Source organism: Paenibacillus sp. B01 (genome assembly GCF_009649995.1).
GTDB lineage: Bacteria > Bacillota > Bacilli > Paenibacillales > Paenibacillaceae > Paenibacillus_O > Paenibacillus_O pasadenensis.
The window spans coordinates 344580-574773 of the sequence record NZ_CP045802.1 but is presented as its reverse complement, the minus strand read 5'-3'; the positions used below and the strand labels follow the sequence as shown (position 1 = coordinate 574773).

Here is a 230194-nt window from a genome sequence, read left to right as displayed (position 1 = left end):
TCGCCGTACAAGGCAAGCATCCAGCGGCTGGCCGACAAGCTGCTGATCGACGGCACGTCAGAGACGAAGTTCTCGCCCAAGACGCGCCTGACGCTCGCCCAGTTCGACGACCTGATCAGCCGCGCATTCGGCTTGCCTCCTGTGGACGGCGACACGTTCACCGGGTCCGTCTCAGCGAACGGCGCCGGAGCGGCGTTCTCGCCGCTGAACGCGGACGCCCGGGCGATCGCCTCCGGCTCCGGCCTGCTCGGCGGCGGAGCCGCGTCCGCCGGTTCCAGCCTCGGCGGGTTGGCCGGCAAGTGGTACACGAGCGTGCCGATCATCAGCCGCGAGGCGGCCGCCGGCGTAATCGATCAGCTTCTGGCCGCCGCGAAGCTGATCTGACCGCCGGCGCTCGGAGCGCCTGCGCCTGCGCGGCAACGTCTTATCACCTGGAATGAATAAAGGAAGCGCCCTGCCGGTCGGCAGGGCGCTTTTCCGCGTCTTGGAGGATACGCGCGCAGCGGATGAATCCAGGTCCGTTTCTTCCCCTCGTTTCTAGGCCGCCGCTTCCCGCCTGCAACATTTATCGTTAAGTTGGGAATATTTTCGCTTGAGCCATCGTTCTGCATCGCCTACTATAGATAAGTTGCCCTATTATAAGTAAAGAAACGGAGAGATGACTTCAAGTGGAGCAACCGCACCCGACCCCCTCAGCCAAACCCGGCCTCCGCCGAGGCCTTAAAACGCGGCATATGACGATGATCTCGCTCGGCGGCTCGATCGGCACCGGGCTGTTCCTCGCCAGCGGCGGCGCGATCCATAGCGCCGGACCCGGCGGAGCGCTGCTCGCCTACGGCCTCATCGGCCTCATGGTGTACTTCCTCATGACGAGCCTGGGCGAAATGGCGACGCATATGCCGGTGTCCGGCACGTTCAGCACCTATGCGAGCCGCTTCGTCGAGCCGAGCTTCGGCTTCGCCATCGGCTGGAACTACTGGTACAACTGGGCGATCACGCTCGCCGCAGAGCTGGCCGCAGCGACGCTCATCCTGAAATACTGGCTGCCCGGCAGCAGCTCGCTGCTCTGGTCCGCGCTGTTCCTCGCCCTGCTCGTCGGCCTGAACCTGCTGTCGGTGCGAGCCTACGGCGAGTCCGAGTTTTGGTTCGCGATGATCAAGATCGTCACCGTCATCGTCTTCATCGCCGTCGGCCTGCTCATGGTCGTCGGCATCTGGCGCGGCGACGGCATGGGCGACACCGGCATGGGCGGCACCGGCTTCGCCAACCTGACCGACAACCCGTTCCCGATGGGCATGCTGGCCGTGCTCGGCGTCTTCATGGCCGCGGGCTTCTCGTTCCAGGGAACCGAGCTCGTCGGCGTCGCCGCCGGCGAGAGCGAGGACCCGAAGCGCAGCGTGCCGCGCGCGATCCGCACGATCTTCTGGCGCATCCTGCTGTTCTACATGCTGGCGATCCTCGTCATCGGCCTGCTCATTCCCTACACGACGGAGGAGCTGGCGAGCAGCGACATCTCGCAGAGCCCGTTCACGATCGTCTTCGAAAAAGCCGGCCTCAGCATCGCGGCGTCCGTCATGAACGCCGTCATCCTGACCTCGGTGCTCTCCGCCGGCAACTCCGGCCTCTACGCCAGCACGCGCATGCTTTATACGCTCGCCAAAGAAGGCAAGGCTCCGCGCTGGCTCGCCGGCGTGAACGGACGCGGCGTGCCGGTGCCGGCGCTGCTCGTGACGGGCGCGTTCGGCCTGCTCGCCTTCCTCGCCTCGTTCTTCGGGGACGGCGTCGTCTACGTCTGGCTGCTGAACGCCTCCGGCATGACCGGCTTCATCGTGTGGATGGGCATCGCGATCAGCCACTACCGGTTCCGCCGCGCCTGGTCGGCTCAGGGCCGCTCGCTGGACGAGCTGACCTACCGCGCAAAGTGGTTCCCGCTCGGTCCGCTGCTGGCGATGGGGCTGTGCGCCGTCGTCATCGGCGGCCAGTTCGTCGGCGGCCTCTCGGACGGCCGGGTCGACTGGGCGTACATCGTCGCCTCCTACTTCGGCCTGCCGCTGTTCCTCGCCATCTGGCTCGGCCACAAGTGGAAGCATCGCACGAAGCTGCGCCCGCTGCAGGAGTGCCGGCTGGACCCGGAGGAGTAGCCGCTTTCGCCGGCGCTGCTTGCTAGCATGCGGCGTCGGCGGTCGAGGAGCGTGCGCCCGGACTGGCTCGCCACTGCCTTTCCCGTGCTGCCTCAACCGACAGACTCGCCTCAAGAGGCAAAAAGCGTCCCATCCGCTTCGCAAGCGGATGGGACGCTTTCTATAGGCTTCTTCAGCGTTCTCGCGCTGTCCCGGTCGGATGCCAGTCCCGTTCCAAGGAAGGGTTTGCTCCGCTCAACAGCTGGATTCTTCTCGCCAGCGCTGCCGGGTTGCCTGCAACCCGACTTTTTCGGCTTGCAGCCCTCGAACCGCACTCATGTTCGCCTGCAACCCGACTTTTTCGGCTTGCAGCCCTCGAACCGCGATCACGTTCGCCTGCAACCCGACTTTTTCGGCTTGCAGCCCTCAAACCGCGATCACGTTCGCCTGCAACCCGACTTTTTCGGCTTGCAGCCTCGCAGAATGCTCCAGCCCTCGCCCCCGCCTCAGCGGTTGTCGATCTTCTCCGGGTACAGGTCCAGGTTCATCATGCGGTACTCCGCCATCTGCTCGTACTTCGTGCCCGGGCGGCCCCAGTTGCAGTACGGGTCGATGGAGATGCCGCCGCGCGGCGTGAACTTGCCCCACACCTCGATGAACTTCGGCTGCATGAGCGCGATCAGGTCGTTCATGATGATGTTCATGCAGTCCTCGTGGAAGTCCCCGTGGTTGCGGAAGCTGAACAGATACAGCTTAAGCGACTTGCTCTCGACCATCAGCTCGTCCGGGATGTAGGCGATGGTGATCGTCGCGAAGTCCGGCTGGCCCGTCATCGGGCACAGGCTCGTGAATTCCGGGCAGTTGAACTTGACGCGGTAATCGCGCCCCGGATGCTTGTTGACGAAGCTCTCCAGCACCTGCGGCGCGTACGTCATCGGATACTGCGTCCCCTGGTTGCCGAGCAGCGTGACGCCGCTCAGCTCCTCTTTGCTTCTTCCTTGCTCGATCTCGCTCATTCGTTCCTTCTCCTTTGTCGTCGAAAATAATCCTGCGCCCCGCGCCGCGAGAAGGCCCATCTCGGGCATTCCCTCCCGCTCGCCGCCACCCTCGGCACAGCCGTTCTGCCGCATTGTGGAAGCCGGGCCTTTGCCCCTATAATGAAGGGAACTATGTCCGCAAGGAGCGCGTCCCATGAAAATCCGATTCGCCGCCGCCGCGGCTCTTGCCGTCATCGTGCTGTGCGTCGTCGTCTTCACGATGCCGCCGGCCGAATCCTACCAGGACCCCGATACATTCTGGCATATCGAGGTCGGAGGCCAGGTGCTGGACACCGGCCAAGTCCCGCACACCGCCATCCATACGTTCTGGGGCGACGACAAGCTGCCCTACGTCCCGCATGAGATCGGCTTCCAGGTCGTCATCGCCTGGCTGTACCGCGCCTTCGGCTGGGCCGGCACCTACCTGCTGACCGCCTCCTGCCTGCTGCTGCTGGCGCTCGGCCTCTACCGCATGATGCTCGTCTCGCGGCGCGAGCTCGGCCTGGACTCGCGCGGCCGCGAGGCGATTTTGACGTTGCTGCTGCTGCCGGTGCTGTGGGGCATCTACGACATCTATTTCACGACGAGGCCGCAGATGATCTCGGCGTTCCTCATCGTCTGGTTCTTCGTGTTCCTGCGCGAGTTCCAGCTGCGGCCGGCCGCCCGCTACATGGTGCTGCTGCCGCTGCTGTCGCTGCTGATCGCGAACTTCCACTCCGGCGTCTGGCCCGTCATCGTCGTGTTCCTGGGGATGGCGCTGCTGGAGGCGCTCGTGACGCGCCGGCTGCTCCGCCGCCGCGTCGGCTGGCGCTGGCTCGTCGTCGCTCTGTCCGTGCTCGGTGTCGGCTTCCTAAATCCCGGCGGAGCGAAGAGCATCCTGTTCATCCTCACCGTCACGCAGGACAACTTCAACCTGCTCATCAACGAGTGGAAGGCGATCCAGTTCAACAGCATGGGCAACCTGACCGCGACGCTCATGCTGCTGTCGTTCGTCGCGCTGCTGCCATTCAGCGTGAAAAGACGGTTTTTCCGCTTCGAGTTCATGCTCGGCATCTTTTTCCTCGGCGTGTCGAACTACAAGTACCACCTGTTCCTGTGGCTGTTCGTCCTGTACTTCGCCGCCGTCGTCATCGAGGACGTGCCGGGACTGCGCCGCTTCCGCCTGCGCGTCGGGATCGCTCCGCTGGCCGCCGGGCTCGCCGTCGGGCTGGCGGTGAACGCCGTGTACAACTTCCAGCATGTGCCGTTGCCCAATTCGTTCAAGTACCCGGTCAAGGAGATGGACTACATCCTCTCCGACTTCGAAGGCCCGGGACGGCCGAAGGTCATGACGCTGTACGGCTCGTCCGGCTATGTCATGTTCCGCGGCGGCGACGTGCTCTCGGACGGGCGGCAGGATCCGTTCATCACGGACGATACCAAGACCGTGTTCGGCTGGACCGCGTTCGAGCAGTCGATGCACGGCTTCCCCGTCTACGTGACCGATCTGGCCAAGGCCAACGATCCCGACTACATCATCGTCACCCGCAAGAACGGCTCCAGCGTGTTCTACCGCACCTGGGTCAAGGACTATGGCTCGCCCGTCAAGTCGGGCGACTTCGGCTACGTGTTCCGAGTGTCGGACAAAGAGGAGCCTTCCGCTTAGCGGGAGGCTTTTTGCCGCGCCGCGGGCGGCAGCGCGCCGGGTTCCCTCGTTCCCTCGATTCAAGGCACTCTCGACTCCCTCGGCGTGCCGATTCGCCTCGTCCTCGCGATTCAAGGCACTCTCGACTCCCTCGTTGCGCCGATTCGCCTGGTTCCCGCGATTCAAGGCACTCTCGACTCCCTCGTCGTGCCGATTCGCCTCGTTCCCTCCGTTCAAGGCACTCTCAACTCCCTCAGCGCGTCGGTTCGCCTCGTCCTCTCGATTCAAGGTACTCTCGACTCCCTCAGCGCGCCGATTCGCCTGGTTCCCTCGATTCAAGGCACTCTCGACTCCCTCGGCGTGCCGATTCGCCTCGTTCCCTCGATTCAAGGCACTCTCGACTCCCTCGCCTTGCCGATTCGCCTCGTTCCCGCGATTCAAGGCACTCTCGACTCCCTCAGCGCGCCGATTCGCCTCGTCCTCGCGATTCAAGGCACTCTCGACTCCCTCAGCGCGCCGGAGCCGTCTCACACGCCGCGCTTGTTGCCCCACAGCCAGGCGTGGAGCTGAGGCAGCACGCGTACGTGCCGCCAGTCCGGGTCGGCCATGACGGCATCGACCAGACGCTCGTAGCGCGCCGCCAGATGCTCGCGCAGCGCGGCCGGGTCCGGCTCGTCGAGCCGGTCGTTGCCCGCCTGGAGGAACATCGACACCGCCGGAAAGCGGCGATGGACCTCCTTGGCGTAGGCAAGGTCGCTTCCTTGGCGGCTCGCTCCATCCGCCTGGACTGCCAGCCTTGCTCCGCCTGTCTCGCTCGCTGCGCTTGTCCCGGCTGCCGATCCCGCCTCGCTCGCCGGCTCCTCCATGACGACGACCTTCAGGCTCGGCGACCGGCCCGCCGCTGCGAGCCGCTCCACGATCTCGCCCAGCCGCGCCCAGTCGGTCGCCATGCCCGAGCTTGGCGGCTTCGGCGACAGCGTCAGCTCGTCGACGTCCAGGAACCAGTCCTGCCAGCGGCTGCCCTGCGTCTCGAGCGCGACGATCGTGCCGCCGCTCCGCAGCAGCGCGATCAGCCCGCCGAGCTGCGGCAGCAGCGCCGGGTTGCCGCCCGAGAGCGTGACATGCCCCGGCCATTCGCCGCCGGACAGCGCCTTCAGCTCCTCGAGCACGTCCTCCGGCTCCAGCCAGCGGATGTCGTCCTTGGCGCTGCCGTCCCAGGCGAACGCCGAGTCGCACCAGGAGCAGCTGTAGTCGCAGCCGGCGGTGCGGACGAAGCAGGTTTTGACGCCGATCACCATGCCCTCGCCCTGCACCGTCGGGCCGAACGTCTCCAGCACGGGGATGCGGGTGCGCCGCTCAGCCATGAGCGGCCTCCGGGCGATAGATCACATAGCTCGACGGCGTCTCCCGCAGGAACACCTGCAGGCAGCGCGCGCCGTTGCCGCGGCGGTCGAGCTCCTCCTGCACGAGCTGCCAGACGGTGCGGGCGACGACCTCCGTCGTCGGGAACCGCTCCGGGTCCAGCGCCGAATCGGCAATCGCCGCACTGCCTTGCCAAGCCTCACCCGCCGCCTTGCCGTGCCGGACCGCGCCAGACGCGGCTCCTTGCTCAGCCGTCGCTTCCACAGCTGCAGCCCGCTCGGCCCAAGCGCCTCGCGCCGCCGCCTTGCCTTGCCCCATCGCCGCCTCCGCCTTGCCGTGCCGCATCGCTTCCGCCGCCTGGCTGCCTTGCATCACCGCTTCCGCCGCCTCGCCTCCATTCGGCAGCCGCGCCGGACCGCCGAACAGCTCGTCCTCGTTGAGCAGCCGATGGTCGAACCGGTCCTGCACCAGCTTCTTGATCTCCGAGAAGTTCACGAGGAAGCCGCACTCGTCCAGCCGGTCGCCGCCGACGGTGACGTTGCAATAGTAGGTGTGCCCGTGCACGCGGCTGCAGCGGCCCGCCGCCTCGGCCGGAATGTAATGCGCCGCCGCGAAATGAAACTCCTTGTTCAGCTCGTAGCGGAACGGATGCGCGGGCGCCGGATAGATCGCATGCATCATCCTCGCGCCGCCTCCTTCGCTCCGCGCCGAGCCATGTACTTGTCCAGTCCCGCGCGCCGCAGCTTGCAGGCCGGGCATTCTCCGCAGCCGTCGGCCGGGATGCCGTTGTAGCAGGTGAGCGTACGCTCCCGTACGAACTCGAACGCGCCGAGCCGGTCGGCCAGCTCCCAGGTCTGCTCCTTGTCGAGCCACATGAGCGGCGTCTCGATGACGAACGTCTCGTCCATCGCCAGGTTCAGCGAGACGTTCAGCGACTGGATGAACACGTTGCGGCAGTCGGGATACCCGCTGAAATCCGTCTCGCAGACGCCGGTGACGATCGTCTTGGCGCCGACGCCTTGCGCAAGCACCGCCGCGAACGACAGGAACAGCAGGTTGCGGCCCGGCACGAACGTATTCGGCAACCCGCCCTCCTCCGCGGCTTCCGCCACGGCGACGTCGCTGCGCGTCAGCGAGCTCGGCGCGAGCTGCCCGAGCAGGCTCATGTCCAGCACATGGTGCCGGACGCCAAGCTCCGCGGCGATGGACGCCGCGCACTCCAGCTCCAGCGCATGGCGCTGCCCGTAGCGAAACGTCACCGCCTCCACTTCCTCATACCTTTGCAGCGCCCAAAACAGGCAGGTCGTGCTGTCCTGGCCTCCGCTGAACACGACGACCGCCTTGCCTTTCCGCTTATCGAGGGAGCCTCCCTCAAGCCTGTCCACCATCATTAACCTTCTCCTCTCCTGACCGACCGAACCGGCAGAGAGAGCCAAGCGATTCTCCAATTCCTTCTTCCGCGCGCGGACAAAGAAAACGGCGGGCAGCCCGCCCCTCGCCTCGCGAGGAACGGCTGTCCGCCGAACGCAAAACACACGGATCCCCGGCGGAATCGTGTGCTTGTAGTTTTTTATAGAGGGAGTTCGCGAACCTCTCCCGGCACTTCCGGCCCCATAGGGCCGCGCCGGACTTTACTCTTCGGTTGTCCCCACCAGCATAGCACAGCGCGCGGCCGCTGGCTACCGTCCTGCCCGCACGGGAGCGGGAGCGCCCCGACCCACGCTCCGCTGCCCGTCCGCTTCTCCTCCCGACCCGCCTTCGCTCCCCGTCCGCCGCTCCCTCACGCTTCGCTCCCCCTCTCTCCGCTCCCTCTCCTCGTCCACTTCGCTTCTCATCCGTCTCTCCACGCCCGCCTCCATATCCGCCCCACGCCCCGCCCCACGCTCCGCGTCCCTCCCGCTTCTCCCCGCCCGCAAAGCCCCTGCCGCGTACCGCCCTCGCGCCCGCCCCGCTCCACGCCCGTCCTCCCGGTATGCTATAATGAGCGGCATTCGAGCATAGCGCGGAAGCCCGCGCGAAAGGAGGACCCGCCGATGAAGGCGATGAAGGCGCGCAGCTTCTACCGAACGTACGTCAAGAACAACCTGTTCTCGAAGCTGCTCGCGACGCTCTCGGCCATCTCAGTGCTGACGATCGTGACGCTGGCCTACCTGCTGTACGCCTTCATGGCGGAGTCCGTGCGCAGCGACATCCTCGCCAACCAGCGCCGCGCGATGGAAGCGGTGTCCGCCCGCCTGCAGGCGAGCAGCGACAGCGTGCAGCGCATCGTCGCGGACATTTACCAGGACCAGGCGCTCAGCCAAAACGTCACCTATCTGCTGTCCCATCCGTTCGCCGACTACTTCCGCTACCGCATCGACCGCTATGCGGACGAGCCGCGCGCCGGCTATGGCAACGCCATCACGTACTTCGAGCGCCGGCTCGCGGCCGACAGCTCGATCCGCCAGCTCATGCTGTACAGCTCCGTCGAGCAGTACCTGTATGCGTGGAAAGCCGGCGGAAGCCCGCAGCTGCGCGAGCTGAACTCCGCGCTATCGTTCATCCCCGACGCGATGGCGCTCGAGCTGCCGACGATCTCCGCGCCCAATCCGTGGGTCGCGCGCGAGCTCGGCCTCGACGCCGACCGGCTCTACGCGGTGCGGGCGGCCGTCAACAATCCCGGCACCTTGCAAAAAACCGGCCAGCTGCTCGTCCACTTCAGCTCGGACAGCCTCGTCTCCGCCCTCCGTCCCTATCTCGACGAGCTCAAGGGCTACGTGCTCGTGCTGACGCCGCAAGGCCAGGTGCTGTTCGACTCGTCCGGCCGCTATTACGGCTCCATCTACCCGTACGCCTCGCGCATCAGCACGCTCGACTCCGCGGCGGCGCTCGACCGGCCGTCGCAGGTGGCGGTGCTGAGCGACAGCCTGGCCGGCTACTCGGTCGTCGGCGTCGTGCCGGACGCGCAGCTGGAGGCGGCGTCCGCCGGCCTCCGGCGGACGGTGATGCTGCTGAGCGGGATCGGCATCCTGCTCGCCGTCGTGCTGCCGGGCATCGCCGTGGCGAGCGTGGCGCGCCGCACGGGCAGCCTCGTGCGCCTCATGCGGCGCGTCGAGTCCGGCGACTTCGCCGGCCGCATCCAGGACGAGCGCGGCGACGAGCTCGGGCAGATCGGCCAGGGCTTCAATCGCATGCTCGACCAGCTGAACCGCCAGATCGAGCAGGAGTACAAGGCCGAGCTGCGGCAGCGCAGCACCGAGCTGTCCGCGATCCAGGCGCGCATCAACCCTCATTTCCTGTCCAATACGCTCGAGGTCATCCGCATGCGGGCGGTGTCGCGCGGTGCGGACGACGTCGCGGAGATGATCTACAGCCTGTCCGTGCTGTTCCGCAGCATGGTCGGCAGCCGCAGCCTCGTGCCGCTGCGCGAGGAGCTGGAGCTCGGCCGGCGCTACCTGGAGCTGTTCCGCATCCGCTACAAGGACCGGTTCGCCTACTCCATCCGCATGGACGACAGCCTGACCGGACGCCCCGTCGTGAAGCTCTCGCTGCAGCCCGTCATGGAAAATTACATCGTGCACGGCCTCGACACCGAGCGGGACGACAACCACTTCGACATCTCCGCCGCGCGGGGAGAAGGCGCGCGCATCGTCGTCACGCTGCGCGACAACGGCCGCGGCATGGCGCCGGAGGCGCTGGAAGCGCTGCGCCAGCGGCTGCAGCGGCCTCCGCAAGGCCAGGACGAGGGCGGCAGCTTCGGCCTGCAGAGCATCCGCGACCGGCTGCGGCTCGTCTACGGCCCGAACGCCGCCGGACTCGACATCGACAGCGCGCCTGGGGCCGGCACGACGGTGACGCTCTGGTTCCCGGACGGCAGCGACAGCGGGTCCGGCGAGCCCGGGGGAGCCGAGGAACGCTAGGCCCTCCCTCTCCGGGACGTCGGCCGCCGCTTTTGCCGCCCCTCCCTTCGGAAGCCGGCCCCAGCCCTGGCCTTTCCGCCCCGCCTCGCGTTCCCAACTTGTTTCGAAGGAGGAATTTCCTATGTACCGAGTGCTGCTCGTCGACGACGAGCCGTTCATCGTCGAAGGCTTGCAGGACGCGCTCGACTGGTCGTCGTTCGAGCTCGAGGTGGCGGGCACGGCAGGCAGCGGACGCGCCGCGCTGGAGCTGCTGAGGAGCCGTCCCGTCGACCTGCTCGTGACGGACATCACGATGCCCGGCATGAGCGGGCTGGAGCTGATCCGCGAGGCGCGCCGGCTGCTGCCGGAGCTGAAGGTCATCATTCTGAGCGGCTACAACGAGTTCGACTACCTCAAGGAAGGCATGTCGCTCGGCATCGAGAACTACCTGCTCAAGCCGGTCAACTTCCAGGAGCTGCGCTCGACGCTCTCCGCCGCCGTCGCCAAGCTCAGCGCCGCGCCGCCCGGGACGGCCGCCCTCTCCCCCGAGGAAAAGGGCATCCTGCGCGACCGCATCCTGTTCCGCTGGATGCGCGGCGACATCGACCCGGTCGAGCTCGGCCAGCGCGCCGAGCTGCTCGGCCTGCGCCTCGGCCGGCCGTGGCTGTGCGCCGCGGCGGCCCGCCACTCGGCGAGCGGCGGCGCGCAGGCCCGCCGGCTCGTCGACGAGGCGCTCGGCGAGCGGGACGCGCCGCTGCGCTTCTCCGACCTCGACGGCGACGAGGTGCTGCTGTTCCTCGCGGACAGCGCCGTTGCAGCGCGGCGGCAGGCGCGCGAGGCGCTGGAGCGGCTCGCGGCGGCCGACGCGGCGCGTAGTCGCGGCGATGCGGACGCAGACTCCGCGGCGCCAGGCGAAGCGGCCATTTCCGCGCCGGTCCGCTTTTCGCTCGGCACCGCCGAGCGGATCGGCGAGCTCGAGCAGCGCAGCTACGCCTTCGCCAAAAAAGCGCAGGACTACCATCTGCTGCACAGCGGCAGCCCGATCCTCGACGCGGCCGAGCTGCCGCCGTCGCCGGGAGCGTCCGACCAGCCGCTCGAGATCGGCGGAGACGACTACTCGCGCTGGCTGCTCGCCCGCGATACGGAGGCTCTTTTCGCCCGCATCGACGCCGACTTCCTGGCGCTGCAGCAGCGCGAGGGCGCGACGCCCGAGCTGCTCCAGAGCGCGGCAATCGAGCTCGTCGTCGCCTTCCGGCTCGAGCTGCGCGACATGAAGGGCGGCGAGCAGTCGCAGGAGGTGCTGTTCCAGTTCAAGAAGACGCTCGACCGGATCAGCCGCGCCTCGGCGCTGGCCGAGCTGACCGATGCGGTCAAGGCCTCCGCGCATTTCACGATGAAGCTGCTGCAGCGGAGCGACCGCGTCCCGATCGTCAGCCAGGTCGTCCAGCATGTGGCGGAGCGCTATGCCGAGCCGCTGTCGCTCAAGACGCTCGGCGCCATCTACCATATCCATCCCGCGTACCTCGGCCAGCTGTTCGCCAAGGAGACCGGAGCCGGCTTCACCGACTACCTCAACCGCTACCGTATCGAGCGGGCCAAGGAGCGGCTCAAGGCGACGGACGACAAGGTCGCCGACATCTCGCAGGAGGTCGGCTATGTCGAGACCGGCTACTTCTACAAGCAGTTCAAAAAATACGTGGGCATCTCGCCCAACGAATACCGGGAGCTGCGCTGAACCGAATCGGCGCGGCTCTTTCTTTAGTTTGGACAGCGGATTCATAATTTGTCGCCTATTTGAAAATGCTTTCATCCAGTAAGGTTGATTCAGACAGGCGAGCCTGGACGCATGGGCTCGGGCACCATCATCATCATGCTTGCTTCGAGGGAGGAGTCATCATGAAAAAGAGATCCACACGCAAGGCGGGCGCGCTCGCGCTCGTGCTGACGGCCGCGCTGGCGGTCACCGCCTGCGGCAGCAACAACGCTTCCGGCGGCGAAGGCGACGCCGAGAAGCCGGTCAACCTGATCTGGTACACGATCGGCGCTCCGCAAAAGGACACCGACAAGGTGATGGCCGAGGTGAACAAGTACACCGCCGAAAAGATCGGCGCGACCGTCACGATGAAGCAGATCGACTTCGGCGACTACAACCAGAAGATGGGCGTCATGGCCGCCTCCGGCGAGCCGATGGACATTCTCTTCACCGCTTCCTGGGCGTTCGATTATGTGCAGAACGCGCGCAAGGGCGCGTTCATGGAGATTGACGACCTGCTGCAGACGCACGGCAAGGGCATCGTCGAGACGCTCGACCCGGCCTTCCTCGAAGGCTCCAAGGTCGACGGCCACAACTATGGCGTGCCGGCCAACAAAGAGCTGCCGGCGCAATCCGTCTGGCGCTTCAACAAGCAGCAGTTCGACCAGCTCGGCATGGACTACAAGCAGGCGACGACGCTGGAGAGCCTGGAGCCGTTCCTCAAGGCGGGCAAGGAAAAGCTGCCGGGCGTGCTCGGCCTGAAGATCGACACCAACTTCACGCCGACCGTGCCGTACGACTACCTCATCCAGAACCTGCCGATCGCCGTCGCGCTGAACGGCGACAGCAGCAAGATCGTCAACGTCCTCGAGACGCCGGAGATGAAGCAGGCGCTCGAGACGATGCACAAGTACTACAAAGCCGGCTACATCTCGCCGGAAGCGGCGACGATCACCTCGACCTCCGATCTGGACAAGACCGGCAAGTGGCTCATCGACCGCGCCGACACCCAGCCGCTCGCCGACAATACGTGGAGCGCGAGCCTCGGCTACCCGATCGTCTCCACGCCGGCCAGCGAGTCGATCGTCTACAACTGGTCAGTCATGGGCTCACTGCAGGCGATCTCGGCCAACTCCGAGTATCCGGAGAAGGCGATGGAGTTCCTGAACCTGCTCAACACCGACGCCAAGCTGCGCAACCTGATCGACTCCGGCATCGAGGGCACGCACTACAAGCTGACCGGCGACAACCGCATGGAGAACCTGCCGGAGTCCAAAAACTACGACATGCCGACGTTCTCGCTCGGCAACGTCATGCTCACCTACCTCAACCCGGGCGACCCGGACGACAAGTGGGAGCAGTTCAAGCAGTTCAACGAGCAGGGCCGTCCTTCCCCGGCGCTCGGCTTCAACTTCGACACCTCCAAGGTATCGACCGAGCTGGCGAGCCTGCAGAACGTCAAGGCCGAGGTATGGGCGCCGCTCATGACCGGCACCGTCGATCCGGCCGCCTATCTGCCGCGCGCCATCGAAAAGATGAAGGCCGCCGGCCTCGACAAGATCATCGCCGAGGCGCAAGCCCAGTACGACGCCTGGAAGGCCACGCAAAAGTAAACAAATGTTTCGGTCAGGCGGGCGAAGGCGACTTCGCCCCCTTTTTGTGCTGACGGCCGTACATCATCCAATCTCATCCAAGGGGGCATGCCATCATGAACGGACTGGCGGGCTTCTTCCGCAGCCTGAACCGCAACAAGGCGATCCTGCTCATGGTCCTGCCGGGCGCGCTGTGGTTCCTCATCTTCTCCTACATCCCGATGGCGGGCGCCGTCATCGCCTTCAAGGAATACCGCGTCAGCCGCCATGGCTTCATCGACAGCGTCATCAGCAGCGCGTGGGTCGGGCTCGACAACTTCAAGTTCCTGTTCAGCACGAACGACGCCTGGATCATCACGCGCAACACGCTGCTGTACAACGTCGTCTTCATCGTCATCGGCCTCGTCGCGGCGGTCGCCATGGCGATCGTGCTATCGGAGATCGCGAGCAAGCGCATGTCCAAGCTGTACCAGACGGGCATGTTCATGCCGTACTTCCTGTCCTGGGTCATCGTCGGCTACTTCGCATTCAGCTTCCTCAGCCTCGACAAGGGGCTGCTCAACCAGGCGCTTCGCGGCATCGGCCTCGATCCGGTCAACTGGTACTCCGATCCGACGTACTGGCCGTTCATCCTCGTGTTCATCAGCCTGTGGAAGGCGATCGGCTACAACAGCGTCGTCTACCTCGCCTCGATCCTCGGCATCGACCGCTCGCTGTACGAGGCGGCGATGATCGACGGCGCGAACAAGTGGCAGCAGATCAAGAACATTACGATCCCGATGCTGACGCCGCTCATGACGATCCTGACGCTGCTCGCGATCGGCAAGATCTTCTACGCCGACTTCGGCCTGTTCTACCAGGTGCCTCGCGACTCCGGCGCGCTCTACTCGGTGACGAACGTCATCGACACCTATGTGTACCGCGGCCTCAAGACGACCGGCGAGTTCGGCATGGTGACGGCGGCGGGGCTGTACCAGTCGCTGGTCGGCTTCATCCTGGTCATTACGTCCAACTGGATCGTCGGCCGGGTGAACAAGGACAACACGCTGTTCTAAAGGCGAACCTATCCGCTGACGCGCAGGGAGCCCGCTGCGACGGAACATTCCGCTGACGCGCAGGGAGCCCGCTCCGCCGGAGCATTCCGCTGACGTGCAGGGAGTCCGCTACGCCGGACCTTTTCGCTGACGCGCAGGGAGCCCGCTACGCCGGAGCATTCCGCTGACGCTCAGGGAGCCCGCTGCGACGGACGAATCTCCTTCCGATTCCTCTGGAGCCCAGATTCCTTTGAATTCCCTCCCCGAAAGGGTGGGAATCCGGCCTCCAAGGGAACCGCTCCCGCTTCTCCAGGAGAATTCGCCGCCTCCGCTCCCCTGCTGCCGCAATTCGGCCGGCTCCGCCGGAGATTCCGCTGACGCGCAGGGAGTCCGCTACGCCGGACGAATCTCCTTCCGATTCCTCTGGAGCCCAGATTCCTCTGAATTCCCTCCCCGAAAGGGTGGGAATCCGGCCTCCAAGGGAACCGCTCCCGCTTCTCCAGGAGAATTCGCCGCCTCCGCTCCCCTGCTGCCGCAATCCAGCCGGCTCCGCCTGGCGGGCCTTCGACAGCCGATTATTCCGGCTGTTCCGGCGCTTGAGGCGCGAGGCCGCTCGCGCGGCGTCAAGCGCGGCTAGCGCCTGCCGCCTCCCAGATTGCGGGAGGCGCACCACCGCCCCCAAAACCAGGGGGCGGGACGGACGGAAGACCGGCGGACGATGGAGCGGAGGGAGACGGGCCTTTCGGAGAAGCGGCAGCGGTCCCCTTGGAAGGCGGATGCCCACCCCTTCGGGGGTCGGGCGATCCAGGCATCCGCGTTCCAGCGGGATCGGAGGAAGGCTTGTCTCACGCAGCGGCATTCGGCAGCCGGTCGAGCAGTCCGTTTCTCGCAGCGGCATTCCCGAAGGCCAAGAGCATCCGCTACCGTCTCCCGTCCTTCCCGCCTTTTCCCCCAAGAAAGGAGCCCTACCATGTCCAAACCGTCTGCCGCGCTGCCGCCCAAGGCGGCCCGCGACTTCCATAAGCTGAGTCCGGCGTGGAACGCGGCGTTCCACGCCGTCGCCGGCCTGTTCGCGCTGCTGTGCGTGTTCCCGTTCGTCTTCATAATCATCATCTCGTTCACGAACGAGCAGGCGCTGGCCGCGGACGGCTACCGGCTGATTCCCGCCGAGTGGAGCCTCGAAGCGTACCGCTACGTGCTCCAGAACGGCGACGCCCTGCTCCGCTCCTACGGCGTCACGATCTTCGTGACCGTCGTCGGCACGGCGCTCGGCCTGCTCGTCGTCACGCTGTACGCCTACGGCATCTCGCGCAAGAGCTTCCAGTACCGCAAGTTCTTCAACTTCTTCGCCTTCTTCACGATGCTTTTCAACGGCGGCCTCGTGCCGACGTACATCGTCGTGACGCAGATGCTCGGCCTGAAGGACAACGTCTGGGCGCTCATCCTTCCGCTCATGGTGAACGCGTTCTACGTGCTCATCATGCGCACGTTCTTCATGACGATGGTGCCCGACGCCATCATCGAATCCGGCAAGATCGACGGCGCCTCCGAGCTGCAGATCTTCTACAAGCTCGTCCTGCCGCTCGCGCTGCCGGGCCTGGCCACGATCGCGCTGTTCAGCACGCTCGGCTACTGGAACGACTGGTTCAACGCCCTGCTCTACATCGAAAATCCGAATCTCGTGCCGCTCCAGTCCATGCTGATGCGCATCGAGACGAACATGCAGTTCCTGCTGTCGCAGGCGTCGAGCAACGCCTCGCTCGCCCAAGGCCTGCAGAACATGCCGCAGGATACGGCCCGCATGGCGATGGTCGTGCTGGCCACCGGCCCGATCGTGCTCGCCTACCCGTTCTTCCAGCGCTACTTCGTGCAGGGGTTGACGATCGGCGCGGTAAAAGAGTAGGTTATCGCTAACTCAACCGGGGTTCGCCGCCTAACATGCCTAACGAACCGCTGAAGGAAGGGAAGGAGGCTGCCTCCCTCCCTTCCTCCGCAGCTCCCGACGCCTCGGGCGCGGGCGCAGGCAGCCGCGCGGGCGAACCCCCACTATAGCTCAAGGAGATGGACCGATCATGGAGCAATTCCGACTTCCCGCCATTCCGATGCCGGAGCTGAAGCTGCCGGCGGCCGTGCGCCAGGCGCTGGACGACGCCGAGGCCAAGCTCGCGGGCCGGCCGAAGCTGCAGCGGCTTTTCCGCAACTGCTTCCCCAACACGCTGGAGACGACGACCAAGCTGATGCCCGACGGCACGACGTTCGTCATCACCGGCGACATCCCGGCCATGTGGCTGCGCGATTCCGTCGAGCAGGTCATCCACTACGTGCCGCTCGCCAAGGACGACGCCGGCCTGCAGCGCATCCTCGAAGGGCTGATCCGCCGCCACATGGCGATGATCCTCATCGACCCTTACGCCAACGCGTTCAACGAATCGGCCAACGACTGGCACTGGAACACGACCGACGAGACCGATATGGGGCCGTGGGTGTGGGAGCGCAAGTTCGAGCTCGACTCGATCTGCTTCTCGTTCCGCCTCGCCTACGCCTACTGGCAGGAGACGAAGCATACCGCCATCTTCGACACGGACTTCAAGCGCGCGATGCGCGCGGCGATCGACCTGTGGAAAAGGGAGCAGCGGCACTTCGAGCAGTCGCCGTACCGCTTCGTGCGCGACAACGGCATCCCGGAGGACTCCCTCCGGAACAAAGGGCTCGGCATGCCGGTCAACTACACCGGCATGATCTGGTCCGGCTTCCGCCCGAGCGACGACGCCTGCGACTTCCACTACAACATTCCGGCCAATATGTTCGCCGTCGTGACGATGCGCCAGATGCAGGAGATCGCCGAGTGGGTGTTCCGCGACATGGCGCTCGTCAAGGAGCTCGCCGACCTCGCCGCCGAGGTGGAGCACGGCATCCGGCTGTACGGCATCTTCCGCCACCCGCAGTTCGGCCCGATCTACGCCTACGAGACGGACGGCTACGGCAACCATTGTCTGATGGACGACGCCGGCACGCCGGGCCTCATGTCGATCCCGTACTTCGGCTATGCGGCCGCAGACGATCCGATCTACCTGAACACGCGCCGCTTCGCGCTGAGCTCGGAGAATCCGTACTACTTCGAAGGCAAGCAGGCCAAAGGCATCGGCAGCCCGCACACGCCGGACGGCTACATCTGGCATATGGCGCTCTCGATGCAAGGCTTGACCGCGATCTCCGACGAAGAGAAGCTCGCGATGATCGACCTGCTCGAGGCGACCGACGCCGACACCGGCTACATGCACGAGGGCTTCCATTCCGACGACCCGTCCGTATTCACGCGCAAATGGTTCGCCTGGTCGAACAGCCTGTTCGCCCAGCTCGTCTGGCGAGCGATGCAGGACGGCCTGATCGGCCGCGGCTGACCGTCGCCAACAGCGTCAAGCCGCAAGCGGCCGCGGCTATGGCCGGCGGCTGCGCTTCTTTCGCGCGCTGCCGCCCTCGGCCCGCCCTGGCGCCGATCCATCCGCACGGCCGTCTCGCGCCCGGACCTGTCGTCCGATCGCAGGGCGGCCGTCGCCATCTTCGATAGATCTTCCGCATGCCGGACAGGTATGCTGGAACCATCCTGCACCGAAAGGACCGATCGCCATGACCAAGCGCACCGCGCACATCCTCTCTCATACCCATTGGGACCGCGAATGGTACCTCCCGTACGAGAAGCACCACGTCCGCCTCGTTCAGCTGATGGACTCGCTGCTGGACACGCTGGAGACCGATCCCGGCTACCGAAGCTTCTTCCTCGACGGCCAGACGATCATCCTCGACGACTACCTCGAGGTCCGGCCGGAGAACCGCTCCCGCCTCGAAAAGCTCATCCGCGAGGGCCGCATCGGCATCGGGCCGTGGTACATCCTGCAGGACGCCTTCCTGACGAGCGGGGAGGCCAACGTCCGCAACCTGCAGATCGGCCATGAGGAAGCGGGCCGCTGGGGTCCCGTATCCAAGATCGGCTACTTCCCGGATACGTTCGGCCTGTTCGGCCAGACGCCGCAGCTGATGCGGCAGGCGGGCATCGACAACGCGCTGTTCGGCCGCGGCGTCAAGCCGACCGGCTTCAACAACGAGGTCGGCGAGTCGAGCGCCTATGAGAGCTCCTTCTCCGAGCTCGTCTGGGAAGGACCGGACGGCTCGCGCGTGCTCGGCATCCTGTTCGCCAACTGGTACTCCAACGGCAACGAGGTGCCGACCGACGAGGAGCAGGCCCGCGCCTACTGGGAGCGCAAGCTGGCGGACGCCGGGCGCTACGCCTCGACGCCGCATCTGCTGTTCATGAACGGCTGCGACCATCAGCCGATCCAGACCGACCTGGCCGAGGCGATCCGCGTCGCCGGCGCCGTGGAGCCGGACGTGGAATTCGTCCATTCCAACTTCCCGGACTATCTCGACGCCGTACGCGCGGCAGCGGACGGGTCCGCGCTGTCGGTCGTGCGCGGCGAGCTGCGCAGCCAGCTCACCGACGGCTGGGGCACGCTCGTCAACACTGCCTCCTCGCGCGTCTACCTGAAGCAGCTGAACGCCGCCGGGCAGTCCGTGCTGGAGCGCTCGGCCGAGCCGCTCGCCGCCTACGCCCGCCTCGTCGGCAAGGACTACCCGCAGCATCTGCTTGCCTACGCCTGGAAGCTGCTGCTTCAAAACCATCCGCATGACAGCATCTGCGGCTGCAGCGTCGACGAGGTGCACCGCGAGATGGTCACCCGCTTCGACAAGAGCCGCCATGTCGCCGAGACGATCGTGGCCGATTCGGCGGCGTTCGTCGCCGAGGCGGTGGACACGTCGGTCTTCGGCAGCTATGGCGCGGATGCGCTGCCGTTCGTCGTCTTCAACCCTTCGGGCTGGATGCGCAGCGGCACCGTATCGGTCGAGCTGGACGCGGCGCGGATCTACTTCCGCGACGGCGTCGGCTTCGGCGAGATGAACCGCCGCATGAAGGAGCTCGACCTGAGCGGACGCGCGCTCGTCGGCGCGGATGGCCGGACGCTGGCCTGCAAGGTCGAGGACCTCGGCCTGCAGTTCGGCTACGACCTGCCGGACGACGCGTTCCGCCAGCCGTACCAGTGCCGCCGCGTGCGCCTGACGTTCCAGGCGGACGCCGTGCCGGCGCTCGGCCACGCCACCTACGCCTGGGTCCGCTCGGACGTGCGGCCGGAGACGGCCCCCGACATCGCGGCCGATGCCCGCACGCTCGACAACGGCGTGCTCCGCGTCGAGGTGGCGGAGGACGGCTCGTTCGCGCTGACCGATCGGCGCACGGGACAGACGTTCCCCGGCCTCGGCATCTACGAGGACAGCGGCGACATCGGCAACGAGTACATGTTCATGGCGCCGAAGGGCGTGGAGCCGCTGACGACGCGCGGCGTGCCGGCGGCGGTGTCGGTCGTGGAGAACGGCCCCGGCCGCGCCTCGCTCGAGATCGTGCACGAATGGGCCGTGCCGGCGTCGGCCGACGAGACGCTGGACCGCGAGCAGCGCGAGATCGTGTACTATCCGCAGCGCCAGGCCGGGCGCTCGGCCAAGCTCGTCCCGCTGCGCCTGCGCACGGTGCTGTCGCTGGAGCAAGGCAGCGGCCGGATCGACATCGTCAGCTCGTTCGACAACCAGGCCCGCGACCATCGCGTCCGGCTGCTGTTCCCGACCGGCCTGCAGGCCGATACGCACACCGCCGACTCGATCTTCGAAGCGGCCGTGCGTTCGACCGAGCCCGCTCCGGAATGGGAGAATCCGAGCAACGCCCAGCACCAGCAGGCTTTCGCCGATGTGAGCGGCCAAGCCGCGAACGGCTCGGCCGCCGGCCTGACGGTCGCCAACGTCGGCCTATGCGAGTACGAGGTGCTGCGGGACGGCCGCAATACGATCGCCGTCACGCTGCTGCGCTCGACCGGCGAGCTCGGCGACTGGGGCTACTTCCCGACGCCGGAGGCCCAGTGCATCGGGCCGCATGAAGCACGCCTGGCGCTCGTGCCGCATGGCGGCGACGGCGCGGCGAGCGGCGCGTTCGCCGAAGCGTACCAGCTGCAGACGCCTTGGACCGCGGTGCAGACCGGCGTCCATGTCGGCAAGCTCGCGGCCGTCGGCTCGCCGCTGGCGTGGGAGGGCGAGTCGATCGCCTTCTCCGCCTTCAAGGCCAGCCCCGTCACCGGCGACCTCGTCGTGCGCCTGTACAACCTGAAGCGCGAGCCCGCCTCGCTGCGGCTGCTGGCCCCGGCCGGCGCTTCGAGCGCCTACAAATCCGGCGTGCTCGAGCAGGAGACGGCGGATGCGCTCGAGCTGCGGGACGGCCGCCTCGAGCTCGCCGTCGGGCCGGCCGAGATCGTGACGATCGGCCTGCGCTGAGGCGGCGGCGCGGCTGGATCGGCACGCACGCGCTTGCACAAGGGAACTTGTTCCCTTGCTTCGCTTTCGCAGCCGCGCTGCCAGTCCGAAGCGGCGCTCTCCAGCCCGCAGCTAAAATAACGCTCGCAGCAAAAAAGACGGTGCTTATCCTCTAGGGGATAGGCACCGTCTTTGCGGTTGCGAGGCTCAGGCCGGCGGCCTCACGCCTCCGCGGCCGCTGCGCCCTGCGCCGGCAGCTCGGGCGATCCGGCGCGGGAAGCCCACTTGAAGCTGCGCCAGCGCAGCCAGCAGACGAAGCCGCGCAAGTATTCGTCAGCGATCATGCAGATGTAGATGGCGGTCAGGCCATAGCCGAGATGGATGCTGAAGAAATAGGACACGAGCACCGCCACGCCCCACATGCTGATCGTCGAGACATACATCGTGAAGCGCGTGTCGCCGACGGCGTTCAGCGAATCGGCGATCGTCATGTTGAGCATCTTGCCCGGCTGCAGCAGCAGGTTCAGGCCGAGCAGGCCGGCGCAGATCGCCAGGATATCCGGGTCGGAGGTGAACAGGCCGAGCGCCTGGCTGCCGAACAGGAAGATGATGAACGAGTTGGCGATGACGACGAGCTGGCCGATCCACAGTCCTTTGTACGCGTCCTTGTACGCCTCCCGGGTGTTGCCCGCGCCGAACAGATGCGCCACGCGGATCTGCGTCGCCAGCGCGATCGAGAAGCCGATCAGGAAGCAGAACGACTCCAGCGTGTTCATATAGGTGCGCGCCGCCAGCTGGGCCGCGCCGAGCGTGCCGATGAACGTGAAGATGACGAGCTGCGAGAGCACCCAGTTGCCGGAGTAGACGCCGAGCGGCCAGCCGATGCGCAGGATCTCCCGGAACAGGCTGCGGCTCCACAGCTTGATGTCGCCCCACCAGATGCGGCGCTCGAACGCGAACAGGAACATGTAGACGAGCAGCGCCGAAGCGAGCAGGCGGCTGACGACGGTGCTGATCGCGACGCCCGCCAGGCCCCACTCGGGCAGGCCGAACGCGCCGTAGATGAAGCCGTAGTTGAGGAAGATATGCACGACGTTCATGCCGATCGCCGTATACATCGGTCCGCGCGTGTTGCCGGTGTTGCGGATCGCCGCGCTGAGCGTGCTCATGATCGCCGCCAGGATCATGCTGCCGCCGACGATCGAGATGTAGGTGCGCGCCAGCGGCAGCAGCTCCTCGGGCATCTGCAGCAGGCTCGCGATCGGGCCCGGCAGCGCGATGAGCAGCACGCTGATCGCCGCCCCGATGAGCACCGTCGTCTTGAGCGCGATGATGCTTATCGAGCGGGCGTCCTCCTCCTTGCGCGCGCCGAGCTTCTGCGCGATGAGGATGCCGGCGCCGCTGGCGATGACCGTGAACAACACCGTCAGCGCGTTGAACAGCTGATGCGAGAAGCCGACGACCGCGACCGCGTCGTCGGAGATCTCGCTGACCATGAACGTATCCGCCGCTCCGAGCAGGAACTGCAGGAACAGCTCAATGAAGATGGGCCAGGAAAGCGCCCATAGCGAGTAGTTGCGGTTTTTCATGAATGAAACCTCCATCCTGGATTGCTGGCATACAAGAAGCGTAGCTCCGACATGAAAGCCCTTTCGTCGACCTTGCCGCCTAACAACCTAATATTCCTAGGAATGGAGCGGGATTGAGCCTTGTGCCGAGCTTGTTGGTCCATCCGTATTATAAGTGCTATACTGGCTTTGAGGTATCACGGATGCAACCTGAACTTTCAAAAAAGAAACTTGATGCGAGGGCTGAAAATGGACCGCTTGCGGGCCCGTTCCGCCGGAGAGGAGCCGATGATGAAGCTGCTGCAATTCGCCTTGCCCCCGCTGCCCTACTACATCGCGAGCGGGCATGAGGACCACCCTCCCGGCATGGTCCATGTCGACCGCTGCAACATCGGGCTGTTCGACCTGCTCGCCGTCGAGGAAGGCGAGCTGCTCGTCACCGAGGGCGATCGGAGCTATGAGGTCGGTCCCGGACAGGCGCTCATCCTGCGGCCCGACGCGCATCATTACGGCACGGCGCCGACGCGCCTGCGCACACGCTGCTACTGGCTGCACTTCAAGCATGACGGCTACTGGACCGCCACCGACGAGCGGCTGCCGCTCTACCGCGATCCGCGGGGAGAATGGATCGGCCGCGACGTCTTCGCCGGGGAGGAGCCCGACAACGCCCATGATGCCGAGTGGAAAATGAACGCGCCGCTGTTCTCCGTGCAGATGCCGCAGTACGCCGACCTGGTCGAGCCCGCGCGCATGTTCGAGCTGCTCGGGCAGCTCACGGCGATGACGAGCAGCGGCCAGGTCGGCGGCGCGCTCTGGCGCCAGCAGATCCTGTTCCAGGAGCTGCTGCAGCAGCTGTCGGCCGGTCTCGACGCGCGCTCGACGTCGCCTTCGGCGGCGTGCGCCGCGCAGGCCGCGGCCTATTTGCGCCAGCATTACCGCGAGGACATCAGCGCCCGCGCGATGAGCGAGAGCCTGAACTTCCACTCCGTCTACATCGCCCGCTGCATGCAAAAGGAATTCGGCTGCTCGCCGAAGGAATACCTGCTGCGCTACCGCATCGACCAGTCCAAGCTGCTGCTGCTGCGCACCGACTATCCCGTCTCGCGCATCGCCGGCGACGTCGGGTTCAACCAGGCGGCGTACTTCGCCTCCTGCTTCGCCAAGTACGAGGGGCTGTCGCCGCGCAGCTACCGGCAGCGCTTCTCGCATGCTTGAAGCCCGGAAGGCGGCTGGCGCGCGGAGCGAGATCTGGCCGCTCCATCGAGCGGAGGGCGGAACCGGCTGGCTACGCTCCACCGAGCGGAGGGCGAAAACCGGCTGGCTCCGTTCCACCGAGCGGAGGGCGAAATCCGGCTGGCTCCGTTCCACCGAGCGGAGGACAAAACCGGCACCCGCTTCGCGGAGCGGGAACTCGTTCCGATCTCCCTGGAGCCCAGATTCCTTTGATCGTATTCTTCCGAAACGGAAGGAATCCGGCCTCCAAGGGAACCGCTGCCGCTTCTCCACGAGCCCCCGTCCGATTCGCTCTTTGGATTCGATCAAACGGAGCCGCTCGGTTCCCTCGCCCGTCATCGCCTGGTCCCTGACCGCTGACCCCCTGCCTGCTCCTCTTCGCGGAACGGGGAGCTGGTGCTCGGAACCTGCTGCCGCTCGCGGAGCGGGAACACATTCCGTTCTCCCGAATTCACCGACCCATCCAGCTCCAACCCGAAACAATCGGGTTACAACTTGCCGCGAGCTCGTCTTTCGAGCTGCAACCCGAAACAATCGGGTTACAGCTTGCCGTGAGCTCGTCTTTCGAGCTCCAACCCGAAACAATCGGGTTACAGCTTACCGCGTGCTCGTCTTTCGAGCTCCAACCCGAAACAATCGGGTTACAGCTTACCGTGAGCTCGTCTTTCGAGCTCCAACCCGAAATAATCGGGTTACAGCTTACCGCGAGCTCGTCTTTCGAGCTCCAACCCGAGCTGCCGAGTTACTCGGGTTTTCCGCGTAACTCCGGCATGAGAGCCACCGTTCGAGCACAGTTACTCGGTTTTTCCGCGTAACTCCGGCATGAGAGCCACCGTTCGAGCACAGTTACTCGGGTTTTCCGCGTAACTCCGGCGTGAGAGCCACCGTTCGAGCACAGTTACTCGGGTTTTCCGCGTAACTCCGCCGTGGAGGCACACGTTCGAGCACAGTTACTCGGGTTTTCCGCGTAACTCCGGCGTGAGAGCCCCCGTTCGAGCGCAGTTACTCGGGTTTTCCGCGTAACTCCGCCGTGAGAGCCACCGTTCGAGCACAGTTACTCGGGTTTTCCGCGTAACTCCGCCGTGAGAGCCACCGTTCGAGCACAGTTACTCGGGTTTTCCGCGTATCTCCGGCGTGAGAGCCACCGTTCGAGCACAGTTACTCGGGTTTTCCGCGTAACTCGGCCATGAGAGCCACCGTTCGAGCACAGTTACTCGGTTTTTCCGCGTAACTCCGGCATGAGAGCCACCGTTCGAGCACAGTTACTCGGTTTTTCCGCGTAACTCGGCCATGAGAGCCACCGTTCGAGCGCAGTTACTCGGTTTTTCCGCGTAGCTCCGCCGTGGAGGCACACGTTCGAGCACAGTTACTCGGGTTTTCCGCGTAACTCCGGCGTGGAGGCTAGCGTTCGAGCCGAGCCGCTCTCCCCCGCTGCGTAATCACTGCCCCAAAAAAGAAGGGCGGCCCCGGCACGCGCCGGAACTGCCCCTCCTTGCCTAGCCTTGCCTTGCCTGCATTGCTTGCCTGCATTGCTTGCCTGCATTGCTTGCCTGCCCTGCTTGCCTGCATTGCTTGCCTGCCCTGCTTGCCTGCCCTGCTTGCCTGCCCTGCTTGCCTGCTTCCTTCCTAGCCTTCCCCTTGCTTCGCCCTACTTCGGATTCACGCGCACCTGCGAGCCTTTGCCGCTCGACTGGACGCCTGTTTCCTTGACGCCGGCCTCCTTGAGATCGGCCAGCAGCCGCTCCAGGACGGCTTTGGCGGCCGCCGCCTCCTTGGCGCCGCTCGCCTTGACGACGAGCTGCACCGGCTTGCCCGAGCGCAGATGCTTGTCCGCCTGGCGCAGCTTCGTCTCGTAGTCATGCTCCTCGATGTGGGCGGTGAAGCGCAGCTCCTTCGCCTTGTCCGCTCCGCCCTTCGCTGCTGCGCCGCCCTTGCCGCCAGCACCCGGCTTGCCGCCGGCTCCCGTTGGTGCGGCCGAACGCCGCGCCGCAGCCGCCTCCTGCTGGGCGGCCGCCTTGCCCTTGCCCTTCGGCATCAGCCGGCACGGAGGCGGGCTGCTCATGAGCGACGTGCAGACGAGATCCGCTCCCGCCGCCCGCGCCAGCTCCAGCGCCTCCGCCCGCTCCACGACCCCGAGCCGCTCTCCGCCGAGGCCGGTCAGCTCTACCTCGAACGCCTTGATCTGCTCATTGATGAGCACTGCCATCTGCTCGCACGACCTTTCCCTATGTAGTCCCGTGCCCTTAGCATACCTGCGATCGCGGTCCGGTTCAAACGATCACCAGCCTGCGCCCTGAGGAACATCCGCAAAGCTTCGCCAAGCGTACGCGCCGAACCCCCGCGCCCCCATCCACAGCCTCGCACCTACAGCCCCACGCCGCCGCCCCCCCAGCCTCGCACCTACAGCCCCACCCACAGCCTCCCACCTACAGCCTCCCACCTACACCCCCCACCTACTGCCTCCCTCCCACAACCTCCCTCCCACAACCTCCCTCCCGCAGCAAAAAAGCCGCCCCCGGCCCGATTCGCGGACCTGGAGCAGCTCCTTTCAAGCGCGGCCTAGCCTTGACCGCCCCTTACTTCCATTCGGCGACGCGGTCGACCGGCAGCCGGGTCGTGAGGCGGGCGTCCTTGGCGGCCTTGCCGATCGAGATGAGCATGGACGGCACGTAGCGGTCCGCCTCGAGGCCGAACGTCTCGGCTGCGCGCGACTTGTCGTAGCCGCCGATCGGGTTCGTATCGTAGCCGCGAGCGCGCGCCGCGAGCATGATCTGCATGCTGACGAGGCCGGTATCGAGCAGGATCATGTCGCGGAAAGCCTCCTTCGGCACGCTGCCGAACAAGGCGCCGTAATTGGCCAGCATCTGGTCCATGACCTCCTGCGTCATGTAGCCCTTGGCGACGGAGCTCGCCATGATGTCGCCGGCATAGTCGAACGCCTGCATGTCGCCGAACACGGCGATGACCGCCGCCGACGTGATGACCTGCGTGCGGTTGCGCGGAGCGATCTCCGCCAGCGCCGCCTTCGCCTCCTCGCTCTCGACGACGACAAAGCGCCACGGCTGCAGGTTGACGGAGGACGGAGCCAGCGTCGCCTCCTCCAGCAGCTCCGTCATTTCCTCGCGGCTGATCTTGACGGTCGGATCGTACTCGCGCACCGAGCGGCGCCCGGCGACGATCTCGCGGTAATCATTGGTACGGACAACGGCAGCTGCATTCGTCATTTCGGTTTCTCTCCTTGTGCAGGCTCTTGCGGCCTGCTTTTTATAGGTTCCTATCCTGCTTGCGTCCAAAACGCGCCGTCCCGCCTCGCGGCCCGGACGGTTCCGGCTCCATCAATCTCCGATCAGCCTCGCGCCCGCCTCGCGCCGGACCGTCGCAGCCGCAGCGCCGCCGGCAGCGCCGCCGGCAGCGGAGGCTCCTCCAGCGAGCGGCCGAGCGCCGCGAGCAGCCGCAGCAGCTCCTTGCGCTCCGACTCCTCCAGCCCCGCCTGCAGCCGCTCCATGAAGCGCTCCTTCTGACGGTTGCACGACTCGATCCAGCTCCGGCCCTCGTCGGTCAGCCGCACCTTGGTCACGCGGTTGTCGTCCTGGCAGCGGGTGCGGACGAGCTTGCCCTCCGCCTCCAGCTGCTGCATATGGCGCGTCACGGCCGCGGGGTCGATCGAGACCGCCTTCTGCAGCTCGGACTGGCTGATCTCCTCCGCGCCCCGCAGCTGGCACAGCAGCTCCAGCCGGTTCGGGCTCACCCCGACATCCGTCTCGAACCGGCAAGCCAGCTGCTTGTTCAGATGGATCAGCACATACAGCAGATCCTCGGTGCGGCAGCTCATGATGCCTCATCCTTTCTTCCGCATCCTCCGGATGCCGCTTTTCCTTGATCCATCAATATTTGATGGGTCAATGTTATCATAGGCATCGCTCCTCGCGCAAGCCCCTCCCGCCAATCGGCGTTTGCCACCGGCAGCGCGATCCATTATGCTGAAAGGAACGACGAACAGGCATTCCCCCGCGGGAGCGCCTTTTGCAACAGGAGAGACATGCCCCATGAGCGCCAATTTGCCTTTGCCTTTCAAAAAACCGTTCGGAGCGGCCGGCCGCGGCTTGCCCGCAGCCGCGCTCGCCTCTGGAGAGAACAGCCGCCGCCTCGTGCCGGACGACGATGCCGACAGCGGCTTTTTCCGCGCGCTCGAGAGCCGCGGCCTGTTCCTGAACGGCCCTCAGATCGAGGCCGTCCGCCACGGCGCCGGACCGCTGCTGACGCTCGCCGGAGCCGGCTCCGGCAAGACGAGCGTGCTCGCCGCCCGCACCGGCTATCTGATCGCGGAGCGCGGAGCCGATCCGCGTTCGATTTTGCTCGTCACCTTTTCCGTCAAGGCCGCCCAGGAAATGAAGGACCGGATCTCCGCCCTGCCCGGCATCGCGCCGGCGGCCGCCAAAGCGGTGACCGCCCGCACGTTCCACTCGTTCTTCCTGCAGCTGCTTCGCAGCCAAGGCTATCGCCAGGAAATTCTCGGCGGCGGCCCGCTTGCCGTCATCGTGCTCAAGGGCATGCTGCGCGAGCTCGGCATCGCCGACCGGCTGGAGCCGGAGACGGCGCTCGCCGCGCTGTCCGAGGCCAAGCTGAGCCTGCGCCCGCTCGGCGAGCTGCCGGAAGCGAGCCAGGCGGAGCGCGACCTCAAGCGGCTGCTGCTGCGCTTCGAGGAGTGGAAGGAGCGCGAGGGCCGCATGGACTTCGACGACATCCTGCTCTGGTCGCATCGGCTGCTGACCGAGCGTCCCGCCCTGCTGCGCACGCTGCAGGAGCGCTTCCGCCTCATCATGATCGACGAGTTCCAGGATACGAGCCGGCTGCAGTACGAGCTGATCCGCCTGCTCGCGGGCAAGCGCGCCAACCTGATGGCCGTCGGCGACGACGACCAGACGATCTATGGGTTCAGCGGCGCCCGGAGCGAGTATATCCTCGGGTTCCGGGACGCCTTTCCCGGCGCCCGCGTCGTCACGCTCGACACCAACTACCGCTCTTCCGCGAGCATCGTCGGCCTCGGCAACGACATCATCCGGCACAACAAGGCCCGCTACGCCAAGACGCTCAAGGCGGTGCGGACGAGCCGCCAGGTGCCGCTCTACATCCGGCCGTTCACGACCGACCAGGAAGCGGCGGCCGTCGCCGCCCATATCCGCGAGCGGGTCGACGAGGGCGCGCGCGGCTGGGGCGACTTCGCCATCCTGTATCGCACCGCCAGCAACAGCCGGGCGATGTTCGAGCAGCTCGTGCTGTCGGACATCCCGTTCCATCTGCAGGACAGCGGCGAGCTGTTCTACGACCAGTCGGCGGTGCGGCCGCTCGTGGACTACTTGCGCCTGTCGATCAAGCGGCGCGACTTCGCGGCGATGGAGGGCGTGCTGCCCTCGATGTACGTGGGCCGCGCCAAAGGCATGGCCCATATCCGCGCCAAGGACGATCCCCGTCCCAAAAAAGGCCCGCTCATCCATCTGCTCACGCTGGACGGGCTCAAGGACTTCCAGCGCGACTCGATCCAGGCCCGGATCACGTTCATCAAGGGGCTGAAGGCGCTGAAGCCGGCGGACGCCATCCGCCGCATGCGCAAGGACTTCTACGACGCCTGGCTCGACGCCGAGGCCGCAGGCGCGGGCGGCGCCGACACCGTCTACAAGGAAACGCTGCGCGAGGCGCTCGACGAGCTGGAGGCATCCGCCGGCCGCTTCGCCGACGTGCCGTCGTTCCTCGCGTTCGTGAAGCGGATCGGCGAGCGCCACGCCGAGATGCGCGCGCTGCCGCCGGAGGCGGCCCGCGATGCCGTCAAGCTCATGACCATCCACAAAAGCAAGGGGCTGGAGTTCCCGGCCGTCGTCCTCATCGGCGCCTCCGAGGGCATCCTGCCCCACAGCCTCGCGCTCGAGGCGGACAAGCTGTCCGACTACGGCAACGGAGCGGCTGCGACGGGCGATACCGCCTCGCTGCGGGAGGCCGCGCTGGAGGAGGAGCGCCGCCTCGCCTACGTCGCCGTCACCCGCGCGCGCGACGAGCTGCTCGTAAGCTCGCCGAGCCTGTGGCGCGGGCGCAAGACGGACGTGTCGCGCTTCCTGCTCGACGCGTTCCGCACGGCCGCTCCTGCGGCTGCGGCGGCTGGCGGAGCCGCGCACGCGGCTGCAGGCCGGGGCGTTGGCGTTTCGGCCGCGGCCGAGGCCAGTCCGGCCGCTCGCCGCGCTAACCTTGGCGCAGCGACGAGCGCTGCCGCTGCTGCAGCGGCTGCCGCCGCGGGCCGAGCCAAGGCCGATCGGCCTCAAGCGTGGCCGAAAGCCTAGTGCTTTCCCAATCTGTTTCCATCATCGGCGGGTTCGTACAACTCCATGATCGAACAGAAGCAGGCGGCTCCCTATCCACGCGCCCGTCTGCCCTGTCGAGGCGAATAGCGCGCTGACCCGAATAATGGCTGCAAAATATTCGTCGGCGAGGCATCTGTCGACGCCGAAGCAGCCGCCGGCCCAAAGTCCCGCCCTTCTCGGGCGGGGCTTTTTACTATTGCGCTGCTATTTCCCTCCGTCTGCGGAGCGGCAAGCGCGAGTGTACGAGCTCTAACGAAACTGGAAGACGCTATTGTGCTTTAAACGAGCGATCTAAAATTGTAACGATACTGAGGAACGTTATTGACGCGTTGCGAGGCAGACTGGATGCTTTTTTGACTCCATAGCGCTTCTCCGTATCGTTAGCTTTCGGAAAACGCGGATATAGGCAAAATAGCGTTTCTCCGTATCGTTAGGTTGGCTACGACTCGGACCGGAAGCCGTCACAAGCTGCTCCCGCGACGTCCACCACTCCAGTACGCCTTGCCCTCCCGCGACGCCCGCCCATCCAGTACGCCGTGCCCTCCTTACGACGCTCGCTCCCTCCAGTACGCTGCTCTTTACGACGCTCGCCCATCTAGTACGCCACTCTTTGCGACGCCTTCCGCTCCAGCCGTCCGCACTTCTCCCGCGACGTCCGCCCCTCCAGCTCCTCCGCGCGGCAATCTCCTCCGATGGCACCGTTCCAGTACATTTTCCTTCTTCACCACGGCGTTCCGCCAACGGCCTTTCCCTGCGACATCGCCGGCTCACCCAGCGGCGCCTGTCATCCGGCATCCGCTCCGCTGGCCGACACGCAAAAACCGGCCTGTCCCTGGGACAGGCCGGCTTCCGCTTCCGATGGAACGGGGAGCGGAATCGTTATTTCTTCTTCTTTTTGTTTACCGAGCCGAATGCGGCTTTGGCATCCGCCGTCAGGTCCTGCGCGAACTCCGTATCTTGGTTAGCCGCGAAGCTGTTCAGCTTCGTCGATTGGACGTCTGCCTTGCTTGCCTTGTTTTTACCCATGAGAATCGGCACCTCTTTCGTGGATAATGGGCTTGCCCCGATAGCTTGCGCACGACGGCAGCTTTTCATGCGGTTCCTGCCGCGCACAACTTCCGCCCGAGCCGATCCCGGTCCCGGGTCCAGGTCGGATTCCATTCGGGGGGCCGTGTCGGCGCTCCCGAGCCTGGAGGTACAATAAGGACATCAAGCCGCACAGCCGGGCAGCCGGCGGTGCCGCATATAGAGGAGACTGACACCGCCATGAAAACCTTGTATCGCTCCCGTACCGACCGCAAAATCGCGGGGCTGTGCGGAGGAATCGGCCGCACGTACGGCTTCGATCCCGGACTCGTCCGGATCGGCTTCATCGCCGTCGGCGTCTTCAGCTGCGGCACGGCCTTGCTGCTCTACGCCGCAGCCAGCGTCGTCCTGCCCAAGGAGCCGGAATGGAACGGCCCGCCCCCGCGGGAGCCTTTCTACAGCTGATCGCCTCACCGCAGCTGTTCACCTGACTGCAACTGCTCGCCCGACTGCAGCTGACCACCGACTGCAGCTGATCGCCTCACCGCAGCTGATTCATTCCCTCACCCCCAAAAGGAGCGTGTATCCATGAGCGTATTCGACCGTATTTTGAACCTGACCAAAGCGACCGCCAACGAAATGCTGAACAAAATGGAAAACCCGACGCTGATGATGAACCAATATATCCGCAACATGGAAGAAGAGATCGACGGCATGAAGAGCGAGCTGCACCGCCAGCAAGCGGCAAGCCGCTCGTACGGCTCCCGCCTGGAGGAAGTGACGCAGCTCGCCCAGCACAACCAGGCCAAGGCCGAGGAGGCGCTGCGCGAAGGCCGCGAGGCGGAAGCCCGCGCCGCGCTCGAAGCCAAGCTCCGCTACTCCGATCAGGAGCAGGAATACCGCCGCTTGCACGAGCAGGCGAAGCATGCCTCCGTCGAGCTGGAGATCCGGCTGGACTCCGCCAAGGAAGAGCTGCAGCGCCTCATCCAAAAGCGCAACGAACTGAGCGAGCGCATCCAAAAAGCCGAAGCGGCCGCCGAGCGCACCGCTCCGAGCTTCAGCCACGGCTTCGAGCCGGGACGCGCCTCGCGCGGCTTTGAGCGCATCGAGGAAAAAGTACTCCAATGGGAAGCCCAGCTCGGCCTGAGCCGGGACTACAAAGGCCCGTCCGCTTCCTCTTCGAGCTATGCCGGAGGCTACGAGGCCGCTCCATCCGCCGCGCCGGACAACGGCCGCTCCGCCGCCATCGACGAGCAGCTCGCCGACCTGCGCCGCAAGATGAAGGGCGAGTAATCCTCCGCTCAAAAAGGCTATCCTGAAACCCAGGATGGCCTTTTTCCTGTCGAGCCCATTTCAGGGAAAGAGAAACAATTGCCCGCCCTGCCGCGTACAACATGGAAAAGGAGGTCTGCCTCATGACGCGCATCACCCTCGTCTTCCTCTCCGCCGGGCTCGGCTTGGCGGCCGTCGCCGGCGCGGTCGGCCTCGTGGCCGGCCAAGACTCCCTCGTCCGAATCTCGGCTTGGAGCGGCGGCATTCCGCTGCTGCTCGCGATGCTGTTCTCCGGGGCATTCATCCAGGCGGATTCCCGGCGCATCGGCACCTACACGGACGACGGCGAATCGCTGCGCCGCCGCAACGATTGGTCGGCCCGCTGCCTGCTGCTGGCGGTTCCGAGCCTGCTGCTGTGCGCTGGCGCTTATTTCCTTTAATTCGAAAGGAGCTCCTGCCGATGACGATGCGTCGGTTCCTGGCCAGTCTCGTCTTTTTGTCCACGAATATCTTCCTGGCCGCCTATGCGCTGGACATCAAGCAGTTGCCCGGTCCCGCCTGGGTCAACGACGCGGCGGACGTCGCCTACGTGCTTGGACAGGCGCTCGTCCTGCTGCTCGCGGAGGTGCGCCGGCCGCCGGCCGAAAAAGCGCTGCGCCTCTACTCGCTGGTCTCGCTCGTAATGCTGGTCGTCTTCGCATCGGTCAAGCTGGCTTGAGGCTGCCGCAGCACCCCGGCAAGTATTGACAGCTTTTTGAATCGGTGATAGGCTCAACTCGTTGCGAGTGATAGTGATTCTCATTATTGATCGCAATAAATTATCATCAATCACCGGGGGTAACAAAATGAAAAGGCTTTTGTCTGGCACGACAGCCCTGCTTGCCGTGCTCCTGCTTACGGCAGCTTGCGGTTCGACAACGACGGAAAACACCGGCTCTGCCGCTACGAGCTCTCCCGCTCCGAGCTCTGCCGAGACGGCAGGTCCGATCGTCATCAAGCATGGAAAAGGCGAGACCAAGCTGGATAAGCCGGCTGAAAAGGTCGTCGCCCTGGAGTGGATCTATTCCGAGGAATTGATCGCGCTCGGCATTCAGCCCGTAGGCAACGCGGACAACAAGGAATACAAGCTCTATGTCACGGACGAAGCCGCGTTGGCGGACAGCGTCACGGACGTCGGCTTGCGCTGGGAGCCCAATCTGGAGACGATCGCCTCCTTGAAGCCGGACCTCATCATCTCCAACACGGACAACAACGACGCGATCTACGACCAGCTCCAGGCCATCGCTCCTACGATCGAGTTCGATCCATATCCGAACGAAGGAGATGCCTACACGGGCATGGTCAACGACTTCAAGACGATCGCCCAAGCCGTGGGCAAATCGAAAGAAGCGGAGCAAGTGCTTGCCGATCTCGACGCGCACTATGCGGAGGCCAAGCAGAAGCTGGCGGACGCGGGCAAGGACAACTTCCACTATGTCATCACCCAAGCGTTCACCAGCCAGAACGCAGCCGCGCTGCGCATGTTCACCGATACCTCGACGGTCGTCCAAACGCTCGACCGCATCGGCTTGATCAACGACTGGAAGTCGGAAGAATTCGAGAAATACGGCTTTACGGACGCGACCTTCGAATCCTTGCCGGCCGTGAGCGGCTCCAACTTCATCTATATCGTCCAGGACAATGACAATGTCTTCGGCGAATCGGCGAAAGACAACAAGGTGTGGAACAGCCTGGACTTCGTGAAAGAGAACCGGACCTACGGCATCGGCGGAGATACATGGACGTTCGGGGGCCCGCTTTCTTCCAAAGCATTGGTCGACCGTGTCGTCGACGCGATCACAAAATGAGAACAAGCATCCTATTCGGGGGCGGCGCTGCTGCCCTCTTCCTTTTGCTGATTGCCAGCCTATGCTTCGGAGAAGCGCAGATTACGGTCCATGTCGTCGCGGACGCCCTTCTCCATCGCCAGGATGCGCTTGAGCATCATATCATCTGGGACATGCGCCTGCCGCGCGCGATATTGGGCGTCCTGTCCGGAGCAGGGCTGGCCGTGGCCGGAGCGCTGCTGCAGACCGCGACCAAAAATCCGCTCGCTTCCACCGATACGCTCGGCATCAATGCGGGCGCTTATTTCATGGTGGTCGCCGGAACGGTCTACTTCCCGACCTTGCTTCACCAGTCTCCGTTCCTCTTCGCCGCCGCCGGCGGCGGCCTGGCCGCGCTATGCGCCTACGTGCTCGGAGGGGGGCGGGCCGCGACGCCGATCCGGCTGGCCCTGTCCGGCATGATCGTCGCGATGGTCATCGGCTCGTTTACGAGCGCGCTGCATATTTTCCATGCCACCGAAACCCAGTCGCTCTTCCTGTGGGGCTCGGGCTCGCTCGCCCAGCTCGATTGGCACGGCGTCGCCTACGCTTGGCCGGGAGTCGTCGCAGTCGTGCTGATCGCCTTTTTCATGAGCAGGCAATTCGATGTCCTGAACCTGGATCCGTCCACCGCCCGATCGCTCGGGCAAAAGGTGGAGCTCGCCCGCTTCGCGGGGTTGACGCTGGCCGTGCTTGCCGCTTCCGTCGTCGTCAGCGTCGCCGGACCGATCGGCTTCGTCGGCCTCGTCGCGCCGCATCTCGTCCGCCTGAGCGGACTGAGCAAGCATAGCGGCCTTTTGCCGGCAGCCGCCCTGTGGGGAGCCGTGCTGCTCACCGGAGCCGACGTCCTGGCGCGGATCGTGCGCAGCAGCATGGGGGAGATGCCCGTCGGCGCGATGATGGCCATCATCGGAGCCCCTTGGCTGATCTGGCTCATCCTGCGCAAGATGAACGGCGCCTTGGGCTCGCCGCCCTCGTCGCCGATGTCGATCGGCTCCGGCCGCGTGCCGATCCGGTTTCCGCTGCTCGCCGCCATCATGCTCGCGGCCGTCGTCTCCTTCATCCTCGTCAGCATGACGATGGGCGGCACGCGCATCCCGCTCGGCCAGCTCTTCGCGAGCCTGATCGGCTCGGAGCAGGCCGGCTCCTATTCCGTCCTCTTGAACCTGAGGCTGCCGCGCACCCTTGTCGCCGCAGGCGCAGGCATCGCGCTGAGCGTGAGCGGCGTGCTGATCCAAGCCTCCGTCCGCAATCCGCTGGCCGACTCCTCGATTCTCGGCGTGACCTCGGGAGCCGGCTTCGGAGCCTTGCTGGTGCTCATCGCCTGGCCCGAGTCTCCGATCTTCCTGCTCCCGATCGCGGCTGTCGGCGGGGCCGCCGCGGCTGCGGCGATCATCTTCCTGTTCGCATGGCGAAAATCGCTCAGCCCCGCGGTCCTCATCCTGCTCGGCATCGCGGTTTCCGCTGTCGGCTCTGCTGGCATTCAAGCGCTGATCGTGCTCGGTCCCCTATGGGGAAGCACCGGCTACATCTGGCTGACGGGCTCGACATACGGACGCACATGGACTCAAGTCGGCGTGATCGCCCTCTTCCTGGCCGTCCTGCTGCCTGTGGCCGTGCGGCTGAGCCGCAAATTCGACGTGCTGGCGTTCTCCGACGACAGCGCCGCCGGACTGGGCCTGCCGGTGCGCAAAACCCGATTGGCCGCGATGACGACAGGCGTCCTGCTCGCCGCAGGGGCCGTCGCCGTCGCCGGAACGGTCGGCTTCCTCGGACTGATCGTCCCGCACATGGTCCGCAGCCTGATCGGCCACAACACGCGCCGCTCGATCCTTTTGTCCAGCCTGATCGGAGCTCTCCTCATGGTGATGGCCGATGCCGTCGGCCGTACGATCCTCGCTCCGGTCGAGATTCCGTCCGGACTGTTCATCACCTTGATCGGGGCGCCCTATTTCCTGTTCTTGATGTTCCGGTCGCAGACGAGAAAGATCTGAGCATGCCGAAGCCCCCCTGCCGCTGCGCGCGGCCGGAGGGCTTCTTCGAGTCCAATTACGGAACCGGGCTGCCTGCGATCTCCGCAGCTGCGCGCCCGAGTCCGGCCGGCTTATCGTCCCGCATGCTCCAGCACGAACTGCAGCTTGTCCCGACGATGGGCGCCGTTCACCTCATGGCCGAGAAACGGGTAGTCGCGGATTTCCTTAGGCGCATGGATGCGGTTGTACGCCGCGTAGACCGTCTCCGGAGGACAGATCGGGTCCTTCCAGCCGACGCTTGCGAGCACCGGCGCCGAGATGCGGCAAGCGAGATTCATGTTGTCGAAGCAAGCCAGATGCTCCAGCAGCCGCGACAGCTCCTCCGGCTTGCGGCTCGCCAGCTGCCCGGCCTCGGACAGCGAGCCGGCCGAGCTGAAGATCGCCTGGTCGACATGGCATAGGTTCGGGATGTCGGCGAGCACGGCCGCCAGACCGATGCCGGCGGGCGCCTCCAGGCCGCATAGCGCGGCCACCGCCAGCGCGAGGCCGCCTCCTTGGCTGCCGCCGCAAGGCACAAGCCGGCGCGCGTCGGCCTCCGGCTGCGAGGCCGCCGCCTGCAGCGCCTTGAGGCTGTCGACAAAAAGCGCCATGTAATACGTCCGGTCCGGCCCCTCCAGCAGATTTTGCGTCATCCATCCTTTGGCCATGCCATGCAGCGAGGGCAGCAGGCTGCCCGTCTCGCCCCCTTGGCCTCTCGCATCGACGGCCAGCACCGCATAGCCGGCCAGCAGCCAGCCCGCATGGTCCTCGGGGTAGCCGGCGCCTGCCGTGTAGCCGGGGTAGATGACGATGCACGGAACTTGCCGGCCCTCCCGGGCCGCTTGCGCGGGCACCATATACAGTCCGCTTACCGGCGTCTCGTCATAGCCCTCATACGTGATCCGATACACATCCGCATAGGGAAACAGCTCCTCGTCCACGCGCTTGCGCGTCTCGCGCAGCGGCTTGCTCCAAGCCTGCTTGAGGCGCGGCTGCCAGAACGCCTCGCTCTTCTCCTTCTCCATCGTCAGCGGCGGCATATACAGCTGCAGCTCCATCTTGCGCCGCTGTAGATGGTTCAGCTCGGTGTTGCCGGGTATGCTCGCATAAGAATTCATCATCCCGCCTCCTCGCCCACTCGGGCTTCCTACTGTGCAAAGGGTACCTGCTTCGCCCGCCCGCCGTCAACGCCTCGTTTCCTATTACCCATTCCGCTCTCGCTCCCCAGGAACATTTGTTCCGTCTTTTTTTGGATTGCTGCCACCCTGTTGTCACAGCTGCCGGTTAAGCTGGATTCAGATCGCAGCCCGGCAAGCTTGGACTAGGCATTCCCGCCTTTCCGCTTGACGGGGAACCCAAGGAGGAACCCTTTATGATGGCAGATGACCTATATCGCTACGAGCTGGAGCTGAAGCGGCATCACCGGCAGTCGGGCCAAGCGGCAGGAGGGCCGAGGCTTCCGGGACAGGCCGCGCCTCCGAATCCGCTCGTCCGCCCCGGCGGCGTTCGGCTCGGCACCATGAGCCACGGCGCCGGCCGCGCGCTCCTGTCCTGGCTCCGCAGCTGACCGGACGCAGGGCGCCGTCGGCAAAAAAAGCCTCCGCCCTCCCGGCAAGCGGGATGGCGGAGGCTGGATCGATCAGGCATAATGGCAGGCGGCCCAGTGGGACGGGTTCGGTCCGACTTGGCGCAGCTCCGGCACTTCGGCCGCGCAGCGCTCGGTCGCCGCCGGGCAGCGGGTGCGGAACGGGCAGCCGCTCGGCGGGCTGATCGGGCTCGGCAGATCGCCGCGCAGCACGATGCGCTCCTTGTTCGCCTCGATCTCCGGATCCGGGATCGGGATCGACGAGAGCAGCGCCTGCGTGTACGGGTGGCGCGGATCGGCGTACAGATCCTCGCTGTCGGCGATCTCGACGAGCTTGCCGAGGTACATGACGGCGATGCGGTCGCTGATGTGCTTGACCATCGCCAGGTCATGCGCGATGAACAGGTACGTCAGGCCTTCGGCGCGCTGCAGGTTCTGCAGCAGGTTGACGACCTGCGCCTGGATCGACACGTCGAGCGCGGAGATCGGCTCGTCGGCGACGATGAATTTCGGATCGACCGCGAGCGCGCGGGCGATGCCGATGCGCTGGCGCTGGCCGCCGGAGAATTCATGCGGGTAGCGCGTCAGATGCGAAGGGTTCAGGCCGACCTTATCGAGCAGGCGCTCGACGGCGACCTTGCGCTCCTTGGGACTGGACACGAGCTTGTGGATGTCCAGCGGCTCGGCGATGATGTTCTCGACCGTCCAGCGCGGGTTCAGCGAAGCGTACGGATCCTGGAATACCATCTGCATCTCGCGACGGAAAGCCTTGAGCTTGGAGCCTTTGAGATCGTAGATGTTGGAGCCGTTGTAGCGCACTTGGCCGGAAGTCGGCTCGTACAGGCGCATGATCGTGCGGCCGGCCGTCGACTTGCCGCAGCCGGACTCGCCGACCATGCCGAGCGTCTCGCCCTTGCGGATGGACAGGCTCAGGCCGTTGACCGCCTTGAGCGTCTTGCCCTTGCCGACTTCAAAAAACTTGCTGAGGTTGTCCACCTCGAGCATCGCGTTCGGTTGGCTTGCCATCGGTTCTCCTCCTTACTCCGGCTTGGCGTGGAGCCAGCACTTGGATTCGTGGGTGTCGCTGTGCGTGAACATATACGGATCCTGCTCGAGGCAGACCTCCATCGCGTACGGACAGCGGGCGGCGAACGCGCAGCCTTGCGGAGGATTCGCCATGTCGGGAGGCGTTCCATCGATCGGGATGAGCGGCTCGTCCTTGCGCTGGTCCAGACGCGGCAGCGACTTGAGCAAGCCTTGGGTGTACGGATGCTGCGGCGACTTGAAGATCTCGAACTTGTTGCCGCGCTCCACGACTTGGCCCGCATACATTACGATCACTTTATCACACATGTCGGCGACGATGCCAAGGTCATGCGTGATAAGGATGATCGACGTGCCGAGCTTCTCCTGCATGTCCTTCATGACCTGCAGGATCTGCGCCTGGATCGTCACGTCGAGCGCGGTCGTCGGCTCGTCGGCGATCAGCAGCGTCGGGTCGCAGCTGAGCGCGATCGCGATCATCGCGCGCTGGCGCATGCCGCCCGAAAACTCGAACGGGTACTGCTTCACGCGGGCTTCCGGGTTCGGAATGCCGACGAGGCGGAGCATGTCGACCGCCTTTTTGGAGGCGGCGTCCTTGCTCATGTTCTGGTGGCGCGTCAGCACCTCGACGATCTGGGAGCCGATCGTCATCGTCGGATTGAGCGACGTCATCGGGTCCTGGAAGATCATTCCGATATCGCGTCCACGCACGGATTCCATCTGCTTCTCCGTCTTCTTGAGCAGGTCGCTCCCCTCAAAGACGATCTGTCCGCCCTTGTACGTGCCAGGCGGCGTCGGAATGAGGCGCATCATCGACTGGGCCGTGACGCTCTTGCCCGAGCCGGATTCGCCGACGATCGCAAGCGCCTCGCCCTTGGCCATCTCGAAGGATACGCCGCGCACGGCTTGGACTTCGCCGCCGCGCACGCGGAACGAGACGCGCAGATCATCGACTTTAAGAATCGGTTCCATGGTGCTTCACCTTCCTCATCTATCGGTTGCTTGGCGCAGGGGCCGCGCTAGGCCCGCTGCGAGAAGTCATATGAAATGCTGCCGCCCTGCCTTCACCGGCAGCCGGCGGCGGCAGAACGTTCATGGTCGGATCGGACGTTTTATTCCACCCGGGTCTTCGGATCGAACGCATCCCGAAGTCCATCGCCGAAAATATTGAACGCGAGCATGGCGAGGCAGAGCATGCCTGCCGGGAACAGCAGCGTCCACGGGTAGATCGTCCAGCTCGTAAGCGAGTCGTTGATCATGACGCCCCATGATGCGGCCGGGGATTGCACGCCGAGGCCGAGGAAGCTGAGAAACGCCTCCGCGAAGATGGCGCTCGGTACGGTCAGCGTCATCGTGACGATGATCGGGCCCATCGTGTTCGGGATGAGATGCTTGAACAGAATGCGGAAGCCGCCGGAGCCCATGGCTCTGGCTGCCAGGACATACTCCTGGTTTTTGAGCTGCATGATCTGGCCGCGCACGATCCAGGCCATGTTGATCCAGCCCGTCGCGGTGAGCGCGATGATGAGCGTCCACATGCCTTGGCCGAGCACGACGCCGAGCAGGATGACGACGAGCAGGTAAGGAATGGAGTAGAGAATTTCGCTGATCTTGTTGAGCACCTCGTCGACCTTGCCGCCGAAGTAGCCCATGATGCCGCCGATGATGATGCCGAGGATGACGTCGGCGATGGCGGCGACGATGCCGACCGTCAGCGAGATCTGAGCGCCTTTCCAAGCGCGGGCGAACAGGTCGCGGCCGAGCTCGTCCGTACCGAAGTAATGCGTGCCGCCTGGCGCGAGGAACGTGTCCAGCAGCTGCTGCGAGCGGAAGTCATGCGGCGTGAACAGCGGGTAGATGACCGCCATGATGATCATCAGCAGCAGCACGACACCCGAAGCCATGGCGAACTTGTTGGCCGTCAGCTTCATCATGGCCAGCTTCCAGGTCGTGTAGCTCGGCGCCATTTGCTGCTGCGCGAAATCGCGCTTTTTCAGCGGCACGAACTTCTTCGGATCGGGAAGAGGCCGTTTCGTTTCTTTGATCTGGTCCATTGTTGATCAGCCTCCCTTGCTGCTCTTCTTCATCCGCGGATCCACCATCGCGTAGCCGATGTCGGCGAGGAAGCGGGCGAACATCAGGATGACCGCATAGAACAGGGTAATGCCCATGATGAGCGGATAGTCGCGGTTCGTGACGCTGTTCGTGAAGAACTGGCCGAGTCCCGGCACGTTGTAGATCTTCTCGACGACGACGCCGCCGGTGATGATGTTGGCGCTCATCGGCCCGAGATAGGTGACGACAGGCAGGATCGCGTTGCGCAGGCCATGGCGGAGCGTGATGCGCAGCGGCGACATGCCTTTGGCCTTGGCGGTGCGGATGTAGTCGGCCGTCAGCACCTCCAGCATGGAGGAGCGGGTCAGCCGCGCGATGAACGCGATCGGCAGCGCCGACAGCGCGAACGTCGGCAGCACGTAGCCGAGCGGCGAGTTGAGGCCGGACACCGGCAGCCATCTCCACTCTGCGCCGATATAGTACTGCGTGACGGAAGCGACGACGAAGTTCGGGATCGAGATGCCCAGGATGGAGATTACGACGGCGAACTTGTCGATGAGCTTGCGGTTGTACATCGCGGAGATCATGCCGAGCGCGACGCCGACGATGACCGAGACGATGATCGCGAAGATGCCCAGCTTGGCCGAGTAGAGGAACGACTGGGAGATGATCTGCGTGACGGTTTGGCCCGGCGTTTTATAGGAAATGCCGAGATCGCCCTGCACGATGTTGCCCAGGTAGACGAGATATTGCTGCCAGAGCGGCTTGTCGAGGCCGTAAAAGGCTTTGAGAGCTTCTTGCGCAGCCTTCGGAGTCTTTTCATCCAGGAAAGGGTTGCCCGGCACCGCCTGCATGAGGAAGAAGGTCAGGGTTGCAAGGACAAACAGAGACAGGAGAATGTTCAGAAATCTCCGGCCGATGAAACGAATCATTCCAGCACCTCTTTTCATTACCTTGCCCAACCGCAAAGAAAGAAGGGACGTCCGGAGACGGTCCGGCGCCGGAAAGCGCCGGACGACGGCTCCTGCCGCGGTCCCTTCTTCTCTCTGTCAGTTGCTCAGGCGGTATGCTTATTTGGAGATGTAAGCGTAGTTGTAGTTGATGTTGCCGTTGTACGTCATGAAGGCATCCTTCACATAAGCCTTGACGAGGGAAGAGCTGGTGTCATAGTAAACCGGCATGACAGCCATGTCGTCGATCAGGATTTTTTCCGCTTGAGCGAGCAGCTTCACGCGCTCAGCCTTGTCGGCGGAAGCGTAAGCGTCCTTGATCAGCTTGTCGTAATCGGCGTTTTTGTAGCCGATGTCGTTGTTGCCGCTGCCCGTGATGTAGAGGTCGAGGAACGTCATCGGATCGTTGTAGTCCGCGCCCCAGCCTGCACGAGCGATGTCGTACTTCAGGTTGGTGCGGTTGTCGAGGAAGACTTTCCATTCCTGGACTTCGGTCTTCACTTCGATGCCGAGGTTCTGCTTCCACATTTCCGTGATTGCGGTCGCGATCTTGGCGTGCTTGTCCGACGTGTTGTAGATGAGCGTCGTCGCCGGGAAGGAGTCCATGCCCTCTTCCTTGAGGCCTTCGGCCAGCAGCGTCTTGGCTTCATCGACGTTTTCGGAGAAGTACGTCTCTTGCGTCTCTTCGCGGAAGCTCTTCTCGGCGCCGGTGATGCTAGGCGGCACGAATCCGAATGCCGGCTTCTGGCCTTCGAGCACGACGCGGTCGATCAGCAGCTGGCGGTCGATGGACATCGACAGAGCCTTGCGGACCTTGGCGTTGTTGAACGGCTTTTTGCTTTGGTTGAAGATGTAGTAGTACGAGCTCGCGGCGTCGGTGATCTTCAGCTGCGGATCGTTCTCCTTGCGAAGCTTGTCGATCTGCGGGCCCGGAATCGTGCCCGTCGGCTTGCCGGCCCAGTCGAGCTGGTCCGTGTTGAAGTTGTTCAGCTCGGTGTTGGAGTCCGCCATCATGGCGAAGTCGACCTTGTCGAGCTTCACGTCGGCTTGGCCGTAGTAGTTCTCGTTGCGCTCGATCACGACTTTGGCGTTGTGCTCCCATTGGGTCAGCTTGAACGGACCGTTGCTGGAGAAGGTAGCGGCTTCGTTCGCCCAGTTGGGATCTTTTTCGACGGTGACTTTGTCGACCGGGTAGTACGTGTAGAAGTTGACGAGGCTCAGGAAGTACGTCGTCGGGTTGACGAGCTTCACTTCGAGCGTCGTGTCGTCGAGAGCCTTGACGCCTACGCCGGCTGCATCGCCCTTGCCGGTGTTGTAGGCTTCAGCGCCTTCGATGTAGTACAGCTGGTAAGCGTAAGGAGCCGGCTTGGCCGCGTTCGGGTCGAGCGTGCGCTTCCAGGAGAATTCGAAGTCATGCGCGGTGACCGGGTTGCCGGAAGACCATTTGGAGTCCGAGCGGATCTTGAACGTGTACGTCTTGCCGTCCTCGGATACTTCCCAGCTCTCGGCCATGCCTGGAACGGTCTCGCCGTTCTTGTCGTTCTTGGTCAGGCCTTCGAAGATGCCGTCGGCTACCGTGCCGGACACGTTGTCCTGCATCAGGGCCGGGTCGAGCGTCGGAGGCTCGGACGTGAGGTTCATGCGGAACACTTGGTCGCCGGAAGGAGCTGCCGCTTCTCCGCCTGCATTGTTCGCAGCCGCATTCTCGTTGCCCGTATTGGCTGCGCCGGTGTTGCCTGCATTGCCATTATTGCTGTCGCCGCATGCAGCAAGTACGCCGCCCGCGATCATAAGTGCCGCCAGTGTCAATCCTGTCTTTTTGTACACTAACCTTACACGCCCCTCACATTAATGGTTGAATAGCATATATTGAATTATACTATTCTACTTGATGAAGCACAACTTGCATTATTTTCTTTTGCCAAATAAATTTATCACTATGCACTCATCGTGTAAATCATTTAAATTTACTGATAATTATGCAGTTTTATTGACTAATACGTTGTCGCTTTATTCAATTAACGCAAATGTTTGATAAAGTAAAACATCTGCATAATATAAGCTTTTTTTGCTTCCATTCCCTTCCTTGTCCGCTTGCGGCCTCTTGGAGGCCAGAAACCGACATGAATATCCATTCATATTTATTCATAATATTTCACGCCATTCCTGGCTCCGCAACGGCCGGGGCATCCGCATCCGCTCGGCTCCGGATTCGCTTCTCCGTTTCCGAGGCTCCTTGACGGGATCGTCCGCCTGTGTATTTTTACCTGCTCTCCTTGGTTTTATGTATCTGTCCCAAGGCCCTCCCCGACGCCGCATCCGCCCTACGCCAAAATCGTTTTCTGCGAGAACGGACCTAAGCCTCCTGTCCTGTCGAGACGGGAGGCCGGCCATAGATTCCATTCTGATGTCAGGTATTCGAAATGCCTGGAGCCGTGTTCTTCTTCTCTTGCCGATATTCTGTCGGCGTCATCTGGAATCGCTTGCGGAACACCTGCGTGAAATGCCGCATGTCCTGATAGCCGATCCGCTCCGCGATCTCTCCGAGCTTCAGATCGGACTCCCGCAGCAGCTGGCGCGCTTCCTCCAGGCGCAAGCCGATCAGGTAGTCCTTGAAGCCCTGGCCCGTCTTCTGCTTGAACAGCTGGCTGAAATAGACCGGATTGAGATAAACGACGGCCGCGATCCGCTCCAGCGACAGCGACTCCTCCCGATAGTGGGCGGCGATATATTGAAGGGCGACCTCGATCGCCTTGTTGTCGCTGCCGCCCTTGATGCGCAGCGGCGCCTGGCCCGGCTCGTCCGCGGCCGTCATCGTCCGGTACAGCTTCCGCACGGCGTCCGGAACTTCCCGGATCTCGCCGATCCGGCCGCTGGAGGCGATCTGGAACGGAATCCGCAGGTAGCGGCCGAGGTAGCCGCGCAGGCTGGCCAGCAGGCCGGACAGCGCCTCCTCCGCTTCCACGGCGGCGACGCCGATGAGCGTATGCCGGTCATAGCTGACGACGAATCCGTCGCCGCTGCGCTCCAGCAGCTCGCTGAACACGTTGTCCACGACAAAATGCTCCAGCCCCGCGTCGCGCAGTCCCGGCTCGAGGCGCACCATGACGAGATGGAACGAAGGATAGCAGTCCATCAGGGAAGGCACGTCCAGCTGCCCGACATCCTGGCCCGAGGCGAGCCGCTGGAACATCGCCTCGCGCAAGTATTTGCGGCTGCTGCGCAGCAGCTCTCCCTCCTTGAGGGCGCTGCTCTCCGCCGCGAGCTCGGCCGCCAGCTCCCCGACGAGCTCCAGCAGCCGCTTCTTGCCGATCGGCTTCAGCAGATAGTCCTTCGCGCCGAGCTGCACCGCTTTTTGCGCGTAGGCGAATTCCGAATGAGCCGAGATGACGACCCATTTGATGGCGGGATAACTGCGCCGCGACAGGCGCATGAACTCCAAACCGTCCATGCCGGGCATGAGGATGTCGGTCAGCACGATGTCGATGGGATGCTCCGACAGCACGCGCGCCGCCTCGTCGGCCGAGGCGGCCAGATGGATGCCGCAGTCCGGCAAGGACTGCTCCAGCGTCCGGCGGATGCCGGTGCGGATGATGCTTTCGTCGTCTGCGATCAGGATGTTCATGACTGCTGCGTCTCCTCTCCCTTTTGCGAGTCGGCTGCCGGCGCAGGCTCCGCCTGCGCTTGCGTCCGTCCGGCCAGCGGCGGGATCGGCAGCGTCAGCCGGATGACGGTGCCGCCGTCCGGCTCGCGGTCCGCCTGCAGGCCGTAGCCGGCGCCGAACGTGTGGCGCAGCCGGCGATGCACGTTGGCGAGCCCGATCCCGCCCTGCCTGCGCTCGGCTCCCTGCTGGATCTTGACCTGCGGCGCAGCCTCGAACGAGGCGCGCAGCCGCGCGAGCGTCTCCTCCGGCATGCCGACGCCGTTGTCGCGCACCGTCAGCAGCAGCCGGCCTTCCCGCGCCTCGGCCGTCAGCTCCAGCCGGCCGTCGCCGGACAACGGCTCGAGGCCGTGCTTGACGGCGTTCTCGATGACCGGCTGCAGGATCATTTTAGGCATCGGCACGTCCAGCCATTCCTCCGGAATGTCGATGCCGACCGACACCCGGCCCTCCAGCCGGATCGTGATGATCGTCAAATAGTCGCGGATCTGCTCCAGCTCCTCCCTCAGCGTCACCGGCGCGCCCTGCTCCCAGTGGCTGCTGTAGCGGAACATCCGCGAGAGCGCGAGCACGACCTCTCCGAGATCGTCCTCCTCCCGCTCGTCCAGCATCCAATAGATCATGTCGAGCGTGTTGTACAGGAAATGCGGATTGACCTGGGACTGCAGCGCGAGCAGCTCGGCGTTCTTCTCGCCGGCCGCGCTCTGGCGCACCCGGTCGACGAGCCGTCCGATCTGCCGCACCATGCGGTTGAACGAGGACGCCATCGCGTCCATCTCGCGGTAGCTGCCCGATTCGATGACGCCCTGGAAGTTGCCGAGCTCGACGCGCTTCATCTCGCGGATGAGGCGGCGCATCGGCGAGGAGATCATGTTGGACAGCACCGAGGCGGCGACGATTGACAGCAGCACGAGCACGACGCCGACGATGATGAGGTAGCGCTGCATCTCGACGAGCTCCACCTTGAGGTCGCGCGCCGGCGTCACCGTGATCGCCGTCCACTCCGCGAACGGCAGGCGCGAGGAGACGACGAGCTTGCCGTCCTTCTCCGTGACGAGCGATTCCCCGGCCGTCTCCGGACGCGGCCCCTCGGCGATCGCCGGCAGCTGCCGCGCTCCGCCGGTCGAGCTCACGAGCCGGCCGCCCTCGTCGATCAGATACACCTCGCTGCTCGGACTCAGCTTGAGGTTGGCGAGCGCCGCGACGATGGGGGCTGGACTCGACTCGTACAGCACGACGCCGATCGGGCGATGCTCGTCGAGGTCGAACAGCTGCCGTCCGAAGGCAAGCACCGGACGATGCTCGTTCTGGTCCACGATCGACGACGGATAGATGCCGAGCCAGACGATCTTGCCGCCTTCCTCGACGATCGAGCGGTACCAGTCCGCCGAGCGGTAGCCGGGCACCATCTCATTGATGTAATTGCCGTAATTGTACACCGGCCCGCGGTCGGTGATGATATGGATGCCGATCATATCGTCGCGGGAGAAGTAGTTGGTGCCGATGATGTTCGTGATCGCCCGCTCGTTCGCGAACCGCTCGCGCGGCTCGGTCGGGCTCGCCTGCAGCAGCCGCACGAGGTCGAAGTTGTTGGAGATCGACTTGGACAGGCTGTCGAAGCCTTTGTCCAGCAGGTCGAACAGGCCGATCGTCTGCGACACGTTGCGCTGGGACAGGTCGGTGATCTTGCGCTGCAGCTGCTCGGTCGTGCGGTTGTAGAACAGCAGGCTGACGACGATGACGATCCCGGTCATGCAGCAGAGCAGCACGAGAAAGAGCCGTTGCTGGAGCGTCTGGCTGCGCGGCCACATGAGCGTCCCCCCTTTGGACGGCAGAATGACGGCAAAGCCCCGCGCTCCCGCGCGAAAAAAATTCGCGCGGGAGGCGGGGTTCGCTTTTGAAGCGGATGAACCGAATGAAGCGGTTGACGATGAAGGCTCCGGACCGCTCCGGCAGAACCGGCCCTGCCCGGCTCTGCCGAGAGCGTCAGCCCTTGACGGCGCCGGCCACCATGCCCTTGGTGATGCGCTCGGACAGGATGAAGTAGATCAGGATGACCGGAATCGCGCCCATCACGAGGAACGCGCCGATGTTGCCGTAATTGGTCGTGTACTGGCTGACGAAGCTGTTGACGCCGAACGGCAGCGTCTTGAGCCGCTCCGAGGAGATGAACGTCGCCGCCAGGATGTACTCGTTCCAGATGTTGATGAACGTCAGGATGCAGACGGTCATGATCGGCGGCACCGAGATCGGCAGGATGATGCTGCGGAAGATCCGGTACACGCTCGCGCCGTCCATGAACGCCGACTCCTCGATCTCATGCGGGATGCCTTTCATGAAGCCGCTCAGGATGAACACCGCGACCGGCGTCTGGAACGCGATGTACGGCAGGATGAGCGACCAATGCGTGTTGAGGATGCCGATGTTCTTGAACATGACCATCAGCGGCAGCAGCGTCGCCTGCATCGGGATCATGAGGCCGAGCATGAAGACGAGCAGCGCGGCCGGCGCCAGCTTCCAGCGGAAGCGGGAGATCGCATAGGCGACCATCGACGCCAGCACGATGACGACGACCATCGTGATGACGGTGACGAAGATGCTGTTGAACAGATAGCGCAGATAGTTGCCCTGCTCGTACGCCTCCGTATAGTTCGCGAAGCGCGGAGACGCCGGGAGCGCGAAGAAGCTCCCGCCTAGGATTTCCTCATTGGTCTTGAAGGAATACAGGATGAGCCAGAGCAGCGGGTACACCTGCGTGACGACAAGGATGCCGAGGAGAAGATACACGACTCCTTTTTTGATGGATGCCATAGACCGTATCTCCCCCTTAGCCGACCTTTTTCTCGATGCGGTTGAAGACGCCGTTGATGACGAAGGTGAACGCCAGGCAGATGAACACCAGCGTCATGGCCAAGGCGCTGCCGTACCCGTACTTGAAGGTCAGGAACGTGTTGTTGTACATGAGCGTCGAGATGACGTCCGTCGCGTGAGCCGGTCCGCCGCCGGTCATGACCATGATGAGGTCGAACGCCTGCAGGGAGCCGATGAACGCCAGCACGATGGAAATCTTGAACACCGGCACGATGAGCGGCAGCGTGATGTAGCGGTCCGCCTTGAAGCCGTCCGCGCCGTCGATCTTGGCCGCCTCGTAGATGTCGGACGGGATGTTCTGGACGCCGGTGAACTGGATGATGAGGTGATAGCCGAAATACTGCCAGAGCGAGACGAAGTACAGGCAGTACATCGCGAACTGCGGCGAGCTCAGCCAGGCGCGCATATGCTCCTGCATGCCGAGCGCGTTCAGGATGCCGTTGATCATGCCGCCCATGTCGAGCGGGTTGTAGATCGTCTTCCACAGCTGGCCGATGATGACGACCGACAGGATGACCGGCATGAAGTAGATCGACACGAGCCGGTTGCCGCGCTTGACGTAGCGGTTGATCAGGATCGCGAACAGCAGGCAGATCGGAATTTCCGCCATGGAGAACACCGCGTACATCAGCGTGCGGCGCACCGCCGGCCAGAAATGCGGGTCATGGAACAGGATGTCGACGTAGTTGTCGAGGCCGACGAACGTCTTGTTGACGCCGATGCCGTCCCACTCGACCAGGCTCGTATAGCCCGAGATGACGATCGGGACGAATACCATCATCATATACAGCAGCAGACAAGGAAGCACGAAGATTCCGATCGTCCACCAACGCACTTTGAGCACATTCATGGTTTTATCTCTACTCCTCTCCCGCAGCGGACGAGAGCCGTCCGCTGTGCCGAAAAGGCAAGGACAGCCCCCTTTCGGGGAAACCGTCCTTGCCGCCCGGCCTTTCTTCCGGCCAGGGGGCCGGCTAGCTGCCTATCGCAGGCTTACTTGTTGGCCGCGAACGCGTCCTGATGCTCTTTCGCCACTTGCTTGGAATCGACCTTCTGCACGAAAAGGTTCTGGATGCTGCTCAGATGAGCCTGGGCTACGGCCGGGTTCATCGTGTTGTCGAAGGCGAGGTCGCCGCCGCTGACGCTCTTGAACAGATCGAGGATGCCGACCGCCAGATCGGAGTAGCCCGCTGCCGCGAAGTCGCCTTCGACGACTTGGCCGAGGCCGACTGCGTCCTTCAGCTCGAATTTCTTTTTCGGGAAGTTCGTCATGAAGTAGTTCAGGAAGTCCTTCGTTTCTTGCGGATGCTTGCTGTTCGCGCTGATCGCGAAGCCGGAGCCCGGCGCCAGCATGAACTGGTTGACGTCGCCCTTGCCGTTCACCGTCGGGAAGGAGAACGCGCCGACCTTGCCCGCTACGCTGGAAGCGTCGATGTTGCCTGTTTCCCACGAGCCGATGATAAACATGGCCGCTTTGCCCGTCTTGAAAATGTTGCCGCCTGCGTTGGCGTCGATGCTCGTCGCGCCCTCTGGGAACGCGCCGGCCTGCACCAGCTCCTGGAACGCGTCGACCGCTTCCGTGAATGCCGGATCGTTGAAGTCCTTCTTGCCGTCCATGACGTCCTGCAGGAAGCCCGGGCCGCCGTTCGTGCGGAGCAGGATGTTCATGAACAGGAACGAGCCGGTCCATGTATCCTTCTCGCCGATCGCGATCGGCGTGATGCCTTTCGCCTTGAGCGCCTTGACGTCCTCGAGCATCTCGTCGAACGTCTTCGGCACGTCGGTGATGCCCGCTTGGGCGAACAGGTCCTTGTTATAGTAGACGACCTCGATGTTGTTGCCGTCCGGCAGGGCGTATACGTTGCCGTCGAAGCTGTAGTAGTCGAGCAGCCCTTTTTGGAACGTATCCTTCAGGCCGTTCTGGTCGAGCATGTCGTTGAGCGGCGCAAGCACGCCCGCGTCGACGAACGGCTTCATCTGGGCGGCCGGATTCACGATCGTGATGTCCGGCACTTCCTTGGAGGCCGCTTGCGTCTTCAGCTTCAGCTTCTGCTGGTCGGTATTGAGCGAGTCGAGCTCGATCTTGATGTTCGGGTTGGCCGCCTCGTAGTCGGCGACGAGCTCCTTCATGATCTTGTTCGTCACGGAGGTTTCATCCGGGTAGATGTTCTGGAACGTGATCGTCACTTTTTTGCCGCTGTCGCCGCCGGAGGCTCCCGTATTGGCTGCCGCCTCGTTGGACGCGCCGCCCGTATTGGCCGCCGGCTCGTTGCCGCTGCCGCATGCCGCGAGGCCGACCGCCAGCGCGCCTGCCGTCAGCAGCAGCGCGGATTTCTTCAGAGCTTTCTTTTCGGACCTTCTCATCTGTTTTTCCACCTTTCAAGTCCCCCTTGGCAAGTTATATCTGGATTATGCGCTCGTGAAGCGGTTGCAACAAGGCAGGAACTTCAGGGGTGAGGTTTGATTTTTTCAGGTGTTGGTTCGGCAGCCCCTCCGTCTCGAGACGGAGGGGCCGCCGGGCTTTCGTCCGATTTTCGCGCCGCTATCTTGCCATGATGAATAGCGCATGGTATGTTGGTTCCAGCGAACGGTATTCCTCATCGACAGCTATTACACATTAATCAATACCGTGCATAAGATAGGAGCCATGCGGATGAACGTGCAATTCAAAAAAGGCGTGCTCGACCTGTGCGTCCTCTCCCTGACCGCTTGGGAGGACCGCTACGGCTACGAGCTGGCGGTGGCCATGTCGTCCAAGTTCGAGGTCGCGGTCGGCAGCGTCTATCCGCTGCTCAACCGGCTGACGCAGGAAGGGTACTTCACGACCTACCTGCGCGAATCGCCGGAAGGACCTCCCCGCAAGTACTACAAGTTGACGCCGCTCGGGCATCAGCATCTGATGGAGCTCGTGCGCGAGTGGCGGACCTTCTCGCATGCCGTCGACGAATTGATCAAGGAAGGTGTGGAACGATGACGAGGGAGCATTACTTGAACGAGCTGTGGCAGCAGCTCGCCCCCGTTCCCGAGGCGAAGCGGCGGGAATGGATGTATGACTACGAGGAGCATTTTCGGATCGCGGCGGAGCAGGGGCAGCCGGAGGAGCAGACAGCGGCGGAGCTCGGCGATCCGCGGGCGGTCGCGCGCGAGCTGCTGCTCGGCTACCGCGTCGAGGCAGCCAGCCAAGGAGGCGGAGGCGTGCGGCTCGTCTCGAGGGCGGTGTTCGCCGCGGTCGGGCTCGGCTTTTTCAATCTCGTGTTCGTGCTCGGTCCGTACCTCGCCCTGCTCGGGCTGCTGCTCGCGCTGTGGGCGGTCGCCGGCTCGTTCGTCATCGCCGCCTTCGCGGTCCTGCTGGAAGGATGGACCGGCGACGCGATCGCGATGCCGCTCGCTGTCTTCGGCGCGATGATCGCCGGCGGACTCGGGCTGCTGCTCGGAGCCGCGGCCTATAAGCTGACCGGAGGCATCATGCGGCTGACGCTGAAGTATTTGCTGGCCAACACGAAGATGATGAAAAGGAGCGTGGCGAGATGAACCGCAGCATGAGGAACGTCGTCCTGCTCGGCCTGATCCTGCTGCTCGGCGGCTTGATCGGCGCCGGCGTGACGTTTGGCCAAGGCGACCGGGAGTCGCTCCTCCAGTTCGGCACGGAAGAAGTGAGGCTGAGCGAGGAGGTGCCGGCGGACGGCATCTCGCGCCTTCGGGCGGAGGCCGGCAGCATGGACATCGAGCTGGCGGCAGGCGCGAGCGACGACAAGATCGTCGCGACGATCACCGGCCGCGCGAGCAAGAAGTCGCTTGACAAGATCAAGCTGGAGCTTGATCCGCAAGGCGACGAGCTGACGGTCAAGGGCAAGGAAGGCGGCGTCTTCACGTTCGGCTTCAACATCGTGAACGTGACGATGCGCATCGAGGTCCCGGCGCGGAAGTTCGAAGCGCTGCAAGCGGAGCTCGGCAGCGGCGATATCGACGCCCAAGGGGTCGAGGCCGGGGAACTGACGTTCAAGACCGGCTCCGGCGACATCGAGCTGAGCGGCGTCAAAGGCGGCGTCATCAGCCTGCGGTCCGGCTCGGGCAGCATCGACGGCGAAGGCGTCGTCGCGGAGGAGCTGGCGGCCAAGGCGAGCAGCGGCAACATCTCGCTCGAAGACGTGCTGGCCGCCCTCCAGCTCGATGCGGGCAGCGGCAACATCCGGGCCGAGATGGACCGGCTGGAGCTGCCGGTCACCGCGAGCAGCGGCAGCGGCAACATTACGCTGGCGACGAGAGTCGCCCCGGCCTCCGCGACGGTCCAGTACTCGGTCGGCTCCGGCCGCTTCCGCAGCGACTGGAACGAGGACGAGGACGGCGAGCGCAAATCGCGCGAGCTGGTCTTCGGCGACGGCCAGGTGCAGGTGAAGCTGAGCACCGGCTCGGGCAACATCTCGCTGCGGGAGGAATGACGCCTTCCGGCCGGCCGGCCGGAAGGGCTCCGGCTCGGAGCGGATTGAAGCGCATCGCGAAAAACGAGAAAAAACCGGCTCTTTCCGCCGGTTTTTTCTCGTTTTCACGCCGCTTCGCGTGCTCGGCTACTTCTTCTCGATGGCCGCCTGATAGATGTCGATGTACTGCTTCAGGTTCAGGCCGTCGAAGCCTTTGACATACGCGTCCCAATCCGTGTCCAGATCCTTGTTGCCGATGACGAACTGGGCGAGGTTGGTCATGACGTACTCCTTGATTCCCGTCGTCAGCTGGGCCGCCGTCTCCGTATCCTCCGGCCGCAGGTACGCGCCGGACGGATAGAATTCCGCGGGAGCGTACGGCTCGTACAGCTTGGTCGCTTGGGCGAGCCGCGTCTCGTAGCCCTTCGAGCTGAGCGGGTTCTGGCTGGAGGCGAACGCGTCGCGGAACTCCTTGGACATATCCTTCGGTCCGAGCAGCGACCAGCTGTCGTTGCGGATCTCGTTCTCGTCGGCGGGCGGCAGGTTGTCGAAGCTGTACTTGGCCGGCTTGCCCCAGATGTTGAGCTCGCCCTCCTTCGCCTTGTTCCAGCCGATGCCCTCCTGGACGCCGTATTCGCTCAGCAGCGCGCCTTCCTCGCTGAACGCGTAGTCCACGAGCTGAATCGCCGCGATCTGCTGCCGCTCGGACGCCTTGTTCGTCAGCGCGAAGGCGAAGTCGGTGATGCCCTGCTGCACGCCGGTCAGCTGCACGCCTCCCGGTCCCTTGAGCGGCGGCACGGCGACCCAATGCTGATGGCGCGTGATGCCGTCGTCCCACACATTGACGAGATAGCTGAGCAGCGCCGTCGTCATCGAGCCGACGATCTCATCTCCCTCGCGATTGCCGAGCTGGCTGATCGCCTGGTCGTTCTGCGTGAACGCGGCCGGATCGATGAGCCCTTCCTTGTACAGCTTGCGCATATAGGCGAGGCCCTCCCTCCACTCCGGCTTGTCGGCCGCGAAGCCGACCTGGCCGTCCTGGAGCGTCAGGTACTTGTCGTTGTCGTTATAGATGAAGGCATTCATCAAATAAGCGTCGAAATTGCCGTTCCAGACGTTTTTGTTCGGAGCCCCCGTAAGCGGGATCTCGTCGGCCTTGCCGTTGCCGTTCGGATCCTTCGTCTTGAAGGCCCGGAGCACCTCGTACAGCTCGTCGGTCGTCGTCGGCACCTGCAGCCCGAGCTTGTCGAGCCAGTCCTTGTTCATCCAGTACTTCTCGGAATAAGTGCAGTGGTAGCACTCGTTGAAGCGCGGGATGCCGTAAATGTTGCCGTCGGGAGCCGTCATCGACTCCTTCAAGTACGGCTTCTTCTCCATGAGCGCCTTCAGGTTGGGCGCGTACTGGTCGATCAAGCCGTTGAGCGGAATCAGCACCCCCTGCTTGCTGTACGTCAGCAGGTCGGTGTTGGAGAACTTGCCCTCGAGGAACACCTCCGGGTAGTCGCCGCTGGCCAGCAGCAGCTGCCGCCGGTCCTTGAGCGCGTCCTGCGGAGCGAGATCCCACTTGATCTTGACGCCGAACTTCTCCTCCACCCGCTTCGTATACTCGTTCTCTTCCAGCGGAGCCTTGCCCTGGACGGCAAAAAACGTCATCTCGACCGGCTTTCCGTCCTCCGCCGCTCCCGCTGCCTCGCCCCCGGCCGCTCCGTTCTCGCTGCCGCTCGAGCAAGCTCCCAGCAGCAGGCCCGTCGCCGCCAGCAGCACGGCCAGCCGCTTCCCCTCGCGCTTCCATCCCATACGCTCAGCCCCCTTCGATATGGTCCAATCCAATCATGCGCAGCCTTGCTCCGGCCCGTCCGGCTTTTCGCGGACGAGCCGGCCGTGCTGTCTCCCGCGCCTCCTCCCAGGGAAGAGGCGCGCAGACGGAAAGCCTCACCTCCTTGAAGCCGCGCGCCGGTCAACCCTTCAGCGAGCCGACCATGACGCCCTTGGCGAAATGCTTCTGCACGAACGGATACAGAACCAGCACCGGCACGCTGGCGACGACGATGAGCGCATACTTCAGCGCCTGCTCAAAGCCCTGGTCGCGCATCCCCTTGGTCGTATTGGCCAGCATTTCCGGATCCGACGCGTTCAGGATGAGCAGGTTGCGCAGCACGTACTGCAGCGGGAACAGATGCTCCGACCGCAGGTAGATGAGCGCGTCGAAATAGGCGTTCCAGTGGCCGACCGCATACATGAGCGTGAGCACGGCGAGGATCGGCTTGGACAGCGGCAGCACGACGCTCCACAGGTAGCGGATATCGCGGCAGCCGTCGATCTCGGCGGCTTCCTGCAGCTCGGCCGGAATCGACGTCTGGAAGAAGGTGCGGGCGACGATGACCTGGAATACCGAGAACACGCGCGGCAGCCACATCGCCCAGCGGGTATCGAGCAGATGCAGCTCCTTCACGAGCAGATAGGTGGGAATGAGGCCGCCGCTGAAAAACATCGTCGTCATCATCAGCACCATGAAGAAGCCTCTTCCGGCCAGGCGCCGCTGCGACAGCGGAAAGGCCATGAGCACCGTGAACGCCACGTTCAGGAACGTACCGACGACGGTGTAGACGATGCTGTTCCAGTAGCCGAGCATGAGCTGCGAGCTCTGAAAGATCGAGGCATAGGCCCGCAGCGAAAAATCGACCGGCAGCAGCCACACCTGTCCGGAGACGACCGCTCGCGGAGAGCTGAAGGACGAGCTTACGATGTAGAGCAGCGGATAGGCGACGGCGACGGCGACAAGAGCGAGCGCCGCGTAGATGGCGGCGACGAGCATGCGGTCGCCGATCGGCTCCTTGATGCGCCGGGAGCGGAGCATGGGCATCCTCCCTTCTTTTACCACAGGCTGTTCTGCGACACCCTGCGGGAGATCGTGTTGACCGCGACGAGCAGGATGAGGTTGATGACGGAATTGAACAGGCCGACGGCGGACGAGAAGCTGAAGTTCGCCCCGAGCAGGCCGACCTTGTACACATAGGTCGCGATGACTTCGGAGGTGGCGACGTTGAGCGGGTTCTGCATGAGGTAGATCTTCTCGAAGCCGACGCCCATGATGTTGCCGAGGCTCAGGATGAGCAGGATGACGGTGATCGGCACGAGCGCGGGCAGGTCGATGTGGAGCATCTTGCGCAGCCTCGACGCGCCGTCCATCCTCGCCGCCTCGTACAGCGACGGATCGACGCCGGCCAGCGCCGCCATATAGATGATCGAGGCGTAGCCCATCTCCTGCCAGACGCCGGACCAGACGTAGATGGACTTGAAGAAGCCCGGCTCGCCCATGAAGTTGGGCGCGGTCCAGCCGAACAGGCCGTACAGCCGGTCGGCGATGCCCACATGCGGCGAGAGCATCAGGATGAGGATCGAGACCATGACGACGGTGGAGATGAAATGCGGCGCGTAGGTGACGAGCTGCACCGATCGCTTGAACAGTCCGGTCCGCACCTCGTTCAGCGCCAGCGCCAGCAGGATCGGCACCGGGAAGCCCGCTGCGAGCGAGTACAGGCTGATGAGCAGCGTGTTCTGGATGAGGATCGGAAAGTTCGGCGAGCGGAACAGCGCCTCGAAATGCTTGAGGCCGACCCATGGGCTCCCGAGGATGCCCTGGACGATGTTGAAATCCTTGAAGGCGATCAGGACGCCGAACATCGGAACGTACTTGAAGACGATCAGATACAGGACAGGCAGCAGCAGCAGCACGTACAGCTCCCAGCTGCGCTTGACCCTTGTCCATGCATGAGCCATAGGCATCTCCTTTCGCAACCGCTTGGATGGGACCGGCTCGGCCCGGGCGGCCGGCGTCGCTGATTCGATGGTAGCCCGCCCGCCTCCGCAGCCGCAATGCGTAAGATTCGTTGACTTCACGATTTTCTCCGCGCCGTTTCAGGCCGAAACGGCCGCCATTCCGATCCGGCCGCAGCCGTCTCTGTGACGTCCGCGTCATATTATCTGACCCGATCGGCGAGCGGAATAGAAAAAAGCCTTGCCTGCGCCAAATGGCGTAGGCAAGGCCGGAAGGCCGGAAGGCTGCGGATCACCCGGCGCTCGGTCGCGGCGCCCGCTTGCGGAAATCGCTCGGCGACATGCCGGTATGGTTCTTGAACGCGCGGTTGAAGGAATTGTAGTTGTAATACCCGATGTGCCGGCTGATCTCCTGCAGCGACAGCGACGGCTCGCCGAGCATGCGCTTCGCCTGCTCCATCCGAAGCCCCATCAGGAAGTCGATGAAGTTTTCGCCGAACTGCTCCTTGAACAGCTTGCTGATCGTCTTGGGATGGATGGAGAAGCGATCGCCGAAATAGTCCAGCGACAGCTCCGGGCTGCCGAAGTTCTCCTCCATGTAGGCCCGGATCTGAGCGATCTCGCTGCGGGCCGACTGCGAGTCGCGCAGCTCGCTCATCCGCGCGTCCATCCGCTCCAGCGCGCCGAGGCAGCCTGCCTCCAGCTCGTCCAGCGCCTCCCACTCCCGGTCGAGGGCGAGCAGCTCCGCCTCCGCCTCCTTCCACGCCGTCCAGTACTCCTTGGCCAGCTCCAGGAACATCCGATCCATCTGCTGGTACAGCACCTGCTGCAGGCTCTCGATCTCCTGACGCGAGAAGCAGGACTGGCGGATCTGCGCGTACAGGCTGCGCAGCCGCTCCCTCCAGCCGGGGTCGCCCGTGCGGAACGCCTGGGCGAGCTGCTGGATCGTGCCGAAATGATCATGCAGCGGACTGCCCCCGCTGCCGAGACGATCCGGCGTGATGACCTCGCCCGTGCCGAGCGCGGCCTTGTAGGCCAGCAGGCTGGCGGCGATGTCCGCCGAGCGGCGGATCTCCTCGAGCGGTCCGGCCGGACCGTGCAGCGCCATCGTGGCGCCGAACGCCAGGTTGTCGCGGATCCAGTCCGACGCCTCGGCGGCCAGCCGCCTCGCCTCGTCCAGCCCCGCTTCCGGCGGCAGCCAGACGATCGCGCTCATGCGCCGGTCTCCCGTCCATTCCGCCCAAGCCGCTCCGCCGCCGCCCTGCACCGTCTCCGTCACGACGCTTGCGAGCACGAACTTGAGCATCGCCTGGTCGTGGGCGGTGTAGGCTCGGCAAAAAGCGGCATGTCGGTCGATCTCCAGCGTCCACGCAAACGCCGTCCGCCCGCGGGGCTCGAAGCCAAGACGCTCCAGATCAGACTCCCACTCGGCCTGGGAGATCGGAGCGCCGCCCGCCAGCGCCTCCAGAAAGCGATGCCGCTTGCGCAGCAGCCGGTTCTCCGTGTCCTGCTGCTTGGAGCGCTTCATCTCCTCCATGAGCTGCTCCAGCGACAGGCGGATGAAGCCGAGCTCGTTGCGGTCGGCTCCCGGGCCGTCCTGCGGCACGAGCGAGCTGGAGCGGATCAGCGAGACGAGCTGGCTGATCGGCCGGTAATTGCGGCGGGTGACATGCACGACCCAGGCGATGCCGAGCAGGACGGCGCCCAGCGCCAGCACGAGCCAGACGCTGTACAGGTCGAGCGTCAGCTTCAGCCCTTTGCCCGTCGGGCCGCTGGAAACCGTCCAGCCTGTGTACGGCGAGACATACTGGGCCAGCACGAGCTCGCCGCCGTCCAGCCTCGGCCCGATCGCAGGCTGGCCGCTGCGGTCGGACATGGCGATGAACGTCTGGCCGGGGTCGTACATGGAAGCCAGCTCCTGCCCCAGCTTGGACAGGCTGACGTTTACGACGACGTAGCCCGTCTTGACGCTGGAAAAGCCCGGGTAAGCCCGCACGATCGTCATCACCTCCGCCGGCTTGGACATGGCATACGGCTGGAACGAGCGCTTGTCGCTCCATTGGCCGATCGGCCGCTCCCCGTCGAGATAGGATCGGAGGAAGGCGGCGTCGCGGAACGGCTCGGTCTTGAGCGAGCCGTCGCCGAAGACAAAGCCGTCGCGGGGGCGGTACAAATAAATGGAGTCGATGGCGGGATTGCCGAACGCCCATGAGTCCATCAGCCGGTCCGCCTGCAGGTTGACGAAGACGTCCTCCGCCTCCGCCCGGTAGAAGTCCTTGAGCACGGCGGAGCCGAGGATGTCCTGCAGGATGCGGTAGTCGATGGCGCGCAACGAGTTGTCGGCATGGCGGATCGCCTGCTGCACGAGGAAGTCGTTCGCCTTGGCCGCTTCCTTGCGGCTCTGCTCGTTCAGAGCTTGGAAAAAGACGACGAACAGGATCGACACGACGATGAAAAAAGCGGGAAGGTACGAGAGCAGAAGCTTGCGGAACCAGCTGCTTTTCATGAAGATCCTCCCTTCAGCCATGGTAGACGAAGCCCGAAGCGGCCCTACGGCGCGGCGCTTGCGCGATTAGCGGCCGTTATTCAGACGCGAAGGCGCAGCATAGGCGCGATCGGAGCGGGACGGTCCGCGGCGGGTTCGGTTGCGGGCGCGCGGATGCGGTGGCGGACTCGGGTGCGACGGATTCGGTTGCGGGGGGCGCCGAGACGGCGGTGGCTTCGGCTGCGGCCGCTCCGGTTGCGGGGGTCGCCGAGGCGGCGGCGGACTCAAGTGCGGCGGATTCGGTTGCGGAGGGCGCCGATGCGGCAATGACTTCGGCTGCGGCCGCTCCGGTTGCGGGGGTCGCCGAGGCGGCGGCGGACTCGGCTGCGACGGCTTCGGTTTTGGGGGGGCGCCAATGCGACGTCGGCTTTGGTTGCGTCGGCTTCGGTTGCGGCAGAACGAGGCCGGCCGGGGCTCTCTAGGCTCCGCTTTGCTTTTTTCTCCATGCTAACCTATCCTCCTCTCTCAGGCTACCATACGCAGGAAGACGAGCTTTGCCAATTCTCAACATTCGCCGACTTCACGATTTTCCCCGCCGCTGATCCGGCCTCCGCCGCAGCCCTCTTTTTCGCCGGTGATGCGGCATGCTCCCCCGCTTCGCCCCCTCTCCCTTGCGCCGCGCCGCCTCCCACGCGCTCACGCCGTTTTCCGTCCTGACGCGCGGCTTCCTTGAATCCGGCAGCCCGCAGGAGTATTGTTAGAGGAAGCAGCCGAACCTGCCCCGGCCTCGCCGCGCCTATGCGGCCCGAGGACCGGCAGGCGGCACATCCGAGGAAAGAGGTCCATTCCGAATGAAAAAACGTATCCTGCCCGACCCGCCCGCCTATGTCCTGATCGTCGCCGCCGTCGAAGCGGAGCGGGATGCCGTCGTGCGGGGCCTGATGAAGGCTTGCCCCGAAGAAAGCTGCGGCGAGGCGGAGGGCCCCCTGCGCCGGGTCGGGCGCTACATCGTCGTCGCCGGCGGCGTCGGCCCGGCCGCTGCGGCAGCCAGCACGGCGCTGGCGATCGCCGGCGGGCCGCCGCTGCGCTATGTCGTCAGCGCCGGCATCGGCGGCGGCTTCCCCGGAGCCGCGCCGATCGGCTCCGTCGTCGTCGCGACCGAGATCGTATGCGCCGATCTCGGAGCGGAGACCGCGCAGGGCTTCGCCAGCGTGGACGAGCTCGGCTTCGGCTCGTGGCGCGTGAAGACGGACCGCGAAGTCGCCGAGGCGCTGGCCGAGGCGCTGCGGCAGGCCGGCATGGCCGCGACAGCGGCGCCGGTGCTGACGCTGTCCACGGTGACGGGCAGCGGAGAGACGGCCGCCGAGCTGCTGCGCCGGGTGCCCGGCGCGGCGGCGGAGGCGATGGAAGGCTACGGCGCGGCGCTCGCCGCCTCGATGCACGGCATCGAGGCGATGGAGGTCCGCGCCATCTCGAACGCGGTCGGTCCGCGCGACCGCGACGCCTGGCGCATCGGCGACGCGCTGGCGGCGCTGGAGCGGACGGCCGCGATTTTGCCGGAGGTGCTGAACATCCGATGAAGATGAAAATCGCTTATTCTCCTTGTCCCAACGATACCTTCGTGTTCCATGCCTGGGCGCACGGCCTGATCGCGGGCGCGCCCGAGCTCGACGTGACGTACGCCGACATCGACGTCACCAACGGCTGGGCCGCTCGCGGCGAAGGACCCGAGGTCATGAAGATCTCGTATGCCGCTCTCCCCTACGTGCTGGACCGCTACGCCCTCATCCCATGCGGCGGCGCGCTCGGCCGCGGCTGCGGCCCGCTCGTGCTGACGGCCGGCGGCGGCCGGATCGCTGCGGAGCGGGCGGAAGTTGGCGGCGCGGCGGAGCCGACCGCAGGAACGGATCGGCGAGAAGCCGGAGATGCTGCGGCGAGCTCGCAAGGCGGCAGCGGCGCAGCGGCACGCCCGTCGGCCGACGCGTCAGCCGGAGCGGCTCGCTCCCATGTCGGCGCTGCTGCGCCGGGCATGGACCCGTCCTGGCTGAGCGGCCGGACGGTCGCCGTGCCGAGCGACCGCTCCACGGCGTACCTGCTGTTCCGGCTGTGGACGGCGCAGCAGATCACCGGCGAGCCGCCGCGCATCGTCGTCCTGCCTTTTCACGAAATCATGCCCGCCGTCCGGGACGGCCGCGTCGATGCGGGCCTCGTCATCCACGAGGCGCGCTTCACCTATCCCGACTACGGCCTGACGCTCATGGCCGACATGGGCGTCTGGTGGGAGGCCGACACCGGCCTGCCGATCCCGCTCGGCGCGATCATCGCCCGCCGCGGCATGGACGTCGAGTCGCTGGCCCGTTGGACGCGCGCCTCGGTCGAATACGCTTGGGCGCATCCGGACGAATCGGCGGGCTATGTACGCGAGCACGCCCAAGAGATGTCGCCGGACGTCGCGCGTTCCCACATCGCGCTTTACGTCAACGAGTTCACCCGGTCGCTCGGCGAGGACGGGCTGGCCGCCGTCGAGTCGCTGCTCGGCCGCGCCGCCCGCGAGGGCCTTGTCCCCGACTTCGACCCGGCGCTGCTGCGGAGCTAAGCGCTGCGCGAATGTCCCGGTGCGGAGCCTTTGCGGGGATGGCGCCGCGGTCCTCCTGGCCATAAGAGCAATCAGCCTCGAACAGCTGCGATCCGCCCTGATTCGCAGCTTGGATCGGGGCTTTTTTGCAGCTATTCGAGCGATAAACCATGCCGGCCTCTTCGTCGCGCTTCGTCCCGATCGCGTGCATCGCACCTTCGCTCCAGCGGAAGGCGCTCCGTTTTGCAAGCGGCTTCTCCGGTCGATACATGACGGCTGCTGACGACGAATCAGATCGTTAGCAGCCCTAAATGGGACAGCTTCAAAATCTAACGACGCGCGAGGAGCTTAGCCATGCCAAAACGCCGGAAAAACATGCGGAAAGAGGCGAATTGCTAGTCTAAGCGTCTGAGGAGTCGTTCGATTTTTGGAGACGCGAAAAAAGGGCGGCTAAGCGTCTGAGGAGTCGTTGGCATCGAATGGGAAGCGCATGGTTCTCCAGGCGAGCGCCGTTCTCAACTCTCTATTCAGCCTCCCTCACGGCTTGACATGACGAGGCGGCTCAACTAAACTCAATATATGAACAAATGCTCATATATTATCAAGGGATAAGGAGGCTCATGATGAGTCATGAACCGGATCTAAGGCGCAGAGTTGGAAAGGACACGCCTCCATTCGAAAGCACGCGCAGCCTTGGGCAGGCAGAGCCAGGGCAAACCCACAACCATGACCACCTCAGCCGCTCCCACGACGGACACAGCCACGCCCGCTCTGCCCATAGCCGCTCCCACGACGGACACAGCCATTCCCACTCAGGCCATAGCCACTCCGGCAACGGACACAGCCACTCCCACGCGGGCCATAGCCACTCCCACAATCACGGCCACTCCCACGCCGGGCACGGTCATTTCCACGGAGGCGGGAGCGGCAACAAGCGCGGACTGCTCATCGCCCTCCTCATTACGACCGGCATCATGGTGCTGGAGTTCGTCGGCGGCCTGGCGACGGGCAGCCTGGCGCTGCTGTCCGACAGCGGCCATATGCTCAGCGACGCCGGCGCGCTGCTGCTGAGCCTCGTCGCCGTCGGCTTCGCCGCCCGCCCTTCCTCGCCGAAGCGCACGTTCGGCTTCCGCCGGTTCGAGATTCTGGCCGCCTTGTTCAACGGCGCGACGCTGATCGCCATCGCGATCTTCATTGTCGTCGAGGCTTGGGGCCGATTCTGGGAGCCGCCGACGGTCGCCAGCCGCTCGATGCTGCTAATCGCCGCGGTCGGGCTGCTCGCCAATCTCGCCAGCGCCTGGTTCCTGATGCGCCAGGGCGACGTGAAGGGCAACGTCAACCTGAAGAGCGCCTATCTGCATGTGCTCGGCGACGCTCTCGGCTCGGTCGGCGCGATCGCGGCCGGGGCGCTGATGTGGGCGTTCGGCTGGTACTGGGCCGATCCGGCGATCTCCGTGCTCGTGTCGCTGCTGATCGTAAAAAGCGCCTGGGGCATGCTCCGAAGCACCGTCCATATCCTCATGGAAGGCGCTCCCGAGACGGTGGACACGCAGCGGGTGCAGCTCGAGCTGGAGTCGCTGCCCGGCGTCATCGACGTGCATGATCTCCATATCTGGACGATCACCTCCGGCTTCGACGCCATGACCTGCCATCTGCTCGTCGAGGACGACGCCGACAGCCGCCGCGTCCTGCAGCAGGCGATCGCCCTCCTGCGGGACGGGCACGGCATCCGCCACTGCACGATCCAGATCGAGGATTCCAGCGTCCGGCACGAAGAGCTCGGCTGCTGATCGCTCCGGCATTCGCCCCGAGTCCAGCCGCGAGGCCCATTGCCTTGCCGTTCCGCGTCAAAAGCCCACCCAAACGGGTTTCCCCGCCGGATGGGCTTTTGGACTTTTCTTTCCTCAAACGCGGATGAACTGAATGACGCCTATCGTAAATAGAAGTAGAACCAGCACGGCCGCGCCGATGCCGATGCCGATTAAAAACTTACCCCCGAGCCCGGTGTCCCTGCGCCCGACCGGCCCATATCCCCGCTCCGACGTCGCCAGCTCCCGCTCCTCCAACTCCTCGACCCGCCGCTTCAAGTCCTGCACTTCCCGCTCCAGATCCATAGATGCATCCCTCCTCGCCCTACCCTATCACAGTTCATCCGGATTTTGGAAGATCACAGAAACCTTTCCATTCCCTTTACGTCTAAAGGAAAGGAAAATAAGAGCCCCGCTCCTCAGGCTCCACTACAGCGCCAAGGAGAGAGAATTCATGCTGCATCACATCGAACTATATGTCTCCGATCTGCAAAAGTCCGCTTCCTTTTGGGGCTGGTTCCTCGGCGAGCTCGGGTACGAGCCCTTTCAGGAATGGCCGGAGGGCCGCAGCTGGAAGCACGGCTCGACCTACCTCGTGTTCGTGCAAGCGAAAGAGAAATACTTGGACGTGCCGTACCACCGTGCCCGGGTCGGACTGAACCATCTCGCTTTCCACGCCGCCTCGCGCGAGCAGGTGGACCGGCTGACCGACGAAGTCCGCGCCAGAGGAATGAACCTGCTCTATGAAGACCGCCATCCCCATGCGGGCGGGGCGGGGACGTACATCCTCTTTTTCGAGGATCCGGACCGGATCAAGGTCGAGCTCGTCGCGCCGGCCGAGGAGCAGAGACTGCCCGAATGACCGATCAAAGGAGATGAGCTTATGAAGCCTGTCCGCCATGCTCATGCAAAAGCCCCCCTCGGAACGAGGCGCGCCGGCCGCAGCGCGCTCGGAATGCTGCTCGCCGTGCTCCTGCTGTCCGGCTCGGCTACGACGCCCGCAGCGGCTGCCGAGCCGGCAGGGTCCCAAGCGCCCGCAGCGGCCGTCAAGCCGACTGCTTCTCCCACGCCAGCGACCTCCTTTAAGGAGCTGGCCGCGTCCTGCGGTCCGAGCACGCTGAAGTCGGTGCTAATCGGCGGGGCAAGCGGCGTCGACGACCAGTTGTACGGAGCCCGCAAGGAGGATGCCGCGCGGATCAAGAAGGTTTGCGGGATGGTGCAAGCCTTTGCGAAGAAAGGCAAGCCCGTCAAGGCTTTCGATTCTACGCCTTACAGCTTCTTCTATGGACTCAGCCTGACCTTCTCCAATAAGGGCGATGCCTCCATCTTCGGCTCGACCGGCGGCCTGTACCTGGAATCCGGCTCCACCTTCCTGCAGCTTGACGACATCAGCGTGTCGAAAGACTACAGCTCGCTGTTCGTCAGGAATGAGGAAATCGCCGAGATTCCCGCGACCGCTCGCTTCGGAGAGAAGATTCGGCTGAAAGGACATGATCCGCTCCTTTTCTCCCCGGAGCTCTTTGTGTATTGGACGCCAAATGCCGAAACCTATTCCTCCTCCTCGGATTCATCCGGTTATCCCTATGACCACTCCCTGCTGATCGGCACAGGCACGCAGCAATTCGGCTACTACGACTTCTCCATCACGCTGCCCGCCTATGGCAAAGCAAAGGATGGAACGATGAAATTCCTTGAATCAAAAGGTTCTCTCAGCCTATACGTCGCCTATGGAGGCAATGGCAGCCGAACGTTAGGGGAGATGTCGCTGCTCCCCGCCGCCGAGCCGTTCCTGTCCGTGGACGGCAAGCCCGCGCTGGACGCGGCGCTGCGGCCCATCCTGCGGGAAGGGCGCGCCCTGCTGCCGCTGCGCTCCATCGCCAAGCTCGCCGGCAAGTCCGTCGTCTGGGACAAGGCGTCGTGGAGCGCGCTCATCCGCTCCGAGCCGCCCGCTCCGCGCAAGGGCGCCTACTCCTTCCCGCAGCTGTGGATCGACGGCAAGCTCGCCGCTCCGGAGCTGCAGCCGATTCTGCGCGACGGGCTGACCTACGTGCCGATCCGCGCGCTGACCGCGGCGTTCGGCATCTCCGTCTCCTGGAATGCGGCCAGCCGCAGCGTCGATATCGAGCTGCCCTGAGCTATGGTATAATGGCCGGAGCCAAGCCCGATCCGGGCCATCCCCCTTTGCAAAGGAGCGCCGCCGCCATGGCCTATATCCGACCTCTCCATACCGATGCCGACTTCCAGGAAGCGCTCGACGAGCGCATCCCGGTCCGCGTCTTCCGCGACGACCATATGGTCGAGTCCGGCAGCTGCATCGTGCGCTTCGACGAGCGCACCGTCGTGCTGCAGTCGGGCGTCGCCGATCTCGCCTACCACGCGCGGGCGCAATGCGAGTTTTTCGAGCTGCGCAAAAAAAGCTGAACCTGCTCGGCTCACGCGCGCGGCGGAACTCCCGCATGCGCGGTCCAGATTTAAATCAAGCAAAAAAAGCCTGCCGCTTCGGCAGGCTTTTTTGCACTATTTAAACCATATACTCCAAGCCTACATCTGAAGCTGCTTGAGGTTGTAGAATTCGCCCTTGCGCGCGATCAGCTCGTCGAACGTGCCGACCTCGGCGATGCGTCCGCGCTTCATGACGACGATGCGGTCCGCATGGCGGATCGTCGAAAGGCGATGGGCGACGATGAACGTCGTGCGCCCCTGGATGAGCTGCTGCATCGCCTGCTGCACATGATGCTCGGAGGCGTTGTCGAGCGCGGACGTCGCCTCGTCGAGCAGGATGACGCTCGGATCGCGCACGAGCGCGCGGGCGATCGCGATCCGCTGGCGCTGGCCGCCGGACAGCTTGCCGCCATGCTCGCCGACCATCGTGTCGATGCCCTTCGGCAGGCGCGAGACCATCTCGGTCAGATGCGCCCGCTCCACCGCCTCCATCACCTGCTCCTCCGTGATGCCCTGCAGGCCGTAGGTGATGTTGTCGCGGATCGAGCCGGAAAACAGGATGTTCGTCTGCGGCACAACGGCCAGATGGCGGCGGTACTCGGACAGATCAAGCGCGGACAGCGGCACGCCGTCGACGAGCACCCGTCCGGAGGTCGGGTTCAAGAACCCGATGACGAGGTTGAGGATCGTCGACTTGCCCGCGCCGGACTCCCCGACGAACGCGATGCACTCGCCCGCGCGCACGTCGAGCGATACTTCCTCGAGCACATGCTGGTCGCCGTCCGGGAACTTCAGCTGCACGTCCTCGAAGCGGTACTCCCCGCTCAGCCGGGTCAGCTTGAGCTTGCCGGCGTTGTCCTCGATGTCGGTCGAGCGCAGGATCTCCGTGATCGAGGAGATCGACTCCGTGCCCTTGGCGATCATCGGGTAGACGTTGATGAGCGCCGTGATCGAGCCGAGGATCATGCCGAAGTAGCCCTGGTACATGACGATGTTGCCGACCGGGATGCTGCCCGTATAGGCGAGATAGGCGGTGAACAGCAGGCAGACGACCTGCACGATCTGGAACGTCACCCAGCCGGAGGCGCCGAAGTACGCCTCGACGAGGTCCATCCGGTACCCCTTGCCCTGCAGGCGCCGCAGCGTCGTGTCGATGCGGTCGATCTCGACCTGCTCGAGCCCGTGCGCCTTGGTGACGGGGATCATCTCCACCATCTCGGAGACGTGGCTGCTCATCGTCTCGATCTCCTTGCGGAACTCGCGATTGCTCTGCCGGATGCGCCGCTTGAACATCTGCATGACGCCGATCGCCGCCGGCACCGTCAGCACGTAGAAGAGCGAGACGAGCCAGTTGGAGTAGAGCGTCAGCCCGAAGGCGATGACGACGTTGAAGATGGCCGGGATGAACGCCAGCATGAGCTGCTTGCTCATGCCCTCGACGGCCTCGACGTCGCGCAGCACCTTGGACTGCAGCCGGCCGGCGGCGAGCTCGCGATGCGAGTTGATCGACAGCTGCTGCAGCTTGCGCACCATCGCGCCGCGCAGGCCCGCCTCGACCGAGCGGATCGCGCGGCTGAGGAAGCTGACGTAGGCGGCGTGGGTCGGGATGTTCTGCAGGACGACGGCGATCAGCACGGCGAAGTTGATCCACAGCTCCCGCAGGCTGTGCTGGTCCGGCTGCGCGACGATGTTGATCATGTTGGCCGTCACGATCGGCAGCACGTAGACGGGCAGGCTTTTGACGAGGAAAAAGACGATCGAGATCGTCAGGTTGAGGAAGTTCCCCTTGTACAGCGACATCAGATACTGGAATGCCGTCCGGTTCTCCGTCGTCGCCGCCTGCTGGAAGGCGCTCTCGAAGGAAGCGCTGGAAATCGGGGCCGGCGCGGTCCGGTTCATCATGTTGGATCATCCTCTTCCGTTAGGCTAACACCCGTTCGACAGGTCAAAGGAAGAATAAGAGATGGCCGGGCTCGGTGTCAATGGCCTGCATGCGGATGAGAGGGGACGAAGAAAGGAGGTCGAATTAGAAATGGAATAGTACTGGAAGGGGACGACATCGCCCCCGCAGCCGAACGATCTCGACCGAAAAAGGGACCTCTCCGCGCCTGATGGGCGGGGAAGGTCCCTTTCTCAAGTTGATCTTAATCAAAATCAAGGGTCACCGTAAGCGTGCTCTTGTCAAAGCCGACAATTCCGCCAAATGCTTCGGCGATGAATCGCACATTGACATACATCAAGTCATCATCGTCTGACAATGACGGACCTTGAATGAGCTTGATTTCCTTGCCGTTGATCGTCCCGGTCATTTTGCCGGCGGTCAAAGTAACGGTTGTCGTTTCGTTCTTGGCGGTCACCGTTTTGGTCTTGTTGTCGAATTCAGCATTCAGGTCCAGAGCTTCAAAAAAGGAACGAAACGGAACCATCGCCGACCCGCTTGGCGGGATCACGGCCTTCAGCTCGGCAACCTTGCCGTTGATGACAATCGCAGGGCGATGAATTCCGTCGTTATTCGATGGAGCTTTAGCAGCCCCTGCCAACCCGGCCCCAAAAACAGACAGTCCGACGATCAATGCCAGAAAGAGTACTTGGATTCGACGAGACAATTTTCTCAGCCCTTTCAAGATAAGGATCATATTCTCAAATGAGTAGACGCGATTTCCTCGAAAAGGTTGCTTTGTCAATCACAAGCAATTTCCACTGTATTGTTCGCATCCCGAGTAACGTCGCATGATCCACCAGAGGTGCGGAGAAGTTAGCCGATGTCCTTCCATCGACAGCCTTGATAGCCGATTCAGAAGGAGTATTTGCAATTTATTTTACAGATCCATTTATCAATCGGCTCGACTTATCCCGGCAGGAAAGCGTCAGCTCTTGATCGCGCCCGCGGCGATGTCGGAGATGAACTGCTTGCTGACGAACAGGAACAGGACGATGAGCGGGATGACGGCCAGCAGCGTGCCGGCGATCACCATCGAGTAGTCGGACAGATAGATGCCGTTCAGCGAGGCGAGCGCCACCTGCAGCGTGTACTTGCTCTCGTCGGTGAGGATGATGAGCGGCCACAGGTAGTCGTTCCACGCTCCGATGAACGTGAAGGCGCCGAGGAACGACAGCGCCGGCCGCAGGATCGGCAGCGCCACGTTCCAATAGAGGCGGAAGAAGCCGCAGCCGTCGATGCGGCCCGCGTCCAGCAGCTCGCTCGGCACCGACTCCTGGGCGTACTGCCGGATCCAGAAGATGCCGAATGCGTTGGCCATGCCGGGGATGATGAGCGCCTTGAACGAGCCGACCCAGCCGAGCTTGGCCATGATGACGAACGACGGCACGAGCGACAGCTGGGCCGGGGCCATCATCGTGGCGAGCAGCAGCACGAACAGGATTTTTTTGCCGGGAAACTCGAACTTCGCGAACGTGAACCCCGCCAGCGAGTCGAAGAACAGCACGAGCGCCGCGCAGGCCGTCGCGACGAACAGCGTGTTCCAAAACGCGCCGAAGAAGTCGATGTTCTCGAACACGCGGGAGACGTTGTCCCCGAGCTTCGTGCCGAACCACAGCTTCGGCGGGAAGCTGTAGATGTCCGCTGTCGTGCGGGTCGCCATGACGAGCAGCCAGTAGAACGGGAACACGGAGAGCAGCAGTCCGGCCGTCAGGCCGACATGCAGCAGGATCGATCGGGCTTTCATCTCACTTCACCCCCTGGTCATGGGACGGCCGGCCTTGGACGAACAGCCAGTTGACGATGGAGAAGAGGGCGATCAGGATGAACATCCCCCACCCGACAGCCGCGCCGTAGCCGAAATAGTTGTGCACGAAGGCTTCCCGGTACAGATAAAGGACGATCGTAAGGCCGCCGCCCCCGGCGCCGCCGTCGTTGCCGACGAGCACCTGGGGCTCGGTGAACACCTGCATCCCGCCGATGGTCGAGGTGATGAGCGTGAACAGGATGATCGGCCGCAGGTTCGGAACGGTGATGCGGAAAAACGCCTGCACGCCCGAAGCCCCGTCGATCTTGGCCGCTTCGTAGAGCACGGTCGGGATGCTCTGCAGCCCGGCCAGGTAGATGATCGCGTTGTAGCCCGCCCAGCGCCAGATGACCATGACGGAGATCGCGAGCTGGATGCCCCAGGTGCGGTTCAGCCACTCGATGGAATTCAGGCCGAGCAGGTTCAGCGTGTAGTTCAGCAAGCCGTAGTTGTTGGAAAAGATCGTGCCGAAGACGATCGCCACCGCGACGAGCGAGGTGACGTTGGGCAGGAAGTAGCCGACGCGGTACAGCGTCCGCATCCGCACGAACGAGGAGTGGAGCAGAAAGGCGACGACGAGCGCGAGGAACAGCATCGGGATCGTCGAGTAGATCCAGATCAGCAGCGTGTTGCCGACGGCTCTCCAGAATTCCGGATCGGTCAGCATGAAGCGGTAGTTGTTCAAGCCGTTGTAGCTCATCCGTCCGATTCCGTCCCATTTCTGGAAGGAGAGGTACATGGAGAAGGCGATCGGGAACAAGCCGAATACCGCGAACAGAATGTAGAACGGCGATATGGCCAGGTATTCCTTGCGATGCTTCCAGATGCGGGCGGCCAGGCCGCCCTCGGTCCGTCTGGACGAGGGGACGCGGGCGGGCTCCGGGTTCAGCATAGGTTTTCCCATCGGATGACCTCCTGTCAGCCATTGGTCTGTGGATGCGGCGGCCGGCGGACCGCGCCCGTCAGCGCAGCAGCTCCTTGCGGATCCGGCTCAGCGCGTCGCGCCACGCCTTGTCGGGGTCCTTGCCCTGCAGGGCGACCGAGTTCAGCTCGCGCAGGGCGATGCCGTTCACATTGGTGAATTTGTCTCCAAAATAAGCGGGCTTGACGCCCCGAGCGGATTCCGCGAAGATTTGCCCAGTCGCCTGATCGCCGAAAAACGGCTCCTTCTCCTGCAGGATGGGATCGTCCAGCGCTTTCGCCGCGGACGGGAACAGGTTGATGTTCTTGTACGTCCGGATCTGGTTGTCGGGGCTCTGCAGGTAGCGGATGACGTCGAACGCTTCCTTCGGATAGCGACTCGACTTCATGATGGCGAGGAACGATCCGCCGTTGTTGCCGTCTCCCCCAGGCGCCCGGGCGACGCGCCATTTGCCGGCCGTATCCGGTGCGCCCTGCTCCAGGATCTCCTTCATCCAGACGGCGCCGACAAAGGAGGCGATGCTGCCGTTGTTCATGGCGGCGTTCCACTCGCTCGTGAAGGCGTCCGCGTTGCCGGCCAGCTTCATCCGCGCGGCCTGGACGGCGAGATCCCACGCCTTTTTCACCGACGATTCCGGCTTGTCGCCGATGAACTCGCCGTCCGTGGAGAAGTAGATGCGGTCCGACTGGGCGTTGAACTGCGTGTAGATGTTCTTGACATTGTCGAGCAGCTTGACCTTGCCGCCAAAATGGTCCTGGAGCTGCCGGCCCGCCTGGAGGTAGCTCTCCCAGGTGCCGAGCTCCCGCTGGACGTCGGCCGGCTCGGACGGCAGGCCGGCCTCGGCGAACAGATCCGCCCGGTAGAACAGCGCGGTCGGGCCGGTATCGATCGGCAGCGCGATCATCGTCCCTTCCGCGGTGACGCCGAAGTTCCATTTCCAGTCGAGAAAGTCCGGCTCGATCTCCTTGGCGCCGAGCTCATACAGATCGTAGAAGCGGTCCGAGCTGACGAACAGCTCGGAGACCCAGTCGTTGAAGGCGACGATGTCCGGTCCGTCCGTGCCGGCGGCGAGCGTCGTCTTCAGCTTCGACTTGAAGTCGCCTCCGATCTTCTGGGCGTTGATCTTGATGCCGGGAAACTTCTGTTCGACCGATTGGATGAGTCCGTCGTCGAGGCTGCGGTTCCAGTACCAGAGCGTAAGCGTCTTCGTATTCTCGGCTGGAGCCGGGCCGCCGCAGCCGGCGGCGACCAGGGCGAGCGACAGCAACGGCAAGCCGATCCTTCGGAATTTGACCACTCCGCCATTCCTCCTGACATGCTGGACTTCGCCCGGACCAGGGACAGGCCTCTGCCGGTCCCGGAGCCGGGCGCCTGATTGATGTATCCGCTTTCAGTTTATTCCGCTTTTCACCTGAACTTGCTCGTCCGGCATGAATTTAGGCCCTCGGACCGAGGTCGGCGAAGAGCCGAAAAAGCCCGGCGAGGTCGTCTCGCCGAGCTTTTTGCTGCGATATTCCTTTAACCGGCGGCACGGTTGGCCGCATTCGAAAACCGCTAGCGCCGCTTCTTCTTGCGCAGGTCCTCCATCAGCTTTTTGCCAGTCGGCGTCTGGGCCAGTCCGCCGCCGGCGGTCTCGCGATGCTTCTCCGGCATCGCCGCGCCGACCTCGAGCATGACCTGCACGACCTCGTCGCTCGGGATGACGCTGCGCACGCCGGCCAGCGCCATGTCGGCCGCGGCGAGCGCGGTGACCGCGCCGAAGCCGTTGCGCACGATGCACGGGATCTCCACGAGCCCGCCGACCGGATCGCAGATGAGGCCGAGCGTGTTCTTGAGCGCGAGTCCGACGGCATGCACCGCCTGCTCCGGCGTGCCGCCGCGCAGCTCGGCGAGCGCGCCCGCCGCCATGCCGATGGCCGAGCCGACCTCGGCCTGGCAGCCTCCCTCCGCGCCGGAGACGAAGGAGTTGTTGGCGATGACGTAGCCGATCGCGCCCGCGGCGAACAGCGCCTCGGTCATGATGTCGTCGTCCCAGCCGAACCGCTCCTGCGAGCTGACGAACACGCCGGGGATGATGCCGCAGGAGCCCGCCGTCGGCGTCGCCACGATGCGGCCCATCGAGGCGTTCACCTCGGAGACGGCGAGCGCGTACGCCATCGCCCGTCCGGCGTCGCCGCCGAGGCTCGGCTCGGAGCTCTCGTTGTAGGCGGCGACCCGCTGAGCGTCGAGGCCGGTCAGTCCGCTGCGCGACGTCGTGTCGCGGGTCAGGCCGTTATGCACGGCGTCTTTCATGATGCCGTAGTATTCCTTCATCGTCGCGAATTCCGCCGCTTCCTCGCGTCCCGACTCCTTGGCCTGCTGCTGCAGCATGAGGCGTCCGATCGACAGGCCGCTCTCGCGGCAGCGCTCACTGAGCTCCTTCAGCGTCCGAAAGTTCATCCGCCATCTCCTCCTCTTCTCCGTTCAGATCGACGTAATCGGTGCCGAGCACATGCGGCAGCCGCCGCACCCGCTCCAGCAGCGTCACCGCCGCCTCGCCGTCCAGCTCGACGACCGCCAGCGCCTCGCCCTGCCGTTCCATCCGGCTCAGCGACAAGCCGGCGATGTTGAGCCCCGCCTCCTCCAAGGCGGCGGTCAGCCCGGCGATGACGCCCGGCTGGTCGCGATGGCGCACGAGCAGCGCCGGGCAGGAGCAGCCGAACTTGACGGCGAAGCCGTTCACCTCGACGATCTCCACGTTGCCGCCGCCGATCGAGGTGCCGAGCAGCGACAGCTTGCGCCCGTCCGCCGCCTGCAGGTCGAGCCGCACGGTGTTGGGATGGGGGAACAGCCCCTTGCCCTCGCGGAAGGTCAGGTCCATGCCCGCCTCCTCGGCGAGCTCGACCGCATCCGGCAGGCGCGGATCGTCGGTGCGCATGCCGAGCAGCCCGCCGGCGACGGCCGTGTCCGTGCCGTGGCCTTGGTAGGTCGCGGCGAACGAGCCGAAGAAGGAGACGCGAGCCGTCTCCGGCATCGCGCCGAGCAGCCTGCGGGCGGCCAGCCCGATGCGCGCCGCTCCGGCGGTATGCGAGCTGGACGGGCCGACCATGGACGGCCCGATGATCGAGAAGACATCCTTGAAGCGCATGCGCTTCCTCCTTTTTAGTGGCTGAAATGAAAAGGAACAGGGCGGCGGAATGCGTCGAAACAAAGGCTCGTGCGAGCCCTTTGCTTCCCCGTATTCCACCGCTCTGTCCCTTGTACCTGAGAGTTGCCCCCGACAGCGCCGCGATGCCGGCGCCATGAAGTTTCCCCTTGGGTGATTCCGACGCGCCGCCCTGCGGCCGGACCGGGCTTGGATGCCCGCTCGGCCGTCCGCAAGGCGGCGCGGAATGCTCTCCAGAGCTGCGTCCGGCAAAGGTCCTTTTGCCTGAGAGATTCCCCTGCGTGCAGGTTGCTCCTTCGGCGCTGCCTCGATCATGCAGGCAATCTCTCCCGCTGCCATCATCCGCTGTGCCTTCTCATTATATGCAGGAGGACAGCCGGCTTCAACCCGGGCGGGCAAGTTCGGCCTCAACCGCTCGGCAGCCCAGGCGATGGAACTAGGAGGGCAAGTTCGGCTTTAGCCGTTCGCCCCCCTACTCTCCGACGCCTCTGGGGCTTATGCTGGTTGCAGAAGGAGGAGATGCGCATGACGTTGAAAGGAAGGGCGGCTCTCGTCACCGGCGTCAGCCGGGAGGCGGGCATCGGCACAGCGATCTGCCGCGCGCTGGCGGAGGGCGGCGCCGATCTGTTCTATACGCATTGGCGCGCTTACGACGCGGAGGAGGGCTGCGGCCTGCAGGAAGGCTGGCCGGACCGGCTGCAGCAGGAGCTGGAGGGCATCGGCGTGCGGGCCGGGCAGATGGAGGCCGACTTCATGGACCCGGACGTGCCCTTGCAGGTGCTGGACGAAGCCGAGCGCGCGCTCGGACGGCTGCCCTCGATCATCATCCACAACGCGTGCTACTGCGCGCCGACCAGCTACCGGACGCTGACGCAGGAGTCGCTGGATCGGCATTATATCGTCAACAATCGGGCTCCGGCCCTGCTTAGCATGGAGTTCGCGCGCCGCTTCGAGCAGGCGCATCAGGCCGGCGGGGCGGGACGCATCCTGTTCCTGCTGTCCAAAGGGCCGGACGCCGACAACCTCGCCTACCTCGCGACCAAGCAGCTGCTGGCGGGCCTGATCGAGCCGCTGGCCGCCGGACTCGCTCCGCTCGGCATCACGGTCAACGGCCTCGATCCGGGCCCGACCGACTCCGGCTGGATGTCGGACGAGCTCAAGCGGCAGCTGCTGCCGCTGTTCCCGATGGGCCGCATCGGACAGCCGGAGGACGCGGCCCGCGCGCTCGCCTTCCTGGCGAGCGACGAGGCCCAGTGGATCACCGGCCAGTCGATCCGCTCGGAGGGCGGGTTCCTCGGGCGCTAGCGAAGGGGCGCTGGGGGACCGCCAGCCAAGGCACTCTGGACCCCCTGTTGTGCTGGTGCGCCGGGGTTCTGCGGGCCAAGGCACTCTCGACTCCCTGGTTGATTCAATGCGCCGGGGTTCCGCCAACCAAGGCACTCTCGACTCCCTCGTTGAGTCAATGCGCCGGAGTTCCGCCATCCAAGGCACTCTCGACTCCCTGGTTGTGTCGACGCGCCGGGGCTCTGCCGACCAAGGGACTCTAGACTCCCTCGTTGAGACAATGCGCCGGGGGGGGTACCATCCAAGGCACTTTCGACTCCCTGGTTGAGTCAATGCGCCGGGGTTCCGCCATCCAAGGCACTTTCGACTCCCTGGTTGTGTCGACGCGCCGGGGTCCCGCCATCCAAGTCACTCTCGACTCCCTGGTTGAGTCGACGCGCCGGAGTTCCGCCATCCCAGGCATTCTCGACTCCCTGGTTGTGTCGACGCGCCGGAGTTCCGCCAACCGAGGTACTCTCGACTCCCTGGTTGTGTCGACGCGCCGGGGGACCGCCAGCCAAGGTACTTTCGACTCCCTGGTTGAGTCAATGCGCCGGAGTTCCGCCAACCGAGGCACTCTCGACTCCCTCGTTGAGTCGATGCGCCGGGATTCTGCCAGCCAAGGCACTCTCGACTCCCTGGTTGAGTCAATGCGCCGGGATTCTGCGGACCAAGGCACTTTCGACTCCCTGGTTGAGTCGATGCGCCGGAGTTCCGCCATCCAAGGCACTCTCGACTCCCTGGTTGAGTCAATGCGCCGGAGTTCCGCCAACCGAGGCACTTTCGACTCCCTCGTTGAGTCGATGCGCCGGGATTCTGCCAGCCAAGGCACTCTCGACTCCCTGGTTGTGCTGGTGCGCCGGAGTTCAGCCAACCAAGGCACTCTCGACTCCCTGGTTGTGCTGGTGCGCCGGGATTCTGCCAGCCAAGGCACTCTCGACTCCCTGGTTGAGTCAATGCGCCGGGATTCTGCGGACCAAGGCACTTTCGACTCCCTGGTTGAGTCGATGCGCCGGAGTTCCGCCATCCAAGGCACTCTCGACTCCCTGGTTGAGTCAATGCGCCGGGATTCTGCAGACCAAGGCACTTTCGACTCCCTGGTTGTGTCGATGCGCCGGAGTTCCGCCAACCGAGGCACTCTCGACTCCCTGGTTGTGCTAGTGCACCGGAGTTCCGCCAGTCAAGGCATTCTCGACTCCCTGGTGCTGCCACTCCGGACGAACCGACGACGCATCACGTTGCTGTCGACCTCCGAGAAACGGTTGGCGAACCAACTTGCATTCCCCTCGAGAGCGCGATGCGAAAAAGACCGTCCGCCGACCGCGATGCCGCCGCGCGCAGCAAAAAGCCTTCCCGCCTCGATCAGAGGCTCGGGAAGGCTTTTATGCTTGGGCCGTGCTTAACCGGCCAAGCCCCAGATGGCGCAGCCGGCCAGACCGGCGGGATAGCCGGCTGCGGAAGCTCCGTTCCAGGAGGCACCGACGCCGCTCCAGGCGGCAAGCGCCTGCGGGGCGACCGCATCGGAAACGGCGTTCCAGCCGGCTTGCGCCTGCGGCGCGCCATCGCCCGCGCCGCGGCCCTCCGCCGGCACGGCGGCTGCGCCGGCCGCGGCACGCGCCTGCACGCGCCCCGCCAGCGCGGCGGCGGCTACGGCCGGCTCCAGCGCTTCCTGCTCGGCGAGCGCCGCGATCGCGGCGGCGTCGCCCGTGCGCAGCGCCGCCGCCAGGCCGCGCACGCGCGCGAGCAGCGACTCGTCCGCCGGCTCGCGCAGCCCGCCGGCGGCCAGGTCGCGGCGGACCGCGCCGAGCGCGCGGCGGGCGCGGTGCATCGCCGCCTTCACGGCGCCCTCGGTCATGCCGAGGCGGAGCGCCGTCTCGGCGATGCTGCTGCCGTGCATTTCACGCAGCAGCCACACCGCCAGCTGCAGCGGCGTCAGCCGCCGGCCCAGAGAGTGGAGCATCGTCTCCAGCTCCCACCCGCCGGCGGCCTCGCCGCTTGCTTCCCGGTTCGGCTCGGCTGCGGCAAGCTCCGGCAAGGAGCGTTGGTGCAGCGCCTTTTTCCTCTGCTGGTCGGTCCACAGATTGCGCGCGATGCGCAGCAGCAGCGCCTCGCGGTTGGCATGCGCCTCCCAGCCGGGGTAGGCCAGCGCGCGGCACCAGGCGGACTGCTCCAGGTCCTCGGCGTCCCAGCGCGAACCGGCCAGGGCGAGGCAGTAGCGGCGAAGGGCGCTGCGCTCCTCCTCGGCGGCCATGCGAATTGCGTCCATGCGGGCAGCTCCTTTCCAGCGTGCGGATCTCGGTATTCGGTAAACGAACGGCCGCCTCGAAAGGATACGCGAACCGGCAAAATTTATTTCTCCCGCAGCCCCGTATCCTCGGGTGGCGCCGGTTCGTTTACCGGGGGCAAAAAGCAAACCATCGGCCGACCGCCCCTGAAGCGGCCCGGCTTACGAGGAGGAATCCCGATGAACCACGTGCCGTACGTCGTCGAGCAGACCGCCAAGGGCGAGCGCTCCTACGACATCTATTCCCGCCTGCTCAAGGAACGCATCATCCTGGTCGGCTCGGCCATCGACGACGCCGTCGCCAACTCGGTCATCGCCCAGCTGCTGTTCCTGGCGGCGGACGATGCGGAGAAGGATATCACCATGTACATCAACAGCCCCGGCGGCTCGACGACAGCCGGGCTGGCGATCTACGACGCGATGCAGCTCGTGAAGCCGGATGTCCAGACGATCTGCACCGGCGCGGCGTACTCGTTCGGCGCGATCCTGCTGCTCGCGGGAGCAAAAGGCAAGCGCAGCGCCCTGCCCCACAGCGAGGTCATGATCCACCAGCCGCACGGCGGCGCGCAAGGGCAGGCGAGCGACATCGCGATCTCCGCCCGCCGCATCCTGAAGACGCGCGAGACGCTCAACCGCATCGCGGCGGACCGGACCGGCCAGCCGCTCGAGCGGATCGAGCGGGATATGGACCGCGACTATTTCATGTCGGCGGAGGAGGCGCTGGAGTACGGGATCATCGACCGCATCCAGATCTAGCGGCAACGCGCTTGTTCCAAGCTCGACCATCGACCGCATCCAAATCTAGCGGCAGCGCGCTTGTTCCAAGCTCGATCATAGACCGCATACAGATTTAGCGGCAGCGCGCCTTTTCACCCATTCTATTCCCTGATAGGGTAAGATGGAAGCAAGACCTATTCCGCTCAAGCGAGGTGAACCGTTCATGCTGGATAAGCTCATTGGAAAAAAGGTTCTGATCCACTTCATCGACGGCACGCTGGCCGAAAACGGCGTCCTCGAGCAAGCCGACGACAAATTCGTGAAGTACGTCACCGACTACCAGGAGCTGTACATCCCTATCACGTCCATCCGCACGATCAACCTGCCTCTGAAGGAGAGGGAAAAGCCGAAGGTCGGCTTCGCCTGACCTCGACGATTGCCGTTCCGCTCCGCCGCCTCGGCTGTCGCCGGGGCTTTTTCTATGCCTCCGCGCCCCTTGCCCGCCTCCATCTCCGGATGAACCTTCATTGCCTCGCAGCTATGAAAAATAGCCCTGATGCTGCATCAAGCAAGCCTCAGGGCCTCTCTCGACCCGCCAGCCGCCCCAGCAGCAGGTTCGCCCCCGCATACAGCAGCCCCGCCAGCCCGAACATCCACCACGACGTCCACGGGCTGAGGCCGTAGCCCTCCCGGAAGTCCAGCGGGTAATCCCGGTACTGCAGCTGCCCCGCCCATAGGAACAGCCCGGTGAACAAAGCCGTCTGCAGCAGCGGGTGGCGCAGCCAGCGGTTTGCCGCGAGCGTAATCGGCAGCATCACGACGGCATAAAGCGCGACCGCGAGGAGCAGCGTCAACGCGATGAAGATGCCGCCGATATTCATCAATCCGTAATACTCCGTCGTCGCGATCTTATACCCCTCGATCCGCTCCACGCCGAGCACCGCCCCCATGAACAGCGCGATGAAAATGAAATTCAGCAGCAGCAAATAAGTCACGATGGCGCTGCCGTTTTTTCGACCGTTTTGGGAGCCGCCGCCGGCTAGTTGTCCGGACCTTCCCGAAACCGCCGCTCGCTCCCTTGTCGTCGACCTGTTCTCATCCATCATCGCCCGCCCCCTTCCCTGCGGAATCCCGGCGCAAGCGCCAACCAAGCCCTCGCCAACGCCAAAGCCAGCGCTCCGCCGCTGAACAGCAGCACGCCCCACAAGCCTGCCTGAGCAAGCGGCGAGTCGTGGTCCCATGGCGTATTGTCCGCATGGGTCAGTCCATACTGCAGCAGCGCGAGGCTGCATCCCGCGAGCAGCAGCGAGCCGCCAAGCGCGGCGCTGACGATGCGCTTCGCCCTCTTGTCCGCCCCGCCGGCCGGTCCGATCCGACCTTTGTGCCCACCCTGGCGCCCGCCCCGATCTTGGCCGCTGCCGGATCCGGCATGGCCGCCCGGCCCTTCGCCCCGCTTCTGCCGTCCCTTATCCGAACCGCCACCTCGCCTCATCCGGTCCCGCTCCTCTCCATAGCTCGCTGTTATCCGGTTAGACGCCTCTCCCTGCAAGAAAGTTCCAGGTGCTGCCCTTGCCATCTGTCGCCCCGGTTGCTATAATGTCGGGAATCAGTTGCCTAGGGTTCCGCGGCGCAGCGCGCCGGACTGGTCCGAGAGGGAACGGCACGGCCGCATGGCCGCGCAGACACGGAGGGATAAAAGCCCGGGAGATGACCGCTTTCGCAGCGGCAGTCTTCCGGGCTTTGTTGCGGGCATCTCCTGCGCGGGATGGGGCATACTGGAAACGGCGGCCGCACGGAGCGCGTCCAGCGAGCCGCAGCAAGTGCGGCATCAGAAAGGGGACTTCATCATGAATCGTTACTGGCTTCAAATCGTCGGCGCTTGCGTGTTCGAGGTAGGCTGGGTCATCGGCCTCAAGCATGCCGACACGGCGCTCGAATGGGCGCTGACCGCCGTCTGCATCCTGATCAGCTTCTACGTGCTGCTGAACGCGGCGCGCCACTTGCCCGTCGGCACCGTCTATGCGGTATTCGTCGGACTCGGCACGGCCGGCACCGTCCTGGCCGACATGATCCTGTTCGGCGACCCGGTCAAGCCGATCAAGCTCGCGCTAATCGGCGTGCTGCTGATCGGAGTCGTCGGCCTCAAGCTGCTCGGCCACGAGCCGGCGGCGGACAAGTCCGGAAAGGAGGCGGTCTGACATGGCCTGGGTGTATCTGATCGGCGCCGGGCTGTGCGAGGTGTTCGGCGTGACGATGATGAACCAGCTCAACGAACGCCGCAGCTTCGCGAACTTCGCCCTGCTGGCCGCCGGCTTCATCCTCAGCTTCCTGCTGCTCAGCCTGGCGATGCGCGATCTGCCGATGGGCACCGCGTATGCGGTGTGGACCGGCATCGGAGCGGCGGGCGGCGCGGTCGTCGGCATGCTGTTCTTCGGCGAGTCGCGCAGCGTCCTGCGCATCCTCTGCATCACGCTCGTGCTCGGCGCGGCCGTCGGCCTGAAGGCGCTCGGCTGAGCAGGATGAGCGAGGGAGCAGGATGAGCGAGAGAGCAGGATGAGCGAGAGAGCAGGATGAGCGAGGGAGCAGGATGAGCGAGGGAGCAGGGCCAGATGCAGCATGAAGGACAATTCAGGCAAGCGGCGGCATCCCTTTCGGCGAATCAGGATCGCTGGACGTTTCAACTGGAGGAGCCTTTGACGGACAGCACCTATCGCTTCGAGCGGACGACCGAACGCGCCCGGACGGTCGACGAAATCGTCGCCCACTGGGCCGCCTTCTGGTCGAGCTTGCCGTAGCCGAAGGTCCCGGGATGCGAGAAGACGATTACCATCGACATGTACGAGATCGACTTCGCCGAGGAGATCGATTTCGAGGAGCTTCGAGCGTTCAACCAGCGCCTGGAGCATTACGGCGAGCTCGGGTATCATTTTCAGCTGTTTTTCTGAGGTTAAAAAAAGCGTCCCGCCCCATTCAACAAAAATGGGCGGGACGCTTCTTTAATTGGAACCGGCCGGGCTTCGGCTCATCCAAGGCACTTTTCTGCCCTGGATCCATCGCTCCGGCCGGCCGCCGGCTCATCCAAGGCACTTTTGTGCCTTGGATCCATCGCTCCGGCCGGACTCCGGCTCATCCAAGGCACTTTTGTGCCTTGGATCCATCGCTCCGGCCGGACTCCCGCCCATCCAAGGCACTTTTCTGCCTTGGATCCATCGTTCCAGCCGGGCTCCGGCTCATCCAAGGCACTTTTCTGCCTTGGATCCATCGTTCCGGCCGGGCTCCGGCCCATCCAAGGCACTTTTCTGCCTTGGATCCGTCGCTCCGGCCGGGCTCCGGCCCATCCAAGGCACTTTTCTGCCTTGGATCCATCGCTACGGCCGGACGCCGGCTCATCCAAGGCACTTTTCTGCCTTGGATCCATCGCTCCGGCCGGGCTCCCGCTCATCCAAGGCACTTTTCTGCCTTGGATCCATCGCTCCGGCCGGGCTCCCGCTCATCCAAGGCACTTTTCTGCCTTGGATCCATCGCTCCGGCCGGGCTCCGGCCCATCCAAGGCCCTTTTCTGCCTTGGATCCATCGTTCCGGCCGGCCGCCGGCCCATCCAAGGCACTTTTCTGCCTTGGATCCATCGTTCCGGCCGGCCGCCGGCTCATCCAAGGCCCTTTTCTGCCTTGGATGAGCCGCGCCTTTTCCACCGGATGCCGCTCGCCCCCTCGCCCTACTCCCGGGCCGCCGGCTGCCGCTCCGCGCCCGTCTCCTGATAGAAGCGGTTCAGATCCGCCTCGCGCACCTCGAGCTTGAGGCGCGTGCCGGCCTCTTCGTACTCCGTCTCCTGCACATGGGCATGCTCGTTGAAAAACGACACCCACGCGCCCTGGTGGAAAGGCACGACGACCTCGGCGGCGATGTAGTCGCGGAAGATCTGCTTGCGGATCTGCGCGACGAGCTCGTCGACGCCCTCGCGCCTGGAGGCGGACAGATACACCCGGTCCTGCTCTACGCGCGGGTAGCTTCTGCCGGCGAGGTCGGATTTATTGAACGCATACAGCATCGGGATGCCGTCCGCGCCGAGCTCCTTGAGCGTCTGCTCGGTGACCTCGATCTGCTGCTTGAACTCCGGGTTGGAGGCGTCGACGACATGCACGAGCAGGTCGGCCTCGGCGACCTCCTCCAGCGTCGAGCGGAACGCCTTGATGAGATGATGGGGCAGCCCGCTGACGAAGCCGACCGTGTCGGTCAGCAGGAACGACTTGCGGTCCGGCAGCTCGATGCTGCGCACCGACGTCTCCAGCGTGGCGAACAGCATGTCTTTGGCGAGCACGTTCTTGCCGGAATCGGGGTGGAACGTATCGACGAGCGCGTTCAGCAGCGTCGACTTGCCGGCGTTGGTGTAGCCGACGAGCGCGAGCACGGGGATCTCGTTCTTCTTGCGGCGCTTGCGCTGCACCTGGCGCTGGTGGACGAGCTTCTCGAGCTCCGTCTCCAGCAGGTGGATGCGCTCCTCGATCCGCCGACGGTCGAGCTCCAGCTTGGTCTCGCCCGCGCCGCGGTTGCGCAGTCCGGCTCCGCCTCCGCCGCCTTGGCGGCCGAGCGACTCGCGCAAGCCGACGAGGCGCGGCAGCATGTAGTTCAGGCGGGCTACCTCGACCTGCAGCTGCGCCTCCTTCGTCTGCGCCCGCTCGGCGAAGATGTCGAGGATGACGATCGTGCGGTCGATGACCTTCGTCTTGACGGCGGCCTCGAGGTTGCGGATCTGCGAAGGCGACAGCTCGTCGTTGCAGATGACGGTCGGGGAATCGTACGCCTCCATGAGCGCCGCCAGCTCCTCGAGCTTGCCGGAGCCGAGGTAGTGCGTGCTGTGGATGCGCTCCGCCTTTTGCGTCAGCTCGGCCACGACCTCGATGTTGCAGGCTTCGGCCAGCCCTTGCAGCTCCTGCATGGAGTAGGCGAACTGGTGGTTGTTCTGTTCGTGCACGCCGACGAGAATCGCGCGCTCGCGGGGGTGTTGGTTGGAATGTGTTGTCATATGGGAAATCATCCTCTCTTGGGGCAGGTATGAAAAAACACGGACCTAGCGGCCCGTGTTCGCAGTTATGCAGGATGGATCGGCTTCGTCCCTGTCCGCCTCGCCGCATGGCAGCGGCGCCCGGAGGGACGCGGCGCGGCAGCATGCCGCCGCGCCGCTCTCCGGCCGGACAGAAAGGCTCCTCCGCGGACGGAAGAGGCGGCCTCGCCGACATCTCCGCCTAAGGGGCCGAAGCCTCCGGGAGACGGGAGATGCGAAAGAGGCGCGTCAAAGCGATGAACGTGGATTCATCCACGATTCGAGATCCCTGCACAAAGGCAGAACATGGGCGTTATTCCATTAGCGACGCACCGTGCGGATCCGAATCGAATGAATCACACGCAACCCTCCGTTCGATCGCGAGCCGCCCGGCTGGAGCCTGACGGCCCGCGGACGGCTTTCGCGTTTGATTGCTACGAGTGTAGCATAGCCGCTTTCCGTCCCGCAAGCGCTCCACATCACTATAGGAGAACTTTACCACTCTAGTCTGGTCGCCAAGCGGAGGCGTTATCCGTTCATCGACTCTCGCTCCTTCAAGCGCGATGGATAAGAAAAACCCACCTCTACATGAGGTGGGTTTAAGTATTAGTGGGAGATTAACGCCGCAGCCATCTCAATCTTGGTAAGAGGATCTATGCCAGAGTCGGACTTGCTTTGCTTTGACACTTTGCGGATGTTGGCTGCGGAGCGGGCGGGGGAAATGTTTTTCTCCACGCACTTAGCAATGGCCTCAGCGTGCTCGTAAGGCGGGTCATAGCTACCAATACGATGGATAGGAGTCCGGTAACGGATGACCAATTCTTCACCCTGCTCTTCGGAAAAGCCGAAGTGATGGTGCAATTCCCTGGCAATTGCCGTTTCATACGGAGTCAGCTTTTCGCTCTTCATGGTTCCACGCTCCTTCCTCGCTATAAACATAATACCCGGTGAGTGCCAGCCGCGAATCCCACACGTCGGAGCAAAATGCAATCTGCGTTCCTAATCTAGGGAGACTGAGCTTTTGATTTTGTCGGGAATGAATAATCCTGTCGTAGAACCAGTCGAACCCGTACTGGTATTGTATCTCTTGTTGAACAATAGCGCCAGTGTCGTTGTCGGCCATAGGCCCGATTACAACAGCGGGGTGTTTTTTACAAGGGTCTCCGGATTGGCTAGAAGCTAACCGGTGTTGATAAATAAAATACGCCCACGAGCGCGAGACACCACTGAAAATAGTCGTCTCGTTCTCCACGCCACCATCATCATCTATGTAGGGTTGAGGGAGAAAATCAACCTCCAGAACGCAGGGTCGGACAAACTCACCCACACGCGCTCGTTTCTCCGCCGCTTTGTGCGCCCATTCACGTGCTTGGTCAATGTCGGGCGTTGCGTAAAAGCCCGGTCCGAAATCTCGTCCCGGCCTCCAGTATTCGGAGTTGATCAGCTGACGGGAAAACCCAGCTAAGCTGTCATCTGTCGTTCCGTGGTAGAGCTTTTCAATCACGAGCTGCAAATAGGATCCTCCTAAGATCAGTCTATGCTCCCTATGTTATCATGTCGGTTGACTTAGAGGGAGTATCTTCCACTTGAACAGGAAAAGCCTCCCTGCCGACATTTACAAAAATATGACGGACATGCCCCTCACATCCCTCTATCCGAACTCCCTCCTCTCGCCTTATAGTAGTCTCAGCCGGAATGGAAGAAGATTCCGCGCCCATCGAAAGGGGACGAGTTATGAAACCAGCTTTGTCATGGAAGAAACGCCTGCTCGGCGCGGCCGTCGCCGCAGCCCTCCTGCTCCCTGCCCCGCTGGCGCAGCCCGGAGGCTACCGCGCCTATGCGGAGGGGCCGTCGGACCCTGCGCCGTCCATCGCCGCCAAGGTCGTGAACGGCAACGCCGGCAAGAAGATCCTTTTCGACAACACCCATGCCCAGACGGCCGGCGCCGCGGACTGGGTCATCGACGGCGGCTTCTCGGACTTCGGCAACGCGCTTGCGTCCGCCGGGTTCTACGTCAAGGAGCTGCGCAAGACGACTCCGATCACCCTCTCCGACCTGACGCCGTACAACGTGTTCATCACGGCCGAGCCGAACGTGCCGTACAAGGCGACGGAGCAGGCGGCGATGGCGCAGTACGTGCAGAACGGCGGCAGCATCTTCTTCATCGGCGACCATTACAACGCGGACCGCAACAAGAACCGCTGGGACGGCAGCGAGGCGATCAACGGCTACCGCCGCGGCGCCTGGACGAACCCGGCCAAAGGCATGAGCGCCGAAGAAGCCGCCTCCCCCGCCATGCAGGGCGTCGTCAGCTCGGACTGGCTCGCGACGAACTTCGGCGTGCGCTTCCGCTACAACGCGCTCGGCGACGTGAACGCGACGCAGATCGTCGCGCCGAGCCAGGCGTTCGGCATTACGCAGGGCGTGTCGTCCGTGGCGATGCATGCCGGCTCGACGCTCGCGATCATCGATCCGGCCAAAGCCAAGGGCATCGTCTACCTGCCGCAGACATCCGCCAAGTGGGGCAGCGCCGTCGATCAGGGCGTCTATGCCGGAGGCGGCGTCGCCGAGGGGCCGTATGTCGCGGTCGCGAAGAAAGGCGCAGGCAAAGCGGCGTTCATCGGCGACTCCTCCCCTGTCGAGGACGCCTCGCCGAAGTACAAGCGCGAGGACACCGGAGCGAGCAAGACGACGTACGACGGCTTCAAGGAAGTCGACGACGACACGCTGCTCGTCAACCTCGTGAACTGGCTGGCCGTGCCGGAAAGCTACACGAGCCTGTCGCAGGTGAGCGGCCTGACGCTCGACAGCCCGACGCCGCTGCTCGCCTTTGAGGATCCGGCCTCCTCGACCGAGCCGCAGGCCGAGCCGTGGGCCGCGCCTGCGGCCGGCTACAAGTGGTACGATTCCTCCACGTTCAAAACGGGCTCCTACGGCTACGGCGCCGCGTCTCCGACGCCGACGCCTACCGTGACGCCGACCCCTACGCCGACCGCTTCGCCGACGGCAACGCCGACTCCGACGCCGGGCGTGCTCAGCTACAGCTTCGTGACGCCGGCGACGCTGCCGAGCAACGGCACGTCGTTCCAGATCACGGTCAAGGCAACCGGCTTGACGCCGAACGGCACGACAAGCGGGTACAACGTCGGCATCTACCTCACCTCCGGCGGCACGCAGATCGCCCAGGTGCAAAACGCCGACGGCAGCTGGCCGACCGCATACGGCTACAGCTCTTCGTTCAGCCTGACGGCCGACAGCAGCGGCAACGCCTCCAAGCAGCTCACCGTCCGCATCAAGTCGGGCTCGAGCGGAGCCGCCAGCCTGCGCCTGCGGCAGAACAGCACGAACCTGACGACGGTGTCCGTCACGCTCGGCAGCTAGGCGCTTGAAGGAGCGGCCAGGCCAGCGCTCCGGCGCAAGGGCTTGGCGCGAGCTCCAGATCGGATCCGGAGCGTCGGCTTGCATCCCGTCAAATCGCATAGCAGCGAGTAGACCGCCTAACCTTTTACGAGGTTCGGGGCGGTCTGCTTTTTTTTCGAGCGGCTCCGGCGGCTGGCGGCCGGGCCTCTCAGTGCCATTTTTACCACTGATGAGAGCCGTGCCCCACGCTCCTTCCACCCCGCATCGTTGAAAGTGTATCTCTTTTTGTTGACCCGCTGAATGGGTGCGCTTTCACCTGTTCCCTACAATAGGAGAGACAACGGTACAAGGGGGAATCATCATCGTGCATACCAAGCTGCTGCGCCGACTCGGCGCCGCCATGCTGGCGCTCGTCATCGGGCTCGCCGGACTCGGCCTGCCGGCAGGAGGAGCGGTCGCCGACGCGGCCGCTTCGTCCGACCCGGACGGCTTCATCAAGGGCGTAGACATCTCCACGCTGCAGGCGCTCGAGGACAAGGGCGTCGCCTTCTACGACGACGGGACCGAGCGCGACCTGCTCGCGATCCTCAAGGAGCATGGCGTCAACTACGTGCGCCTGCGCCTGTGGAACGATCCCGTCCAGGCGGACGGCTACAACGACAAGGCCCATCTCATCGAGATGGCCAAGCGGGTGAAGGCCGCCGGCATGGGGCTGCTCGTCGACTTCCATTACAGCGACTTCTGGGCCGATCCCGGCCAGCAGGTCAAGCCCGCCGCCTGGGCTTCGCTCGGCTTCGACGAGCTGAAGGCGGCGCTCTACGGCTACACCCGCGAGGTGATGGACGAGCTGCTCGCCGAGGGCGCATACCCGGACATGGTGCAGATCGGCAACGAGATCAACTCCGGCATGCTGCTGCCGGACGGCTCGACGAGCCGCTTCGCGCAGCTGGCCCAGCTGCTGTCCGAGGGCGTGCGCGCGGTGCGCGAGACGACGCCCGCCGGGCACGAGACCAAGATCATGCTGCATCTGGCCGAAGGCGGCAGCAACGCGAAGTTCCGGACGTTTTTCGACCAGGCGCGGCAGCAGGGCATCGATTATGACGTGATCGGACTGTCCTACTATCCGTACTGGCACGGCACGTTTCAAGAGCTCAAGAGCAACATGGACAACCTGGCGGCCCGCTACGGCAAAGAAGTCGTCGTCGCGGAGACGGCCTACCCGTACACGCTCGAGGACGCGGACGGACACGGCAACATCGCCGGCGAGGCGCAGACGAAGCTGACCGGCTTCGAGGCGAGCGTGGCGAGCCAGAAGCTCGTCACCGAGCTCATTCTGAACACCGTCGCTCATGTGCAGGGCGGCAAGGGGCTCGGCGTCTTTTACTGGGAGCCTGCCTGGCTGGCGGGCGTCGGCTGGAAGGCCGGCGAAGGCAACGCGTGGGAGAACCAGGCGATGTTCGACTTCGACGGCAATGCGCTGGAGTCGCTGGATGCGTTCCGGTTCGTGCCGGGCGATCTGGACGACATCAAGCCGCTGCTCGTCTACCCCTCCCTGGACGTGACCGCGAGCGCCGGCTCCGCGCCGGAGCTGCCGGCCGAGGCCGAGGTGCTGCTCAGCGAGGGCAGCATCGAGAAGCGGGCGGTCGTCTGGGATGAGCCGGCCGATCCGGAGCAGTGGAAAGTGCCGGGGACGTACGCGCTGCAAGGCTCCGTGCAAGGCGTGGACGCCGCGATGCGGGCCGCCGTGACCGTCAAGGTCGTGGACAATCCGAACCTCGTCCGCAACCCGGGCTTCGAGCAGGACGGCCTGGCCGGCTGGACGCTGAGCGGCACGGAAGGCGCGGCCAAGCTGTCCAAGGAAGCGGGCAACGCGCATAGCGGCGGGCATTCGGTCAACTATTATTACGGAACGGAGTACGGCTACCGCATCAGCCAGACGGTGACGGGGCTGGAAAACGGCACGTACCGCCTCAGCGCCTGGGCGTCGGGCGGCGGCGGCGAGACGAAGCTGCGGCTGTTCGCCGAAGGGTACGGCGGCGATCCGCTCGGCGCGGATGCCGTGAATGCGGGCTGGAACGTCTGGAAGCCGTACGCCGTCGAGGAGATCGAGGTGACGAACGGACAGGTGACGATCGGCTTCGACGTCGAGGCTCCGGGCGGCACATGGGGGTATTTGGACGATTTCGAGCTGGTGAAGGCGCCGGAGAAAAATCCCGTGCAGAACCCCGGCTTCGAAAGCGGCGACCTGACCGGCTGGACGCTCGGCGGCACCGCCGGCGCGGGCAAGGTCGAGAACAATGCGGCCAATGCCCATGCGGGCACGCATGCGTTCAACTATTGGTATGAGGATCCGTACCGCTTCACGCTGACGCAGATCGTGAGCCAGCTGCCGAAAGGCGTCTATGAGCTCACGGCCGCCGCATCGGGCGGCGGCGGCGAGACGAAGCTGCAGCTGTACGCCGAGACGGGCATCGGCTCGCGCTGGAACGCGGACATCGTCAACACCGGCTGGAATGTATGGAAGGAATACAAGGTCAGCGGCATCGAAGTGGCCAACGGCCAGGTGACGATCGGCTTCGACGTCGAAGCGCCCGGCGCGGCATGGGGCTACTTCGACGACATCCGGCTGACGCGGACCGGCGACCTGCCGGGCACCGGCGAGCCTCCGGCGACGGGCGAGCCTCCGGCGACCGGCGAGCCTCCGGCGACGGGTGAGCCTCCGGCAACCGGCCAACCTCCGGCAACGGGTGGGCCTCCGGCAACCGGCGAGCCTCCGGCGACGGGTGAGCCTCCGGCGACGGGCCAGCCTCCGGCGACCGGCGAGCCTCCGGCGACGGGCCAGCCTCCGGCGACACCGACACCGACGCCGACGCCGGAGCGGACTCCGGCTCCAACCGCTACGCCGGCGCCAAGCGCGGCAGCCTCGCCGACGCCGAGCGCCGGCAGCGGCATCGTCGCCGTGCAGGCCGGCCAGCTGTCCGGCGATGCCGGAGCCGCCGCCGTCCTCAAGCTGGACGGAGCGGCGACCGTCCGCCTCGGCGCCGAGCTGAAGCCGCGGCTGGCGGACGGCCTCCGCCTCGAGCTGCCCGGCCTGAGCGCCGAGCTGTCCGGCGACGAGCTGCGCCAGCTGTGGCAGCAGGCCGGCGATGCGCCGCTGTCGATCCGCCTGAGCGCGGCGGACGGCGTAGGAGAGCAGCTGGCTCCGCTGCAGCAGCCGGGCAGCCGCGCGTATGCCGCCGCAGGCGGCAGCGTGGAGCTCGCCATCGGCTCGATCGCCGCGGACGGCCGGGAGCTGCCGCTTGAAGCGGCTTCGATCCGGCTGAAGCTGAGCGCGGCAGCCGGCTTCGATCCGGAGCGCTCCGGCATCTTCCGCCTGGACGCGAACGGCGCGCCGGCCTACCAGCTCGGCTCCCGGCTCGCAGGCGGCGATTGGACCGCCGACGTCCGCTCCGCCGGACGCTACGCCGTGCTGGAGCTGAGCGTCGCGTATGCCGACGTGCCGGCCGGCCACTGGGCGCAGGTGGGCATCGCCAGCCTGTCGGCCAAAGGCATCGTGCAAGGCGCAGGCGCGGCAGGCTTCCTGCCCGCCAAGTCCGTCAGCCGCGCGGAGCTGGCGGCCATGCTCGTCCGGGCGCTCGGCCTGAGCGCCTCCGGCAGCGCCGCGGCAGGCTTCGCCGACGTCTCGGCGGACGCCTGGTATGCCGGAGCGGTCTCGGCCGCTCTGGACGCGGGCATCCTTCGCGGCCAGGCGGACGGCATCGCCGCTCCGCAAGCTTTGCTGAGCCGCGAGCAGATGGCGGCGATGCTCGTGCGCGCCGCCGCCGCAGCGGGCAAGCCGCTCGAGGCTGCCGCCGGCGACCGGCCGGCTGCCGCCGACGCGGCAGCGATCGGTGCCTGGGCGGCGCCGTCCGTCGCGGCCGCCTACGAGGCCGGCCTGCTGCAAGGCGACGCGAACGGCGCGTTCCGGCCGCAGGCGGAGCTCACCCGCGCGGAAGCCGCCGCTGCGGTGCAGCGCCTGCTGAAGCTGCTGCAGGCGTAGGTTCATTCGCCCGCAGCGGTCCGTTCTGACGCAAGCACTCTCATTAAAGAGGCTAACGACGAATCCGCTCATTAGACGGCCGAATTCAGCCCTCGCCGAGCTTTAATGACTCGTGAGAAGCTTAGCGTCGGGAAAACAGCGTCCAACGAGTAGAATTGCCGCCATGCGAACGTTTAAGCGTCTGAAGAGTCGTTAACGCAGAGGAAAGCGGAAAAACAGGCGTCTAAGCGTCTGACCCGTCGTTAGAACATAAACCCGCATTGAAGCAAAGCGGCTCCGAAAGGCTGCTGCCTATATCCTCAAGCCCGTCACCGGCCTTGGCCGCTGGCGGGCTTTTTTATCGCGCTGCACGGGGCGGGCAGACGCTTGAGCTGCCGGGCCAGCCTTTTCAAATACAGCGCCTGAAGCAGGAAAACCAAGCCATACAGGCCCGGCAGCAGGATGATCTCGAACGGATAGCCGCCCAGGCGGGCGATGTAGACGACCACAAGCGCAAGGCCCAGCCCCGAACCGATCAGCGAAACCCAGAAGCGGCGAAGCCTGCGGGCGAGATCGCCTCCGTACAGCGTCAGCGCCGCCGCCGTGATCAGCACGCAGAGATTGTAAAAAAGCTGGCGGTTGATCGGGAAAAGGAGCCTCTTCGAAGAGGCATAGCTGATCGTCCACTCCTCCAGGGGCAGGCGGTCGAGCTTCACCCGGCAGACGCCGTCCTCGCAGCGCAGCGGCACGTTGCTATGCAGCCTCCAGCCCCAGCTATCCGGCAGCCGGGCCTCCAGCTCGACTTCAGGCTGCCCTTTCCAATAGGCGGCCGGCGAAAGATAGTACCGATTCGCCCCGACCGCAGTCGCCACCGAGATCGTCTCCATCCCGCCCTGGTCGCGGTAGCGGATGGACAGGCGCTTCGTTTCGCCGGGAGCGAACGTCAGCGAGTAGCGCGAGCCCGCAAGCGTGAGCAGCTCGGAGGGAGGCGGGAAGGCGCGTCCGTCGATCGGGTCGATAATCGTCTCATCGTTGCGCCGGCTGTTCATCATCCCCTTCAGCGAAGCCGGATCGACCGCCTGCGCGGGCAAAAGGCCGCCGTCCGCCTCGCGAACGTCCACGCTCTGCTGCCCCGGTCGGACGAACAGCATTTCGACGCTCTGCCTCGCTTCGCTCTCGTTCTGGAGCTCGTACTCGACGGACACCTCGGCTTCTTCGTGCGCCTCGATGCCGGCCGGCAGCTCGAGCACGACCTTCTCGCGCACGAGCCGGATCGTCTCGGAGGGTTCGAATGTCAGCGGTCCGAAGCCTGGGGCAGCTTCCCGGACCGGCCCTCCGTTGGCGGCGGCAGGCTCAGGCGCAAGCGCGGCGCTTGCCGCGAGCAGCAGGATCAGCGCAAGCGGCGCCCGCCGCAAGGCCGCGAGAATGCGCCAAGCCTTCGACAAGCCTCCCGATGCGCCGCCATCCGCAAAGCCGCGCAAGCCTCTCCCCACGCCTCGGCGCGGAGCCTCCTCCGCAAGCCCGCGCGCCGCGCCGACCTGCGCCCGAGACGGCAAGCCTTGCGCCGCGTCCGCCCCTTTTGCCGCAATCGCCATCCGCGCCCTTTGCTGCATCCACCGTCCGCCCCTTTTGCTGCATCTGCCATGCCCCTTTTGCCGCATCCGGCCGTCCTCCTGTCCCTTACTCCTCATCCCGGCGCTCCCGCTTCGGCAGCCGCTTCTCCAAAAAGACGAGCGTCAGCCGTTCGTCGACGAGCCTTTCCTTGAAGGGCTCGTAGCCGAGCTTGCGGTAGAACGCCAGATTTTTCATGCTGCGATGGCCCATGAACAGCTCTGCGCGCGCCGCATCCGGCCAAAGCCGCTCCGCCTCCAGCAGCAGCCGCTTGCCGAGGCCTCGGTTCTGGGCGGACGGATGCACGATCAGCTTGCCGATGCGCACGCTGTCCCCGTCGCGCTTGGCGCGGACGGAGCCCACGATGTCGCCGCCTTCCACGACGATCAGCACGACGCCCTCCCGATGATCCTGCTCCAGCTCCTCCAGCGTCTGCGTCAGCGGGGGGATCGCCATGCCGTCATACAGCTCGGCCTCGCTCAGATAAGCGAGCCTCTGCAGCGAAAGGATGGCCGGCAGGTCCTCCCGTTTCGCTCGTTCGATCATCCGTTCTCCTCCTCCTGGATCGATTGCGGCCATCCCGGCCGGCGGATGGTCCGGATGCCGCTTCCATCTCTTCCAGTATATCGAGGATTTCCCGCTTGCCTAGAGCGCTTTGCGCTGGAATCTCCCGCTGCGAGGAGTGCGGCGCCCATGCCGATCGCACGTCAAAAAGCCGGCCCCCGAGGGCAATGCCATCAAGTCAAGCTGATCTTGATGGCATTGCCCCTGAGGGACCGGCTTGGCGACAAGCTTGAAGCCGCTCGCAGACGCCTGCGAGCGGCTCCTGCATCGGCGCTGCCCTGGCGGCGGCGAGGCCGGCTCGCCTCAGCGGCAGGCGAGGCCGCCGCTGGCGCTCAGCGCCAGCCGCCGCCGGGCGCCTGCTGCGGCGCATACGCCGCTGGCGAGCCGTAGCTCCGCTGCGCGTACGCCGCGGACGCTCCGTAGCCCTGCGGCGCGTAGGCCGCCCAGCCCTGCTGCGGCTGCCCGTAGCCGGCGTAGTAGGCCGCCTGCGGCGCATACGCCCGGGCGGCGGCCGCCTGATGAGCCGCGTAGCCGGCCGCATACGGCTGGCCGGCCTGCGCGTAGGGCTGGCCGTACGGCGGCTGCGCCTGGAAAGGCGACTGGCCGTACACATAGGCCGGCTGGCCCGACACGCCGGTGCCGGCCCAGGAAGGCGCGGTCCGGTAGGCGGAGATCGCGCCGACCGTCGGCGCGTCCTCCAGCTCCTCCGCTCCCTGCGGCCCTCGAGCTCCTTGAGCTCGCGTCTCCCTCGCCCCCTGCGGGCCTTGAGCTCCTTGAGCTCGCGTCTCCCCCGCTCCCTGCGGCCCTCGAGCTCCTTGAGCCCGCGCCTCCGCAGCCTGCCCTTCCTCCCCGCTCTCGCGCGCCTGCTTGCAGCTGTCGAGCGGACCGATCGCGACGGTCTGCTTGATCGGCGCGATCGCTTCCTTCCATTTCGCCTCGTCGAGGCAGTACGTCTGGGCGATCGCCTTGGCCGGCGTCAGCCGCAGGATGTCGGAGCCGAGGATGACCTGCGGCGTCGGCGCGTCGAAGATCGCCAGAATATGCGTGTCGTCCGAAGTCGCCTCCTCGAAGTGCCACCAGCCCTGCGGCACGATGACGACCTCCTGCGGCACGATCGGGATGGAGATGAGCTTGTTCGTGAACGGATTGATCATGCTGACGGTCGCGCTGCCCGAGATCAGATAGACGAGCTCCGAGGCGTTCTGATGATAGTGCGGCTCGACATAATGCCCCCGGCTCAGGAAGATGTCCAGCAGCGAGGCCGAGCCGAGCGTCGGCAGCTGCTTGTAGCCGAGGATGTTGATGTAGTTGCTCGCGTTCGTCTTGAACGCCGTGCTCTTCTTCATGTCGAACGAGAACTTGAGATCGGGATCCGTATAGTCCATGTACGAGACGGTCATGTTCCCCATCCTTCCCCCTGCGTGATGCCTACTGAAAAGGATATGAAGCTCGGAGTCCGTCCCATTCCCGCCACCCGTCCATTCGGCTGCAGCCGGACCGGCTTTGCTCTGCCTAAGGCAGCAGCTCGCGCACGGCGACGTCGTCGATGCGGATCGCATGCGGAGCGTCCGGCGTCGCGGCCGCGCCGTCGACGACGTTGCCGAGCAGGAACTTGAGCTCTACCGTGCCGTCTGCCGCGGGCGTGACGACGACGCGGTGCACGCGCGCGCTGTCTCCCGTCAGGCGGACCGCCGACTTGCCGACGCCGGCCGCGCCCGTCCATTCAAGCTCGATCGGACGGTCGGCGTCGCTCCATGCGCGGAACGTCAGCTCGTAGCTGACCCCGCCTTTGAGCTTGAGGCCGCCTTGGATGAGCTGGCTCGACCAGCTCACCGGCACGTTCCACTGCGGATGGATGCCCCCGTGGTAGAAAATGTCGATCTTCGCCGCCCCGTCCTCCACGGCGAAGGCGGAATCTCCGCCTTCGCCTTTCCAGTACGTCCAGCCGGCCTCGCCGCTTGCGAACGAGCCGTTCGCGAGCAGATTGCCGTCCGCCTCCATGACCGGCTGCCGGACGGAGGCGTCGGCATAGCCTTCCGCCTGCACCGTCACCGTCGCCGTGCCGGCCGAAAGCCCGGCTGCCGGCAGCAGCCGCAGCACGCCCGGCTCCAGGACGTAGGCGTCCGGCGCCAGCGTCCTTCCGTCCGCCGCCACCGAGCGGACCGCCGCCCGCCAGTCGGCATCGTCGGCGAACGTCAGCTGCAGCTCCGAGCCGGCATAGTTGCCGTCCAGGTCCTCGTTCAGCCGCACCGGCCGCTTGAACGGAGCGTCGGCGACCTCCAGCACGACGTTGCCGATCCAGACCTGATGGCTTCCCGCCGGCGTGCCGGGCAGCCTGCCGAGCAGGAACTTGAGCGCGAGCGTCTCGTCGGCGGTCGGCCGGAACGTGTAGGCGAAGCGCTGCCAGTCGCCGGTCAGCGCCTTCTCTCCGGAGTCGAAGCGCCGCGCGTAGGAGGCGTTCTCCAGCGTCGCCTGCAGCGGCCGCGCCTCGCTCGCCTTGGCGTCGAACTCCAGCTTGTAGGCGAAGCCTTTCTTGAGGCTCAGGCTGCCTTGGTTCAGCATGACGTTCCAGCTCTCGCTCCCGGCATTCGAGATGTCGATGCGTGCCGCGCCGCCATCCGCCGCGAAGGTCGCTCCGGCTCCTTGGACGAACGGCTCCCACGAAGCCAGGCCGCCGCTGAAATCGCCGTTCTGCAGCGGGAACAGATCCACGCCGGAGTAGTCGACGTTGCGGTCCGACAGGCGGAGCAGGCGAACCTCGTCCAGTACGATTTCGCCCGCGGCGCCTCCGAACAGGAAGGACAGTCGTCCCAGCGGATCGCTTTCGCCCGCCGGCATCGTGAAGGCGAGCTTATGCTCGGCCATCGCCGTCCCGGCCGCCATCTCCTGCGAGGCGTACGTCCGGCTGCCGCCCTGGCTGCCGAGCTGCACGCCGACCGTCCGCCCCGCCGTGGAAGCCCGGGCGCGGAACGTCAGCTCATAGTCGTCGCTTTGCAGCAGCTGCAAGCCGTCCTGGCGCAGCGCCGCGTCCTGCGGCGCGCCTGCCGCTGCGGTCGTCAGCCGGACCTCGCGGGCGGACGGATCGACCGATGCGGACGCGCCGGCGGTCGGCGCCGCATCCAGCGTCCAGTAGGTCAGCCGGTCCATCTTGCCCAGCTCGAAGCTGCCGTTGTAGATATGGTTGCCGTTCTCGAGCGGCTCCTTGGCCGCCAGCGGGTCGCGCAGCTGCTCGACCTCCTCCAGGCGGACATTGCCGATCCAGACGTCGCCGGCCGCGAGGCCGACGTTGAACTCGAGCCGCGCCGTGGAGTCGGTCGCGTTGCCCATCGCGAAGCGGTATTCGAACGGCTTGACCTCCGTGCCGAGCTGCGGCGCGAACTGGTCCGTGTAAGCGGCCCAGCCGTTGTCGGCGTCGCCGCCCAGCTTGACGGCGATCGCGCGCGGAGCCGAGGCTTTGGCGTCGAAGGCCAGCCTGTAGTTGCGGCCCTTGACGAGCGTCGCGTGCTGGATCAGCTGCAGCGAATAGTTCTGCTGGCCGCCGTCCGTCGCCGTGATGCGGGCCATCGGCGTGCCGCCGACCGTCTCGATCTTGGCCGTGCCGGCCCCGCCGAATTCGCCGGTGTGCAGGAAGTTCCAGTAAAGCGGATCGAGCGTCGCCCCCGGAGCCGCGACGTCGGTCAGGCCGCGCGCGAATTCCCGGTCATGGATCCAGCTTCCGTCCACCGGCTGCTTGGCGTCTGCCGGGATCGGCTCCTTGACCCCGCTCGGCTCCTGCGGCGTACGGTAATCGCGGCCCGTCAGCTCGTACGCGCGGACGTAGTCGACCTCGACGCGGCCCGGAAGGTCGGAGTCCTGGGGCGTCCGGCCGCCGTCGTAGTTGCCGCCGACCGCCAGGTTGACGATGAGGTGGAACGGCTGGTCGAACGGCGCCGGGAACGCGTACTTGTCCGGCTGCCCGACGCCTTGGCTGCTCCACTCGTTCTGCGTCTGGTACAGCTTGCCGTCTACGTACCAGCGGATCTCGCCGGGCTCCCACTCCACGCCGTACGTGTGGAATCCAGTGATGTCCTCGCCTTCGGGGAAATGGTACTCCTTGCCGGTGTAGCGGTTGTCCGGCCAGGTCTTGCCGTGGTGGAGCGTGCCGCCCACCTCGCCGAGCAGCCGGCCGCGCGCCTCCATGATGTCGATCTCGCCGGAGGACGCCCAGACGCCGTAGACGCTGTCCTGCGGCATCATCCAGAAGGCCGGCCACAGTCCCTCCCCGGCCGGCAGCTTCATGCGCGCCTCGAACTTGCCGTACGTCTGGCTGAACGTCGGCGACGTCCACATCCGGCCGGACGTGTACGGCTTGCCGCCGACGCTCTCCTTGCGCGCCTCGATGACGAGCTTGCCGTCCTCGACCTTGATGTTCTCCTTGCGATAGAACTGCTGCTCGTTGTTGCCCCAGCCGTCGACGCCGTACTCCGCGCCGTTGCCGAGCTGGTAGCCCCACTTGCTGAGGTCGACGCCGTTCGTATCCGGCTGCGCCGCATTGCCGTCGAACTCATCCGACCAGGTCAGCGTCCAGTCGCTTTCCGTCGGCGTCGAAGTCGGAGCCGGCGTCGGGGATGCGGTCGAGGTGGACGTCGGCGTCGGCGTTGGGGTCGGCGTCGGAGACGCAGACGACGTCGGCGTTGGGGATGCGGTCGGTGCCTGCGTCGGCCAAACGATCGGCGGCGCGGCGCTTGGCGTTGGCGAAAGGCTCGGCGAAGGGCTCGCGGCCTTGCCGCCGCTCACGGCGCCGGAAGCGACCGTACGGCTCTCGCCCGCCGGCAGCGGCTCGCCGTTCAGCGTCACGCCGGTTCCCGCAGCCGTGACGCGCCCTGCGCTGCCCCGGATCGACAGCTCGGAGCCCGCTCCGCCTTGCCCGACCTCCATCTCGCCGACCTCGGCCTGCGGCCCGATCTCGATCGTGGCGCGGCTTTGCGCCTGCAGCCGGCCGACCTCGCTGGAGCCCTCGAGCACGACCCGCACCGGTCCGGACGGCTTGTCCACGACGACTTCGCCCGCCGTGCTGTCCTCGAGATGGATGCTGCTGGCGCCGCCGCCTTGCACGAGGATGCGGCCCTTGACGCGGACGCCCTTCAGCGTCACCTCGCCTTCGCCGATGCCCGGCGCCAGGTACAGGTCGCCCGCCACCGCCGTGCCCTGCACGACGACGCCGCCCGTCTTGACGACGAGATTGCCGGCCTCCGCCTTGGCATGCGTGCCCGGCGCGGCGACGATGTCGCCCGACAATCGGTCCAGCAAAGCGATTGCCTCCTCCCTCGTCACCGGCGCGCCCGGCTTCAGGCTGCCGTCGCCGTAGCCCGACAGGTAGCCGCCGGCGAGCAGCGCCTCCAGCGCCGGCCGGGCGTAAGCCGCAGCCTTGGCTCCATCGGAGAACGCGCCGAGCTTGTTCGCCGTCGGGCCCGCATCCGCCAGTCGGAACAGCTTGGCGGCCAGCACGGCGGCCTCCTGCCGCGTGACGGCAGACGAAGGACGGAAGCTGCCGTCCGGATAGCCGCTGGCCAGGCCCGCGGCGCGCAGCGCCTCGATCGCTCCCGCGTGCCAGGCGCCCGGCTTCACGTCGGCGAAGGCCGCCGACGCCCGTTCAGGCGTCGGCAGGCCGAACAGGCGGACCATCAGCTGCGCCAGCTCGGCGCGCGTCACGGCCGCCTGCGGACGCGCCGCGCCGTCCGGATCGCCCGCCGCCAGTCCGAGCTGCGCCCATTTCGCCATGACCGCATCCGACCATCGGCCGGCCGCTGCTGGGGCTGACGAGGCTGACGGAGCAGCTCCGGCTGTCGATTCGGCCGCCGGTACAGATCCGGTCGCTGCCAGTGCCGCCGCTGGGGCCATCGAGGCCGCGTTCGCGCCTTGCGCTTCTCGTGCTGCAGCTCCATTCGCAGCTGCCGCCCCGATCGTCTGCGCAGCCTGGCCGCTGCTTGGCGCAGCTTGTCCTCCGCCGGCCGGCGCTCCATAGGCCGGCATCGCTCCTGCAGCCACGAGCAGCGCGCACAGCGCTGCAGCGGCCGCTTTCCCTTTTCTCATTCCAATGCCCCCTTCTGATGTTAACGCTTTCATAATGAGATGCTACTTACTATAGAGGAATCCAATGTTGGATTATATCCCCATATTTCAGGTAAGGTGACGGGAGTTCAGATCGCCGCCGACTTTATTCCTGCGCTGTTGAAACGTCCCTCCGAATGTACTCCTTGCTGCCGAACGTCCGTCTTGCCATCTCTTTTCTCACACCCGCCTCGCCTCGTCGCTCCAGCCTCGTTCATCTCGTCCAATCGTCCACCTCGCCCGCCCCACTGATCTCGTTCATCTGTCCACCTTGCCCGCTCCGTCCATCCCGTCCATCCCGTTCATTCGTCCATTCGCCCGCCTCGTCCAACTCGTTCATTCGTCATTCGCACGCTCCGTCCATCTCGTCCATCTCGTTCAATTCGTTCATTCGTCCACCTGCCCCTCGCTCAACTCGTTCCTTCGTCCATTTCACCGGTCTCGCCCACCAAGCTTTTGGTTCCATTCGTCGCTCGTCTCGTTCCTCATGCCATCCCTCCAGCCGCCTGCTGCCTCGTCCGCCTCGCCTGCTCGTCAGCCGTGCCGCTAACGATACGGAGAAGCGCTATTTTGCCCAAAACGAACAGCTGGAAATTCTAACGATACTGAGGCGCGCTATTCGACTAAAATCGGCCAAAATCATCGTTCTGGACTCGAATAGCGCTCGCCAGTATCGTTAGCTGACAAAAAGGCTCGAAAATCAGCAAATAGCGTCTCTGAGTATCATTAGCATTCGCAGGCAGCCCTGGATGCGGCACATCCGAGGCTAGACTCACTGCGCTGCGAAAGAAAAACCTCGGCTTGGCAACCAACAAACAGACGCCCCCCTGCAAGAGGCCGCCCATCATCTGAGCAGGTGCCCCCAGCGGCGCTACCGTTCAGGCGATTGCGGCGGCGCCACCGGCCAGGCGCCCGCAGCGCGACGTCTCCAGCCCCCAGCGACGCCTTCGGCCAGGCGCCCGAAGCGGTGCGACGGCTCAAACCCCTAGCGACGCCTCCGGACAGGCGCCTGCGGCGGCGCGACCGGCTCCGGCCCTCAGCGACGCCTCCGGACAGGCGGCCGCAGCGGCGCGACCGGCTCCGCGGGCGGCGATCGCCACCTCCGCGAACGACAAAAAGACGGCTCCCCTTGCGGGAAGCCGCCCCTCTACGCGCGCATGCATTACGGTCCGTCGACCGTCATTCCGCCGATCCAGCGTTCCGTCGATTCGTCATTCCGCCGATCCAACGATCCGCCGGTCCGTCATTCCGCCGATCCATCATTCCGACGTTCCATCGTTCCGTCGATTCGTCATTCCGACGTTCCATCGTTCCGACGATTCGTCATTCCGACGTTCCATCGTTCCGACGATCCGACGATCCACCGGTCCGTCATTCCGCCGCCCGCCGATCCGTCAGCCCTGCAGCTCGACCGTCCAGCCGAACGGGTCTTCCTTCTCGCCGCGCTGCAGGCCGGTGAGCTCGTCGTACAGCCGCTGCGACAGGTCGCCGGTGCGGCCCTCGTTCACCTTCATCGCCTCGCCCTGCCAGTACAGCTCGCCGATCGGCGAGATGACCGCCGCCGTGCCCGTGCCGAACGCCTCGACGAGCGTGCCGGCCCGATGCGCGTCGGCGACCTCCTGCATGGACAGCTGGCGCTCCTCGACCTCGTAGCCCCAGTGGCGGAGCATCGTGATGACCGAGTCGCGCGTGATGCCGTGCAGGATGCTGCCGTTCAGCGCGGGCGTAACGACCTTGTCGCCGAGCACGAAGAACACGTTCATGCTGCCGACCTCTTCGATGTACTTGCGGTGCACGCCGTCCAGCCACAGCACCTGCGAGTAGCCCTTGGCCGTCGCTTCCTCCTGCGCCTGCAGGCCGGCCGCATAGTTGCCCGCCGTCTTGGCCTCGCCGACGCCGCCCGGCACCGCGCGCACGTAGCCGGACTCGACGTAGATGGAGACCGGATTGACGCCCTCGGAGTAATACGCGCCGACCGGGGACAGGATGATCATGAACTTGTACTGGTGGGAAGGAGCCACGCCCAGCGTCGCCTGCGTCGCGATGACGAACGGACGGACGTACAGCGACGTGCCTTCCTCGGACGGCACCCAGTCGCGCTCGACGACGAGCAGCTGGCGCAGCGCCTCGAGGAACAGCTCCTCGTCGATCGTCGGGATGCTCATGCGCGCGTTGGACAGGTTCATGCGCTTGATGTTGCTCCGCGGACGGAACAGCAGCACGCGGCCGTCCTCGGTCAGGTACGCCTTGAGCCCCTCGAAGATCGTCTGGCCGTAGTGGAACACCTTGGCGGCCGGATCCAGCGTGATCGGCTGGTAGGGCACGATGCGGCCGTCATGCCAGCCCTGCCCCTTGTCGTAATCCAGGATGAACATATGATCCGTGAAGCGGGTGCCGAATACGGAGCCTTGAAGCGACTCCTTGGCCTTCGGCTCCTTGGTGCGCTCGATCTTGAACTCGTAAGCCATCTGCGATCCTTCCTTCCGTCGTCCGCCTCGTGCGGCGTCCGAGCATTCTTCTACTAGTCATCCTACCACTTGATCCCCTATAGTGAAAGGATCGGTTTCATTCAGTTCTCCATACCTTCCGGGTATGGCATTCCGGACGATCGCCCGCAGCCGCCAGGCTTTTCCATTGTTGCCGAAAGGAGTCTTCCGTATGGATATGCGCCAGCTGAATTACTTCGTGACGATTGCCCGCGAAGGCCAGATTACGCGCGCGGCGCGCGCGCTGCACATGGAGCAGCCGCCGCTCAGCCGCCAGCTGCGGCAGATGGAGGAGGAGCTCGGCGTCGTGCTGTTCGACCGCACGGGACGCAGCCTGCGGCTGACCGCCGCCGGCAAGCTGCTGCTCGAGCGCGCGGAGCGGCTCATGCGCGAGTTTTCCGACACGCTGCAGGAGGTGCGGGAGCAGGGCGAGGGCATCCGCGGCGTGCTGTCCGTCGGGGCGGTCGTCTCGTGCATCTCGCTGCTGCCGGATCCGATCCGCAAGTTCCACCGCCAGTATCCCGACGTGACGTTCAAGGTGCATGAAGGGGATCATTTCTCGCTCGGCCAGGAGCTGGACGCGGGCGAGATCGAGCTGATCGTGACGCGCCTGCCGTTCGAGTTCGACTCGGAGCCGTCGGCCTACAAGATCGCTCCGCTGCCTTCGGACCCTTTCGCCGCCATCCTGCCTGCGGGCTGGGCGCCCGAGAGAGGGGGGCCGATCTCGCTCGGCGAGCTGGCGGAGCATCCTTTCCTCACGCTCAAGACCGAGCGCACGACCGCCATGCACGAGAAGCTGCTCCAGCAGTTCCGGCTGGCCGGCTGCGAGCCGCATATCCTGTGCGAATGCTCCAGCGTCGCCGTCATCCTCGCGCTCGTCTCCGAAGGCATCGGGGCGACCGTGCTGCCGCGCTCCGTGCTGGCCTCGTTCCAGATGTCCGGCATCGAGCTGCGCGAGCTCGGCGGCGAGCGCTTCCACTCCGAGGTCGGCATCGTCTGGCGCAAGGACCGGTACCTGTCCAAGAGCGCGGAGCGGTTCATCGCGACGCTGCTTCAGACTTGACCGGAACAGCTGGCCTGGATGATTGTGCAGGTGAAAAAGCCAAAGGCACCCTCGAGGAGGGTGCCTTTGGCTTGTCTGCTATTGTCCGCGATCCGGAACCGCGGCCTAGGCCGCTTGCGGCGCGCTCAGCCGCACCAGCAGCGCGGCGGCTTGCGCCCGCGTCACCGGAGCCGTCGGAGCGAAGCGGTCGCCGCCGATGCCGCCCATGAGGCCGGCCTGCTGCAGGGCGGCCACGGACGGGCGCGCCCACGCCGGGATGCTCGCCAGGTCGGCGTAGTCCGGCCGAGCGCCGGCGGCCGGGCTCAGGCCGGCCGCCTTGGCGGCCAGCACGGCCAGCTCCGCGCGCGTGACCGCGCGGTCCGGACGGAAGCTGCCGTCCTCGTAGCCGCCGATCAGGCCGGCTTCGGCTGCGCCGGCGATGGAGCCGCGCGCCCAGGCCGGAATCTGCGCGGCGTCCTTGAACGCCGCTTGTCCGCCGGCCGACGGAAGCTGCAGCGCCCGCGCCAGCAGCACCGCCAGCTCCGCGCGGCTGACCGAGGCGTCCGGACGGAAGCTGCCGTCCTCATAGCCTTGGGCGATGCCGAGCTGGATCGCCTGCCGGATGCTTGCGGACGCCCAGTGCGTCGCCGGCACGTCCTTGATCGGCGCCGGGGCCGGCGTGGCCGACGGCAGCGCCGATGGCGCCGGGGTCGGGCTGCTCGTCGGCGCCGGGGTCGGACTTGCCGTCGGGCTTGCGCTCGGCAATGGCGTCGGCGTTGGCGTCGGCGTGACGACCGGAGTCGGCGCCGGGGTTCCGCTCGGCGACGTCGTCGGGCTTGCGCTTGGCGTCGCCGTCGGGCTTGCGCTCGGCGATGTCGTCGGACTTGCGCTCGGCGTCGGGCTCGTGCTTGACGTCGGCGTTGGCGATGTCGTCGGGCTTGCGCTCGGCGTCGGGCTCGTGCTCGACGTCGGCGTTGGCGTCGGAGTCGCGCTCGCCGTCGGCGTCGGCGTCGCCGTCTCCGCGTTCGTCTTCACGAACGCCGCGGCAGAGTTGCCGCGTCCCGCCGTGGCGCGGACGGCAAGCTCGTACTTGCCTTTCGGATCGGCTCCTTCGAGCACGTAAGCGTAGGCCGTCTTTCCATCGACATGCGGCACTGTGACCGTCCAGTTCGCGCCCAGCGCGTCGGTGCGCTCATAGAGGCGGTAGGCGGTCGGAGCGGCGCCGGCCGGAGCCGTCCATTCCACCTGCAGCTTGCCGGCCGCGTTCACCGACCAGCGGGCGTCCCGCACCGCCGCCGGAGCGGCGTCCGTGCGCTTGATGCGGTAGGCGTCGTAAGCATCGGTCGTGCCCGCCTCCGTCGTCGTGTACGCCTGGAAGCCGATCGAATCGTCGCTCACCTGCACGCCGGTGAACATCTCCTTGCCCGGCTGCTCGTACTTGGCCGCGTAAGGGAACTCCATGCCGGTCTTGACGTTGTAGCGCTTGTCGCCGGCCGCGTTGGTGATGAGGTACAGCGTGCCCTTCGGATCGACGACCTGTCCGTCCGCATCCGGCAGCTTGTCCTTCTGCGCCTCGCCCCCGAGCATCTGGAAGCTGCGCGTATACGTATGGTCGTGGCCGCCGAGCACGAGGTCGACGCCCATCTCGTCGAACACCTTGGTCAGCTCCGAGCGGAAGCTCACGACGTCGCTGTCCGACACATGGCTCGCGACGGAGTACATCGACTTGTGCAGCAGCACGACCTTCCACTTCTTGTCCGTGCGGGCCGCCTCGGCGCGCAGCCATTCCACCTGGTTGCGGTAGATCTGCTGGTACTCCGCGCTGCTCGCGGCAAGCGAATATTCCGTGTTGATGACCATGAAGTGCGCCGGGCCGTAGTCGAACGAGTACACCGAGCCGTCCGGCTTGGCGCCCGTCTGCGACAGGTTCGGCAGGTTGAAGTGCTGCGTGAAGTTGCCGTAGCTCTTGGACTCGTGGTTGCCGACGAGCGGCACGAGCGGCCGGCTCATGAGCAGCTCCTTGGGCTTGTCGAAGAACCAGGACCACTGCTCCTCGAGGTCGCCGTTGTCCACCAGGTCGCCCGTATTGGCGACGAACGCCGACTGCGGGAACCGGTCCAGCCCTTCCTGAAGCGTATGCGCCCAGGTGACGAAGTCCGCGTCGGTCGTGCCTTGCGAATCCGTCGTATACAGGAACGTGAACGCCTCCGGCTGCGCCGCCTCCGTCCGGAACGAGCCGGTGCCGCTCCAATGGCCGTCTTCCCCGTCGCCGACGCGGAACACATAGTCCGTGCCCGGCTTCAGGCCGACCGCCTTCGCCTTGTGGCTCTGGTAGACCGTCTTCTTGCCGGCGGCTTTGTCCGCCTTGGTCTGGTACGTCTCGACGCGCTCCGCGGAGCCTTCGAACGTCAGCGCCTTGTCCGCCGGGAAGCCGCCTCCCGCCGGAGCGCCGCTCTTCTCGGCGACCTGCAGCTTCGTGCCCGGGTAGTCCTCATAGGTATACCAGGCGACGCCCAGCTCGGTGCGCGGATCTCCATGGAACGTCAGCGCCACCGACTGCGGCAGCGGCGACTGCGGCGGATCGACCGGCGTCTGCCCCGCCGTCTTGTACGCCAGCAGTTCCATGTCGAAGTACAGGTCGGAGCTGCTTTTGCTCTGCTGATGCACCTCGACGGCGATCTCGTTGGCGCCTTCCTTGACGACGCCGGCCAGCTTGTCCGTCAGGTCGACGTCGTAGAACGACAGCGGCGCCGATTTGCCTTCGACCGACAGGGTCGAGTAGCTGATCGGGCCTTCCGGCATGTTGTAGCGGGCGATTTCCGTCCCGTTGACATACAGCACCATGCCGTCGTCGACGCCGAAGCTGCCGACGAAGCGCTTGTAGTCGGCAGCGCCGCTCAGCTGCACCGTCTTGCGGAAATATGTCGTCAGGTACTTGTTGCTGCTGCTGCCCCCGTAGCCGATCGTCGTGGCGATGCCGCCGAACCTCGACGTCGCCGTCTCCGCCCGTACCGGGTAGCCGAGCGGAGCCGTCCCCGCGTCCCATGACGAGTCGTCGTAGACCGCCCTCCAGACGCTGCCCTGATCGGCCGGCGTCACCAGCACCTTCCAGTTGCCGCCCCCTTCGACCAGCTTGAGCGGCGTCTCCTCCGCGGCTTGCGCCGGCTGTGCCCCCGGCCATGCGATGCCGGCCGCCAGCGCGGCGCTCAGCATGATGCCGAGCCCTTTCCGTACCCACTGTCTCATGCGCTTCCTCCTGCCTGTCCGTTGTGGTTGCATCGCCCATTAGCGTACGGGACTTCATTCAGCGGAGGATCAGCGTTTCATGATGCTTTAGTAAAGAAATAAAAAAACGGCCCCCCGTCCTCCGGCCTTAGGGCATGTTGGAAGCACGCCCTAAGCCAGGGTCAGGATGAACCGTTCCAGCTCGTTGGCCATGCCGTACAGGCTGGCCCTCGTCTCGAACTCCTCGCGCGTCTCGGGCAGCGGAAGCTCCTTGTGGTAGTCGCGGATCGAGCGCAGCCGCTCGTGGTAGTCGCGGCCGCCGGGAATCGTGTTCCAGTGGTCGGCCAGATCGTCCAGGAACTCGCCGATGCGGCGGCCCTGCTCCAGCCTCGCGTCGACCTGGGAGACGAGCGGCATCATCGTCTTGAGGATGTCGGCCTGGCGCCTTCGCGTCTCGTAGTAGGTGTAGAACAGGCTGCGCCGGCCGCTGAAGTCGTTCTCCGTCGCCTGCACGCCGAGCGCCCGCGCCTGCTCCAGCAGCTTGTCGAGCTCCAGCAGCTCGCGGCCGTCCCACAGGCTGCTGCCGTCCTTGAGATAGATCGCCAGCTCGCGCAGGATGCGCTCGATGTTGTCCTCGATGCGCCGCCGCAGGGTCATCACCTGACGCTCGATGCCCGGCATGTACAGGTTGACGACGAGCGACAGGCCGAGGCCGATCGCGATCAGCGCCAGCTCGTTGCCGATGAACGAGAGCGTCAGGTCGCCGTGGATGTACACATGCATCATGATGACCGAGCTGCTGGCGATGCCGCCGGTGCAGCGCAGCCCGACGCACAGCGGGATCAGCACCAGGTAGATGGGCACGAACAGCAGCGCGTAGTAGCCGGCCAGCTCGAAGGCCAGCCCCGAGACCGCGATGCCGACGAGGCAGGCGAGCAGCCGCTCCCAGATCGCGTTGAACGACTGGCGCCTCGTCTTCTGGATGCAGAGCAGCGTGAGGATGCCGGCGGAGGCGAAGTTGAGCAGTCCGAGCTGCTGGGCGGTCAGCACCGACAGGCTGACGCCGACGGCGGTTTTGAGCGTACGGAATCCGATCCTCATGATTCGCTCCTTGTCTCGTCAAAAATGTCACCCCGATTATAGCATCCGCGAAGTTCCGTGACGAACCGGCGTCTTTCTTCAAAAAATCTGCCCCTGATTCTCGGAATATTCTCCCTTATCTGAAATCTATTTCAGTGGTCCAATAGAGTAGAAGATTCCGCAAGGAAATTCCGAAAGGGGATGGATTGATGAAACGCAAAAGTCTTGCCCTTACCCTGATCCTCATGCTGCTGGTGGCGATCGTGCCGGCAACGGTGTTCGGCGCCGCGGCCTGGACGCCCGGCACCGCCTACAAGGCGGGCGACGTCGTGACGTACGCCGGCAAGGACTACCGCTGCGTGCAGTCCCATACGGCGCTGACCGGCTGGGAGCCGCCGAACGTGCCCGCGCTGTGGACGCCGACGGGCGGCACGACGCCGACTCCGACGCCTTCCGCCACGCCGACGGCCACTCCGACTCCGACCGCCACGCCGACGCCCAAGCCGACCGTGACGCCGACGCCTACCGCGACGGTGACGCCGACTCCGACCAAGACGCCGGTTCCCACCGCTACTCCGACGCCTACGGTCGCGCCGACCGCCACGCCGATTCCTTCGGCCACGCCTTCGACCGGCAAGGTCGTCGTCGGCTACTGGCATAACTTCGACAACGGCTCCGGCGTCATCCCGCTGCGCGACGTGTCGCCGAACTTCAACGTCATCAACGTCAGCTTCGCCGAGACGCTGAGCGACCATGCGACGCTCACGTTCGTGCCGTTCCAGACGACCCCGGCCCAGTTCAAGGCCGACGTCGCCTACCTGCAAAGCCAGGGACGCCGCGTGCACATCTCCATCGGCGGCGCCAACGCCACCGTCGAGCTGAACACGGCGGCAGCCAAGGCCAGCTTCGTCAGCTCGCTGAAGAACATCATCAATACGTACGGCTTCGACGGCATCGACATCGACCTCGAAGGAAGCTCGCTGTCGCTGAACGGCGGCGACACCGACTTCAAGAACCCGACGACGCCCAAGGTCGTCAACCTGATCAGCGCCATCAAGGAGATCATGGCGACGTACGGCTCCGGCTTCGATCTGACGATGGCGCCGGAAACGGCGTACGTGCAGGGCGGCCAGATCGCCTACGGCGGCCCGTGGGGCGCCTACCTACCGGTCATCCACGCCGTGCGCGACCAGCTCGACTACATCCACGTCCAGCATTACAACAGCGGCTCCATGCAAGGACTCGACGGCAAGTCCTACGCCCAGGGCACGGCCGACTTCCAGGTCGCGATGGCCGAGGTGCTGCTCAAAGGCTTCCCGATCGCCGGCAACGCCAGCAACCTGTTCCCGGCGCTGCGCGCCGACCAGGTCGCGATCGGCCTGCCGTCGTCTCCGGCCGCGGCGGGCGGCGGCTACACGCAGCCGGCCGACATCGTCAAGGCGCTGAACTACCTCACCAAGGGCCAATCGTTCGGCGGCCAGTACACGCTGCAGACTCCGGGCGGCTACTCCGGCTTCCGCGGCGTCATGACCTGGTCGATCAACTGGGACAAAACGACGAGCTACGTCTGGTCCAACGCAATGAAGGGCTACTTCGGCTAAAGCGGTTGTTCCCGCCGCTGCGCGAAGCCGCATGTCCATTGCCCGGCCTCTTCCGAGAGGCCGGGCTTTCGCATGATTGCAGCGTCGCCCGGCCATGCCTGGCATAGCCCGACTTGGCTGGCATGGCCCGTCTTGGCTGGCCTTCCCGTTCTTGCGCCGGATGCCGGCCACGCATAAAAAACGGCTCAAGCCGTTCTCTGCCGGTTGCGCTGCGGTCGGGCGAGGTAAAATAAGAGAAAAGGGGGCTTGCACGATGAAGGAAAACAAATACGACGATCCGGAGTTTTTTGACCGCTACAGCCGGATGCCCCGTTCGCAGGGCGGGCTGGACGCCGCCGGCGAATGGCCGGCGCTACGCGCCATGCTGCCGCCGCTTGACGGCAAGCGCGTGCTCGATCTCGGCTGCGGCTACGGCTGGCATGCCCGCTACGCGCGGGAGCAAGGGGCGGCGTCCGTGCTCGCCATCGACCTGTCGGAAAAGATGCTGGAACGCGCCCGCGAGCTGACCGACGATCCCGCGATCGACTTTCGGCGCGGCGCGATCGAAGACATCGCTTTCCTTCCGGGGGAATTCGACGTCGTGCTGAGCTCGCTCGCGTTCCACTATGTCGGCGACTTCGCCGCGGCTGCGGTCAAGGTGCATGACGCGCTCGCGGACGGGGGCAGCTTCGTCTTCTCGGTCGAGCATCCGATCTTCACCGCCCTACCTGCGCAGGACTGGCAGTACGGGACGAACGGCGAGAAGCTGCACTGGCCCGTCGACCGCTATCACGACCAGGGCCTGCGCTCCGCCCGCTTCCTCGGCAGCGACGTCATCAAGTATCATCGCACCGTCTCCACGTATCTGAACGCGCTGCTCGCCGCCGGCTTCTCGATCCGCCAGCTGTCGGAGCTCGCTCCGACGGCGGAGATGCTCGAGCGCAATCCCGCCTGGGCGGAGGAGGTCCGTCGGCCGATGTTCTTCCTGATCGCGGCCGACAAGACCGGCAGACAGTAGCTGGAGCCGTCGGGGGCTGGGGCGGTCGGTTGCTAGGGCGGTCGGTTGCTAGGGCGGTCGGTTGCTAGGGCGGTCGGTTGCTGGAGCTAGTCGGGGGCTAACTCGGCCATTGCTGGAAACCTGAAAAGCGTCCGTGCCACCTTAAGGTGACTCGGACGCTTTATTCAATCTTGAGACTCCGGCCATTCGGCCGATTCTCGGGAATCCAAGGCACTCCTCTGCCTTGGATTCGGCCCTTTGGCCGAGATCCGGCCCATCCAAGGCACTTTTCTGCCTTGGTTCCGGCCCCTTCGGCCGAGATCCGGCCCATCCAAGGCACTTTTCTGCCTTGGTTCCGGCCCCTTCGGCCGAGATCCGCCCATCCAAGGCACTTTTCTGCCTTGGATTCGGCCATCCAGCCGGGATCCGCCCATCCAAGGCACTTTTCTGCCTTGGATTCGGCTATCCAGCCGAGATCCGGCCCATCCAAGGCACTTTTCTGCCTTGGATTAGGCCTCGGGCCGCTGCGCCCCCCGGTCGTGTCGGCCGCCGCGCCCTCAGCCACCCCGGCCCGCTACACCGCCCGCCGGCGGAAATGCAGCCAGCCGGCGGCAAGGAACAAGGCGAAGCTGCCGCCGATGACGAGGAACAGCGACTCGGCGGGGACGTTGAATGCGCCGAAGCCTTCCTCCGATCGCGGCATCATCGCGAGCAGCGGCTGTGCCCACGGGTACCAGGGGGCGAACCGCTCGGAGTTTACGACGAGCATGTTGGGCAGCGTGAACACGGTGCCCAGCACGAGCGGAGCCGCGAAGCTGGACCACGCGAACGAAGCCCACAGCTGCAGCGCCGCCAGCGGCAAACAGGCGACCCAGCCGCCGAGCAGCGCCCGGCCGAGCTCGGCCCACGGCACGCCGCCGTCCATGCCTCGCAGCAGGCCGCCGGCGAGCAGCGCCGCTCCGAGCAGCAGCTGCAGCAAGGCGACAAGCCCGGCCAGCGCCGCCAGCTTGGACAAATAGACCGCGCCTGGGCGAACCGGCAGCGCGAGCAGCTGCTTCCAGCCGCCCGAGGCATGCTCGAAGCGGCACAGCAGCGCCGCAAAGATGCCGACGAGCAGCGGCAGAAACATCAGTCCGTGCACATTGGCGCTGATGATGTACGCCTCCATCCAGCCCGCTCCGCCGATCGCCTCCAGCGGGGCCTTCCAGGCGACGGCGAAGGCGATCAGCGGGCTGACCGGCAGCAGCAGCCAGACGATGGAGCGGCGCAGCTTGAGCCATTCGGCCGACAGCAGTCTTCTCATGACGGCTCACGCCCCTCTTGCAGCCATTCGGCCGACAGCAGTCTTCTCATGCCGGCTCACGCCCCTCTCCCGTCCAGTCGGCCGACAGCAGTCTCCTCATGACGACTCACGCCCCTCTCCCGTCCATTCGGCCGACAGCAGTCTTCTCATGCCGACACACGCCCCTCTCCCGTCCATTCGGCCGACAGCGGCCTTCTCCTGCCCGCACGCTGCTTTCTTCCCGACAGCAGCAGCCTCATGTCAGCTCACATCCTTCCGCGTAAAATGCATGCAGCCGACCGCGAGCAGCAGCAAGCCTCCGCCCAGCCCCGCCGCTGCCGCACGCAGCGCGGTCTCCGCCTTCAGCGCGAGCCACGGCCAGTTGTACGGAACCCAGTCCGGCAGCAGCATGCCGAACAGGCTGACGACCATGCCGAGAACCCCGATCGTCATCGGCACCGCCTGGTTGCCGATGGCGAGCGACAGCCCGATCTGCAGCGCGACGAACGGCATCGCCGCCGCATACGGCGCATACGACTGCCGCAGCAGATCGGGCCAAGGCAGCTCCTGCAGGCTGAATCCAAGCACGGCGCCAAACGCCAGCGTAAAGACGGCCAGCAGCGTGCATGACAGCAGCAGGAGCAGCAGCGTGAGCAGCGTCTTGGCCGCGAACACCTGCAGCCGCGTCAGCGGCAGCGCCAGCAGCTGCTTCCAGCCGCCTGCCGCATGCTCGACGCCCGCGGACAGCGAGGCGACGAGCGCCAACCCGATGAACAGCGCCGGCAGCATCAGGCCGGTCGTCGCTTGGAGCAGCCCGCCCCACGGATCATCCGCGTTCTGCTTCATCAAGTAGTCATAGCGGAGCCCATAGTTGACGGCCTGCAGCAGGACGACGCCGAGCGGACCGATGACCGCCAGCGCCAGGATCCATTTCCGCTTCAGCTTGAGCCACTCGGCCGAAATCGCCCGCGCCAGCATCAGAGGCTCCCCCCTGTGCCCGTCATCTCCAGAAACACGCTCTCCAGCGACGAGCGCTCCTCCTCGACGCGGTAGACGGCATGCCGCTCCCGCACGAGCTCCGCCACGATCGCCGCGATGTCGCGGTCGTCGCCGCCCGGCACGGTCAAGCCGCGCTCGTCGCGCCGCGCCTCCCAGCCTTGCTCGAGCAGCCGCTTCCAGGCGGCCTCCGGCTCGCTGACGGCAAGGCGGATGCGGCCGGCCGTGCGCCGCTTCAGCTGCTCGATGCGATCCTGGTACACCAGGCTGCCGCTCGTGATGATGCCGACGCGGGTCGCCATCTGCTCGACCTCGGACAGCAGGTGGCTCGACAGCAGGATCGTGACTCCGCGCTGCTGCGGCAGGCTTTTGATCAGCTCGCGGATTTCCTGGATGCCGGCCGGATCGAGGCCGTTCGTCGGCTCGTCCAGAACGAGCAGCCGCGGATGCCCGAGCAGGGCGGCGGCGATGCCGAGCCTTTGCTTCATGCCGAGCGAGTAGCCCTTCACGGGGCGGTTCGCATCCTTTTCCAGCCGCACGATGCCGAGCGCCTCCGCGATCCGCTCCTGCGGCGCGTCCAGTAGCCGGCGCACGACCTCCAGATTTTCCCGGCCCGTCAGATGGCCGTAGTACGACGGGTATTCGACGAGCGAGCCCACCTGGCGTAAAATGTCGAGCCGGTTCTTCGCCAAATCCTTGCCGAATACGGTCACGCGGCCGCGCGTCGGCTTGGCGAGGCCGAGCAGCATGCGGATGGTCGTCGTCTTGCCCGCGCCGTTCGGCCCGAGAAAGCCGTAAATGTCTCCTTCGCCGATCCGGAGCTCCACATCCCGCACGACGGCCTTGCCGCCAAGCTTCTTCGTCAGGCCGCTCGTCTCGAGCAGCCAGGGCTGGCGCCCCTCTTGGCCGAGGGGCTGGCCGATGCCATGATTCATGTCCATCACCTCTGACCTCATCGTAACGGACCGAGGTTAAATCCCGGGGAGGAAGCCGGTTAAAATACGGTTAAAACGCGAAGCCGCTACCCGAGATTGATTTCGCGGATCTTCTCCAGCGGCACCTTGGGCCGGCGGTCCTCGGTCAGCAGCCCGTTGACCTCCTGCTGCACGTCGGTGATCTGCGTATAGCAGTAGCCGACGATGTAGTCCGTCGCGCGGATCGCCTCGTGGATGCTGCGGAAGCGCTCGAGGAAGCTTTCCTCGCTGCCCGCCTGGCTGCCGTAGCCCCAGCCCTTCTCGGAGCGGAAGGCGATGCCGCCGAACTCGCTGACGATGACCGGCTGGCCCCGGTACGCATAACCGTCCGCGAAGGCGTATTTCGACTTGTTGAAGCTGATGCCGTTGCCGACGATATCGTCCTTGGCCGCGTAGCGGCGAAGGAACTCCTCCCCGCGCTCGACGTAGTCGTGCAGCGTCAGGATATCCGATACGGTGTGCTCCCAGCCGTCGTTGGCGACGACCGGACGATGCGGATCGAACGCCTTGGTCAAGTGGTAGATCGCCTCGGTGAACTTCTGCTGGCGCTCGTCCTTGAGGATGTTCGGGACGCCCCACGACTCGTTGAACGGCACCCAGGCGACGATCGACGGGTGGTTGTACTGCTGCCGGACGACCTCCATCCACTCGCGCGTGAACCGCTCCACCGCCTGGTCACTGAACTCGAACGTGGCCGCCATCTCCGACCAGACGAGCACACCCTTCACGTCGCACCAGTAGAGGAAGCGCGCATCCTCCACCTTCATATGCTTGCGCACGCCGTTGTAGCCCATCTCGAGCAGCTTGCCGATATCCTCGAGGATCGCCTCCTCCGACGGTGGCGTCAGATGGGTGTCCGGCCAGTAGCCCTGATCGAGGACGAGGCGCTGGTAGAGCGGCACGTTGTTGAGCAGCACCTGCCCCTTTTCGATCGAGATCTTGCGCATGCCGAAATAGGAAAGCGTGCGGTCCGCCTCGCGGCCGTCCTCGTACAGGATGAACTCGACGTCGTACAGGCTCGGATGCGCCGGCGACCAATGGCTCTGCATCCACGGGCCGCTCGCCTCGTGGACGAGATCGAGCTCCAGCTGCAGCCGCGGCCGGTCGAGGACGAGGCTCGCCTTTTTGACCGTCTGCCCCCGCAGCGTGACGATCGTCTCCAGCCGCAGCTCGCTTCCCGCACGCAGCCCCGCCACCTCGTACTCGAAGCGGACGGTGCGGGCGTCGAGATCGGGCGTCGTCTTGACCGCAGCCAGATGGGCCGGCTCGACGAACTCCATCCATACCGTCTGCCAGATGCCCGTCGTCTGCACATAGAAGCATTCGAAGCTGTCCTGCACCCAGCGCTGCTTGCCGCGCGGCTGCGTCGCGTCGAGGCTGTCCTCGACCTTGACAGTCAGCGTATTCTCCTCCCCGAAGGCGAGCCAAGGCGTGATGTCGAACTTGAACGCCGCATAGCCGCCTTCATGCTGGCCGACATAATGGCCGTTGACCCACAGCTTCGCCCGGTAATCGACCGCCTGGAAATGCAGCAGCGCGCGCTTGCCCTCCGCCTCGGCGGGGATGTCCACCGCACGGCTGTACCAGACCTGCGCGTGATGCTCCTCCTGGCCGATGCCGCTCGCCTTGGTCTCATAGGTGAACGGCACCTGGATGCCGAGCCGGCCCCCGAACTGCCGCGGCCACCCGAGCCGCTCCCCTTCGTCGGCGTCGTCGAAGCCGAACCGCCATTCGCCGTTCAGATTGATCCAGCCGCTCCGGACCAGCTGCGGCCGGGGGTAGTCCTTGATGTAGCTTTTCGTCGTCATGATCGCTTCTCGCGCTCCTTTGCCGTCCCGATGCGGGACCGAGGAATACAACCGTTATTATGTTTTATTCCATTTTATTTGTTTTCCTTGTGACTATAGCCTCTCTATCTTCTTCATGTCAACGCTTTCTTTCGCCTATATCGGATCGATTCACGATGGGGACAGGCTTTCCGAGAGAGTGCTCGTCGGAAGCCGGCGAGTTCCGATCTTCCTGTCCGCTGCCGAATATTCCCTATAAATAGCGGCTTCAAGGCCCTATACTCCCGCTATATGGGAACGTTCATCATTTATTCTATAAAATCGAAAATAGTTCTTTCGATTTTCCAGCCGATTTGCTATACTCCGGAATTGCAAGCGCTATCAAGCGACTTTGCCGGAGGGGAGGAGATGCCGGGCGACAGGCCCGATGCCCTAGGGAAGGCAAGCTTTTGCTTTTATCCGCTCAAAGGAGATGATCGTTCATGAAATGGAAGCCTCTGCTGCTCGCCGCCGCTGCCTTCGTGCTGCTCCCTTCCGCCGCGGGAGCCTACAGCAACCCCTTCTCGCTGCCCTCCCCCTGGCATTGGGCCAACGGGGATTTCTACGGCGAGGGCGATCCGTACCTCCTGAAGTTCAACGGCGTCTACTACCTCTACGTCAGCACGGTCGACGACCAGACCGGCGTGAAGGTATGGTCGTCGACCAACCTGGTCGACTGGACCTACCGCGGATTGTGCGCGACCGACCCGCTCACGAAGGGCGCCTACGCGCCGGAGGTCGTCTACTGGAACGGCCAGTTCTACATGTACACGTCGCCGGCCGGCCACGGCCACTACGTGCTGTCGAGTCCGAGCCCGCTCGGACCGTTCACCGTGCAGACGGGCAATCTCGGCATGGGCATCGACGGCCACGTCTTCATCGACGACGACGGCCGCTGGTATTTCTACTCGACGGGAGCCGACCGGATCGACGTCCGGCCGATGAGCTCGCCGCTCTCCTTCGGCGCGCCGGTGTCCGCCGGGTTCTCGATGGCCGGCTGGACGGAGGGACCGACGACGTTCAAGCGGGGCGGAACCTACTACATGACCTATACCGGCAACCACGTCTGGAGCACCGCCTACCGCGTCGACTATGCGGCCGGCTCGAGCCCGACGACCGGCTTCGTCCCTGCCGCAGGCCAAAATCCCGTGCTCATCCGCACGGAAGGAAGCAACGTCGGCCTCGGCCACAGCTCCATGGTGAAAGGTCCCGACCTCGACTCCGACTACATGGTGTATCACAGCCACGCCTCGCAGGGCAACGCCACGTATCCCGGCCGCAAGATGAACCTCGACCGCGTCGCCTGGAACGGCGGCCGGATGACCGTGCTCGGCCCGACGGCCGGCGCCCAGCCGAATCCGGCCGGACCGACGTTCGAGGACCGGTTCGCGCGGACGGCGATCGGCTCCGGCTGGACCAACGTCGGCGGCGGGACCTGGGGCATCTACAACCAGGAGCTGATGTGGCAGGACACGATCGGCACCTCCGTCTGGCATCGCCAGGTGACGGCCGCCTCGACCGAGTCCGACTATACGGCCGAATTCCATGCCAAGCAGATGAAGATGGGCACGAGCGCCAATCCGCTGTATGGAGCGGTGTTCTCCTATACGGACGAGAACAGCTACGGCACCGCCGTGCTGAACCGCAAGCTGAACCGGCTCGAGACGAATTTCGTCGTCGGCGGCGTCTCGCAGGGCTGGCAATACTCGGCATTGCCCGCTGGATACGACTATACGAAGTGGCATCAGATCCGCGTGGAGAAGCGAGGCTCGGCCTTTTCCATCTATGTGGACGGCATGAAAAAGCAGACGCGCGCAGTCGGCGGGCTCGGCGGCGGCCGGATCGGCTACTCGACGCTCGACGCCCACGCCGACTTCGGCTACACGGCGTTCAGCAACGACGTCGAGGGCAGCAGCGTCTGGAACGCCTACAAGCCGCTGCCGGGCACGATCGAGGCGGTCCATTACCGCAAGGGCGGGGAGGGCGTCGGCTACCATGACCTGACGGCCGGCAATACCGGCGGCGCCTATCGGAGCGATGGCGTCGACATCCGTTCCTCCGCGGCCGAGGGCAAGGAGGTCGTCGGCTGGAACCAGCCGGGAGAATGGCTCACGTACCGGGTCAACGTCGCCGAGACCGGCCTGTACGACGTGAGCGCCCGCGTCGCCACGACATTCCCTTCCGTTGGCTTCCGCATCTGGGACGGCGCGGCCGACCTGACCGGCGTCGTGCAGTCGAGCGGCAGCGGCGACTGGGAGAAGTGGATCAACGTCGCCAAGAAGGGGCTTTACCTGACGGCGGGCTACCATGAGCTGAGGGTCGAGACGGTGCAGGGCGAGTTCGACTTCAGCAGCCTGACGTTCGAGCGGGGGCAGGCTCCGAGCGTATTTGCGGACGACTTTGGCGACGGCAACGACAACGGCTGGACGCGCTTCGAGGGCGGCTGGTCGGTCGCAGGCGGGGAGCTGGCTGCGGCGGGAAGCGGCTTTGCCAAGACGGTCGTCGGCTCCTCGCTGTGGTCGGACTACTCCGTCGAGGCGGACATCAAGCTGGTCGGCACGACCGGCGACGCCGGCATCCTGACGCGGGTGAACAACCCGTCGAACGGCACCGTTCTGGCGAACAACCCGGACTATGTGCAAGGGTACTACGCCTTCCTGAAGCCGGACGGAGTCTATCTCGGCAAAATGAACTACGGCTGGCAGCAGCTCGCTTACGCGCCGCTGCCGATCGCCTCGGGAGCCTGGCAGAAGATGAAGGTGTCTGTCAGCGGGCCTGTCATCCGCGTCTACGTCGGCGACATGAACGCGCCGAAGCTGACCTACGCGGACAACAGCCCGTCCCCCTTCCTGCACGGCAAGGCCGGGCTGCGCTCGATGTACAACGAGACTCGCTTCGACAACGTCAAGGTGACGCCGTAGGGGCGAGTCCGCGCCGGTTGCCGGAGAAGGCTCGGAGCAATCCTTCTCCGTAGAAAAAGCCCGACCGGGATTGCGTCATCCCGGTCGGGCTGTTCAGGTTTTGGAGCGCTTGAGCGTCAGCGTTGCTAGGCGCATGTCCGCAGGTTCGGCGTGGGGATGCGAAGGCCGTCTCTCTTGCGGACAGAGCCGGGCCGAGGCTCCTCCCGCCTCAGGGCTGATCTGCGCCTCGATCCGCCGAGCCGCCGGCGGCCGAGTCCGCGCCAGCCCGCTCCGCCGGCCGGATCTCCACGACCGTTCCCTCCGGCGAAGACCGGACCGTGCGGCTGAGCCCCTGCTCGCGCAGCATCAGCTCCGCGATCGCCAGCCCGAGGCCGCTGCCCTTGGCCGCGGACGGAGCGTCCATGCCGGGGCCGCGATCCTCGACGCGGAGCGTGCCGCCCGCCTCCGGCGACAGGCGCACGGCGCACCAGCCCCCGGCGGCGGCGTGGCGCAGCACGTTGAGCAGCAGGTTGTCGAGCACGCGCTCCAGCCAGCGCGGATCGGCGGTCCACCAGAGCGGCTCCTCGGGCAGATCCGACTCCAGCTCGAGGCCGGCCTGCTCGAACGCCGGGTACCAGGCGGCCAGCTGCGTGCGGACGAGCCGGGCGGCGTCGAGCCGCTCGGGACGGTACGGATATTTGCCCGCGGACAGCAGATTGTAGGAAAAGAGGTTCTCCATCATCTCCGAGAGATAATCGAGCTTGCCCGTCATGAGCGCCAGCGACTCGCGGCCGGAAGGTCCGAGCGGCTCCTTGGCCAGCGTATGCGCATGGGCCCGCAGCACGGTGAGCGGCGTGCGCAGGTCATGGGAGAGGCGGGCGATGAGATCCCGCCGCAGCTCCTCCTCCTGCCGCTCGCGGCGGCGGGCGTCCTCGAGCTGGCGCACCATGCCGTTGAAGCTGCCCTCGAGCCGTCCGATCTCGTCGGCGCCCGACAGCTCGACCGGCTCCGGCAGGCCGCCGGCCGACGGGCGCTCCATCGCGGCCTGCAGCCGCACGAGGCGGCGGCGGATGCGCAGGAAGAACAGCATCGACACGAGCAGGAACAGGCCGAGCATGAGCAGCACGCCGCCCGCGTATACGCCGCCGCTCACGCGGTCCATTCGCTGCGAGTAGGGCAGCGTCAAATAGCGCGGCACCTCCATCGCGATGAAGCCCTCCGTGCGCGAGGAGCCGACGAAGCTGACGACCGTGAAGCGGTCGCCGCTCACCGCATCCTTCATATATTCGACCGTATAGGCCGCGGACCAGACGGACGGCAAGTCCTTGCGCGCCGGCATGACGTCCCGCAGCCGGCCCTCCGCATCGACGCGAAAAATATAGGCGCGAGGGTAGCGCTCCTTCCAGGCCGCCATGCGGGCGGCCGCTTCAGCGGGACTTTCCCCGCCCATCGCGGCCGCCTCCGCCTCCCACGCGAGGCGCAGCTTCGTCGTGTCCGAATAGATTGACGGCTCGTCCCGCGGCCATAGCCAGCCGAGCGACGTCATCGTCACGACGCCGACGAGCATGAGCAGCAGCGGCAGCAGGATGATTGCCGACAGCACGATGCCGCCGTAGCGCAGGAGCAGCGACGGCCGGCGGAGTCGGCGGAGCAGGCGGCGGGGCGATGGCAGGCGGCTCACGACGGCCTCGCCCGGTAGCCGATGCCGCGCACCGTCTCGATCAGCGACGGGTTGGCGGGGTCTTTTTCGATGCGCTCGCGCAAGTACCGGATATGCACCATGACCGTCTTGTCCCCCTCGAGGTAGGGCTCGCCCCATACCGACTCGTAGATCTGCTCCTTCGTCAGGATGCGTCCGGGGTGGCGCAGCAGGAAAAGCAGAATCTGCAGCTGCTTCGGCGTCAGCGCGATCTCCTCTCCGCTCTCTCCGTCGGTGACGGTCAGCTCGCGCGGGCGGACGAGCAGATGGCCGAGACGCACCGGCTGGTCCTCGCCCTTGCCGAAGCGGCGCAGCAGCACCTCGATGCGGGCGGCCAGCTCCTCCGGATGGAACGGCTTCGTCATGTAATCGTCGGCGAAGCGCAGTCCCTGCAGCTTGTCCTCGACGGCCGAGCGGGCGGACAGCATGAGGATGGGCAGGCCGGGGCAGCCTCGCTTGAGCTTCTGTCCGACCGTGAAGCCGTCCAGTCCCGGCAGCATCACGTCGAGGATCGCCATGTCGGCCGTCTCCGCGAGCGCCTCCGCTCCTTCGCCGCTCTGCCGCCACTCCACCTCGTAGCCGCGCTCCCGCAGATCGCGCGACAGCCAGCCGCCGATTTCCGGATCGTCCTCGATGTACAGCAGCCTCGCTTTTCCGTTCATGCGCCGCCTCCTCCGCTTCCCTGTGTTCGAGCCGCTAGCTGATCCTTTCATCATAGTCTTTCCCGAAGGCCGCGCGGTAGTTAAATTTCGTTTAAAAGCCCGGCCTATAATGGAAAAAGACCTGGTAGAGAGGGATGCCCTCTCCGCCAGGTCTGAATTTTAACATGGATGGCAGCCCGCGTCATGCGGCCGCGCTCGGCCGAAGGCTCCTAGCCGCGGTTCGCCCGCAGGTCGATCAGCCCGATCAGCGCCGCGGCCGCTTGGGCGCGCGTCACCGGCTGGGCCGGAGCGAACTGGCCGCCGCCGATGCCGTTCATGAGGCCGGCGTCTTGCACGGCCGCCACGTACGGCTTCGCCCAGGCCGGAATCTTCGCCGCATCGGCGAAGTCCGGCTTGGCGCCGGCCGGCGTCTGCAGCCCGGCGGCGCGGGCCAGGACGGCGGCGAGCTCGGCGCGCGTCAACGCGCGCTGCGGCCCGAACGTGCCGTCCGCGTAGCCGCCGATGATGCCGGCCGCTGCCGCTTGGGCGGCATAGCCGCGGGCATACGCCGGAATTTTCGCCGCATCGGCGAAGCTGTCCGCGCGGCCGCCGTCCGGCCAGCCGAGGGCGCGGCCGAGCATCGTCGCCAGCTCGGCGCGGCTCACGCCGGCGTCCGGGCGGAAGCGGCCGTCCGCGTCGCCCGTCACGATGCCGAGCGCTGCCGCGCGGCCGATCGCGCCGACCGCCCAGTGGCCCGGCTCGACGTCGCTGAACTTCGGCGCAGGACTTGCGCTTGGAGCCGGGCTGGCGCTCGGCGTCGGCGACGGAGCCGCGCTCGGCGAAGGACTCGCCGTCGGGCTCGCGCTTGGCGTCGGCGTCGCGATCGGTCCCGGCCCGGTGCCCGTACCCGGCGTCGGCTCGGCGCTCGGCGTCGGTGTCGGGCTTGTCGTCGGCGACGTGCTCGGCGTCGGTGTCGGGCTTGTCGTCGGCTTCGGCGTCGGCGTTGCGCCGCCCTTCGCCGCGAAGCTCCAGATGTCGGAGCGCGCATAGCCGCTATGCTCGTCGCGGGCGACGGCATACCATTGATGCAGCCCGTCCGTCAGGCCGGTCCATGCCGCGCGCGCGACAGCGCCGCTCGCGGCCTTTTGCACGGAGCCGATCGGCGTCTGCGTGTACACGCTCGCGGTCATCGAGTCGGTCGCGACCCGCTTGACCATCGGGGCCAGGTTCAGCTCGAGGCTGAACTCGTCCTTGCCAGGATGCACGTCGGCATCGTAGTAGTTGTAGTCGTCGAGATACGGCGAGTACGTCTTGATGTCCACGCGGTTCGCCGCGAGGTTGAACTGCATCAGCCGGATGTAGCCGAGGCCGCCCATCTCCGCGCCCTGGTAGTCCGCGAGCATCTGGTACACCTTGCGGTCCGGCACGCCGTCGCCGTTGTCGTCGATCTCGTCGATCTTCGTCTCGGCGTCATGGTAGTGGCCCGACAGCACGGCGAACACGTTTTTGTTCTTCGTCACGACATGCTCGTAGATCTCGTCGGCGATCGGAGCGCGGTTGCCGGAGACGAGCAGGTACTCGTGGAAGGCGAGAATCGCCTTGCGTTCCGGATATTGCTTCAGCACGCCGTCGATCCACTGGATCTGCTCCTCGCCGATGCCCCAGCCCATGTAGACGATGATGAAGTCCTGGCCGCCGGCGGAGATCAGGTCGTAGTGGCCGCGGTTGTTCTCGTAGGAGCCGCCGTAGTAAGGCTTGTCCTTGAAGCGGTCCTCGCCGTAATGCTTCCCATACTCCGTATAGTCGCCGGTCTGGTGGCCGACGTCATGGTTGCCCGCCAGCACGCCGTACGGCATGCCCGCGTCGTCGAACGGCTTCATCGCCCGCTGGGCATTGTCCCACTGCTCGGGCTTGTACGACTTGTCCACGATGTCGCCGGTATGGATGACATACTGGATGTCCATCGCATCGCGGTTGTCCAGCACCCACTTCGTATTACCCTCATAGATGAAAGGCCAGCTCTCGGAATAATACTGCGTATCCGACATCCAGACGAAGGAGAAATCATAGCCCCGCTCCGAGGCGGCGGTGGCGGCAGCTCCGCCCTCCTGCCCGTCGCCGCCTGCGGCTACCGGAGCGGCAGCGATCTCGTCCTGCACGAGCGCGTGCACGACTCCGTCCACGGCGTAGGCGCCTGCCTCCACCGAGGCGCTCAGCTCGAACGGCCCCTCGTCCGCCGGCACGTTCTGCGCCAGCCGCTCCCACTTGGCTGCGGACGCGCTCCAGGCGTACAGCGTCACCTTGCGGCCCGCGAGCGAGCTGCCCTTCCACTCCAGACGAACCTCGTCCTGCGGCTTCACCGCCGCGTCCAGCTTGATCTCGAAGCGGTGGTACGGGAAAGCGTCCGTGGCGTCGTTCACCAGCTTGTCCCCGTCTGCCGACGCGATGCTGGCGTATTCGTCCGCCGTCAGCTCGCGCTCGCCTTCCGGCCGCAGCACCGGGGGCGGCTCGACGGCCGCCTGGCCGGCGTACGCCCGGAACGATTCCTTCCGCTCCGCGCTATGCTTGAAGCCCTCGTAGAAGCCGACGCTCAGCTCGTCGCCCGTCGGATCGACGACCCGCACGGCCAGCTCCGCCGAGGTGCCAGAGACGTCCGCGCCTTGCAGCGGAGCGACGAGCTCCGGCGCCAGCGGGTTCTCGTCCGGCACGAGGAAGCGGACCGTCCGCTCCGTCCGGTTGCCGGCGTTGTCCTCGGCCGCGATGACGAGGACATGCTCGCCGCCGCCCAGCGCGGAGCTGGTCGCCGCAAAAGGCAGCTTCACCGGCTTGCCGTCCAGCGTCGCCGCGACCGCAGCGGCCTTCACGCCGGAGAGCGCATCCGTAATCGCCGCGTCGATCGCGAAGGCGCCGCGGTACGTCCGGCCTTCCTCCACGGTCGGCGCGATGACCGGAGCCGCGTTGTCCACGACGACGCTGCGGGCGAGCGACAAGCCCCCCGGACCCGTCAGGACGATCTCATGCTTGCCGTCCGCCTCCGCCGTCGTATCCCAGGCGTACGTGCGGGAGCGCAGCTGCTCGGCGAGCAGCGGGAACTTGAACTCGATCCCTTCGATCTTGCCTTTGTCGCCCATCTCCAGCACCTTGCTCCGGTCCGCATAAGCCGGATCGTAGATGATCGTGCCGTCCGCCAGGATGAGGCGCACGTTGCGCATCTGGAAGTCGTCCTTGTTTTCCTCCGTGCGGTCGTCGAACGGACCGGACTTGGATCCGACCCGGATCCAGATGCCGTTGTCGCCGGCCTTCAGCCGCTCCTGGCCGATCGGATAGAGCAGCGTGCGCCACGACGGGATCGGATCCATGAATGTATACAGAATCTCTTTGCCGATCGTCACCGCGTTCTTGAAATAGTAGTCGACGCCGCTGACGTCGAACGCCAGATAGGCGTCCTGCTCGAGCGAGGCGTACACGCCCTCCGTCACCGTCTTGCCGTCCAGCGCCAGCTGCAGCTCGTTCGGCGCATGCTGCTCCGCCGTGCCCTTGAGCGTCTGCACGCCCCGGACGAACTGGCCTTCGGCCACGTTCAGGCGCAGCGGCGACTTGTCGCGGCCATCCTTCACCGGCACGCGCACGGCCGGCAGCTCCGTCCGGTTCTGGCCGTCAGAGGCGACCGCCTTGTACTCGACGTAGCTTTTGCCGATCAGGTCGGCCGCCGGGATGAGGTAGTGATAGTACGTGTCGTTGTAGTCCTGCGTCAGGTAAAAGCTCGCCCAATCGCTCTTGTCGGTGCGGTACTGGAGCCGGACGGACTTGATGCCGTTCTCGTCCTCCGCCTCGAGCCGGATGTCGAGGTCCTTGGACGCGTCCGCCTCGGCGACGCCGGTGCGGTCGAGCAGCGCCGGCGCAGCCGCGTCGTCGGCCGCATGGACCGGACGGGCGGGCAGCTGCCACGGCTCTACGCTGCCGGGGGTCGACTTGGCCGCGGCCGGGCCGAGATTCAGCATGTCCTTGCCGCCGAGCGTCGGGTAGCGGTATTGGATGCCCTTGTCCGCCTTGACGTCCGCCGCCTCATAGGAAGCGGATGCGATGTCGACATGCGCGTTCGTGCCGACGACGAGCGCGCGCGGCGAGCCGTTGGCCATGCCGGCGCTGTGCACGCGGAACAGGTTCTGCCCTTCGACGAGCGAGCTGCCGAAGTTCGCGTTGAACTGGGCGGCCGTCGCCGAGCCGTTGGCCGCATTGATGACCCACAGCACGATGGCGCTCTGCGCCGGAATCGTGACCTGCTCCGGATCGCTCGCCCAGACGACATCGGCTTCCGGCCCTTTTTCCGGATAGCGGTAGTAGAGCTTGTAATCGCCAAAATCGAGCTCGCGATCCGTATTGTTGTAGATCTCGATGAACTCGTAGCCGTCGGAGCCGCCGATGTTCGCCGTATCCGGCGTCACCTCGGTGACGAGCAGCGGCGGCACGCGGTCGGGATCGGCCTGCGGCAGCTCGACCTGGACCGCGGCGGCAGGGGTCGTGCCCTTGACCCCGCCGTTGTCCGCTTGGATGTAGTAGTACAGCGTCTCCTCGGCGACGGCCGCCGCCGGGATGCTGCCCGCAAACGCGGTGCCGCCGCCGTCCGCAGAGCGCAGCGCCGCGCTCTTGTACACGGCCTGGTTGACCGTGCGGTAATAGACGGCCGCTGTCGCCGTCTGGAGCGGCTGGCCGTCGCCGTCCGCTACCTGCGCGATAATCGGCAGCGCTTGTCCGCCCTTGGCGGACGCAGCCGGCTCATGCGCGAGGACCGGCTGGCCCGGCACGACGGGTAGCGGCGGCGCAATCAGCTGGCCCGCCTCGACCGAGCCCGGCGTCGGCACGGCCAGCACGGCGTATTTGCCCTGCTCGGCCGTACGGGAGGCTTGGTAGTGGACATCGAGAGTCGTCCCGCTGCTGCTGATGTCGGCCTTCAAGTACGCGGCGATCGCCAGGTCCTGGCCTTCGCTCTTGACGACGACGGCGCGGTTGCCGTCATTGGCGAACGCCGAGAACCCGCCGGTCTGGGCCGGCAGGGAGACGACCTGGCTTTCGGCCAGCTCCGTCTTGTAGAAGGCATTGAAAGCGGCCAGCGCCTTCTTCTCCGTATTGTTCCAGAACACTTTCGTCTCGCCGGGGGCAAGCACGGTATTCGCCGGGAGGCTGAACTTCAGATCCGGCGAGCTGCTGGCCGTATAGCGGTAGTACAGCGCGTCCGTCACATCCTGCGGAGCGGCGCTGACGTTGTGCAGCTCAAAAAATTCATACACGTCGGTCCCGACGTTGTCGGGCACGATCTCCGTCACGATGACCGGCGACAGCGAGCCGCCGTTCGGAGCCGGGGCTGCCGCCGCTTGCGGCAGCGGGCCGGCGACGGGCAGCAGGCCCGCGATCAGGCTCGCGGCGAGTCCGCCGGCGAGCCATTTGCGCCACGGCATGCGCCGCAGGCGGCGCTGCAGGCCGCGCAGGCTGAGCGTCCTGTGCGGCTCAGCCTGCACGGAACGCTGCCCGTTCTGCCGGCGGCGGTCGTCCCGCACGGAACGCTGCCCGTCCTGCCGGCCCCGGCCGTCCCGCACGGAGCAAGCGGCGACTGCCGCCGCCTTTTCGCCAGAAGCCTCGCCGATTCGGGAGCCGGTACCTCCGGCGGAAGCCTCCCTATTCCCTGTCATCCATCCCTGCGCCTGGAGCCCTTGGCGCCGCTCTTCCTTCGGCACGTTCCTGTTCCTCCTCTTGTCGCAGCAGGCTTGTCCATCCCGCCCGTCCGCGATCCGATGTCTCTCCATCTCGAACCCAATCTTTACTAGGCTAAAGAACTTTTGTTAGCCGGGCGTCAGAAGCAGATGGAGAAACGGTAAAAGGACGCCGCCCGTTTTTTTCGGGCTGTGGCGTCGGATTCTGGCCTCCCGGTTCCTGCAGTCCGATTTTTTCGGGTTACGGCGTCGGATTTCGGCCTCCCGGCCCCTGCAGCCCGTTTTTTTCGGGTTACGGCCTCGGATTTCGGCCTCCCGGCTCCTGCAGCCCGATTTTTTCGGGTTACGGCGTCGGATTCTGGCCTCCCGGCTCCTGCAGCCCGACTTTTTCGGGTTACGGCGTCGGATTCTGGCCTCCCGGCTCCTGCAGCCCGTTTTTTTCGGGTTACAGCGTCGGAACTCCCTCCGCAATCGGGACTTTCGGAGCAATTGGATCCACTCCGCACGACCTCGGCCTGTCCCGCGCGTCCAATGGACATCCATTCCCGCATCCAGAAAGGAAGATCAGATTTGATGAACCTCTTCAGCAACCTCTTCGGCCCATCCGCCACCCTCGCGGGCTCCCCGCAGAGCCAGCATCCTGTCCGCGTCGCGGCAGCATCCCTGCTCGCCGCCTCCCTGCTCGCCGGCAGCGTCGCCGCTCCTTCGTCCGCCTCCGCGCAAGGAGCCGGCTTCGCTGATGTCCCCGCCAAGCATTGGGCCGCCGGCGACATCGCCTGGGCCGTCGCCGCCGGCTTCGCCCAAGGCGACGGCAACGGCCGCTTCCGGCCCTCGGCTGCGCTCAGCGAGCCGGAGTTCCTCGCCCTGGCGGCGCGCGCCTACGGCGCCCCGCCTGCCGCGGGCGCAGCCTCCGGCGCGGCCTGGCACGCGCCGTATTATGCCGCTGCCGCCGCCGAAGGCTGGGCAGCGTTCCATGCCGCGCAGCCGGCCGCCCGCTATACGCGGGGCGAGGCCGCGCGGCTGCTGGCCTCCGTCGCCGGGCGCTCCGGAGGCGAAGCCGACGCCGTGGCCTGGCTGCTCGCGGAAGGCATCGCGAGCGGGCGCACGGCGTCGACGGCTGCCGGCTACGAGAGCGGCAGCACGCTGACCCGCGCGGAGGCGGTCGCCCTCCTCCGCCGCATGCTCCAGGCTTACCCGGCGCAGCCGTCCGCCTCTCCGGCCCCATCCGCTGCGCCTTCGGCTTCGCCTGCTCCTTCGGCCTCGCCGAAGCCATCCGCATCGCCTGCTTCGTCCGCCTCGCCGTCGCCTTCGGCTACGCCGGCTCCGGCGACAGCCGCGGCCGGGCCGCAGCTGCGCGGCATCCAGCTTGGCGACAGCGAAGCGTCGCTGCTGCAAGCGCTCGGAGCTCCGGACCGCAAGGACCCCGCGCTCGAAGGCTTCACCTGGTACGTCTACAACAAGGACTACAGCCGCTACATGCAGGCTGGCGTGGCCAGCGGCAAGGTCGTCGCCCTCTATTCCGGCTCCCCGGCGTCCTACGAGGACGGCGGCGGCCTGTGGAAGACGCTTCGTCCGGGCATGAGCGCCGCCGCGCTCCAGCAGGCTTCCGGCCAGAAGATCGAAGGATCCGCCAAGACGCATAGCTTTGCTTCCGGAGGCATCCGCACGACGTTTTATCTCGATACGCTCGACGAAGGCAAGCTCGACGCCGTGCTCGTCGTTGCCGGCGCCCCTTCCGGTCCCGAGCCGGCCGCCGAGGCGCTCGCTTCCGGTTATGAGCGGCAGGTGTTCGATCTGACCAACGCCTTGCGCGCCAAGCGCAGCCTCCATGCCTTGGCCTGGGACGACACGGCGGCCCTTGCGGCCCGCAAGCATAGCGCCGACATGGCCAAGCGCGATTATTTCAGCCATACCGATCCGGACGGGATCAGCCCGTTCGACCGGATGAAGGCCGAAGGCATCCGCTACGTCGCGGCCGCCGAGAACATCGCCTACGGCTACCGTTCCGCCATCGAAGCGCATAACGGCTGGCTCAATTCCTCCGGCCACCGCAAAGCGATGCTAGCGGAAAGCTACACGAATCTCGGCGTAGGCGCCTACGACTATCGCTATACGCAGAATTTCTACAAGCCGTAAGCCTTCCCGGCCCTGCCATAGGCTTTTGCCTCACGCTTTGCCGCAAGCCCTCCCAGGCATGCCGAAGACCCGCCGCCCCGATGGGCCGCGGGTCTTTCCGCTTTTTCCGCTCCTTCGCCCCTCCTTTTTCACTCCTTTTTCACTCCTTTTTCACCCCTTCATCCCTCCTTTGTCCCTCCTTCATCCCTCCGTGTTCCCAGCAACGCGCCTCCGCCCGCTCCTCCGTCCCGCAAGTCCGCCGCCCCATCCGCCTGCACCGCCCCGCGCGCCGCTGGCCTCCCCTCCCCCCGGCGAGGTACAATGAAGCATCGGCGGCGAAGCGCCCCGAACGACATACGCAAAGGAACCGCCTTCTATGAATCCGACCAAATCCCGTCCCGGCAAAGGCTCTGCGCCCATCGCCGGCGATTTTCTCTACGTCTATGCCTGCCACGAATCCGAGGCCGAGCTGTGCGCGCTCGAGCTCGCCTGCCTGTTCCCCGGCTTCCTCATGACGCCGGACAGCCGCGCCTTCCGCCATGCCCGCCGCCTCGATCCGAGCCGCAGCCCGTTCCTCAAGCAGCGCCTGGACATCCGCGCCGACGCCGCCTCCGAGCCGGAGCTGCTGGAGTTGGCCGGAGCCGTCCTTTCGCCGGGAGAGCGATTGTTTCGAGCCCGCTATGTGAAAACGGGGGCGCCGGACCAGCATCCCGACCGCCGCCGCCTTGAGCTGGAACGAGCCCTCGGCCTCGCCGTCACCGGCGAGCCGGAGCTCAAGCGGCCGGATGTCGTCTACGGACTCACCCGGCACGAAGGCCGTTGGCTGGCCGGCGAGCTGGCCGAGGCGGAGCCGCTCTGGCTGCGGCATCAGGACAAGCCGCGCCAATATTCCACCGCGCTGCCGACGCGCGCCGCGCGCGCCGCCGTCAACATCGCCGCTCCCGGCGAGCCGGCCGGCAGCTCGCTCGTCGATCCGTGCTGCGGCATCGGCACCGTGCTGCTGGAGGCGCTCTCGCTCGGCTTCTCCTGCCGCGGCAACGACCTCAACCCGCTCGCCGCCGTCGGAGCGCGGGAGAACCTGCGGCATTTCGGCCATGCCGAGGAGCTCGTCTCCATCGGCGACATGCGCGCGCTCGGCGGGGCCTTCGACGCCGCCGTGCTCGACATGCCGTACAATCTCTGCTCCGTCTCCCCGCCGGAGGAGCAGCTCGGCATGCTGCGCGCGCTGCGCCGGCTGTCCGGTCGCGCCGTCGTCGTCACGACCGAGCCGATCGAGGCGATCGTCCGAGAGGCCGGCTTCCGCATCGAGGCGACCGCGCGGCTGACCAAAGGGCATTTCGTCCGGCTGTTCCATCTTTGCCTCGAAGACGGTTGACAGCCTCCGCCGGCCTTGGTATAGTGATTTCACGAACATACGTACGCTCCAAGCATGCGGAAGCACCGCAGCATTGGGCTCGACTCGAGCCTTTTTGCTGCGGTGCTTTTTGCGTTGACAGACAGGCTCAGCCGCTTGCCGAGCTTGTCTTTCTCGCCAGCGAAGCTGCATCGCCGTCAGAGGACGGCGAATGCCGATTCGCCTTGCAAGGGGCGATTCCAGAGGAGGTTCTTGCCCATGCCGTTGTTTTCTGCCGTCCGTCCGAGACGCGTCCCCGCCCGTCCGAAGCGCGTCCGCCGTCCCGTCCCGATTGCGCCCGAGCCGTCTCCGCTTCCGCTCCATGGCCCGCTTTTCTCTGCGCTTGCCGCCGGCTCTCCGCCGTCCTCTGTCGCCGCCTCGCCCGCTTCTCTTGCCGATGTCCCGGCGTCCCCGTCCGCCAAGCGCGACCCGGCCCGTACGGGCCGTCTTCGCCCGCTCCTTTCCGTTCCGCTCCTGCTGCTTCTGCTGCTCGTGCTCCCTGCCGCGCCGGCAGCCGCCTCCTCGATCGAGATCAGCCCAAGCGCGCAGGCCGCCTTCGAAAAGACCGCCGCCAAGGCTTCGCCGGAAGCGGCCAAGCGGATGAACGACCGCAGGCGGCAGTACGCCGCCCAGCTGCAGGAGCTTGACGCCGCTCGCAAGCAGGCGCAGGACGCGCATGCGGCTGCGGCCAAGCTGGCGACGGCGGTGCGCCAAGCCGCGACCGCCATCGACGACGAGGCGATCCGCGTCCAGCAGGCGCGCATCGCCAAGGCCAAGAGCGTCTATGAGCCGCTCTACGCCGGCTATACGGCGCTCGGCCAGCGCAGCCGCAGCGCCGGCAGCAAAGAGATGGCCAAGGCGCTGCGGCTGCAGGCCGATCTGATGAAAAGCGGCGTGCAGCTCGCCCGACAGGCCGTGCGCCTGCAGGAGGATCAGCTCAAGGAGCTGCGCCGCGCCCGCTCGGCCAAAATCGCCGACGTCCGCAAGACGCTTGCCGGCCTGGAGCCGTTGAACGATACGCTGCGCGTCCGCAAGGCTTCCGCCCGCATTCCCGAGGCGGCGCTCCGGGACGCGATCAAGGACTTCTCCGCCGCCGCCCGCAAAGGCGACGCCGCGCTCGTCGAGCGCGCGCTCGGCTCGATGCTCGGCAGCGGCTCGCAGCTGCTCGCTCAGTGGCGGGCGATCGTCGAGCTCGAGCGGCAGTATTCCGCCATCGCCGAGCAGGCCCGCCGCCAGCTGGCCGGCTACGGCGTCAAGGCCGGGTGAGCGGCTCGGCGGCCGCTCCGATTGCCGCGTCCCTATCCGGCAGCCGCCTGGGCCTCGGCGGCGGCCTCCGCCGCGTCCGCTTCCCGGGCGGCAGCATCAATCCGATGCCGGAACAGCGCCGTTAGAATCGCGGTCGTCAGGTAGAACAGGCCGGCCATCGCATAGACGGCTCCGACTCCCCAGCGATCCGCCATCCAGGACAGCAGCACGACCGACAGGCCGAACAATGAATAGACAAGCGTGTTCTCGGCGCTCATGACCTTGGGCAGCTGCTCCGGCGGACAGACCTTTTGGAATACGGTCCGTCTCGTCACCTCGCGCAGCTGCTGCGGAGGCCCCATCAGCACGACGAGCGCCAGCGCCAGCAGCGGAGCCGTCGTCCAGGCGAAAGCAAGCGTGAACAGTCCCATCAAGCCCGCGCCCGCCGCGATCGACAGCGCCGGCTGGCGGGACAGCCGCCGCGTGAAGGCGACGACGAGCAGTCCGCCCGCGATGCAGCCGGCGAAGTAGCCGGCGTTGATGAAGCCGTACCATTGCGTGCCGGAGCCGAGCTGCTCCGTCGCATACACGAGCAGCAGCGCTCCGATCCATGTCGCGCTCACCGTGCCTTCGATCGTCTCGATGAAAAAGATGAGCCGCAGCACCGGATTGCGCCAGATGTTCCGCCAGCCCTCTTGGATCGAGGCCCATGCGCCGTTCTCCGGCTTCGTCCCAGAGCCGCCGCGGCGCTGAGCCTGCGCGCTCTCGCTCCATTCGGCTCCAGCATCGCTCCTCGCGTCTGCTTCCTTGCGAACGCCTGCGTCCGCTTTCGTGCCGCTAGCCGCCGCTCCGTCCACATCTGCTTTCATTCCGCTAGCCGCTGCTACGCCCGCTTCCGCTTTTGCGCCGCTAGCCACAGCTCCGTCCACGTCCGCTTTCGTGCCGCTAGCCGCCGCTACGCCTCCGTCCGCTTTCGCGCCCTCTCCCGTTCCTGCGCCTTCCGGTTCGCGCAGGCGCAGCGTCATGAACAGCGCGGCAGCATAGATGCCGAGCGTCGCGTTCAGGACCGGCGAGGCTCCGAGCCAAGCGACGATGATTCCCCCGGCCGCCCAGCCGGCCATCATGACGATCTGGTCGGTCGTCGACATGAGGCCGTTCGCGCGCAGCAGCTGCTTCTTGCCGGCATACCGGGGCACGAGCGCATTGCGCACCGGCGTCGTGATTCCGTCGGTGAAGCTCAGCAGCCCGATCAGGACGAGCACGTAGCCGATGCCGTCCTCGGTCAGCCCCCGCACGGCGAGCAGCAGCATGAGGAACAGCAGCACCTGCAGCAGCTGAGAGAGCTTGATGAGCCTCGTCAGCGGCCAGCGGTCCATCACGATCGGCGCGGCTGCGCCGCAGGCCAGCTGGCCTGCCACTCGCGCGAGCGGCACGAGCGAGGAGAACAGCGCCGAGCCGGTCAGCTTGTAGACGATCGTCACGATCGCCAGCAGGTAGAGCGCGTCGCCCAGATTGGAGATGCTCTGGCCCGCCCAAAGCCAGCGGAATTGTCGCGGTTGATTCATAGGTGACCTGCTCCTTTTCGGCTGAACCGACTGCTTGATCCACGCCTTAACTTTATAAATATTTTTCTTTATAAAGTCATCATACGGAAGGCAGGCTTTGCGTGTCAATGCCGTTTTGATTCGACACGCATGATCCCGAGCTTCTTCTTCCCGTGGATTCATGCCATCCGAGAACAAAATAGCGCGCCCCGCGGGGGCGCGCCATGCGGCCATGCTCAATTCTTCGTCGACCGCGTTCGCATTCTCGGCACGGGCCGCCGCCTTTTCGTCTTCCTTCGCCGGCCCTTCCGCTCAAGCCTCCAGCCAGACGGTTCCGGTCCGGCTCACGTCGCAGCCCGTAATGGCGCCCAGCTCCTTGCGAAAAGCCGGCAGCTCCAGGACGCGGCGCAGCTCCGCGAGCAGCCGTTCGTTCGCTTTCGTCCGGAGGACGACGAGATCGTACCGCTCCTGGATGAGCGGCAGAAAATCAAGTCCGCCGACAAGCTCCGCCGCCTTCGCCATGCCGACTCCGGCATCCGCTTCGCCGGAAGCGACGGCCGCCGCAATCTCCAGATGGCTGTTCACGCATCGGTCATACCCGGCAATGCCGTCGGCCGCCAGGCCGTGCAGCCGCAGCTGCTCGTCCAGCAGCACCCGCGCTCCGGCGCCGCGCTCCCGATTGACGATGCGCAAGTCCTTCCGGCCGAGATCGCCCCAGCCCGTCAGTCCGAGCGGATTGCCTTGGGCGACGTACAGCCCGGCCGGCCGGACGAGCAGATTGACGACGATCAATGGCGCTCCGACAAGCAGCCTGCGGATATAAGGCAGATTGTACGTATCCGTATCTCCGTCCCACAGATGGGTGCTGACGACGTCGGAGGCTCCCTGGTACAGGTCGATCAGGCTGTCGAGGCTTCCCTTATGGGAACGGAGCGGCCGAAAGCCCGCCCGGGACAAATAAGCGGCAAGCAAGTCCATGCCGGGATCCTGTCCGGTCAGGACGACCGTATGCGCAGGCTCGAATGCCGCCAGCGGACGTGCGGCCTCGAAGCTGCCGATTTCTCCCCGGGGCGTCCCGATCGACGCGGCCGGATTTGTCGGGTCCGACGACGTGCCCAGCCCTGTCCGGTCCGGGTACGCCAATCCGGGCCTGTCCGAGTGCACGCCCGGACCTGTCCGGTCCGAGTAAACTCCCTGCCCGATCCTGTCCGAGTGCATGTCCGGACCTGTCCGGTCCGGGTACGCCAATCCGGCCCTGTCCGAGTGCACGCCCGGCCCTGTCCGGTCCCGCTGCGCGCCTGGCCCAGGCTTGTCCGAACGCGCGCCATACGCCGATGCGCCGGCTTCCCGTTCCTTGGCTTTTTGCTTGTAGGCTTCCAGATCGGAAGCGTCCACTCGCATCTGCTTGCCGACCCGGTAGGCAGACAGCGCCCCCTTTTTGATGAGATCATAGACGGTCAGCTTCGATATTTTCAGCAGGCGGGCGATGTCTTCGGTCGTATAGGATTCATCCGGCATGGCGGTATCTCCCCAGCGATAGTGTCGATCTCCAGTTTACCATAGATCGGATCGGCTCATTTACAACGGCTCTCCCCCTCTATATAATCATACTAATTATATCTAGATATAACAAAACCATATGGATTAGAGGGAGTAAGAGAGATGAACCGATACCGCCGTTTTGCCTTCCCGTTCCAAAGCGCCTTCTTCCTGGCGCTCGCATTCGCGCTGCTGCTCGCCGGCTGCGGACAAGCCTCCGACTCCAACCGCACGGACAGCGGGGCCACCGCCTCCCCGGCTCCGTCCGCCGCCGCCAGCACGGAGCCGTCGCCGCAGGCTTCTCCGGCGGACGCCGAACCCGTCCAGCTGACCGTCTCCGCCGCCGCCAGCCTGACCGGGACGCTCGGCCAGATCGAGACCGCGTTCGAAGCCGCGAACCCGAACATCGAGCTGAATTTCAATTTCGGCGCTTCCGGCACGCTGCAGAAGCAGATCGAGCAAGGCGCTCCCGCCGATCTTTTCCTGTCCGCCTCCACCAAGAACATGAAGGCTCTCTCCGACGCCGGGCTCGTCGACGCCGCCCATTCAGCGGATCTGCTGGCCAACAAGCTCGTGCTTGCCGTCTCCAAGGACAGCACGCTGGCGCCGAGCGGCCTGGACGCTCTTCAGGACGCGGCGTACTCCCGCATCGCCGTCGGCATCCCGGAGAGCGTCCCGGCCGGCCAATACGCCAAACAGGCGCTTGACGGCGCCGGACTGTGGGATGCCCTCAAAGACAAGCTCGTGCAGGCCAAGGACGTCAAGGCCGTGCTGCAGATGGTCGAGACGGGCAACGCCGATGCCGGCTTCGTTTATGAGACCGACGCGCTCGGCTCGGACAAGGCGAAAATCGCCCTCGAGGTCGATCCCGCCGCGTACTCGCCGATCCTGTACCCGGCGGCCGTGCTCGCCGAGAGCGAGCATCCCGAGCAAGCCGCGGCCTTCTTCGACTATCTCCGCTCTGCGGAGGCGCTGGACGTGTTCCGCAGCTTCGGCTTCTCCGAAGCGCCATGAGTTTATCTGCCATTGACTGGGAGGCCTTCTGGCCTCCCGTTCTGCTTTCGCTGCGAGTCGCGCTGCTCGCCTCGATCGCCGCCCTCTTCGCCGGCACGGCTGCCGCGCGCTGGATGTCCCGGACGCGGCTGCGCGGCAAGCTGCTCGTCGAGACGGCGTTCCTGCTGCCGCTCGTGCTGCCGCCGACCGTCGTCGGCTTCGTGCTGCTCGTCGGACTCGGCCGCCGCAGCTGGGCGGGGCGGCTGATCGAGGCCGTCTTCTCGTCGCCGCTCGTCTTCACCTGGTGGGCCGCGGTCATCGCCTCGGTCGTCGTATCGTTTCCGCTCGTCTACCAGACGATGAAAACCGGCTTCGCCTCCATCGATCCCGACCTGGAGCAGGCCGCCCGGTCCGCCGGGGCCAGCGAGCTCCAGGTGCTGCGCTACGTCGCCCTACCGCTCGCATACCGCTCGCTGCTCGCCGCCTTCGTGCTCGGCTTCGCCCGCAGCCTCGGCGAGTTCGGAGCGACGCTCATGATCGCCGGCAACATCCCGGGCGTGACACAGACGGTGCCGACGGCCATCTATGTCGCCGTCGACAGCGGACAGACCGGCATGGCCTGGGCGTGGACTGCCGCCATCGTGGCCTTCTCCTTCGTCCTGCTGCTCTGCACAGGAGGCATCCGCCCCGGCTCGCCGTCCGACCGCCGCTCCCGCTGATCGGCGTCTCTGCCGGCATGCCTTCCTCCGCAAGAAGCCAAAAAAGACGGGCCATGCAGAGAGCTTTCCGCTCTGCATGGCCCGTCCTATTGATCCTAGCTTCGCTTTACTTGCCGGTCGGCTGAGCCAGCTCAGCCTGTTTCTGCTTGTATACTTCCTGCCATTCTTCCTGGTAGCGGCGGTAAAACGCCGGGTAGCGGAAGCGCAGCTGCAGGATGCCGTGCATGAGCTTTTCCGGATCGGCATCCAGGCGGCTCAGCACTTCGGCTGGCAGCTGGGCGCGAAGGCCGGCGGCGGCTTCCTCGTTGAACTCGCCATAGTACCATTCCATGTTGCGGATGACGATGGCCGGGTGGACGGCCGTGTCCTTCTGAAGCTTTTCGAGCTCCTTGCTGAGCGCGTGCATCTCTTGCATCTGCTTGCGCAGCTCGCGGATCTCCTCGCTCTTGCTGTCCATGCCGTAGACGAGCTCGGCGAACAGCTCGGCCTCGCGGAAGCGTCCCGCCTGCATGTAGGACTGGCACTCGAGCAGCAGCACGATGCGGGCGCGGACGAGATCGTCGCCCTGCTCCAGCGATTTCAGGAAGCGGCGGACGCGCGGCTGAATTTTGGACCAGCGGTCCCATTTTTTAAGGTCGATGACGCGGTTGATCTGAGCGACGAGCAGCGGCAGATGCTCCGGCTTTTCCTCGCCCTCGGCCGGCAGCGCTTCCTCGACGACGCTCCAGGCATCCGCTTCGCGGCCCGTCCGGATGTACGCTGCGGACAGCAGGGCGGCAAAGCCCGACTTGCGCTCTGGATGCTCGGCGACGAGCGCCTCGAGGCGCTCCACGACGCGGCCGTAATGGCCGAGCTCTCCGAGCAGGTTGGCGACCATCGCCTGGATGTCTGCCTGCTCGTCGGCGTTGGAGGCCGTCTGCAGCAGCGCCTTCTCCCGCTCCTCGAACGCCTCCCACTTCTCTTGGGCAATGAGCGCGTATAGCACGGCCGCTTGGGCCGCGCCCAGCTCGGGCTCGCGCTCGACGATGCCGCCCAGATGCGTCTCGGCGGCGGCGTAGTCTTCGCCGGCGATCGCTTGGCGAGCTTCCTCGAGCAGGCCGTTCAGGGCATCGCCCTGTTCGCCGGCAAGCTCCGTCCGCTTCTCGATCTCGCCGGATATGATGGAGAATAAGTTCTCGATTCCTGGTTTCAATGTCCCTGCTTCTTGCGGGGAAGTTTGATTTTGCATGTCGAATTCCTTCCTCTCTGCTTCCCCAGTCGCAGCGCTCCATGCTGGCGCAAGCCAGGCTTCCGGGCCGCTGCCGGGACAATATCCCGTCTATTATACCATAGCCGGGGATGAATGCGGATACTGGGAGATTCCACTAAGTAGACGTACGGAAAATACCGTTTGTTGCAGCCGGCTCCGGCCCTCCGCCCCAACAGCTGTTCCAGCCGAGTTTTGCGGAGCGAACGGCAAAAAGCCGGACCCGGATGATCCGGTCCGGCCGCAGCCGATGCAACGTTCCGCCGGCCTATGGCGGCGCTCTGACGGCCTATGCAGCGCTCCACCGGCCTATGCGGCGCCCTGACAGCCGATGCAGAGTTCCACCGGCCTATGCGGCGCCCTGGCGGCCGATGCGGCGCTCCGGACGGCCTATGCGACGCTCCGCCGCTCCGACGGCCTATGCGGCGGCCGTCCGTTGCCATCCGCTCGCCTTCAGGCGAGCAGGTCGGCGTAGTCCTTGCGCCGCTTGAACTGAGCGGCCGCATACGAGCAGGCCGGCTCGATCTTGACGCCTTCGCGGCGCGCCTCGTCCACGACGGCCTGCAGCAGGCTCGCCGCCAGGCTCCGTCCCCGATGCGAGGGCGATACGTACGTGTGGTCGACGATCCATACTTTGCCGCTTGCCGCAGGGGCGTAGGTGATCTCTCCGATCGGCTCTCCGCCCTCGCGGATGACGTAGCCGTTTCCCGATTTTTCCGGCGCTGGTTCAGCCATGGACGATTCCTCCTTTGGGCGGCGCCGGTGCGGCTCCCGCCTTCCCTTATGTCATACCCCGAGAAGGCCGGTCTTAGTCAGGATCGTTCAGCCGAACCGATGGCCCGCCGCTTCCGGCAGCAGGTAGCGCTCGGCAAGCGCGCTGCGGGCAAGCATGCCCGCCGGGCGCTTTCCCGCCCGCCGCAGCTCCTTCGTGTATTCGCCGATTGTCATGCCGTAGCTTTCCTTGAAAAGGCGCATCAGGTGGCGGGGACTGATGCGGGACATCTCCGCCAGCCGTTTCACGGTAACTTCCTTTTCGTAATGCTGCTCGATGTAGGTCCGGACCGTCTCCAGCGCCGCGTCGAGCTGCTGCTCCGACCCGCTCAGCGCTTCCTTGAACAGCCGATGCAGCAGATCCTCGAAGACGGTCTGCCCGCGGAACCGCTCCAGCGGATCCAGGCTGCTCCTGCATGCGCAGACGGTCTTGCACAGCGACACGAGCGCCGTAGCCGGGTACGGAAGAGGCTCGCCCGCCAGCGGAATCTCCGGAGCATGGCGCGGCAGCGGCACGGCTCCGCTGTCCGTCTCGTCCGGCGTCAGCGCCTGGAACCGGAACACGTACATCTCCAGCCGATAGGCGGCGGCGACATCCGCGCGGAGGTTCTCTCCGGGCGGACTGATATAGACGACGCCGCTCCGCAGCGGCACGGCACGGTCTCCGGCCGCAAGCATGCCCTGGCCGCCCGTCACGGCGACGAGCCGAAAGTCCGACTGCCATTCCGGCCGTACCGGAGTCAGCCCCGCGGCTCCGAACGGCGCCGCATCCCGCAGCTTGAACCAGATCTCGTCCAGCCCTCGCGGCATCGGCAACTCCTGCGGTCCGGCCTGTTTCTCTCCTGCGCCCATTCGCATCCACCGTCCTTGTCTGAAGAATGTCCTGCATCGCGCGATCGACAACCTGTTGTTTCTCCATCTTAGTGAAAATGATTCTCATTGTCAATTAAAGGCGTTTTGCCGGCAGCATCCATCTCCCTCCCCGTCTCCTCCTTCGGCGCCGCCTCTCGCGATCCGGCAGGAATGGAAAAAGCCGCTGCTCCGAAGACGAGCAGCGGCACGAAAAAGCTTTGGACCGTCAGACTGCGGGACGGGAGCTGCGGGCAAGGGCGGGTCCGTAACACGGGACCTCGCCGTCCCTTTTGGACTCGCGCACGAGCCCCATCCGCTCGAAGACGCGGAGCTGGCTGTAGACGGCAGTCGCTCCCGCTCCGCGGCCATGCCCGGAGACATGGAGCTCGCGGACGAGCTGCTCGACGGTGGAAAGGCGGTCGGCGGTGTAGATATATTCAAGCAGCGCATAGCGCTGGGGATTGAGGCGGATGCCTCTCGCCTCGATCTGATCGACGGCATCCTGCAAGCGGCAGGCAGAGGACGGAGCGGCAGGAGACAAGGGCGACGGGGCAGCATTGCGTCCATTTGGCGCGATCGCCATAGCGAACCTACTCCCTTCACGAATTAATTCTATTTGATAATAATTATAATTAACTCAAGGGAGCTTTGCAACGTCTGTCTTCGGCGCTCCGCTCCATTTCAATCCGCCAGCGTCTCCTTCCCCTGCTCGGATCCTGCCGCTACTGGCTCACGCCTTCCCCGTAGGGACTGCGGATGACGGCCGATGCCGGGATGCCCTCCCAGGGCTTGATCATGGCATTGTAGTCCAAGACGGCCTTCTCGATGGAGGCGCGCAGCACCTCGGAGCCCGGTCGGATGCCGAGACGCTGCGCCTGCTCCTGCGCATACTTCATCGCCATGGCCAGCTTCTGCGGCCCGCCACCGTTCGGATAGGCGGACTCGGCGAGCGCCGCGGCCTCTTCGGCGATGCGGTGCAGCAGCACCCGCTGCTGCTCGCCGACTCTCGCCGTCAAGTACGCGACGCCGCGCCGGCACAGAATCGGCACCATGACAATGACGGCAAGCGCCAGCAGCGCCGTCAGCACATCCTCCGCAAAAGACGCCCAGAGGGGCCAATCTTCGTTTTCCATCATGAACCGTTCTCCTTTGTTCCTCAAGGTGTCTGCCCACAGCAGGGCTCGCTTCTGCCTCTCCGGCTTCGGCCGGGTCGCGGCATCGCCTCCTCTCATCCGTCCGCGGCGCAGGGGATACCCTTGACATAACCGCGATCGGCATGTTCGGAAGCAGCCGCCTGCGGCTCGCCAGCCGCCAATCGGCTCGCGGACTCGTACCTAGAATTAGGCTTTCGCCTCGCGTTTCCCTTCTTTGTTCGCCATTTTAAAAGAGCGCTTCCCCTATTGCGATAAAAAGGGAGGGAAGGGAACAAATGTTCTTGTCCCTACCATAAAGGATGCGCCCTCCCCTCGTCAATCCTCGCTGCCGGAAGCGGTTCCGTCCGGCCTTGAAAAAAATTTTTTCCAGGCGGAATCCGCATGATTTCCGCAGCCGTGCTCCCGGCATGAAACGCGGTTCTCTCCGCTCTTCCGCAGCCCGTTGAAGGCGGTTTCGGCAAAGGCGATCCGGCAGCGCTTCCATTGCCGCAGCCGCCGGCATTCCATGCCGTCCGGCGGCTCGTCCCGACCGGGACTGCGGGCTGCGGCCCGGCCGCTCCGCTCCCGCCGTCCGCAGCAGCTCCCGGACAGCGCTTCCACCCTGCGGGCGGACGCCATTCCTGGGCCAATGCCTCCCTTTACAATCTTTTTCAAGCCAGGTACGATTGTTCTGTGCTTAGTTCCCGGCAGCCATTTTCCGGGAAGCGGGGAAACCACTTTTCAGGGGCGAATCGTCCGCCGCGGCCACCGGTCCGCAGCGAGCGTAGGGTACCATCCACCCGAGTCCGTCAGCTAACCTCGTCAGCCTGAGATGGGTCACTCATCAGCGTATGCTTCCATGGCCCGCTTGCCTTGCAACGGGTCTGTTTGCGTTATCCTCATCTCCGGGCAGAGCTCCTTCCGAGCTTTGTTCCTGGCCCCCGCTTCTGCCGGACTGCCGCCCCCATCCTACCGACGAAAGGGAGCAGATCCATTTGAACCAAACGACTAAAGCCGTCATTTTCGATTTCGACGGGACGATCATCGACACCGAGACCGCTTGGTATACCGCTTTCCGCGACGCCTACAAGGAGCATGGAGTCGACCTGTCGCTCGACATGTACTCCGGCTGCATCGGCACGAGCCTCCATCGCTTCAATCCGTACGAATATCTCATGACCGATCTCGGCCTGCCAATCGACAAAGCCGAATTCCGCGATGCGGTCCATCTCCGCCACGCCCGCCTCATGGAGCGGGAGGCGATCCGCCCGGGCGTCCAGTCCTACCTCGACGAAGCGCGCCGCCAAGGCATGCGCATCGGACTCGCTTCGAGCTCCAAGCGCGAATGGGTCGTCAAGTTTCTCGCTCAGCTCGGCCTGCTGGACTATTTCGAGGTCATCCGCACCGCCGACGATGTGGAGCAGGTGAAGCCCCATCCCGCCCTGTATCTGCAGACGATGGAGGCGCTCGGCGTACAGCCGGAGGAGACGGTCGCGATCGAGGATTCGCCCAACGGCGCCAAAGCCGCCCATGCGGCCGGCATCCGCTGCGTCGTCGCGCCGAATGCGATTACGCGCGGCCTGGAGTTCGGCCCCTGCACCCATCTGGCCGACTCGCTGGAGCAGATCGACTTCAACCGCCATGTGCTGATTTGACCGAATATTCCGTAAAATCGACAGAGAGAAGCATCGACGATTCGAAAGGGGAGAGTCTATCTTGAGTGCAGCCATACCGAATCCGGCCATCCAGGAGACGGCAGCCGGACGGATCGGCGCCGAGCCGGCGGGCTTGTCGGCTTCGCGCCGCGAGGAAGCGGCCGCGCGGCCCAAGGCGGTACATTTTGGAGCCGGCAACATCGGGCGCGGCTTCATCGGCGTGACGCTGGCGAAGTCCGGCTACGAGGTCGTATTCGTCGCCCGCAATCCGGAGCAGATCCGGCTGCTGCGGGAGCAGAAGGAATACGCCGTCGAGTACGCCAGCGAAAGCGGCGAGCGGGAGACGGTCGGCCCGGTGAACGCCGTGCCGATCGGCAGCGACAAGGAGCTGGCCCGCCAGATCGGCGAGGCCGAGCTGATCACGACCGCCGTCGGCCTCTCCGCCCTGCCCTCCATCGCCAAGGCGCTGGCCAAGGCGCTGGAGAAGCGGCTGGACAAAAGCGGCGGGCGGCCGCTGCCGATCATCGCCTGCGAGAATGGCATCCGCGCGAGCAGCCAGCTGAGACGGCTCGTCTTCCGGCATCTTCCGGAGGCGCTGCATGAGCAGGCCCAGCGGCAGCTGACGTTCCCCGACGCGATGATCGACCGCATCGTGCCGGCGCAAAAAAACCGCGATCCGCTGTTGATCCGCGTTGAGCCGTTCCACGAGTGGGTCGTGGAGACGGGCGGAGCCGAGCCGATGCAGCGCATCCGCGGCGTCAAGTACGTGCGCGATCTCGGCCCGTGGACGGAGCGCAAGCTGTTCACCGTCAACACCGGCCACTGCGCCGCCGCCTACTTCGGCTACCTGGCCGGCTTCCGCACCGTTCAGGAGGCGCTCGCCAGCGAGCCGGTGCGGGCCAAGGCGCGCGCCGTCCTGGAGGAGACGGGCGCGCTGCTGCTCGCCCGCCACGGCTTCGACGCGGCCGAGCATGACGCCTACATCGACAAGACGCTGGAACGCTTCGCCAATCCGGCGCTCTCCGACAAGATCAGCCGGATCGCCCGCTCGCCGCGCCGCAAGCTGGACCGCAGCGACCGGCTCGTCCGCCCCCTGCTGCTCGGCCACGAGCTCGGCCTGGAGATGTCGACGCTGCAGGAAGCGATCGCGGCCGCGCTCGCCTACCGCAATCCGCTCGACGAGGAGTCGGTCGAGCTGGAGCGCATCCTCCGCCGCGAAGGGCTGGACGGAGCGCTCAGCCGCAAGCTCGGCCTGCCGCGCTCGCATCGCCTCGTGCGGTCGGTCGCGGACGCCTACGACCGGCTCGGGCGTTGACCGCGCCAAGGCGGCGGCTCGCCCGTCCCGCGGCCTCGGCGAACGACGCACGGAACCCGAAGCCGTCGCCGCGCCGCAGACCGGCGCTCCGTCCCCGATCCTACGGAGGCCCGGATCAAGCCAAAAAGCTTCTCCATGCAGCCCGAGCTGGCTGCATGGAGAAGCTTTTTGGCATGGGCCCTATTGCCCCCGGCTGCCCCGCGCTCACGGCGTAATGCGGTACACGCAGCGGCGGCCTCCGCTCAGCATATGCTCGGTCCGCTCCACCCCGACGCCGTCGCCAAGCACGCCGCGAATCATGCCGGTCTCATACCGGCACAGGCTCGCGCAGGCTTGCGCGGCGTCGCAGATCGGGCAATGCTTCTCGGTGAAGACATACGTGCCGTCCGGCTCGCGCTCGTACTCGGCCATATAGCCCTCCGCCGTGCGGAATTCCGCGAGCCGCCGCAGCTTCTCCTCCAGCAGCGAGCCGCCGTCCCGCGCCTGCTCCGCCTCGCCCTCCGACAAGGAATAGTGGGCGATCTGCTTGCCGTTGCGGACGGAGAGCAGCTTCTCCAGCCCCTCCTCGCCGAACGTCTCGCGCACCGAGTCCATGAGGCCGATCGTCAGCTCTGCATAGCCGGCTGGGAACAGCCGGTTGGCCTCGGACGTCAGTCCCCACAGCTTGGCCGGGCGGCCCATCGCGCGCGGCTCCTCGCGGTGGTCGATCATCCCTTCCTTTTCGAGTCCGTACAGATGCTGCCGCACCGCCATGCCGGAGACGCCGAGGCGTCCGGCCAGCGCGGCGGCGTCGAGCGGGCCGTGCTGCTTCAGGAGATCCACGATCTGCCTGCGGGTCCGGGTCGCGCTGGCGCTGTCCGGCTGCTTGTCTTTCGTCGACATCCGTATCCTCTCCCCTCGCTCTTCGCCGCCTGCGCGGCTCCTTTCCTAGATTGTAAAGATAAGCGTTGACAAAGTCAAAGGAAACCGGATACGATGCTCCTTGACTGTTCTCTTATCGATAAAGGATTCCGTAAAGGAAGTGCCCGAAATGAAGCTCCGCCACTGGGATGCCAACCTCAAGCTGCGTCTCGGCGGGGAGTTTGTCACGAACGTCATCTTCTGGACGTTCTTTCCTTTCCTCGCCATTTACTTCGCGCGCGCCTTCGGCAAAGGCACGGCAGGGCTGCTGCTCGTGCTGTCGCAGCTCGCCGCCGTATTCGTCAATCTGATCGTAGGCTACTTCACCGACCGCTACGGCCGCAAGCGCATCATGGTGCTCGCCGCCTGCGGCCAGTCGCTCGGCTACGGCCTGCTGGCGGCAGGCGGGTTGGCGGGCCTGCCGGCGCTCTCGTTCGCCGGCTTCGCGCTCGCGAGCGGCTCCATCAGCCTGTACCAGCCGGCCAGCCAGGCGATGGTCGCCGACGTCGTGCCGGTCAAGGACCGCGCCTCCGTCTTCGCCGTGTTCTACACGTCGGTGAACATCGCGGTCGTCGTCGGACCGCTGCTCGGCTCGCTGCTGTATGCCGCCCAGAGCACGATCCTGCCGGCGGCGGGCGCGATCGCTTGCGGCCTGCTGGCCGCGCTGCTCTCGCGGCGGCTGCGCGAGACGATGCCTGCCGCCGCCCCGCCCGCAGGAGGGCCGGCCGCCCTTCAGCCGGCATCCTGGAAGGAAGCGCTGGCCGCGCAGATCCGGGGCTACCGCATCATCGGCTCGGACCGGGTGTTCCTGCTGTTCATCCTGGCCGGCGTGCTGCTGTCGCAGACGTTCATGCAGCTCGACCTGCTGCTGCCGGTCTATTTGGAGGAGGCCTATCCGTCGACGCCGCTCTGGAGCGGCTCGGCCGTCGAGCTTGCCGGCGCGCAGACGTTCGGCCTGCTCGTCGCCGAAAACGGGCTGCTCGTCGCGCTGTTCACCGTCGCCGTAACCCGCTGGGCCTCGCGCAAGAAGGACCGCTGGATCTTCATCGGCGGCGCGGTCTGCTATGCGGCGGCGATGGCTCTGTTCAGCCAGCCGCTCGGCTTCGCGGGACTCGTCGCGATCGTCGCCTTGTTCTCGTTCGGCGAGCTGCTGTGCGCAGGTCCCCAGCAGCAGTTCGTCAGCCGGCTCGCGCCGGAGCGCATGCGCGGGCAATACTTCGCCGCCTCGAGCCTGCGCTTCACGATCGGGCGCGCCGTCGCGCCGCTTTCCATTCCGCTGAGCGGATGGATCGGCTTCCCCTGGACGTTCGGCGCGCTCGCCCTGCTGGCTCTCGCGGCCGCGGTCATCTACAAGATCATGTTCGATCTGCACGAGCATGACGGCCCCTCGCCTGCCCGGACGCTGCAGGAGGGCGAGGCGCTCTGAGCGGATTCGCGCGCGTCGCCCGGACGGGCAGACAGGAGCCGCCGGCTGCCGCTTCGCTCTCGGCATGCGCCCCTCCCCTTCCCATTGCAAAGAGCCTTTCGATTCGACTCGAAAGGCTCTTTTTGCCGCTCCCGCCAGACTCGCCGGTCAGGCGGCTCCGTCCGTTCCGCCTTCGCCGCCGCCCGCTACCGCCTGTCCGGCGTCGACGCGGCCACAGCTCCAGCACAGTCCGCCGTCTCCGGACCGGTCGGCCGTCTCCAGCAGCCGGGCGCGGATCTGCTCGCCGGTGAGGCCGAGGCTCGCCAGCAGCGCGGCCGTGCCGGCCACATGCGGAGCGGCCATCGAGGTGCCGCTGAAGTACGTGTACCGGCCGCCGGCATACGTGGACGCGATCCGTTCGCCGGGCGCCGCAAGCTCCACCCAGGGCCCGTACGCGGAAAACGCCGATGGCAGATCCTGCGGATCGACCGAGCCGACGGCGATCACCTCGTCGTAGGCGCCGGGATAGACCGGATCGGACGAGCCCGTGTTGCCCGCCGCGGCGACGACGACGGCGCCCTTGGCTACCGCGTAGCGGATCGCCGCCCGCAGCGCCGACGATCTCGCCGGACCGCCGAGGCTCAGGTTGATGACATGCGCGCCTTGATCCGCGGCATAGCGGATGCCGGCGGCGATGCGCCGCAGCGTCCCGTTGCCGGCGGCGTCCAGCACGCGCACCGGCAGCAGCGAGACGCCCGGCGCGATGCCGGCGATGCCGATGCCGTTGTCCGCCTCCGCCGCGGCGATGCCGGCCACATGCGTGCCGTGGCCGTTGCCGTCCTCGCCCGTACCGGCCGGATCGACGAAGTCCTTTCCCGGCAGCACTTTATCCGCCAGATCCGGATGCGACGAGTCGATGCCGGTGTCGAGCACGGCGATGATGATCCTGCGGTCGCCCCGCGTCTTCTCCCAGGCCCGCTCCGCGCCGATCTGCTTCGGCCCGTGCTGCAGGCTGTAGTAGGGATCGCCGGGCACGAGGCATGTCCGGTACACGTAGTTCGGCTCCGCGAACTCCACGCCGGGATGCCGCTCGTACAGCGCCTTGAGCTTGCGCGCGCTCGCTCGGCCGCGGACGGAGCGGACGACATGCAAGCCTGTCCGTCCAAGCTCCTCGACCGCCTCGCAGCCGCAGCGGCGGTGGATGCGGTGCCTGCCCTCCGCAGCAAGCCCTTCGGCGAACTTCACCAGCATCTCGCCCGGCTCATGCTCCGGCATGCTCCGCTCCGCCAGCCAAGCCCCGGCCTGTCCGGCCATCCACCAGACGCCGGCCGCGGCAGGCAGCAGCAGCACGGCGGGCAGCCATTGCCAATCCATCATGCGAACCGCCCCCTTGTCGCTCGCAGCTTGTCGCTGCTCTACTACTCTATGGGGGGGTCTCGCAGATGGCTTGGACGGGCGAGGCGGACGATCGGAAAAGGGCTCGGGCCGACAAGGAGCGGCTGGGCGGACCTTCGTTACGCCGCTTCGTTCCACCGCCCTCGCTCCTGGCAAAGCGCTCCTTCGCCCGGCTCGAAGCCCGCACGGGACGCTCTCACGGGACGCTCGCCGCGCGCGAAGCAAAAGGAGTCGGTCCGCAGGCGCGCTTTTCCTCTTTTATCCCTTTTCAGCTGCGCCTAGGGCGCTGATCGAGATCAATCAAGCTCGGTCGGCGCCGCCAAGCGCCGCATCAGCGGCGCATTGCCAGCAGCGAGGCGATCGCGGCAAGCGCTCGGCCGAGCCGGGAGCGTCCCGATCGGCCAGCCGGCGCTTCGTCCTTTTCCAGCTCCAGACGCCATCGTCCCTGCCGCTCCATCCTCCTGTACTTCTCCTGCCGGAACTGCTCCAGCTTCTCAGCCAAGTATTGATCCTCCATCATGCTCCTCATCTCCCGTCCGATTGATCCGGCTCCATCGTCTGAACGCCCTCGCGCCGAGCTTGCCAAGCAGCGCTCCCTTGCCGCTGACGTTCCGGCGCTCCTCCTGGCGGAACTGTTCCAGCTTCTCCGACACATATTGATCCTCCAACATGCGCTCATCTCCCGTTCGTTTCGTTCTGAACCAAGTATGCGCTAGGCAAAAGGGGCTAAAAAGCGTATAATCGCTTCGACTCTTTTCCTCTTTTGCCATTTTCCAGCCAGAAGGAGGCCAACCCCAATGTATGCAGCCGAACGCTACTTGTCCCTGCTGGAGCGGTTTTCGGGCGTTGCGGCAGAAGGCTCGCCCGTCGAGGCGACGCTGGACGGCATCGCCGCCGCGCTGTTCTGCACGCCGCGCAACGCCAAGCTCATCCTCCGCCGGATGCAGGAGGAGGGACTGATCGAGTGGCTGCCGGGACGCGGACGCGGCCATCGCTCGCGGATCGTCTTTCTCCGCCCGAAGGAGCCGTACCTGATGGAGCTTCTCCAGGCGGAAGCCGAGGCGGGCAATTACCCGGCCGCCTTCGAGCTGATCGGCCGGCATGCCGGAGGCACCTCCGCGAAGGAGCGGTTTCTCGAATGGCTCGACGGGCGGTTCGGCTACCGCAAGGAGCAGCAGCAAGGCCAGCCGTCTCGCGACACGCTGCGCTTCCCGCTGCTGTACGGCGTGCGCACCTTCGATCCTTCCCAGCTCAACTATGCGCTGGACGCGCATGTGATGCGCCAGCTGTACGACCGGCTGCTCCAGTACAGCGAGGAGAGCGAGCGGATCGTCCCCGCCGCCGCGCATCATTGGAGCGTGAACGGCGAAGGAACCGTATGGACCTTCTTCCTGCGCAAGGGCGTGCTGTTCCACGACGGCGCCGATCTGACCTCGCGCGATGTCGCCTTCACCTTCGAGCGGCTGCGCCACGGCCCCAATCGCTGGCTCATGCGCAGCGTCCGGAGCGTAGAGGCGGTCGGCACCCATGTCGTACGCTTCCATCTGCATCAGCCGAACTTCATCTTCGACCGCTTCGTCTGCGCCGGCGCCGCCTCGCTGCTGCCGGAAGGGCTGCGCGGCCTGCCCGAGGAGGAATTTTGGCGCCGGCCGATCGGCACCGGTCCGTTCCGGCTGCTCAAGCACACCTCCTGCGGCCTGGAGCTCGGCGCCCATGAGCCGTATTATGGCGGCCGCCCCTATCTGGACGCCGTCGATATGGTCGTCCTGCCCGAGGGCTGCCAGCCGGTCAAGGTCGCGCCGAGCGTTCCCGGACTGCTGCGCATCCGCGACGGCTTCTTCAACGAGCCCGAGACGGCTCCCCCGTCGGAGGGATGGTCGTCCATCCACAACGTCAACCATGGCTGCGCCATGCTCGGCTGGAACATGAACAAGCCCGGTCCGCATCAGTCCGAGGCGTTCCGGCGGGCCGTGCGCATGATCCTCGATCCGTCCGAGCTGCTCGACGAGCTCAAGGACAAGAGCGTCTTGCCCGCCTACGGCTTCCTGCCGGAAACGAGCGCGCTGCGCTCCCCCGAGCCGCCGCGGCCGGACCGACTTCGCGCGGCGCTGCGCGAAGCGGAATACGACGGCACGCCGATCCGCTTGACGACCGTAGCCAAGTACAAGGACGAAGTCGACTGGGCCGCGCGCAAGCTCGCCGAGTGGGGCATCCGGGTGGAGACGAAGCTGGAGGCGATCACATCCAAACACGGCTTTCGCGAGGCCGATCTGACGGTCTGGTGCATCGTCATCGCCGAGGACGAGGTATGCGAGATCGAGGCTTACGAGCATGGCGACTGCATCCTCGGGAACTATCTGACCGACGATACCCGAAGCTGGATCCGGGGACGGATCGATGCCGCCCTGGCGACGCCGGACGCGGTAGGCCGCCGCCAGATCATGAGGCAGGTCGAGGAGCAGCTGCGCGACGACGGCTCGCTCATTTTCCTCCACCATCAGCAGCTCAGCACCTACCTCCATCCGTCCGTGCATGGCGTCCGCCTCAACCGGCTCGGCTGGGTCGACTTCAAGAACGTCTGGCTGGAGAACGGCCTCGCCGCGCCCGAGCTGACCGCTTCGGAGCTGCGCCCTTAGAGCTGCCGACGCTCCGCCCTCGCCGCCCCGGCCACGACGCCGGAGCGGCTTTTTTTGCTGCGCCGGCGTCGTGGCCGGGGAAGATCGGCTTCAGCCGTTCTTGACCGCATCCGGCCCGCCTTGGGCAGGTATACTTAGGGATGGACGAAACGACCGCCAAGGAGGATCTTTCCATGCTGCCCTATCCCGCCGCCACGACCCGCGAGCAGAAGCTCGCCTACGCCCATCGCGTCAAGGACCGGCTGCTCGCCGAGCATCCCGGCCGCATCCTCGCGATCGGCCTGTACGGCTCCGTCGCCCGCGGCACCGACCAGCCCTGCTCCGATCTCGAGCTGCATGTCGTCGCGCCGGGCGGAGCGGAGCCGTTGCCTGGCGACGAATTCGTGGAGCTGCCGTTCAAGCTCGAGCTGAGCTGCCGGACCCGCGCCGGCTATCTGGCCCGCGCCGCGCGCGTCGACGACGGCTGGCCGATCTGGGCGGGCAGCTTCACGCATGTGCTGCCGCTCCACGATCCGAAAGGGCTGTTCGCGCTCGGCGCGCAGGCGGCGCTGGACGGGAGCGAGCAGGCTTTTCGCGGCGTCATGCGCGAGTTCATGGTGTGGGAGCCGTACGAGACGATGGGCAAGATCCGCAACCTCCGGGCAAGCGGCGAGAACGGCCATCTGCCGCGGGCGGCGATGGACCTGACGTGGCAGGCGGCCAAGCTGATCGGGCTGGCGAACCGCCGGCCGTTCACGACGCGCGTCCGCACGCTGCGGGAGGCGGCCGCCCTGCCCTCGCAGCCGGACGGCTTCGCGGAGCTGGCGGCGCTGAGCGAGTCCGGCCGGCTGCAGCATGCGGACGAGCTGCACGCCGCGTGCGAGCGGCTGTGGTCCGGCCTGAACCGCTGGTTCGAGGAGCTGGGGCTGGAGTATAGGCGGGATGCGGCGGCAGAGATGGACGGGAGCGATGACGAGCAGGCGGGCGGGTGCGGCGGCGAGCAGGCTGACGAGAGCGACGGCGAGCGGGCTGACGAGAGCGACGGCGAGCGGGCTGACGAGAGCGACGGCGAGCGGGCTGACGAGAGCGACGGCGAGCGGGCTGACGGGTGCGACGGCGAGCGGGCTGACGGGTGCGACGGCGACAAGCGCGAATCGAGTGCGGGCGAGTTTGCCGGTCCGATCGGCGAGATGGACGGCGCCGGCTGGTCTTGGACTCCGGTCGGCACGTCGGCGGAGGAGCGCGAAGCGCTCGCCGCGCTGCTGACGGGCGAGCCCTGGCCTTATCACGGCATCGTGCGGCCGGAGGCCGAGACGATTCGCAAGGCTTTCGACGACGGGGCTTATCACGGGGATGAAACGAGGACGTTCTGGATCGAGGACGCCGCCGGCGCCAAAGCCGGCCTCCTCAAGATCATGGACACGCAGGACCCGACCCTGCTGTTCGACCTGCGCATCCGCCAGGCGTATCGCCGCCAGGGAGCGGCTCGCTCCACGCTGCGCTGGATGGCGGACTATGTGTTCCGGGAATTCCCGTCGGCGATCCGCATCGAAGGCCACACGCGGACCGACAATGCCGGGATGCAGGCGGCGTTTCGCGGCACGCTGTTCGTGCTGGAGAGCTGTCACCGCCAAAGCTGGCCGCAGAAGGGCCGGCTATACGATTCGTTCGGCTACGGCCTGCTGCGAGGCGACTGGGAGCGCGGCGCAGCGACGCCCGTTCCGGCGATGCCGCGCTGAACCGCAAAAAAACTTGCCTGACACGGACAGAGGATCCGGTCAGGCAAGTTTTTTTAGAGTGGACTTGATTAACTGGGCGGGCGTTTCCCCGACTCCGGCGTGCATCAGTGGCATATTTACCACATATGCGGGCGTTACTCCGACTGCGGCGCGGATCGCACAGCGGCAGGCGATCCGCTCCCGCGCCCCGGCCGCCAGCTCAGCTGGCGCAGCAGCCGCTCCACCGCTGCGGCCGGGGCGTGACACAGCCGGAACGAGCGGGCGCCCTTGCCGGTCGCGATGCTGACCGACAAGCTCGCTCGGCCTCGGCGCCTCTGCATAGGGGAAAGGCTCATCCGATGCCACTGGATGCGCCTGCCCGGCAGCAGCAGCTCGGAGCGGATGAGCGCGCCGCGGCGCAGCGACAGCTGGCCCGCCTCCAGCGCCCAAGCCGCGTGGCGGTGCTCCAGCAGGCCGTACGCGAGCACGGCCGCTGGAAGCAGCGCGGCCAGCCAGCGGTACGGCTCCGGGATCCAGATCCACCCGGCCGCTGCCGGCAGCAGGCTGGCGAGCGCCGGCCAGCCCGCGTAGGCCGTCCAGGCGGAGCGCTCGAGCCGGCTCCAGTCCGCCGGCAGGACGAACGCCGGAGCAAACTCCCGCAAGAACGCCTCCGCCTCCGCACGCTTCAGCACCGGAAAGAGCAGCAGATGGCGCTCTTTCTCCTCGGCGTTGCCGGCGATGAAGGCACGCACCGCCATCCAGCCGAGCGGCCGATGCAGCAGCGGCTGGGCGAGCTCCAGCGCCTGGATGCGGGCGATGTCAATCGTCTGCCGCTTCTTCTCCAGCAGGCCGCGCTCGACATGCAGCTTGCGCCCGCGGCGCTCGAGCCGGAAGCCCCAGTTCGCATTAAGGAGCTGCAGCGCGGTCAGCAGCCAGGCGGCGAGCAGCAGCAGCAGGCCCGCGACCGCGAGGACATAATCCCCGAACAACTGCTCCAGCTCGGCCTGCACGTCCAGCCTCCGAAGCCAGCCGCTGTCCGCCGCGCGCGAAAGCAGTCCGGCCAGCAACAGAAAGACGAGGCCGGTCCGGTACGAGGTGAGCGCGTAGCCGAGCAGGTCGCCCGGCCGGATCTTTCGCTGGCCGACCGTCAGCTCGGTCCGCCTGCCTGCCGCCGAAGCCGCTGCTGCCGCCGAAGCTGCCGAAGCTGCCGCGTCGAACGTCGGCTCCGGTTGCCGCGCCGCGTCAGACGCAGCCAGGACAGCGCCGGCTTCGCGCTCGAGCCCATCGGCGCCTATGTCTCTCCTCGCTTCGGGCGCGGCGGCTTGCCGCACGGCTTCAGCCCCCGCGCCCACGCCGGCGGCAGACTCCTCCGGCTCGGCCGCTCCGGCCTCCGCGAAGCCGAGCAGCCGCTGCAGCCGTGCCGCCTCGGCGGCGGATAGCGACGGCAGCACGGCTTCGGCCTTCTCGCCGCCCCCAGCCGTCTCGATGCGGAGCTGGACGAGGCCGAGCGCGCGCTCGGCGAGATTTTGCCTCGTGTCGACGGACTGAATGCGCTCGCGCTGGATCCAGATCGTACGGCGGCTCCATACGCCCTGCTCGATGCGGATCGCACCCGCCTCCGCGGCGTAGCCGAAGCGCCTCCAGCGCAGCCAGGCGGCGGCGAGCAGCGCGGACAGCCCGACGCCCCCGAGCAGCGCTCCCAGGCCGACCCGGCTCACATCCAGCCCCGTCGCTCTCGGCACCCACAGCACAAGCAGCGGCAGCAGCGGCAGCATGCCGTACATTTCCTTGACTCCCTTCGCCAGGAAAAACAGCATGGAGGCGGGATGCACGCGCCGCAGCTCTGCGGAGGCGGCCTCAGATCTCATCGTCGGCCCTCCTCGTCAGCTCCGCCAGCCGGCTCCGCATCGCCTCGGCCTGCTCCTCCGGCAAGCCGGGGATGGCGTGGCTGCCGGCCGCCGTCGCCATCGTCAGCGTCGCGATGCCGCAGCGCTTCTGGATCGGGCCTTGCTTCGTGTCGATATGCTGGATACGCGCGACCGGGACAAGCGTGCGCTTGCGGACGATGAAGCCATGGGCCAGCTCGATCTCATGCTCCCGCACGAGGTAGCCCCAGCTGCGATGCAGCAGCCTCGGCAGCCACAGCAGCTCCAGCGCCGCCCCGGCCAGCGCGAGCGCTCCGGCGCCGGCCGCAATCCACCACGGCCAGCCGAACCGGGCGCTCAGAAGAGCCAGCGCCAGCACGACGGCGGCATATACGCCGCTCGTGACCGCCCCCTCCAGCCGGCGGGCGCGGATGACCCGCAGATCGAGCGGACGCAGCGGCTCGCTGGAGGACGGTTCCCCGTCCGTCGCGAATGGCCGCTCCACCTGCCCTCCTCCACCGGCTCCCGCCTCGCCGTCCGGTCGCTCTTGCGCTTGTCCGGCAGCGGCGCTCATCGGCTCCGGCGCCGGTGCCGCTCCGCCCGTGACGATCGAGCGCTCCGGCTGTCGTTGATCCTGCTCCATGTCCGCACCCCTCCTGATTGATGTCCGTCCTCGCTTCACCCGCTTCATACGCGCCGGACGGCCGCAGCGTTGCCGCGATCGGGAGGAGCGTCCGCTATTTCGACGAAGCGTCGTGAGGCTCGATCTTCTGAAGCACCGCATGGCGGAATCGGTTCCGGTCGACGACGATGCGATATTCCCGTCCGACCTCCAGCAGCGGCAGCAGCAGCTGCGGCGCCTCGGCTCGCAGGTCCTCGCCGTCCTCCGATGCGAACACCAGCTCTTCTCCTTCAATCGCCTTCAGGACCGTAACGGCTTCCTGGCGTCCATCCCGATGCACATGGTCCATCCACAGCGCGGCAAGCGCAAGCCCGAGCAGCCCCAGCACGACGGCCGATACGGCGTTGAGGCGGGACTTCTGCTTCCGTTCGATATCGCTCTCCCTCTTTCTGCTTGATTATTCTTGGCGCCCGAGGCGCGGCTCCCCCCAGCATACCACAGACGAAGGCGCTTTCGGCAGCCGCTCCGGCCGCAAGCGAAAAAGCCGGAGGAGCGGGGACCTCGCCCCTCCCATCCGGCTTGCCGCGGAGCGGCCGCGCCCGCTTCCTTCACGCTCCGCCTCCCTCCCGGCCCTGCGCGCCGCCTTCCGGCAGCGTCACACGGAACGCCGCTCCCTGGCCCGGCTCCGACAGCGCCTCGATGTCTCCGCCGTGCAGACGGGCGATGCGCTGCGCGATCGACAAGCCGAGCCCGCTGCCCGCGCCCGACGGCGGCGATGCCTGCCCGCCTCCCGGAGACAGCGGCCGGAGATCTCGCCGAGGCGCGCCGCCGCCTTCCGCGAGGACGCCTGCGGACGAGTCCTCCGGCGCGAAGCCCTCCCGATGCGGGCCGGCGGATGAATGCTCCGTCATGCCGCCGGCCTGCCAGGTGCGCGCCCGGTCGGCCTTGTGGAACCGCTCGAAGATGTGCGGCAGCTCCTCCGGCGGGATGCCCGGCCCTTCGTCCGCGATGACGACCTCGAGCCAGCGGCCGGCGGTCGCCTTCCGGTTGTCCCGGCGCTCCTGCGAGCGTCCTGCCGGCCGCCCCGTCCCCTCCGCGAGCGGATGATCCATGTCGGCGCTTCCGTCCCGCCCGTTCTCCAGGACGCGCAGCGAGACGCCGATGACGCCGCCCTGCGGACTGAACTTGATCGCATTGCCGAGCAGGTTCAGCCAGATTTCGTAGAGCAGCCCTTCGTCCGCGAAAACTGTCCGCTCCGGCAGCTCCAAATCGAGCTCCAGCTCCTTGAAGGTCCACTGCCATTCGAGCAGCAGGATCGCCTGGCGCAGCTGCTCGTCCAGCCGGAACGAGCGCCTGTCGAGCGCCCGGTCCGGCCGGTCCACGTCGGCGAGCAGCAGCAGCTGGCGGCTCATCGAGCTGAGACGGCGGCTCTCCTCGTCGATGATCGTCAGATAGCGGCGCGCCTCCTCGTCCCGCGCGGCCGCCGCGCCGTCCAGCAGCGTGCGGATGAAGCCGCGGATCGACGTCAGCGGCGACTGGAACTCATGCGAGACGTTGGCGACGAACTCCTGGCGCATCCGGTCGAGCTGGCGCACCGCGCCGGCCATCGCGGTGAACCGCCGCCCGAGCTCGCCGATCTCGTCGCGGCGGGCGGTGTCGACGCGCACGTCATAGTCGCCGGCCGCCATCCGCTGGACCGCGCGGGTGAGCCGCTTCACCGGCGCGACAATCAGTCGGCTCAGCGCCGCGATGAGCAGCAGGCTGAGGCCGAACGTGCTGGCGAGCAGCACGGCGAGGATGATCCGCACCTCGCCGATCTGGCTTTCCAGATCCGGACGGATGAAGACGGCATCGATGCCGCCGTCCGGGCGGGGCAGCGGGAAGCCGTATGTGTTCCGAGGGCTGTTTTCAAAATAGGCCAGCAGCTTGAACCGCCGGTCCTCCTCGGTCATGCCGGGGTAGATGCCGCCGGACCGCACCTCGCGCACAGCCTTCTCCGGGGGGAGGAAGCCGTGCCGAAAAGCCGCTCCGTACGTCTGCGCCGAGCCGTCAGGCCGCACGACGTAAAGCTGGTAGCTGAGGCCGGACACCGCCTGCAGCGTCTGCTCCCTGCGCTCCGCTCCGGCAAGCGCGTCGAGCTCGCGCACCTGCCGTGACGCCTCCTCCATCGCGTGCTCGCTGCCCGACTTGAGCTTCGCTTCATAATAGAAGCTCGTCACGGCGAGGCCGCCGAGGCCGCTCGCGAGCGCGATCAGCACGAAGATGAACACGATGCGGAAGTAGAGCGTCCTCATCCGCGGCGTCCTCCCGGCTCGAGCTTGTAGCCGAGCCCGCGGATCGTGACGATCGTAAAATCGTCGCGGTACGCCTCGAAGCGCTCCCGCAGCCGCTTGATATGGACGTCGACCGTGCGGCTGTCGCCTTCGTAGTCGGCGCCCCAGATGAGCGAAATCAGCTGCTCCCGCGTATGGATGCGCCCCGGCTGGCTCGCCAGCTGCGAGAGCAGCTGGAATTCGCGGAGCGGCAGCGTGAGCGTCTCGCGGCCCGCCGTCACCTCGTAGCTCTGGCGGTCGATGACGACCCGCCCGAGCGCGATCGTCTCGGAGCTGGCGATCCGGTAGCGGCGCAGCAGCGCCCGGATGCGGAACAGCAGCTCCTGCGGCTCGAACGGCTTGACGAGATAGTCGTCGGTGCCGGCCGAGTAGCCCTTTTCCTTGTCGGCCATCTCGCCCTTCGCCGTCAGCAGGATGACCGGCAGGTCGTAGTGCCGGCGGATCTCCTCCGTCAGCTGCAGCCCGTCCTTATGGGGCATCATGACGTCGACGACGGCCAGATGAACCTGCTCCCGCTCCAGCACGGCAGCCGCCTGCTCGCCGTCCGCCGCCTCGGCGACCGCGTAGCCCTCCCTCGTCAGCACGAGCCTCAGCAGCTCGCGGATATGGGGATCGTCGTCGGCGACGAGCACATGGATCCGCATGTTGTCCTCTCCTTCGTCCCCTGCCGCTGCGGGCCGGGCTTCTCTGTCCGTATCATGCCTCATGCCGGGGGGCGAAAGCAAACGGATCGGCAGGGATGAGGCCGCCGGCAGCGCCGATGGGGCCGCCGGCAGGATAAAAAGCCGGAGACGGGGTTCGTCTCCGGCAAGATGGCTTCCCGACTGCCGCAAGAACGGCAGCCGTGGACGTCTATCTCGGGCCTTAGAAAACCCGGATAAGCGTAAGCGAAGCTCCCTGGCCGCCATCCAGATCGACCGAGCCCGCGATGGAGCCGAACAGCTGCAGGGAAACGACATCTCCGGCATTCAGCCGGATGAGCCCGGATGCTTGCCAGCGGCTCTGGCTCGACTGGTTCAGGTTCGAGAATTCCGGTATTTCCAATTGGTTGACAAGGATTCGAGAATTGGCGGCTCTCGTCTGATTGCTGCGAATGCTGTAAGACAGATAGTAATAGCCGCTGCTGTCGATGGTGAATCGGCCGCTCGATATATCCGCAGCAATGGAGCTGTTGGGCGTTGAGGTGAGCTGAGTGAAGCGAATGTTGTTTCCATTCGAATCGAGTATAATCCTGTCTTCGGGAATCGTATTGTACGCCGACATGCTCGGCAGGTAGCCCGTTCCGGCCGGCCCCGGATCGCCTTGCGCGCCCTGCGGGCCTACCGGTCCCATAGCTCCCTGCGGGCCTGCAGCTCCCTGTGGACCTGTGGCTCCCGCGGGACCTGTCGCGCCGATGTCGCCCTGGTCGCCTTTCGGGCCTGCCGGACCCGCTGGTCCTTGCGCGCCGGTGTCGCCCTTGTCCCCTTTGGCTCCTGCCGGACCTGCCGGGCCTTGCGCGCCGGCGTCGCCTTTGTCGCCCTTCGACCCTTGAGCGCCGGTCGCGCCGCTCGATCCCGCAGCGCCGGCGTCGCCCTTATCGCCCTTATCGCCTTTGTCGCCTTTGTCGCCTTTGTCGCCCTTATCGCCCTGGTCGCCTTTGGCTCCTGCCGGCCCTGCCGGGCCTTGCGCGCCGGCGTCCCCTTTGTCGCCCTTCGACCCTTGAGCGCCGGTGTCGCCCTTGTCCCCTTTGACAGGAACGACAGCGGTCGAGCCGGACGCGTCGCCGGCTTTTCCGAGCGTCAGCTTCTTCTCCTTGGCGTTCCAGGACGCCGTCAGGCCGAGCGCATCGGCCAGCGCCCGCATCGGCAGGAACAGCGTGTCCTGCTGGAACAGCGGCTGCACGGCTTTGCCGTCCGCATCGACGAGAGCGGTCAGCTTGCCGTCGAGGTAAAATGCGATGTCCAGCCGCTTGAGCTCCAGCTGCTGGGCGGGCGCGATCCGGTCCACCGCTTTCGCCGTCTGGCCGCTCGCCAGCGTATCCAGCCGCACCTCCTTCTTCGCGCTGTCCCACTCCGTCTTGTAGCCGGTCGCGGCCGCCACGGAGCGGATCGGCACGTACAGCACGCCGTCCGCGATGATCGCATCGGTCGTCGTTTTCGAGCCGGATACTTCCACCGATGTCTTGAGCGTCGTGCCGCTCTTCGCCTCGTTCGCGGCGAACGCCGTTCCGCCGAGCGCGGAAGCCAGCAGCATGGCTGCCAGGAATGCGCTTGCTTTTTTCATTTCACCTTACCTCCTGATAAAAAGTATCCTTCTATAAAAATGCACAGTGAGAGTATCGTCATTACGGGAATGAAAACGGATAGATCCATCCTAAAGCGAACGGAACGAAGGAACCGCCCAAAGCCGATCTCCGCGTGCAGCGGGCATGCTGGAGATCGCCCGCCCGTACGTCGCGAGGGACTCGCGTTCTCCCGGCCGAAGGAAGCGGCGGTCCACGAAGACAAGCCGGAGAAAGGGCTCGTCTCCGGCTGAAAAGAAGCCTTCTGCAATGACGCCGGCTGGACGCGGCCCGAGCCGCATCCGGTCAGATCGTGCTGTCGAGGGCGATCCGGATCAGGGACAGGGACGCTCCTTGTCCGCCATCCAGTTGAACGCTTCCCATATAGTCGTACAGCTGCAGCGATACCACGTCGCCCGCTTGCAGATGAATGAGTCCGGCCGCCTGCCAGCGGGACTGGCTCAAGCCCAGGTTGTCGTTCGACAGCTCTGTTTTCTCCACGTCGTTGACCACAATGCGCGAGCTCGCCGGCGCGGCCGACGTGCTGCGGATGCTGTAGCTCAAGTAATACCAGCCGGACTGAAGGACGGTGAAGCGGGTGTGGTCGCCGCTCCTGGAAAATGCGCTGTCCGAGGCGACAAATGTCGGCAAGGGAATGCTCGTGCCTTGCAGCAGAGTCGAAACCACGCCGTTCGAAGTGTACGCCGACATGGCGGGCAGCGATCCCGTTCCTGCCGGTCCCGGATCGCCTTTTGGACCTTGCAGGCCTTGCGGACCTTGCGGACCAGGGATTCCTTCGGGACCGACGGCTCCTGCCGGGCCTACCGGACCTTGCGGGCCGGTGTCGCCCTTGTCGCCTTTCGGGCCCGCCGGACCCGTTGCGCCCGTGTCGCCCTTGTCGCCTTTAGCTCCTGCCGGACCCGCCGGGCCTTGCGCTCCGGTGTCGCCCTTGTCGCCTTTTTCGCCCTGCGGACCCGCCGGACCGGTGTCGCCTTTGTCGCCTTTGTCCCCTTTGTCGCCTTTCGGACCCGCCGGACCTTGCGCGCCGGCGTCGCCTTTTTCACCTTTGTCGCCTTGAGCGCCGGTCGCGCCAGGCGCTCCTGCAGGGCCGGGCGAGCCGGTGTCGCCTTTATCGCCCTTGTCCCCTTTGTCCCCTTTGTCTCCCTTGTCGCCCTTGTCCCCTTTGACAGGAACGACAACGGTCGAGCCGGACGCGTCGCCGGCTTTTCCGAGCGTCAGCTTCTTCTCCTTGGCGTTCCAGGACGCCGTCAGGCCGAGCGCATCGGCCAGCGCCCGCATCGGCAGGAACAGCGTGTCCTGCTGGAACAGCGGCTGCATGGCTTTGCCGTCCGCACCGACGAGAGCGGTCAGCTTGTCGTCGAGGTAAAAAGCGATATCCAGCCGCTTGAGCTCCACCTGCTGGGCGGACGCGATCCGGTTCACCGCTTTCGCCGTCTGGCCGCTCGCCAGCGTGTACAGCCGCACCTCCTTCTTCGCGCTGTCCCACTCCGTCTTGTAGCCGGTCGCGGCCGCCACGGAGCGGATCGGCACGTACAGCACGCCGTCCGCGATGATCGCATCGGTCGTCGTTTTCGAGCCGGATACTTCCACCGATGTCTTGAGCGTCGTGCCGCTCTTCGCCTCATTCGCGGCGAACGCCGTTCCGCCGAGCGCGGAAGCCAGCAGCATGGCTGCCAGGAATACGCTTGCTTTTTTCATTTCACCTTACCTCCTGATGAAAGATTTTTTGCTATAAAATAGAAAGATTTTCGGAACTTACTATAAGAAAAAAGGGAGGATTAATCAATAAGAACTTTGCGCTTCGGGAGCCGCGCGCTGCAGGCATCCGCAAAGGCTTCCTGAGCCGTTTTCCCGCCTTGGAGCCCTTCTGGCGCTTCCAGGCAGGTTGGAGCTTCCTCTTTTCTTTTCTGGCGGCTATACTAGCGGAACAAGGAGATGGACAGCGAAGAGGAGGCCGAAACGATGAAACCAGCCAAAGTCGATCCCCGCGTGCAGCGGACGCGCCGGCTGCTGCGGGAAGCGCTCGTGCAGCTGACCGAGGAGCGCGGCCTGGACGGCTTCTCCGTGCAGGAGCTGGCCGACCGGGCGACGGTCAAGCGGGCCACCTTCTACCTTCATTACGAGGACAAGCAGGCGCTGCTCGCCGACTACATCGCGGAGCTGCTGGAGGAGCTGCGCGTCGCCGTGTTCGATCCGGGCGGCCAGCCGCCGGACTACGACTATGCGAGCGGCGAGCCTCATCCGAGCTTCGTACGGCTGTTCCGGCACCTGGCGGAGCGCTACGACGTCTATCACGCGCTGCTCGTCCGCAGGCGCGTGCCCGAGCTTGCCGCGGGCATGCTGGAAGTCGTCCGCCAGTTCGTGGCCGAGGGACTTGCCTTCGCCCAGCCGGACGACCGGCTGCTGACCGCCCGCCGCGACGTGACGCTCAAGTATACCGAAGCCGCCTATGTCGAGGTCATCATCTGGTGGATCGAGCAGCAGATGCCCTATGCCGAAAAGGAGATCGCCGCGCAGCTCATGGACCTGTCGATCTTCGGTCCGTATCGGGAGCTTCCTGCCTGGGCAGGCTCCGGGCGCGAAAAGACGAGCGGTTAAATCGGCCGGCTCGCACGGTGGACAGGTCATTTGCCGCTCAGAAGCGAGAAGGAACGAGAAAAAGCAGAGATGGAAGTTAAACGGTTATTTGGCATGTAATGAATGAGCAGATTACAGGATGAAAAGGAGACTTTGCTGATGCTTCAGAGAAGAGAAGAACTGCAAGCCATCCTGGACCGGGCTGCCGATCAAGCGAGGACGGAAGCCAAACGAGCTGGGGCATCCATTTATTATATTAGAGAAAAGAAAAGAATCCGCGAGTCCGCGGACGGGAAGAAGTTTGAAATCATGATTGACGAATCGGGCAACCGAGTCGAACGGGTACTGCATGAGCCGTAAACCTGTCATGACGGTCTTTGCCGGAACGGAGCGGGGAAAAGCACCTTGAGCCGGCTGATGAGCCAGATTGTCGCAAATGTCCAAGGATCAAGGATATCAGATTGTTCTCTATTACATCGGACTAATGGATGTGCACATGCATATTGACCGGGTGGCATCCAGAGTGGAGCAGGGAGGGCATTGGATTTCCGAAACGGATATTCGGTGGAGGTATGGGCAATCTCTTCAGAATCTTGGCCCCGCCCTCGGAATAGCGGACGAAGTCATTCTTATTGATAATACGGATACACCCGCTATTATTGCTGAGATCGCCTCGGATCAGCTATTAAGTTGTATTAAAGAACCTCCGGAATGGGCGATGAAGGTATTGGTCAGGTACGGCACTTCGACAAGTTAAACGGCCTCTGTGGAAGCTACTGATCGTCACAAGCCTCCCGCTCGCAAGACGGACAGGTCCGCACCGCGCTGCGCGCAGAAAAAGCCGTTTCTTTCCGTCCACACGGAAAGAAACGGCTTTTTAGACCCGCACGGGGCGAATGAAGCGGGCGCGCCCCGCGTCTGGCTCGGGCCGTCTTTCCCGTCAAAAGCTTACAGAGCCGTCCAGCCCCCGTCGATGACGAGCTCGGAGCCGGTCATGAAGCGGGACTCGTCCGAAGCGAGGAACAGCACGCCGTACGCGACATCCTCCGGCTTGCCGAAGTACGGCAGCTGGGTGAACGTCTGGTAATACGGCATGGCGTCCTTCATCGACGGCTCGGTCATCGGCGTGACGATGATGCCGGGATGGACGGAGTTGACCCGGATGCTCTGCTTGGCGTATTCGACGGCAGCCGCTTTCGTGAGCGTGCGCAGGCCGCCCTTGGCCGCTGTATAGGCGCTCGAGCCGGCCATGCCGACGATGCCCCCGATCGAGGAGATGTTGATGATCGAGCCGGCGCCGGCCTTTTGCATTTCCGGAATGACCGCCTTCATGCCGACGACGCAGCCGGTCAGGTTGATGTCCAGCACGCGCTGCCACTCCGCCAGGTCCAGGTTGCCGATCGTCGTGCGCGCCGAGATGCCGGCGTTGTTGACGAGGATGTCGACTTTGCCGAAGCGGGCGACCGTCTCCTCGACGACCTTCGTCCACTCCTCTTCGGAAGCGACATTATGCCGGAGCGCCAACGCCTCGCCGCCTGCCGCCTTGATCTCCTCCGCGACTTGATTCATCGCATCCAGGTTCACATCGGTCAGCACGACCTGCGCTCCCTCGCGCGCGAACAGACGCGCCTCCTCCGCTCCCATGCCCGTAGCCGCTCCCGTAATGATCGCCGTCTTGCCTGTCAGACGTCCCATCGTTGTCATTCCCCTTTCGATCTGGTTTAAGCGCCGCGCGAAGCGAGGCATCGGCCTGCGGCGAACCGCAGCGCCTTCAGCTTGCCCCCAAGTCCTGCAAACGCTTTAATCTCTTCCGCTTAAGTATACGTCATGTCGTCCATTATGTGAAGTTATGTACATAATGTATATTAAGTTTTCAGAGGAAACAACTGGAGGAGGAACGGAGATGAAATACATCGAAGCCGGCATCGGCAACCGGTGGTGGCTGCGGACGGAAATCGAGCACGCCGACGGCACGGAGGAGGAGCGGCGCGGCGCGGTCGGACCGATTCGGATCCGGTCGCTGTATGTCCGTCTGTGGATCGGGCGCCGCGTGTACATTCTGGATACGCGGGACGGCTGGAAGTCGGGCCGCAAGCGGCAGAAGCGCTTCAAGCTGGTGCTCGGCCTGTGCGGCTTCATGGAGTAGAGGCGCGGCTGCGCAAACGAAAGACAGGGATTATCCAGCTGCCGCGGCCAGAGAATCCCTGTTGGAACAACGCGTCCAAATAAAAAAGCAGCCGCAAAATGCGGCTGCCTGCAGGACAGGACGAACCAGGCCGCCCGCAGCTCCAACGATACTCACAGACGCTATTTACGCCAAAAGAGGCTCGCAAAAAACGTAACGATACGGAGCGGGCTTATAGCTCCAAGATGAGCTTTTCCCCCGCCAAAAAGGCTGAATAGCGCTCGTCGGTATCGTTAGATCGCAAAAACCATCCGATTCGGGCTAGTCGCGGATTTCCGCGATCAGCTCGATCTCGACCGGCGTGTGGAACGGCAGATCGCTCGTGCCGATGGCAGAGCGGGCATGGCGGCCGTTTTCGCCGAACACCTCGATCAGCAGATCGGACGCCGCGTTCATGACGTACGGCTGGTCGCCGAAGCCCGGCGCGCTGTTGACGAAGCCGAGCAGCTTGACGATCTTGACGACGCGGTCGAGATCGCCGAGGTACGCCTTCATGGCGGCGAGCAGGTTGACAACGACCTGGCGGGCCGCTTCCTGGCCCTGCTCGATCGTCAGGTCGGAGCCGACCTTGCCTTCGTACAGGAGCACGCCGTCGATGCGGCAGTCAAAGCCGGACGTGTAGATCAGATTGCCCGTCCGGTTGACCGGGATGTAGGAGAATTTCGGGGCCGGCAGCTCCGGCAGCGTGATGCCGAGCTCGGCGAGACGTTTTTCGATGATGGACATGAGTTCGTTCCTCTCTTCTTGGGAAATGGGGGCCGGCGAAATCCCGGCAAATCCGCCGGCGACAGCCTGGAGCCGCTTGCTCCGAGCCGACTTGGCCCAGAGGCGATGCCGCATCGGCCGGCCTCGGCCTCAGCGGCCGGCGCCGCCATGCGCGTGCCCGTGGCCGCAAGCGCAAGACGAGGCGCGCAGGAAGCCGCCGCCGCGCGCGCCGGTATGCGCGCCGTCCTGCATGGCGATGCGGCCGGCGACGACGACGGTCGAGATGCCTTCCGGCTGCTGCTTCGGTTCGGAGTAGGTGGCCGTGTCGCGGATCGTATCCGGGTCGAAGACGACGAGGTCGGCCGCGTAGTCCGGCACGATCAGGCCGCGCTTGCCGAGGCGGAACCGCTGCACCGGGAAGCTCGTCAGCTTGCGCACGGCGTCCTCGAGCGTCAGCACGCGCTCCTCTCGCACATATTTTGCGAACACGCGCGGGAACGTGCCGTAGAGGCGCGGATGCGGCATGCCGGTCTCGCAGGTGAGGCTGTCGGAGGCGATGAGCGAGCGGCTGTAGCCGATGACCTGGCGCACGTCGTCGTCCGACATGTGGAAGTAGACGATCGGCACCTGGCCGTCCTCCTCCAGCAGCAGGTCCATCATGCAGTCGGCCGGGTGGACGCCGCGCGCCTCGGCGATCTCGGCGATGTGCTTGCCCTCGAGCCCGGCGTTCGCTCCGCTCGCGGAGGCGACGAAGACGCTCTGCCAGCCGGTCGAGCAGACGAGGTTGTCCCAGTCGTCCTGCTCGCGGCCGAGCTCCTCGCGGATGCGGCGGCGCAGCGCCGGGTCGCGGAACGCCTCGAGCGCCCCCGGGATGCCGCCCTCCAGCACCCACGGCGGCAGGATCGTCGTGAGCGACGTGGAGCCGGCGTTGTACGGATAGACGTCGACGGTCACGTCCATGCCGCGGGCGCGGGCGTCCTCGACGAGCTCCATCGCCTCGAGCGCCTTGCCCCAGTTGGCTTTGCCGGCGGCCTTGAGATGGCTCACATGCAGCGGGATGCCCGCCTGCTCGGCGATCCAGATGACCTCCCGCACGGACGGCAGCAGGTTGTTGCCCTCGCCGCGGATATGCGTGCTGAGCAGGCCGTCGTAGCGCGGCAGCACCGAGCACAGCTCGGCCAGCTCCTCCTTGGACGTGTAGCTGCCGGGCGAGTAGAGGAGGCCGATCGACAGGCCGATCGCGCCGGCTCGCAGTCCTTCCTCGAGCAGCTCCTTCATGCGCTGCAGCTCCGCCGGCGTCGCCGGACGGTTGTCGAAGCCCATGACGGCGATGCGCAGCGCGCCATGCGCGACATAGGTCGCCATATGCTCGGCAGGAGCGGAGCGGCCGACGTAGTCCATGTATTCCCCGACGGTATTCCACTGCCAGTCCTGCTTCGTGCTGCCGATGACCGGCGAGATGTAGCTGCGCAGCAGCTCCTCGCGGTCCGGAAACACCGGCGCCGGCGCGAGGCCGCAGTTGCCGACGACCTCGGCGGTGACGCCCTGGCTGAGCTTGATCTCGCTGAGCGGGTGGTCGAGGATCATCAGGTCGGAGTGGCAATGGCCGTCGATGAAGCCCGGCGCGATGACCTGGCCTCGGACGTCGACCGTCGCGGCCGCCTCCTCGTCGATGCGGCCGACGGCGGCGATGCGTCCGTCCTTGACGCCGACGTCGCCCCGGTACCACGGATTGCCGCTGCCGTCGACGATGCGGCCGTTTTTGAGCACTAGATCCAGCATGGGTTGGTCATCTCCCTCATTGAATGCAGCCGCGCGCGGCGACCGGCACCCGGCGCAGGCCGGACTTGCCGCTCACGTACACGCTGCCGTGCAGGTTGACGGTGCTGCAGATATGGTTCGGCACGATGCGCAGCATGTCGCCGGGCTCGCAGGTGTCGTCCGGCGAGATGCGGATGACGCCGTGCTCCTCGTTCATGCGCTCGAACACCGCATGCGGCAGTCCGATGACGCGGCCGAAGCCCTGCAGATGAAGCGGCGGCTTATCCGGCTGCACGTCGGTGGCGAACGTCTTGCTGCCGCCGTCGATGACGATGCGGTCCGGGGCGGGACGGCTGACGACGGTCGCCCACACCTCGGCGGCGCAGTCCTCCGGCCGGCAGACGCCGAACGCCGTCTGCATCCGATCCTGAAACACGTACGTGCCGGGCCGGATCTCCGTGACGCCGTCGATCTCGGCGGCGTAGATCGCCGTCGGCGTCGACCCGACGCTCACATCGCGGATCGCGATGCCGCCCCGGCGCAGCGTCTCGGCGACGCCGGCCATGAGGCGGCCTTCCTCGTGGCCGGCCGCCCGCAGGTCGAGCGTCGGCGCTCCGCCGAGCATCGCGCCGCGGTAGGTGAAGATGCCGGTCAGCGACAGCCCCGGCATCGCCGCGATCTCCCGCGCGAGCGCAAGCGCCGCCTCGGGCGGCACGCCCGTGCGCTGCAGGCCGCTCTCGATCTCGAGGCGGACCTCCAGCGCCAGCCCGGCGGCCTCGGCGGCCGCCGACAGCTGCCGCGCGCCGGCGAGGCTGTCCACGCCGACGAGCAGCCGGACGCGCCGCGCCAGCTCGGCGGCGCGCCGCGCCTTGACGGCGCCGACGACGGGATAGGCGACGAAGATGTCGCCGATCCCGCCGTCCGCCATCGCCTCCGCCTCCGACAGCTTGGCGGCGGTGATGCCGCAGGCGCCTGCGGCGACCTGCCGATGCGCCAGCTCCGGCAGCTTGTGCGTCTTGACATGCGGCCGCAGCTGCACGCCGCGCCGCGCCGCCTCCGCGGCCATCGCCGCGATGTTGGCGTCGACCGCCTCGCTGCGGATGACGACGCAGGGCGTGTCGATGCCGTCCGCGAGCCTTTCCCCCGCTCCAACCGCTGCTTCGTTACGCTCCATCTCCATCGCTCCCCTTCGCTTCCTCCAGATCGCTGTACAGCGTGTACTTCGAGATGCCGAGGTAGGCGCATACCTTCTCGCCCGCCTTCTTGATCAGAAACGCGCCCTTGCGGTCGAGCAGCGCGATGAACCGGATTCGGTCCTCGCGCCCCATGAGCGCCGGCGGGCAGCCGACGGCGTCCTCCGCCTCCTGGATGAGCGAGTCGAGCAGGTCGCTCACGTTGCTCACGAACGACTCCCGGACCGGCGGCAGCTCCTGCAGGCCGATCAGCCCTTGAAGCGCTTTCTCCGCGGCCATCAGCTCGGAGATGTCCAGGTTGATGCAGAGCGCGCCGATGCCCTGGCCCTCGTCGTCCTTGAGGTAAATCGAGGTGGAGCGCAGCAGCCGCCCGTCCTTCGTGCGCGTGACGTAGTTTTGCCGGTGGCCGCCCTCGGACGTGCCGCGCATCACCTCGAGGCCGAGGTTCGTGCCGGGATCGCCGACCTTGCGGCCGGTCACCTGCCCGTTGGCGATGAACACGATCGTGCTGTCGTACGGCCGCGACCAGTCGTGGATGACGACCTCGCAGCGCTCGCCGAACTGCGCCGCGATGCCTTGCGCCAGCTCCGTCAGCATCGGCAGCATGGCGGATACGGTTTGCATCGGCTTGGCTCCTTTCGCTTCAAATTGACGAATTCCGTCATCCGAATGCGGCTTTCATTCATTTCGATTGGTTCTATCCTACACCCGCACAGGCCGAATCGGCAAACTTTTTTTCTGATTCCTGACGTTTCGTCATGGACGGAGAGGAAAAGCGATCGCAGGCCGGCAGGAGGGGACAACTTTTCCGCACCTTGCCGCGTTCAAGAATGAGAGCCGTAGACTTGCGGACACACAGACAAAGCTTGCGACGGGAAAGAGGAGAGTCGGCATGCAGAAAAAAACGACGAAGACGGACGGGCCGCAGAAGAGCTTGATCGAAGGGCTGTACGAAGCCCATCTGCCCGTATCGAATCTGGAGCGAAGCCGGGCGTTTTACGCGGGTCTCGGCCTTCGCCAGGCTTGGGAGGACGAGGACACCGTCTTTTTCTGGATCGAGGAGGGCAAGAGCTGGATCGGCCTGTGGCTCGCTCCGGAGCTGGCGGCGCTGCCCTATCATCCGGCCATCCGGCATGCGGCGTTCCGCGTCGATTGGGAAGGGCTGCTGCGCAGCGCGGCCTGGCTGAAGGCGCGGGGAATCGAGCCGGCGCCGTTCGGGCGGCAGCCGGACGCCGCCCCGTTCGTAAGGCCTCATCAGGCCAACGCGTCCATCTACTTCGACGACCCCGACGGCAACAGCCTCGAGCTCATGTGCTCCGTGGAGGTGCCGGCGGACTGGCGGGAGCACGCGGGCAAAATCCCGGCCGCCGACTGGCCGCCGGGCAACGGAGGGACAGCTTGAAGCGGGCGGCCGCCTGGCTGCTGCCGCTTCTGATCTTTGCCGCCGGATCCGCCGCCGCAGCCTGGCTGCTGATCGGGCCGCCCGCCTCCGGAGACGGCTGGGCGGCCATCGGCAAGGCCGCTCCGGACGAAGCCGCCTCGGCGCGGAAGAGGGCGGTGCTGGCCGCATATGCCGGCCTGACGCCGGAGGAGAGCCGGCTGCTGCCGGCCAGCCCGAAGGATTCCGCCGTCTTGGCAATGACGGCAGGCCCGGAGCTGGCGCAGCGGATCGGCGCGGAGCATGAAGGCCGGACCGTGCATGCGGTCCGCTTCCGCGTCATAGGGCCGGGCGATGCGGGCACGCTGACCGTGTACTTGTCGCAGGACGGCAAGACCGTACTGGGCAAAGAGCGGGCCCGCTAGCGGATTTTTTCCGGCTGCAGCTCCGGCTGGCGCATCCGGGCGGCCGGCAGCCCGACTTTTTCCGGCTGCAGCTCCGGCTGGCGCATCCGCGCAGCCTGCAGCACGACTTTTTCCGGCTGCAGCTCCGGCTGGCGCGTCCGCGCGGCCTGCAGCACGACTTTTTCCGGCTGCAGCCTCTACTCGCGTTGCTCCAGCCTTCTTCCCTGCTTGCCCGCGCGATCCAACCTCGAAAACGAAAGGAGCCTTCATCCACGGTGTGGATGAAGGCTCCTTGTCGACGCGCTGACGATTCTAAAGGGGGCTGAACCTGCCCTTCGCGAGCCGCCGGCCTTGGGCATCGGCGGCCCTGGCAGGCTTGACGCTCGCCTGCGCCTCGCCGGCGCTTACGCGCGGGCCACGCCGCCTACGCTCGCCGCGCCGCCTACGCTCGCTCCGCGCCTCGCCCGCCCCTGCGTCCGCACGCTGCCGTGCCCCGCCTTACGCCCGCGCCGGAGCCGGGACATCCTGCGGATGCGGCTCCGTCACCAGCGCGACGGCATCGGCGTTGCTCTGCACCTGCTGCGGATTTTTGCAGCCGGGAATGACCGACGTCACCGCCGGATGGCGCAGGCACCAGGCGAGCGCCCATGCCGCCATGTCGACGCCCGCCGGCACTTCATCCGCGGCGATGCGCTCCACTTCCTCGAGGCGGCGGCGCACCTGCTCCGCATCCTGGCGGTGGCGCACGTCGGTCGCGCCGAACTCCGTGCCCGGCTTGTACTTGCCGCTCAGGAAGCCGCTCGCCAGCGGCACCCGCGCCAGCACGCCCAGATCCTGCGCCTCGCAGGCCGGGAAGACGCGCTCCTCCGGCTTGCGGTCGAGCCGGTTGTAGACGACCTGGATCGCCTGCGAGCCGACCCGCGTCGAGGCCTCGGTCTGGTGGAGGTTGTCGTTGCTGCCGATGGAGGTGCCCAGATGGCGGATCTTGCCGGCCTGCACCTGCTTGTCCAGCGCCGTCCACAGGTCGTCGTTGTCGAACGCCGCGTCCGGACCCGAGTGGAACTGGTACAGGTCCACGTAATCGGTGCGCAGCGCTTTGAGCGAGGCGTCCAGCTGCCGCACGACATCCTCCGCGTCGTACACGTCGGTCCGCTTGAACCGCTCGTGGAAATGATGGCCGAACTTCGTGGCGACGATCCAGTCCTCGCGCCTGCGGCGGCTGAGGTACCCTCCGATGAGCTGCTCCGACAGATGGTCTCCGTAGCATTCCGCCGTGTCGATGAGGTTGATGCCGAGCTCCGCGCCCTTGTCGAGAATCGCGTCCGCCTCGTCCTGCGAGAAGTCCATGCCCCACTCCCCGCCGAATTGCCAGGTGCCGATGCCGACGACCGACACGTTCAGCTCCGTTTTGCCCAAGCGACGATATTTCATTGGCCAATCCCTCCTTTTCTTCCAGCTTACCCGCCTTTGAAAACGGATGCAACCGCCGACGCCCTCAACTCCGTCCGCAATGCCCGTCCTGCCGCCCGCCGGCACTCCCTATTGCCGAACCGGATTTTCCAAGGTATAGTAAGAGCACTTTCATAGCATGCATGGGGGCTCGATGAAGTCGGGCTGAGACTGCGGCCGCATGCCGCTGACCATTGATCTGATCTGGGTAATGCCAGCGTAGAGAGAATGCATCGCGCCAACTTGGGAAAGGCCCTGTCCGCTTAGGGACTTCCGTCCGCCGCTCCGTCCGGGCGGGCGGAGCCTTTCCTGTCCGGCCTGCCGCGCGCAGGCCGGCCGAGTCCTGCGTTCCGCCGCCATAGGGGGACGCGAGGCGCGCCTGTCCGATTCCATCTGCCCGCCGGCTGTCCGGCGGGCTTTTTTTCGCATTCGCCGACAGCAGCCGCTCCGGGATCATGCCGCTGTGAGAGACCGATTCCCCATCCGAAAGGAAGCTGATCCCATGTCCACCGCACCAGCCTCCGGCCGCGCGACGCGCGCCGGCAATCGCCTCACCCTCGCCGACATCCTCGTCACGATCGTCGTCTCGGTCGTCTTCGGCCTCGTCTACAAGATCTGGGGGCCGATGTACGACGTCCTCAAGCCGCTCGGCCTGCACGCCGAGCAGCTCAGCTACGGCATGTGGTTCATGGCCGGCACGTTCGCGTTCCTGCTCATCCGCAAGCCCGGCGTCGCCATCCTCGCGGAAGTCGCCGCCGCCGCGATCGAGGCGTTCCTCGGCGGATCGTGGGGCATCTCGACGCTCTGGTACGGCCTGTTCCAGGGCCTCGGCGCCGAGCTGTTCTTCGCGCTGTTCCTGTACCGCAAGGCCGGTCCGATCGTCGCCGTGCTCGCCTCCGTCGGCGCCGCCGTCGCCTCGATCTTCATCGACCGCTACTACGGCTACATCGACCAGCTCGCGTTCTGGAACTACGCGCTGTTCGTCTCCATGCGGCTGCTCGGCAGCGTCGTCATCGCCGGGCTGTTCGCCTGGGCGCTCGCCCGCGCGCTGGAGCGCACCGGCGTGACGAGCCTGCTGCGTCCGGCTTCGGCCAAGGACTACGACGCGCTGGATGGCTGAGCGGATGAGCGGCCTCAACCGGGGCGCGGCAGCGCCGGGTAACGAGGCGGAGTCGGGGAACGCGGAGGAGTCGGGAAAAGCGGCCAGTCAGGACGCGGAGCGCGCGGCTGCCGGCTCGCTGCGGACGGAAGCCGCCGGAGCGCCTGCCCGGAGCGGCGCTGCGGCCGTGCCGGTCGCGGCCGAGGCGATCGGCCTGCGGCTCAAGTACCCCGGCGAAGAAGCGCCGCTGCTGTTCCGCGACCTCGACGTGACGATCCGGCGCGGAGAGAAGGTGCTGCTGCTCGGACCGAGCGGCTGCGGCAAGTCGACGCTGCTGCAGGTGCTCGGCGGCCTCGTGCCGTCAGCGATCCCGATTCCGCTGAAGGCGGAGCGGCTCGTCGTGCCGGAGCGGCCCGGCTACGTGTTCCAGGATCCCGAAGCGCAGTTCTGCATGCCTTATGCGGACGAAGAGATCGCTTTTGCGCTGGAGAACCAAGCCGTCCCCCGCGAACAGATGCCGGAGCGGATCGCGGCCTGCCTCGAGCAGGCCGGGCTAGAGCTGCCCGACCCGCACACGGCCGTCTCGGAGCTGTCCCAAGGCATGAAGCAGCGGCTCGCCGTCGCCTCGATGCTGGCCGTCGATCCTGACGCGCTGCTGCTCGACGAGCCGACCGCGCTGCTCGACCCGGAAGGCACAGCTCAGGTATGGGACGCGCTGCGCCGCATCTGGGACGGCCGGACCGTGCTCATCGTCGAGCACAAGATCGACCTCATCGCCGGGGATATGGACCGCATCCTGCTGTTCTCGCCGGACGGACGGCTGGAGGCGGACGGCCCGCCGGAGGAGATCTTTCGCGACTGCCGCGCGCAGCTGCGTCGCTACGGCGTCTGGTACCCGGGCTTCTGGGACGATGAGGCAGCGGCAAAGGCAGGCCGCTTCGGCTCCACGGACGGCGGAGCGCATGCGGGAGCGGCGGCTCCGCTCGATGCGGCCGACGAGACTCATGTCTTGCCGCATGCGCCCGTTCCGGCCGGCGGCGGGACGCTTCTCGCAGCGGCAGCGGCAGCGCCAGGCGCGGACGCTTCTGCCGCGGCTGCACCCGCTGCAGGCACGCCGCCGCTTCCCGCCCCGCTGCTGGAGCTGGACGGCTTCGCCGGGATGCGGGGCCGCGAGGTCAAGGTGCGCGCCGACCGGCTGTCCGTCTGCGCCGGCGACTGGATCGCCGTCACCGGAGCCAACGGCGCCGGCAAAAGCACGCTGCTGCTCGCCATCATGCGGCTCGTCCGCAGCGAAGGGCGGATGCGCCTTTTGGGCGCGCCGGAGGCCCGGCTGCGCAAGCCCCGGCAGGCGGCGGAGCTGGCGGCGTACTGCTTTCAGAACCCCGAGTTCCAGCTCGTCACGGACAGCGTCGCCGAGGAGCTGGCGTTCTCGATGCCGGAGCGGCTGTCACCGCCCGAGCGGGACGGCCGGGTCCGGACGCTGCTGGAGCGGTTCGCGCTCGCCGGGCTGGAGCGGCGCCATCCGTACCAGCTGTCGATGGGGCAGAAGCGCCGGCTGAGCGTCGCCTCCGCGATGGCTTGCGGCCAGCGGCTGCTGCTGCTCGACGAGCCGACGTTCGGCCTCGACGCCGCCGGCACCGTTTCGATGATGGAGCAGCTCGAGGAGCTGCGCCGCAGCGGCTGCGCCATCCTCATGGTGACGCATGACGACGAGCTTGTCCGCCGCTTCGCCACCCGCCGCTGGCAGGTGGAGCAGGGCGTCGTGCGGGAGCTTCCCGCTCCGGCGCGGCCTGCTCCCTCCTCGCCGCCCGATGACGGAGCGAGTCGTCGACCGGGCCGCGGAGCGGCCCCCGCATCGGATCACAAACCGGATTACGAACCGGATTACGGAGCGGATCCCGCTGCAGAAGCCTCGCCGACAGGCTCTCCCGAGGCGGCCTTGGCCCGTTCCGTCTTGCCGAAAGGAGCGCCGACCCGATGAACCTTTCCTTTCCGTACCGCGAAACGTGGCTGCACCGTGTCAATCCGACGCATAAGCTGGCGGTGTCGGCGCTGCTGTTCCTGCTCGTGCTGCTGACGCATGACCCGAACGTCATGCTGCTGCTCGCCGTCGCCGCGCTGCTGCCGCTGGCGCTGTTCTCCGGGCATCCGCCGCTGCGGCTGCTGCTGTACGCCTCGCCGTTCCTGCTGCTGTTCGTCAGCTCCGCGTCCGGCATGATGATGTTCGGCAGCGGCGAGACCGTCTGGTTCCAGTACGGCCTGATCCGCATCACCGAGGAAAGCTTCTACCGCGGCCTGCATCTCGGCTTCCGCTCGCTGCAGGTGGCGGCCGTCGGCCTCGCGTTCGCGCTGACGACGCGGCCGGTCGCGCTGTTCTACTCGCTCATGCAGCAGCTGCAGCTGCCGGCGCGCTACGCCTACAGCTTCCTCGCGGCGTTCAACATGCTGCCGCTACTCGCGGAGGAGTTCGTCACGCTGCGTCAGGCGCTGCAGATCCGCGGCGGCCGCAGGCCGCGCGGCCTGCGCGGCTTGTACGAGCGGCTGCGCATGTACGCGATTCCGCTGCTGGCGCAGTGCATCCGGCGCGCCCATCGGACGGCAGCGGCGATGGGGGCCAAGCGCTTCGCCAGCGGCGCGGGCGCGCGCACCTTCTATTACCGCTATCGCCTGTCCGCCGCCGACGCCGGCTATGCGCTCTATGTGCTCGCCTCGACGCTGCTCGCCTGGCAGCTTGGCCAGCATTGGCCGCTGCTGCCGGTCAAGAGCGTTGTCTGACAGGGACGCTCGAGCGGAGTTTTTCCGCGCAACTCCGGCGTCAGGGCGTCTGCTCGAGCAGAGTTGCTCGGTTTTTCCGCGCAATTCCGGCCTCAGGGCGCCTGCTTGAGCAGAGTTGCTCGGTTTTTCCGCGCAACTCCGGCGTCAGGGCGACCGCCCGAGCAGAGTTGCTCGGTTTTTCCGCGCAACTCCCGTCAACATCGTTCCCTCCGCCTACCTCACTTCACCCGCCCGCTGACTCGATTTTAGAATCGCCTTCCTTCACGGTAAGCGGCACTACGAAACTCTGCACCCGCCCAACGCAAAAAAAGGCTGCCCGCTCATCTCGAGGATGAGCAGGCAGCCTTTTTGGCGCTTGCCGAATCGGAAGCTTACAGCTTCACGACGTTTTCGGCTTGCGGTCCGCGGCTTCCGTCAACAACGTTGAACTCGACCGCTTGGCCTTCGTCCAGCGTCTTGAAGCCTTCGCCCGTGATGGCGGAGTAGTGTACGAATACGTCGCTACCGCCTTCAACTTCGATAAAGCCGTAGCCTTTCTCAGCGTTGAACCATTTTACTGTACCTCTTTGCATGTGTTACACCTCCTGCCGTACTGAGATCTAACCTTTGTATCTGAGATGCAACATATTCAGGGTTATTAAGCAATAACGCAACCAATATGAAGATTCAGCCGAGTGGTTATTACGGTTATGGTAGCATATCCATGAAAGCAATTGCAACCGGACTTCCAGCAAAAAGGGAAAATTTTCTGACTTCGGCCGCCCTGTTCCTTCCTCTACGTCCAAGCCCAGAAAAAGCCGTCCCGGTCCCAGGCGATCCGCCCGCGATGGAGCTTGCGGAACGCCTTCTTGACCTCCTTCTCCAGCGAGACGTTGCCCGCCTCGTTGACGAACACGTACGCCTCGCCGTAGACGCCGCGCACATGCTCGATCGCTTCCTCCTGGCGCAGCATCCCCCTGTCGCGGATCGTCTCGACCATCCACTGCGCGATCTCGGCTTCCTTGCTCAGGCTTTTCTCAGCGGAGCCTTCCGTTCCTTCGCCCTGTCCCTCTGCAGTCGTGCCTTCCTCGACCTCAGCCGCAGCGCCGCCGCTGCCGGCGGCTTGCTCGTCCACAATCTCGCCTGCTTCAACCTTCTTGCTCTCGCTCATGCCGCATCCTCCCGCAGCGCGCTTGTCCGCTCCGCCTTTGCCGGGCAGCGGGACGCGCGCCGATTTCTTTCCTCCATCCTACACGAAATCGGCGCGGCTTGCTCGCATCGGAACCAAGCGCCGCCTACTCCAGCGTCACGTCGTCGATGTACACCGTGCCGCCGCCGGCCGCGTCGTACACCTGCAGGCCGATCGCCTGCAGGAACGACTTGTCGATCGGCTTGCCGTAGCTGTCCGGGCCGTCCAGGTCGATCTCGTACCACTGGTACTCGCTCGTCAGCGGCTTGCCGCCCGCCGCCGCCCACGACCAGCCGCCGCCATGCTTGAGGAACAGCTGCGCCGAAGCGCTGCCGCCCTCGATGCGGGCCCGCAGCCGCAGCTTGGAGCCGCTGCTCAGATCGAGCGCGCCGACGCGGGCGATCTCGCCGTTTTTGCCGGCGGCCGGACTGGCGCCGATCGTCACGGCCAGCGCCTGGCCGCCGCCATCGGCAGCGAGCGCCGCCGCGCCGAGGCCGATGTCGTTGCCGCCGATGGCCCAGCCGCCGAGCGACTGCTCGAAGTCCTGCAGCACGCCTTTCGGCAGGCCGGCTCCGCCTTCGCCGCTCGGCACCGTGCCGGCAGCCGGATCGTTCAGCGCCCGGATGTCGTCGAAGTACATCGAGCTCGTCAGCCGGTTGCCGTCCGGCACCGCGTTCGTATAGATCGAGAAGGCGTTCACGCTCTTCAGGTTCAGCCTCGTCAGCGTGCCGGTCGCGCCGTTGGCCGGCTGAAAGTCGCGGAACGGAGCGACGATCAGCTGCGGCTCGGTGCCGGTCGTGTCCGGGTAGTACTCGTACGTCTTGCCGGAGGCGTTGATCTGCATGACGAGCTTCTGCCCCTTGCCGTCCGGCTCGTACCAGAACTGGAGCGCGTTGTAGTCGGACCAGTCGGCGCCGCCCATCGACTTGGTGATGCCCGCGTACCCGCTCGAGCCGAGCGTGTACGTGTACTTCAGGCCGTAGCCGCCGCCATGCTTGCGCGAGCTGTCCAGCGCCGCCGAGGCGCTGTCGCCGCCGGCATGGACGAACTTCGTCTGGAGCGCGGCATCCTGTCCCATGTAGCCCTCGAAGTCATCGACCGACGCCGGATCGAGCGAAGCGTCGACGAACGTGCTGTACAGCCCGATGCGGTCGATGTACACGCTGCCCGCGCCGGACAGGCCGCTGCCTGCCAGCGAGACGAACAGCTCCTGCGAGGCTTGCAGCTTGGCGAGATCGGTCAGGTCGAACTCCGGCGCGTAATGCGCGTAGACCTGCTGCCCGACCGTCACCGTCGGCAGCTCGCTCAAGCGGACCTGCGTCGTGCCCATGCCGTATTTCGCCTCGAAGTCGGGCGGCAGCATGCCGAACGCCTGGATCTTCGCCTCGTCGCCGCTCGCCGCCGCAAAATCCAGCGGGATGTACGCGTCCAGCTTGACGCGCCGCACCTGGCTCATGTCGGCCAAGCCGAGCTTGGCCGCGGCTCCGTTCAGCTGCAGCTTGATCTCCTGCCACGTCTCAGCCGGATCGAGCCCGCCGACGTCGAGCTTGAGCGCGCCTCCGCCGTTCCACTGCACCTGCTGCGCCTCGCCGACGTCGGCCTTCCAGCCGCCGCCGCTCGACGCTCCTTCCAGCCCTTCGTCGAACATGTACTCCCCGAGCGGCGCCTCCGGAATCTTGACGGCCACCGTCTTGGTCTCCTCCTGCAGCAATTCGCCGTCCGCGGCATACGCCCGCACCGTCACGGCCGCCGCCGTGCCGTTCAGCCGGCCGTCCAGCTGCCAGTCCGCCTCATAGAAGCCGGTCGCCGGATTGAGTACCAGCGGCTGCTCCTGCGTCATGCCGTCCGCCGTCATGACGACGCGGGCTCCCTCGGCGTTTTGCACGCGCACCCGCACCTTGAAGCTCGGCGTGCGGACGGACGCTTGGTTGGTCGGCGAAGCGACATGCACGAACGGCTTTTCCTCCGCCGCCTCGGTCTGACGCTCGTACGCCTGCCGCACCTCCCGCGCGAACAGCGTGTACGGCTCCTCGTAGAAGCGGATGAAGTCCGGCAGCATCTCGTTCGGCTCGCCCTCGGCGCGCGGATACGGGACGTAGGTCGACGTGTCGCCGAAGTTGGCCCAGGTGAGCATGTAGGCCATCCGCTTCGCATCGGGATCGGACTGCAGGGCGGCGGTCAGGCGGGTATAGAAGTCCGGCGTCGCGTTGCCCGAAGTCTTCATCTTCTGGTAGCCGAACTCGGTCAGCGCCGCGATCTTGCCCTTCGCGTCCGCGACGCGGGAGACGGTCGCCGCCTCGACGGCCACGCCGTCGAACCACGACTGGCCCTCGCCGTTGTAGTAGCTGTCGAAGCCGAGCAGATCGACGTAGTCGTCGCCCGGATACGTCTCCAGGTAGCGCGCCTCGTCCGTGCCGAAGCCGCCGCCCGGCGAGTAGGCGTACAGGAAGTTGCGCACGCCCTTGAGGTCGCGCAGGTACTCGACCGTGTAGCGGTAGATCTCCTTGTACTCCTCCTTGGTCGTGAACGCCGCGCCCCACCAGAACCAGCTGCCGCTCTGCTCGTGGAACGGACGGAAGACGACCGGAATCGGCTTGCCGCCGTCATCCTTCAGATGCAGCGCGAAGTCCGCGATGAGGTCGAGGAACTCGTTGTAGGCGCCATGGTTGCTGCCGCCCGGCAGGATCGTCGAGACGACGTTGCCGCGCAGGTCGTAGAAGTCGCCGCCGGTGACGAAGTTCGGCATATGCGAGCTCAGCGTCAGCACGCCTCCGCTTTCGTAGGCTTTTTTCATGACGGCAACGAGATTGTCGCGGCTCTGGATCGGATCGCCTTGGACGCCCGGCTTCTCATGGCCTTCCAGGCTGAGCGTGTCCCAGCCGAACACGGCCGGGTAGTCGCCGACGGCGTTTTTGGCGTCCGACTGCGTGCCGTCGCGCTCCGTGATGCTGAGGCCCTCGGTCGTCGCATGCTGCTGGCCGAACAGGATGCCCGTGCCGCGGATTTCGTTCAGATAGCTGAAAAGCGAGCGGGTCTCCGCCGTCGCCTGGCGGTCGACGAAGTCGATCGTCTGCGGCGATGCCGTCGGCGTCGCGGTCGGCGATGCCGTCGGGGTTGGCGTCGCGGTCTGCGCCGGCGTCGGCGTTGGCGTCGCGGTCGGCACGAAGGTCGGCGCGGCGGTCGGCCCCGGCGTCGCGCTCGGCGCCGCCGACGGCGCAGGCGAAGCGGCGCCGAGCGGCGCTAGCGCTCCGTCGGCCCAGCGGTACTCGCCGGCGGAGACGGCTTGGCCGTTCACCAGCGCTCCGCCCTGCGGCACGACGAGCCTGCCGATGCGGGCTTGGCCGCCGACAGTCAGCTCGGCTTGGCCGCTCAGCTCCAGCATCTCCACGCGCGCGTCGCCGGCCAGCTCGATGAGCGCCGAGCCCTGCACGGACAGCCGCTGGACCGTGCCGCCCGTCAGCACGAGCCGCACCTTGCCCTGCTTGCGCTCGACGACCGTCTCGCCCAGCGCCGAGTCCGTCACGCGGATGGAATGCTCGCCGCCGCCCGCGATCCGGGTCGTGCCCGCCACCTGCACGCGCTCGAGGCTGGCGTCGCCGTCCCCGATGCCCGGCGCGAGGTACAGGTTGCCGTCGATGGCCATATCCTTCAGCTTCACGCCGTCCGCGTTCACGATGGCATGGCCGTCCGCATCGGCGGCGCGCTCCGTGCCCGGCTTGCCCTCATAGGCCGCGACCAGACGGTCGAGCAGCTGAGCCGCCTCGGCCCGCGTCAGCGGCCCGGCAGGACGGAACGTGCCGTCCGGATAGCCGCCGAGCGCCGGCCGCAGCGCCTCGACCGCGTCCCGGGCATAGGCGCGGATGCTCGCGCTGTCCGAGAAGCCTGCCGTCTCGGCTCCATCCGCCGCCTGCAGCCCGAAGGCGCGCGCCAGCAGCACCGCCGCGTCCTGGCGGCTGACGGCAGTTTCCGGCAGCGCCTTGTTCGCGCCGTCGCCCTGGTAATACCCGGCCTCACGCGCAGCGGCAAGCGCCTCGGCGTACCAGGCGGACGCCGGCACGTCGCTGAAGGCAGCGGCGGAGCCGTCTGCCGTCAATCCGAACAAACGGTTGACGACCGCCGCGAGCTCGGCCCGGGTGATCGTCCTGGACGGCCGGAATTGTCCGTCCGGGTAGCCGCTCAGGATGCCCGCGTCCGCCCAGCGGGCGATCGCTTCCCGAGCCCAGTGTCCCTGCGTGTCCGCGGACGGGGCCGTTGCGGCTTGTCCGGCCGCCGTTGCCGCTGCGGACGGCGAGCCTCCCGCCGCTTCGGCAGCGGCGGCTCTTTCTCCCTGTCCGCCTGCGGCGGCAGCGGCGACAGGCGCGACGGCCAGGGCAGCGGCAAGCGCTCCGGCAAGCCAAGTCGTCTTCTTTTTCATCTCATCCCTCCTGATTCTGACACCGCCCGAGAACAGACTGGAAGCGGTTACATATAAGAAAAGAATAAAGCACCGCTGCAGGAAGAAACAGGGCGCTCTTTGCGATTTATGGGATTGTATTGTCGCGTTTGTTAGCTTTCCGTTAGATCGCCGCCCGCTCAGACCGCAGCCCTTTTCGGCAGCCGCAAAGGAAGGCTCTCCCCCTCGGCCGATCCGGCGCGACGGCCGTCCCGGTCGAGCAGCGGGTAGTCGGAGAGCAAGCCCTCGTACACGACCTGCAGCTCGGGATGCTCCAGGAAATGATGCGGAGCGGTCAGCGCCGGCGGCTGGTCGAACAAGGCGATTCCGCTCCGCTCGAGCGCATCGGCGACGAACTGCGAGCAGAAGTAACGATCCTGCGGCTCGAAGCGCAGGTTCAGCACGAAGCCGAGCAGTCCGAGCAGGTTGTAGCCGTACCGGTCCACGGTCTGTTCGAAATAGCGGATGACGCCGCAAGCTCGCCGGAACTGCTCCTCCGTCGCTTCGAGCCGGAGCAGCACGCAAGCCATCCCCGGGTACTCCCGGCACATGCCTGCCGCTTCCTCCCGGACGAATCCGGCCGCCAGAGGATGGGATTGATCCTTCCGTCCGAAGCTGTACATATGCCGCAGACTCGGATCCAGCGCCAAGGAGGCGTGATTGCAGGGCGCTCCCGTATAGGCTTTGATCAGCCGCGTGAACAGCGTGCCGGTATCCGTGAGAAGGATGTACAGCCTTCTCCCTTGCTGCTCCTCGGGAATGCCCATGCCCATGCCTCTTCGCCTCCTTGGCTCGATGGAAACAGATTACCATCGCGGACGGCGGCCCCGGAAGCGGCTGCAGCCGCAAGCCGGTCTGGACCCGGGACCAGTCTGCCATGCGGCCAGGGACTTGGGCATTCGAAGGCGTCCCGCTCTGCAGGCAGAAGAAAGGAGGAACGAATCAAGTCGCTCCTCCTTTTTTCCCTCTTCGAGTAGAAGCTCGAAGCGGCCATGTATGTTGTTCTTCGTGAAATCGTATAAGATCCTTCTTGCTGATTTTCCGATACTGTTTATAACGCGAATGAGCGATTTTGAACGCCATATCGCGAGTGCGCCTTTCAATAGTCAGGATATACACGATTCGGAGCACATGCACGATCTCGTCCGTCACTCGATAGATGATTCGTATTCCAGCGTCGCGAAGCTTGATCTCTCTGCAGCCCGCAAGTTTCGTATGGATAGAATTGCTCAGAACTTTGCCTACTTCATCGGCCCGATAAACAAGCTCGTCGATCGCAGCGTTGACAATAGCTAGAACAGAACCGTCCAGTCGGCCATATTCCTTTTCCGCATCCACATCCAGCCGAACATCGAAGCGATCTTCCAACGTCACGGAACGCTACCTCTCCCGCCTGACGTTTTTCCAGGACTTCGCGGACTCTGGATCCCGCTCTATGCGCTCCAGACGATGAAGGAGAGTACGCTCTTCCTCCTCCGCCTCCAACCGGCTCAAGCGATCATAAATATCCTCGAACAAAGAATAGCTGAGCAAGACCGTATCGACCGTTCCATTTTCCGTAATATACTGTGGAACTTGCTTCGCTTTCTTCCGCAGCTCACCGAATTTTTTGGAAGCTTCCGAAGAGGAGGTTAACTGATCCACCGTAAACGTCGGTTTCGCCAAAACCTTCACCACCATTCTCATCTTCTCCTTTGTCATAGTATTCCGTCAGATGCATCCAGTATACTATAAGTTCACCCAATAAGTTACGTAAAATCATACGGAGGCAAGCTTCATCTATCGGTGAAGCATGGCCTAGTCCCGCTCACCCCGCACCAAAAACGCCGGAATCCCGCTTGCGGAATTCCGGCGCCTGCCGCCTTTTATTGATCCTTGAAGCGAACGATCGTCGTCTTGAACTCGATGCCCTGGCCGCCGTAGGAGGACGTCGTCATCATCAGCTGCTTGCCGGAAGGGCTCCAGCGGACGGCATCGCCCGCGAGGTCCCGCGTGCTGACGAGACTCGTCTGCTTGCCGGTCTCGGCCTCGGACATGAACAGCCCCTGATCCTCGACGCCCTCCGCGCTGAGCGAGTAGGCGAGCGTCTGGCCGTCCGGGGACCAGCTCGTGCCGAAGATCTGCGTGCCGGAGGCGAGCTCCTTCTGCTCGGCGCCGCCGGCATCGGACAGGACGAGCTTGACGCCGGCCTGTCCGGACCGCTTCACGAGGGCGAGGCGGCTGCCGTCCGGAGACGGAACGACCCAATCGATGCCCTCGGCCACGGCTTTTTTCTCCTTGGTCTCTTTGTCATAGGCAAACAGCGTCTGGTTCTCGCCCGCGATGTAATACCAGGTAGCACCCGATACGGCCAAGCCGCGGATGAACTTGTCCTTCTCCTTCACTACGACCGTCGCCTTGCCCTGGAGATCGACCTGCATGAGCTCTCCTTCGAGCGTCGGGAAAATCACGGTGCTGTCATCGGCCCATGCGCCTTCGGTGGCGGGGATGTGGATGTTGTCGAGCTCCGTCACCGTTCCCGTCTCGAGGTTCAGGATCCGGCCGAAGCCGGTTGCCTCCTCGGTCTTCTTGAAGAACAGATGCTTCTTGTCCGGCGACAGCGCGGCGAAGCCGGTATCCGACGGAGAAGCCTGCAGCGTCTCGAGCTCGCTTCCTTCCGCCACCGCGCGAATATACAGGTTGAAAGGCTGGCGCTGCTCGCCCTCCGTCGCGGTCGGCGGCTGCTCGGCGTTCGGAGCCATCGCGACGATGCGCTCCTCGTCCAGCCATTCCTGGCCCCGCACGCCCTCGAGCGTGCTGACCTTGTCGATCTCCAGTCCGGTATCGTACACCGACTCCTGCTTGTTCTCGACGACGGTCACCTTGGAGCCCGGCTTCTCGACCGTCTCGCGGTCGGGAGCGTTGCCGGAGGCGCAAGCGACGGCGGACAGCAGAGCGGCGGTCGTCAGGACGGCGAGCGCCGAGCGGCGCATCTTGTTCGGGTTGGCTTTCATCATGTTCGGTTCCCCCTTGCGGTTGTTGCTTTCAGCTTAACCGTAGGATGCGTCGGCGCGATGTCGAGGATGTTTCCGAGTTGTAAACAAATGCCTCACTCCCCGCTCCGCCCGTCTGCAAGCGGCAGCCGCAGCGTGAACCGCATGCCTCCGCCTGCGCGCCGGCCCGCCTCCACGGAGCCGCCCTCCTTGGCGGCCAACTCGCGCACGAGCGGCAGGCCGAGGCCGGTGCCGCCCGTCTCGCGGCTGCGGTCGCGGCTCACCGTATAGAACGGCTCGAACACCCGCTCCAGCAGCTCCTCGGGGATGCCGATGCCTCCGTCTTCGACGTCGAGCACCGCCCAGCCGTCCTCGGCGCGGCTGCCGAGCCGGACGAAGCCGCCCGGCCGGTTGTACTTGATCGCGTTGTCGATCAGATTGACGAGCATATGCATGAGGCTCTCGCGGTCGCACCATGCCTGCGCGTCCCGCAGCTCAAGCTCCAGCCGCAGGCCGAACTTCTCCGCCTTGCCGCGCATGCGGCCGGCCACATCCTCCAGCAGCTCGCGGGCGTCGAGCCGCTCGGCCCGGGACTCGAACTCGTAGCGCTCGAGCGAGGACAGCTGGAGCGCCTTTTCGACCATGTCGTACAGACGGTCGGTCTCCTTGCCGATGCTGCGATGCGCCTCGCCCAGCAGCTCCGGGTCGTCCTTGTACATGCCGACGAGCTCGACATACGCCTTGATTGAGGTGAGCGGCGTCTTGAACTCATGGCTGATGCTGCCGATGAACTGCTTCTGCTGGCGCTCCAGCGCCTGCAGCTTGTCGACGGCGAGCTGCAGGTTGCGCCGCTCGCGCTCCATCGCGCCGATGCCGCTCTCGAGCTCCCGGCTCATGAAGGCGATGCCTTCGCCGAGCTCGCCCAGCTCGTCCCGCCGCCGCACCGGCGACGCCGCGATGAAGTCCTGGCGGCGGATGCGGTCCGCCGCGCCCTTCAAGCGGACGACCGCGGACGCGATGCGGCTGAAGTACAGGTAGCCGAGCGCGAACGCCGCCGCCAGCACGCCGCCGCCGATGACGAGGAACAGCCGCCGGATCTCCTGGCGGAACTGCTCCGATCCGCGCAGCGAATACTGCAGCTGCACCGCGCCGAGCTGTCCGTCCGGCCCTTCGAGCGGAGCGAGGTAGATCAGCGTCCCGTCCGATTCGGTGAAGGCGACTTTATTGTCCAGCGCGTAGCCGAGCAGCTCGCTCGCGGGCGAGCCCGCGGGCGGAGCGGCTCCCGTCCCGTCCTGCAGCGAGCTGCCTGCGACCGTGCCCCCCATGTCGTAAAGCGTCAGCGGCAAGCCGCCGTAAGCGTACAGCTCCTGCGCGAGCTGACGGCCGCTGCGCCGCAGGAATTCCTGCGGGTCGCCTCCGGAGCCGGAGTAATACGCCTGGCGGATGCGCAGGTTCGCCATCCGGGTCTGCTGCGCCAGCTCCTGCTCCATGCGCGCCTGCTGGTTGTCCTGGATGCCGCGCTCGACGAGCAGGCTCAGCAGGCCGGCCGCGAGCAGCAGCAGCGCCGCGAGGAACAGCGTCAGCCGCAGCCTCAGGCCGAGCCGCATTAGTCCGAGCCTCCGGCCGCGGAGGGCGACGCCTTGTAGCCGATGCCGTAGACGGTCTGCAGCGCCGCCTGCCAGGGCTCGCCAAGCTTTTTGCGCAGCCGCTGGATATGGATGTCCACCGTGCGCGTGCCGCCGGCGTAATCCATGCCCCAGACGAGATCGAGCAGCTCCTCGCGCGTGTACACGCGCTCCGGATGATGCAGCAGCGCGGCGAGCAGGTCGAACTCCTTGGGCGTCAGATCGAGCTGGCGGCCGTCCGCATAGGCGGCGCGCCGCTCGGGCAGCACCCGCAGGCCGCCCTCCGCAGCGGCCTCCTGCGCCGCCTCGGGGATGCGCTCGAGCCGGCGCGCCAGCGCCTTGACGCGCGCGAGCAGCTCGCGGATCTCAAACGGCTTGGTCATGTAGTCGTCCGCGCCGAGCTCCAGGCCGACGACCTTGTCGACGATATCGTTCTTGACGGTCAGCAGGATGATGCCGATGTCCTCGCGTCCGTCGAGGCGGCGGCACACCTCGTAGCCGTTCAGCTTGGGCATCATCACGTCGAGCACGACGACGCGCGGACGGAAGCTCTCGACCTTGGCGAGCGCCTCTTCCCCGTCCTGCGCCGTCTGCACCTCGTAGCCCTCCCGCCCGAGGGCGTAAGCTACGGCGGAGGCGATGCTTTTCTCGTCGTCGACGACGAGCACGCGCGTCTGCATCGGGCATTCACGCTCCCTTCTGCTACAAGTATACCCGACTCGACCCGGTTGAAAAGGGACGCCCGGCGCCGAAAGGTGAAACCATCCGGCCCTGCGGGGAGTAAAGGAGAGGAACGACACCGCGAAAGGATGATGAACCGATGAAGCAAAACCACCGGCTCCGCCTTCCCGCGCGAGCCGTATCCCTCGGCCGCCGGCGGCTGCTGGCGCTGCTGCTCGCGCCCGCCCTGCTGGCCGGCTGCTCGCTGCCGGGCAGCGTCGACGAAGCGCTCGGCGGCGTGAACGATTCCCTGACGTATGTGAATGAAGCGACATCCTATATCAACGAAGCGAGCCAGTTTTCCAACGAGCTGCCCGGCCTGGCCCAGCAGGCGCTGACCGATCCGGACGCGCTGGCGAGCCTGGAGTCGGAGCTCGGCGCCATGAAGGCGGACATCGCCGCCTTCAACGGCTTGACCGCGCCGGAGTTCGCCTCGGCGATCGACGCCAAGCTCGAGCAGTACAACGGCGTGCTGAGCGGACAGATCGACGGCCTGCTGCAGGCGGTGAACAGCGGCCAGCTGACCGCCCAGGCGATCGAGCAGTCGCAGATCGGCCAGACGCTGTCGCAAATTACCGCCATCCTGGACCAGGTCCAGCGGCTGGGCGGCTGAATTCTGCTTAGATAAAAAAACACCCTCCGGCAATTGAAAAATGCCAGAGGGTGTTTTTTTTGAATTCTCAGGAGGGCGCGCTGCGCTTCCAGACCCGCCGCGCCGCCAAGCCTCAGGAATCGTTCGCATCGGATGAGGAGGGAGTCGGGCTCGTGGAACGTTCGGAAACCGGCATCTGCAGGAGCAGTGAACCGATGCTTATGCCGGACCCATCCCCCGTTCCATTACGAATCGACCAGCTTCCGCATCAGCGTGGTTTCAGCCGCTCACATAATAAGGCGCCATGAACAGATACACGATGACGCCGGTGAAGCTGACGTACAGCCAGATCGGCATCGCCCAGCGCACGATGCGCTTATGCTTCTTCACCTGCATCGTCCAGCCCCAGACGAGCGAGAACAGCGCGAGCGGCACGATGACCGCGGCCAAGAAGCTGTGCGTGATGAGGATCGTGAAGTAGATCGGCCGCACGATGCCTTCGCCGCCGAACTTCGCCGTCTCGGGCGACAGGTAGTGGAACGTCAGGTACGTGACCAGGAACAGCAGCGTCGACGAGAACGCCGCTAGGATGAAGCCCTTGTGGAGCTTGATGTTCTTGCGCAGGATCGACACCAGCGCGGCCACGAGGAAGATGAACGTGAAGCTGTTCAGGATGGCGTTGATCCGCGGCAGGACGGTGATGTCCCAGCCGACGCTGCCTTTGTAGCCGATCGGCCCGAAGAACAGCGCCAGAATGATGACGTTCGCCACCAAGGAAATGCCGATGATCCAGGCCGTGAAATTGCGGCCGGATGTCGGCTGGATGGAATTCGGAGACTCGTTCAAGGCGGATGGTCCTCCTTCTCGCATTGCCTGTTGATACTACCATTATAGGCAACGGCATGTCCTTCATGTGTGACAACACGTTGAATCTTGCCTATCTCGGCCGCCGCGGCGTCCCGCCGCAGCCGTCCGAAGCTCAGCCGGCCGTCATCGCCCAGCTGTCCATCGATTCGAAGCTTGAGCCGGCGGAGGCGTATGCGGCGAGCAGGCCGAGCTGCGACTCGAGCAGCTGACGGCTCTTGCGGGGGAGGCCGTGCAGCCGCGGCAGTTCCTCGGCCAGCTCTCCCAGCGCCAGATCGACCTCCCACCCTCCGTCCTGAAGGCCGCTTGCCGGAAGCGTCGCCTCCTCGTCCACGCTCCAACCGGCGCTGTGCGCGATTCGCCGGATGTCCGCCGGCGCGAGCAACGTGCGGACGTTGGCCTCGCTGTCCGTTTTGAAGCACTCGGCCTGCGCCTGCACGAGCACGGCGAGCAGATGCGGCAGCTGCCCGATCCGGCCGATGCGCGGGTCCCACTCGGCGAAGCAGAGCCGGCGGCCCCAGCGCCGCGCGCGGGCGAGCAGCCGCTCCAGCTGCTCGGGCGACTGCAGGTACCAGGAGCTGTGCGAGAAGACGATCTCGTCATAGGCATTTTCTCCGAAATCCACGTCGTCCTGCAGCACGTCGAGGCCGAACTCCATCCGCACCGGACCGCCGATCCGGGACTGCTGCAGCCTTGCCGCCGCTTCGCCGACGGTCATCGGCGCTCCGTAGCCGGGCGGCGCGATGTCGACCCCGCGCACGAGGCCGGACGGACCGACCCGGCAAGCGAGCACTGCGGTCGTGTCTCCTTGCCCGCATCCGATCTCCAGCACGCGAGCGCCTTGCCGGATGCCCCAGAACTCCGCCAGCCTCATGCGATGCGCGGTCTGGACCCGCTGCACCTCGGCCATCCTGCCCTCCAGCCCAAGGCTGTCCAGGATCGTTTCCAGCATGTCGTCCATTCCTTGTCCTCCTCGTCTCCGTTGCTGCCGCTGCATTTCCCCCAGCTTATCCTTTCCCGGTCCCCGACGCAATTCCCCGCGATTTCACCCCCTATTTCGTTGATTTCTCACCGTTCAGCGCCGAGCCGCCATCCGGTACAATGAAGGACAGGATCGAGGAGTCCGCGCCGACGGGGACAGCCGCGCGGCAGCGGAAGGCATAGGGGGCAACGTCAATGAAGACGACATGGACATGGATCGGCGAGCTCGGCGAGGTGGAAGCCGGACTGCGCGAGCTGGCGGACGAGCTGAAGCTGAAGATCGAGCTCGGCGAGGAAGGCAAGGCGGGAGGAGCCGAGGCGATCGGACGCGGGGAAAACATGGCTGGAGGAGCCGAGGCGATCGGACGCAGCGAGGCCGCGGACGATCGAGCGGCACGGGAAGCCGGCGGCCACAGTCGCGGCGACGGAACGACGGAGGCCGAGCGGGCCGTGACGGTCCGCGTCGAGCGGGGCGGCGAAGGGCTGGCGGCCGGCTATGCGGACGGACGGGCGTGGATTCGTTATGAGCGCAAGCATCAGTTTTTCCGCGCGTTCTCGCTGCTGCTGGAAAAAGGCGTCGACGGCCCGGCCTGGGAGCTGGCCGAGCAGCAGCGGATCGGGACGGTCGGACCGATGTTCGACCTGTCGCGCAACGGCGTGCTTACGCTCGACGCCTGGCGCAGCCTGCTGCGCCGCATGGCGCTCATGGGGCTGAACAGCGTCATGCTGTATATGGAGGACACGTACGAGATTCCGGGCGAGCCGTACTTCGGCTACATGCGCGGGCGCTACAGCGCGGAGGAGCTGCGGGCGATCGACGATTACGCGGATCTGTTCGGCATCGAGGCGTTCCCGAGCATCCAGACGCTCGCCCATCTGGAGGAGTTCCTCAAGTGGGAGCCGGTCAAAGGCTACAAGGACACCAAGGGCGCGCTGCTCGCCCAGGACGATCGCGTCCTGGAGCTGGTCGAGCGGATGATCGAGCGGGCGACGGCGCCGTTCCGCAGCCGCAAGATCCACATCGGCATGGACGAGGCGGAGGAGGTCGGGCGCGGCAAGCATCTGGACCTGCACGGCTTCGACGGCCGCTTCCCGATCATCGCGGGGCATCTGCAGGCCGTGCTGGACATCGTGCGCCGCCGCGGCCTGTCGCCGATGATGTGGAGCGACATGTTCCTCAAGCTCGCTTCCGCGAACGGGGAGGAGCATTTCGACCGGAACACGGTCATTCCCGAGGAGATGGCCCGCCAGATCCCGTCCGACGTCGACATGGTGTACTGGGACTACAACCACTTCGAGCCCGAGCACTACGAGGCGCAGCTCGGCAAGCACCGTCCGCTCGGCTGCCGCGTCGTGTTCGCGGGCGGCGTCTGGGTGTTCAACACGTTCGGCGTCAACTACGGCCTCTCGCTGGCGGCGACGGAAGCGGCGCTGCTCGCCTGCAAAGCCGAGGGAGTCGACGAGGTGTATGCGACGATGTGGGGCGACGACGGCATGGAGAGCAACCCGTTCATCGCGCTGCTCGGCCTGCAATACTACGCGGAGCAGGCGTACTGCGACGGCAGGCCGGAGTGGAGCCGGGTCGAGGCCCGGACGCTGGCCTGCACGGGCACCGAGGCGGCGGCGTTCCTGCTGCTGAACGGCCTCGACGAAACGCCCGGCGCGGAGCCGGGCAACCGCAAGCAGACGAACCCGTCCAAGTTCCTGCTGTACCAGGACGTGCTGCTCGGCCTGTTCGACCGCCAGATCGCCGGCCTGGAGCTGGATGCGCATTATGCGGAGCTGGAAGCGGAGATCGCCGCGTCGCGGCGGCCGGGCGCGGCGCTCGATCCGCTGTTCGAGGTGCCGGAGCGGCTATGCGGGGTGCTGCGCTGGAAAAGCCAGGCCGGCCTCCGGCTCAAGGCCGCCTACGACGCGGACGACCGCGCGGAGCTGGAGCGGCTCGCGTCGGAGCTGCTGCCGCGCATCGCCGAGGCGGTGCGGGCGCTGCGCGAGGCGCATCGCCGCCAGTGGCTGTCGATGTTCAAGCCGTTCGGCTGGGAGGTGCTCGACATCCGCTACGGCGGCGTGCTGACGCGCCTCGACACGGCGGCGCTGCGCCTGCGCGACTACCTGGACGGCCGCGCGGCGCGGCTCGAAGAGCTGGAGCAGGAGCGGCTCCCGTACAGCACCGTGAACCTGGAGCAGGGCGGCAGCCTCGGCTGGTGCAGCTACTACTATCGCATGGCCAGCCCGAACGTATTCTACCACGTGCAGAATCCTTTCTGACGCGCATGGCGGAGGCACGCTCGCGGCGATGAGTCGGATGCCGCGCATGACGACGGATGCGCACACGAATGCCGCGCATGACGACGGACGCGCGTACGAATGCCGCGCATGGCGGCGGACGCGCGCACGAATGCCGCGCATGGCGGACGCGCACACGAATGCCGCGCATGACGGCGGACGCGCATGACGGCGGACGCGCGCACGAATGCCGCGCATGGCGACGGATGCGCATGGCGGAGGCGAGCTCGCGGCGCGTTGTCCCCACGATGGACGGCGATGCAAAAGCCCGTTCCTGCCTCGACGGCGGGGAATGGGCTTTTGCATCGCACATCTCCTCGCTAACGACGGCTGAGACGCTTAGAAGCCCGTTTTCCACGACTCCAGAAAGCTAACGACGCGTCAGACGCTTACAGCAGCCAACAGCCTCTTTTTTATCGGCATTTCCGTCCCTTTGGCACCGCTAAGCCCACCACGCGTCGTTAAAATTCCTGGCCGCCCGATTTTGGCCTTCTAACGATCTGATTCGTCGCCAGACCTTCGGCAAGGGAGCGTTCCGACAGTCCGTACAGCCGATAGCGCAGCTTTCCGCTGACGATGCTCAGATAGCCTCCGTCGACCATTCTCCCCAGCAGCTTCCGAGTATGGGATTCGGATGTCCTCAGATGGCTGGACAGCTCCATCGCAGAAAAAGGCACCAACTGCCGAAACGCGAACCTCAGAATCTCCGCTTCTTGCCAGTCCAGCTCCCGGGATACGCTCATCGCCACAAATCGGCCGACGAAGGCAAGCACCAACTGCTGGCAGCGCTTCGGCTCCTCCTGGATCGACGGAAAGGCGACCGGCAGGACCACCCAGCTGTCTATCGAGAGGTAGCTATGTCTCCAGCTCAAGTCCTTGAAACGGCGCACGTCCAGATCCCGGGCGTGAGGACCGTACCCCTGGATCTCGAACGCGCCTCTTCCGCCGGCCGGGGGCAAGTAAGCCAGATCGATGTAGCGGCAGCCTCCCCCCATGTCGCGGACCTCCCACTCCGGGTGCAGGTGCTGGAACCCTCCGATCGCCGGGAACCAGGCTCTGCGCAGAAACTCTACCGTGCCGTGCCCCAGCCCTTCTGCCAGCCGCTCCCTGCGGCGGACATTCTCCTCCCGTTCCACCTCCTCCTCCAGCCATGCCGTATACGCTTGCTTGAAGTCTGCCACGCTCGTCTCCTCCTCGCCAGGTGCCGTTAAAAAAAAGCGAACGCCGCCCCGCGCGCTCCCGAAGACGGGAACGAGCAGAGGCGGCGTGTGCTTCACGGCCTGGTCTGTGCTATAGATTCATCATATAGCTAGATTATAACGGGGTGGCGCGGCTTGGCAAGCGGCAGCCGCATCATGCGGCAGCGTCCCGCTTCGCTCGGCAGCGTCCCGCTTCGCTCGGCAGCGTCACCGCATCATGCGGCAGCGTCCCCGCTTCATTCGGCAGCGTCGGTTGGCGGCTTGGCGAGCCGCACGGCCAGCCCGATCACGCTCGCCATCCTTTTGAGCCCGCGGCCGACCCGCTACCAGCGGATGCCGCGCACGGCGGCAGCGAGCTCGCGCCGGCGCTCCGGAGCTTCGCCGATCCAACGCTCCAGCTCGTCCAGCAGCGCGGAGCGGTTGGCGAAGCCCTTGGCCAGCCCGTTCAGCCGGCAAGCCAGCCGGGAGCTTTCCGCCTCCGCGCGGGACGGGTACAGGCCGAGCAGCTTTTCCCAGGCATCGGGATACCGCTTGAGGTAGTACTTCTGATGCCGCTCCTCCGCAGGAAAGAACCGCCCCAGCTCCCTGATCTCTGTATCCGGCTCCGGCAGTCCCGCCAAGCGCCGCTCCTCCAGCCAGCCCTCGATCGCCGCGAGCTGCTCCGGCTCGCTCCAATGAACGATGGACTGGTACTGGCGGCCCTTGTAGCCGTTCGTATTGGCCGGATCGTGATGCTCCCGGAACAGCCGCAGCAGCTCCTCGTACGAAACGGCCGCCGCGTCATAACGGACGAGCACCGTCTCCGAATAGTCTCCCATCTCGCGGTACGTCGGCGCCTCCGAGGAGCCGCCGGCATAGCCGGTCTGCGTGGCGAGCACGCCTTCCTGCGCGCCGAACAGCGCCTCGGGACTCCAGAAGCATCCCATCGAGAACGCCGCCGTTCTTTCCTTTCGCCCTGCCGCTGTCTTCGCCTCGGTTCCATTCATGCGCCTATCCGCTCCTTTCGCACGCCGCGTCGCTTCTTCATTATGCCCCGCCTGGCGGCCGGTTCCAAACGGCGGCGGCGGCACTACGCAAACGGATTATAAAAGCGCGAGCCGTCCTCGAACGTCAGCCAGAACGACGCCGCCGCGAGCAGGACGACGAAGGCGATCGCCGCGATATCGGCGGCGCGCAGCGGCCGCGCGCTGTACCAGGTGCGCTTCGGCCCTTGGCCGAAGCCGCGCAGCTCCATTGCGGCGCTGACCGTCTCGATCCGCTGCACGCTCGTCAGGATGAGCGGCAGCAGGATGCCGACCATATGGCGCACTCGTTTGACCAGCTTCTCCTTGCGGGAGATGTCGAGGCCGCGCGCCTGCGCCGCGAAGCGGATGTTCTGGAAATCGCGCTGGATGTCGGGGATGTAGCGCATCGCGATCGACACCGAGCAGGCGATCCGGTAGCTGACGCCGACCCGGTTCAGCGACGAGGCGAACTCGCCGGGATCGGTCGTCAGGATGAACAGCAGCGCCATCGGGATGACGGCCAGGTACTTGAGCGCCACGTTGAGCTGGTAGAACAGCTGCTCCTCCGTCACCCACCAGCGCCCGGCCAGATGCAGCAGGTCGTGCCGGGTCCCGTAGATGCGGACGCCCTCCAGCGGCGAGAACAGGAAGATCGCGACATGGTTCATCAGGAAGAAGACGAGAATGAGCGCAAGCACGAACGAGAAGTCCCGGAAACGGACGCGCGAGACGCGGAAGGCGATCAGGCCGAGCGCGAGCAGCGCGAGCAGCACCCGGGTGTCGTAGGTGATCATGGCGGTGACGGACCAGACGGCGAAAACGACCAGCTTGGCCGCGCCCGTCAGCCGGTGGATCGGCGAGTCTTGTCCCGTATAGGCGATCAGCTTGGCCTTCATCGTCCTCTCCCCTCCCGGTCGCGGCGGATGAACCGCCCGACGAATTCCGCCGGCGCCCCGATGCCCGCGCGCTCGGCGAGCCGCTGCAGCGACGTCTCGCGCAGGCTCGCCCGGCGCACGAGCTCCGCATCAGTCAGGATCGTCGCGGGAGGCGCGTCCGCCAGCACCCGGCCGTCTCCGATGACGACGGTGCGCTCGGCGTACTCCATCATCAGATGCATGTCATGCGTGATGACGAGGATGCTTTTCCCCCGTTCCTTGAGCTGCAGCACGAACTCCATCATCTCGTTGTAATGGCGGTAGTCCTGCCCGGCCGTCGGCTCGTCCAGCAGCAGGATGTCGGGATCCAGCACGAGGATGGAGGCGATCGTCACCCGCTTCTTCTGGCCGTAGCTGAGCGCCGAGACCGGCCAGCTGCGGAAGGGATGGAGGCCGCAGATGCGCAGCGTCTCCAGCACCCGCTCCCGCGCCTCGTCCTCGGGCACGCCGCGCAGCCGCAGGCCGAGCGCGACCTCGTCGTAGAGCAGCGTCTTGGACAGCATGTGGTTCGGGTTCTGCATGACGAATCCGATCCGCTCCGAGCGTTCCTTGATCGTGTCGCCCGCCAGGTCGCGCCCCCGGTGGAGGATGCGCCCGGACGTCGGCCGGTAAAAGCCGCAGATGAGCCGCGCCAGCGTCGACTTGCCCGCTCCGTTATGCCCCGCGACGGCCAGCAGCTCGCCCTCGCCGAGCTGCAGCGACAGCCCGCTCAGCACCGCCGGTCCCTCGTCGTCATAGGCGAACTGCACGTCCTCCAGCTCCAGCACGGGCGAGCGGCGAGGCGGAGGCGGGTCGGACGGCGCCGCCTCATGCCAGTCGCGCAGCGGCTCGCGGATGCTGGCGAGCTCCAGCCGCTCGAGGCTCTCCGGATGCAGCTCCGGCGAGATCGCGCAGCCCGCATGCCGCAGCGCGGTCACATACAGCGGCTCGCGCAAGCCCGTCTCGGCCAGCAGCGGCGAGCTGAGCAGCTCCGCCGGCGGCAGGTCGGCCACGATCCGTCCGTCGGCGAAAACGACGATGCGGTCGACCGGGCGATGCAGCACCTCCTCCAGCCGATGCTCGACGATGACGATCGTCTTGCCCGTCTCGCGGTGGATGGCGTCGATCCGCTCCACCGCCTGCCGTCCGGCCTCGGGATCGAGGCTGGCCAGCGGCTCGTCGAACAGCAGCACCGGCGTGTCGCTGACGAGCACGCCCGCCATCGAGACGCGCTGCTTCTGGCCGCCCGACAGCGTCTGCGGCGAAGCGCCCAGATGCGCCTCCATGCCGACGGCGCGCGCGGCCTGCTCCACGCGCTCCCGCATCTCCTTTTGCGGCACGGCGCGGTTTTCCAGCTCGAAGGCGATGTCCTCGCCGACCGTCATGCCGACGAACTGCCCGTCGGAATCCTGCAGCACCGTGCCGATCAGCCTCGACAGCTCGAGGATGCCGAGTCCGGCCAGCTCCCGGCCGCAGACGCGCGCCCGGCCCGTCATCTCGCCGGAATGCACATGCGGCGCGAGGCCGTTCAGGCAGTGGGCGAGCGTGCTTTTGCCCGAGCCGGACGGACCGACGATGAGCACCTTCTCGCCGGCGGCGATCGTCAGGGTGATGTCATGCAGCGTCGGCTCCTGCTGGCTGCGGTACTGGAAGCCGAAGCCGTCCAGCTCGATGACCGGCGGCCCGTTGTCGGCGCGGGCTCCGGCGGCGCGGCCCGCCGCTGCCGGCGGCGCGGCCAGGCCGATGCCGCCCGCATGCGGAGCCGTCTCGTCCATGCGTTCGTTCATGATGATGTCCTCCTCTGAAAAAGCAGCGGAGCCGGCGCAGCGCGCCGGCCCCAAGCTTGTCTCGATTGATCTCGTGCCTGCAGGGCGATTACAGCTCGCGCGTCAGGCTGCCTTTTTTGGTGCGGGTCTTGGCGTAGGCCGCCAGCAGCAGCGAGCCGAGGACCGCGACCGTCACGATGTTGGACAGGCCGGCGACGAGCCCTTGCGTGAACACCTTGTTCACTGGCTCGGCGTAGATGACGATGTCCAGCACCGGCGCTACGACGAACCAGGCGGCCGCGTTCGCGATGATCTGGTACAGGTTGAAGCGGATCAGGTCTTTTTTGCCGAACTCCCCGTCCCGCACGTCGATCTTGCGCGCCGCCAGGCCGATGATCAGGCCGACCACCGCCGAGGCGATGATCCAGCTGAACCACGGGCCGAATGAAATCGCGTCCTTGATCGTGTGGCCGATGAGGCCGATCAGCAGGCCCGCGAGCGGTCCATACAGCACCGCGAACAGCGCCAGCAGGGCGTAGGTCGTCTCGATGTTCGTGTCCGGTATGCCGGACGGAATCGAGCCGAACCGGCCCAGCACGACGAACAGCGCCGCGCCGATGCCGATGGCGACGACTTGCTCCACCGGCGAAGCTTTTCTTGCCATGATTGAATTCCTCCCCCGAATGATCCCCATGTAGCGTTGATGTAAGCAGATTATATATCGGAATAGTCGGGTATACAACGGGCAGTTGAAAATATCGCTTTATTTCGTCACCGCTACCGCTTGGACCGCGCTTCCGTCCGCCGGCACGACGATGGAAGCGACCTTTCTCTCGTTCCCGCCGTAGGGGCCGGCCGAACCGAAGGCGACGAGATCATAGCGGCCTGGCGGAAGATGCAGCCGGCATTTCCCGTAGTAGACGGACAGCGAGAGCAGCCGGCTGCCCTGCGAGTCATAAAGCTCGCCGAATCCGGACCAGACGTCGGCGCGCTCTGCTTCCACGGAGACCGACACGTTGAACGCAGGCAGCCGCAGCTGGGATGGCGCGGCCTTGCCCGCTGAAAGAGCGATCGTATGATCGCTCAGCAGCCACGCTGCCGGACCGCTCGTAACGTTGCGCAGCTGATAAGTTCCGTCCGCCCGATCCACATATGCAGCAGGGCCGTTCCAATACAGCGGGAGGAGCTCCGGCTGCGCGTCCAGGCCGAGCAGATAGCTTCCATAAATCAGCGCGTTTCCTTGGTCGTCCAGGAAGGACAGCTCGGGAATCGCTGGCTTGGCTTGGCTTGGGCGGAGCCACTTCGACAGGCCCTGCATGCGAGCTATGCCTGCGGCGCTTCCCCGGTTCTCGACGGAGCGCTCGGGATCGGCTCCACTCGCCAGCAGCAGCTGCGTCGCTTCGAAGCTTCTGCCTAACACCGCTTCGGCAAGCGGCGAGCCTACGTTCGGGTCGGCGCCATGCTGCAGCAGCAGCCGGACGAGCTCCGGCTCGATCTCGAAGAAGACGTCCTTGCCGTTGACGGTATAAGCGCCGCCGGAGCTCGCGATTTCCAGGAGGGAGCGTCCTGACACCGGCTCGATCGTGTTCGGATCCAGGCCATGCTCCAGCAGCAGCCGCAGCAGGCCGTTCTTGCCCGCTCTCTGAGACGGCTCGAGGAAGTCGGCGGCAAGCTGCGGATCGAACGTCGACCCGGCGGCGAGCAGCGCTTCGACCGCATCCATCCGAGCGAGGCGGATCGCCACATCCAGAGCCGTCGAGTCGCCGTAGCCATGTCCGCGCGCCAGCGGATCGACTCCGCGCCGCAGCATCTCCTTGACCGTGGCCGCATCTCCATCTCTGGCCGCATGAAACATCCGTTCCTCGAATTCCATCGCCTGGTAAGGGCTGTAGGAAAACGTCAGCTTTCCTGCCGCTTTCTCATAGGCGCTTTGATCCATTCCCAGCGTCTTCGCGGCCATGAGGACCGGAATATAAAGCGCGCCTTGGATCAGCTTCGGCGAATAAGGCAGTCGGACCGACTGGCCGTTCGCGACCGCTTTAGGCGACCCGACCGCTCCGCTTACCTGGATCGTCCCTTTTTTCAGCGTGATGGCGCCTTTCGAGAAGGCCAGGCTGGCGCCGGCTCCTTTGGCGAACGCTTTGGCGGGCAGCATCATCTGGCCCGACAGCCAGATCGGCTCGATCTTGAGCTCGAAGCCGAGGGAGGACGGCTTCGAGCCATCGGCAAGAGCCTGGGCCGCGGACGCCACCGGCAGCGAAGGATGGAGCGGGCATGCGGCTGCCAGCAGCAGCGCCGAGGCGCCGGCAAGCAGCAGCTTGCGGGCAGGAGGCAAGCAAAGGCGGGGCATCATAGGCATGGGCGGGACTCCTCATCCGGTTCGATCTACCCATGGTTGTACCATGGCTGCCCGGCGTCTGTCTACGACCGAATCGACTTTGCACTACGCGAAAAAGAAGCGGGGCTAGGCCCCGCTCCAGTCTGTCGCTCGGCGCAGGCGCATCCGCCTGCCGATCGTCGCTGCCGCCTCCGCAAACCTGCTTCCTCAGCCCTGCGCCTGATCCGGCCGCTTTGGCAGCCTATGCCTCCGCCGGCGTCCTCGCATCCACCGCTGCCCCCGCATTCGTCCGCACTTCCGCACGCCGCGCGGCGGCGTAACGGTTCTCCGGAACCGGCAAGCCGAGGTTGCCGCGAAGCGTGTCCGCCTCATACTCGTGGCGGAACAGGCCGCGCGCCTGCAGGATCGGCACGACATGGTCGATGAAGTCCTCCAATGCCCGCGGCACGCTCGCGCCGATCATGAATCCGTCCGCCGCGTCCGCCTCAAACCACGCCTGCACGCGGTCCGCGACCTGCTCCGGCGTGCCGATGAACGGCGTCCGCGGCGTCGCCACCTGCAGCGCCGCCTCGCGCAGCGTCAGTCCCTGCTCGCGGGCCGTCGCCTTGATGCGGTCGGTCGTGCTGCGGAAGCTGTTCTGTCCGAGCTCCCCGAGCTCCGGGAACGGAGCGTCAAGCTCATACTGCGAGAAGTCATGATGCTCGAAGAAGCGGCCCAGATAAAGCAGCGCGTCCTCGGCCGAGACGAGCGCCGCCGTCTCGCGGTACTTGCGCTCGGCCTCCTCCTCCGTGGCGCCGACGATCGGCCCGATGCCCGGAAAGACGAGCAGGTCGTCCGGATTCCGGCCGAACGAGGCCGCGCGCCTTTTGACGTCCGCATAAAATGCAGCCGCCTCCTCCAATGTATCGTGGTCGGCGAATATCGCATCGGCCTCCCGCGCCGCGTAGTCCCGCCCGACCTCCGAGGCTCCCGCCTGGAACAGCACGGGATGCCCCTGCGGCGAGCGCGAGATGTTCAGCGGCCCCTTGACGGAGAAGAACTCGCCCTCGTGGTTCAGCTCATGCAGCCGGCTGCGGTCGAAGTAGATGCCCCGCTCCTTGTCTCGCGGAAACGCATCGTCCTCCCACGAGTCCCACAACCCGCGCACGACGTCCAGATGCTCCTTGGCGATGCGGTACCGCTCGTCATGCTGCGGATGCCGCTTCGGCCCGAAGTTGAGCGCCGAGCCCTCGAGCGGCGAGGTGACGATGTTCCAGCCGGCGCGGCCGCCGCTGATCTTGTCGAGCGAGCCGAACTGGCGGGCGACCGTGAACGGCTCGCTGTACGACGTCGAGAGCGTGCCGACGAGGCCGATCCGCTCGCTTGCGGCGGCGAGCGCGCTCAGAATCGTGATCGGCTCGAAGCGGTCGAGGAAGTGCGGGATCGACTTTTCGTTGATGTACAGCCCGTCGGCGACGAACACGAGGTCGAACCGGCCCTCCTCCGCCTTGCGCGTCCACTCCCGGTACAGCTTGAAGTTCGTGCTCGCATCCGCCTGGATATCAGGATGCCTCCATAGCGACGTGCTGCTGCCGACGCCGTGGAGCATCGCTCCCAGGCGCAGCTGTTTCCGCTTGCCCATCTTGGATTCCCCCTTGTTTTCCGCGTTCAGCGCACGGCTTCCACGGCCCGCCGGATGCGGGCGATCTGCGCCAGATGCGTGCCGACATGCCGGACGAAGCCGTCCACGATGCCTCGCAGGTCGATTGGGTCGCCTTTGAACGTAATGCCCCGCTTGGCCAGCTCCCCCGCATCCAGCCGCTCCAGCAGCCGGGCGTTCGCCCGCAGCAGCGCCGCGAACGCCGCCAGATGCTCCGCTGCCTTCTCCTCGTTGCCATGCTGGCCCGACACCCAGCGGTCCTGGTCGAAGCGCGGCAGGCCGGCCTCCGTATCGGCGAGGATGTCGCGGATGCGGAACGACACGACGATGCTGTGGTCGGCCAGATGGGCCAGCACCTCCGTCACGCTCCACTTGCCGGGAGCTTCCTTTTCCTTCAGCTGCCGCTCGTCCAGTCCCTCGATGGCCTGCGCCAGCTGCTCATGCGTCTGGCGAAAGGCTTGCAGATCGATCACGCTCATGCGCTTCTCCTCCTCCATGCTTCGACTCCCCGCATTCTTCGCTCCCCGTCCCATCCGCCTCCGCCGCGAACCGCCGCAGCGACCGCTCGGCCAGCTCGGCCAGCAGCCGCGCCGCCGGCAGCAGCGCCCGCTCGTCGACGTCGAAGCGGGGATGATGCCACTCCTGCGGCCCGTTCGTCCCCAGGAACACGAACAGGCCCGGGACCTCGCGCTGGTAGAACGCGAAGTCCTCGCCCGCCAGCGATGGCGAGGGCTCGACCGGCTCCAGGCCGGCCGCCGCGGCCGCCTCGCGTCCCAGCTCCGCCAGCGACGGATCGTTCAGCACCGGCGGCGGACCTTGCACCCAGCGCAGCGTCGCCTCCGTTCCGAGCGCCGAGGCGACGCCGACGACGATCGCCTCGAAGCGCTCCAGCACGCGCCGGCGCACCGCCTCGTCGAACGTGCGGATCGTGCCCTCCAGCACCGCCAGGTCGGGAATGATGTTCCACGACGTGCCGCTATGGAGCTTCGTCACGCTGACGACGACGCTGTCCAGCGGACCGACGCTGCGGCTCGCGATCGTCTGCAGCGCCGTCACGACATGCGCCGCCGCCGCGATCGGATCGAGGCCCGCTTCCGGCACGGCCGCATGCGCGGCGCGGCCCCTCACCTCGACGACGAAGCCGTCGGCGGCGGCCATGAGCGGGCCGGCCTTGATGCCGGCCGCGCCGACCGGCAAGTCGGGCTTGTTGTGCAGCCCGAACACGGCGCGCGCGCCGTCGAGAGCGCCGGCGGCGATCAGCTCGCGGGCGCCGCTCGCCTTTTCCTCCGCCGGCTGGAACAGCAGCCGCACCGTGCCGGGCAGCTCGCCCGCCCGGCGCTGCAGCAGAAGCGCGGCTCCGACAAGGGCCGCCGCGTGGAAGTCATGCCCGCATGCATGCATGACGCCCGGCGCCAGCGAGGCGAACGGCAGTCCTGTCTCCTCCTGGATCGGCAGCGCGTCGATATCCGCGCGCAGCGCCACGACCGGACCCGGCCCGCCGATCTCGGCGATCAGGCCAGTGCGGAGCCCGTAGCGGCCGAGCGGGCGAATGCCCGCCTCCTCCAGCCAGGCCTGCAGGCGGCGCGTCGTCTCCCGCTCCTCGCGGGACAGCTCCGGATGGCGGTGCAGCTCCCGCCGGACGGCGACGAGCCGCGCCTCCAGCTCCTGGTCCGTCCCGCTCACGCCGGCTCTCCGGCGGCCGCCCCGGCTTCCAGCCCCGCTGCCGCTTCGACCCCCAATCCTGCATCCGCCCCGGCTTCCAGCCCCGCCGCCGGCTCCGCAACCAGCTCCGCCAGCAGCTCGAACGAGCGCAGCCGCGCGGAGAAGTCCGGCACGTTCGTGACCACGATGAACTCCGCCGCCCCGGTCGCTGCCTGCAGCGACCGCAGCTTGCGTCCCACCGTCTCCTTGGAGCCGGCGTAGACGATCGCTTCCTTCTCCTCGATCCGGTACTCGAGGCCGGACTGGCAGCCGAACTCCTCGGCCTGCTCCCGCGTCCCGAGCGTCACCGTGCGCCCGTCCTGCAGATGCGTCTTGACGACCTTCTGCGGCGTCAGCTGCGCCTCGGCCGCCGCGTCCGTATCGGCAGCGACCGCCGCGACGGCGACGATCAGCTCCGGCTGCCGCCCGGAGGAGGCGTCGAAGCTTTCGCGGTACGCCTGCGCCGCTCGTATTGCCAATTCCTCGTCTGCGCCGATGAACAGCGAGAATACATAAGGCAAGCCGAGCTTCCCGGCCGAGCGGGCGCTTTCCTCGCTCGCCCCGAGCACATGCAGCAGCGGCGGCTGCGCCGGTGCCGGCGCGGCGCGCAGGCCCGCCAGCGGATGCGGCTCGGCGAGCGGACGGCCGCCGAGGTAGCCGCTCAGCTCCTCAAGCTTGCCTTCGAGCGGCCCGCCCGCGCTGCCCGCTCCCTGCCGCAGCGCCTGCGTGCTGCGGGGCAGCCCGCCGGGCGCGCGGCCGACGCCGAGATCGACGCGGCCCGGCGCCAGCGCCGCCAGCACGTGGAACGTCTCCGCTACCTTGTACGGACTGTAATGCTGCAGCATGACGCCGCCCGAGCCGATGCGGATGCGCTCCGTGCGGGCCAGCAGGTAGCCGATGAGCGCTTCCGGCGACGAGCCGGCGAGCTGCTCGCTGTCATGATGCTCGGCGACCCAGAAGCGCCGCAGCCCGAGCTCCTCGGCGCGGCGCGCCAGCCGCACGGTATGGGCCAGCGCCTGCTCCGGCGTCTCGCCGGGATGGATCGGACTCTGGTCAAGCACGCTGATGGACAACGAAGACATGGCGGAACCTCCCTATTTCAGATTGAATACGTCGCCTCCGGCGTGATGCGCCGCAGGAACTGCCGCGTGCGCTCCTCCTTGGGCCTGCGGAACAGCTCCTCCGGCGGCCCCTCCTCGACGACGGCCCCGTCGTCCATGAACACGACGCGGCTCGCGACATCCTGCGCGAAGCCCATCTCGTGGGTGACGACGATCATCGTGATGCCCTCGCGGGCGATGCGGCGGAGCACCGCCAGCACCTCGCCGACGAGCTCGGGATCGAGCGCCGACGTCGGCTCGTCGAACAGGATGACCTCCGGCTCGAGCGCCAGCGCCCGGGCGATGCCGACCCGCTGCTGCTGCCCGCCCGACAGCTGGCTCGGATAGGCGTCCAGCCGCTCGCCGAGCCCGACCTTCTCCAGCAGCTCGACGCTGCGCCGGCGCGCTTCCTCCCGGGGCATCCGGCGGGCGACGACCAGCCCCTCCATCACGTTCTCGAGCGCCGTCTTGTGGCGGAACAGGTTGTACTGCTGGAACACCATCGCCGTGCGGCGGCGCAGCTCGTGGATGTCCCGGCGGCGGATCGAGCGGCAGTCGGCGGAGAAGCCGCCGATATGGATGCTGCCCTCCGACGGCCGCTCCAGAAAGTTCAGGCAGCGCAGCAGCGTTGTCTTGCCCGAACCGCTCGGGCCGAGGATCGCGAGCACCTCTCCTTTTTCCACGCTCAGGTCAATGCCCTTGAGCACCTCCGTCCGTCCGAACGACTTGCGGATTCCCTTCAGCCGAATCATGCGACTCCCCCCCGATGGTAACGACTGACGCGCTTCTCCAATACCGCCCCGATCCGCTCCAGCACGAGCGTCATCGCCCAGAACAGCACCGCCGCGGCCAGGAACGCCTCAAAGTACTTCCAGTTCGTCGAAGCGACGATCTCGGCCTGCGCGTTGATGTCGACGACCGACACGACAAAGGCGAGCGTCGAGGCGTGCAGCATGCCGATGACGAAGTTCGTCAGGTTCGGCACGCTCGCCGCCAGCGCCTGCGGAAAGACGATGCGCCGCAGCGCCTGCGGCACGGTCATGCCGACCGAAAGCGCCGCCTCCATCTGCCCGCGGCTGACGGCGAGCAGGCCGGAGCGGATCACCTCCGAGCCGTACGCGGATGCCGTGATCGAGAACGACAGCATCGCGAACGCGATCATCGGAATGCGCGCCGACGTCCACGACGAGCCGAGCTGACCGGCCACGCTGTCGATCAGCAGCGGCAGCCCGGCGTAGAGCAGCAGCAGATGCGTCAGCATCGGCGTGCCCCGGATGACCGTCACCCAGCCGGCGGCGAGCCGGCCCAGCACCGGCACCGAGAAAAATCGCAGCAGCGCCAGCACGCTGCCTGCCGCAAGGCCGCACCCGACCGACACCGCCGTCAGCAGCAGCGTCGTCGGCACGGCGGGCAGCAGCTTCAGCAGCGCCTCCGCGATGAACGCCAGGTCCAGATTCATGGCGCGTTGCCTCCTTTCAGCTCCTGGATCGGAGATGGCCGCACGGACGGCCTCAGGCCCGCGAAGCGGCGAGGGCTCCCCGGCTCATCTCCGCTCCGCTCATGCCGCAGCAGCCGGCGCTCGCCGAGCTTCAGCAGCTTTTCCAGCACAAATGCGACGACGAAGTACACGAGCGCCAGCGCCAAATACGCTTCGGCGAAATGCTGCGTGAGCGAGGCCAGCGTCTGCGACTTGCCGGTCATCTCCATGACGCCGAGCGTGAAGGCGAGCGAGGTGTCCTTGAGCAGCGCCAGCGTCAGGTTGGACAGCACCGGCACCGCGATCGCCAGCGCCTGCGGCGCGACGATGCGGCGGAACGCCTGCACGCCGGTCATGCCGACCGTGTAGGCGGCCTCCACCTGCCCGCGGTCGACCGCCTGGATCGACGCGCGGATCGTCTCGGAAACGTACGCCCCGGTATGAAGCCCGTACGTCAGGATGACAAAAACGAGCACCGGCGTCTTGCTTACGTCCACATGCGCCAGCTTCAGCAGCTCCGGCAGCCCGTAGTAGAACAGGAACAGCTGGATGAGGATCGGCGTCCCCCGGAAAAACGACGCGTACAGCTGCGAAAGCTGCGCCAGCACGGGGATCCGGTACAGCCGCGGCAACGCCGCCAGCAGGCCGGCCAGCAGGCCGAGCAGCAAGGAGCCGGCGATGATCCGCAGCGTCAGCCCGAGCGTGCCGAGCAGCTTGGGGATGAAGTCGATCACATAGGCAAAGTCAAACGGCAATCCGCCCATCGGCAGGTCCTCCTCGTTCCCGAAGCCGGCTCGGGCTGTTAGTCCTCTTCGGAGGTGAAGTCCGCTCCGAGCCACTGCTCGCTCAGCTTCGCCAGCGTGCCGTCAGCCTTCACTTCCTTGAGCGCGGCGTCAATGTCGTCGGCGAGCTTTTGCGACTCGGGCTCGTTCTTACGGAAGACAAACAAGATGTCCGCCTCCGACAACGCCTTGCCGACCCGCTTCAGCTTGCCCTGGGGATCGATCAGCGACAGCGAGAAGTCGGCTGCGAGCGCCGCGTCCACGCGGCCGCTCGTGATCTGATTCACCGTATCGTTGGCCACTCCGCTGGAGTAGACGATTTTCAGCGGATCGCCGTGCTCCTTGTTGTAGTTTTCCAGAATCTGCGCCTGCGCGCTCGTCGGCGAGGTCAGGAACTTCTTGCCGTGCAGGTCGGCCAGCGACTCGATCGGATCGTTGTTGTCCTTGGCGACGACGATCTTGTTGCGCCAATGGGCGTAAGGCTCCTTGTTGAACAGGTACTTCTCCGTCCGCTCCGGATTTTTCTCGAACTCATGCGCGGCGAAGTCGATCTTGCCCGTCTCGAGGCTGAGCAGCAGGCTCTTGAACTCCAGCGTCTGAAACTCGAACTCGTAGGCGGGCAGACGCTTGTCGAGCTCCCGCACCAGCTCCACGTCGAACCCGGTCAGCTTGCCGTTGGCGTCGATGAAGCACACCTGAGGGAACTGCGTGCCCGTGCCGACGATGATCTTTTTCGCCGGCTGCGCCGAGCCTTCCGCTCCGGGCGCCGCACTGGCCTTCGCCGCGTCGGTCTCCGTAATTCCGCCATTGGCATCGGCATTGGTTCCGGCTCCGCAGCCGGACAGCGCCAGCCCCGCGAGCAGCGCGGCGGACAGCAGCAGCGGCCGGGCCGAATAAGTCCAGGATGGTGAAAGTCGTCTGTTCATCGGAATCTCCCCTTTTTCAATCGTTCGCTTAGTCTTGCAGCTGCGGCTGCAGCCGTTTGCGCAGCAGATGCATCGTCCCGTCGCCGTTGCCGAAGTCGATCGCTCGATACCGCTCGTAGCCTTTGCGCTCGTACATCGAGAGCAGCCACGGATGCCGCTCCGCAGTCGCCAGCGTGACGGCCTCTGCGCCCAAGCGGCGCGCCAGCACCTCCTGCTCGACCCAAGACAGCAGCTTGGAGCCGACGCCGCGGCTCTGCAGCTCCGGGGCGACCGCGAACCATTTCAGGAAGGGCAGGTCGGTAATCGCCTTCGCCTCCTCGCCCTTCGACAGCGTGATCGTCGCGGCCAACTCCCCGTCCAGCTCCAGCACGTAGCATTCATGTTCGCGGATGTTGCTTCGGATCAATTCCTCATCCGCATGGGCGGCAGGCCAGCTCAGTTTCAGCTCGCGGATCTGCTCGTAGGCGCCGTAGACGATCTGCTGCAGGCGCGGCGCATCCTTTTCGACGGCGATCCGGTACAGCTCCCCCATCCTGATTCCTCCTCAGCCATTAATTTCATAACAATTCCTATGCAATTAGTAAGAATTAAACCCTGTGTCTACTGTAGCACCGTCTGCCGCCGCCCGGCCAATAGACTTGTTCTATTCGATCATAGAAAAGGCTTGGAAGCTCCGGATCGCTTCCACCAGCTCGGCATATTCGCCGCTGCGCACGCTGAGGCTCGTCTGCAGGGAGATGCCGGCCGTCTCCGCGATCTCGACGGGCACGAGCCGTCCTTTCGCCGCTTCCTCCCGAATGCAGACGCCAGGCAGGAAAGCGATGCCCGCGCGGCCAAGCACGAGCTTTTTGGCCGTCTCGGATTGATCGGCATGGCAGACGATATCCGGCGGCTGCTCCAAGCTCTCGAACACCCGATGCAGCCGCAGCCAGTCAAGCGACCCGCATTCGAAGAACACCAGCTTCTCCCCCGCAAGCTCGGACAGCTCGATCCGGCCGCGAGCGGCAAACGGATGGCTGTCGTAGACATAGAGCCGGATCGGATCGTCGTAGAGCGGATAGGAGCGGAGGGAGGGATGAGTCAGCTTGCGCACGAACGCGATGTCGATCTCCTGCTCGAGCAGCCGCGCGCCCAGCTCGTCGGTCGTAGCCGTCATCAGCTTGAACGTCAGCTCGGGGAAGAGGCCCTTGAGGAAGGGCAGAAGCTCCGGAATGATGTAGGTGGAGACGGAGACGGTGCTTCCGATGCGCAGCTCCTGAGGTACGGACGGCTTCTTCTGCAGATGGAGCTTGCCCTTGCGATACGTCTGGAGGATCTGCTGCGCGTAGGGAAGGAACGTCTTGCCCGTGTCCGTCAGCTGCACCCCCTTTGCCTGGCGCTCGAACAGCTTGGCGTCCAGGTCCCGTTCCAGCGTTTGGATGCGTGAAGTAACGGACGGCTGGGAAAGGTATAGCGCATCGGCCGCCTTGTTGAAGCTGCCGTAATGGTTGACGTAGACGAATGCCTCGATATTGTCGATGTTCATGGGCCGCCCCCCAAAGTATATTTATCACATCTACATAGTGGGTTTAATTTGTATGACTATAGCTTACCCCTCCCGGGCTGTCAACGGGCCGTTTGCGGCAGCAGGACGGCCAATCGAAAAAAGCGCCTCGGCCCGCATGGAATGCGGATCCGGGCGCTTCTTGCCGCTTTAGAGCACTTGGCGGCGGCGCTTCGGCCCGTCGCTGCCGCCAGATGGTCGCGGAGCGCTCCCTCCGAGCCGCACCGGGCTGATGAACCAGTAGGACGCGCCGATGAACAGGCCGCCGCCGACGATGTTGCCGAGCGTGACGGGAATCAGGTTGTGCAGCCATCCGGCGAGCGTGACCGTGCCGGGATGCGGCAGCAGCAGCGACAGGCTGAGCAGCGTCATGTTGGCGACGCTGTGCTCGTAGCCGCTCGCGATGAAGGCCAGCAGCATCCACCAGATGAGGATGAGCTTCGCCGTCTCCGACTTGGCGCGGGCTCCGCACCAGAGCGCCAGGCAGACGAGCATGTTGCAGAGGATGCCGCGGAAGAACAGCTCGGCATAGCCCAGATGCATCTTTTTCGCCGCGATCGCGAACAGGATATGATCCGGACCGATGCCGTGGAAGACGCCGGCGCCGACGACGAGTCCGCACAGCACGAGCGCGCCAAGCAGGTTGCCGGCGAACACGAACGCCCAGTTGCGAAGCGCGTCCCCCCAGGTGACCGTCCCCGAGAGGCGGCCGACCGTGAAGTACATGTTGTTGCCGGTGAACAGCTCCGCTCCGGCGAATACGACAAGCGTGAGCGCGATGCCGAAAAACGCGCCCATGACGAGCGAGACGACCGGCGAGTGCGCCGCCAGCAGCGGCGCGCCGATCAGGAAGATCAGCACGATTCCCAGGCCGACATACGCTCCGGCCAGCATGCAGTGCACGAGATAGCGCAGCGGCCGCTCGCGCTGCATCCGGCTTTTGTCCGCAGCCAGCCTCGCCAGCTTCTCCAGCGGTTGTTCGTACATGAGGGCTCCTCCTTCGGTGGCGCGCTAGCCTTTGCCTCCATTGTAGAGGCGCGAGGCAGGAGAGACTGTGATCGTCCTCACGTTTCCGCCTGGAAAAACATGCACGAATGCGGCATAAAAAAAGACAGCCCGCTCGGGGCTGTCTTCGGGTCTGGCCTATTCGTCGCCGGAAGCCTGCTTTTTCAGCGCGGAAGCGCTGTTGTCATGCAGCACCGGCAGCTCGCGGGTCGCGTGCTCCATCGGAGACTGGCATAAGAAGCATGTCGGCACTTCGTCCAGAGCGAAATTTTTGCGCATCCATCCATTGCAGTCCTCGCTTACGCAGGACCAGATCTCGGTGATCTCGGTCGGCAGCTCCGCCTGAGGTTTCTTGCGGGAGTAATACATTCGAGCTTCGCCTCCTGTTCAAAGTAGCCCGCCTCCTGGCGCCGGCAATTCGAGAAAAAAAGCCCTGCTGATGCAGGGCGCGGCAATTAGTAGATTTTAACGACGTTCTCGGCTTGCGGGCCGCGGTTGCCGGCAACGACGTTGAACTCAACGCGTTGGCCTTCATCCAGCGTGCGGAAGCCTTCGGATTGGATGGCGCTGAAGTGTACGAATACGTCTTCGCCGCCCTCTACCTCGATGAAGCCGTAGCCTTTTTCTGCGTTGAACCATTTTACAGTACCTTGTTGCATGGAACATTCCTCCTTGATGGGATTTACGTAAACAAAAGAAAAAGCCGCCGTTCGGAAAAGGGCAGCATCGCCGGCCCTCTTCGCCTAGGCGACTGGTGTCTCCTATACGATTCCCTTATTGTAGCACGTTCCGGTACCCAAAAGCAAAGAATCCGCTGGAAAAAGTTCCACTTTTCACCGGAACTCGCTCGCCGACAAGATGCCGAGCCGCTTGGCCTCGACGATCGCCTCGGAACGGGAGCGCACGCCGAGCTTCTCGAAGATGCGCGTCAAATTGTATTCCACCGTGCGCTGGCTCATGAGCAGCTTGCTCGCGATATCGCGATTGCTGCTGCCGCTGGCGACCTCCTGCAGGATCTCGGTCTCGCGCTCGTTGATGCTGACCTCCTCCAGCACGCGCTCGCCATGCTCCTGCGGCAGCCGGATGTCGCGGCGCCGCAGCTGGCGCAGCAGCTGCACGGGCACGATCGCTTCGCCCCGCAGGACGCAGCGGATCGAGGTGAGCAGCTGCTCGCGCGAGGCGGTCTTGCTCACGAAGCCGCTGACGCCGGACTCGATCAGCAGATTGAAGTTGGGACTGATCTCGTAGCCGGTGTAGATCAGGATCCGGTGCTCCGGATTGGACGCCATCAGGCGCTTGGTCAGCTCCAGGCCGCTGATGACCGGCATGTTGAGATCGAACAGCATGACGTCGAAGGCCTCCGCCTTGACGATCTCCAGCGCTTCCATGGCGGAATGCAGAACCGTAACCTTCATGTCCGGGTCTTGTTCGATCATCGTCTTGGTTCCTTCGCCTACGGAAGGGTGATCGTCAACCAGCAAGATTCGAATCGCGCTCATCTATCCCATCTTCTCCTTCATGCGCCGCCGATTCGATCGGCAGCCAAAGATCGACTTCCAGTCCTTCGCCCGGCTCCGACAGGAACCGGATCCGGCCTGCATGGCTCCGCACCCTTTCCTTGATGCCGGAGAGGCCCATATGCTGATACGAATCCTGCAGCTTCTCGAGCGCCAGCCCGACGCCGTCGTCCCGGTAGCGCAGCCGCACGCCGCCCTCGTCCTCGCGCAGCTCGATGCGGATGAGCGTCGCGCGGGCATGCTTGCTCGCGTTGACGAGCAGCTCCTGCACGATGCGGAACAGCGTTAGCGTCTCCTCGTCGCCGAGCGACTCCGGCGGCTCGCCGGCGTTGAACTCGATCGCGTAGTTCGCGCGGATCTGCTGCTGCTCGAACAGGCTGCGCAGCGATTCGACGAGCCCCATCTCCTTGAGCAGCGGCGGCCGCAGCTCGTTGCAGGTCTCGCGGATCTGATGGATGACGTCCAGCAGCCCCTCGCGGATGTCCGTCAGCTGGCCGCGCATCTCCGGCGGCATGTCGTGGTCGAGCATCGCCGCCTCCAGCTTGCGGTACCAGACGAGCTGGTCCTGGAGCGCCGTGTCGTGCAGATCCGAAGCCAGCTTGCGCCGCTCGCTCTCGGCCAGCTGGAAAATCATGCGCAGCACCCACGAGGGCGTTCCTTGGCGCTTGGACATCTCGGCCTCCAGATCTCCGATCAGATTCTCGATCAGATGCAGGTTTTCGAATACGATGGCGCTGTAGTTGGCCAGCGTCTTGAGCCACCCGAGCTCGTCGGGATTGAACTTGGTGCGGTTCGTCTTGTCTCCGATCCAGAGGATCTGGTAGGAGGAGCGCTTCTGCCCGATGACGACGGCCAGGCCCGTCGACAGGACGACGGCGGCGCCGACGCCGAGCCGGCGGCCGCTCGCGGCGAGCTCGCGGGCGGCGATCGCCTGGGGCGTCTCGGCCGCGTCTTGCGCCTGCGGCGCCGATTCCGGCTCATACCGGAAAAAAGCGACCTCGCGCACAGGCAGGATGGACCGCACCTCCTGCTCGAGCACCCGTTCGAGATCGGCCTGCTTCATGACGCGCGAGATGCGCGAGGAGAAGCGGTCGAGGCTGCCCTGGAAGTTGTTCAGGTCCTTGTTCCATTTCGGCCGCAGCCGGTAGTCGAGGAACTCCTTGCCGAACAGGAAGGCCGTGATGAGCAGGTACACGACGAGGAACAGCTGCACCCAGCCGACCCAGGCGAGCTGGCGGTGGTTCGTGAGCACGACTGCCAGTCCCGTGATGAGCAGCGTCGGGAAGAAGGCGATGATCGTGTAGTACGAGAACCGGCTCAGGAAAAAGTCGATGTCGAACAGCCGCTGCGTCGTGAACATGTACAGGTAGACGATCGGCAGTCCAAGCAGGAACGCCGCCGCCACCTGCCCCGGGATGATCGGCACGCCGAACAGCAGCGGCACGCCGAACAGCAGCAGAAACGGCAGAAACCCGACCAGATGGCCGAGCAGCGTCAGCTTGAACAGCGATTTCAAGTCATCCTGCCGATGAGCGAGGTACGAGCGGACCAGCTTGTAGATGATGTATGCGTTGCCGAGCACGAAGTAGGCCATCAGGAAGATCGACTTGGACGACAATGCTCCGGTCAGCTCGGCCGCCTGTGCGGCCAGCTGCGCGATAAAGCCGGCTCGCATCAGGAGCATGGCGCCCCGCGAGGCGAATCGCTTGCCGTAGCGCTGCAAGTAGCGGTCCAGGAAGAGCAGGAAGGTCAGCGGCACTCCGGCAAACGATACGGTGAGGAGGATTCGGCCGACGAAATCCCCTCTTCCCGACAAGATAGCGCTAAGATAGGCGAAGCCGACGCTAAGGAAGAAGAGGATCAGCAGCAGGGCTGCCGGATCATCCCGCTTCCGCTTGTAGACAAAAGCGGAGAACAGGATGAACACCAGCAGAGTCAGCGAAGGCAGTATCAAGTTGAAGAAACGCTTTTCCCCGCTCAGCTGATGCTCAATCTCGTAGGCAACGAGCTGTTCTCCCGAAGGAGTATCGCGCATCAGTTCAACGGATGAGAGCAGCTCCAGATATCCGAACGTCCGCACCGGGAACGATTCGTTCGGCTCTTTTCCGTCGATGGCGATGACCCGGTCGTTTACCTGAATTTTTCCTTGACCCCAGGAATCCGAATCAATGCTCTCCACCCTGTAGAAGCCGTCCCCGCTCGGGACCACGTTTACTCCGATGGTCGGGTAGAACGAGATCATTCGGATCAAATACAGGGTAAGGAGCAAGACCGTCAGGACGAACCCGATCAATTTCAGCTTGGAGGACAGCTTGTTCACCTACTCTTCAATGTTGATTTTACGACCAATAGCTGGCTTGAAGAAGTCTTACTCCGTTCCCCTGCTCCCGGCGCTCCACCACGTCTACGAACGCTCTTTGCTCCGCATCGCTGAGGCCTGCCAGTTGAAGCTGTCCCATTTGAATTCGCATCACAGAGCCGGATTCCTTCACGATAGATTGGATCATTTCTTTCAACATGGTACATCCCTCCGAATTGGGTTTTAAGAGCGTCGCATCTCTTAATTCCACTATAGCAAGGCGCCAGGATGTCGGAAACGAAAAGCAGCTAGGGGAAAGCCGCAAACGTTGTTGCGCGCCCCGCATGCGGCTGCTTGCGGAGATGGCGGGCTGCGGGATGGCGGGGCCGCTGATACGCCGGATGGCGGGATTCAGACCCTCGGCCGGCGGCGTTGCCCTCTCTTGCACCGAAGAGTCCGCCCGACTCGGGCTGGCTCGCCCCCGCGCCGAAGCATTCGCCCGCACTTGGCCGAGCCGGCTCCCGCACGGAAAGTCCGCCCTTTACTCCGCCAGAGCGAGCATCTGGTCGCGCCAGCCTTCCTCCAGCTCCAGCTGCTCCAGCAGCTCCAGGAAACGGTAGTAATGCGTGCGCATGCGGACCGACGAGTAGAGCATCGTGCCGGTCTTCTCCAGAATCGCCTCCAGCTCCTCGCGCCGGTGGCGGACCTCCTCCATCGAGAGCCGGCCCTCGTAGTAGTCGATCACCCAGCGGTCCTCGTCCGTGACGGCCTGCAGCAGGAACAGCGTCGGCAGCGTAAGCTTGCGGTTCAAAAAGTCGTTCTTGTCCGTCCAGTTGGCCAGATCGCGGATGTCGTTCTTGATCTGGGCGGCGATGCCGAGCTGCTCGGCGTAGCCGCGCACCTGCTCCTTCCACTCGCCGGTGGCGAGCACGGTGCCGATCATGCAGCCGCAGACGAGCAGCGCCGCCGACTTCTGGCTGACCATCGCCAGATAGGCGTCCTCGTCGGGGATGTCGTTGAGCAGGTCGAGCGTCTGCCCGTGCACGGCGGTCAGCACCTGCATGCTGAGCAGCCGCGCGGCCTGCTGCGCCCGCTCCGGCTCGAAGCCGCTCTCGAGCAGCAGCCGCTGCGCGATCATCAGCATGCCGAGCGCCAGGTTCAGCGCAATCTCCGGCCGGTACGCGCTCCACGGGACCGCCGGATTGTCCTGGTCCTGCACGTCGTCGATCATGTCGAGGCTCAGGATCATCAGCTCCACCGCCGCCGCGGCCCGGTAGATCCGCTCGTCGTCCTCGCCCTTGTACATGCGGTAATGCAGCATCGTCATCTTGCCGAACAGCATCGATTCGCTCAGCTTCTGCTCCAGGCAGGCGAGCGCCATCTCGCGCAGCTGCGGCAGCACGAAGTGCGCCTCGACGCTTTCCTTCATCGCCTGCTCCATCCGTCTGATCGTCTGCTCCATCAAATCCCCCCCCGATCTGATCCCTATGCCCCAGGTGTGAGCGACTACGGCGTGTGCATGAGGTCCCATGACTTATTCCACAGAAAATTATCCATATCCTTCAATCCCTGGGAGCGGACAGCCGAAAAAAGCCGTTTCCCTGCCTGCAGGCAAGGAAACGGCTGGATAGGACCGCAAGGCCATTCCACACGGCCCCCGAAAAGTCCCGCCTGCGCCGGCGCGGGAACCGCTTTCTGCATCCGGGACGCTTACGGACCGCCGCTCGGCTCGCCGTCGAGGGGACGCGGATCGAGCGGGCGCTCGTCACGCGGAGGGCCGCCGCCCGGGCCTGCCGCAGGTCCCGGATCCGGCGCAGGTCCCGAGGCGCATCTCTCGAGCTGCTCCTCGAGCAGCAGCCGCATCTCGTCCGGCTTCAGGCCATACTTCGAGCCGGTCGCGACCGCGCTGCGGAAAGACTCCTGCACGAGCGCCCGCGACCATGACCGTCGCGCGGAGCGCTCCGATCCGCTGCGGCAGACGAAGGTGCCGATGCCTTTGGAGATCGTCAGCAGCCCTTCCCGCTCCAGATCCAGGTAGACGCGGCGAACGGTGATGAGGCTGCAGCCCAATTTCGAGGCGAGATCCCGCAAGCTGGGCAGCTGCATATCCTCCGGCAGCGCCCCGCTGTGGATCAGCTCGCGCAGCTGAGCCTCCAGCTGGGCGTATAGCGGCTGCGCGCTATCCGGCGAGACGCGCAGCGGCAGCTCCCCCGGGGAAAGGGGGAGCGGCTCGGTGCGGTCTGTCATCGGGAAGCCTCCGGCTCGGCCTGCAGCAGCAGGCAGCTCAGCGCGACCTCGTACTGGCCGTCAAGCCCGAGCAGCTGATGCACGCGGCTGTCGTAAAAGCCGAGCACCGGCTGCAGCCTGAGCCCGCTGCCGGCCGAGCAGGCGGCCAGCCTTTCCGTGATGCGGCCCCCTTCGAGCAGGCTCAGCCGGTAGCCGCGCTCGCCGAACAGCTGCAGCGACCGATGCAGGTTGGCGGCGACGAAAATCGCGCCCTGCAGCGGACCGGCGTTCACCGCCGGATCGAACAGCGCGGAGCAGCGCTCCTCGTCCGGAGCGCCGAGCTCCTGCAGGCAGTCGCCATGCGGATGGAAGTAGAACAACTCCAGCCGCTTCGTCGCCGAGCTGCGCGAGAGGATGTACAGCTCCGGCGAGTCGAGCGCCGCCCCGCCGAGCTCCTCGAGCGGACCGAAGTCCGCGAACGGAGCCGTCTGCGGCTGCAGGCGGCGCAGGCGGACCAGCAGCCGGCGCAGCGCGGGATGATCGTTCAGGCCGCCCTCCGTCTCCGCCTCCGGGTCGTCCGCCAGCCGGGAATGCGGCGCGGAGAAATACCGCTTGGCGGGCGTGGCGGGAGCGTTCATCTGCGCGAACAGCTTGCGCAGCATTTTCATCCGGGAGCGGGTGAGCACCTCGAGCTGGGGATAATGGCTGGAGTTGAGGTGATACGTCAGGGACAGAGAATCTTCGCCGGCGAGCGCGTCGGCGCGCCAGTCGATGAACTTGGATTGCATGGAATCACGCCCTTATGGGTTGATGGTGCGGCCGAGGCGCGGGAGGCGCGAGGCCGCCGGTCGAGGCCAATCAAGGAAAAGGATGCGGGCTGACGTTCAGCTCGGAAGGAGCGATCGGCGAGCTGCGCCAGCCGAGCTCCACCGGCACGTCGTAGATGCGGCGGCTGGCGATCAGCCGCTCGCGCTCGCTGCGCGGCAGCTGGATCGTGCCGGGCACGATCATCTTGACGACATGCAGCCCGAGCTCGCGCACGTCGTCGGTCGTGACGTCGACGCAGAGCGGCTCCAGGCCGCGCGCCTGCAGGGCTTCGACGAGATAGGCGAGCCGCTCCGCCTCGGAGGCGGAAGCGACGGCCGGAGCCGGCGGCACCGGACGCAGCAGCGGCGAGGCCGCCGTGAAGGCCAGCTCCTCATGGGCGAACGGCTGCTCGTAATACGGAAGCCGCAGGCCGTAGTCGGTAATTTGATGCGGCAGCAGCGACGGCAGTCCCTCGGCGTAGATCTGCGCCTTGTTGCCGATGAACAGCTGGCTGATCTCCATCAGCGTCTTGACGACCGCCTCCTCCATGGACAGACGCGCCGAGCCGCCGAAGCTGACGCGGCCGTCGTTCGTCCGGAGCAGGCCGAACGACGACGGAATGCCGGTGTCGCCGGTCGTATCCACGATCGACAGCTCGAAGCGGCTCTCGTCGAGCAGCTCGCGGAACGGCCGCGCCAGCGGATGATCCCGGATGTCGAGCCGCGGCAGCGAGGCCATGTTGTACCACATCATCATGAACGCGTCGCGCTCGACGATTTCCAGCAGCCCGCCGATCATCGCCTGCTCGAGCGTCGAGCCGGCGGCCGATCCGGTCATCAGGCCGAAGCAGATCGCCGCTTCGTCGTCGCTCTGCGGCACATAGGAGTCCCACGCGATCGCGGCGGGCACTAGCTTCTCGCGGCCGGTCGCGAGCGAGACGGCCGGCACCCAGCGGATGCGCGCCTGTTCCGTGAACGGCTGGTAGGGGAACTGCCAGGCCGCGTGCTGCTCCGGCGTGTACAGCGGCAGCTCGCGCGGATGCAGCGCCTCCGCCCGCAGCTCGCTCCACGAGGCGAACACGGTGCGGTCCGGCATGACGTAAGCGGCGCAGTAGCGCTCGACCGCTTCGGCGACCGCCGAGACGTTCGCTTCCTGCAGCGTGAAGCCCATGCCGCTGGCGAACCGGTCGATCAGCCCGTGCTGGCGGCCGCCGAACGCCTTCGGATCGGCCGGAGCGGCGAGGCTGAGGAACAGCGCCGGATCGCCGGGATCGGTGCTGAGGCTCATCAGCCTGCGCACCATGCCGCCCTGCGGGCTGATCGCCCGCGCCAGCGGCTCCGTCAGGCCGAGGGCAAGGCCGAGCGGCCGGCTGGCGACGCTTGGGGACGCCGCCGCCGCGCCGCTCCAGCGGCGGATCAGCTGGCGGCTCATGGCCGATGCACCAGCCCGGCCTCGGTCCACGGCTGGGCCGCGAGCCGCGCCTGATGGCGCAGCCCGCAGGACGGGCAGGTGGGCAGCCGGTACACCGGGTTCACCTCGCCCTGCAGGTGAAAGGCGTCGAACTCGACCTGATGGCCGAGCGACAGCGGCGCGAAGCTGTTCGTGGAGCGGGACAGCCATTTGACCGTCTCCATGACGGCCAGCGACGCCACCATCGACCAGCTCGGATCGAATCGGCTCGGCTTCGGCGCAAGCGGCGGCACGCCGTTCGCGCGTCCGCGCAGCTCCAGGCATTCGTAGCAGGCCGTCTCGCCGGGGACGACGATCGGTCCGAGCCGGCCGACCGTATGCGAAAACGCGACCGGCAGCCACGTCAGCCCATGCTCCAGGGCGTAGGCGTTGAACGCGGCGCCCTGGCGCTCCGCCTGGAGCACGAGCACGAGGTCGCTGCCGGGATCGATCTCGCCGAACGCCGACGCGGCGCGCGCTTCGACGCCGAGGCCGCGCAGGGCGGCGGCGATCGGCTCGGCCTCGCCGCTCTCTCCCCATCCGCCCAGAAGGGTGACGAAGGCGTTCATCGGGCGCCCTCCTTCTCCAGAATCAGGCAGCGCACGTTGCCGTCGCCCTCGACGCTGTACGTGCGGGTGTCCACGATGCGCAGGCCGGAAGCTTCGATGCTGGCGTAGATGTCCGGCTCGGGGAAGAATTTTTTGAACGTGGAGCCGAAATAGCGCTTCGTCTGGTCCCCCTGGATGACCTCGGCGTAAAAATTCATGACCGCGCTCTGATCGTCCAGATTCTCCTCCTCGCCCATGAGCACGAACTGCTTGTGGTCGGGACCGAGATCGAGCGTGACGCCGTTGACGCGGCCGCCGCGCAGCTGGCTGTTGTGGATGTCGTTGGACAGCACGTAGTCGAAGACGAACCGTCCGCCGTCCGCCAGATGGCGCTCCACCGTCTGCAGCATGCGCTCCAGGTCGGCCTGCTGGCGCAGCAGGCTGATGCTCGTCGCCGACAGGATGATGAGCGGGAACTTCTCGCCGAGCTCGAAGCTCGTCATGTCGCCTTGGCGCACTTCGATGCGGTTCTTCAGGCGCGGCGGCAGCTGCTCGCTCTTGCGACGGCACAGCTTGAGCATATCCTCCGACAGGTCGAGGCCGACCGTCTGGAAGCCGCGATTGGCCAGATGCATCAGGACGCGGCCCGAGCCGCAGGCCAGCTCCAGCACCTTGCCGTCGCCCGCAAGGGCCGCCGCCTGCTCCAGCAGCAGCGGGATGTCATAGTCCGTGCGGCCCGCCACCGCCTCGTAGAACTCGGAATAGTACCCTTCATACAGGTCGAAATCCTGGCTGCCGGGCAGCCCCAAATTCCTCAGGTCCTTGAATACGCCGAAATACATCGCAACCGCCTCCTCGCGTCGAATGGATAGGGATAAGTGCCGCTTTGAAGCGCCGTCCGCCCTCGCGGAAGCCGCCGGGCGCCAAGGCCCGGGAACCGGCTCCGCTGCGGACGATGCTTGATCGGGCCGGGTATCCGGCCGGGCGCTGCGCCGCCGTCTGACCGCCGGGTATCCGGCTCTCGGCGCTGCTTATGGATGCTCTTCGCCGGGTATCCGGCTCGGGTGCTGCTTATGGATGCGCTTCGCCGGGTATCCGGCTTGCGGTGCTGCTTATGCGTGGCGGACCCTCGAAACGGAACTCCCGGTCGGGCAGCCGCCTCAGGCGCTGCCGCCGTCAGATGGCGGTCCAGCCGCCGTCGACGACGAGATTGTGCCCGGTGATCATGCCGGCCGCGTCCGTCGCCAGGAACAGCGCCGAGCGGGCGATGTCCTCCGGCGTCGCGAACCTGCGCAGCGGCAGCTTGGGCAGGTTGGCCCGCAGGAACTGCGGGTCGGTCAGATGCGGCTCGCTCGCCTCGGTCAGCACGAACGTCGGCGACACCGTGTTGACGCGGATGCCGTATTTGGCCCATTCGACCGCGAGCGCCTTGGACAGATGGATGAGTCCGGCCTTGCTGGCGCAGTAGGGAGCGCGGTTCTCGTTGGCGACGACGCCGTGCTGCGAGGCGATCATGACGATCGAGCCGCGCTTCTTGCGGACCATCGCCTTGGCCACCTCGCGGGTCAGGAAAAACGTGCCCTTGAGGTTGATGTCCACGACAAAGTCCCATTCCTCCTGCGTGAGCGAAAGCGCCGGCTGCAGCAGGTTGACGCCGGCGTTGTTGACGAGGTAGTCCACGCCCGCTTCAACCTCGCCGCCGATGCGCGCCGCCGCCTCCTCGATCTGCTCGAATCGGCGCAGGTCGAGCGGCAGGCAGCTCGCCTGCACGCCATGCTCCCGCCGCAGCGCGGCGGCGCTCTCCTCCAGCAGCGGCAAGCGATCCGGCAGCTCGGTCAGGACGAGCGACGCGCCGGAGGCGGCGAACTGCCGCGCGATCTCCTCGCCGATGCCGCGCCCGGCTCCGGTCACCATCGCCCACTGGCCGAGCAGCGGCCGGGCCGCCGCATCCTCCCCCCGGACGGCCGGGGGTGGGATCGGGACGGGACGGGCGGCCGGCGTCTCCCTGGTGATGTCTATCGCCATGTGCGCCCCTCCTTACATCGTCGACCGAAGCGCTTTGTAGATCAGCTTCGGCGTCGGCTTTTGCCCGTAGAGCAGCACGCCGACCTGATAGACCTTGGCGGAAATCCAGCAGGCGAGGACGGAGGAGGCAAGCAGGATGAGCGTCGGCACGAGAATCTCCATCCAGGACGGGTCGGACATGCCGATCCGGACGAACATCGCGAACGGCGTCGCGAACGGGATGTAGGAGCTGACGACGGCGAGGCTGCCTTCCGGGGAGCCGAGCGAGAGCAGCGCGACCACGAAGCCGCCCATCATGAGGAGCGAGACCGGCAAGGTCACGGCGTTGACCTCCTCGCTGCGGCTGACGAGCGAGCCGCAGGCGGCGAACAGCGCCGCGTAGAAGAAGTAGCCGAGGATGAAGAACATCACGAGCAGGACCATCGTCTTGGCATCCAGCATCGAGAAGTCGACCGTGAAGCCGAACAGGCTGAGCCCGCTGCCCGAGCCGGAGGCGAGGATCATGCCGTAGCCGATGCCGAGGATCAGGACGAACTGCAGCAGGCCGGCGAGGCCGACGCCGAGCACCTTGCCGAACAGCAGCTGCTCCGGCTTCACCTTGGTGATGAGGATCTCTTTGACGCGCGAGCTCTTCTCGACCGAGACGGAGGTAGCCACGCTGCCTCCGCACATGTAGAGCAGCAGATAGAGCATGAAGCTGATCAAGTAAATCGGCATGTACATGGAGAACATGGACTTGCTGCCCGCCTTCAGCTCCTGCACGTCGAGCTGCAGGGCCGCGGTCACGCGCTCCTTCTGCGCCGGGTCCAGCGTCAGCTTGGCGAGCTCGCTCGCCGTGTACGCCCCTTGCAGGTAGGTGCCGAGCGCTTCGGCGTAAGGCGCGTCGTCGAGCTTGTTGACCGTAAGCGAGAGCACCGGCTTGCCGTCCTTCTCCTCGATCGCCGCCAGGCCGAGCAGGCTGTCGTCGTCCTTGGCCAGCTGCGCGCGGGCTTCGGCTTCTCCGGACGGCTCGATCAGCTTCCAGGCGTAGGAGGGCGATACGCCCTGCTGGAGGCTTTCCGACGTGACCGCCAGGTCCGTCTTGTTGACGACGGCGATCGTGCCGTCCACCGATTCGCTGTCCGATTGCAGCAGCTTGGGGAGGAAGATGAGCGCCGCCAGCAGCACCGCTGCGATGTAGATCGTCAGCGTGAACGCTTTGGAGCGGAGACGCTCCCGGAACGAATACTGGAATACGAGGCCGAACTGCTTCATGCTCCTTCGCCTACCTTTTCAATGAAGATTTCATGGAGCGTCGGCTCCTTGATCTCGAACTTGAGCAGCTTCACGCCCGCGCCCGCCATCGACTGCATGAGGCCGTGGGCCTGCTCCTCGCTGTCGACCTTGACCTGCCACTCGTGGAGCGACTCCTCGACCGGCCGCACGCCGAACGTCGCCAGATGCGGGGTCAGGTCCTGCTCGCTGCGCAGCAGCAGGCTCGTGCGGCCGTAGGAGCGCTTGATGTCGGCGAGCTTGCCGGAGACCGTCATCTCGCCGCGCTTCAGGATGCACACCTGGTCGCAGAACCGCTCGACCTGGCCCATCTGGTGGCTGGAGAAGATCATCGTCTTGCCGAGCTTCAGCTGGTCCTGCACGACGGCGGCCAGCATGTCGGAGTTGACCGGGTCGAGGCCGCTGAACGGCTCGTCGAGGATGACCAGCTCGGGATCGTGGATGAGCGACGAGATGATCTGCACCTTTTGCTGATTGCCCTTGGACAGCTGCTCGACGCGCTTGCCCTCATGCTCGGCGATGCCGAGCCGCTCCAGCCAGCCGCGCATCGCCTTGACCGCCGCCGGCCGGGAGAGCCCTTCCAGCATGGCGAAGTAGACGAGCTGCTCGCTGACCTTCTCCTTCGGATACAGGCCGCGCTCCTCCGGCAAATAGCCGATGCTCGGGCGGTTGTCCTTGATCGGCTTGCCGTCCCACGTGATGGAGCCGGACTCGTACTCGACCAGGCCGAGGACGGAGCGGATCGTCGTCGTCTTGCCCGCCCCGTTGCCGCCGAGCAGGCCGAACGCCTGGCCGGTGCGAGCCTCGAGCGAGATGCCGTGCAGCACCGTCTTCCCTCCGTAGCGCTTGATCAGATGATTGATTTCCAGTCCCATCTCATATCCCACCTTGTCTTGGTTTGGAGCCGGTCAGGCCGGCTGTCTCATCGTCCGGAAAAACTTGCCCATATGATAGAGCATGACGACCGCGATGCAGGCGGTCACGAGGAAGCTGAAGGCGCCGATCCAGGCTTGCAGCCGCTGCTGCACCTGCAGGATGCCCCACAGCCAGAAGCATGGGGTGAACGCCGTCGCCGCCGCGCCGTAGGCGAGCAGGATCGCGCGCTCCCGGCGGCTGGCGCCGCTTTGGGCCGCCTCCCCGCGGAATTTCGTCAGCCGCAGCAGGCTCCACAGGGAGCGGAACGCCTTGGCGCGCAGGTTGGCGATGCCGAGGCCGTGGCTCAGCATCCAGTAGCCGTCGAGCTTGACGAGCGGCAGCAGGTTGAGCACGCTCATGCCGAGGTTGGCGAAGGCGTAGTACAGCAGCAGCTCCGACGGCTGCGCTCCGGCCGCTTGGAGCGCGCCGTAGGCGAGGATGGCGAGCGAGGAGAGCAGCCACTGGCTGAACACGCCCGCCGCCAGCACGGCCAGCTTATGCCGCCTGCGCCGGAACGTATACGTGTCGCTCACGTCGCAGAACATCGCCGGGCTGAAGTAGAACAGCATCGCGCCCATCTGCTTCACGCGCCCGCCGTAATATTTGCACGTCATGCCGTGGCCGAGCTCGTGGATGACCGTCGTCAGGACGATCATCGCGTAGATCGCCGCGTACTGGCCCCAGCCGAGGCCGTACGGGTCGAGGCCGACGGTCAGCTGCGGCTGCGACAGCAGCAGCGCGAACGCGCCGAGCATGACGAGCCCGTAGGCGGCGATCGCCGCCGGGTGGAGCAGCAGGCGGATGAGCGGCAGCCGCCGGTCCAGCCAGGCGTCGGGATCGACGGAGAAAAACTTGATCGTCGTCAGGTCGTCGATGCGCCAGTTGAAGCGCCACTTGCGGGCTCCGGCCGCCTCCTCCTCCGGCAAGGCCGGGTCGAGGAAGCCCCATTCGCCGAATTTGGCGGCGAGATAGGCCCGCTCCTCCTCCGTCAGGCTGCCGGCGTAGGCCGGGGCGGCTTGGGCTTGGGCGGCCGCTTCGCCCTGCGGCGGGTCCGCGGCGGCGGCGGGGACGGCGGCGAGGAACTGCAGGTACTCCGTCTCGCGCGGCCCCATGCGGATGAACTTGCGGCTCGATTTATGTTGAACCAGGAATAGGTTGTTTTCGATCTCATGGATATCGAAGGCTAATGATGCGGTCGACATCTCGTTCACCTCGAATCGTGGATAATGTCCGGGTCAGGCTTCATCGTTAATCCAGGAAAAAAATAATGCGGCGATGCTCGTCATGGGGAGGACTCCCCCGCCCGGCTCCATCGTCCGGGCGGGGAGAGAGTCTCCCATCTGAAGCGGCTGAGAGGCTCAGCCGGGTCTTGCGGGCGATTCTTCGTCCGAAGCGGTTCTTAGGTGAAGGCGATGATGGCCGTGACGGCTGCGACGGCGCCCAGGCCGACCGCTACGCCTTCGACGAAATCTTTGCCGCTGCCCGGAGCGGATACGTCCTCCAGCAGCTCCATGTGCAGGTTCAGCGATTGGTTCATGGATGATTCCTCCTTGGATAGGGTTAAGTAAAGCTTCGATTACGTGAAGGCGATGATGCCGATGCCGATTGCGACGCCTACCGCTACGCCGGCGATGTACGCGCCGTCGCCCGGTGCTGCGATGCTTTCCATTTCCTCCAGTTGGAGGGACAGAGCTTGGTTCATGGTTTTGGCCTCCTTTCCGAAAAGGTACGGGGTCGCTCTTACGTGAAGGCGATGATCGCCGTGACAGCCGCGACGGCGCCCAGGCCGACCGCTACGCCTTCGACAAAGTCCTTGCCGCTGCCCGGAGCGGATACGTCCTCGAGCAGTTCCATATGCAGGTTCAGGGATGGATTCATGGATCATTCCTCCTTGGATGAAAGTGGATGGGATAAATGGATTACGTGAAGGCGATCGCGCCGATGCCGATGCCGATACCGATGCCGACGGCAACGTCTTTCCAGTCCGGAGCGGAAACAGCTTCCAGCTCCTCGAGCTGCAGGGACAGGTTTTTCATGGATTTCACCTCCTTGGCGTAATGTCGGATGCAGGGAAACGCGGATTACGTGAAGGCGATGGCGCCGATGCCAATGCCGATGCCGATGCCGATCGCGACATCGCCCCAATCGACCGGAGCGGCGACCGCCTCGAGCTCTTCGAGCTGCAGGGACAGGTTTTTCATGGATTTCACCTCCTCTCAAGGAATATCGCTATGCGGGAATCGGAACTAGGTGAGGGCCGCGATGCCGAGTCCGATGGCGATGATGACGACAGTATCTTGCCAGCCTGGAGCCGCGACGGCTTCCAGCTCTTCGAGCTGCAGGGAGATTTCGTTCATGGATCTCACCTCCTGAAAGGGAATGGGCGGAGCGGGAGCGATTAGAACAGGATGATCGGGTCGATCGGGAACGGAAGCGGGATCGGAAGCTTCGGGAACGGAAGCGGCCAGATTGCCATCACGGTCATCACCTCCTGAGCGGAATGTCGCCGTTGCGAAAAGGGTCAGCGGAAGGAAAGGAAGCTGCCGATGCGGTGCAGGCAGGCCCGCAGCCGGGAGATGACGGCGGCCTCCGGCTCCGGCTCGGCCGGAGTCAGCTCCAGCGGCGAGGCCAGGTCATGCTTGGCCGGACTCATGCTCGCGCTCACCTCCCTCCCAGCGAGCGGGCGACGATCTGGACGATCTTGCGGATCTCGCCGTCCTCGATGATCAGCGGAGGGAACAGGTGGAAGCCGGTCGTCACGCCGGGCGTGTGGATCGGGTAGACGAGCAGGCCGCGCTGTCTCAGCCGGGCGACGACCTCCCGCAAGCGGTCCGGATCGAGCAGCGCCCGGGTCGAGCGGTCCGAGGTCAGGGCGACGCCGATCATGAGCCCTTTGCCCCGCGTCTCGAGGAACATCGGATTCGCGGCCAGCGCTTCCTCCAGCAGGCGGCGGAGCAGCTCGCCCTTGCGGGTCACCTCCGCCAGCAGGCCGGGCCGCTCCAGCGCCTCGACAGTCGCGAGGCCGGCGGCGCAGGCGATCGGATTGCCGTTCTGCGTCGACAGATGCTCGATATGCGATCCGGCCCGGGCGAACGCCTGGTAGATCGCGTCGCTGAACAGCGTCGCACCGAGCGGCAGATAGCCGCTGTTGATGCCCTTCGACAGGCAGAGGATGTCCGGCGCCGCGCCGCTGTGCTCGAAGGCGAACATGCGTCCCGTGCGGCCCATGCCCGTCGCCACCTCGTCGAAGGCGAGCAGCGCGCCGGAGCGGTCGCACAGCTCGCGGACCCGCCGCAGGTAGCGGTCCGGCAGCGGCAGGATGCCGCCCGAGCCGATGATCGGCTCGAGGATGATGCCGCCGAGGCGGCCCTCCTCTTCCTCGAACAGCCGCTCCAGCTCCGCCAGCCGGCGCTCCAGCAGCTCGCCCTCCAGCACGGCGGGCTTGCCGTCGTCGCCGAGCGGCACCGGATGGAACCGGAAGCCGGGCACTCGGGGGCCGTAGCTCTCCGAGATCTCCTGGTCGATGCCGCTCGCGCTCATCGAGCCGTAGTACGTGCCGTGATAGGACTTGTCGAGCACCGCGATGAGCGTGCGTTCCGGACGGCCCGACAGCTGATGGAACTTGCGGATGAGCTTGATTGCCAGCTCCACCGACTCCGAGCCGGTGCAGGTGTACGCGACCTTGGCCAGCGCCGGCGGCGTCAGGCGCAGCAGCGTCTCGGCAAAGGCGAGCGTCGTCGGGTTCGCTCCGTCGACAGGGTTGACGTAAGGCAGCCGGTCGAGCTGGTCGACGATCGCCTGGCGGATGCCGGGATGCCGATAGCCGAGCGAGACGTTCCAGAGCCCGCTGATGCCGTCGATGTACGTCTTGCCGTTCGTGTCCTGGACGTAGATGCCCTCGCCGGCCGCGAAGGAGGGGAAGGCTTCGCCCAGACGGACATCCTTGAGCGGATGGACGATCGGGTAGCCGGGCGGCGGCAGCGGAGCCACCGGAGCGGCGGCGCTTCCCGGCGCAGGGACGGATGCAGGCGCCGGCGCAGACTCGGGCGCAGATGCAGATGCAGGTGCAGGTGTCAGCATAGCGGATCTCCTTTCGTTCACGATGCCCGTGCGGGCAGATTGAGGCAGCCTTGGCGGCTGAACAGCTCGATCGCCTGGCTGACGGCGGCCGCCGCGTAGGACGGCTCCGTGCCGTACGCCGCTTGCAGCGCGCCGGCCAGCTCGGCTTCGGTCGCGCCGACCATGAGCCCTTCGAGCAGCAGCGCCATCGGCTCGCTCAGCTTGAGCACCTTTTGGCTGACAGCCTGGTAGAGCACCGGCGTGCCGTCCGTCGTCAGGAGAAAGACCGCCTCGCTGACGAGCGAGGGACGCTCGGCGCCCCCGGACAGCGGGTAGTAATGCGTGCAGGTCGGCAGCGAGACGAGCAGCGTCTCGGCGTCCAGCGCGGACAGCGCCTGCGTATGGCGGCGGAGTCCCTTGACGAGCTGGACCACCTGCATGTAGCGATGCAGCATGACATGCTTGCGGCGGATGGAGCAGTACTGCGCCGCCGTCATGTAGGACGGCAGGAACGCGCACTGGGAGCAGGTCGATCGAATCTCGCAGGAAGCGCATCCGCGCAGCAGCTGCTCCTGATCGGACAGCACCGCGGCCTGCATGAGCAGCTGGTCGGGCGTATCGTCCAGATGGCCGATCGGCGCGCAGCCCCGGCAGGCGGCGACATCGCCCTCCCCGTCCGCGAACAGCCTCGGCAGCTTGCGGGCCGAGCAGGCGCCCGCCGCCGACCAGCGGCAGCTGTCCGTCACGTACGACTGGACCTCGTAGCCATGCGCGAAGCGTCCCGTGCGGCTGAACGCGTCGACGTCCTCCAGGAACCGGTCGAGGTCGCGCTCGCTTCGGATGTCCAGCAGCCGGAAGTCCGCAGAAGCATCGGCGCCTTCCTCGGCTGCGGCTTCCTCGTAGCGCTGGCGCAGCAGCGAGATCGGCTCGGCCAGCAGGAAGTCGTTCAGCTGAAGCTGCCAGCGGCCGCCGCCCAAGCGTTCCAGCCGGTTGGCGTTGGAGAGATAGGTTCCCTCGCGCTCCGCCTCGCTGCTCGCCTGATCGAAGCGGCGGTCGAGCCGCTTCCACTTGCCGTCCTGGTCATAGAAGATCGGGGGCTCGACAGAATTCGAGTTTTCTTCCCCGTATGCTTGGTTTTGTTCGAAGAAGACGGCGCTGTTGAGGGCGGAGTGCTCGCCTATGCGTCGAATCGTCTCGGGCCTCCAGCCGTCCTCGCCGACGCCGATATGCTTCGCGCCGCCCCCGAGGACATGGGCCGGATAGTGCCCGGTCATGAAGGCGAGAAAGCCGTTCACAAGCGCCGTCTCCGGGCTGGAGCCGAATCGCTCGCGCGCCAGCTCCTCCAGCGGAGACGGCAGCAGCGTGCGGGCTTGCGCGCCGGCGGCAGCCGGGACGGCAGCAGCGATCGCATCCCGGGCGAGCAGTCCTTCGTCCAGGCACTGTCTGAGCTGCCCGGCGACCCGCCGCGCCCCCGACTCCGTGCTGCCAGGCGCTGTCTCCAGCACGATGCGCAGCCGCAGGTCCGGGTATGCGATCCTCAGCTCCCGCAGCATGTCGGCCAGAAAAGGCTCCGCCTCGGCCAAGCTGTCCGGCAGCCGCAGCGTCAGCGTGCTGGCGCCCAGCTCCGCGAGGCGGGCGGCGCCGCCTCTCCGCCAGCGCTCCAGCGTCAGCTCCGCCGACCAGGTCGCGCTTGCTCGGCACGCCTCCAGCGCTTCGGCGACAGCGGCCTCCCGCGCCTCGTCGGCAGTCGCCGCCTCGTAGCCGAGCAACTGCAGCTCCGGCCGCATCTGGCGGGAAGCGGCGGCCGCGAGCCGAATGTCGCGGAGCAGCCGCTCCGGCGAATGCAGCCGGATGCCGCCCTGGGCCGCATCGCCTCCGAGGCGATCCGCCGCCTTGACCGCCAGCAGCGGAGCCTGCCGCATGGACGCCGCATCCTCCCATACCCCGGCGATGGCGTCGAGCGCGTCAGCCTCGTCCGCTTCCTCGCTCGGCGCGTCCGGCTCCAGCAGCCGGTGCAGGACGCGTTCGGGCTCCGAGCGGACGAGCCGCTCCACCGCGTCCGGCAGCGAGCTGTCCGGCAGCTCGGCCGCCCATTCGCCGAACCAGAAGATCCGGAGCGAGCCGTCCAGGGCTCCGAGCGTCCCGCTCAGCTCCCGGCAGAGACGGTAGGAGGCCGGAGTGACGTGGAAGGCGACGGCATCGTTGCCGAGCGAGAGCAGATCCTCGGCCGTCTCGTACCGTCCGGCCAGGCTGGCCTGGATGTACTGCGCCGTCGGCGTGCCCTGCTGCCTGAAGTAGGCCCTCACGTACCGGCAGTCCAGCTGGTCCGTCGCTGCGAACAGCCTCGGCGAGCTCGCCTCCAGATGGACCAGCGTCAATCCGCTTCCGAATGAAAATCCCTGCATGCCGTCTCCTCCTCGCCCTCGTCGTCTCTTCGTTCCGTTGCCCGCTTCCGGTTCGTGCTGTCGTTGTTTCCCTTGATTTCACTATAAGCGATCTTTTTCCATTTCACACCGAAAACGAGGCTTCGTCATTCCACAAACGGCTTGCGGAAAAGAACCGAAAGCCGCAAACCCGCGCCATGGCTCGGGTTTGCGGCTTTGCGGAGGCGGCGCTGCCGCCGCTGCGGGAATTGCGGCGGCGCGAGCCTGGATCAGCGGCTGCCCTGCAGCCGCTCGTACAGCTCCCGCGTCCGCGCGGGATCCTCTTCATTGTAGTACACATAGCGGCCATCCAGCCGGAAGCGGATGTACGGCGGGCGGTCGCGATAGACGAACAGCTGCGCCTTGCCGAGCTCCCTCAGCCGGAAGCTGCCTCTCAGCACCTTGCCCGTCGCTTCCCCGCTGAGCTTGGCTCCTCGCGGAATCTCGTCCGTCAGGCTCAGCTCGGCGACCTCTCCGAGGTCAAAGGAGGCGGAGTGCAGCGGATAGTCGATGCGCACCTGCTTCTCCGCCAGCTCCAGCTTCGGCGAGACGAGCTCGGACACGAGCAGCAGGGCGCAGACGAGGCCGAGCACCGCCGCTGCGAGCCCCAGCGTCACGCCGAGGAACCACTTGCCGCCGCGCGACGCCGAGTTCACCGTCATCCCGATGCCGACCCGCTTGGCGACGAATACGGCCGAATCATGCGGATTATGATAGGTGAACCCGTTCGCCCACCATTCGTCCTCTTCCTCCGGCTTGCCGGGCCTTGCCGTCGGAGCGGACCAGCCTTCGCGGCGCTTGAGCGCCAGCGTCGTCCGGAACGCGCGGCGGAACGGCCGGACGAGCAGCAGGACGAAGGCGAGCAGCCAAGCCACGAAGTAAAGGGACTGGAAGGCAATCCAGTCATAGAGCGCGTAGAGCGGGATCAGCGCCAGCGCCATGCCGAGCGCGGCGGTCTTCATCTCGCGCCGGAAGCGGGCGCTCGCCGCCTCCAGCTCGGGATGCGACGCCGCTTCCGGAGGAAGCGCCACCGCGAACCGCATGCCATGGCGATAGGCGGCCTGCGGGAGATAGGTGCCCAGCATCGAGGCGTACACGATGACGACAACGACCGACAGGATGATCAGAAAAGCGACGATAGACCTTCTCTCCTTTCATCGCGGAAAGGACGGAAGCCGGAAGCCCGTCCCGCAGCCTGGTCCTTGCCGCTGTTCGTTTTCGTTTCATTATAACGTATGAGGTACGCTTCTCTAGGCATGCGCAGCACAAAAAGCCGAATGACGGTCTCATCCGGCTCTGTGCGCTCATCCGCCTGGCGCCTACTCCGCCTTCAGCTCGCTCTCCGTCACCCATCTATGGTTCTTGACGGGCTCGCCGCCGTCCGTAGGCGCATAGTCCACGGCGTACACCGTTGTCTGCTCCGCCGTATCGATCGTCGCCACGGCGCCGTCCATGCCGGCCATATGCTCGGCATCCAGCACGACCTCGTCGCCGGGCTTGTACGGCTCGGAGCCGGCGCCGTCGATTTCCTCGTGCACGACCCATTCATGGTTCGTCACCCTTTCCCCACCGGTCGTCGGCGTGTAGGACACGGAATAGACCGTCGTCGCATAGGCGCCTGAGATCGTCGCCTCCGCGCCTTCCATGCCCGGCATATGGTCGGTCTGCAGCTTGGCTCGGCTGCCGACCGGGAATGCCGGGTTTTGCGCCGCCACCATGCCGTCCGGGAGCTCGTCCGAGCCATGGTGCATGCCTTCATGAGCGGAGCCTCCCGCCCCGTTGGCCGACGACGCCTCGTTGCCCTGCATCGCGCTGCCCGCTTCGGAGTTCGCCGCATTCATGTTCATCGGGCCGTGATCGCCGCTCTTGGCCCCGCAGCCGGCCAGCAGCAGCGCCAGCGCCGCTGCCGCCGCCCACCCGTTTCGTGTTCGCTTCATGGTTCATCATCCTCTCTGATTCGTCGTCTGTCTCTTCCTAGTGGCCAGTATGTCCTTCCCCCGGCCGCGTCAGACCATACGGCTCTACTGTACCCGGAGGTTGTGAAGATCCTATGTAGACCATCCGTCCGCCCCTATCCACCCGCCCATATCCGCCCAATTTTGAAACTTTTCTCCTCCTGCTGCGTCTCATGTAGAAGATTCTTTCCAGAGGAGGCTGCCTCATGCATTCGACTTTCGGATCGGGCGACGGCTTCGGACCGCCGGCCGGCTTCAACTTCATGTTCACGCTCGTGCCGGTGCTGATCGGCATCGTGTTCGTCATCGTCATCGTCACGATGATCGCGCGCGGCGTCCGCTACGCGCAGAACGCCAGCTCGCCGCGCGAATCCGTCCACGCCCGCATCGTCTCCAAGCGGATGGAAGTGCACCATAGCTCCGGCCATTCCCACGGCCCGGACAATCAGTTCCATACGTCCGGCTCCTCGCGCACGGACTACTACATCACGCTGGAGTTCGAGAACGGCGAGCGCAAGGAATTCCTCGACGTCAAAAAGCTGTACGGCCTTGTCGCCGAGGGCGATGTCGGCTACGCGCAGACGCAAGGCGAATGGATCGTCGCCTTCGAGCGCAGCTGACCAGGCAGACCCCCTGAGATCGGCCATTCCAACGCAAAAAGACAGCCTGCCCCCTCTCATCGGGGCAGGCTGTTTTTCTCTTTCTTCCGATCGGCTTCGTTCGCGTCAGCCCGCCGCCCGCTCCTCGATGGCGGCCGCCGTCGCTGCGGTCAGCTGCTCGACCGCGCGCGGCACGAACTCCTTCATGACGCTGTTCATCATCATCGCCATGAGCCCCTTGCCGCTGATGTCGAGGCTGCCGACGAGGCTCGCCGCCGCGCCTGCGGCCGCAGCCTCGAAGCTGCCGCTGCCCTCGACGGGATCGGAGAGGCCGGTCAGGCGGAAGGCGACCCGGCTCGGGTCCGCTCCCTCCTCCAGCTCGAGCTTGAGCTCGACGGCTTTTTTCGTGAAGCCCAGATCGGCCTTGAACGTCCAGACCGACTCCCGCGCGCTGACGATCTCGTGCTTGATGTAGCCCGGCATGAGCGGCTCCCATCGGTCGGGATCGCGGATGAAGGCTTGGACCTGCTCCAGACTGGCCTTGACCTCGCTGCGATGCGTTCCGCTTGGCATGGTGAAACCATCCTTCCGTCGGCATGTTGGTTCCCGGCTTCCCTCGCCTCTGCAGCTGTTGCATGACAGATAGAAAGCGCTATCATCTGTTTAACACAGCGCTGCCGCCCGCGTCAAGCTGCCGCACTGACTCAGAATTCCTCGTATTCCGCCGGGCCTTGGCCCCACAGCCATCCGTCCGGCCGATGGAGAGTACCGATCGCCTCCATCTGCTGCGCCGACAGCTCGAAGTCGAAGATCGCCAGATTTTCCCGCTGATGCTCGGCCGAGCCGGCTTTGGGGATCGGCAGCGCTCCGAGCTGCACATGCCAGCGCAGCACGACCTGCGTCGGCGTCTTGCCGACCTGCTCCGCGATGCTGCGGATCGGCTCCAGTCCGGCGAGGTCATGGTCGCGGCCGAGCGGGCTCCACGACTCCGTCACGATGCCGAGCTCGGCATCCTTGGCCCGCTGCTCCGGCTGGTGGAAGAGCGGATGCAGCTCCACCTGATTCAGGCTCGGGGCGACGCCCGTCTCGGCGACGAGCCGATCGAGATGCTCCGGCAGGAAGTTGCACACGCCGATGGAGCGGACATGCCCTCTTTTCTTCGCCTCGATCAGCGCCTGCCAAGCCTCGACGTAGCGGTCCCGCTTCGGATTTGGCCAGTGGATCAGATAGAGGTCGTAATAGTCGAGACCGGATCGATAGAGCGACTCCTCGACCGTCAGCAGCGCCTCCTTGTAGGCATGGCGGCGGCCCGGCAGCTTGGAGCAGAGGCGCAGCTCCTCCCGCGGCACGGAGCTTAGGCGCACCGCCTGGCCAAGCGCCCCCTCGTTCTCGTAGTTGAACGCCGAATCAAGCAGCCGGTAGCCGATGTCGATCGCCCCGGCGATCGCCTTCGCGCCTTCGGCTCCCCGCAGGCTGTACGTGCCAAGCCCGATGGCGGGCACTTTGAGGCCGTCGTTGAGTTCTCGCTGCGGAATCGTCTCTTGCATGTCTATCGCCTCCCTTTTTCCGTTTCTGAATCTAGTATATACCCGAAGCGCTTCCGCTCGGAACGAACCGGCGCTCATTCTCTATATTCTTCAGGCTGCTCTTCTGAATAAGTCTATAAACAAAAACAAGACCAGCACGAGGCAGCTCCTAGTCAGAACCACAACGCCAGTCTTTGAGCTTGATTATATATCATGAGAGAAGAATGTCAACCTTTTACAAAAAACGAGACCAGCACGAGGCGGCTCCTAGCCGGAACCACAACGCCAGTCTCACTCTATCTATACCCCGCTTGGAATAAAGTTATGCTACCCGCGAGCCAGCAGACGATAAGGCATTTTGTAGATCCCATGCAATTGTTGATCGCCGTGAGGCGAGGGAACTAAACAAGTGCGTGACTGAATCTTAGCGTACAGCTCATTGATCCACGTCGAGAACGGATCCATTGTTGCCGCTCCCACACACAACTCATGGTATTTTCGAATGACGCCCGCGCATAAATCAGCAAGCTGTATCCCTTCTTCTACTTTTGAACTCACAAAAAAGGCAGATTCCACAATCGAGGTGCAGCTGATTCCTTCTCCGGAACGGAATAAATAGTTCTTCATTTTATGAGAGATCAACATGTCGTTTCCCTCATCCTGGGAATCAAAAGCAACGATGCACTTCTTCCCTCGCATATGGGAATATCCGTTTATTCGCTGAAGCAAGAACCTGTAATGATTAGGAAACGTCCCTCTCTCTATTTCGAGTGGTGTTTCAGGCTTGTCCATGACGATCGCAAAAACTTTCAAGTTCAAAATCGTGCAGAGAACTTCGGCAACGACTCGATCAGCAAAAGCTTTATTAGTAACGTTTTTAGTCATTGACTTCGGCTTAAGGACATTTACGGCTTTAAGTTCAACATCTTGACGTCCGTATAACTCCATTTTAAGGGCATACATTCGTTGCATGATCATTCTCACTTCATCCTTAGGGATGCATACGGCAGCCAGCACGGGATGTTTTGTTTCATCATTAGGATGGGGGAAGCCGCTTTCATCAACATACGCCAGCATGAAACTCCTCCGTTAGACCTTTATACCCTTAGATTACTATATATGCCAAAAGACTCAAAGATAATTTAAAAGCCAGACCGCAACAAGCCATGGACCGGAACCGGTCCATGGCTTTGGCATGCTCGTGCAGCCGGCTTTCGTCACGAAGAAGGAGCCAGCTTCATGTAGTACAGGTTGGCGACCGCGTTTTTCGAGATGCTGTGCGCGCCCGCGGACAGGGCGACGCTGACGGTCCCGTTCGTCATCGCATGCGCCGCGCCGTCGATATTGACCTTCGTCCC

Annotated in this window: 199 protein-coding genes and 5 riboswitches (2 of these 204 only partly in view); of the genes, 63 read left to right on the top strand and 136 right to left on the bottom strand. The window is 65.6% G+C overall.

Features of this window, described 5'->3' with window-relative positions; genetic code table 11:
* On the top strand, positions 1-384 hold the 3' end of the coding sequence (locus GE073_RS02515) for a S8 family serine peptidase (protein WP_153782711.1). Its footprint begins 3909 nt before the window's first position; only the last 384 of its 4293 coding nucleotides appear in the window; the start codon falls outside the window, past its left edge; the stop codon is at positions 382-384.
* 350 nt (positions 385-734) lie between these two features.
* Positions 735-2141, top strand: coding sequence for an amino acid permease (locus tag GE073_RS02510; protein WP_084136781.1), 1407 nt, complete (start codon positions 735-737; stop codon positions 2139-2141).
* Between the two features lie 485 nt (positions 2142-2626).
* On the opposite strand, the gene queF is transcribed toward GE073_RS02510, so the two are convergent.
* Positions 2627-3136, bottom strand: coding sequence for a preQ(1) synthase (gene queF, locus GE073_RS02505; RefSeq protein WP_153782710.1), 510 nt, complete (start codon positions 3134-3136; stop codon positions 2627-2629).
* 175 nt (positions 3137-3311) lie between these two features.
* Between queF and GE073_RS02500 the strand changes: the two genes are divergently transcribed.
* Together GE073_RS02500 and GE073_RS02495 are read left to right on the top strand one after the other, a co-directional pair.
* On the top strand, positions 3312-4802 hold the full coding sequence (locus GE073_RS02500) for a hypothetical protein (protein ID WP_153782709.1): 1491 nt from the start codon (positions 3312-3314) through the stop codon (positions 4800-4802).
* A gap of 84 nt (positions 4803-4886) precedes the next feature.
* The gene (locus tag GE073_RS02495) at positions 4887-5351 is read left to right on the top strand and encodes a hypothetical protein (RefSeq protein ID WP_153782708.1); all 465 of its coding nucleotides are present in this window, start codon (positions 4887-4889) and stop codon (positions 5349-5351) included.
* On the opposite strand, the gene queE is transcribed toward GE073_RS02495, so the two are convergent.
* The 3 genes from queE to queC are packed head-to-tail and all read right to left on the bottom strand — an operon-like array spanning position 5309 to position 7531.
* Complete coding sequence (queE, locus tag GE073_RS02490) at positions 5309-6145, bottom strand: 7-carboxy-7-deazaguanine synthase QueE (RefSeq protein WP_153782707.1); 837 nt, start codon at positions 6143-6145, stop codon at positions 5309-5311. The two genes, GE073_RS02495 and queE, sit on opposite strands and share 43 nt — an antisense overlap.
* On the bottom strand, positions 6138-6824 hold the full coding sequence (locus GE073_RS02485) for a 6-carboxytetrahydropterin synthase (RefSeq protein WP_153782706.1): 687 nt from the start codon (positions 6822-6824) through the stop codon (positions 6138-6140). The genes queE and GE073_RS02485 overlap by 8 nt, the downstream gene beginning before the upstream one ends.
* A complete protein-coding gene (gene queC, locus GE073_RS02480; RefSeq protein WP_153784642.1) occupies positions 6821-7531 on the bottom strand; it encodes a 7-cyano-7-deazaguanine synthase QueC in 711 nt (236 codons plus the stop codon). Before queC ends, GE073_RS02485 begins: the two co-directional genes overlap by 4 nt.
* Before the next feature lie 168 nt (positions 7532-7699).
* Positions 7700-7743: riboswitch (PreQ1 riboswitch) on the bottom strand.
* Positions 7744-8176: 433 nt separating this feature from the next.
* On the opposite strand from queC, the gene GE073_RS02475 reads away from it, so the two are divergent.
* From GE073_RS02475 to GE073_RS02445, 7 genes are all read left to right on the top strand, one after another.
* The gene (locus tag GE073_RS02475; protein WP_228551238.1) at positions 8177-10042 is read left to right on the top strand and encodes a sensor histidine kinase; all 1866 of its coding nucleotides are present in this window, start codon (positions 8177-8179) and stop codon (positions 10040-10042) included.
* 121 nt (positions 10043-10163) lie between these two features.
* Entirely contained in the window at positions 10164-11756 is a 1593-nt protein-coding gene (locus GE073_RS02470) for a response regulator transcription factor (protein WP_153782705.1), read from the top strand.
* A gap of 161 nt (positions 11757-11917) precedes the next feature.
* Positions 11918-13387 (top strand): ABC transporter substrate-binding protein, encoded by a 1470-nt coding sequence (locus GE073_RS02465; protein WP_153782704.1) that lies wholly within the window; start codon positions 11918-11920, stop codon positions 13385-13387.
* A gap of 95 nt (positions 13388-13482) precedes the next feature.
* Positions 13483-14421 carry an ABC transporter permease gene (locus tag GE073_RS02460; protein WP_028597989.1) on the top strand — a complete coding sequence of 313 codons (939 nt, stop codon included), beginning with the start codon at positions 13483-13485 and terminating at the stop codon, positions 14419-14421.
* Between the two features lie 949 nt (positions 14422-15370).
* A complete protein-coding gene (locus GE073_RS02455; protein WP_101808449.1) occupies positions 15371-16303 on the top strand; it encodes a carbohydrate ABC transporter permease in 933 nt (310 codons plus the stop codon).
* Positions 16304-16472: 169 nt separating this feature from the next.
* A complete protein-coding gene (locus GE073_RS02450; protein ID WP_028597991.1) occupies positions 16473-17801 on the top strand; it encodes a glycoside hydrolase family 125 protein in 1329 nt (442 codons plus the stop codon).
* 226 nt (positions 17802-18027) lie between these two features.
* Positions 18028-20769, top strand: a complete 2742-nt coding sequence (locus GE073_RS02445) for an alpha-mannosidase (protein ID WP_153782703.1) — start codon at positions 18028-18030, stop codon at positions 20767-20769.
* A 200-nt stretch (positions 20770-20969) separates the two neighbouring features.
* Here GE073_RS02445 and GE073_RS02440 read toward each other — a convergent pair whose 3' ends face one another.
* Positions 20970-22337, bottom strand: a complete 1368-nt coding sequence (locus GE073_RS02440) for an MATE family efflux transporter (RefSeq protein ID WP_028597993.1) — start codon at positions 22335-22337, stop codon at positions 20970-20972.
* A gap of 228 nt (positions 22338-22565) precedes the next feature.
* Between GE073_RS02440 and GE073_RS02435 the strand changes: the two genes are divergently transcribed.
* Positions 22566-23531, top strand: coding sequence for a helix-turn-helix domain-containing protein (locus GE073_RS02435; protein ID WP_228551237.1), 966 nt, complete (start codon positions 22566-22568; stop codon positions 23529-23531).
* 1666 nt (positions 23532-25197) lie between these two features.
* Here GE073_RS02435 and GE073_RS02430 read toward each other — a convergent pair.
* The 3 genes from GE073_RS02430 to GE073_RS02420 form a co-directional block, all read right to left on the bottom strand.
* A complete protein-coding gene (locus tag GE073_RS02430) occupies positions 25198-25755 on the bottom strand; it encodes a translation initiation factor (RefSeq protein ID WP_153782702.1) in 558 nt (185 codons plus the stop codon).
* Positions 25756-26125: 370 nt separating this feature from the next.
* On the bottom strand, positions 26126-26773 hold the full coding sequence (locus GE073_RS02425) for a nitroreductase family protein (RefSeq protein ID WP_153782701.1): 648 nt from the start codon (positions 26771-26773) through the stop codon (positions 26126-26128).
* Positions 26774-26895: 122 nt separating this feature from the next.
* Positions 26896-27381, bottom strand: a complete 486-nt coding sequence (locus tag GE073_RS02420) for a MarR family winged helix-turn-helix transcriptional regulator (protein WP_153782700.1) — start codon at positions 27379-27381, stop codon at positions 26896-26898.
* Between the two features lie 214 nt (positions 27382-27595).
* On the opposite strand from GE073_RS02420, the gene GE073_RS02415 reads away from it, so the two are divergent.
* Positions 27596-29878 (top strand): ATP-dependent helicase, encoded by a 2283-nt coding sequence (locus tag GE073_RS02415; RefSeq protein WP_194843251.1) that lies wholly within the window; start codon positions 27596-27598, stop codon positions 29876-29878.
* Between the two features lie 900 nt (positions 29879-30778).
* Here the strand turns inward: GE073_RS02415 and GE073_RS02410 are convergent.
* Positions 30779-31060: a hypothetical protein gene (locus GE073_RS02410; protein WP_127464474.1), complete on the bottom strand. Its 282-nt coding sequence runs from the start codon at positions 31058-31060 to the stop codon at positions 30779-30781.
* A gap of 105 nt (positions 31061-31165) precedes the next feature.
* Between GE073_RS02410 and GE073_RS02405 the strand changes: the two genes are divergently transcribed.
* The 6 genes from GE073_RS02405 to GE073_RS02380 all read left to right on the top strand — a co-directional run bounded on the left by GE073_RS02405 (position 31166) and on the right by GE073_RS02380 (position 36056).
* The gene (locus GE073_RS02405; RefSeq protein ID WP_028599454.1) at positions 31166-31390 is read left to right on the top strand and encodes a PspC domain-containing protein; all 225 of its coding nucleotides are present in this window, start codon (positions 31166-31168) and stop codon (positions 31388-31390) included.
* 123 nt (positions 31391-31513) lie between these two features.
* Positions 31514-32218, top strand: a complete 705-nt coding sequence (locus GE073_RS02400) for a PspA/IM30 family protein (RefSeq protein WP_028599453.1) — start codon at positions 31514-31516, stop codon at positions 32216-32218.
* A 122-nt stretch (positions 32219-32340) separates the two neighbouring features.
* Positions 32341-32637, top strand: a complete 297-nt coding sequence (locus tag GE073_RS02395; RefSeq protein ID WP_028599452.1) for a DUF5316 family protein — start codon at positions 32341-32343, stop codon at positions 32635-32637.
* 20 nt (positions 32638-32657) lie between these two features.
* Positions 32658-32915 (top strand): hypothetical protein, encoded by a 258-nt coding sequence (locus GE073_RS02390; protein ID WP_028599451.1) that lies wholly within the window; start codon positions 32658-32660, stop codon positions 32913-32915.
* A 127-nt stretch (positions 32916-33042) separates the two neighbouring features.
* The gene (locus GE073_RS02385; protein ID WP_153782698.1) at positions 33043-34044 is read left to right on the top strand and encodes an ABC transporter substrate-binding protein; all 1002 of its coding nucleotides are present in this window, start codon (positions 33043-33045) and stop codon (positions 34042-34044) included.
* A complete protein-coding gene (locus GE073_RS02380) occupies positions 34041-36056 on the top strand; it encodes an iron ABC transporter permease (RefSeq protein ID WP_153782697.1) in 2016 nt (671 codons plus the stop codon). The genes GE073_RS02385 and GE073_RS02380 overlap by 4 nt, the downstream gene beginning before the upstream one ends.
* Before the next feature lie 110 nt (positions 36057-36166).
* Here GE073_RS02380 and GE073_RS02375 read toward each other — a convergent pair whose 3' ends face one another.
* On the bottom strand, positions 36167-37192 hold the full coding sequence (locus tag GE073_RS02375) for an acetylxylan esterase (RefSeq protein ID WP_194843250.1): 1026 nt from the start codon (positions 37190-37192) through the stop codon (positions 36167-36169).
* A gap of 254 nt (positions 37193-37446) precedes the next feature.
* Here GE073_RS02375 and GE073_RS02370 point away from each other — a divergent pair, with 254 nt between their 5' ends.
* Complete coding sequence (locus GE073_RS02370; RefSeq protein WP_153782695.1) at positions 37447-37641, top strand: hypothetical protein; 195 nt, start codon at positions 37447-37449, stop codon at positions 37639-37641.
* A gap of 72 nt (positions 37642-37713) precedes the next feature.
* Here GE073_RS02370 and GE073_RS02365 read toward each other — a convergent pair whose 3' ends face one another.
* From GE073_RS02365 to GE073_RS02320, 10 genes are all read right to left on the bottom strand, one after another.
* Entirely contained in the window at positions 37714-38685 is a 972-nt protein-coding gene (locus tag GE073_RS02365; protein ID WP_028599447.1) for an ABC transporter ATP-binding protein, read from the bottom strand.
* A 12-nt stretch (positions 38686-38697) separates the two neighbouring features.
* On the bottom strand, positions 38698-39675 hold the full coding sequence (locus GE073_RS02360) for an ABC transporter ATP-binding protein (RefSeq protein WP_028599446.1): 978 nt from the start codon (positions 39673-39675) through the stop codon (positions 38698-38700).
* A gap of 140 nt (positions 39676-39815) precedes the next feature.
* The gene (locus GE073_RS02355; protein WP_028599445.1) at positions 39816-40757 is read right to left on the bottom strand and encodes an ABC transporter permease; all 942 of its coding nucleotides are present in this window, start codon (positions 40755-40757) and stop codon (positions 39816-39818) included.
* A 6-nt stretch (positions 40758-40763) separates the two neighbouring features.
* Entirely contained in the window at positions 40764-41690 is a 927-nt protein-coding gene (locus GE073_RS02350; RefSeq protein WP_028599444.1) for an ABC transporter permease, read from the bottom strand.
* Positions 41691-41828: 138 nt separating this feature from the next.
* On the bottom strand, positions 41829-43535 hold the full coding sequence (locus GE073_RS02345) for a peptide ABC transporter substrate-binding protein (RefSeq protein WP_028599443.1): 1707 nt from the start codon (positions 43533-43535) through the stop codon (positions 41829-41831).
* Between the two features lie 583 nt (positions 43536-44118).
* Complete coding sequence (locus GE073_RS02340) at positions 44119-45333, bottom strand: response regulator (protein WP_153782694.1); 1215 nt, start codon at positions 45331-45333, stop codon at positions 44119-44121.
* A complete protein-coding gene (locus GE073_RS02335; RefSeq protein WP_153782693.1) occupies positions 45330-47180 on the bottom strand; it encodes a cache domain-containing sensor histidine kinase in 1851 nt (616 codons plus the stop codon). The genes GE073_RS02340 and GE073_RS02335 overlap by 4 nt, the downstream gene beginning before the upstream one ends.
* A gap of 175 nt (positions 47181-47355) precedes the next feature.
* Positions 47356-48180: a carbohydrate ABC transporter permease gene (locus GE073_RS02330; protein WP_028599440.1), complete on the bottom strand. Its 825-nt coding sequence runs from the start codon at positions 48178-48180 to the stop codon at positions 47356-47358.
* Positions 48181-48196: 16 nt separating this feature from the next.
* The gene (locus GE073_RS02325) at positions 48197-49090 is read right to left on the bottom strand and encodes a carbohydrate ABC transporter permease (protein ID WP_153782692.1); all 894 of its coding nucleotides are present in this window, start codon (positions 49088-49090) and stop codon (positions 48197-48199) included.
* Positions 49091-49233: 143 nt separating this feature from the next.
* Entirely contained in the window at positions 49234-50604 is a 1371-nt protein-coding gene (locus GE073_RS02320) for a sugar ABC transporter substrate-binding protein (RefSeq protein ID WP_028599438.1), read from the bottom strand.
* A 289-nt stretch (positions 50605-50893) separates the two neighbouring features.
* Between GE073_RS02320 and GE073_RS02315 the strand changes: the two genes are divergently transcribed.
* Genes GE073_RS02315 through GE073_RS02305 form a run of 3 tightly spaced genes read left to right on the top strand, consistent with a single transcriptional unit; the run spans position 50894 to position 52679 of the window.
* On the top strand, positions 50894-51214 hold the full coding sequence (locus GE073_RS02315; RefSeq protein WP_153782691.1) for a PadR family transcriptional regulator: 321 nt from the start codon (positions 50894-50896) through the stop codon (positions 51212-51214).
* Positions 51211-51771, top strand: a complete 561-nt coding sequence (locus tag GE073_RS02310) for an HAAS signaling domain-containing protein (RefSeq protein WP_028599436.1) — start codon at positions 51211-51213, stop codon at positions 51769-51771. Before GE073_RS02315 ends, GE073_RS02310 begins: the two co-directional genes overlap by 4 nt.
* Complete coding sequence (locus GE073_RS02305; RefSeq protein ID WP_153782690.1) at positions 51768-52679, top strand: DUF4097 family beta strand repeat-containing protein; 912 nt, start codon at positions 51768-51770, stop codon at positions 52677-52679. Before GE073_RS02310 ends, GE073_RS02305 begins: the two co-directional genes overlap by 4 nt.
* A gap of 126 nt (positions 52680-52805) precedes the next feature.
* On the opposite strand, the gene GE073_RS02300 is transcribed toward GE073_RS02305, so the two are convergent.
* From GE073_RS02300 to GE073_RS02285, 4 genes are all read right to left on the bottom strand, one after another.
* Entirely contained in the window at positions 52806-54455 is a 1650-nt protein-coding gene (locus GE073_RS02300; protein ID WP_153782689.1) for an extracellular solute-binding protein, read from the bottom strand.
* Positions 54456-54615: 160 nt separating this feature from the next.
* Positions 54616-55515 carry a carbohydrate ABC transporter permease gene (locus tag GE073_RS02295; protein ID WP_153782687.1) on the bottom strand — a complete coding sequence of 300 codons (900 nt, stop codon included), beginning with the start codon at positions 55513-55515 and terminating at the stop codon, positions 54616-54618.
* A 17-nt stretch (positions 55516-55532) separates the two neighbouring features.
* Entirely contained in the window at positions 55533-56444 is a 912-nt protein-coding gene (locus GE073_RS02290) for an ABC transporter permease (protein WP_043111471.1), read from the bottom strand.
* 283 nt (positions 56445-56727) lie between these two features.
* Positions 56728-58941, bottom strand: coding sequence for an AraC family transcriptional regulator (locus GE073_RS02285; RefSeq protein WP_194843248.1), 2214 nt, complete (start codon positions 58939-58941; stop codon positions 56728-56730).
* 830 nt (positions 58942-59771) lie between these two features.
* Between GE073_RS02285 and GE073_RS02280 the strand changes: the two genes are divergently transcribed.
* The 3 genes from GE073_RS02280 (at position 59772) to GE073_RS02270 (ending at position 63285) form a co-directional block, all read left to right on the top strand.
* Positions 59772-60500: a futalosine hydrolase gene (locus tag GE073_RS02280; RefSeq protein WP_153782683.1), complete on the top strand. Its 729-nt coding sequence runs from the start codon at positions 59772-59774 to the stop codon at positions 60498-60500.
* Positions 60501-60502: 2 nt separating this feature from the next.
* Positions 60503-61516, top strand: coding sequence for a 1,4-dihydroxy-6-naphtoate synthase (locus GE073_RS02275; RefSeq protein WP_028599429.1), 1014 nt, complete (start codon positions 60503-60505; stop codon positions 61514-61516).
* A 602-nt stretch (positions 61517-62118) separates the two neighbouring features.
* Entirely contained in the window at positions 62119-63285 is a 1167-nt protein-coding gene (locus GE073_RS02270) for a cation diffusion facilitator family transporter (protein WP_084137383.1), read from the top strand.
* A 114-nt stretch (positions 63286-63399) separates the two neighbouring features.
* On the opposite strand, the gene GE073_RS02265 is transcribed toward GE073_RS02270, so the two are convergent.
* Entirely contained in the window at positions 63400-63609 is a 210-nt protein-coding gene (locus tag GE073_RS02265) for a hypothetical protein (RefSeq protein ID WP_028599428.1), read from the bottom strand.
* Positions 63610-63757: 148 nt separating this feature from the next.
* On the opposite strand from GE073_RS02265, the gene GE073_RS02260 reads away from it, so the two are divergent.
* The 3 genes from GE073_RS02260 (at position 63758) to GE073_RS02250 (ending at position 65724) form a co-directional block, all read left to right on the top strand.
* Positions 63758-64165, top strand: coding sequence for a VOC family protein (locus GE073_RS02260; protein ID WP_028599427.1), 408 nt, complete (start codon positions 63758-63760; stop codon positions 64163-64165).
* Between the two features lie 21 nt (positions 64166-64186).
* Entirely contained in the window at positions 64187-65437 is a 1251-nt protein-coding gene (locus tag GE073_RS02255) for a copper amine oxidase N-terminal domain-containing protein (protein WP_028599426.1), read from the top strand.
* A 68-nt stretch (positions 65438-65505) separates the two neighbouring features.
* Positions 65506-65724 (top strand): hypothetical protein, encoded by a 219-nt coding sequence (locus GE073_RS02250; RefSeq protein ID WP_028599425.1) that lies wholly within the window; start codon positions 65506-65508, stop codon positions 65722-65724.
* A gap of 120 nt (positions 65725-65844) precedes the next feature.
* Here the strand turns inward: GE073_RS02250 and GE073_RS02245 are convergent, their stop codons facing one another.
* The 7 genes from GE073_RS02245 to sdaAB form a co-directional block, all read right to left on the bottom strand.
* The gene (locus GE073_RS02245; RefSeq protein WP_228551236.1) at positions 65845-67647 is read right to left on the bottom strand and encodes an ABC transporter ATP-binding protein; all 1803 of its coding nucleotides are present in this window, start codon (positions 67645-67647) and stop codon (positions 65845-65847) included.
* 242 nt (positions 67648-67889) lie between these two features.
* Positions 67890-68429: a copper amine oxidase N-terminal domain-containing protein gene (locus tag GE073_RS02240; protein WP_127464475.1), complete on the bottom strand. Its 540-nt coding sequence runs from the start codon at positions 68427-68429 to the stop codon at positions 67890-67892.
* A gap of 183 nt (positions 68430-68612) precedes the next feature.
* Entirely contained in the window at positions 68613-69431 is an 819-nt protein-coding gene (locus GE073_RS02235; protein WP_028599422.1) for a carbohydrate ABC transporter permease, read from the bottom strand.
* A 1-nt stretch (position 69432) separates the two neighbouring features.
* Positions 69433-70395 (bottom strand): carbohydrate ABC transporter permease, encoded by a 963-nt coding sequence (locus tag GE073_RS02230; RefSeq protein ID WP_028599421.1) that lies wholly within the window; start codon positions 70393-70395, stop codon positions 69433-69435.
* A gap of 58 nt (positions 70396-70453) precedes the next feature.
* Complete coding sequence (locus tag GE073_RS02225) at positions 70454-71710, bottom strand: ABC transporter substrate-binding protein (RefSeq protein WP_028599420.1); 1257 nt, start codon at positions 71708-71710, stop codon at positions 70454-70456.
* Between the two features lie 257 nt (positions 71711-71967).
* Positions 71968-72852 (bottom strand): L-serine ammonia-lyase, iron-sulfur-dependent, subunit alpha, encoded by an 885-nt coding sequence (sdaAA, locus tag GE073_RS02220; RefSeq protein WP_028599419.1) that lies wholly within the window; start codon positions 72850-72852, stop codon positions 71968-71970.
* Complete coding sequence (sdaAB, locus tag GE073_RS02215) at positions 72821-73540, bottom strand: L-serine ammonia-lyase, iron-sulfur-dependent subunit beta (protein WP_052333361.1); 720 nt, start codon at positions 73538-73540, stop codon at positions 72821-72823. The genes sdaAA and sdaAB overlap by 32 nt, the downstream gene beginning before the upstream one ends.
* 260 nt (positions 73541-73800) lie before the next feature.
* A riboswitch (glycine riboswitch) is annotated at positions 73801-73900 on the bottom strand.
* A 183-nt stretch (positions 73901-74083) separates the two neighbouring features.
* Between sdaAB and GE073_RS02210 the strand changes: the two genes are divergently transcribed.
* Positions 74084-74863: an SDR family oxidoreductase gene (locus tag GE073_RS02210; RefSeq protein WP_028599418.1), complete on the top strand. Its 780-nt coding sequence runs from the start codon at positions 74084-74086 to the stop codon at positions 74861-74863.
* Between the two features lie 1417 nt (positions 74864-76280).
* Here GE073_RS02210 and GE073_RS02205 read toward each other — a convergent pair.
* Complete coding sequence (locus GE073_RS02205) at positions 76281-77147, bottom strand: RNA polymerase sigma factor (RefSeq protein WP_153782681.1); 867 nt, start codon at positions 77145-77147, stop codon at positions 76281-76283.
* Between the two features lie 198 nt (positions 77148-77345).
* Between GE073_RS02205 and clpP the strand changes: the two genes are divergently transcribed.
* On the top strand, positions 77346-77921 hold the full coding sequence (gene clpP, locus GE073_RS02200; RefSeq protein ID WP_028599416.1) for an ATP-dependent Clp endopeptidase proteolytic subunit ClpP: 576 nt from the start codon (positions 77346-77348) through the stop codon (positions 77919-77921).
* A gap of 184 nt (positions 77922-78105) precedes the next feature.
* The gene (locus GE073_RS02195; RefSeq protein ID WP_028599415.1) at positions 78106-78309 is read left to right on the top strand and encodes a hypothetical protein; all 204 of its coding nucleotides are present in this window, start codon (positions 78106-78108) and stop codon (positions 78307-78309) included.
* Positions 78310-78457: 148 nt separating this feature from the next.
* Here GE073_RS02195 and GE073_RS02190 read toward each other — a convergent pair whose 3' ends face one another.
* Both GE073_RS02190 and GE073_RS02185 read right to left on the bottom strand, forming a co-directional pair.
* A complete protein-coding gene (locus GE073_RS02190) occupies positions 78458-78877 on the bottom strand; it encodes a hypothetical protein (RefSeq protein WP_153782680.1) in 420 nt (139 codons plus the stop codon).
* Positions 78878-78984: 107 nt separating this feature from the next.
* Positions 78985-79374 (bottom strand): hypothetical protein, encoded by a 390-nt coding sequence (locus GE073_RS02185; RefSeq protein WP_153782678.1) that lies wholly within the window; start codon positions 79372-79374, stop codon positions 78985-78987.
* Between the two features lie 111 nt (positions 79375-79485).
* Positions 79486-79591, top strand: a riboswitch (guanidine-I (ykkC/yxkD leader).
* 138 nt (positions 79592-79729) lie between these two features.
* Here GE073_RS02185 and GE073_RS02180 point away from each other — a divergent pair.
* From GE073_RS02180 to GE073_RS02170, 3 genes are all read left to right on the top strand, one after another.
* Positions 79730-80080, top strand: a complete 351-nt coding sequence (locus GE073_RS02180) for a DMT family transporter (RefSeq protein WP_028599413.1) — start codon at positions 79730-79732, stop codon at positions 80078-80080.
* A 1-nt stretch (position 80081) separates the two neighbouring features.
* Positions 80082-80396 carry a DMT family transporter gene (locus tag GE073_RS02175; RefSeq protein WP_153782677.1) on the top strand — a complete coding sequence of 105 codons (315 nt, stop codon included), beginning with the start codon at positions 80082-80084 and terminating at the stop codon, positions 80394-80396.
* Between the two features lie 95 nt (positions 80397-80491).
* Positions 80492-80677 carry a hypothetical protein gene (locus GE073_RS02170; RefSeq protein WP_153782675.1) on the top strand — a complete coding sequence of 62 codons (186 nt, stop codon included), beginning with the start codon at positions 80492-80494 and terminating at the stop codon, positions 80675-80677.
* A 920-nt stretch (positions 80678-81597) separates the two neighbouring features.
* Here GE073_RS02170 and hflX read toward each other — a convergent pair.
* From hflX to GE073_RS02155, 3 genes are all read right to left on the bottom strand, one after another.
* Positions 81598-82905 (bottom strand): GTPase HflX, encoded by a 1308-nt coding sequence (gene hflX, locus GE073_RS02165; RefSeq protein WP_153782674.1) that lies wholly within the window; start codon positions 82903-82905, stop codon positions 81598-81600.
* A gap of 624 nt (positions 82906-83529) precedes the next feature.
* Positions 83530-83832 (bottom strand): hypothetical protein, encoded by a 303-nt coding sequence (locus GE073_RS02160; RefSeq protein ID WP_153782672.1) that lies wholly within the window; start codon positions 83830-83832, stop codon positions 83530-83532.
* Positions 83804-84427, bottom strand: coding sequence for a DUF3990 domain-containing protein (locus tag GE073_RS02155; RefSeq protein ID WP_228551789.1), 624 nt, complete (start codon positions 84425-84427; stop codon positions 83804-83806). Before GE073_RS02155 ends, GE073_RS02160 begins: the two co-directional genes overlap by 29 nt.
* A gap of 230 nt (positions 84428-84657) precedes the next feature.
* On the opposite strand from GE073_RS02155, the gene GE073_RS02150 reads away from it, so the two are divergent.
* Together GE073_RS02150 and GE073_RS02145 are read left to right on the top strand one after the other, a co-directional pair.
* Positions 84658-86304 carry a DNA-binding protein gene (locus GE073_RS02150; RefSeq protein WP_153782671.1) on the top strand — a complete coding sequence of 549 codons (1647 nt, stop codon included), beginning with the start codon at positions 84658-84660 and terminating at the stop codon, positions 86302-86304.
* A 343-nt stretch (positions 86305-86647) separates the two neighbouring features.
* Positions 86648-90322 carry a glycosyl hydrolase 53 family protein gene (locus GE073_RS02145; protein WP_153782669.1) on the top strand — a complete coding sequence of 1225 codons (3675 nt, stop codon included), beginning with the start codon at positions 86648-86650 and terminating at the stop codon, positions 90320-90322.
* Positions 90323-90630: 308 nt separating this feature from the next.
* On the opposite strand, the gene GE073_RS02140 is transcribed toward GE073_RS02145, so the two are convergent.
* The 6 genes from GE073_RS02140 to GE073_RS02120 form a co-directional block, all read right to left on the bottom strand.
* Positions 90631-91914, bottom strand: coding sequence for a hypothetical protein (locus tag GE073_RS02140; protein WP_153782667.1), 1284 nt, complete (start codon positions 91912-91914; stop codon positions 90631-90633).
* 67 nt (positions 91915-91981) lie between these two features.
* Complete coding sequence (locus tag GE073_RS02135) at positions 91982-92458, bottom strand: GNAT family N-acetyltransferase (RefSeq protein ID WP_101808428.1); 477 nt, start codon at positions 92456-92458, stop codon at positions 91982-91984.
* A 350-nt stretch (positions 92459-92808) separates the two neighbouring features.
* Positions 92809-93876 carry a cupin domain-containing protein gene (locus tag GE073_RS25905; RefSeq protein WP_084137381.1) on the bottom strand — a complete coding sequence of 356 codons (1068 nt, stop codon included), beginning with the start codon at positions 93874-93876 and terminating at the stop codon, positions 92809-92811.
* 112 nt (positions 93877-93988) lie between these two features.
* Positions 93989-98548 carry a carbohydrate binding domain-containing protein gene (locus GE073_RS02125; protein ID WP_194843247.1) on the bottom strand — a complete coding sequence of 1520 codons (4560 nt, stop codon included), beginning with the start codon at positions 98546-98548 and terminating at the stop codon, positions 93989-93991.
* Between the two features lie 232 nt (positions 98549-98780).
* On the bottom strand, positions 98781-98906 hold the full coding sequence (locus GE073_RS25730) for a hypothetical protein (protein WP_267238402.1): 126 nt from the start codon (positions 98904-98906) through the stop codon (positions 98781-98783).
* Positions 98907-99960: 1054 nt separating this feature from the next.
* The gene (locus GE073_RS02120; protein WP_101808426.1) at positions 99961-101034 is read right to left on the bottom strand and encodes a branched-chain amino acid aminotransferase; all 1074 of its coding nucleotides are present in this window, start codon (positions 101032-101034) and stop codon (positions 99961-99963) included.
* A gap of 190 nt (positions 101035-101224) precedes the next feature.
* Here GE073_RS02120 and GE073_RS02115 point away from each other — a divergent pair, with 190 nt between their 5' ends.
* Positions 101225-102115: a LysR family transcriptional regulator gene (locus tag GE073_RS02115; protein WP_028599404.1), complete on the top strand. Its 891-nt coding sequence runs from the start codon at positions 101225-101227 to the stop codon at positions 102113-102115.
* A gap of 105 nt (positions 102116-102220) precedes the next feature.
* Here GE073_RS02115 and GE073_RS02110 read toward each other — a convergent pair whose 3' ends face one another.
* The gene (locus GE073_RS02110; RefSeq protein ID WP_153782663.1) at positions 102221-105340 is read right to left on the bottom strand and encodes an S-layer homology domain-containing protein; all 3120 of its coding nucleotides are present in this window, start codon (positions 105338-105340) and stop codon (positions 102221-102223) included.
* A 150-nt stretch (positions 105341-105490) separates the two neighbouring features.
* A complete protein-coding gene (locus GE073_RS02105) occupies positions 105491-106420 on the bottom strand; it encodes an aromatic acid exporter family protein (protein ID WP_043111469.1) in 930 nt (309 codons plus the stop codon).
* A 188-nt stretch (positions 106421-106608) separates the two neighbouring features.
* Between GE073_RS02105 and GE073_RS02100 the strand changes: the two genes are divergently transcribed.
* Both GE073_RS02100 and GE073_RS02095 read left to right on the top strand, forming a co-directional pair.
* Positions 106609-108000 carry a carbohydrate-binding protein gene (locus GE073_RS02100; protein WP_043111468.1) on the top strand — a complete coding sequence of 464 codons (1392 nt, stop codon included), beginning with the start codon at positions 106609-106611 and terminating at the stop codon, positions 107998-108000.
* Between the two features lie 253 nt (positions 108001-108253).
* Positions 108254-108997: a class I SAM-dependent methyltransferase gene (locus GE073_RS02095; RefSeq protein ID WP_153782662.1), complete on the top strand. Its 744-nt coding sequence runs from the start codon at positions 108254-108256 to the stop codon at positions 108995-108997.
* Positions 108998-109550: 553 nt separating this feature from the next.
* Here the strand turns inward: GE073_RS02095 and GE073_RS02090 are convergent.
* The 4 genes from GE073_RS02090 to GE073_RS02075 form a co-directional block, all read right to left on the bottom strand.
* Positions 109551-110279: an ABC transporter permease gene (locus tag GE073_RS02090; protein ID WP_028599401.1), complete on the bottom strand. Its 729-nt coding sequence runs from the start codon at positions 110277-110279 to the stop codon at positions 109551-109553.
* A 240-nt stretch (positions 110280-110519) separates the two neighbouring features.
* The gene (locus GE073_RS02085) at positions 110520-111236 is read right to left on the bottom strand and encodes an ABC transporter permease (RefSeq protein ID WP_228551235.1); all 717 of its coding nucleotides are present in this window, start codon (positions 111234-111236) and stop codon (positions 110520-110522) included.
* Entirely contained in the window at positions 111236-112195 is a 960-nt protein-coding gene (locus GE073_RS02080) for an ABC transporter ATP-binding protein (protein ID WP_228551234.1), read from the bottom strand. The genes GE073_RS02085 and GE073_RS02080 overlap by 1 nt, the downstream gene beginning before the upstream one ends.
* A gap of 80 nt (positions 112196-112275) precedes the next feature.
* Positions 112276-114036, bottom strand: a complete 1761-nt coding sequence (locus tag GE073_RS02075; protein WP_194843246.1) for a glycoside hydrolase family 2 protein — start codon at positions 114034-114036, stop codon at positions 112276-112278.
* Positions 114037-114497: 461 nt separating this feature from the next.
* On the opposite strand from GE073_RS02075, the gene GE073_RS02070 reads away from it, so the two are divergent.
* A complete protein-coding gene (locus GE073_RS02070; RefSeq protein WP_153782661.1) occupies positions 114498-116975 on the top strand; it encodes a family 43 glycosylhydrolase in 2478 nt (825 codons plus the stop codon).
* Between the two features lie 208 nt (positions 116976-117183).
* Here GE073_RS02070 and GE073_RS02065 read toward each other — a convergent pair whose 3' ends face one another.
* The 3 genes from GE073_RS02065 to GE073_RS02055 form a co-directional block, all read right to left on the bottom strand.
* Complete coding sequence (locus GE073_RS02065; RefSeq protein WP_153782660.1) at positions 117184-118635, bottom strand: HAMP domain-containing sensor histidine kinase; 1452 nt, start codon at positions 118633-118635, stop codon at positions 117184-117186.
* Positions 118632-119315 carry a response regulator transcription factor gene (locus GE073_RS02060; protein ID WP_028599396.1) on the bottom strand — a complete coding sequence of 228 codons (684 nt, stop codon included), beginning with the start codon at positions 119313-119315 and terminating at the stop codon, positions 118632-118634. The genes GE073_RS02065 and GE073_RS02060 overlap by 4 nt, the downstream gene beginning before the upstream one ends.
* Before the next feature lie 209 nt (positions 119316-119524).
* Positions 119525-125026, bottom strand: a complete 5502-nt coding sequence (locus tag GE073_RS02055) for an S-layer homology domain-containing protein (protein WP_153782658.1) — start codon at positions 125024-125026, stop codon at positions 119525-119527.
* Between the two features lie 549 nt (positions 125027-125575).
* Here GE073_RS02055 and GE073_RS02050 point away from each other — a divergent pair.
* The 3 genes from GE073_RS02050 to GE073_RS02040 all read left to right on the top strand — a co-directional run bounded on the left by GE073_RS02050 (position 125576) and on the right by GE073_RS02040 (position 129776).
* Positions 125576-127138 carry a CAP domain-containing protein gene (locus tag GE073_RS02050; RefSeq protein ID WP_194843245.1) on the top strand — a complete coding sequence of 521 codons (1563 nt, stop codon included), beginning with the start codon at positions 125576-125578 and terminating at the stop codon, positions 127136-127138.
* A 355-nt stretch (positions 127139-127493) separates the two neighbouring features.
* A complete protein-coding gene (locus tag GE073_RS02045) occupies positions 127494-128492 on the top strand; it encodes a TRM11 family SAM-dependent methyltransferase (protein WP_153782655.1) in 999 nt (332 codons plus the stop codon).
* Positions 128493-128729: 237 nt separating this feature from the next.
* The gene (locus tag GE073_RS02040) at positions 128730-129776 is read left to right on the top strand and encodes a hypothetical protein (protein ID WP_028599389.1); all 1047 of its coding nucleotides are present in this window, start codon (positions 128730-128732) and stop codon (positions 129774-129776) included.
* Between the two features lie 32 nt (positions 129777-129808).
* Here the strand turns inward: GE073_RS02040 and GE073_RS02035 are convergent, their stop codons facing one another.
* A complete protein-coding gene (locus GE073_RS02035) occupies positions 129809-131320 on the bottom strand; it encodes an MFS transporter (RefSeq protein WP_194843244.1) in 1512 nt (503 codons plus the stop codon).
* A gap of 291 nt (positions 131321-131611) precedes the next feature.
* Positions 131612-132817: a substrate-binding domain-containing protein gene (locus GE073_RS02030; RefSeq protein WP_228551233.1), complete on the bottom strand. Its 1206-nt coding sequence runs from the start codon at positions 132815-132817 to the stop codon at positions 131612-131614.
* 144 nt (positions 132818-132961) lie between these two features.
* Here GE073_RS02030 and modA point away from each other — a divergent pair, with 144 nt between their 5' ends.
* A complete protein-coding gene (modA, locus tag GE073_RS02020; RefSeq protein ID WP_153782653.1) occupies positions 132962-133852 on the top strand; it encodes a molybdate ABC transporter substrate-binding protein in 891 nt (296 codons plus the stop codon).
* The gene (gene modB, locus GE073_RS02015; protein ID WP_153782651.1) at positions 133849-134550 is read left to right on the top strand and encodes a molybdate ABC transporter permease subunit; all 702 of its coding nucleotides are present in this window, start codon (positions 133849-133851) and stop codon (positions 134548-134550) included. Before modA ends, modB begins: the two co-directional genes overlap by 4 nt.
* Before the next feature lie 106 nt (positions 134551-134656).
* Here modB and GE073_RS02010 read toward each other — a convergent pair whose 3' ends face one another.
* The 5 genes from GE073_RS02010 to GE073_RS01990 all read right to left on the bottom strand — a co-directional run bounded on the left by GE073_RS02010 (position 134657) and on the right by GE073_RS01990 (position 138555).
* The gene (locus GE073_RS02010; protein WP_028599385.1) at positions 134657-135742 is read right to left on the bottom strand and encodes a tetratricopeptide repeat protein; all 1086 of its coding nucleotides are present in this window, start codon (positions 135740-135742) and stop codon (positions 134657-134659) included.
* A gap of 507 nt (positions 135743-136249) precedes the next feature.
* Complete coding sequence (locus tag GE073_RS02005) at positions 136250-136531, bottom strand: GNAT family N-acetyltransferase (protein WP_028599384.1); 282 nt, start codon at positions 136529-136531, stop codon at positions 136250-136252.
* Between the two features lie 87 nt (positions 136532-136618).
* Positions 136619-137377, bottom strand: coding sequence for an AraC family transcriptional regulator (locus GE073_RS02000; RefSeq protein ID WP_194843243.1), 759 nt, complete (start codon positions 137375-137377; stop codon positions 136619-136621).
* Positions 137378-137645: 268 nt separating this feature from the next.
* Entirely contained in the window at positions 137646-138002 is a 357-nt protein-coding gene (locus GE073_RS01995) for a transcriptional repressor (protein WP_028599382.1), read from the bottom strand.
* Positions 138003-138141: 139 nt separating this feature from the next.
* Positions 138142-138555 carry a phage holin, LLH family gene (locus tag GE073_RS01990; protein ID WP_028599381.1) on the bottom strand — a complete coding sequence of 138 codons (414 nt, stop codon included), beginning with the start codon at positions 138553-138555 and terminating at the stop codon, positions 138142-138144.
* A 681-nt stretch (positions 138556-139236) separates the two neighbouring features.
* Positions 139237-139396, top strand: a riboswitch (cyclic di-AMP (ydaO/yuaA leader).
* A 151-nt stretch (positions 139397-139547) separates the two neighbouring features.
* Between GE073_RS01990 and GE073_RS01985 the strand changes: the two genes are divergently transcribed.
* Both GE073_RS01985 and GE073_RS01980 read left to right on the top strand, forming a co-directional pair.
* Positions 139548-140207, top strand: coding sequence for an HAD family hydrolase (locus GE073_RS01985; RefSeq protein ID WP_043111467.1), 660 nt, complete (start codon positions 139548-139550; stop codon positions 140205-140207).
* Positions 140208-140268: 61 nt separating this feature from the next.
* Positions 140269-141522: a mannitol-1-phosphate 5-dehydrogenase gene (locus GE073_RS01980; RefSeq protein WP_194843242.1), complete on the top strand. Its 1254-nt coding sequence runs from the start codon at positions 140269-140271 to the stop codon at positions 141520-141522.
* A gap of 204 nt (positions 141523-141726) precedes the next feature.
* Here the strand turns inward: GE073_RS01980 and GE073_RS25900 are convergent, their stop codons facing one another.
* Positions 141727-142404 (bottom strand): helix-turn-helix transcriptional regulator, encoded by a 678-nt coding sequence (locus tag GE073_RS25900; protein WP_028599376.1) that lies wholly within the window; start codon positions 142402-142404, stop codon positions 141727-141729.
* 148 nt (positions 142405-142552) lie between these two features.
* Between GE073_RS25900 and GE073_RS01970 the strand changes: the two genes are divergently transcribed.
* Positions 142553-143848 (top strand): MDR family MFS transporter, encoded by a 1296-nt coding sequence (locus tag GE073_RS01970; protein WP_153782645.1) that lies wholly within the window; start codon positions 142553-142555, stop codon positions 143846-143848.
* 147 nt (positions 143849-143995) lie between these two features.
* Here the strand turns inward: GE073_RS01970 and GE073_RS01965 are convergent, their stop codons facing one another.
* The 3 genes from GE073_RS01965 to GE073_RS01955 all read right to left on the bottom strand — a co-directional run bounded on the left by GE073_RS01965 (position 143996) and on the right by GE073_RS01955 (position 145893).
* Positions 143996-145204, bottom strand: a complete 1209-nt coding sequence (locus GE073_RS01965; RefSeq protein WP_052333351.1) for a S8 family peptidase — start codon at positions 145202-145204, stop codon at positions 143996-143998.
* Positions 145205-145553: 349 nt separating this feature from the next.
* Positions 145554-145742 carry a hypothetical protein gene (locus tag GE073_RS01960; RefSeq protein ID WP_146000487.1) on the bottom strand — a complete coding sequence of 63 codons (189 nt, stop codon included), beginning with the start codon at positions 145740-145742 and terminating at the stop codon, positions 145554-145556.
* Complete coding sequence (locus GE073_RS01955; RefSeq protein ID WP_153782644.1) at positions 145717-145893, bottom strand: hypothetical protein; 177 nt, start codon at positions 145891-145893, stop codon at positions 145717-145719. Before GE073_RS01955 ends, GE073_RS01960 begins: the two co-directional genes overlap by 26 nt.
* 126 nt (positions 145894-146019) lie before the next feature.
* Here GE073_RS01955 and GE073_RS01950 point away from each other — a divergent pair, with 126 nt between their 5' ends.
* Both GE073_RS01950 and GE073_RS25225 read left to right on the top strand, forming a co-directional pair.
* Positions 146020-147858, top strand: a complete 1839-nt coding sequence (locus GE073_RS01950; protein ID WP_153782643.1) for an ABC transporter substrate-binding protein — start codon at positions 146020-146022, stop codon at positions 147856-147858.
* Between the two features lie 173 nt (positions 147859-148031).
* Positions 148032-149576, top strand: coding sequence for a kanamycin nucleotidyltransferase C-terminal domain-containing protein (locus tag GE073_RS25225; protein WP_228551232.1), 1545 nt, complete (start codon positions 148032-148034; stop codon positions 149574-149576).
* Between the two features lie 134 nt (positions 149577-149710).
* Here GE073_RS25225 and GE073_RS01940 read toward each other — a convergent pair whose 3' ends face one another.
* The 7 genes from GE073_RS01940 to GE073_RS25725 form a co-directional block, all read right to left on the bottom strand.
* The gene (locus tag GE073_RS01940) at positions 149711-151423 is read right to left on the bottom strand and encodes a PH domain-containing protein (protein ID WP_153782642.1); all 1713 of its coding nucleotides are present in this window, start codon (positions 151421-151423) and stop codon (positions 149711-149713) included.
* Positions 151413-152063: a PH domain-containing protein gene (locus GE073_RS01935; protein ID WP_194843241.1), complete on the bottom strand. Its 651-nt coding sequence runs from the start codon at positions 152061-152063 to the stop codon at positions 151413-151415. The genes GE073_RS01940 and GE073_RS01935 overlap by 11 nt, the downstream gene beginning before the upstream one ends.
* Positions 152064-152157: 94 nt before the next feature.
* Positions 152158-152430 (bottom strand): hypothetical protein, encoded by a 273-nt coding sequence (locus GE073_RS01930; RefSeq protein ID WP_153782639.1) that lies wholly within the window; start codon positions 152428-152430, stop codon positions 152158-152160.
* 220 nt (positions 152431-152650) lie between these two features.
* A complete protein-coding gene (locus tag GE073_RS01925) occupies positions 152651-154336 on the bottom strand; it encodes a sensor histidine kinase (protein ID WP_153782638.1) in 1686 nt (561 codons plus the stop codon).
* Positions 154333-155019 carry a response regulator transcription factor gene (locus GE073_RS01920; protein ID WP_028599369.1) on the bottom strand — a complete coding sequence of 229 codons (687 nt, stop codon included), beginning with the start codon at positions 155017-155019 and terminating at the stop codon, positions 154333-154335. The genes GE073_RS01925 and GE073_RS01920 overlap by 4 nt, the downstream gene beginning before the upstream one ends.
* A 220-nt stretch (positions 155020-155239) precedes the next feature.
* Entirely contained in the window at positions 155240-156637 is a 1398-nt protein-coding gene (locus tag GE073_RS01915; RefSeq protein ID WP_153782637.1) for a BclA C-terminal domain-containing protein, read from the bottom strand.
* 304 nt (positions 156638-156941) lie between these two features.
* Complete coding sequence (locus tag GE073_RS25725; RefSeq protein ID WP_153782636.1) at positions 156942-158354, bottom strand: BclA C-terminal domain-containing protein; 1413 nt, start codon at positions 158352-158354, stop codon at positions 156942-156944.
* Between the two features lie 264 nt (positions 158355-158618).
* On the opposite strand from GE073_RS25725, the gene GE073_RS01905 reads away from it, so the two are divergent.
* Positions 158619-159254 (top strand): TetR/AcrR family transcriptional regulator, encoded by a 636-nt coding sequence (locus GE073_RS01905; protein ID WP_194843240.1) that lies wholly within the window; start codon positions 158619-158621, stop codon positions 159252-159254.
* 138 nt (positions 159255-159392) lie between these two features.
* On the top strand, positions 159393-159593 hold the full coding sequence (locus tag GE073_RS01900) for a hypothetical protein (RefSeq protein WP_153782633.1): 201 nt from the start codon (positions 159393-159395) through the stop codon (positions 159591-159593).
* 588 nt (positions 159594-160181) lie between these two features.
* On the opposite strand, the gene GE073_RS01895 is transcribed toward GE073_RS01900, so the two are convergent.
* Positions 160182-160928: an SDR family NAD(P)-dependent oxidoreductase gene (locus tag GE073_RS01895; RefSeq protein ID WP_153782632.1), complete on the bottom strand. Its 747-nt coding sequence runs from the start codon at positions 160926-160928 to the stop codon at positions 160182-160184.
* Between the two features lie 208 nt (positions 160929-161136).
* On the opposite strand from GE073_RS01895, the gene GE073_RS01890 reads away from it, so the two are divergent.
* Positions 161137-161379 carry a DUF3977 family protein gene (locus tag GE073_RS01890; protein ID WP_153782631.1) on the top strand — a complete coding sequence of 81 codons (243 nt, stop codon included), beginning with the start codon at positions 161137-161139 and terminating at the stop codon, positions 161377-161379.
* 300 nt (positions 161380-161679) lie between these two features.
* On the opposite strand, the gene GE073_RS01885 is transcribed toward GE073_RS01890, so the two are convergent.
* From GE073_RS01885 to GE073_RS01870, 4 genes are all read right to left on the bottom strand, one after another.
* On the bottom strand, positions 161680-162144 hold the full coding sequence (locus tag GE073_RS01885; protein WP_028599365.1) for a RidA family protein: 465 nt from the start codon (positions 162142-162144) through the stop codon (positions 161680-161682).
* A 129-nt stretch (positions 162145-162273) separates the two neighbouring features.
* The gene (locus tag GE073_RS01880) at positions 162274-163905 is read right to left on the bottom strand and encodes an N-acyl-D-amino-acid deacylase family protein (protein WP_153782630.1); all 1632 of its coding nucleotides are present in this window, start codon (positions 163903-163905) and stop codon (positions 162274-162276) included.
* Between the two features lie 16 nt (positions 163906-163921).
* Positions 163922-165058 (bottom strand): alanine racemase, encoded by a 1137-nt coding sequence (locus GE073_RS01875; protein ID WP_228551231.1) that lies wholly within the window; start codon positions 165056-165058, stop codon positions 163922-163924.
* The gene (locus GE073_RS01870) at positions 165048-165701 is read right to left on the bottom strand and encodes a helix-turn-helix transcriptional regulator (RefSeq protein WP_153782627.1); all 654 of its coding nucleotides are present in this window, start codon (positions 165699-165701) and stop codon (positions 165048-165050) included. The genes GE073_RS01875 and GE073_RS01870 overlap by 11 nt, the downstream gene beginning before the upstream one ends.
* A 310-nt stretch (positions 165702-166011) precedes the next feature.
* On the opposite strand from GE073_RS01870, the gene GE073_RS01865 reads away from it, so the two are divergent.
* Together GE073_RS01865 and GE073_RS01860 are read left to right on the top strand one after the other, a co-directional pair.
* Complete coding sequence (locus tag GE073_RS01865; RefSeq protein ID WP_028599361.1) at positions 166012-166479, top strand: VOC family protein; 468 nt, start codon at positions 166012-166014, stop codon at positions 166477-166479.
* Complete coding sequence (locus tag GE073_RS01860) at positions 166476-166880, top strand: hypothetical protein (protein ID WP_153782626.1); 405 nt, start codon at positions 166476-166478, stop codon at positions 166878-166880. Before GE073_RS01865 ends, GE073_RS01860 begins: the two co-directional genes overlap by 4 nt.
* Here GE073_RS01860 and GE073_RS01855 read toward each other — a convergent pair.
* Positions 166877-167035 carry a hypothetical protein gene (locus GE073_RS01855; RefSeq protein WP_153782624.1) on the bottom strand — a complete coding sequence of 53 codons (159 nt, stop codon included), beginning with the start codon at positions 167033-167035 and terminating at the stop codon, positions 166877-166879. The two genes, GE073_RS01860 and GE073_RS01855, sit on opposite strands and share 4 nt — an antisense overlap.
* Positions 167036-167357: 322 nt before the next feature.
* On the bottom strand, positions 167358-168290 hold the full coding sequence (locus tag GE073_RS01850) for an aldo/keto reductase (RefSeq protein ID WP_153782623.1): 933 nt from the start codon (positions 168288-168290) through the stop codon (positions 167358-167360).
* 151 nt (positions 168291-168441) lie between these two features.
* A riboswitch (TPP riboswitch) is annotated at positions 168442-168551 on the top strand.
* Positions 168552-168810: 259 nt separating this feature from the next.
* Between GE073_RS01850 and GE073_RS01845 the strand changes: the two genes are divergently transcribed.
* Genes GE073_RS01845 through GE073_RS01835 form a run of 3 tightly spaced genes read left to right on the top strand, consistent with a single transcriptional unit; the run spans position 168811 to position 172182 of the window.
* Positions 168811-169428: an ECF transporter S component gene (locus tag GE073_RS01845; protein WP_028599357.1), complete on the top strand. Its 618-nt coding sequence runs from the start codon at positions 168811-168813 to the stop codon at positions 169426-169428.
* Positions 169429-169432: 4 nt separating this feature from the next.
* Positions 169433-171388, top strand: a complete 1956-nt coding sequence (locus tag GE073_RS01840; RefSeq protein WP_084137388.1) for an ABC transporter ATP-binding protein — start codon at positions 169433-169435, stop codon at positions 171386-171388.
* Entirely contained in the window at positions 171385-172182 is a 798-nt protein-coding gene (locus tag GE073_RS01835) for an energy-coupling factor transporter transmembrane component T family protein (protein ID WP_028599356.1), read from the top strand. The genes GE073_RS01840 and GE073_RS01835 overlap by 4 nt, the downstream gene beginning before the upstream one ends.
* 371 nt (positions 172183-172553) lie before the next feature.
* Here the strand turns inward: GE073_RS01835 and GE073_RS01830 are convergent, their stop codons facing one another.
* From GE073_RS01830 to GE073_RS01790, 9 genes are all read right to left on the bottom strand, one after another.
* Positions 172554-172754, bottom strand: coding sequence for a cold-shock protein (locus GE073_RS01830; protein ID WP_028599355.1), 201 nt, complete (start codon positions 172752-172754; stop codon positions 172554-172556).
* A gap of 203 nt (positions 172755-172957) precedes the next feature.
* Positions 172958-173191, bottom strand: a complete 234-nt coding sequence (locus GE073_RS01825) for a DUF6953 family protein (RefSeq protein WP_028599354.1) — start codon at positions 173189-173191, stop codon at positions 172958-172960.
* Positions 173192-173456: 265 nt separating this feature from the next.
* Positions 173457-177764, bottom strand: a complete 4308-nt coding sequence (locus GE073_RS01820) for a glycosyl hydrolase (RefSeq protein ID WP_153782622.1) — start codon at positions 177762-177764, stop codon at positions 173457-173459.
* Between the two features lie 158 nt (positions 177765-177922).
* Complete coding sequence (locus tag GE073_RS01815) at positions 177923-178555, bottom strand: hypothetical protein (RefSeq protein ID WP_228551230.1); 633 nt, start codon at positions 178553-178555, stop codon at positions 177923-177925.
* A gap of 169 nt (positions 178556-178724) precedes the next feature.
* Complete coding sequence (locus GE073_RS01810) at positions 178725-179156, bottom strand: type II toxin-antitoxin system RelE family toxin (RefSeq protein ID WP_180968427.1); 432 nt, start codon at positions 179154-179156, stop codon at positions 178725-178727.
* A 6-nt stretch (positions 179157-179162) separates the two neighbouring features.
* Positions 179163-179462, bottom strand: coding sequence for a type II toxin-antitoxin system Phd/YefM family antitoxin (locus GE073_RS01805; protein ID WP_028599352.1), 300 nt, complete (start codon positions 179460-179462; stop codon positions 179163-179165).
* Positions 179463-179647: 185 nt separating this feature from the next.
* Complete coding sequence (locus GE073_RS01800; protein ID WP_101808390.1) at positions 179648-180778, bottom strand: TolB-like translocation protein; 1131 nt, start codon at positions 180776-180778, stop codon at positions 179648-179650.
* Positions 180779-180870: 92 nt separating this feature from the next.
* On the bottom strand, positions 180871-182361 hold the full coding sequence (locus GE073_RS01795) for a sensor histidine kinase (RefSeq protein ID WP_101808389.1): 1491 nt from the start codon (positions 182359-182361) through the stop codon (positions 180871-180873).
* On the bottom strand, positions 182361-183059 hold the full coding sequence (locus GE073_RS01790) for a response regulator transcription factor (protein ID WP_028599351.1): 699 nt from the start codon (positions 183057-183059) through the stop codon (positions 182361-182363). Before GE073_RS01790 ends, GE073_RS01795 begins: the two co-directional genes overlap by 1 nt.
* Positions 183060-183199: 140 nt before the next feature.
* Between GE073_RS01790 and GE073_RS01785 the strand changes: the two genes are divergently transcribed.
* The gene (locus GE073_RS01785; protein WP_153782620.1) at positions 183200-183712 is read left to right on the top strand and encodes a DUF6376 family protein; all 513 of its coding nucleotides are present in this window, start codon (positions 183200-183202) and stop codon (positions 183710-183712) included.
* Between the two features lie 258 nt (positions 183713-183970).
* Here GE073_RS01785 and GE073_RS01780 read toward each other — a convergent pair whose 3' ends face one another.
* Positions 183971-184537, bottom strand: coding sequence for a DUF420 domain-containing protein (locus GE073_RS01780; protein ID WP_228551229.1), 567 nt, complete (start codon positions 184535-184537; stop codon positions 183971-183973).
* A 133-nt stretch (positions 184538-184670) separates the two neighbouring features.
* Entirely contained in the window at positions 184671-185516 is an 846-nt protein-coding gene (locus GE073_RS01775) for a class I SAM-dependent methyltransferase (protein WP_028599348.1), read from the bottom strand.
* 215 nt (positions 185517-185731) lie between these two features.
* Here GE073_RS01775 and GE073_RS01770 point away from each other — a divergent pair, with 215 nt between their 5' ends.
* Both GE073_RS01770 and GE073_RS01765 read left to right on the top strand, forming a co-directional pair.
* Positions 185732-187804, top strand: coding sequence for a beta-N-acetylhexosaminidase (locus tag GE073_RS01770; protein ID WP_052333340.1), 2073 nt, complete (start codon positions 185732-185734; stop codon positions 187802-187804).
* Between the two features lie 28 nt (positions 187805-187832).
* On the top strand, positions 187833-187991 hold the full coding sequence (locus GE073_RS01765; protein WP_153782618.1) for a hypothetical protein: 159 nt from the start codon (positions 187833-187835) through the stop codon (positions 187989-187991).
* A 292-nt stretch (positions 187992-188283) separates the two neighbouring features.
* Here the strand turns inward: GE073_RS01765 and GE073_RS01760 are convergent, their stop codons facing one another.
* The 43 genes from GE073_RS01760 to GE073_RS01585 form a co-directional block, all read right to left on the bottom strand.
* Entirely contained in the window at positions 188284-189003 is a 720-nt protein-coding gene (locus tag GE073_RS01760; protein WP_228551228.1) for a transcriptional regulator, read from the bottom strand.
* A 341-nt stretch (positions 189004-189344) separates the two neighbouring features.
* Positions 189345-190007: a peptide-methionine (S)-S-oxide reductase MsrA gene (locus GE073_RS01755; RefSeq protein ID WP_153782617.1), complete on the bottom strand. Its 663-nt coding sequence runs from the start codon at positions 190005-190007 to the stop codon at positions 189345-189347.
* Positions 190008-190090: 83 nt separating this feature from the next.
* Positions 190091-190921, bottom strand: a complete 831-nt coding sequence (locus GE073_RS01750) for an energy-coupling factor transporter transmembrane component T family protein (RefSeq protein ID WP_153782616.1) — start codon at positions 190919-190921, stop codon at positions 190091-190093.
* Entirely contained in the window at positions 190918-192726 is a 1809-nt protein-coding gene (locus tag GE073_RS01745; RefSeq protein ID WP_228551227.1) for an ABC transporter ATP-binding protein, read from the bottom strand. Before GE073_RS01745 ends, GE073_RS01750 begins: the two co-directional genes overlap by 4 nt.
* An 88-nt stretch (positions 192727-192814) precedes the next feature.
* Entirely contained in the window at positions 192815-193369 is a 555-nt protein-coding gene (locus GE073_RS01740; protein ID WP_028599343.1) for an ECF-type riboflavin transporter substrate-binding protein, read from the bottom strand.
* Positions 193370-193468: 99 nt separating this feature from the next.
* Positions 193469-195064, bottom strand: coding sequence for a stalk domain-containing protein (locus GE073_RS01735; RefSeq protein WP_153782615.1), 1596 nt, complete (start codon positions 195062-195064; stop codon positions 193469-193471).
* A gap of 220 nt (positions 195065-195284) precedes the next feature.
* A complete protein-coding gene (locus tag GE073_RS01730) occupies positions 195285-196664 on the bottom strand; it encodes an LLM class flavin-dependent oxidoreductase (protein WP_153782614.1) in 1380 nt (459 codons plus the stop codon).
* Positions 196665-196690: 26 nt separating this feature from the next.
* On the bottom strand, positions 196691-197161 hold the full coding sequence (locus GE073_RS01725) for a DinB family protein (RefSeq protein ID WP_153782613.1): 471 nt from the start codon (positions 197159-197161) through the stop codon (positions 196691-196693).
* Positions 197121-198365 (bottom strand): amidohydrolase, encoded by a 1245-nt coding sequence (locus GE073_RS01720; protein WP_153782612.1) that lies wholly within the window; start codon positions 198363-198365, stop codon positions 197121-197123. The genes GE073_RS01725 and GE073_RS01720 overlap by 41 nt, the downstream gene beginning before the upstream one ends.
* A complete protein-coding gene (locus GE073_RS01715) occupies positions 198362-199465 on the bottom strand; it encodes an MsnO8 family LLM class oxidoreductase (protein WP_153782611.1) in 1104 nt (367 codons plus the stop codon). The genes GE073_RS01720 and GE073_RS01715 overlap by 4 nt, the downstream gene beginning before the upstream one ends.
* 17 nt (positions 199466-199482) lie before the next feature.
* The gene (locus GE073_RS01710; protein ID WP_028599339.1) at positions 199483-200235 is read right to left on the bottom strand and encodes an amino acid ABC transporter ATP-binding protein; all 753 of its coding nucleotides are present in this window, start codon (positions 200233-200235) and stop codon (positions 199483-199485) included.
* Positions 200232-200942 carry an amino acid ABC transporter permease gene (locus GE073_RS01705; protein ID WP_153782610.1) on the bottom strand — a complete coding sequence of 237 codons (711 nt, stop codon included), beginning with the start codon at positions 200940-200942 and terminating at the stop codon, positions 200232-200234. The genes GE073_RS01710 and GE073_RS01705 overlap by 4 nt, the downstream gene beginning before the upstream one ends.
* Complete coding sequence (locus tag GE073_RS01700) at positions 200939-201724, bottom strand: amino acid ABC transporter permease (RefSeq protein WP_153782609.1); 786 nt, start codon at positions 201722-201724, stop codon at positions 200939-200941. The genes GE073_RS01705 and GE073_RS01700 overlap by 4 nt, the downstream gene beginning before the upstream one ends.
* Positions 201725-201762: 38 nt before the next feature.
* The gene (locus tag GE073_RS01695; RefSeq protein WP_153782608.1) at positions 201763-202668 is read right to left on the bottom strand and encodes a transporter substrate-binding domain-containing protein; all 906 of its coding nucleotides are present in this window, start codon (positions 202666-202668) and stop codon (positions 201763-201765) included.
* A 28-nt stretch (positions 202669-202696) separates the two neighbouring features.
* Entirely contained in the window at positions 202697-203200 is a 504-nt protein-coding gene (locus GE073_RS01690; RefSeq protein WP_028599336.1) for a GNAT family N-acetyltransferase, read from the bottom strand.
* A 111-nt stretch (positions 203201-203311) separates the two neighbouring features.
* Positions 203312-204193, bottom strand: a complete 882-nt coding sequence (locus tag GE073_RS01685) for a LysR family transcriptional regulator (RefSeq protein WP_101808384.1) — start codon at positions 204191-204193, stop codon at positions 203312-203314.
* Positions 204194-204361: 168 nt separating this feature from the next.
* Entirely contained in the window at positions 204362-205198 is an 837-nt protein-coding gene (locus GE073_RS01680) for a formate/nitrite transporter family protein (protein ID WP_052333336.1), read from the bottom strand.
* A 156-nt stretch (positions 205199-205354) separates the two neighbouring features.
* Positions 205355-205585, bottom strand: a complete 231-nt coding sequence (locus tag GE073_RS01675) for a cold-shock protein (protein ID WP_028599334.1) — start codon at positions 205583-205585, stop codon at positions 205355-205357.
* A gap of 86 nt (positions 205586-205671) precedes the next feature.
* Complete coding sequence (locus GE073_RS01670; protein ID WP_028599333.1) at positions 205672-205875, bottom strand: cold-shock protein; 204 nt, start codon at positions 205873-205875, stop codon at positions 205672-205674.
* Positions 205876-206049: 174 nt separating this feature from the next.
* Complete coding sequence (locus tag GE073_RS01665) at positions 206050-206715, bottom strand: response regulator transcription factor (protein WP_028599332.1); 666 nt, start codon at positions 206713-206715, stop codon at positions 206050-206052.
* Entirely contained in the window at positions 206687-209053 is a 2367-nt protein-coding gene (locus GE073_RS01660; protein ID WP_153782607.1) for a sensor histidine kinase, read from the bottom strand. The genes GE073_RS01665 and GE073_RS01660 overlap by 29 nt, the downstream gene beginning before the upstream one ends.
* A 19-nt stretch (positions 209054-209072) precedes the next feature.
* On the bottom strand, positions 209073-209252 hold the full coding sequence (comX, locus tag GE073_RS01655; RefSeq protein ID WP_153782606.1) for a competence pheromone ComX: 180 nt from the start codon (positions 209250-209252) through the stop codon (positions 209073-209075).
* Positions 209253-209573: 321 nt separating this feature from the next.
* Positions 209574-210494, bottom strand: a complete 921-nt coding sequence (locus tag GE073_RS01650) for a polyprenyl synthetase family protein (RefSeq protein WP_084137366.1) — start codon at positions 210492-210494, stop codon at positions 209574-209576.
* A 248-nt stretch (positions 210495-210742) separates the two neighbouring features.
* The gene (locus GE073_RS01645) at positions 210743-211279 is read right to left on the bottom strand and encodes a GntR family transcriptional regulator (RefSeq protein ID WP_153782604.1); all 537 of its coding nucleotides are present in this window, start codon (positions 211277-211279) and stop codon (positions 210743-210745) included.
* Positions 211276-212046: a nitroreductase family protein gene (locus GE073_RS01640; RefSeq protein WP_153782603.1), complete on the bottom strand. Its 771-nt coding sequence runs from the start codon at positions 212044-212046 to the stop codon at positions 211276-211278. The genes GE073_RS01645 and GE073_RS01640 overlap by 4 nt, the downstream gene beginning before the upstream one ends.
* A gap of 70 nt (positions 212047-212116) precedes the next feature.
* Positions 212117-213496, bottom strand: coding sequence for a YcaO-like family protein (locus tag GE073_RS01635; RefSeq protein WP_028599329.1), 1380 nt, complete (start codon positions 213494-213496; stop codon positions 212117-212119).
* Positions 213493-214083, bottom strand: coding sequence for a TOMM precursor leader peptide-binding protein (locus tag GE073_RS01630; protein WP_028599328.1), 591 nt, complete (start codon positions 214081-214083; stop codon positions 213493-213495). Before GE073_RS01630 ends, GE073_RS01635 begins: the two co-directional genes overlap by 4 nt.
* Positions 214080-214904, bottom strand: coding sequence for a daptide-type RiPP biosynthesis methyltransferase (gene mpaM, locus GE073_RS01625; RefSeq protein ID WP_153782602.1), 825 nt, complete (start codon positions 214902-214904; stop codon positions 214080-214082). The genes GE073_RS01630 and mpaM overlap by 4 nt, the downstream gene beginning before the upstream one ends.
* A 334-nt stretch (positions 214905-215238) precedes the next feature.
* Positions 215239-216087, bottom strand: a complete 849-nt coding sequence (locus tag GE073_RS01620) for an SDR family NAD(P)-dependent oxidoreductase (protein WP_153782601.1) — start codon at positions 216085-216087, stop codon at positions 215239-215241.
* 12 nt (positions 216088-216099) lie between these two features.
* Complete coding sequence (locus GE073_RS01615; RefSeq protein WP_153782600.1) at positions 216100-217341, bottom strand: ABC transporter permease; 1242 nt, start codon at positions 217339-217341, stop codon at positions 216100-216102.
* Entirely contained in the window at positions 217338-218234 is an 897-nt protein-coding gene (locus tag GE073_RS01610; protein WP_028599326.1) for an ABC transporter ATP-binding protein, read from the bottom strand. The genes GE073_RS01615 and GE073_RS01610 overlap by 4 nt, the downstream gene beginning before the upstream one ends.
* A 33-nt stretch (positions 218235-218267) precedes the next feature.
* A complete protein-coding gene (mpaP, locus tag GE073_RS01605) occupies positions 218268-219476 on the bottom strand; it encodes a daptide biosynthesis intramembrane metalloprotease (protein WP_153782599.1) in 1209 nt (402 codons plus the stop codon).
* A gap of 197 nt (positions 219477-219673) precedes the next feature.
* The gene (locus GE073_RS24965) at positions 219674-219811 is read right to left on the bottom strand and encodes a daptide-type RiPP (RefSeq protein ID WP_164820113.1); all 138 of its coding nucleotides are present in this window, start codon (positions 219809-219811) and stop codon (positions 219674-219676) included.
* Positions 219812-219850: 39 nt separating this feature from the next.
* Positions 219851-219976 carry a daptide-type RiPP gene (locus tag GE073_RS25720; RefSeq protein ID WP_255309619.1) on the bottom strand — a complete coding sequence of 42 codons (126 nt, stop codon included), beginning with the start codon at positions 219974-219976 and terminating at the stop codon, positions 219851-219853.
* Positions 219977-220014: 38 nt separating this feature from the next.
* The gene (locus tag GE073_RS24960; RefSeq protein ID WP_164820112.1) at positions 220015-220152 is read right to left on the bottom strand and encodes a daptide-type RiPP; all 138 of its coding nucleotides are present in this window, start codon (positions 220150-220152) and stop codon (positions 220015-220017) included.
* A gap of 41 nt (positions 220153-220193) precedes the next feature.
* Positions 220194-220310: a daptide-type RiPP gene (locus tag GE073_RS25895; protein ID WP_304363383.1), complete on the bottom strand. Its 117-nt coding sequence runs from the start codon at positions 220308-220310 to the stop codon at positions 220194-220196.
* A 45-nt stretch (positions 220311-220355) separates the two neighbouring features.
* Entirely contained in the window at positions 220356-220475 is a 120-nt protein-coding gene (locus tag GE073_RS25890) for a daptide-type RiPP (protein WP_304363382.1), read from the bottom strand.
* Between the two features lie 45 nt (positions 220476-220520).
* Positions 220521-220631: a daptide-type RiPP gene (locus GE073_RS25885; RefSeq protein ID WP_304363381.1), complete on the bottom strand. Its 111-nt coding sequence runs from the start codon at positions 220629-220631 to the stop codon at positions 220521-220523.
* A gap of 164 nt (positions 220632-220795) precedes the next feature.
* Positions 220796-220927 (bottom strand): hypothetical protein, encoded by a 132-nt coding sequence (locus GE073_RS25715; protein ID WP_255309618.1) that lies wholly within the window; start codon positions 220925-220927, stop codon positions 220796-220798.
* An 8-nt stretch (positions 220928-220935) separates the two neighbouring features.
* Positions 220936-222354 (bottom strand): daptide-type RiPP biosynthesis aminotransferase, encoded by a 1419-nt coding sequence (mpaD, locus tag GE073_RS01600; RefSeq protein WP_153782598.1) that lies wholly within the window; start codon positions 222352-222354, stop codon positions 220936-220938.
* Positions 222355-222371: 17 nt separating this feature from the next.
* Entirely contained in the window at positions 222372-224738 is a 2367-nt protein-coding gene (locus tag GE073_RS01595) for a hypothetical protein (RefSeq protein ID WP_153782597.1), read from the bottom strand.
* Positions 224739-224986: 248 nt separating this feature from the next.
* Positions 224987-225853, bottom strand: coding sequence for a DUF5808 domain-containing protein (locus tag GE073_RS01590; RefSeq protein WP_228551226.1), 867 nt, complete (start codon positions 225851-225853; stop codon positions 224987-224989).
* 222 nt (positions 225854-226075) lie between these two features.
* Entirely contained in the window at positions 226076-226693 is a 618-nt protein-coding gene (locus GE073_RS01585; RefSeq protein WP_153782596.1) for a YdhK family protein, read from the bottom strand.
* A gap of 224 nt (positions 226694-226917) precedes the next feature.
* Between GE073_RS01585 and GE073_RS01580 the strand changes: the two genes are divergently transcribed.
* Positions 226918-227331, top strand: a complete 414-nt coding sequence (locus tag GE073_RS01580) for a DUF2500 domain-containing protein (RefSeq protein ID WP_228551225.1) — start codon at positions 226918-226920, stop codon at positions 227329-227331.
* 105 nt (positions 227332-227436) lie between these two features.
* Here the strand turns inward: GE073_RS01580 and GE073_RS01575 are convergent, their stop codons facing one another.
* The 4 genes from GE073_RS01575 to GE073_RS01560 form a co-directional block, all read right to left on the bottom strand.
* Positions 227437-227883, bottom strand: coding sequence for an SRPBCC family protein (locus tag GE073_RS01575; protein WP_153782595.1), 447 nt, complete (start codon positions 227881-227883; stop codon positions 227437-227439).
* Positions 227884-228014: 131 nt separating this feature from the next.
* Positions 228015-228857 carry an aldo/keto reductase gene (locus GE073_RS01570; protein ID WP_028599315.1) on the bottom strand — a complete coding sequence of 281 codons (843 nt, stop codon included), beginning with the start codon at positions 228855-228857 and terminating at the stop codon, positions 228015-228017.
* Between the two features lie 306 nt (positions 228858-229163).
* Entirely contained in the window at positions 229164-229913 is a 750-nt protein-coding gene (locus GE073_RS01565) for a DUF3800 domain-containing protein (protein WP_153782594.1), read from the bottom strand.
* A gap of 140 nt (positions 229914-230053) precedes the next feature.
* Positions 230054-230194: the final stretch of a pectate lyase family protein gene (locus GE073_RS01560; RefSeq protein WP_228551224.1), read on the bottom strand. It continues 2004 nt past the right edge of the window; only the last 141 of its 2145 coding nucleotides appear in the window; its start codon lies off the right edge, out of view; the stop codon is at positions 230054-230056.

Bases quoted from the DNA above. Each gene is read 5' to 3' on its own strand.
- GE073_RS02475 (WP_228551238.1), top strand. From the start codon at position 8,177: ATGAAGGCGATGAAGGCGCGCAGCTTCTACCGAACGTACGTCAAGAAC.
- GE073_RS02450 (WP_028597991.1), top strand. From the start codon at position 16,473: ATGGAGCAATTCCGACTTCCCGCCATTCCGATGCCGGAGCTGAAGCTG.
- GE073_RS02210 (WP_028599418.1), top strand. From the start codon at position 74,084: ATGACGTTGAAAGGAAGGGCGGCTCTCGTCACCGGCGTCAGCCGGGAG.
- GE073_RS01630 (WP_028599328.1), bottom strand. From the start codon at position 214,083: ATGAACGCCTTCGTCACCCTTCTGGGCGGATGGGGAGAGAGCGGCGAG.
- GE073_RS02135 (WP_101808428.1), bottom strand. From the start codon at position 92,458: ATGATCGAACGAGCGAAACGGGAGGACCTGCCGGCCATCCTTTCGCTG.
- GE073_RS02185 (WP_153782678.1), bottom strand. From the start codon at position 79,374: ATGAGGCGAGGTGGCGGTTCGGATAAGGGACGGCAGAAGCGGGGCGAA.
- GE073_RS02445 (WP_153782703.1), top strand. From the start codon at position 18,028: ATGACCAAGCGCACCGCGCACATCCTCTCTCATACCCATTGGGACCGC.
- GE073_RS02100 (WP_043111468.1), top strand. From the start codon at position 106,609: ATGAAACGCAAAAGTCTTGCCCTTACCCTGATCCTCATGCTGCTGGTG.
- GE073_RS02085 (WP_228551235.1), bottom strand. From the start codon at position 111,236: ATGCTGGCGCGGGCGATTTCGGCCGAGTGGCTCAAGCTGAAGCGGAAA.
- GE073_RS02230 (WP_028599421.1), bottom strand. From the start codon at position 70,395: ATGGGAAAACCTATGCTGAACCCGGAGCCCGCCCGCGTCCCCTCGTCC.
- GE073_RS01750 (WP_153782616.1), bottom strand. From the start codon at position 190,921: ATGAAGGCCAAGCTGATCGCCTATACGGGACAAGACTCGCCGATCCAC.
- GE073_RS02110 (WP_153782663.1), bottom strand. From the start codon at position 105,340: ATGAGACAGTGGGTACGGAAAGGGCTCGGCATCATGCTGAGCGCCGCG.
- GE073_RS01595 (WP_153782597.1), bottom strand. From the start codon at position 224,738: ATGCAGGGATTTTCATTCGGAAGCGGATTGACGCTGGTCCATCTGGAG.
- GE073_RS01695 (WP_153782608.1), bottom strand. From the start codon at position 202,668: ATGAACAGACGACTTTCACCATCCTGGACTTATTCGGCCCGGCCGCTG.
- GE073_RS01800 (WP_101808390.1), bottom strand. From the start codon at position 180,778: ATGATGAAAGCCAACCCGAACAAGATGCGCCGCTCGGCGCTCGCCGTC.
- GE073_RS01915 (WP_153782637.1), bottom strand. From the start codon at position 156,637: ATGAAAAAAGCAAGCGCATTCCTGGCAGCCATGCTGCTGGCTTCCGCG.
- GE073_RS01775 (WP_028599348.1), bottom strand. From the start codon at position 185,516: ATGGACGACATGCTGGAAACGATCCTGGACAGCCTTGGGCTGGAGGGC.
- GE073_RS01730 (WP_153782614.1), bottom strand. From the start codon at position 196,664: ATGGGCAAGCGGAAACAGCTGCGCCTGGGAGCGATGCTCCACGGCGTC.
- GE073_RS01640 (WP_153782603.1), bottom strand. From the start codon at position 212,046: ATGCAATCCAAGTTCATCGACTGGCGCGCCGACGCGCTCGCCGGCGAA.
- GE073_RS25730 (WP_267238402.1), bottom strand. From the start codon at position 98,906: ATGAACGAGTTGGACGAGGCGGGCGAATGGACGAATGAACGGGATGGA.
- GE073_RS02425 (WP_153782701.1), bottom strand. From the start codon at position 26,773: ATGACGAATGCAGCTGCCGTTGTCCGTACCAATGATTACCGCGAGATC.
- GE073_RS01815 (WP_228551230.1), bottom strand. From the start codon at position 178,555: ATGGGCATGGGCATTCCCGAGGAGCAGCAAGGGAGAAGGCTGTACATC.
- GE073_RS02355 (WP_028599445.1), bottom strand. From the start codon at position 40,757: ATGGACCAGATCAAAGAAACGAAACGGCCTCTTCCCGATCCGAAGAAG.
- GE073_RS02325 (WP_153782692.1), bottom strand. From the start codon at position 49,090: ATGAATGTGCTCAAAGTGCGTTGGTGGACGATCGGAATCTTCGTGCTT.
- GE073_RS01890 (WP_153782631.1), top strand. From the start codon at position 161,137: ATGAAATACATCGAAGCCGGCATCGGCAACCGGTGGTGGCTGCGGACG.
- GE073_RS01900 (WP_153782633.1), top strand. From the start codon at position 159,393: ATGCTTCAGAGAAGAGAAGAACTGCAAGCCATCCTGGACCGGGCTGCC.
- GE073_RS02045 (WP_153782655.1), top strand. From the start codon at position 127,494: ATGAATCCGACCAAATCCCGTCCCGGCAAAGGCTCTGCGCCCATCGCC.
- GE073_RS02080 (WP_228551234.1), bottom strand. From the start codon at position 112,195: ATGGACATGAATCATGGCATCGGCCAGCCCCTCGGCCAAGAGGGGCGC.
- GE073_RS02060 (WP_028599396.1), bottom strand. From the start codon at position 119,315: ATGAACGGAAAAGCGAGGCTGCTGTACATCGAGGACGATCCGGAAATC.
- GE073_RS02380 (WP_153782697.1), top strand. From the start codon at position 34,041: ATGAGAACAAGCATCCTATTCGGGGGCGGCGCTGCTGCCCTCTTCCTT.
- GE073_RS01850 (WP_153782623.1), bottom strand. From the start codon at position 168,290: ATGAAATATCGTCGCTTGGGCAAAACGGAGCTGAACGTGTCGGTCGTC.
- GE073_RS02395 (WP_028599452.1), top strand. From the start codon at position 32,341: ATGACGCGCATCACCCTCGTCTTCCTCTCCGCCGGGCTCGGCTTGGCG.
- GE073_RS02285 (WP_194843248.1), bottom strand. From the start codon at position 58,941: ATGAAAAGCAGCTGGTTCCGCAAGCTTCTGCTCTCGTACCTTCCCGCT.
- GE073_RS01805 (WP_028599352.1), bottom strand. From the start codon at position 179,462: ATGGTGGTGAAGGTTTTGGCGAAACCGACGTTTACGGTGGATCAGTTA.
- GE073_RS02050 (WP_194843245.1), top strand. From the start codon at position 125,576: ATGAACCTCTTCAGCAACCTCTTCGGCCCATCCGCCACCCTCGCGGGC.
- GE073_RS02320 (WP_028599438.1), bottom strand. From the start codon at position 50,604: ATGAGAAGGTCCGAAAAGAAAGCTCTGAAGAAATCCGCGCTGCTGCTG.
- GE073_RS02235 (WP_028599422.1), bottom strand. From the start codon at position 69,431: ATGAAAGCCCGATCGATCCTGCTGCATGTCGGCCTGACGGCCGGACTG.
- GE073_RS01610 (WP_028599326.1), bottom strand. From the start codon at position 218,234: ATGGGACTGGAAATCAATCATCTGATCAAGCGCTACGGAGGGAAGACG.
- GE073_RS02040 (WP_028599389.1), top strand. From the start codon at position 128,730: ATGCCGTTGTTTTCTGCCGTCCGTCCGAGACGCGTCCCCGCCCGTCCG.
- GE073_RS01830 (WP_028599355.1), bottom strand. From the start codon at position 172,754: ATGCAAAGAGGTACAGTAAAATGGTTCAACGCTGAGAAAGGCTACGGC.
- GE073_RS01585 (WP_153782596.1), bottom strand. From the start codon at position 226,693: ATGAAGCGAACACGAAACGGGTGGGCGGCGGCAGCGGCGCTGGCGCTG.
- GE073_RS02390 (WP_028599451.1), top strand. From the start codon at position 32,658: ATGACGATGCGTCGGTTCCTGGCCAGTCTCGTCTTTTTGTCCACGAAT.
- GE073_RS01665 (WP_028599332.1), bottom strand. From the start codon at position 206,715: ATGAGCGCGATTCGAATCTTGCTGGTTGACGATCACCCTTCCGTAGGC.
- GE073_RS02510 (WP_084136781.1), top strand. From the start codon at position 735: ATGACGATGATCTCGCTCGGCGGCTCGATCGGCACCGGGCTGTTCCTC.
- GE073_RS01840 (WP_084137388.1), top strand. From the start codon at position 169,433: ATGAGCGGCCTCAACCGGGGCGCGGCAGCGCCGGGTAACGAGGCGGAG.
- GE073_RS01970 (WP_153782645.1), top strand. From the start codon at position 142,553: ATGAAGCTCCGCCACTGGGATGCCAACCTCAAGCTGCGTCTCGGCGGG.
- GE073_RS02140 (WP_153782667.1), bottom strand. From the start codon at position 91,914: ATGCAGCAAAGGGCGCGGATGGCGATTGCGGCAAAAGGGGCGGACGCG.
- GE073_RS24965 (WP_164820113.1), bottom strand. From the start codon at position 219,811: ATGAACCAATCGCTGAACCTGCACATGGAGCTGCTGGAGGACGTATCC.
- GE073_RS02305 (WP_153782690.1), top strand. From the start codon at position 51,768: ATGAACCGCAGCATGAGGAACGTCGTCCTGCTCGGCCTGATCCTGCTG.
- GE073_RS01575 (WP_153782595.1), bottom strand. From the start codon at position 227,883: ATGCCAAGCGGAACGCATCGCAGCGAGGTCAAGGCCAGTCTGGAGCAG.
- GE073_RS02500 (WP_153782709.1), top strand. From the start codon at position 3,312: ATGAAAATCCGATTCGCCGCCGCCGCGGCTCTTGCCGTCATCGTGCTG.
- GE073_RS01645 (WP_153782604.1), bottom strand. From the start codon at position 211,279: ATGACAGACCGCACCGAGCCGCTCCCCCTTTCCCCGGGGGAGCTGCCG.
- GE073_RS02115 (WP_028599404.1), top strand. From the start codon at position 101,225: ATGGATATGCGCCAGCTGAATTACTTCGTGACGATTGCCCGCGAAGGC.
- GE073_RS01615 (WP_153782600.1), bottom strand. From the start codon at position 217,341: ATGAAGCAGTTCGGCCTCGTATTCCAGTATTCGTTCCGGGAGCGTCTC.
- GE073_RS02340 (WP_153782694.1), bottom strand. From the start codon at position 45,333: ATGAACATCCTGATCGCAGACGACGAAAGCATCATCCGCACCGGCATC.
- GE073_RS02470 (WP_153782705.1), top strand. From the start codon at position 10,164: ATGTACCGAGTGCTGCTCGTCGACGACGAGCCGTTCATCGTCGAAGGC.
- GE073_RS01885 (WP_028599365.1), bottom strand. From the start codon at position 162,144: ATGTCCATCATCGAAAAACGTCTCGCCGAGCTCGGCATCACGCTGCCG.
- GE073_RS01925 (WP_153782638.1), bottom strand. From the start codon at position 154,336: ATGAGGACGCTCTACTTCCGCATCGTGTTCATCTTCGTGCTGATCGCG.
- GE073_RS01845 (WP_028599357.1), top strand. From the start codon at position 168,811: ATGTCCACCGCACCAGCCTCCGGCCGCGCGACGCGCGCCGGCAATCGC.
- GE073_RS02455 (WP_101808449.1), top strand. From the start codon at position 15,371: ATGTCCAAACCGTCTGCCGCGCTGCCGCCCAAGGCGGCCCGCGACTTC.
- queC (WP_153784642.1), bottom strand. From the start codon at position 7,531: ATGGTGGACAGGCTTGAGGGAGGCTCCCTCGATAAGCGGAAAGGCAAG.
- hflX (WP_153782674.1), bottom strand. From the start codon at position 82,905: ATGACAACACATTCCAACCAACACCCCCGCGAGCGCGCGATTCTCGTC.
- GE073_RS01950 (WP_153782643.1), top strand. From the start codon at position 146,020: ATGTATGCAGCCGAACGCTACTTGTCCCTGCTGGAGCGGTTTTCGGGC.
- GE073_RS01620 (WP_153782601.1), bottom strand. From the start codon at position 216,087: ATGGCGATAGACATCACCAGGGAGACGCCGGCCGCCCGTCCCGTCCCG.
- GE073_RS01820 (WP_153782622.1), bottom strand. From the start codon at position 177,764: ATGAAAAAGAAGACGACTTGGCTTGCCGGAGCGCTTGCCGCTGCCCTG.
- sdaAB (WP_052333361.1), bottom strand. From the start codon at position 73,540: ATGCGCTTCAAGGATGTCTTCTCGATCATCGGGCCGTCCATGGTCGGC.
- GE073_RS01920 (WP_028599369.1), bottom strand. From the start codon at position 155,019: ATGCGGATCCATGTGCTCGTCGCCGACGACGATCCCCATATCCGCGAG.
- GE073_RS01580 (WP_228551225.1), top strand. From the start codon at position 226,918: ATGCATTCGACTTTCGGATCGGGCGACGGCTTCGGACCGCCGGCCGGC.
- GE073_RS25895 (WP_304363383.1), bottom strand. From the start codon at position 220,310: ATGAAAAACCTGTCCCTGCAGCTCGAGGAGCTGGAAGCTGTTTCCGCT.
- GE073_RS02030 (WP_228551233.1), bottom strand. From the start codon at position 132,817: ATGCCGGATGAATCCTATACGACCGAAGACATCGCCCGCCTGCTGAAA.
- GE073_RS01710 (WP_028599339.1), bottom strand. From the start codon at position 200,235: ATGATTCGGCTGAAGGGAATCCGCAAGTCGTTCGGACGGACGGAGGTG.
- GE073_RS01785 (WP_153782620.1), top strand. From the start codon at position 183,200: ATGAAGCAAAACCACCGGCTCCGCCTTCCCGCGCGAGCCGTATCCCTC.
- GE073_RS01705 (WP_153782610.1), bottom strand. From the start codon at position 200,942: ATGAATCTGGACCTGGCGTTCATCGCGGAGGCGCTGCTGAAGCTGCTG.
- GE073_RS01690 (WP_028599336.1), bottom strand. From the start codon at position 203,200: ATGGGGGAGCTGTACCGGATCGCCGTCGAAAAGGATGCGCCGCGCCTG.
- queF (WP_153782710.1), bottom strand. From the start codon at position 3,136: ATGAGCGAGATCGAGCAAGGAAGAAGCAAAGAGGAGCTGAGCGGCGTC.
- GE073_RS02430 (WP_153782702.1), bottom strand. From the start codon at position 25,755: ATGGCAGTGCTCATCAATGAGCAGATCAAGGCGTTCGAGGTAGAGCTG.
- GE073_RS02075 (WP_194843246.1), bottom strand. From the start codon at position 114,036: ATGACGACGAAAAGCTACATCAAGGACTACCCCCGGCCGCAGCTGGTC.
- GE073_RS01960 (WP_146000487.1), bottom strand. From the start codon at position 145,742: ATGATGGAGGATCAATACTTGGCTGAGAAGCTGGAGCAGTTCCGGCAG.
- GE073_RS02405 (WP_028599454.1), top strand. From the start codon at position 31,166: ATGAAAACCTTGTATCGCTCCCGTACCGACCGCAAAATCGCGGGGCTG.
- GE073_RS01875 (WP_228551231.1), bottom strand. From the start codon at position 165,058: ATGGAGCGTAACGAAGCAGCGGTTGGAGCGGGGGAAAGGCTCGCGGAC.
- modB (WP_153782651.1), top strand. From the start codon at position 133,849: ATGAGTTTATCTGCCATTGACTGGGAGGCCTTCTGGCCTCCCGTTCTG.
- GE073_RS02275 (WP_028599429.1), top strand. From the start codon at position 60,503: ATGAAAATCGCTTATTCTCCTTGTCCCAACGATACCTTCGTGTTCCAT.
- clpP (WP_028599416.1), top strand. From the start codon at position 77,346: ATGAACCACGTGCCGTACGTCGTCGAGCAGACCGCCAAGGGCGAGCGC.
- GE073_RS02090 (WP_028599401.1), bottom strand. From the start codon at position 110,279: ATGAGAAGACTGCTGTCGGCCGAATGGCTCAAGCTGCGCCGCTCCATC.
- mpaP (WP_153782599.1), bottom strand. From the start codon at position 219,476: ATGTCGACCGCATCATTAGCCTTCGATATCCATGAGATCGAAAACAAC.
- GE073_RS01790 (WP_028599351.1), bottom strand. From the start codon at position 183,059: ATGCAGACGCGCGTGCTCGTCGTCGACGACGAGAAAAGCATCGCCTCC.
- GE073_RS02375 (WP_194843250.1), bottom strand. From the start codon at position 37,192: ATGAATTCTTATGCGAGCATACCCGGCAACACCGAGCTGAACCATCTA.
- GE073_RS02420 (WP_153782700.1), bottom strand. From the start codon at position 27,381: ATGAGCTGCCGCACCGAGGATCTGCTGTATGTGCTGATCCATCTGAAC.
- GE073_RS02125 (WP_194843247.1), bottom strand. From the start codon at position 98,548: ATGAGAAAAGGGAAAGCGGCCGCTGCAGCGCTGTGCGCGCTGCTCGTG.
- GE073_RS01570 (WP_028599315.1), bottom strand. From the start codon at position 228,857: ATGCAAGAGACGATTCCGCAGCGAGAACTCAACGACGGCCTCAAAGTG.
- GE073_RS01635 (WP_028599329.1), bottom strand. From the start codon at position 213,496: ATGAGCCGCCAGCTGATCCGCCGCTGGAGCGGCGCGGCGGCGGCGTCC.
- GE073_RS01835 (WP_028599356.1), top strand. From the start codon at position 171,385: ATGAACCTTTCCTTTCCGTACCGCGAAACGTGGCTGCACCGTGTCAAT.
- GE073_RS02150 (WP_153782671.1), top strand. From the start codon at position 84,658: ATGAAACCAGCTTTGTCATGGAAGAAACGCCTGCTCGGCGCGGCCGTC.
- GE073_RS02280 (WP_153782683.1), top strand. From the start codon at position 59,772: ATGAAAAAACGTATCCTGCCCGACCCGCCCGCCTATGTCCTGATCGTC.
- GE073_RS01965 (WP_052333351.1), bottom strand. From the start codon at position 145,204: ATGATGGATTGGCAATGGCTGCCCGCCGTGCTGCTGCTGCCTGCCGCG.
- GE073_RS01740 (WP_028599343.1), bottom strand. From the start codon at position 193,369: ATGGCAAGAAAAGCTTCGCCGGTGGAGCAAGTCGTCGCCATCGGCATC.
- GE073_RS01770 (WP_052333340.1), top strand. From the start codon at position 185,732: ATGAAGACGACATGGACATGGATCGGCGAGCTCGGCGAGGTGGAAGCC.
- GE073_RS02330 (WP_028599440.1), bottom strand. From the start codon at position 48,180: ATGGCATCCATCAAAAAAGGAGTCGTGTATCTTCTCCTCGGCATCCTT.
- GE073_RS01955 (WP_153782644.1), bottom strand. From the start codon at position 145,893: ATGTTGGAGGATCAATATGTGTCGGAGAAGCTGGAACAGTTCCGCCAG.
- GE073_RS02360 (WP_028599446.1), bottom strand. From the start codon at position 39,675: ATGGAACCGATTCTTAAAGTCGATGATCTGCGCGTCTCGTTCCGCGTG.
- GE073_RS02300 (WP_153782689.1), bottom strand. From the start codon at position 54,455: ATGGGATGGAAGCGCGAGGGGAAGCGGCTGGCCGTGCTGCTGGCGGCG.
- GE073_RS02460 (WP_028597989.1), top strand. From the start codon at position 13,483: ATGAACGGACTGGCGGGCTTCTTCCGCAGCCTGAACCGCAACAAGGCG.
- GE073_RS02180 (WP_028599413.1), top strand. From the start codon at position 79,730: ATGAATCGTTACTGGCTTCAAATCGTCGGCGCTTGCGTGTTCGAGGTA.
- GE073_RS02250 (WP_028599425.1), top strand. From the start codon at position 65,506: ATGGCCTATATCCGACCTCTCCATACCGATGCCGACTTCCAGGAAGCG.
- GE073_RS01700 (WP_153782609.1), bottom strand. From the start codon at position 201,724: ATGGGCGGATTGCCGTTTGACTTTGCCTATGTGATCGACTTCATCCCC.
- GE073_RS02415 (WP_194843251.1), top strand. From the start codon at position 27,596: ATGAGCGCCAATTTGCCTTTGCCTTTCAAAAAACCGTTCGGAGCGGCC.
- GE073_RS02265 (WP_028599428.1), bottom strand. From the start codon at position 63,609: ATGGATCTGGAGCGGGAAGTGCAGGACTTGAAGCGGCGGGTCGAGGAG.
- GE073_RS02440 (WP_028597993.1), bottom strand. From the start codon at position 22,337: ATGAAAAACCGCAACTACTCGCTATGGGCGCTTTCCTGGCCCATCTTC.
- GE073_RS25715 (WP_255309618.1), bottom strand. From the start codon at position 220,927: ATGAGTCCGGCCAAGCATGACCTGGCCTCGCCGCTGGAGCTGACTCCG.
- GE073_RS01565 (WP_153782594.1), bottom strand. From the start codon at position 229,913: ATGCTGGCGTATGTTGATGAAAGCGGCTTCCCCCATCCTAATGATGAA.
- GE073_RS02370 (WP_153782695.1), top strand. From the start codon at position 37,447: ATGATGGCAGATGACCTATATCGCTACGAGCTGGAGCTGAAGCGGCAT.
- GE073_RS02435 (WP_228551237.1), top strand. From the start codon at position 22,566: ATGGACCGCTTGCGGGCCCGTTCCGCCGGAGAGGAGCCGATGATGAAG.
- GE073_RS02295 (WP_153782687.1), bottom strand. From the start codon at position 55,515: ATGCTCCGCTCCCGGCGCATCAAGGAGCCGATCGGCGACCGCATGCTC.
- GE073_RS02315 (WP_153782691.1), top strand. From the start codon at position 50,894: ATGAACGTGCAATTCAAAAAAGGCGTGCTCGACCTGTGCGTCCTCTCC.
- GE073_RS01870 (WP_153782627.1), bottom strand. From the start codon at position 165,701: ATGCAAACCGTATCCGCCATGCTGCCGATGCTGACGGAGCTGGCGCAA.
- GE073_RS02195 (WP_028599415.1), top strand. From the start codon at position 78,106: ATGCTGGATAAGCTCATTGGAAAAAAGGTTCTGATCCACTTCATCGAC.
- modA (WP_153782653.1), top strand. From the start codon at position 132,962: ATGAACCGATACCGCCGTTTTGCCTTCCCGTTCCAAAGCGCCTTCTTC.
- GE073_RS25725 (WP_153782636.1), bottom strand. From the start codon at position 158,354: ATGAAAAAAGCAAGCGTATTCCTGGCAGCCATGCTGCTGGCTTCCGCG.
- GE073_RS01895 (WP_153782632.1), bottom strand. From the start codon at position 160,928: ATGGGACGTCTGACAGGCAAGACGGCGATCATTACGGGAGCGGCTACG.
- GE073_RS25905 (WP_084137381.1), bottom strand. From the start codon at position 93,876: ATGACCGTCTCGTACATGGACTATACGGATCCCGATCTCAAGTTCTCG.
- mpaM (WP_153782602.1), bottom strand. From the start codon at position 214,904: ATGTATTTCGGCGTATTCAAGGACCTGAGGAATTTGGGGCTGCCCGGC.
- GE073_RS02290 (WP_043111471.1), bottom strand. From the start codon at position 56,444: ATGCCTATGGCTCATGCATGGACAAGGGTCAAGCGCAGCTGGGAGCTG.
- GE073_RS02270 (WP_084137383.1), top strand. From the start codon at position 62,119: ATGAGTCATGAACCGGATCTAAGGCGCAGAGTTGGAAAGGACACGCCT.
- GE073_RS01995 (WP_028599382.1), bottom strand. From the start codon at position 138,002: ATGGCGATCGCGCCAAATGGACGCAATGCTGCCCCGTCGCCCTTGTCT.
- GE073_RS02465 (WP_153782704.1), top strand. From the start codon at position 11,918: ATGAAAAAGAGATCCACACGCAAGGCGGGCGCGCTCGCGCTCGTGCTG.
- sdaAA (WP_028599419.1), bottom strand. From the start codon at position 72,852: ATGAACTTTCGGACGCTGAAGGAGCTCAGTGAGCGCTGCCGCGAGAGC.
- GE073_RS01990 (WP_028599381.1), bottom strand. From the start codon at position 138,555: ATGATGGAAAACGAAGATTGGCCCCTCTGGGCGTCTTTTGCGGAGGAT.
- GE073_RS01725 (WP_153782613.1), bottom strand. From the start codon at position 197,161: ATGAGCGTGATCGATCTGCAAGCCTTTCGCCAGACGCATGAGCAGCTG.
- GE073_RS02400 (WP_028599453.1), top strand. From the start codon at position 31,514: ATGAGCGTATTCGACCGTATTTTGAACCTGACCAAAGCGACCGCCAAC.
- GE073_RS02000 (WP_194843243.1), bottom strand. From the start codon at position 137,377: ATGCCGCGAGGGCTGGACGAGATCTGGTTCAAGCTGCGGGATGCGGCG.
- GE073_RS01905 (WP_194843240.1), top strand. From the start codon at position 158,619: ATGAAACCAGCCAAAGTCGATCCCCGCGTGCAGCGGACGCGCCGGCTG.
- GE073_RS24960 (WP_164820112.1), bottom strand. From the start codon at position 220,152: ATGAATCCATCCCTGAACCTGCATATGGAACTGCTCGAGGACGTATCC.
- GE073_RS02310 (WP_028599436.1), top strand. From the start codon at position 51,211: ATGACGAGGGAGCATTACTTGAACGAGCTGTGGCAGCAGCTCGCCCCC.
- GE073_RS25885 (WP_304363381.1), bottom strand. From the start codon at position 220,631: ATGAACGAAATCTCCCTGCAGCTCGAAGAGCTGGAAGCCGTCGCGGCT.
- GE073_RS02160 (WP_153782672.1), bottom strand. From the start codon at position 83,832: ATGAAGAGCGAAAAGCTGACTCCGTATGAAACGGCAATTGCCAGGGAA.
- GE073_RS01795 (WP_101808389.1), bottom strand. From the start codon at position 182,361: ATGCGGCTCGGCCTGAGGCTGCGGCTGACGCTGTTCCTCGCGGCGCTG.
- GE073_RS02245 (WP_228551236.1), bottom strand. From the start codon at position 67,647: ATGATGAACCGGACCGCGCCGGCCCCGATTTCCAGCGCTTCCTTCGAG.
- GE073_RS02485 (WP_153782706.1), bottom strand. From the start codon at position 6,824: ATGATGCATGCGATCTATCCGGCGCCCGCGCATCCGTTCCGCTACGAG.
- GE073_RS01675 (WP_028599334.1), bottom strand. From the start codon at position 205,585: ATGTATTACTCCCGCAAGAAACCTCAGGCGGAGCTGCCGACCGAGATC.
- GE073_RS25890 (WP_304363382.1), bottom strand. From the start codon at position 220,475: ATGAAAAACCTGTCCCTGCAGCTCGAAGAGCTCGAGGCGGTCGCCGCT.
- GE073_RS02410 (WP_127464474.1), bottom strand. From the start codon at position 31,060: ATGGAATCCGACCTGGACCCGGGACCGGGATCGGCTCGGGCGGAAGTT.
- GE073_RS02035 (WP_194843244.1), bottom strand. From the start codon at position 131,320: ATGAATCAACCGCGACAATTCCGCTGGCTTTGGGCGGGCCAGAGCATC.
- GE073_RS01650 (WP_084137366.1), bottom strand. From the start codon at position 210,494: ATGGAGCAGACGATCAGACGGATGGAGCAGGCGATGAAGGAAAGCGTC.
- GE073_RS02070 (WP_153782661.1), top strand. From the start codon at position 114,498: ATGAAATGGAAGCCTCTGCTGCTCGCCGCCGCTGCCTTCGTGCTGCTC.
- GE073_RS01735 (WP_153782615.1), bottom strand. From the start codon at position 195,064: ATGCCTATGATGCCCCGCCTTTGCTTGCCTCCTGCCCGCAAGCTGCTG.
- GE073_RS01685 (WP_101808384.1), bottom strand. From the start codon at position 204,193: ATGAACATCGACAATATCGAGGCATTCGTCTACGTCAACCATTACGGC.
- GE073_RS02120 (WP_101808426.1), bottom strand. From the start codon at position 101,034: ATGGCTTACGAGTTCAAGATCGAGCGCACCAAGGAGCCGAAGGCCAAG.
- queE (WP_153782707.1), bottom strand. From the start codon at position 6,145: ATGGCTGAGCGGCGCACCCGCATCCCCGTGCTGGAGACGTTCGGCCCG.
- GE073_RS02095 (WP_153782662.1), top strand. From the start codon at position 108,254: ATGAAGGAAAACAAATACGACGATCCGGAGTTTTTTGACCGCTACAGC.
- GE073_RS02205 (WP_153782681.1), bottom strand. From the start codon at position 77,147: ATGGACGCAATTCGCATGGCCGCCGAGGAGGAGCGCAGCGCCCTTCGC.
- GE073_RS01745 (WP_228551227.1), bottom strand. From the start codon at position 192,726: ATGAACGAACGCATGGACGAGACGGCTCCGCATGCGGGCGGCATCGGC.
- mpaD (WP_153782598.1), bottom strand. From the start codon at position 222,354: ATGCTGACACCTGCACCTGCATCTGCATCTGCGCCCGAGTCTGCGCCG.
- GE073_RS01940 (WP_153782642.1), bottom strand. From the start codon at position 151,423: ATGAGATCTGAGGCCGCCTCCGCAGAGCTGCGGCGCGTGCATCCCGCC.
- GE073_RS02350 (WP_028599444.1), bottom strand. From the start codon at position 41,690: ATGATTCGTTTCATCGGCCGGAGATTTCTGAACATTCTCCTGTCTCTG.
- GE073_RS01715 (WP_153782611.1), bottom strand. From the start codon at position 199,465: ATGTCTTCGTTGTCCATCAGCGTGCTTGACCAGAGTCCGATCCATCCC.
- comX (WP_153782606.1), bottom strand. From the start codon at position 209,252: ATGTTGAAAGAAATGATCCAATCTATCGTGAAGGAATCCGGCTCTGTG.
- GE073_RS25900 (WP_028599376.1), bottom strand. From the start codon at position 142,404: ATGTCGACGAAAGACAAGCAGCCGGACAGCGCCAGCGCGACCCGGACC.
- GE073_RS01765 (WP_153782618.1), top strand. From the start codon at position 187,833: ATGAGTCGGATGCCGCGCATGACGACGGATGCGCACACGAATGCCGCG.
- GE073_RS01935 (WP_194843241.1), bottom strand. From the start codon at position 152,063: ATGGAGCAGGATCAACGACAGCCGGAGCGCTCGATCGTCACGGGCGGA.
- GE073_RS01670 (WP_028599333.1), bottom strand. From the start codon at position 205,875: ATGCAACAAGGTACTGTAAAATGGTTCAACGCAGAAAAAGGCTACGGC.
- GE073_RS25720 (WP_255309619.1), bottom strand. From the start codon at position 219,976: ATGAACCAAGCTCTGTCCCTCCAACTGGAGGAAATGGAAAGCATCGCA.
- GE073_RS02255 (WP_028599426.1), top strand. From the start codon at position 64,187: ATGAAGCCTGTCCGCCATGCTCATGCAAAAGCCCCCCTCGGAACGAGG.
- GE073_RS02335 (WP_153782693.1), bottom strand. From the start codon at position 47,180: ATGTGGCCGCGCAGCCAGACGCTCCAGCAACGGCTCTTTCTCGTGCTG.
- GE073_RS25225 (WP_228551232.1), top strand. From the start codon at position 148,032: ATGCTGCCCTATCCCGCCGCCACGACCCGCGAGCAGAAGCTCGCCTAC.
- GE073_RS01680 (WP_052333336.1), bottom strand. From the start codon at position 205,198: ATGTACGAACAACCGCTGGAGAAGCTGGCGAGGCTGGCTGCGGACAAA.
- GE073_RS02105 (WP_043111469.1), bottom strand. From the start codon at position 106,420: ATGAGGATCGGATTCCGTACGCTCAAAACCGCCGTCGGCGTCAGCCTG.
- GE073_RS02005 (WP_028599384.1), bottom strand. From the start codon at position 136,531: ATGGCTGAACCAGCGCCGGAAAAATCGGGAAACGGCTACGTCATCCGC.
- GE073_RS02385 (WP_153782698.1), top strand. From the start codon at position 33,043: ATGAAAAGGCTTTTGTCTGGCACGACAGCCCTGCTTGCCGTGCTCCTG.
- GE073_RS01880 (WP_153782630.1), bottom strand. From the start codon at position 163,905: ATGCTGGATCTAGTGCTCAAAAACGGCCGCATCGTCGACGGCAGCGGC.
- GE073_RS02175 (WP_153782677.1), top strand. From the start codon at position 80,082: ATGGCCTGGGTGTATCTGATCGGCGCCGGGCTGTGCGAGGTGTTCGGC.
- GE073_RS02170 (WP_153782675.1), top strand. From the start codon at position 80,492: ATGCAGCATGAAGGACAATTCAGGCAAGCGGCGGCATCCCTTTCGGCG.
- GE073_RS01755 (WP_153782617.1), bottom strand. From the start codon at position 190,007: ATGAATGGAACCGAGGCGAAGACAGCGGCAGGGCGAAAGGAAAGAACG.
- GE073_RS02365 (WP_028599447.1), bottom strand. From the start codon at position 38,685: ATGGCAAGCCAACCGAACGCGATGCTCGAGGTGGACAACCTCAGCAAG.
- GE073_RS02260 (WP_028599427.1), top strand. From the start codon at position 63,758: ATGCTGCATCACATCGAACTATATGTCTCCGATCTGCAAAAGTCCGCT.